This is a genomic window from Pseudooceanicola nanhaiensis (assembly GCF_020171315.1).
Classification (GTDB): Bacteria; Pseudomonadota; Alphaproteobacteria; order Rhodobacterales; family Rhodobacteraceae; genus Pseudooceanicola; species Pseudooceanicola nanhaiensis_A.
Map to the genome: position 1 here is coordinate 282,062 of NZ_JAIUZP010000001.1, position 227,309 is coordinate 509,370.

Here is a 227,309-nt window from a genome sequence, read left to right on the forward strand (position 1 = left end):
ATCGCCTCGTAGAGGTCCAGCACGCGGCCCCGGTCGGCGAGGCCCAGCATCGCGCGCACCTGGTCCGCGGTGGTTTCGCCCGCGCCATGGCTGATCGCCTGGTCCAGCAGCGAGGTGGCGTCCCGGGCCGAGCCTTCGGCGGCCCGCGTGATGAGCGAAAGCGCGTCATCGGTGATCTGGGCGCCTTCGGAGGTGGCGATTTTGCGCAGCAGCGCGATCATCACCTCGGGCTCGATCCGGCGCAGGTCGAAGCGCTGGCAGCGCGACAGGATCGTCACCGGCACCTTGCGGATCTCGGTGGTGGCAAAGATGAACTTCACATGCGCGGGCGGCTCTTCCAGCGTCTTGAGCAGCGCGTTGAACGCGCTGGTCGAGAGCATATGCACCTCGTCGATGATGTAGATCTTGTAGCGCGCCGAGGCCGCCCGGTAGTTCACGCTGTCGATGATCTCGCGGATGTCGTTGACGCCGGTATGGGACGCGCCGTCCATCTCCATCACGTCGACGTGGCGGCCTTCCATGATCGCGCGGCAGTGTTCGCACTGGCCGCAGGGCTCGGTCGTGGGGCCGCCCTGGCCATCGGGGCCGATGCAGTTCATGCCCTTGGCGATGATCCGGGCGGTGGTCGTCTTGCCCGTCCCGCGGATGCCGGTCATGATGAAGGCCTGCGCGATCCGGTCGGCGGCAAAGGCGTTCTTGAGCGTGCGTACCATCGCCTCCTGGCCGACGAGGTCGGCGAAGGTCTCGGGGCGGTATTTCCGCGCGAGTACCTGGTAGGCGGGTTTGGTTTCGGTGGCGTCGCTCATGTTCGTTCCGGGCCCTGCTTCACCGCGCCAAGGTAAGGGGAGGGCGCGCCAAGATCCACCCGATAGCGGCTTCCCCCGGGCTTGCGGTGTGATAGTCTCCGCCCATGCAGGCCAATACCCCGTCCGACATCGCGAACGCCGCCCCCGCAGGCAGGCTTTACTGGAGCCTTCTGGCCCTCTGGGCGCTGGCCTTTGCCGGGTCCTTCGCCATGCCTGCGCTGATCACCGTCTCGACGACCGGCTTCGCGCCGGGGATCGGGCGGGTGCTCTGGCTCTCGGGGCTGCAGTGCCTCGCCTCGCTTCTGGCGCTCGTGATTCTCGTCCGTGGCCGCGGGCTGGCCCCGGGAAGCACCGCGCGTCGGCTGCGCTGGCTGCCGGCCGGGCTGGCGATGCTCGTGCTGGCCGTGATGATCGCCATGACGATCTCGGCAGACATGCGCTAAAGGGGATAAGGTGAGAGGCTGGACAACGACCCAAGCGGGGCTCGTTACGGCTGCTTCCTTCCGGACCTGACCGGGTTGGCGAGGTGCCTGCCCGCGCCAACCTCTCGAGCGGCGATATAGGAAAGACGGGCGCCTATTGCAACCCGTCCCATCCACTGTTCGAAAATATCCTCGGGGGGTGCGGGGGGCAGACAGCCCCCCGTCCTCGATCCCGATCCCGCGGTCAGAGCGTGATGCGGAACCGCGCAAAGCCGTCGGGGCCTTCGCCCGCCGGTTCGATCTGTACGCCCTTCACCTCAGCGGCATAGTCCGCCGCCTTCGGGCCGGTGTCGAAGAGCACGGTGGTGCCGTCCATCGGCGCGAAGGTCCAGTTGGCATCGGCGGAGGGCTCGATCGTGCCCTGTTCCACGATGTAGCGCACGATCACGTCGCGGTTGGTGTCCGGGCCTTCGAAGATGATCGTGTCGCCCATGGCGCCGGGGAAGCTGCCGCCGCCGGAGGCGCGGTAGTTGTTGGTGGCCACGACGAACGTCATGTCGTCGGTCACCGGCGCACCATTGTAGGTCAGGTTCACGATCCGGCTGGCGTCGGGGTTCGCCATCTCGCCCTTGGCCGTGAAGCGCGACGGCTGGCTCAGGTCGATCTGGTAGCTGACCCCGTCGATCACGTCGAAGTTGTAGCTGGGGAAATCGCTGTTCAGCAGGACCTGATCGGCCTCGCCGGGGGTGATCTGGTTGAACATCCCGGCAGACCGCTCCAGCCAGCCCTTGAGCTGAGCGCCGGTGATCTTCACCGCGCGGATCGTGTTCGGATAGAGGTAGAGATCCGCCACGTTCTTGATCGCCACGTCGCCCACGGGCACGTCGGTGTAATACTCAGGGCCGCCCCGGCCACCGGCCTTGAAGGGCGCCGCGGCGGAGAGCAGCGGCAGGTCGGCATATTCCGTCCCCGCCAGCATCTGCTTGATGTACCAGGTCTGCGCGATCGAGACGATCTGCACCGAGGGATCATCGGCTACGAGGGCGAAGTAGGAGTAAAGCGGGGCCGAGGTCTTGCCGACGGCGCGGCGGACATAGGCCAGCGTTTCCTCGTGCTGCTGCCGGACGGAGCTTTCGACCGTGTCGACGCTTTCCACCAGCGGGGTGATCGAGCGGTCTTCGTTGCGCTTGTAGATCGGCCGCGTGGCGACCTCATGCATCAGCACGCGCCAGCCGCCGCCGTCACGTTCCAGCATCAGGTCGATCACGCCAAGGTGCGAGCCCCAGAAGCCGCCCATGGTGGCGGGCTTGCCGTGGATCTCGCCCTTGGCCGCATCCACGGCGGCATAGCCGTCGTAGGTGGGGGAGGGGAAGACGAGGTGCGAGTGCCCGGTGAGCAGCGCATCGATCCCCTCGACCTCGGCCAGCGGCACGGAGGCATTCTCCATCCCCTCGCTGTGGTCGGCAGAGCCGATGCCGGAGTGGCTGAGCGCGATGATGATGTCGGCGCCTTCCTCCTTCATCTGCGGCACATAGGCCCGGGCGGTCGCGACGATGTCGCGGGCCTGCACGTTGCCTTCGAGGTGCTTGCGGTCCCAATTCATGATCTGCGGCGGCACGAAGCCGATCAGGCCGACGCGGATCGGATGTTCCACGCCCGAGCCGTCGGTGACCATCCGATCGAGGATCACGTAGGGCTTCAGCAGGGTCTTGTCGCCGGTCGGGCTGGCGGCCATCTCCTTGACCACGTTGGCCGAGATGACGGGGAAATTGGCGCCCGCGACCGACTTCATCAGGAAGTCGAGGCCATAGTTGAACTCGTGGTTGCCCAGCGTCGAGGCGTCGAAGCCAAGGGTGTTCATGGCGGCGATCACCGGGTGGATGTCGCCCTCCTTCATCCCGCGCTCATAGGCGATGTAGTCGCCCAGCGGGTTGCCCTGCAGGAAGTCGCCGTTGTCCAGCAGCATCGAGTTGGTCGCCTCGGCGCGGATGTCGGCCACATGGGCCGCGGTCCGCGCCAGACCCACGGTATCGTCGGGCCGGTCGGCGTAATAATTGTAGGGGAAGACATGCACATGCAGGTCGGTCGTCTCCATGATGCGGAGATGCGCCTGATTCACGGCCGCGCGGGCCGAGAAGGGATGCAGGCTCAGCAAGGATGCGCCTGCCATGGACTGTGCCAGAAAACTCCGGCGCGAAAGGACTTTGCTTCTAAACGTGGTCATCGCCTGCTCCTTGATTCCTCTGCTGGAATACTAGACACCAGCATGACGCAGGTTTGACGGACAGGTCAAAAAACAACGTTGGGATCAAGGCGACGTGACGATACCCGGCTGTGTACGGCCCGGGACGCGCGGGCCGAGGGCGGACCCCCCTGTTTCATGGGGCGCGCGGCCGGAAAGGGCGATATGGGCGGACTTCAGGACGAGGTGACCTTCGGCGGGTCGGGGCTGGACCGGGCGGCGGAGCTGCGCGGGCGCGACGATCTGGCGGCACTGGCCGGGGCGGGTGGCGCCTGCCTGCTGTTCTGGCGCGGCATGGTGCTGATGGCGGGGCCGCGGGTGGCGCGGCTGCCGCTGGACCACCCGGTGTTGCAGGATCGCGAAACCCAGCCCACCCTTCTGGGCCGGGAGGAGGGCGCGCTGACCTTCGCCCTCGACATCTCGGAATGGGCGCCCGACCTGCCGCCGGACTGGCGCCCGGGCATGCCGCCGCCGCCCCACCCCGAGATCGAGCCGGGGTTTGCCTTTGGCGACCTGCGCGCCGTGATGGCCGACCTGACCCCGCGCGAGGCGGAACTGGCGGCCACGGCGCGGGCGCTCTTCTCGTGGCATTCCACCCATCGCTTCTGCTCGCAGTGCGGCCAGCCCTCGGTGGTGATCCAGTCGGGCTGGCAGCGGTCCTGCCCGGCCTGCGGTGGCCAGCACTTCCCGCGCACGGACCCGGTGGTCATCATGCTGATCACGCGGGGAAACTCGGTTCTCCTTGGCCGGTCGCCCGGCTGGGTCGAGGGGATGTATTCCCTGCTCGCGGGCTTTGTCGAACCGGGCGAGACGCTCGAGGCCGCCGTGCGCCGCGAGGTCATGGAAGAGGCCGGCATCAAGGTGGGCGCGGTGCGCTACCAGCTGTGCCAGCCCTGGGCCTTCCCGAATTCGCTGATGTTCGGCTGCACCGGCGATGCGCTGACGGAAAAGGTCACGCTGGACCCGGCGGAACTGGAGGATGCCCGCTGGTTCCACCGCGACGAAGTGGCCCGGATCTTCTCGGGTCTGCATCCTGACGTGCGCCGTCCGCGCCGGGGCGCGATTGCTGAATTCATCCTGCGCAACTGGCTTGCGGACCGGCTGGATTGACGCCAGATTGCCCCCGGGGCAGAGCTAAGGAACAGGACCGCCATGAAACTGACGGTGAAGGAAGATATCGAGGCGCCGATCGAGTACGTCTTTGACCGATGCGCCGATTTCGAGACCTTCGAACGGGGCGTTCTGCGCCGGGGTGCCAAGATCGAACGCAAGGACGGCGCGACCGAGATCGCACCGGGGCTGACGTGGGCCGTGTCCGCCGAGTTCCGGGGCCGCGCGCGCAATTTCGATGTGACCCTCAAGGAATACGATCGGCCGAACCTGCTGGAATTCCTCGCGGAATCGGACAGCTTCGGGGCCGAGACGGTGCTGGAGTTCGTGGCGCTCGCCCCCGGGCGGACGCGGATTTCCTGCAGCTTCGAGGTGAAGCCCAAGACGCTGTCGGCGCGGCTGATGGTGCAATCGGTGAAGATGGCCAAGTCCAACCTGACCAAGCGCCTGTCGCTGCGACTGGCGGATTTCGGCGAGGAGATCGCGGCCAGCTACCGGGCCACCACGCCCTCGGCCTGACGCTCATATCGCCGGGATACGAGATGGAAAAAGCCGCGCGGGGGGACCTGCGCGGCTTTCGTCTGTCTGGCGATGTCGGGGCTCAGGCCCGGCGGGCGTCCGCCGGGTAGACGCCGAGGATCTCCATCTCCTTGGTGAAGAAGCTGAGTTCCTCCAGCGCGCGCTGGACGGGCGGATCCTCGGGGTGGCCCTCGATGTCGGCGTAGAACTGCGTCGCCGTGAAGGAGCCGCCCTTCATGTAGCTTTCCAGCTTGGTCATGTTGATGCCGTTGGTCGCGAAACCGCCAAGCGCCTTGTAGAGCGCGGCCGGAATGTTGCGGACCTGGAAAACGAAGGTGGTGACCATGCCGTGGTCTCCGCGCCGGGTGGTGTCCATCTCGGGCGACATGACGAGGAAGCGGGTGGTGTTGTTCTGGAAGTCCTCGATGTGCCGGGCCAGCACGTCGAGGCCATAGATTTCGCCCGCCAGTTCCGAGGCGAGCGCGCCAAGCGACGGGTCGCCTGCCTCGGCCACGTGACGGGCCGAGCCCGCGGTGTCCGCGCCGGTTTCACGGTGGATCTTGTGTTCGCGCAGGAAGTCCTGGCACTGGCCCAGAAGGACGGTGTGGCTCATCGCGGTGCGGATGTCCGACACCTTGGTGCCTGGCAGGCCCAGCAGGTTGATATGCACCCGGACAAAGGCCTCCTCGATGATGTGGAGGCCGGATTGCGGCAGCAGCGTGTGGATGTCCGCGACGCGGCCGTAGGTGGAGTTCTCGACCGGCAGCATGGCCAGATCCGCCTCGCCGTTGCGCACGGCGTCGATCGCATCCTCAAAGGTCCGGCAGGGCATTGCTTCGTAATCGGGCCGGGCCTGGTGACAGGCCTGGTGAGAGTAAGCGCCGGGTTCCCCCTGGAATGCGATGCGTCTGGTCATGGAACTGTCTTTCGGTTAAACCTTTTCCCGGGAGGAGGCCCGGGCGTTTGGTCGCGGTTCGTACACCTTGCCAGACGCGAGGGGAAGCGGGTAGATACGCGCTGGAGGGCTACCGACATTCATTGAGAAGGCTAGGGCGCGCATGTTCGACACGATGACGATGACCAAGGTACTGGGGGGATTCTGCGGGGCGCTTCTGGTGTTCCTGCTGGGCAAGTGGGCTGCTGAGGAGATGTATACCATCAGCGGCGGCCATGGCGCTGAACACGCTCAGGCCTATGTGATCGATACCGGTTCCGCCGAAGGTGGCGCTGCCGCCGCAGAAGGGCCGGCCTTCGAGGAAGTCTTCGCCTCCGCAGATGCCGGCGCCGGCGCACGCGTCTTCAACAAGTGCAAGGCCTGCCACAAGATCGACGGCTCCAACGCAACCGGCCCGCACCTCGACGGTGTCGTCGGCCGCGCGATCGACAGCGTGGACGGCTTCGGCTACTCCGGCGCGCTGGAGCAGGTCGGCGAGACCTGGACGCCTGAAAACCTGAACCATTTCCTCGAAAACCCCAAGGGCGCGGCGCCCGGCACCAAGATGTCCTTCGCCGGTCTGCCCAAGGTCGAGGACCGCGCGAACCTGATCGCCTACCTGCAGGGTCTCTGATCGCTGCAGCCTGAGGGCACCGATTTCAGGGCCGCTCCCACCCGGGGGCGGCCTTTTCGATTCCGCCGCCGCGATGTCCGGAAAATGCGCATTTTCCGGTCCGTTTTCTTCGAAGAAAACGGGCAGGGCGGCCGGGCAGGGGCCCCGACGCGGCCGATGCGCACCCGTTCACGGGAGTGTCACGCATTCTCGCCTTGAAGTCCTGCGGGGCTCCTTTAGCTTGTGACCCCAGATGTTTCTGTCGTCTCACCGGAGGATCTTGATGCGGACTTTGCCCCTTACCCGGACCCGTCCGGCTGCTGCGACGGCCGCGAGAGCGCTGGACGCGAGGGAGGGCCGCCTGCGGCGTCAGGTCGCAGGGCTTCTGACCCTTGGCGCCCTCGTCACGGGGCTGGCGCTGGCCAATGCCGCCCGTGCGCAGGACGCAAGCGATGACCCGGTCATCAAGAGTCACGGCTATTCCTACTTCGGTGAGCTGAAGTATCCGGCCGACTACGCCCATTTCGACTACGTGAACCCGGACGCGCCCAAGGGCGGCGAACTGGCGATCTCGGCGGCGGGCACCTTCGACAGCCTCAACCCCTATTCGGTTCGCGGCCGGGCGGGGGCACTCTCCTCGACGATGTACGAAAGCCTGCTGGACGGCACCGCGCCCGCCGACGAATACGGCGCGCAATACGGGCTGCTGGCCGAGAGCCTCGAATACGACGCGGACAAGACCTGGGTCATCTTCCACCTGCGCCCCGAGGCGACCTTCTCGGACGGCACGCCGGTGACGGCCGATGACGTGGTCTTTTCGCACAACCTCTTCCTCGAACAGGGGCTGCCCTCTTACGCCGCTGCGGTGAAGAAGCGCGTGCTGACCGCCGAGGCGCTGGACGAACATACGGTGAAGTTCACCTTTGCCCCCGACATCTCGCGCCGCTCGCTGATTGATCAGGTCGGCTCGACGCCGGTCTTCTCCAAGGCGTGGTTCGAGGAAACCGGCGCCCGGCTCGACGAGCCGCGCATGGAAACCTCGCCCGGATCCGGCCCCTACATGCTGGACAGCTACGACGTGAACCGCCGCATCGTCTACAAGCGCAACCCGGACTATTGGGGCGCGGACCTGCCGGTGAACATCGGCCGGCACAACTTCGACACTATCCGGGTCGAGTATTTCGCGGATGAGGCGGCGGAGTTCGAAGCCTTCAAGGCCGGGGAATACAGCTTCCGCACCGAGGGCAACTCGCGCCAGTGGGCGACCGGGTATGACTTCCCCGCTGTGCAGAAGGGCTGGGTCAAGACAGAGGACCTGCCCGACGGGACGCCGCCGGACAACTCGGGCTTCGTCTTCAACCTTGGCCGCGACATCTTCAAGGACAAGCGCGTGCGCGAGGCGATCGCGCTGGCCTACAACTTCGAATGGTCGAACGAGAGCCTGCAATACGGTCTCTTCAGCCAGCGGTCCTCCTACACGCAGGACACGCCGCTGATGGCCGAGGGCGTGCCGGACGGCGAAGAGAAGACCTTCCTCGAAGAGCTGGGCGATCTCGTCCCGGCCGAGATGCTGACGGAAGAGCCGGTGACGGCCCATACCTCCGATCCCGCGCGGCTGAACGACCGGCGCAACCTGCGCCGCGCTGCGGGCCTGCTGGAAGAGGCGGGCTGGACCATGGGCCCGGACAACATTCGCCAGAAGGATGGCAAGCCGCTCCGCATCCAGTTCCCGATCAACTCCTCCGGTTCGGCCACGCTGAACTCGGTGGTGGAGACCTATGCCCAGAACCTCGCCCAGATCGGCGTGGACCTGCAGGTGCAGAAGGTCGACCCCTCGCAGTTCACCCTGCGCCGTCGCGAACGCGATTATGACATGATCTATGCGGCCTACCGGTCCTTCCTCGGTACCGGCACCGGGCTGATGCAGATGTATGGCTCTGCCGAGGCAGCCTTCTCGGTCTTTAACCCTGCCGGGCTTGCCAGCCCGCTGGTGGACGAGATCATCGAGAAGTCGCTGCGCACCGACAGCCTCGAGGCGCAGGATGTCTCTCTCCGGGCGCTGGACAGGGCGCTGCGCTACGAGTTCATCATGGTGCCGACGTGGTACAACCCCAGCTACTGGGTGGCCTACTACGACATGTACGAATACCCCGAGGAGCTGCCGCCCTACGATCTGGGCTACATGGACTTCTGGTGGGTGAACCCCGACAAGGAAGCGGCGTTGAAGTCCGCCGGCGCGCTGAGGTAAGCCGACCCTATGGGAGCCTACATTCTTCGACGCCTGCTTCTGGTGATCCCCACGTTGCTGGGGATCATGGTGATCAACTTTGCCCTGACGCAATTCGTGCCCGGCGGGCCGATCGAACAGATCATCGCCCAGCAGGAAGGGCAGGGGGACGTGTTCTCGGGCTTCTCCGGGGCTGGGCAGGACGGGATGAACTCCGCCGCCGCCGCGGGGAGCGAGACCTACGCCGGGGCGCGGGGCCTGCCGCCCGAGTTCATCGAGAAGCTGGAGAAGGAATTCGGCTTCGACAAGCCGCCGCTGGAACGCTTCCTGACGATGATGTGGGGCTATATGCGCCTCGACTTCGGTGAGAGCTACTTCCGCTCGATCTCGGTCGTGGACCTCGTGCTGGAAAAGATGCCCGTGTCGATCACGCTGGGGCTCTGGTCCACGCTGATCGCCTACCTGATCTCGATCCCCTTGGGGATCCGCAAGGCGGTGCAGGACGGCTCCCGCTTCGACACATGGACCTCGGCGGCCGTGATCGTGGCCTATGCGATCCCGGGCTTCCTCTTCGGCATCCTGCTGCTCGTGCTCTTTGCCGGGGGCTCCTACTGGCGCATCTTCCCGCTGCGCGGCCTGACCTCGGACAATTTCGCGGACCTCTCGCTGATCGGGAAGATCCTCGACTACCTCTGGCACATCACCCTGCCGGTGATCGCCTCGACCATCTCGGCCTTTGCGACGCTGACACTGCTGACCAAGAACTCCTTCCTCGACGAGATCAAGAAACACTATGTCATGACGGCCCGCGCCAAGGGCCTGAGCGAACGCCGCGTGCTCTATGGCCATGTCTTCCGCAACGCGATGCTGATCGTTATCGCGGGCTTCCCCTCGCTCTTCATCGGCGTCTTCTTCGGCGGTTCGGTGATCATCGAGACGCTGTTCTCGCTCGACGGTCTCGGCCGGCTGGGCTTCGAGGCGGCGGTGGCGCGGGACTACCCGGTGATCTTCGGCACGCTCTTCGTCTTCGGCCTGATCGGCCTCGTGGTGGGCATCATCTCTGACCTCATGTACGTCGTCGTCGATCCGCGGATCGACTTCGAGAAGCGGGAGGGCTGAACCGATGGCACTTTCGCCCCTGAACCAGCGCCGCTGGCGCAACTTCCGCCGCAACAGGCGGGCCTACTGGTCGCTGGTGATCTTCACCGTCCTCTTCGTGCTCTCGCTCTTTGCCGAGTTCATCGCGAACGACAAACCCATCGTGGTGCGCTACCGCGGCGAGCTGATGGCGCCGATCTTCAACTTCTACCCCGAGACGGCCTTCGGCGGCGATTTCCAGACAGAGGCGGTCTATTCCGACCCGGAGGTGAAATGCCTCATCGTGTCCGGCGGGTTGGATGCCTGTTTCGATGACCCCGAGGGGATCATGGAAGAGGCCCGCACCGGCATCGTGGACGGGCAGGCGATCGAGAAGGGCTGGATGATCTGGCCGCCGATCCCCTATTCCTACTCGCGCCCCGTGGACCGTCCCGGCGCGGCCCCGCTGCCGCCCAACAGCCAGAACTGGCTGGGCACCGACGACACCAAGCGCGACGTTCTGGCCCGTGTGATCTACGGCTTCCGGTTGTCGATCCTCTTCACGCTGATCGTCACCACGCTGTCCTCGATCATCGGGGTGACGGCGGGGGCCTTGCAGGGCTTCTTCGGCGGGCGGCTGGACCTCTTCTTCCAGCGCTTCATCGAGATCTGGTCGGGCGTGCCGCAGCTCTACATCATCATCATCCTGTTCGCGATCCTCGGACGCAGCTTCTGGCTGCTGGTGTTCCTCATGGTGCTCTTCGGTTGGACCTCCCTCGTGGGGGTGGTGCGGGCGGAATTCCTGCGCGCGCGGAACCTCGAATACGTCCGCGCCGCGCGGGCGCTGGGCGTGTCGAACGCGGTGATCATGTTCCGCCACATGCTGCCCAACGCCATGGTGGCGACGCTGACCATGCTGCCCTTCATCGTGACCGGGACGATCGGGGCGCTGGCCTCCCTCGACTTCCTCGGCTACGGCCTGCCGTCCTCGGCGCCTTCTCTGGGGGAACTCACGCTGCAGGCGAAACAGAACCTTCAGGCGCCCTGGCTGGCCTTCACGGCCTTCTTCGTGTTCGCCGCGATGCTCTCGCTCCTCGTCTTCATCTTCGAAGGCGTGCGCGATGCCTTTGACCCGAGAAAGACCTTCCAATGAGCCTGCTTGAGGTGAACAACCTGACCGTCGCCTTCCGGCAGGACGGCAAGCGGATCGAGGCGGTGCATGGCGTCTCCTTTGCCGTGGACCGGGGCGAGACGGTGGCGCTCGTGGGCGAAAGCGGCTCGGGCAAGTCTGTCTCGGCGCTCTCCACCGTGCAGCTTCTGGGCGACAGTGCCGAGGTCAGCGGCTCCGTCACCTTCGGCGGCACCGAGATGGTCGGCGCGGACATGCAGACCCTGCGCTCGGTCCGGGGCAACGAGATCAGCTTCATCTTCCAGGAGCCGATGACCTCGCTCAACCCGCTCCACACGCTGGAGAAGCAACTGGGCGAGACGCTGGCACAGCACCAGGGCATCGTGGGCGACAAGGCCCGCGCGCGCATCATCGAGCTGCTGAACCAGGTCGGCATCCGCGACCCGGAGGAGAGGCTGGGCGCCTATCCGCACCAGCTCTCCGGCGGGCAGCGGCAGCGGGTCATGATCGCCATGGCGCTGGCCAATGATCCCAAGATGCTGGTGGCGGACGAACCGACCACCGCGCTCGACGTGACGATCCAGGCGCAGATCCTCGACCTGCTGGCCAAGCTGAAGGACGAGACCGGCATGGGGATGCTCTTCATCACCCATGACCTGAACATCGTGCGCCGCATCGCCGACCGGGTCTGCGTCATGAAGGACGGCCATATCGTCGAAACCGGCCCCACGGCCGAGATCTTCGACAACCCGCAGCACCCCTATACCCAGATGCTGCTGGCGGCCCATGCCACCGGTGCGCCCCTGCCTGCGGCCGAAACCGCGCCCGTGGTGGTGGAGACCGAGCATCTGAAAATCTGGTTCCCGATCCAGCGCGGCTTCCTCAAGCGGACGGTGGGCCACGTGAAGGCGGTCAACGACACGTCGATCCGCGTCCGCAAGGGCGAGACACTGGGTATCGTGGGCGAGTCCGGTTCCGGCAAGACGACGCTGGCGCTGGCGATCATGCGGCTGATCGCCTCCGAGGGGGGCATCACCTTCGAGGGGCGCGACATCCGCAACGTCTCGACCCGGGCGCTGCGCGGCCTGCGCAAGGACATGCAGATCGTCTTCCAGGACCCCTTCGGCTCGCTCTCGCCCCGGATGACCTGCGAGCAGATCATCGCGGAGGGTCTGGGCGTTCACAAGGTCGGCGCGGGCCGCTCCAAGCGGGAGCTGGTGGCCGAGGTGATGACCGAGGTGGGTCTCGACCCGGAGGCGATGACGCGCTACCCGCACGAATTCTCGGGCGGGCAGCGGCAGCGGATCGCGATTGCCCGCGCGATGATCCTGCAACCGAAACTGGTGGTCCTGGACGAGCCGACCTCCGCCCTCGACATGACGGTGCAGGTGCAGATCGTCGACCTGCTGCGCCGGCTGCAGGAAAAGCACGGGCTGACCTATCTCTTCATCAGCCACGACCTGAACGTGGTGCGCGCCATGTCGCACCGGGTGCTGGTGATGAAGCAGGGCGACGTGATCGAAGAGGGGACGGCCCAGCAGATCTTCGAGGCCCCGCAGGACCCCTATACCCGCGCCCTGCTGGCCGCGGCGACGATGAACTGACCCGGACGCCCGGACCTGAAATGAAACAACCGGCCCATGGGCCGGTTGTGTGTCTCTGACGGTCGGTTTGCCCGGCGCCCCGCCTCAGATGGCCGAGGAGTGCTTGGCCTTCGTCATGTCGTAGGCGTCAAACCCGCGTGCGATGATCCGGGTCAGCGGGCGTGCTTCCTCGGGGATGCGCAGCCCCGCGTCGGAGACCTCCAGCAAGCCTTCGAAATTCGCCGCCGCGCGGTCATAGAGCTGCCGTGCCGTTTCGACCGAGATGCCGAAGCGGTCGCGCAGATCCTGCGTCGAGACGGCGAAATCGCACATCAGCGCCTCGATGATCCGGCCGCGCAGGTGATCGTCCGCCGTGAAGGCATGGCCCTTGGCGGTCGAGAAGCGGCCTTCGCGGATCGCCCCGGTATGGGCCGAGGTGGCGGGCGCGTTCTGCGCGTAGCCCTGCGGGAAGCGCGAGATGGAGGAGGCGCCGACACCGATCAGCACCTCGGACTGGTCGTCCGTGTAGCCCTGGAAGTTGCGGCGCAGCTTGCCCGCCTGCTGGGCGACGGCGAGGCCGTCCTCGGGCGTGGCGAAATGGTCGATCCCGATCTCGGCATAGCCGTCCCACTTGAAGAGCTGGCGTGCCGTCTCGAAGAGGTCGAGCCGTTCGGCGGGCGTGGGCAGCGCGTCCGAGGGAATCATCGACTGCCGCCGCGCCATCCACGGCACATGGGCATAGCCATAGAGCGCCACCCGGTCCGGGCCGAGGGCGAGCAGCTTCTGCACGCTTTCGGTGATGCGGGCGCGGCTCTGGTGCGGCAGGCCAAAGAGGATGTCCGCGTTCAGGCTGTAGACGCCCGCCTCGCGCAGTGCCTCTACCGCGTCGCGGGTGATTTCGAAGCTTTGCAGGCGGCCGATGGTGTTCTGGATCTCGGGGTCGAAGTCCTGCACCCCGATCGAGGCGCGGTTCATCCCCGCAGCTTTCAGCGCCTGCACCCGGTCGGCGTCGATCTCGTTCGGGTCGATCTCGACCGAGAATTCGGCGTCCTTGCCAAGCGGCACGGTGTCGAAGATCGCCCCGGCCAGCTCGGACATCATCCCGGCGGACAGCAGCGTCGGCGTGCCGCCGCCCCAGTGCAGCCGCGACAGGGTGACGCCCTCGGGCAGGCGCGCCTTCAGCAACTGAAGCTCGGCCTTGAGAACCTGCAGGTAGGCCGCAACCGGGCTGTCGCTCTGGGTGCCCTGCGTGCGGCAGGCGCAGAACCAGCACAGACGCCGACAAAACGGCACGTGGACATAGAGAGAGATCGACGACCCGGCGGGGATGGCCCCGATCCAGTTGCCAAAGCTCTCAGGCCCGACCGCATCTGAAAAATGCGGCGCTGTGGGGTAGCTGGTGTACCGCGGCACTTTCGCGTCAAACAGTCCCAGCCGTTCAAGTTGCGTTTTCGGTATCATGCACATACCTTTGTCCCAAGCGGCCGGCAGAAGCCTTGACCCAGATCAATCTCATGAAGTGTTGTTATGTTGCAGGAAGCATTTTCGATCGGCTCGCATGACTGTGGTGATTGCCCCATCCGCCACCGCGCCGTCTGCGCCCGATGCGAGGCGGACGAGCTCGAGCTGCTCGAAGAAATCAAGTACTACCGAAGCTTTGAAGCTGGCCAGACCGTCATCTGGTCCGGCGACAAGATGGATTTCGTGGGCTCTGTCGTGTCGGGAATCGCCACGCTGACCCAGACCATGGAAGACGGCCGCACCCAGATGGTGGGCCTTCTGCTGCCCTCCGATTTCGTCGGTCGCCCCGGGCGTCAGGGCTCTGCCTATGACGTGGTGGCGACGACCGATCTCGTCATGTGCTGCTTCCGCAAGAAGCCCTTTGAGCAGATGATGGAGACGACGCCGCATATCGCGCAGCGCCTGCTTCAGATGACGCTCGATGAGCTCGACGCGGCGCGGGAATGGATGCTGGTGCTGGGCCGCAAGACCGCGCGCGAGAAGATCGCCTCGCTGCTGGCGATCATCGCCCGGCGCGACGCGACGCTGCACCTGCGCGGGACCGATGGGCCGCTGGTCTTTGACCTGCCCCTGACCCGTGAGGCGATGGCCGATTACCTCGGCCTGACGCTGGAGACGGTGAGCAGGCAGGTCTCGGCGCTGAAGCGGGACGGGGTGATCGAGCTGCAGGGCAAGCGCCATGTGACGATCCCCGATTTCGGCCGTCTGCTGGAAGAGGCGGGCGACGACAGCGACGGCGGCATGCTGGCCTGACCTTGGCCGTGTCCAGAACGTGAAAAGCCGCGGGAGACCGCGGCTTTTGCATGTCCGGACGGGCTGCGCGCGGCGCTCAGCCGAGCGCCTTTTCCATGTAAACCCGGTTGCGCCCCTTCTCGGTGATCCGCGCGGTTTCGACATAGCCGCGGGCGGCGTAGATCGCGATATTCGCGGCCATCTTCTCGTGGGTGTAGAGCCGGATGCGGTCCCGCCCCATGGCGCGGGCGATCTGCTCCACCGCGTCGAGCAGGATGCGCCCGTGGCCCTTGCCCTTGGCCTCCGCCGCGAGCGCCACGTTGTCGAGCATCAGGGCATCCGCCTGCGGGATCAGCACCAGTAGTCCCAGCACCTCCCGCCCATCGGGGCGATAGATCAGCGCATGGCCGTCGGCGATGAAGGCGGCGTAGTCGTCATCCATCGGCCCCGCCCGCTGGCCGAGGAGCGGGGTCCAGGGCGCATAGGCGGCCTCGACGATCTCCTGCACGCGGGGCAGGTCGGCGGGCCGGGCGAGGGACAATCCGGCAGGAAGGGACGCGGGCAGGGGGGACATGGGGGCCTCCGGTCTTGGACTGCTGGCAGCCTAGCGGGGGAGGGGCGCGCCCCAAAGGTCCAGCGCCGAAAAAGGGGAGGGTCCACAGGGGGCCTCTAGACGCAAGCAGGGCGGACCAGATGGCCCGCCCCGCGCGTGTTCAAACCTGATGCCGCTGGCTCAATGGGACATGAAGACCGGCACATTGGCCTCTTCCAGCATGTTACGCGTGGCCCCGCCGAGGATCGCCTCGCGGAAGCGGGAGTGGCCGTAGGCCCCCATGACGATCATGTCGGCGCCGATCTCGCTGGCGTGGCGGCGCAGCACGTCGGAGATGCGCGGCACCGTCTTGGAGAGCACGTCGATTTCGGCGTGGATGCCGTGACGGGACAGGTACTGGGCCAGCATCCCGCCCGGATCGGAGCGGTTCGGGCCATGCACCGGCGGGTCGATGACCGTGATGTGCACGTTCTCGGCGGTGATGAGAATCGGAAGGGCGGCGCGAATCGCATCCAGCGCCTCGCGGCTCTCGTTCCAGGCGATGACGACGCGCTTGGGCTTGGCCGAGGGCGTGGCGGCATCGGGCACCACGATCACCGGCACCTGGCCGTCGAACATGGCAGCCTCGACCACCGGTTCCAGTTCCAGCCCTCGGCCTTCTCCATAGGGCGTGGGCAGCACGGCGATGTCGGTGAAGCGCGAGCGGGCGGCGACATGGCGGCCGAGATCGCCCAACTGGGCAACGGCAGAATCAGTGGACCAGCGACCGCCCAGCTTGGTCAGTTCGGCCTTGGCGAGCTCTTCCAGCTCCTCGGCCTCGGCCTTGGTGCGTTCCATGGTCTCCTGAATCACCGCCGCAGAGGCCCCGGCGTAGTAATATCCGACCTGCGTCCGATCGACGCCGAGGCAGAGCACATCGAGATGCGCACCATAGTCGGCGGCCAGTGCGCTGGCCTTTTCGAGAAGGGGTTTAACAAGCGCCTTATCCGTGAGCGCGGTAAAGATAGATTTGTACACCATGGGAATCCTTCCTTTCCGAAGGTTGCTCACACAACCTATGCGCATTTAATCTGCCCGACATTGACCCCGGTCAAGGATGCGGTGTGCGAGTGTTGATGCAGATCAAGGCGGTTAGGCGGCGGTCCCAGCATTAAGCTCTCAGTCTGAAAAGAACCTCACGTGCTCGTGACTCGTCGCGAGGGAGGGTGCGTGCGGCTGGACAAAGGGACGCGTTATGACGAATTACATCAAGCTCATCGTGCTGGGCCTGATCACGCTTCTGGCGATGATCGCGGCGAACTTCGCACGAGACCTGGCGTACATGGTGAACGCGCTGACGATCATGCTGGTCGCTGGCGGACTGTTCCTGTGGACGGTGAGAAAGATCGGTGAGCCGGTCGAAAAGGTCGATCTTTCAGGGGAATACATGGACGGGGTGGTGCGCTACGGCGTTGTCGCTACCGCGCTTTGGGGTGTCGTCGGCTTTGCCGCCGGGACCTTCATCGCCTTCCAGCTGGCCTTCCCCGGCCTCAACTTTGAATGGGCGCATGGGTACATGAACTTCGCGCGCCTGCGGCCTCTGCACACGTCGGCGGTGATTTTCGCCTTCGGGGGCAACGCCCTGATCGCCACCTCGTTCTACGTGGTGCAGCGGACCTCGGCGACGCGTCTCTGGGGCGGTAACCTCGCCTGGTTCGTGTTCTGGGGCTACAACCTCTTCATCGTCCTTGCGGCCTCCGGCTACATCCTCGGCGCGACCCAGTCCAAGGAATACGCAGAGCCCGAATGGTACGTGGACTGGTGGCTGACCATCGTCTGGGTGTGCTACCTCGCGGTCTTCCTCGGCACGATCATCAAGCGGAAAGAACCCCACATCTACGTGGCGAACTGGTTCTACCTCTCGTTCATCGTGACCGTCGCCATGCTGCACGTGGTCAACAATCTTGCCATCCCGGTGTCGATCTTCGGCTCCAAGTCGGTGCAGGTCTTTGCCGGTGTGCAGGACGCCATGACCCAGTGGTGGTACGGCCACAACGCCGTGGGCTTCTTCCTGACCGCAGGCTTCCTGGGCATGATGTATTACTTCATCCCCAAGCAGGCCGAGAAGCCGGTCTATTCCTACAAGCTGTCGATCATCCACTTCTGGGCCCTGATCTTCATCTACATCTGGGCCGGTCCGCACCACCTGCACTACACCGCGCTGCCTGACTGGGCCTCGACGCTCGGCATGGTGTTCTCGGTCGTGCTCTGGATGCCCAGCTGGGGCGGCATGATCAATGGCCTGATGACGCTCTCGGGCGCATGGGACAAGCTGCGCACCGACCCGGTCATCCGGATGATGGTGATCGCAGTGGGCTTCTACGGCATGTCCACCTTCGAAGGCCCGATGATGTCGATCCGCGCAGTGAACTCGCTGTCGCACTACACCGACTGGACCATCGGTCACGTCCACTCCGGCGCACTTGGCTGGAACGGCATGATCACCTTCGGCGCGCTCTACTTCCTCGTGCCCAAGCTCTGGAACCGCGAACGGCTCTACAGCCTCTCCATGGTCTCCTGGCACTTCTGGCTCGCCACGATCGGCATCGTTCTCTACGCCGCCGCCATGTGGGTCACCGGCATCATGGAAGGCCTGATGTGGCGTGAAGTGGATGCGAACGGCTTCCTCGTGAACTCCTTCGCCGACACCGTCGCCGCCAAGTTCCCGATGTACGTGGTCCGTGGTCTGGGCGGGGTGCTCTACATCTCCGGTGCGATCATCATGTGCATCAACCTCTACCTGACGGTCCGCAAGGCCCCGGCGGTCGAGGCCACCAACCAGCTTGTCCCCGCGGAATAAGGAGCGAGAGAGATGGCAATTCTCGACAAGCATAAAATCCTCGAAAAGAACGCCACGCTTCTGCTGGCCTGTTCCTTCGCGGTGGTCACGATCGGCGGCATCGTTGAAATCGCCCCGCTGTTCTACCTTGAGAACACGATCGAGGAAGTGGAGGGCGTGCGCCCCTACTCCCCGCTCGAACTCACCGGCCGGGACATCTACATCCGGGAGGGCTGCTATGTCTGCCACTCCCAGATGATCCGGCCGATGCGGGACGAGGTGGAACGCTACGGTCACTACTCGCTGGCGGCGGAGTCGATGTACGACCACCCGTTCCAGTGGGGCTCCAAGCGGACCGGGCCTGACCTGGCCCGCGTGGGCGGCCGCTACTCGGACGAGTGGCACGTCGACCACCTGACCGACCCGCAGTCGGTGGTGCCGGAATCGGTGATGCCCAAGTACGGCTTCCTCAGCCACACGCTGATCGAAGGCGAATACGTGGCCGATCTGATGAGCACCCACCGCATTGTCGGCGTGCCCTACACGGACGAGATGATCGAGAACGCTTCGGCGGACTTCAAGGTTCAGACCGATCCCTGGGGCGACTTCGACGGGCTGATGGAACGCTATCCCGGCGCGCAGGTCCGCAACTTCGACGGCGAACCCGGCATCACGGAAATGGATGCGCTGATCGCCTACCTGCAGATGCTGGGCACGTTGGTCGATTTCTCGACCTTCACGCCCGACGCGAGCCGGTAAGGAGGAGACGTCATGGACCTCTATTCCCTTCTCCGTGAATTCGCGGACAGCTGGATGCTGCTGGCGCTCTTCCTGTTCTTCGTGGGCGTGATCCTCTGGGTCCTGCGTCCGGGAAGCACGAAGACCTATCGCGACACGGCAAACATCCCGTTCCGTCACGAGAAAGCCCCTGCCCAGGCAGAGGCCAACGCCCGCAAGGAGGCGTGAGATGAGCAAAGACCTGAAAGAGAAATACGGTACGACAGGCCATAGCTGGGACGGGATCGAAGAACTCAACACCCCGATGCCGCGCTGGTGGCTCTGGACCTTCTACGCCTGCATCTTCTGGGCGGTGCTCTACACGATCGCCTTCCCCGCATGGCCGCTGATCACCGGGGCCACCCCCGGGGTGCTCGGCTTCTCGACCCGCGGGCAGGTGGCCGAGGACATCGCTGCGGTCGATCAGGCCAACATGCAGATCAACCAGCAACTCGCCTCGGTCGAGCTGACCTCGATCGCGGGCGATCCCGAGCTGAACCAATATGCCGTCTCTGCCGGGGCGGCGGTCTTCAAGACTTGGTGCGCGCAGTGCCACGGGTCTGGCGCGGCCGGTGCGGTGGGTTATCCCAACCTGCTGGACGACGACTGGCTCTGGGGTGGCGACATTGAGGCGATCCACACGACGGTGACCCACGGTATCCGCAACGACACCGATCCGGATGCGCGCTACTCGCAGATGCCCGCCTTCGGCACCGATGACCTGCTGGAAGACGCCCAGATCGACGCCGTGGTGAACTACGTCATGTCGCTGAGCGGCGAACCGCAGGATGCCTCGCTGGTTTCCGAAGGGGCCGTGGTCTTCGAGGAGAACTGTGTCTCCTGCCACATGGAAGGCGGCACCGGCGACCGTGAGCAGGGCGCCCCGAACCTGACCGACGCGATCTGGCTCTATGGCGGCGACTACGCCACCATCAAGGAGACCGTCGAGAAGGCCCGCTTCGGCGTCATGCCGAACTGGAACGCCCGCCTGACCGAGGCGCAGATCCGCGCCGTGGCAGCCTACGTCCACCAGCTGGGCGGCGGCGAGTGATCTGACAAGAATACCCCGCGCGGGCAGTTCGCGCGGGGTGGCACCGGCCTGTTCGTCCTGTTCGCGCGTTTCCTGAACGGCCGGTGCCCATTATTCGCCTGCCCCTTGATCCCCCCGGGTTTCGGAAGAGATTTGAGGCCTCCGGCGGGGATATTTCCGAACAGTGGATGAGACGACTGGCCCCCGCGTGGGGTCATTTGCGTTTCTGGAGGCGTGTGTGGGGCCGGGCCTCGTGGGGCAGTGGTTGGTCCCTCTGCCAACGGCAGCGGCGGCGGGCCTCTTCCGCCACCACGTCGAGCGGGCGCCAGAGGACCGGGCTCATCGCTCCCCCTCCCGGCGCGGTGCGGGGGCCTTCTGCGGAGCGGCGGGGCGGGCGGCCCGCGTGGCGGTCATGAAAGATTTCGCGTAGATGCCGAGCATGGTCTGTCTCCTGTTGGGGTGCTGAATGCCTTGAATATCGCGGTCGGGGCGTCACAATGCCAATCAGGAATGGTTCCGCACTGTAAGCTGAGATTACAATGGACTGGCTCTCCCTCCCACCCCTGACGGCACTGCGCGCCTTTGCGGCCTTTGCCGAGGCGGGCACCATGTCCGGCGCGGGGGCGGCGCTGAACGTCAGCCATGCCGCGATCAGCCAGCAGATACGGGCGCTGGAGGAGCACATGGGCCTGCCGCTGCTGGACCGGGAGGCGGGGCGCGGGGCCCTGACGCCGGCTGGCAGCACGCTGGCACTGGCGCTTGCAGAGGGGTTCGACACGATCGGGCGCACCGTGTCGGCGCTGACTGGGGCGGATGCGGAACGCCCGCTTCAGATCACCACCACGCCGGCCTTTGCCTCGGGCTGGCTGATGCCGCGGCTTGCGGATTTCCGGGCGCGCCATCCCGGGGTCTCGCTGATGCTCGACCCCTCTCCGGAGCTGAAGCGGATCGAGCCGGGCGGGATCGACCTGGGCGTGCGCTATGGCTCGGGCACGTGGCCTGGGCTGGAGGCGGAGCTGCTGGTGGAAAGCTCCATCGCCATCGTCGCCGCGCCGGAACTGGTGGGGCAGGGGGCCTATGACGCCCCGGCGCAGCTGACGGCCTTTCACTGGCTGCAGGAACTGGGCACCAGCGAGGCCTCGGATTTCCTGGAGGAGCATGGTGCGGCGCTTGATCGCAGCAAGGGTGTCACCTCGGCCCCGGGCAACCTGATGATCGAGGCCGCGCGCAACGGTCAGGGCATCGCGGTGGTGGGCCGGGCCTTCGTTGAGGCGGATATCGCCGCCGGCCGTTTGCGGCTTCTTTTCGAGGATCGGCGCAAGAAGGGCTATTATCTGGTGACCCGGCCCGGCGTGGCCCGCCCCCCGGTGCGGGATTTCACCCGCTGGCTGAAGGCACAGGCACGGGCGCAGACACGACGGGCCGAAAAACCGGCAGCGGGCGGTGGCGACCTGCCCAATTAAGGTATCGGGAAAATGTCGCATTTGACCCAAGTCAATGCCGTGATCCCCTGTCCGGGCCAGAAGACGATCAGCCAATGTGCAGCCGGAGTGTGTTTCCTTGTCCTCGACCGAGCCCCAAGCCCCCGACAGTCTTTATACCGCCCGTGAGCCGATCTTCCCCCGGCGCGTGAAGGGCACGTTCCGGAACCTGAAGTGGGTGATCATGGCGATCACTCTCGGCATCTATTACCTGACGCCGTGGATCCGCTGGGACCGGGGGCCGCAGTTGCCCGATCAGGCGGTTCTGGTGGACCTTGCCAACCGCCGGTTCTTCTTCTTCTTCATCGAGATCTGGCCGCATGAATTCTACTTCATCGCGGGCCTTCTGGTGATGGCGGGGCTGGGTCTCTTCCTCTTCACCTCGGCACTTGGCCGGGTCTGGTGCGGCTATACCTGCCCGCAGACCGTCTGGACCGATCTCTTCATCCTCGTGGAGCGCTGGATCGAGGGCGACCGCAACGCCCGCCTGCGCCTGCACCGTCAGAAGAAATGGGACGCACGCAAGCTGCGCCTGCGGGTGACGAAATGGGTGACGTGGTTCCTCATTGCCATGGCGACGGGCGGGGCCTGGGTGTTCTACTTCACCGATGCGCCCACGCTGCTGGTGGACCTCGTCACCTTCAACGCGCATCCGGTCGCCTACACCACGATCCTCGTGCTGACCGCGACGACCTTTATCTTCGGCGGCTTCATGCGCGAGCAGATCTGCATCTATGCCTGCCCCTGGCCGCGCATCCAGGCCGCCATGATGGACGAGGACACGATCACCGTCGCCTATCGCGAATGGCGCGGCGAGCCGCGCGGCAAGCATCGCAAGACCGAAGGCGCGGAACTGCTGGGCGATTGCATCGACTGCAATGCCTGCGTGAACGTCTGCCCGATGGGCATCGACATCCGCGACGGGCAGCAGCTGGCCTGCATCACCTGCGCGCTCTGCATCGACGCCTGCGACGACGTGATGGAAAAGATCGGCAAGCCGCGCGGGCTGATCGACTACATGGCGCTGACCGACGAACAGGCCGAGCGCGAAGGCGCCAAGCCGCGCCCGATCATCAAGCATATCCTGCGCCCGCGCACGATGCTCTATACCGTGCTCTGGTCCGGCATCGGCGTCGCGCTGGTGGTGGCGCTCTTCCTGCGGCCCGACATCGACATGACCGTGGCCCCGATCCGCAACCCGATCTTCGTGACCCTCTCGGATGGCACGATCCGCAACACCTACGATGTGCGGCTGCGCAACAAGCATGGCGAGGACCGGGATTTCCGGGTCTGGCTGGAGGGCGGGCAGGGCATGACCCTGTCGCTGGAAGGCGCCGAAAACGATGTCGTCACGGTACCGGCCGACAGTATCCGGCTGCAACGGGTCTATGTCATGGCCGCGCCCGATGCGCCCGCCGCCAAAGCCGAGCGGACCGAGGTGACGATCCTTGTGGAAGACGTCTCGACCGGCGAACATGCCGAGAAGGACACCGTGTTCAACGGAAAGGCGAACTGAGATGAGCGACGCGAACCAGATCGACAGCGGCTTCCGCCTGAAGGGCTGGCATGTGCTGGCGGGCTTCGTTGGGGCCTTCGGGATCATCATCACCGTGAACGTGGTGATGGCGACCCAGGCGATCCGGACCTTCCCGGGGCTGGAGGTGAAGAACTCCTACGTCGCAAGCCAGGAGTTCGACACCCGCCGCGCGGCGCAGGAGGCGCTTGGCTGGCAGATCTACGGCGACTGGCAGGATGGCATGGTGCACCTGTCGATCACCGATGCCGATGGTCAGCCGGTGCGGGTGAAGGACCTGCACGCCGTGGTCGGCCGCGCCACCCATGTGAAGGACGACGTGGAGCCGGTGCTTGCCTTCAACGGCAAGACCTACGAGGCCCCGCTGGATCTGGCCGCGGGCAACTGGAACATCCGCATGACCGCACTGGCCGAAGACGGAACGCTCTTCGAGCAGCGGGTCATCCTGCACGTGAAACGCTGAGATCATGACCGAGGCCGCCTCCTTCTCTGCTTGTCCTGCCTGCTCTGCCGCGCCTGCGGCGGATGCGCTGGCCAAGGGGCAGGCCCGCGCGCTGAGGGAGACCCACATCACGCTCTCCGTGCCCGCGGTGCATTGCGCGGCCTGTATCTCGACGGTGGAACACGCGTTGGCCGCGGCGCCGGGCGTGGCGGCGGCGCGGGTCAACCTGACGCTCAAACGGGCCAGCGTGGAGACCGACGGCGCGGTCAGCGCCGAGGACCTCGTGCAGGTGCTGGCGCGGGCGGGCTACGAGGCCCATGAACTGGACGCGGGCACGCTGGCCGCAACCCAGACCGACAGGGCGGGGCGCGACCTGCTGATGCGGCTGGCGGTGGCGGGCTTCGCCTCGATGAACGTGATGCTGCTGTCCGTCTCGGTCTGGTCCGGGGCGGAGGATGCGACCCGCGACATGTTCCACTGGATCAGCGCGGCGATCACCCTGCCGACCATCGCCTTTTCGGGGCAGCCCTTCTTCCGCAATGCGTGGACCGCGCTGAAGGCCGGGCGGCTCAACATGGATGTGCCGATCTCTCTGGCCATCGCGCTCGCCCTCGTGACCTCGCTGTGGGAGACGATGCTGTCCGGCGAACACGCCTATTTCGACGCGGCGCTGACGCTGACCTTCTTCCTGCTGGCGGGGCGCTACCTCGATCACCGCACTCGCGCCGTGGCGCGCTCCGCCGCCGAGGAACTGGCCGCGCTGGAGGTGCCGCGCGCGCAGCGCATGCTGGCCGACGGCACCAGCGAGACGGTGGAGGTCGCGGCCCTGCGGCCCGGTGACCTGATCCGCGTGCGGCCCGGCGGGCGGATGCCCGTGGACGGCGAGATCACCGAGGGCCGTTCGGAGCTGGACCGCTCGCTGCTGACCGGCGAGACGGTGCCCGTCTTCGCCGCCCCGGGGCAGGGCGTCAGCGCGGGCGAAGTGAACCTGACCGGCCCGCTGACCGTGCGCGCCACCGCCGTGGGCCGCGATACCTCGCTGCACCGCATGGCCGAACTGGTGGCCATCGCCGAATCCGGACGGTCACGCTACACCTCGCTGGCGGACCGCGCGGCCAAGCTCTATGCGCCCGGTGTGCACATCCTCTCGGCCCTCGCCTTCGTGGGCTGGTGGCTCTACTCCGGCGACCTGCGCACCGCGCTCAACATCGCCGCCGCCGTGCTGATCATTACCTGCCCCTGTGCGCTCGGTCTTGCGGTGCCTGCCGTCACCACGGCGGCCAGCGGGCGGCTCTTCAAGCGGGGCATGCTGATCAAGCACGAAACCGCGCTGGAGCGTCTGGCCGAGGTCGATACCGTGGTCTTCGACAAGACCGGCACGCTGACCGCAGGCACGCCTGCGCCGCTCGACCTCGACCGCTACGACCGGCCCACGCTGGAACTGGTTCTGGCGCTGGCGGAAGGCTCCTCGCATCCGCTGTCGCTGGCGCTCTCCAAGGCGATCCGCGCCATGGGGCTGGCGCCTGCGCGGATCACCGATCTGACCGAGCGTCCGGGCTATGGCACCGAGGCCCGCATGGGCGACCGGATCGTGCGGCTTGGCCGGGCCAGCTGGCTGGGCGCCGCCGAAAGCGACACCACCGCGACCTACCTCGACGCGGGGCAGGGGGCCCCGGTGGCCTTCCGCTTCACCGATGCCCTGCGCCCCGGCGCGGCAGAGGCCGTGGCGGCGCTGCAGGCGGCGGGCAAGGAGGTCATCCTGATCTCGGGCGACAGCACCGCGGCGGTCGAGGCGCTGGCCACCCGGCTGGGCATCGGCAAGTGGATGGCGGGCGCGCTGCCGGGCGACAAGGCCGCCCGTGTGAGCGCGCTGCAGGAGAAGGGGGCCCATGTGCTGATGGTGGGCGACGGGCTGAACGACACGGCGGCGCTGACGACGGCCCATGTGTCGATCTCGCCCGCCTCGGCGCTGGATGCGGCGCGCGTCGCCTCCGACATCGTCCTGCTGGGCGGCGATCTTTCGCCCATTCCCGAGGCACTGGTGACCGCGCAGAAGGCCACGGCCCGCATCCGCGAGAACTTCCGCATCGCGACGCTCTACAACGTCATCGCGGTGCCGCTGGCGGTCGTCGGGCTGGCCACGCCGCTGGTGGCGGCCATCGCCATGTCGACCTCCTCGATCACTGTGTCCCTGAACGCCCTGCGGCTGAGGTAGCCCCATGAATATCCTTGTCTGGCTGATCCCGATCTCCCTGCTTCTGGGCGGCGTTGGGCTGCTCGGCTTCCTCTACACGCTGCGGTCGAACCAGTACGAGGACCCCGAGGGCGACGCCCGGCGCATCCTTTCGGACGAATGGGACGACCACCCGAAACCGTGATCGCCCGCGCCTGTCACAGGCGATGTTGCGCAAGAGACCCGCAGCCCCTGGGGTGCGGCACTTGACGTTGACCGCGGGGGACGAAACAACGATAGGGCTTCCCATGCCGACCAAGAGGAGAGGCTCATGAAGTTCCGTTTTCCCATCGTGATCATCGACGAGGATTTCCGGTCCGAGAATACCTCGGGCCTTGGTATCCGCGCGCTTGCCGAAGCCATCGAGAAAGAAGGCTTCGAGGTGCTCGGCGTTACGGGTTACAGTGATCTCAGCCAGTTCGCACAGCAGCAAAGCCGGGCGAGCGCCTTCGTTCTCTCCATCGACGACGAGGAATTCAGCCCCGGCCCCGACCTTGATCCGGCCGTGCTCTCGCTGCGCCAGTTCATCGAGGAAGTGCGCTGGAAGAACGCCGACGTGCCGATCTACGTCTATGGTGAGACCAAGACTTCGCGGCACCTGCCCAACGACATCCTGCGCGAGCTGCACGGCTTCATCCACATGTTCGAGGATACGCCGGAATTCGTCGCCAAGCACATCATCCGCGAGGCCAAGAGCTACCTCGAAGGCATCCAGCCGCCGTTCTTCAAGGCGCTGCTGGATTATGCCGAGGACGGCTCCTACTCGTGGCACTGCCCGGGGCATTCGGGCGGCGTGGCCTTCCTGAAATCGCCCATCGGCCAGATGTACCACCAGTTCTACGGTGAGAACATGCTGCGGGCCGACGTCTGCAACGCGGTCGAGGAACTGGGCCAGCTGCTGGACCACAACGGCGCCATCGGGGCGTCCGAGCGTAACGCCGCGCGGATCTTCAACGCCGATCACTGCTTCTTCGTGACCAACGGCACCTCGACCTCGAACAAGATGGTCTGGCACCACACCGTGGCGCCGGGCGACGTGGTCGTGGTGGACCGGAACTGCCACAAGTCGATCCTGCACTCGATCATCATGACCGGCGCGATCCCCGTCTTCCTGCGTCCGACGCGGAACCACTGGGGCATCATCGGGCCGATCCCGCGCTCCGAGTTCGAGCCGGAGGCGATCAAGGCCAAGATCCGCGAGAACCCCCTGCTGGAGGGCTATGACGCCGAGACGGTGCAGCCCCGGATCATGACCCTGACCCAGTCGACCTATGACGGGGTTCTCTACAACACCGAAGAGATCAAGAACATGCTCGACGGCTGGGTCGAGAACCTGCACTTCGACGAGGCCTGGCTGCCGCATGCGGCCTTCCACCCGTTCTACGGCACCTATCACGCCATGGGGTTGAAGCGCGGGCGCACGCGCAAGTCGATGACCTATGCGACGCAGTCGGTGCACAAGCTGCTGGCGGGCATCTCGCAGGCGAGCCACGTCCTCGTGCAGGACGCGGAAGAGACCAAGCTCGACCGGGCGCTCTTCAACGAGAGCTACCTGATGCACACCTCCACCAGCCCGCAGTATTCGATCATCGCCTCCTGCGATGTGGCAGCGGCGATGATGGAGCCCCCGGGCGGCACCGCGCTGGTCGAGGAAAGCATCGTCGAGGCGCTCGACTTCCGCCGCGCCATGCGCAAGGTCGACGAGGAATACGGCAACGACTGGTGGTTCAAGGTCTGGGGCCCCGAGGATTTCGACCACAATCAGGACGGCATGGGCCGCACCCGCGACTGGGAACTGAAGAAGACCGACAGCGAAGGCGTCGAAAGCTCGGGCGAGGATGCGTGGCACGGCTTCGGCGACATGGCCCGCGGCTTCAACATGCTGGACCCGATCAAGGCCACGATCATCACCCCCGGCCTGAACATCGACGGCCGCTTCGAGGAGAACGGCATCCCCGCCTCGATCGTGTCGAAGTACCTGACCGAACACGGCGTGGTGGTCGAGAAGACGGGGCTCTATTCCTTCTTCATCATGTTCACCATCGGCATCACCAAGGGCCGCTGGAACACGCTGCTGGCCGCGTTGCAGCAGTTCAAGGACGACTACGACAAGAACCAGCCGCTCTGGCGGGTGATGCCGGAGTTCTGCGCCAAGCAGCCGCGCTATGAGAAGATGGGGCTTCAGGACCTTTGCCAGCACGTCCACACGCTCTATGCGCAATATGACGTGGCGCGGCTTTCGACCGAGATCTACCTCAGCGAACATCACCCGGCGATGACGCCCTCGGACGCTTTCGCCTGCATCGCCCGGCGCAAGACCGAGCGGGTGCCGGTGGACGAGCTGGAAGGCCGGATCACCACCAGCCTCGTCACCCCCTATCCGCCGGGCATTCCCCTGCTGATCCCGGGCGAGGTCTTCAATGCGCAGATCGTGGACTACCTTCGGTTCAACCGCGAGTTCGCGCTGAAATGCCCGGGCTTCGAGACCGATATCCACGGTCTCGTGGTGGAGCACGACGCGGACGGTCGTCCGGTCTACTTCGCCGACTGCGTGGCAGAGTAAGCTGCTGAAAAGGTCGAAGGCCCCCGGTGACGGGGGCCTTTTGCGTTTGGGGGGCAGCGGGCTGCCCGTTCCGGCGGGGCAGGGGGCTCAGATCGTCTCGCCCGCGCTCATCCTGTCGAGGAAGGCCGCTGCCTCCGACAGGATCGTCTCGCGCTTCTCCGCCTCCATCCGGTCCCACGTGGCATAGATCGTGCCCATGCGGTGGTTCTCGGCGAAGCGGTCGCGCTGCCGGTCGAGGAAGGCCCAGTAGAGCAGGTTGAAGGGGCAGGCGCCCTTGCCCTGCTTGGTCTTCACGTCATAGGCGCAGCCGTCGCAGTAATCCGACATCTTCGAGATGTAGTTGCCGGACGAGACATAGGGTTTCGAGGCGATCACCCCGCCGTCGGCGAACTGGCTCATCCCCACGGTGTTGGGTGCCTCGACCCATTCGAAGGCGTCGATGTAGACGCTGAGGTACCATTCATGCACCTCCGCCGGGTTGAGCCCTGCCAAGAGGGCAAAGTTGCCGGTCACCATCAGGCGCTGGATGTGGTGGGCATAGGCCTCGGTCTTGGTCTGGCCCACGGCCTCGGCCATGCAGGTCATCTGCGTCTCGGCGCCCCAGTAGACCGGGGGCAGGGCGCGCCGATGGTTCAGCGCGTTGCGGCGCGGATAGTCGGGCCCTTCGAGGAAGTAGATCCCGCGCACGTACTCCCGCCAGCCGAGGATCTGGCGGATATACCCCTCGGCCGAGTTGAGCGGCACATCGCCCGCCTCCCACGCCGCCTGCACCGCGTCGCAGACCTCGCGCGGCGACAGGAGCCCGATGTTCATGTAGGCCGAGAGCAGGGAGTGGTTCAGGTAGGGATCGCCGCGCAGCATCGCGTCCTGAATATCGCCGAAGCCTGCCAGCTGGTGGGTCACGAAATGCGCAAGCGCCCGGCGCGCCTGCCCCCGCGTGACGGCAAAGCGGAAGCCGTCGAGATCGCCGAAGTTCCGGCCGAAGCGATCGCCCACGAGGGTGAGCACCTCCTGCGTGGTCTCGTCCGGGGTGAACTGCATGGGGGCAGAGCGGAAGAGGTCCGGCTCCGCCCGCTTGCGGTTCTGCTGGTCGTAGTTCCACTTGCCGCCCACGGGCTTGTCGCCCTGCATCAGGTAGCCGGTCTTGCGTCGCATCTGGCGGTAGAAATACTCCATCCGCAGCTCCTTGCGGCCCTCGGCCCAGTGCTCGAATGCGGCATGAGGGGCGAAGAAGCGGTCATCCTCGAGCAGCGAGACCTCCAGCGGGCAGTCGCGCAGCGCCTCGATCAGCCGCCATTCGCCGGGTTCGGTGGCCAGCACCTTTCCGGCGCCCGTCTCCTCCGCGCGGCGCAGCAGCTCGCCGGGGATCGAGCCTGCGGTGTCGGGATCGTCGAGGCGGGTGTAGCGGACAGTCCAACCCTCACTCTCCAGTTCCTGCGCGAAGTGGCGCATGGCGGCGAAGATCAGGGCAATCTTCTTGGGGTGGTGCGGGACATAGCCGGTTTCCGAGGCGACCTCGGCCATGACCACCACGTCGCGGGCCTTGTCCGCCTGCCGCAGGGCGGCGATGTCGGGGCTCAGCTGGTCGCCCAGCACCAGCACGAGGCGCGGATCGCTCACCATGGCACTGCCTCGCCGCGCCAGTCGTAGAAGCCGCCCGTGGCCTCCGGCCCGAGGCTGTCGATCACGCCCAGCAGGTTGGCGGCGGCCTCCTCCGGCGGGACTGCCGGGTGGCGGCCGCGGTAATCGCGCGTGAAGGACGTGGCCACCGTGCCGGGGTGCAGCGCAAGGCAAAGCGCGTGGCGGTGGCTGCGGGCCAGTTCGATCGCGCCGGTGTGGATCAGCTGGTTCAGCGCCGCCTTGGACGCGCGGTAGGAATACCAGCCCCCCAGACCGTTGTCCCCGATCGAGCCGACCCGCGCGGAGAGCGCGGCAAAGACTGCCCTGCGGTCGCGGGGCAAGAGGCGCGGGGCATGTTTCAGCACAAGCGCCGGGCCGATGGCATTGACGGCGAACTGCTGCGCCATGGCCGTGGCGTCGAGATCGCGCAGGGATTTCTCGGGCCGGTCACCGGGGGCGGCAAGGGCCCCGGTGGCGCAGAGGATCAGCCCGAAGGGGCCGTCGAGCGCGCCGAGGTGGCGGTCCACGCTGGCGGGATCGGTGATGTCGAAGCCATCCGCGCTGCGCGACAGGCGGGTGACGGGGAGGCCGCGGGCGGTGAGCGTCTCGGCGAGCGCATGGCCGATGCCGCCGCTGGCGCCGAGGATGAGGGCGGGAAGTGTGCTGTCCATGGAGGGACTACGCATGGGTGCGCGATCAGGTTCACTCGGGGCCGCCTGCGGGGGGAATGGAAAGATGAATCTGGGCGCTGCGGGAGGTTTCCACGAGAGGGGAGGAGGGCGCGGGGTAGGGGACAAAGAAAAAGCCCGGCCAGAGGCCGGGCAAGATATCCTGTTCCGAAGGATCGGGCCTCAGCTCGGCCCGATCATGAAGCAGCTCTGGTTGCGCGCCTGAAGGCGGCGGCAGGCCAGGTCCGCGGCCTCTCGCGAGAGGCCCATGAAGTTGGCATCAAAGCCCGTGGGCTTGCGCACCACGGTCCGCAGCGAGCCTTCCAGCGTCGACATCTCGGAGATCGCGGTCTGCAGCAGCACGCGCTCGGCCCGGCCTTCGCTGGCATAGCGCCCGATGTTGATGCCCCAGTGACGGCCGCTGGAGGTGGAGATCCGCGTCACCACTTCCTGATCCGCGAGGCCATCGTCCTCGATCAGGTCCTCGGGGCGCATCTCGGGCACCAGCGAGGCGACCACGGCGGTGGGCGCCGCGGCGGCAGTCTCCACCGGGGCAGGGGCCTCGGCTTCGGGTTCGATCGCGTCTTCCAGAACGGCTTGCTGGGTGACCTGCGCCACGGCTTCGTCGATCACGTCCTTCATGGCGACCATGACCGGCGCGGTCGCGGTGACCGGGCGGGCCTGCGGGCGCAGCGAGGTGCGCACGACGCCGCTGACGCGCAGCGTCTTGCCGGCCATGTCGCCGGCGGAAACGGAGGCGTAGTTCGGCGCGCTCGGCTTGTTGGTCGGCGCGTTGGAGGGCGCCCGGCGGAAGCCGAGGTCCAGCAGCTCCGCCACCTTGGCATTGCGCGAGGCGGTGGAGCGACCGCCGAACACGGTGGCGATGATCCGTTCGTTGCCACGCTCGGCCGAGGCCACGAGGTTGAAGCCAGCGGCGCGGGTGTAGCCGGTCTTGATCCCGTCGGCGCCGCGATAGGCGTTCAGCAGCCGGGTGTTGGTGTTGTTCACCTGCTTGACCCCGGCATCGGCCGTCTTGCGGCTGAAGAGGTTGTAGTAGTCGGGGAAGTCGTACAGCAGATGGCGCCCCAGCGTGGTCATGTCGCGGGCGGTCGAGAGGTGCCCGGCCTCGGTCAGGCCGTTGGCATTCTTGAACGTCGTCCGCGTCATGCCGAGGGCCTGCGCCGTGCGGTTCATCCGCCGGGCAAAGGCCGCCTCGGAGCCCTCGATCGCCTCGCCGATGGCGGTGGCGGCGTCATTCGCCGATTTCACCGCTGCGGCGCGCACGAGGTAGCGCAGCTTGATCCGCTGGCCTTCGACGAGGCCCAGCTTGGACGGGGGCTCGGCGGCGGCGTTGCGCGAGACGCGCACCACGGTGTCCATCGAGATCTCGCCATGCTCCACCGCCTGGAAGGCGATGTAGAGCGTCATCATCTTGGTGAGCGAGGCCGGGTGCAGCCGCGCATCCGCGTTTGTGGAGTGGAGAATTTCGCCTGTTCTGGCGTCCATGACCAGATCTGCATAGGGCGCCGCGGCGGCCTGCCGGGGCGTCAGCGCGATCAGCGCGAGGAACAGGATCGGGAGGAGCAGTCCCAGGCGGACTGCGCTATATGGCCGTGCCGTCACGGTTCTTGCCTTTGTTTTGCTGCCTCTCGGTGCCGTGCGTTCTGCACGGTCATTTTATTAACTTCAGCGTAACACATGCGTCCAACATGCACAAAGCAGTGATTTCATGTCGGCAGGATCACGTTTGTATGACAATCGCCGAGATGTGGTGGGTCAGGAAAAAGATGCACACTACATGGGCAATTGTGGCGAGAATATGTCGCTTTGCAGCGCTGCAATCCCGCGTCTGCACCCGAGAATCAACTGTATACAGCTCTTCTTCTGCGTGCATCTTGTGCATCTCACCGGGCCGAGAGGCCGGTGACGCAGCGAGAGGTCAGCCGATCCCGGCAATGAGGGCGGGCAGGCCGCCCAGATCGTCGAGCTTGCCATAGCGCGCGCGGCCCATCGGTTCCTCGGCATGTTCCAGCGCCCAAGTGACGCCGTGGGGCACATAGGTGCCCCAGCCGCCCGCATCGAGCACAGGCAGCACGTCGGACTTCAGCGAGTTCCCGATCATCATCGCGCACTCCGGCGCGACCCCATGGCGCCGGAAGATTTCGCGATAGACCGGCTCGGTCTTGTCCGAGACGATCTCGACCCCGTCGAAGAGCTCGCCCAGGCCGGATTGCGCCAGCTTGCGTTCCTGATCCAGCAGGTCGCCCTTGGTGATCAGCAGGATGGTGTAGTCCTCGGCCAGTGCCTCCACCGCGTCCCGTGCGTGGGGCAGCAGTTCGATGGGGTGCTGCAGCATCTCCTGCCCGGCGGCGATGAGCTCAGAGATGACCGAGGCGGGCACCTTTTCATCGGTCACCTCGATGGCGGTCTCGATCATCGACAGGACGAAGCCCTTGATGCCGAATCCATAGTGTCCGAGGTTACGCCGTTCCGCCGCAAGCAGCCGGTCCGCGAGGTGGTCGCGCTCGGCGTACTCTGCCAGCAGATCCGCGAATCGCTCCTGCGTGAGCTGGAAGAACCGCTCGTTGTGCCAGAGCGTGTCATCCGCATCGAAGGCGATCGTGGTCAATTTCTGCGACATTGTCCCCGGCTCCCGCTGCGGCCCTCTTTTCTCGCAGGGCGGCAAGGTTATATACACTCGTCATGGCGGATACCTCTTTCACAGCATCGAACGCAATGGCGACGGGACGGCGCTTCAGCATGTCGACGAACAAGGACCAGGATGACAACGGCACCTCGGTCGTGGTCGAGACGCGGCCGAAGACCAAGCGGCCGCCGCTCTACAAGGTGCTTCTGCTCAACGACGATTACACGCCGATGGAATTCGTCGTGGCCGTGCTGGAACGTTTCTTCGGCATGACCCACGCGCAGGCTTTCGAGGTCATGCTGACCGTGCACAAGAAGGGCGTGGCCGTGGTCGGCGTGTTCAGTCACGAGATCGCCGAGACCAAGGTCGCGCAGGTGATGGACTTTGCACGCCGTCACCAGCATCCGCTGCAATGCACCATGGAAAAGGAATAGGCCACCGGCCATGACGGGGCTGCGTTTGTCTCTCGCGCTCGACGAGGGTGGGCTTGTCCTGCCGGACGTCGGGCGTATCGCCGTGTTCGCGCCGCGCGCGGATCACGACCTCTCGGCGTTGCCCAAGGCGCGCCTGCATCTCATCACCGGGTTCTACCCCGACCATGCCGCGCTGCGCGCGCAGGGCTATGACTGCGCGACCGCGCCCGAGGGGCCCTATGCCGCCGCGCTGGTCTGCCTGCCGCGGGCCAAGGCGCTGGCGCAGGGCCTGATCGCACAGGCCGCCGCCCTGACCGAGGGGCCGGTGATCGTGGACGGGCTGAAGTCCGATGGCGTGGACAGCCTGCTGAAGGCCTGCCGCAAGCGGGCCGATGTCTACGGGCCGGTGAACAAGGCCCACGGCAAGCTCTTCTGGTTCGAAGGCGGCGATTTCGCCGACTGGGCCGGCGCGGGCGAGACCGAGCTTGAGGGCGGTTTCGTCACCCGGGCGGGGGTCTTCTCGGCTGACGGGATCGACCCGGCCTCGCAATTGCTGGCCGACAGCCTGCCCGCCGAGATCGGGGCGCAGGTCGCGGACCTCGGCGCGGGTTGGGGCTACCTCTCGGCACGCATCCTTCAGCTCAAAGGCGTCCGGGACCTGCATCTGGTCGAGGCGGATCACGCCGCGCTGGAGTGTGCCCGGCGCAATATCGACGACCCGCGGGCCCATTTCCACTGGGCGGACGCCACCGCGTGGCAGGCGCCCGCCCGGCTGGATGCCGTGGTGATGAACCCGCCGTTCCACACCTCGCGCGCGGCCGATCCCGATCTGGGGCGCCGCTTCATCCAGTCCGCCGCGCGGCTGCTGGCCCCGCGGGGGCGTCTGTGGCTGGTGGCCAACCGACATTTGCCCTATGAGGCCACCCTCACTGCGCATTTCGGCGAAACGGCCGAGATCGCGGGCAATTCGCGCTTCAAGATACTGATGGCGTCGAACCCATCTCGTCAGTGGCGCGTTGATCGCCTAGCCTGACCGGACGCGCTGCGAAAGGAATACGCATGTCATTTTCGATTGCCGGCAAGACTGCCATCGTGACCGGGGCCGCCAACGGGATCGGCTTCGCCATCGGCAAGCACTTCGCCGACCGGGGCGCCAATGTCGTCTTTGCGGATGTGGACGAGGACCGTCTGCGCGAGGAACTGGGCGAGAATGGCAGCATCGAGAACGTGCGCTACTTCGCGGGCGACCTGCGCGAGAAGCTGACCATCGCGAACCTGCTGTCGGCCACGATCGACGCCTTCGAGAAGGTGGACATCCTCGTGAACGGCGCCCGCCAGTGCCTGCCCGCCGATCCGCTGAACCCGGATGACGACGCGGTGCAGACCCTGCTGCAGCAGAACCTGATCACCTCGCTGCGCCTGACGCAGTTGATCGCCAAGCGGATGATCAAGCAGTCCGAGGGCGAGGAAGAGGGCAGCGCGGGGGCGATCGTGAACATCTCGTCCATCGCCGCGCGGCGGACCCATCCGGACCTGATGGCCTATTCGGTCTCGACCGCGGCGCTGGACCAGATGACCCGCTCGATGGCGGTGGCGCTTGCGCCGCACCGCATCCGCGTGAACGCGGTGGCCTTCGGCTCGGTCATGTCGGCCAGCCTGAAGACGACGCTGAAGGACAACAGCGAATATCGCGAGACGATCGAAGAGGCGACGCCGCTTGCACGGATCGCCTCGCCGGGGGAACTGGCCGAAGCGGTGCAGTATCTCGCCTCCGAGGCCTCGGGCTTCATGACCGGCCAGATCATGACGGTCGACGGCGGCCGCACGCTGCTCGACCCGGTGGACGTGCCCGCGCACTGAGCCGGGGCGGGTAGGGACAGACGGATTGAGCGCGGTGGATGTCGTGTATCCGGAAGTAATCTACGTCTGCTGATTTCCCGGCCATATCCACTGACGACCCGCCCGGCCTTAGGCCGGGCAGCGCCGGCCCGCCCCCCTGGGGCGGCGCTATTGCGCCACCCCGCGGGACGGCGCTGCCCTACGTGGTAGATCGCCGGCGTTCGCATCAGGCAACGCCCCGCACGCAGCGGACCCAACACCCCCCGCGGCGTTTCGCATCTGGCCTGACCTTCCGCCACCTGATACCTCCCGTGCCAACCGGAGGCCCAGATGACCGAGATGCAAGACCAGAAGACCCGCGCCAGCCAGTGGTTCCGCACCCTGCGCGACGAGATCGTCGCCGCCTTCGAAGGGCTGGAGGACAGCCAGACCGAGGGCCCGTTCAGCGACCGTCCGGCGGGGCGCTTCGAGGTGACGCCCACCAAGCGTGCCGCTGCGGATGGCGGCGATGCGGGCGGCGGGCTGATGAGCGTCATGCGCGGCGGCCGCGTCTTCGAGAAGGTCGGCGTCAACGTCTCCACCGTCTACGGCACGCTGGGCGACCGGGCGCAGGCGGCGATGGCCGCGCGCAAGGGCCTGCCCGGGATGACCGACGATCCGCGGTTCTGGGCCTCGGGCATCAGCCTCGTCGCCCATATGCAGAACCCGCATTGCCCGGCGGTCCACATGAACACCCGCATGTTCTGGACCCCCCACGGCTGGTGGTTCGGCGGCGGATCGGACCTGAACCCCTGCCTTGAGAAGGCCGAGGACACCGCACACTTCCATGCCGTGCAGAAGGCCCATTGCGATCCCCATGGCGCCGATCTCTACCCGCGCTTCAAGGACTGGGCGGACGAGTATTTCTACATCCCGCACCGCCACCGGGCGCGCGGGGTGGGGGGCATCTTCCTCGACGATTACTGCACCGGCGACTGGGAGGCGGATTTTAGCTTCATCCAGGACGTGGGCCGGGCCTTCCTGCCCGCCTTTGTTCCCCTGACCGAGCGCAACCGGACCCTGCCCTGGACCGAGGCCGACAAGGAGGCGCAACTGGTCCATCGCGGTCTCTATGCCGAGTACAACCTCGTCTACGACCGCGGCACCAAGTTCGGGCTGGAGACCGGGCACGACGCGAATGCCGTGCTGATGTCCCTGCCGCCGCTGGCAAAGTGGATCTGATCCGGCCACAGCGCTGATCGCACGAAAAAGGGCCCCGTGAGGGGCCCTTTGCTGTTCTGTCCGACGGTCAGTCGTCGCTCTCGTCGCCGCTGCCCTCGTCGGGGCAATCCTCTTCGCTCTCGGTGAAGCCGCGGAGCGAGATTTCCAGCGAGAGACGATAGGCTGTGTCGGTCGCCTCGATCTCGGGCTGGGCCCCCAACTGCATCGAGAAGGCCTGGATCAGCTGGTTGCCGAGCCCGGTGCTGTCGGCGGCCTCGCTTTCGGGGTCGAGCCGCTCGCCGCGGGAGTTCACGATCTCGAACAGGAACTGCCCGGCCGACAGCTGCTTCAGCGAGACCTTGATCCAGGGCTTGGCCCCGTCCAGCGGCCGTCCCAGATACTTGATCGCGTTGGTCGCGGCCTCGGTGGCCAGCAGCGACAGCGGCACCGCCTGGTCCGGGTAGAGGACCATCGGGTCGAAATCGAGCTGTACGTCGATCGGTTCGCTGTTGGGCAGTGCGCTGCGCAGGGTCTGCTTGAGCACGTCGTCCAGCAGGCTGTCGGCGCGCAGGCTGGACAGCCGCGAGGTGTGATAGAGGTTCGAATGCACGGTTGCGAGGCCGAGGACCCGGTCCTGCACGCGGCGCAGCGTGCGGCGGGTTTCGGGGCTCTTGGCCTTGCGGATCTCCATGTTCATGATCGAGGCGATGAGCTGGAGGTTGTTCTTCACCCGGTGGTGAACCTCCTTCAACAGTACGTTCTTCTCGTGCAGGCCGTTCTCCAGTTCCGCCGTGTCGCGGGTGATCCGCTCCACCATGCGGTCGAAGGTCTCCTCCATCTGCCGCAGTTCCGCCGGCGGCCGGGTGGTGTCCGCGTCCTTCAGCAGCAGGTGCTCGGGCTCGCCGTTGCCGAAACGGCGCATCTTCTGGCGCAGCTTGCGGACGTGCCGGATGACAAGACGGTGCACCGCGACATAGGCCACGACGAGGCTGACAAGCCACATCAGCACCGGGAAGGCGAGGGTCGCGCGGCTGGCAAAGGCCCAGCTGGTTTCGCCGCGGACCGGATCCCAGACCGCCAGCACCACGACGACGCCGGGCACGATGGGCATCAGGGAGTAGCTGCGGCGCTCGTCCTTGGTGTCCTCGGCGACGAAGGCCGTGGCGCGACGATAGAGGAAGGACGAGGGGTCGCGGTGCGAGGGCAGCAGCTTTGCGGCCTCTTCGGGCGGCGCGCTCGACATGACGACATCGCCATCCTGGTTCAGGGTGATGACGTCAATCGGATGCTGGACACCTTCGAAATTCGCGTCGAGGCGCAGGTTCTCGTGCAGCATCGAGAGCGAGACGAAGCCGAGGTACTGGTTCCCCTCGAAGACGGGCTGCGCGATGATCAGCACCTGATCCCCGGTGACGCGGCCACGTTGCAGCGACTCGATCCGGGGGCGGGGCGACTCCGCCATGGTCTTCGCGGTGGGGGCGTTCCGGAAATCGGCCGGCTCCCCGCGCGAGTTGCAGGTCGACACGCCCTCCACCGGGATGAAGGCCGCGTAGGTGTAGAACGGATGGGCCCGGGTGAAGCCGCGCATCAGATCGCTGCAGGCCAGACTGTCGTCCCGCTGCGGAACGACAGCGCCGCCCAGAACCCGGGCGGCGGCAAAGCCTTCGTAGATCACGTCGCTCTGGCCTTCGACGGCGGCCAGCGTTGCGCCCAGAAGGGCTGAGCGGGCAAGTTCGTCGGCCTGTGATACCACGTTGCGCGTCTGGTACAGCGCGATGAGACCCAGAGGAAGCAGAGCGACCGAGAGCATCGCGACGACGCGGACCCCCAGTCGCTCGGTCATGCGGACTTTCATTGACTGTGAATCACCCTGCGCTTTGGGAGTTCGCGGCAAGCACCGCCATCGTGGACTGATCGGTCAGGTCCAGGCTTTCATCGTCTTCGAGGTGCATCAGTTCGGCAAGGCGAGCGCGGCCCCGGTTGGCGCGGCTCTTGATCGTGCCGACAGCGCATTTGCACATCTCGGCGGCTTCTTCGTAGGAGAAGCCGGAGGCACCGACGAGGATCAGGGCTTCGCGCTGCTCGGGCGGCAGCTTGGCGAAGGCGATCTCGAAGTCCTTCATGGCGAGACGGCCGTCATGCTCCGGCTTGGAGGCGAGATTGGCAGAGAAGGTGCCGTCCACGTCGGCGACTTCGCGGCTCATCTTGCGGCGGCTGGAATAGAAGGTGTTGCGCAGGATGGTGAAGAGCCACGCCCGCAGGTTGGTGCCCTGCTGGAACTTGTCGAACTTGGACCAGGCCTTGACGATCGTGTCCTGGACCAGGTCATCCGCCTGGGCGTTGTTCCTACACAAAGACATGGCAAAGGCCCTGAGGGCCGGCAGGTGCTCGACGATCTCGTCGCGAGGATCCATTGCACTCATTTGCCGGTGTCCTCGCCGACCGACTGCTGCTTGAGCTGTGCCAGCAGCAGTTTGAAACGGTCCGGCAGCTCTTCATCGACCTTCGCCTGATAGACTCGCTTCAGGTTCTCGTCGATTTGCCTCTGGACGTTGTCGTATTCGTTGTCGTGCGCCATCGTATTCCACTGACTTTACCGGTTGCCCGAAAATATTCGGGAACTTAACGCCCATGTCGGTGTTGGGTTCCCAGAAAGTTCGAAAAAAGGTGACCTGGCCAATGAACCACCCGATAGCCTCCGAAGACTTCGTGATGAATGTCGCTCAGGAGCTGCCCTTCCTGCGGCGTTACGCGCGGGCCCTGACGGGGAGTCAGACCTCAGGCGACAATTACGCCGCCGCAACACTCGAAGCCATGCTGGAAGACCCCGATCTGATTGATCGCGAGAAGTCGACCAAGGTGGCCCTCTTCGAAGCCTTCCATGCCATCTGGACCTCGTCCGGTGCGCCGGTCGCCGAAGGCGAGACCGGCATTGCCGCGCGGGCCCAGGCCCATCTGTCGAAGCTGACGCACAACACGCGCGAGGCTCTGCTGCTGCGGACCATCGAGGAATTCAGCTTTGCCCAGATCGGGGAGATCATGAAGGTCTCTGAAGCCGAGGCGCAGGAACTGATCCGCATCGCCCAGACCGAGCTGGCCAACAGCATCACCGGCAAGGTCATGATCATCGAGGACGAGGCGATCATCGCCATGGACCTCCAGTCGATCGTGGCCGAGATGGGTCATGGCGTGACCGGCGTTGCCCGGACCCGCGACGAGGCGGTGAAGCTGGGCAAGGCGGAACGCCCCGACCTGATCTTCGCCGACATCCAGCTGGCGGACAATTCCTCGGGCATCGACGCGGTGAACGACCTGCTGCGCGCCCTTGGCGATATCCCGGTGATCTTCATCACCGCCTTCCCCGAGCGTCTGCTGACGGGCGAGAAGCCGGAACCGGCCTTCCTCATCACCAAGCCCTACACCGAGGAGCAGGTGCGTCTGGCGGCAAGCCAGGCCATGTTCTTCTCTTCGACGGAAACGCTGCACGGCTGATCCCGCGCCTGCGTCGTCCTGCAAGCCGCGCGGCCCTCGGGCCGGGCGGCTTTTTCGTGTCCGGCTGTTATTCACGGAGGACTGCGGGTGCTGTCGCTGGCCGGAAAGCCAAACGGGCAAAACAAAAGGGGCGGCCTCCTCTTGCCGCCCCTTCATTCACTCTGTCGTCCGTCCATTAGGGCGTGCGGCCACGCACAGCGCGGGCGATCATCGCCACGACGAAGAGGACGAGGAAGATCACGAAGAGAATTTGCGCGATCCCGGCGGAAGCCGAGGCGATGCCACCAAAGCCGAACACGGCTGCGATGATCGCCACGACAAGGAAGGTAAGTGCCCAATACAGCATAGTGTTTCCTTTCGTTTCAACATGATGCGCGCTTGGCATCGACTGTGGAAGAAACCTCGGATCGGGGCTGGAAGTTCCCAAAAATTTTTTCGCAACTGTCGGGAACCAGGCAGGTTTGCGCGCGTTGAGGAGCAAGGTCGCTGCGAAGACAAGACCTGTCCCCCCTCGTATTGGCGGGGCGCGCTTACTGACTTACCCTCGGCGCCCCGCCAATCATTTTCTTCGCAATTCCTCCATGTCTCGAGACTGAGAGCCGGACGCCCGGAGCCGCGTGCCTGCGGTACGGGTTACGCCGCCCTTGCGTGCGGGTGGGAACGGCGCGCGCCCAGCGAGGCTGTTTCAAAGCGATGGAACTTCACCGCTCACGGCGCGTTTACCGGACATACGCGGCACGTGGTCTGCTTGGGCGTCGCAGCCCTGCATCACTGCCGCTCCGAAATGGCCGGTCCGCTTGCCAACCCCCGCCCCCGCGGGCAGGTTGGCGACAGGACCCGGCTTCACCCGCGCCTTGCCGCGCTGAGAGAGGAAGACGTGTCATGCTAGAGATTTCCGGCCTTGGTGGCCTCATCATCCTGGCCCTCGATATCTGGGCCATCGTGTCGATCATCGGGTCGGCAACCTCGACGGGGAAGAAAGTCCTTTGGGTACTCCTGGTTCTGATCCTGCCGATTGTCGGCTTCCTGATCTGGCTGCTGGCTGGCCCCCGGTCGCGCGCAAGCCACGTCTGACCTCCGCCCGGCAGGGCGACCCCAGGACCATCGAAACCATCACGGGAGCGCACGCATGAGCGTGCGCTCCTCTCGTGAGACGGTGGCGCGTTTCCCGCGCAGTCCGCGTCTCATCCTCACCGCGCTACGCGGTGTCTTTGCCCAGCTTGATTCCGCGAACATGGGTCTCGTCGCCGCCGGCGTGGCCTTTTTCTCGATGCTGGCGATTTTCCCGGGACTTGCCGCGCTGATCGCGCTTTACGGCCTGATCTCCGACCCGCATGTCCTGCTGGAACAGATGGCCCTGTTGCAGGACATCGTGCCGCCCGACGTCTACAACCTGATCGCGAAACAGGTGGAAACCCTGATCACCACCAGCGGCGACACGCTGGGCTGGACCGGCGCGGTTTCCACCGCGCTGGCGATCTGGTCTGCGCGGGCAGGCGTCGCAGCCATGATGCGCGGGCTGAACGCGATCCACGGCAGCCCGAACCGGGGCTCGCTGCGCCATTATTTCACCGCGCTGATGCTGACCGTCGCCCTCATGGGCGTCTCGATGAGCGCGATGCTCCTCGTGGTGATCGCGCCGCTGGTGCTGCAATTCCTCTACATCGGCCCCTTCGTCAGCCTGCTGGTGGACGCGGTCCGCTGGATGGCCGCCATCGGCGTGCTGCTGGTGGGGCTGGCGCTGCTCTATCGCTATGGGCCGAACACGCGGGCGAACCGGATGCACTGGGCCACGCCGGGCGGCGTGCTGGCGGTGCTGCTTTGGGCACTGGTGTCCTGGGGGTTCAGCAAGTACCTGCAGAACTTCGGCAATTACAACGAGGTCTACGGCTCCATCGGGGCCGTGGTGGCGCTTCTGATGTGGCTCTACCTCAGCACCTTCCTCGTGCTGCTGGGGGCCTCGCTGAACGTGCACCTGAAATCGGTGCAGACCACCGAGGCGGTCCGCAAGGCCGAACAGGAAGCAGAGGCCGCCGCCGAGGCGGCAGAAGCGGCAGCGACGGCAGAGGCATCGGGCCCCGCCGCCTGACGCGGCGAACTCAGCGAGCGGCGCGCACCGTTTCGATCATCAGGGCGACGTTCTCGGGGTCCGCATCCGGCGTGATCCCGTGGCCGAGGTTGAAGATATGCGGGCCCTTCGAGAAGGCCTCGACGATCTCCCGCGTCTCGCGCACCAGCGCCTCGCCCCCGGTGACCATGTGGCTGGAGGCAAGGTTGCCCTGCACGCAGCCGTCGACCTGCACGTTCTCCGCCGCCCATTGCGCACTGACCGAATTGTCGAGTGCGACGCAATCGGCCCCCGTCGCCTTGGCAAAGCCGATGTAGCGCTCGCCGGCCTCGCGCGGGAAGGCGATGATCGGCAGGCCGGGATGGCGGGCCTTCAGCTCCGCGATGATCCGCTTGGCGGGGGCGAGACAGAAATCATCGAAATCCTGCCCCTTGAGCGACCCGGCCCAGCTGTCGAAGAGCTTGACCACTTCGGCCCCGGCCTCCACCTGCGCGGAGAGATATTCGATCGTGCCCTCGGTCAGCCGGTCGATGATCGCCTCGAAGACGGGGCGGTTCTCGGCCTTCAGCGCGTGCGCCGGGCCCTGATCCTTGGTGCCGCGGCCCGCGACCATGTAGGTCGCCACGGTCCAGGGCGCACCGGCAAAGCCGATCAGCGTGGTTTCTGCGGGCAGTTCGCGCTTCAGGATTCGCAGGGTCTCGTAGACCGGCGAGAGCGTCTCATGCACGGCCTCGACGGGCCTCAGCGCGTCGAATTCCGCCTGCGTCGTGATGGTCGAGAGCCGCGGCCCCTCGCCGGTGACGAACCACAGGTCCGCGCCAAGCGCCTGCGGCAGCAGCAGGATGTCGGCAAAGAGGATCGCCGCGTCGAAGCCGTAGCGCCGGATCGGCTGCAGGGTGACCTCGGCCGCCAGTTCGGGGTTGTAGCACAGTGACAGGAAATCCCCCGCCTGCGCCCGGGTGGCGCGGTATTCGGGCAGGTAGCGCCCGGCCTGCCGCATCATCCAGATCGGCGGCACCGGGAGGGTCTCGCCCTTCAGCGCCCGCAGGATCAGCTTATCGCTCATGTCAGCCCCCTTCAGCAAAGTCCCAGACACCTCGCTGCCCCCCGGCGTGATGTCAAGGACCGCCCCCCTTCATCTTTCCCCAAATACCTCCGGGGGGTGAATTGGCCGCAGGCCAAGCGGGGGGCAGGGCCCCCCGAGATCGCTCCCCGGTCCGCAGCGAAAGCCCACGGCAGAGTTACGCGATAAAGGGGGCCGCTGCGCACTGCAGAACCCGCCCATCCAGCCGGAGGCGACCGCGACGGGGCGCCGCGCGCGGCCCCGCTTGCCACGGCGCGGCTGCGGCTCTATCCCTCGGCCCATGACACGCAATCTTCCCAGTCCCGCCCAACCGCTGCGCATCGGCACCCGTGGTTCTCCGCTGGCGCTGGCGCAGGCCCACGAAACCCGTGACCGCCTTGCGACGGCCTTCGACCTGCCGGCCGAGGCCTTCGAGATCGTCGTGATCCAGACCACCGGCGACCGGGTCCAGAACCGCGCCCTGCGCGAGATCGGCGGCAAGGGGCTCTTCACCCGCGAGATCGAGGATGCGCTGCTCTCCGGGGGCATCGACATCGCGGTGCATTCCATGAAGGACATGCCCGTGCTGCAGCCCGAGGGGCTGGTGCTTGATTGCTACCTGCCGCGCGAGGACCCGCGCGATGCCTTCGTGTCGCGCAAGTATGCGCGCCTCGCCGATGTGCCGGAAGGGGCCCGGATGGGCACCTCTTCGCTGCGGCGCCGGGCGCAGCTGCTGGTGACGCGGCCCGACCTTGAAGTGGTGGAGTTCCGCGGCAACGTTCAGACCCGTCTGCGCAAGCTGGACGAGAACGTGGCCGAGGCGACCTTCCTCGCCATGGCCGGGCTCAACCGCCTGAACCAGCCCGAGATCGCGCAATCCGCGCTGGAGCCCGAAGAGATGCTGCCCGCCGTGGCGCAGGGCGCCATCGGGATCGAACGCCGGATGGACGACAGCCGGGTCGCCGGCCTGCTGGAAGCGATCCACCACGTGGAGACCGGCCAGCGGCTGGCGGCGGAACGGGCCTTCCTCGCCGCGCTCGACGGCTCCTGCGAGACGCCGATCGCGGGCCTTGCGCTGCTGGAAGGGGGCGATCTCTGGCTGCGGGGCGAGATCCTGCGCCCTGATGGCTCCGAGGCGCTGTCCGATTCTGCCCGCGCCCCGATCGAGGATGGCGCCAAGCTGGGCACCGAGATGGCGCAGGGGCTTCTGGGCCGCGCCGGTGCGAACTTCTTCGACTGGCGCGGCTGATTTTAGCCGAGGTTTATTTGCAGGCCTGACCGCGGATGCATTTGCGCACCGTGGCCAGCTGCGCCTGCGTCGGCTCGAAGAAGTGCCAGCCGCCGCAGGGCGTCAGCTCCAGCCGATAGCCGTCGTCGGTCTGTTCGAGGAACATGAGCGCCTCGCCGCGCGAGATGTTGTCGGTGCACCACGTGCCGTGGCAGACGAAATCCATGTCGATATCGGCGGAGAAGGGGATGTCGAACCCATTCTTCGACAGGGCGTTGCCCTCGACATGGCCGGTGGTGTGGCGTTCCAGCGGCGGGTCGGTGGGGTAGGGCGCCGGGGGCATGGAGCGCGGATTGTAGCGCAGCCGGCCCTCGACGATCACGTAGCGCTCCGCCGCGTTGGCCGCGCGGGTAAAGCTGCTGGCCGGATCGGGCCGCATGCAGCTGAGCGCCGAGGCAGGCCCGGCCAGCACGGCCAGCAGGGCGGGCGCGGCGAGCAGGGCGCGCATCAGAAATGCTCCGCGAATTCGGCCAGCACGGCGGCATAGACCTCGCGCTTGAAGGGCACGATGTTGTCCACCACCTCGTCAGGGGCCAGCCAGCGCCATTCGCTGAACTCGGGGTGGGCGGTTTCTATGTTCACGTCCGCGTCGGCGCCGAGGAAGCGCAGCAGGAACCACTTCTGCTTCTGGCCGCGGAACTTGCCGCCCCAGATCCGGCCCGCGATCTCGACCGGCAGGTCATAGGTCAGCCAGTCGGCGGTTTCCGTGGCGACCTCGACCAGTGCGGGCGGCACGCCGATTTCTTCCTCCAACTCGCGCAGCGCGGCCTCGCGCGGGGATTCGCCCGCGTCGACACCGCCCTGCGGCATCTGCCACGCGGGCACCTCGCTGTCCTTGCGCTGACCGACCCAGACCAGTCCGTCGGCATTCATCAGCATGACGCCCACGTTGGGGCGATAGGGCAGGGCGGCGATCTCTTCCGCCGTGGGGATGGTCTTACGTGACATTGCGAGCCTCCGGATTGCGTGGCGATCCTATGCCCCCGGCGGGCGGTGTCCAGCAACCGCCCGCGCTGTGATCATTTTCGCGCCAATTCGGGGGAGGCTACGCGTGAATGGGCCACCCTCCTACGCAGGGCGATTGCCGCCGCGCGCAAACTGCGTCATTTCCACCTCATGCAAGACGGATTGAAAATCGTTCTGGTCGAAGAAGACGCCGACCGCGCGCGGACCCTGATCGAGGGGCTGGCGGATGATGGCTGGGGCGATGTGACGGTGCTGGGCGACGCGCGGATGCTCGCCCGCCAGATGGACAAGCTGAACCCCGACGTGGTGCTGGTGAACCTCGCCGACCCGGGGCGAGACACGCTGGAACAGCTCTGCATGGTCTCCGGCGCGAACGAGCGCCCGGTGGCCGTCTTCGTGGACCGCACCGATCCCGCCACCACCAAGGCCGCCATCGAGGCGGGCCTGTCTGCCTATGTGGTGGGCGGGCTGGAAGCCAAGCGCGTGCGCCCGATCGTGGATGCCGCCATCGCGCGCTTCCACATGTTCAGCCAGATCCGGACCGAGCTGGAAGCGGCCAAGACCGCGCTGTCCGAACGCAAGATGGTTGACCGCGCCAAGGGCCTTCTGATGAAGGCCAAGGGCATCTCCGAGGACGAGGCCTATGCGCTGCTGCGCAAGGCCGCGATGGATCAGGGCAAGCGGCTCGCCGCCGTGGCCGAGGCCATCGTGACCGCGGCGAACCTGCTGAAATGAGCCGTTATGCCGTCACCTGCGGTTTCGTGCCGCTGACCGACGCCGCACCGCTGGTGGTGGCGAAGGAGATGGGATTCGCGGCGGAAGAGAATATCGACCTGACGCTTCAGGCCTTCCCCTCGTGGTCGTCGATCCGCGACATGCTGGCCTTCGGGCATCTGGACGCGGCGCATCTGCTGGCACCGATGCCGATTGCCATGTCGCTGGGCCTTGGTGGCCTTCCGGAACGGATCGACACGCTTCAGGTGCTGTCGATGAACGGCAATGTCATCGGCGTCTCTGGCGAACTGGCCGATGCGATGCGGGCCGAGGGCTGGATCGGCGGTTGTGCATCGCCCTCCGACGTCGCGGCCGCCCTCAGGGCCGCGCGCGACGGGCGGCTGGTGATCGGCGTGCCTTTCCCCTTCTCCATGCATGCAGAGCTGCTGCACTACTGGATGGAGGCCGAGGGCGCGACAGAGGGCCGCGATTACGAGATCCGCTCCGTCCCGCCGTCCCAGATGGGCGCGGCGCTGGCGGCCAAGCGGATCGACGCCTTCTGCGTGGGCGAGCCCTGGGGCAGCCAGGCCGTGGACGCGGGTGTGGGCGAGATCATCCTGACCGGCACCGCGATCTGGCGCATGGCGCCGGAAAAGGTGCTGGCCGCGCGCCATGACTGGGCCGAGGAAGATCAGGGCCGCGCCTGCGCGCTGATCCGCGCCGTGGCCCGGGCCGGCCGCTGGCTGGACCAGCCCGACAACCGGATGATCGCGGCGGAGTTGCTGAACCGGGCCGAGTACCTGAACCTTCCCGTGCGTCTGCTGGACCGCGCCCTGACCGGGCGGCTGGTCTGCGACGGCAGCGGGGAGGAGGCCGAGATCGCGGGCTTCATGCGCTTCTTCGATGGGGCGGCCACCTTCCCGTGGCGGAGCCAGGCGAAATGGATCGCGCGCCGCATCGCGGCCCGGTCGGGCGTCGCCCTTGCCGAGGCCGAGACCGTCGCGCATGGCTGTTTCCGCACCGACCTCTATCGCATGGCGATGGCCGGGACCGGCATCGACCTGCCCGGCGCGTCGGAGAAGCTGGAAGGGGCGCTCACGGCGCCGACGGCTGTCGCCTCGCTGCGGGGCGAGATGATTCTGGGGCCGGACCGGTTCTACGACGGTAAGGTTTTTGACCCTTCCGCGGGGTAATGCCCAAAAACCGGTCAAACCTTCGCCTCGCACGCATGTATCAAGGCTGATCGCGCCCCAATTTGTCATTTTTGCGAAAAATGTCTCGCGTCAGGGGGCGGCCTCAGGCATCTAGAGTACAACAGCGGTCAGGCAACGGTGCCGGCCACGCTGTCCACCCCCAAAGCCGAGGGTAGATGAGCATTGTCGCTCATTGCCGGTTCCGCGAGATGCGGAACACGTCCGAGCGACAACAGAACGTCACGCCCCGAGCCCGAGATCAGATAAAACGCTGCCGGGGCAATTGCTTAAGGGAATACCTACCATGCGTAAGGCACTTCTTCTTGCACTGAGCACCACTGCCCTCTCCTCCGGCGCCTTCGCCGAGATGCTGGATGTGGAAAAAGACGAACTGAAGTTCGGCTTCATCAAGCTGACCGACATGGCGCCGCTGGCCGTCGCCTATGAGAACGGCTACTTCGAGGACGAAGGTCTCTTCGTCACGCTGGAAGCGCAGGCGAACTGGAAAGTCCTGCTGGACGGCGTCATCGGCGGCCAACTCGACGGCGCACACATGCTGGCCGGTCAGCCGCTCGCAGCCACCATCGGCTACGGCACCGAAGCCCACATCGTCACCCCCTTCTCCATGGACCTGAACGGCAACGGCATCACCGTGTCGAACGAGATCTGGGAGCAGATGAAGGAATACGTGCCGGAAGAGAACGGCAAGCCCGTGCACCCGATCTCGGCCGAGGCGCTCGCGCCGGTCGTGAAGAAGTACCAGTCCCAAGGCAAGCCCTTCAACATGGGCATGGTCTTCCCGGTGTCGACCCACAACTACGAACTGCGCTACTGGCTGGCCGCCGGTGGTCTGCAGCCGGGCTACTACAGCCCGCAGGACGTGACCGGCCAGATCGGCGCCGACGTGCTGCTCTCCGTCACCCCGCCGCCGCAGATGCCCGCCACCATGGAAGCCGGCACGATCTACGGCTACTGCGTGGGTGAGCCGTGGAACCAGCAGGCCGTGTTCAAGGGCATCGGCGTTCCGGTCATCACCGACTACGAACTGTGGAAGAACAACCCCGAGAAGGTCTTCGGCATGTCGGCTTCCTTCGTGGAAGAGAACCCGAACACCGCCATCGCCGTGACCAAGGCGCTGATCCGTGCCGCCATCTGGCTGGACGAGAACGACAACGCCAACCGCATGGAAGCGGTCGAGCTGCTGTCCCGCCCGGAATACGTGGGTGCGGATGCAGACGTGATCGCCAACTCCATGACCGGCACCTTCGAGTACGAGAAGGGCGACAAGCGTGAGGTCCCCGACTTCAACGTGTTCTTCCGCTACAACGCGACCTATCCCTTCTACTCCGACGCCGTCTGGTACCTGACCCAGATGCGCCGCTGGGGCCAGATCGCCGAAGCCAAGCCCGACAGCTGGTACGACGAAATCGCCAAGTCCGTCTACAAGCCGGAAATCTACCTCGAAGCCGCCCGTCACCTCGTCGAAGAGGGTCTGGCAAACGAGGCCGACTTCCCCTGGGACAGCGACGGCTACAAGGAACCGACCCCCGCTGCTGACGTGATCGACGGCATTCCCTACGATGGGCGTCAACCGAACGCCTACCTGGAAAGCCTGCCGATCGGTCTGAAAGGTGACCAGACCGTCGTCGGCAACGAGGTCAAGGGCTGAGCCGCAAGGCAAAGCTCCTCCCCGTCAGGCGGTGGCACGTTCGTTCACTCGCCGCCTGACGGATCCTTTTGCCGGAGCCCCGGCATCAGCCCCAGAGGATTGTTCCAATGACCGCCATCGACCCCGAAAGCTTCAACGCCGGCGCCGACGAGGCCAAGGAAGCCCGCCGCGCCCGCCTGTTCACCCGCATCAACAAGGCCGACACCTGGTTCAAGGTTCTTGGCCTTGCCTGGATGACGCCGATCCTGAAGGCCGCCGCCGGGGACAATCCCCGCGCCCAGGTCAAGGAAATCTGGCAACTGCTGGGCGTGCCTCTGGCCGCTATCGCAGCCTTCCTGATCCTCTGGGGCGCGCTTGCCCCCAAGGTTCAGACCTCGCTCGGCGCCATTCCCGGCCCGGCACAGGTGTGGGAGCAGGTCGAGAACCTGCACGGCGACTACCTGCGCGACAAGGCCAAGGAAGCAGAGTTCTACGAGCGTCAGGACGCCCGTAACGCCAAGCTCATCGCCGCCGGCAAGGAAGACAAGGTGAAGGTCCGCGCCTACACCGGCTCGCCGACCTACTACAGCCAGATCTTCACCTCGATCAAAACCGTGTTCTTCGGCTTCCTGCTGGCCACCGTCGTGGCCGTGCCCATGGGCATTGCCGCCGGCCTGTCGAAAACCGCGAACGCGGCGCTGAACCCGATCATCCAGATCTTCAAGCCGGTCTCGCCGCTGGCCTGGCTGCCGATCGTGACCATGATCGTCTCTGCCACCGTCGCCAACAACGACGGCCTGTTCTCCAAGTCCTTCCTGATCTCGGCCATCACCGTGACGCTCTGCTCGCTCTGGCCGACGCTGATCAACACCTCGCTCGGCGTGGCCTCGATCGACAAGGACCTCGTGAACGTGTCGAAGGTTCTGAAGATGAACACCTGGACCAAGATCACCAAGCTGGTCCTGCCCTCCGCCCTGCCGCTGATCTTCACCGGTCTGCGTCTGTCGCTGGGTGTGGGCTGGATGGTGCTGATCGCGGCCGAGATGCTGGCGCAGAACCCCGGCCTGGGCAAGTTCGTCTGGGATGAATTCCAGAACGGCTCCTCCCAGTCGCTGGCCAAGATCATGGTCGCCGTCTTCACCATCGGCATCATCGGCTTCCTTCTGGACCGCGTGATGTTCACCCTGCAGTCCCTCTTCACCTTCTCGAACAATCGGTGATCGCCATGTCCGCTGTTCTTGAACTTCGCAACGTCTCCAAAAGCTTCGGCGAGGGCGACCACCGCGTCGACGTGCTGAAGAACATCGACCTGCGCATCCGCAAGGGGGAGTTCGTGGTGATCCTGGGCTTTTCCGGCACGGGCAAAACCACGCTGGTCAACCTGATGGCCGGTCTCGACGTCCCCACGGACGGCAAGATCTGGTGCAAGGGCCAGCCGCTCGAGGGCCCCGGCCCCGAGCGGGGGGTGATCTTCCAGAACTACTCGCTGATGCCCTGGCTGACCGTGGGCGGCAACGTGCGCCTCGCGGTGGACACGGTCTTCCCGACCATGTCCTCCAAGGAAAAGGCCGAAAAGGTCGCGCATTACGTCAAGATGGTGGGCCTGTCCCATGCCATCGACCGCCGCCCGGCGGAACTGTCGGGGGGCATGCGCCAGCGGGTTTCTGTTGCCCGTGCCCTGGCCCTCGACCCCGAGGTGCTGCTGATGGACGAGCCGCTCTCTGCGCTCGACGCCCTGACGCGCGCCAACCTCGCGGACGAGATCGAGGCGATCTGGGACGCCGACAAGAAGACCGTCGTCCTGATCACCAACGATGTGGACGAAGCAATCCAGCTGGCCGACCGGATCATTCCGCTGAACCCGGACGGCACCCTGGGCGAGGCCTTCACCGTGGACATCCCGCGGCCCCGTGACCGGACCGAGATGAACCACCACGAGGGCTTCAAGAAGCTGCGTGGCGAGGTGACCCAGTACCTGATGGATGTCGGCATCGCGGCCCGCGTTGACGGCACCCGCATCCTGCCCAACGTCACGCCGATCCACTACAGCCAGCCCCGCACGGTGCCGGCCGCAGTGGCAGAAGCCTCGAAGAGCGGGATCGAAGAGAAGTACCTGGAGTTCTCGCAGCTTCACAAGATCTACCCCACGCCCAAGGGTCCGCTGACCGTGGTCGAGGACTTCAACCTTAAGCTCAACAAGGGCGAATTCGTCTCGCTGATCGGCCACTCCGGCTGCGGCAAGTCGACCGTCCTGACCATGACCGCCGGGCTGAACTCGATCTCGAAAGGGGTCATCAAGCTCGACGGGTACGAAGTGAAAGGCGCCGATCCCGAGCGCGCCGTTGTTTTCCAGTCGCCCAGCCTGTTTCCGTGGCTTACCGCAAAGGAGAACGTCAGTGTCGGGGTTGATCGAGTCTATCCGAAAGCGTCACAGGCGGAACGTCAGGATGTCGTTGAGTATTATCTTGAACGGGTCGGTCTCGCTGATTCTATGGACAAGCAGGCGTCCGAACTCTCCAACGGAATGAAGCAGCGCGTGGGCATCGCGCGGGCCTTCGCCCTCAGCCCCAAGCTGCTGCTTCTGGACGAGCCCTTCGGCATGCTCGACAGCCTCACCCGCTGGGAGCTGCAGGAAGTGCTGATGGAGGTCTGGAGCCGGACCAAGGTCACCGCTGTCTGCGTCACCCATGACGTGGACGAGGCGATCCTGCTGGCTGACCGCGTGGTGATGATGACCAACGGCCCGCGCGCCACGATCGGCAAGATCGTGGACGTGAACCTGCCGCGTCCGCGCACCCGTTCGGCTCTGCTGGCGCACCCGGACTACTACCACTACCGCGAAGAAGTCCTGAACTTCCTCGAGGAGTACGAGCACGGGCGCGATCCGCGCAAAGAGGCCGAGAAAAAGGCCGCCGCGAAAGCGGTGCGCGCCGCCTGAGACAGGGGCGGGGGCAGGGCGGAAACAAAGGGTCGCTGACACCCTTCCGCCCCTCCCTCCGCCCCGCGCGACCGGGGCGCTTCGGTCGCGCGACAAGGTAACCCCGTGGGGGCAGCGCTGCTCTACACACTCATGGCCCGCGGACGGGACCCCGACGAAGGGGAGGCAGTCCAGAGGCTCTTTTGCCAGGCGGCACGCGGCCAGAGCGCCTCGTGATCCGCACGCGGAGTGAACCCATGGCAGAGAAACTGATCGTTATCGGGGCTGGTATGGCCTCTGGACGGGCGCTGGAGCACCTGTTCGAAACGGCGCCGGGCGCCTACGAGGTGACGCTCTTCAACGCGGAGCCGCGCGGCAACTACAACCGGCTGATGCTCTCCCCCGTGCTGTCGGGCGAGAAGACCTATGAAGAGATCGTGACCCATGACGCGGCCTGGTACGAGCGCCACGGCGTGACCTGCCGCTTCGGCGAGAAGGTCGCCCGGATCGACCGTGCCGCCAAGGTGGTGATCTCGGAAACCGGCGAGGAGCTGGCCTATGACCGGCTTCTGATCGCCACCGGATCGACCCCCTTCATGATCCCGCTTCCGGGGCATGACCTGAAGGGCGTGGTCGCCTACCGCGATCTGGAAGACACCCACAGAATGATCGACCTTGGCGCCGGGGTGGGGCCCGAGCGTACGCCGAGGGCGGTCGTCATCGGCGGCGGCCTCCTGGGGCTGGAGGCCGCTGCCGGTATGGCTGCACGCGGGATCGAGGTCACGGTGGTGCACATCATGGGCCACCTGATGGAGCGGCAGCTGGACGAAAGTGCGGGCGCGCTGCTGAAGGCGGCACTGGAACAGCGCGGCATCCGCGTGCTCTGCGGGGCCAACTCCAAGGAAATCGTGGGCGACAACGGCCATGTCGCCGGCCTGCGGCTGGACGACGGGCGTATCCTGCCCTGCGACCTGCTGGTGATGGCGGTGGGCATCCGGCCCAACGCGGCGCTTGGGCAGGCCGCCGGGCTGGAGGTGAACCGCGCCATCGTCGTGGACGATCACATGGTGACCTCGGATCCGGCGATCCTCGCGCTTGGCGAATGCGTGGAACATGACGGCCAGCTCTTCGGCCTCGTGGCGCCGCTCTATGACCAGGCCAAGGTGGTGGCGGCGACGCTGACCGGCGCAGTGGCGCGGTTCGTGCCGCAGGAACTCTCCACCAAGCTGAAGGTCACCGGCTGCGATCTCTTCTCGGCAGGCGACTTTGCAGAGGGCGAGGGGCGCGAGGACATCGTCTTCCGGGACCCGGCGCGCGGCATCTACCGCCGCCTCGTGCTGGAAGGCGAGCGGCTGGTGGGCGCGGTCTTCTACGGCGATACCTCGGATGCGACCTGGTACATGGGCCTGATCCGCGAGAAGGAGCCCATAGGCGACAGGCGCGACATGCTCATATTCGGGCCAGATTTCTGCGGGGGGCACCCCCTGGACCCTATGGGGGCCGTTGCAGCCTCTCCGGCTAAGGACCGGACGCAGGGCCGCAACGGCATGACCCAGAAGATCGACATGGCCGGCAACAGCGACCGCTGGCTTGCAGACACGCTCGCAGGGAGGGCCTGATATGGCCAAGACCATCTGCACCACCTGTCCCTATTGCGGCACCGGCTGCGGTGTCCTCGCCACGCCGGACGGGCGCGGCGGGCTCTCCATCAAGGGGGATGCCGCGCATCCGGCGAACCAGGGGCGGCTCTGCTCCAAGGGCTCGGCCCTGGGGGAGACCGTCTCGCTCGAAGGCCGCGCGCTCGACCCCGTCTTCCGCGGCAGCCGCATCAAGTGGGATGACGCGCTCGACCTCGTGGCGGCGAAGTTCCTCGAAGCGGTGGACGAGCATGGCCCGGACAGCGTGGCCTTCTACGTCTCGGGCCAGATCCTGACCGAGGATTACTACGTCGCCAACAAGCTGATGAAGGGCTACCTCGGCTCGGCCAATATCGACACCAACTCGCGGCTCTGCATGGCCTCGTCGGTGGCGGGCCACAAGCGCGCCTTCGGCACCGACACCGTGCCCGGCACCTACGAGGACCTCGAAGAGGCCGACCTCGTGGTGCTGGTGGGCTCGAACCTCGCTTGGTGCCACCCGGTGCTCTACCAGCGGCTGGTGATGGCCAAGAAGATGAACCCGGTGCTGAAGGTCGTGAACATTGACCCGCGCCGCACGGCGACCTCCGACCTTGCCGACCTGCACCTCTCGGTGCGGCCCGACGGGGACGTGGCGCTCTTCAACGGGCTGCTGGCGCAGATCGTGGCCCGCGGGGCCGAGGATCGCGACTGGATCGACGCCCATACCTCGGGCGCGGCGCAGGCGATTGCCGTGGCGCAGGCGGGAGATCCTGCCGAAAGCGGGCTGAGCGCCGAGGAGCTGGCGCAGTTCTACGACCTCTGGATCGGGACCGAGAAGGTCGTGACCATGTATTCGCAGGGCGTGAACCAGTCCTCCTGCGGGGCGGATAAGGTGAATGCCATCCTGAATTGTCATCTGGCCACCGGCCGGATCGGACGGCCCGGCATGGGCCCGTTCAGCGTGACAGGCCAGCCGAACGCAATGGGAGGCCGCGAGGTGGGTGGCCTTGCGAACATGCTGGCCTGTCACCTCGATATCGAGAATGCCGCGCATCGCGCCGCCGTGCAGGAGGCCTGGGGCAGCCCGCGCATCTGCGATCACGCGGGGCTCAAGGCGGTGGACCTGTTCCGCGCCTGCGGCGAGGGCAAGATCAAGGCGCTCTGGATCATGGGGACAAACCCCGCCGTCTCGCTGCCCGATGCCGAGGCGGTGAGCCAGGCCATCGCGCGTGTGCCTTTCGTGGTGGTCTCGGACGTGCTGGCCGAAACCGACACGACGCGGCTGGCGGACCTCGTGCTGCCCGCGCTCGCCTGGGGCGAGAAGTCGGGCACGGTGACCAACTCCGAGCGTATGATCTCGCGTCAGCGGGCCCTGCTGCCCGCGCCGGGACAGGCCCGCGCCGACTGGCAGATCATCGCGCAGGTGGCCGACCGCATGGGCTGGGGGGATCACTTCGCCTATGACAGCGCCGCCGATATCTTCCGCGAGTATGCGGCCCTGTCCGGGCTGGCAAAGCGCTTTGACCGCGACTTCGACATCTCGGGTCTGAAGGACATCACCGACGCCGCCTACGAGGCCTTCCAGCCGGTCCGCTGGCCGGTGGCGGAGCCGGGCGCCGAGGGCGGCCGTTTCTTCGCGGACGGGCAGTTCTACCACGCCGACAAGCGGGCCAAGATGCTGCCCGTGGCGGCCCCCGCGGTGACGCCGCTGCCGCGCGGTTTCCACCTGAACAGTGGCCGCATCCGCGACCAGTGGCACACGATGACGCGCACCGGGCGCTCCGCCCGGCTGTCGCAGCACCTCGGCGAACCCTTCGTGGAAATCCACCCCGAGGATGCCAAGGCGCAGGGCCTCGGCCCGGCGGACCTCGCGCGGCTGACCTCGGACACCGGCGAGGCGATCCTGCGGGTGCTGATCACCGAACGCGCCGCACGCGGTGCGGTCTTCGTGCCGATCCACTGGACGCTGGCCACCGGCGCGGCTGGCCGCGTCGGCCCGCTGGTGCACGAGGTGACGGACCCGGTTTCGGGGCAGCCCGCCTCGAAGCAGGGGCGCGTCGACGTCGAGAAGTTCACCGCCGTCTGGTACGGGTTCGCCGCCTCTTCGGCCACCTGCCGGTCTGCCCGGCCGTATTGGAGCATCGCCCGCACCGCGACCGGCTGGTCCGCGGAACTGGCGGGCCTGCGCGCACCCCGCGACTGGGAGGCAGAGGCGCGCTATACGCTGGGCCTCGAGGCCGGCACCGCCAGCGTGCTGGAAGATCCGCGCAAGGGCACCGTCCGGGTGGCGATACACGACGATGCGGGCGTGCTGCAGGGCCTCTTCTTTGCCGCGCGCCAGCCGGTCGAGGTGGCCCGCCGCCACGCGGTCGAACTGATCGGCACCAAGGTCCCCGCGGGCGAGGCCCTTGCCGGGCGGCCCGGCGCGGATCGTCCCGATCCGGGCGCGACGGTCTGTTCGTGCTACAATATCGGCGTGAACACCCTGCGTGCTGCCGTTGCAGGCGGGGCGGACACCGTCGAGAAGCTGGGCCGGGCCACCTGTGCGGGAACCAATTGCGGCTCCTGCAAGCCTGAGCTACAGGCGCTTATCGACGCCATCTCCACCACGTCAAAGGTCGCCGCTGAATGACATTGCTCGCCCCGTATGTCCGGATCCTCGCCCGCGGCCCCGGCCGCTCGCGCAACCTGACCCGGGGCGAGGCCGAAACCGCGATGACCCTGATCCTGCAGGGCGATGTCTCGCGCGAGGCGGTGGGCGCGATGCTGATGCTGATGCGCTACCGCGGCGAGAACGCCGAGGAACTGGCAGGTTTCGTCGCGGCCATGCGGCGCGAATGCAGGGCCTATGCCGATCTGCCCGTGGCGGTGGACTGGCCGTCCTACGCGGCGGGGCGCACGCGCGGCCTGCCGTGGTTCCTGCTGGCGGCCAAGCTGGTGGCCAAGGCGACCGGCCCGGTGCTGCTGCATGGCTGGAACTCGCATCAGGGCAGCAACGCCTCCGTCCGCGAGGCGCTGCCCGGGTTGAACATCCCCGTTGCCAGCGACCCTGAGGCGCTGAAGGCCGCGCTGGAGACCTCCGGCATCGCCTATCTGCCGGCAGAGACCGCCGCCCCGCGCAGCTTTGACCTGCTGCGCCTGCGCGAGGTGCTGGGCCTGCGTTCGCCGGTGAACACCGCGCTGCGGCTGCTGAACCCGGCCAATGCGCCGGTCTCGCTGCAGGGGGTGTTCCACCCGCCGTTCCTGACCCTTCAGGCCGAGGCGGCGCATCTGCTGGGGCAGCCGAACCAGACCGTCCTCAAGGGCGGCGGCGGCGAGTTCGAGCGCAACCCGGCCAAGCCGGTGCCGCTGCACGGCCTGCGCAACGGCACCCCGTGGGAGGGCACGGCGCCTGCGCTCCTCGACGAGACCCGCCGCCTGAGCGAGACGACCGAGGACCCGGCCATGCTGGCCGCCGCGTGGAACGGCGGCTACGTCGATCCCTTCGTCACCAGCATCATCACCGGCACTGCCGCCCTTGCCCTGCTGACCGCGGGCAAGACCGATTGCCTCGATCAGGCGCAGGTCATGGCCGAGGTTCTCTGGGCCGACCGGGACGTGCTGGCACCGGTCTGACCGCCCGTCGCGGCAGGATCGTCTCGGCCAGTCTGTCACGGTAGGCCCGTCTCGGCTGGATCGTCACAGCAGGCCCGTCACAGCAGGATCGACTCCAGCCCGGCAAGGGGGATCAGCGGCCGGTCGGGCGCTTCCTCCGTCTTCTCCAGCGCATCCGCCGCCACCAGTGGGCCGAAGTCGAGCCCGGTGATCTGCGCCAGATCGCGCAGCCGCAACTGGAACGTCCGGTAGCCCGCGAAGGCAAAGCCCTCCACCGCCTCGCTGCGGCCCCGGTCCTGGAGGTAGCCGCGCAGCAGTTTCTCCTGACTCAGCAGGTAGGCGGTGCAATGCAGGCGGATCACCTCGTCCCGGTCCTCCGCCAACATGGCGACCACCTTCCAGAAGGCCATCGGCAGGGCGGCGCCGAGCTCGGGGATCTCCTCGTCGATCTCGGAGAGCACGGGCCCGGACAGCACACAGGCGCGGAAGCCGAAGGTGCGGGTGCTTTCGAGGATATAATCCTCCAGCCCCAGCCACATCTCGGGCTCCCGGTTCATGCCGGGCAGCTGCGGCGCCGCGTTGGTGTAGTGGAAGCTGTCGAGGTTGGCGCGCATCGCCTCCTCGTCCGTGGCGCCCCAGTTGGTCGCCGCGCGCCGCACCATGTGGCCCCGGTCAAAGCCGCTTCCGGTGTAATCGGTGTTGCCCAGCTGGAGCGCATAGGGAATGCGGGCGTCCTTCCACCAGTAGGAATTGGCGCGTTTGATCGCGCGGGTCTTCTCTCCGTCGATGTTCAGCGCGGCCACCACCGGCAGCCGCCGTGCGCGGGACTGGAGAACCGAGAAATGCTGATACCGCAACTCGTGCGGGCGGTCGTCGGTGGCATCCTCCGGCCGGGCGAGGTCCAGCAGGGCGGGCACGCCGGGCAGGGGCACCGGCGCCACGGCGAGGAAGTCGGGATCGTAGCCTCTGCGCCCGGCAAAGAAGGCGGCGTCGTGCCGCTGGCCCGCTTCGTCTTCCGCCGGGGGGGCATCGGGCAGGGCGGTGCCCGGCACCTGCCCACCGGCGATCTCGTCCAGCAGGGCGCGCAGCGTGGCGGCGGAAACGGCGCTGTTGCCCTCGCCGTACTTGCCCGCGAAATGCAGCCCCACCGCGGCCTTCTGCTCCAGCGAGATCAGCGGCGAGCCGGAGTTGCCCCCCAGCGTGGTACAATCGTGGCTGAGCACGGAGAGCCCCGGCGCGATCATCAGCTTGCCGGGGGAGAAGCGTTTCACGTCGTAGAGCCCCTGGAAGTAGCGTTCCATATAGGTGACGTTGTTGCGGTAGGGATCGGCCGCCGGGTAGCCCACGGTGGCGACCCATTCATCGGCGGCACCGGGCGCGGGGGCCAGCGGGATCGGCTCCAGCTGCGGTGCGCCGTTGCCCGCGGGCAGGGCGATCCGGGCAAGCGCCACGTCGGCGGCCATGTCCTCGGCCAGGTAGGTGAACCTCTCCACGGGGCAGAGCAGCGCCGGGTTCGCCGCCACGCCCTCCTCCTCGCCGAAGTCGATGAAGGCGCCATAGCGGGCATGGTTGAAGGGGTTGTAGAGAAACACGCCCGCCCCGGTCCAGCTGCGCCGGGCGACCAGCTTGGCCACGTGGCGGTTGGTCACGATCAGCAGGCCGTCAGGCCCATCGGTGCCGATCACCCACCCGGTGCCGCCCCAGCTCTGATCGTGGTTGGCGAACTCGATCCGCCCGACGGAGGCGATGCGCGGCTCCACCGCTGCGATCTTCAGGTCGATGTCGGCGGGGAAGTCGCTGCCGGGCCCGGCCAGCGTCGTGGCACCCACGACCTTGCCGTTCTGCACCATCAGCGGCGGGCGCCCGGCGATCTTCACGATCGCCTCCAGCGCCGTGGGGACCATGAGGCCCGCGCTTTCCAGCTGATCCGGGGCGGTGTTCAGGGCGGTGCGGATCTGACCGGCGTCGAGGTTCAGTTCCCGCAGCACGGGCAGGTCCCGGTCGAGCGCCGCGGCGGTCCGGTCAAAGGCCCCCTTGGCAGAGAGGCGGGCGAGGTTGGAAATGCTTTCCTGAAAGGCTTGATCGGGCATCTGGGGTCCTCCGATGGGGCCGGGCAAACGGGATGGGGTCTATGCGTCGGGGCTGATAATCCTGCGCAGGTCGGTGTCGTGGGCGGTCAGAACGGCGAGGGCGGCGGCCTGATCCCCGGGCACGCCCGCGCCAAGGAAGCCGCGCAGCGCCCGAAGGCCCGCCGCCGCGGGCTCCACCGCGCTGCCGCGTGCCTTCAGCGCGCGGTCCGAGCGCGGGCCGTGGCGGCGCAGCAGTTCGGCAGGCGGTGTCGCCTCGTCAGGGGAGCGGTCCCAGAAGAGCAGGGCGTTGCGGGCGCTTGCGATCGGGTCCGTCTCGCCCAGCAGGCGGTCGAAGAGCGCGTGGCTGACGTGATCCACCGGCGGCCCGGTCCAGCCCTTGGGCTTGCGGCCATGGGACCAGCGGCCTGCCACCGTGCGCCGCCAGCGCTCGGCGGCGGCCGCGATCAGCGGCAGGTCGGGCACCGCGTGATGCAGGGCAAAGCCGTTGGACCATTCCGCCGTCAGGCCAAGTGCGCCCAGCAGGTCGATGTGATCGCCGTAGGCCTCTGACCAGCCGGTCGATGTCGGGGGGGCGTCCACGCGGTAGCGGGTCTGGAGCGCCTCCGCGATGGCCGGGGCCTCCATGGGGATGCGCTCCAGCCAGCTTTTGACCGCCTCTCCCCCGGTGGACAGCACCCGTTCGACGAGCGGGCTGCGATAGGGGTTGAGCGGCATCAGGTCCAGCGCCCGTTCCGCGGCACTCGCGGCAGGGCTGGCGGGCAGCGCGGTGCGGCCGCTGACGAGCGAGGTCACCTCGCGCTCGGCCATGGCGCGGGCCTCTGCGGCGTCGATCCCGAAGGGCAGCACCGCGAGGTGATCGGTGATCAGTCCCGCGCTGCGCAGCAGTTCCGACGGCGGGCTGATATCCTCGGGCAGGGCGGTCAGCAGGAGCAGGTCCAATGCGCCGCCGGCCAGCCCCTGCCTCTGGGTCTGGACGAAGAGATCCAGCAGCGGGAACAGCCGGTCCGGCACCGCGAGGTGATCCTGAAGGGCAGTGGGGCGGAACTCGGCCAGCATCTCCAGCAGGACGCGCCCGGTCAGCAGCCGCTCCGGGTCTTTCGGCGGCAGCAGGGCGAGAATCTCCTCCTGTGTCAGCGCCTCGAAGAGCCGCCGCGCGGTGCCCCAGTGACCGGACAGCCAGAGATAGGTCAACGCCGTCAGGCCGGCCTCGGAGCCGGCGGTGAAACTGCCCTCGAACCCCTTGTCGAGAATATAGCCCGCCTCGCGCTGCGCTCCCTCCAGCAACATCATGGAGAGGTCGCGCACGGCGCGCGCGTCCGGGGTGCCCGGCGGGGCGGGGCGGCGGGCGGTGACGGAGAGGATGCGCCGGGTCCCGGGGTCGTAGAAGAACCGCGGGCCCGGCGCCTCGACCGGCATCAGGTCCTGCGCCTGTGCCCCCGGCGGCAGGATCACCGGCGTGCCGAAGGTGTCCTCGATCGGCATGAGGAACGGCTCGTCGATGCTGTCCGGCGGGGCGGATTTAAACAGCGAGACGTCTTCGCCCGGCACGTCGCCCGCTGTCGGCTCCGCTGTCTCTTCCGATCCCGCGCGCCCGAAGTCCGAGCGCAGGCCCATGGCCTGTCGCACCGCATCGCGGACCGCGAGGGGCAGTTCTGCCAGCGTATCCTCCGTGACGCCGTCTAGTGCCTCGGGCGGCAACGCGGGCAGGGGATCGCCGTAGCGGGTCAGTTGCAGCCGGTGATAGAGCGCTGCAGCCGGATCGCGCTCCGCGAACCAGAGCGCGGCCGCGCGGTTGATCGCCTCCGTCTCGGGGCCGCGATCGGCGTAGATCAGCGGCAGGAAGGCCCGGCGCACGTCGGCCCGGTGGCAGAGCCAGCCGCCGACCTCCTGCACCAGCCAGTGGTGGGTCGCGAGCTCTTCCAGAAGGCTGCGGGCCTCGAACTCGGTCAGTGTCAGGTCCAGCGCGGGGGCCACGACCTCGCGCAGGCTGTCCACGTTGATCCGCGCCAGCACGAGGCCCTCGTTCGCGATCCGGCGCAGGGTGTCCGGCACGCGCGACAGGATCGCGCGGTAGAGGTAGCCCGCGATGGCGATGCCGCCCGGGGCCGGGGTGTCTGCGGGCAGGTCGAGGCTGCCGCCGTCGCGCGCCTTGGCCGCCAGACGCAGCAGCAGGGGATTGCCGCCCGCGACGGCCAGCACCTCGGGCCAATGGGCCTTGGGCACGTTGTTCTCGGCCAGCAGTTCCTCGGCGGCGGCATCCTCCAGCCCGGCGAGGTGCAGCCGCCCGGCGCGGCGCTCCGGCGCGGGGTCGAGCGCATCGCCGCGCCCGGCCGAGATGACGGCCATCGGGGCCAGCCCGTAGCGCAGCATCAGGTCGAGGTGATCGAAGAGCGTCAGCACATGGGTCTCGCCGCGCGAGCGCAGCACCTCCAGCGTGTCGAGCACGACCAGAAGCAGCCGCCCGCTGTCGCCCACCGCCGCGCCCATGCCGCTCAGCAGGGCCTCCGGCCGGGCGCGCGCCGCGCCGCGTCCCCGGGTCGAGGCGGCCTCCTCGGCGCTCTGGAGGCGCAGCGCCTGCAACTCCGCCGCCCGATCGGGCAGCGCATCTGCAAGTTGACGCGAGATCTCGGCGAAGAAGCCGTGCAGGTCGAGGATGTCGAGCCCGCCGCGATCGAAGTCGAGCCGCACGAGAAGCGGGGCGAGCTCCAGCCGGGCGGTCTGGATGACCTTCTCCAGCAGGTAGCTCTTGCCGATCCCCGGCAGGCCCGAGACATGCAGCGCGCGGGCCGGGGCCGCGAGCAGCGGGCTTTGCAGCCAGTTGGCCATCTGTGCCAGCTCCGCCTCGCGCCCGAAGAAGCCGGAAGCCAATTGAGCGTCGTTGCGGGCGGCAGCCTGCAGGCCGTTCATCCGGGCGCGCAGGGCGGGGAGGAGCGGCGCCCCCGGGGCCGGGTCCCCGGCGCGGGCCAGCGGGATGACGAGCATTTCCAGCGCCGCCGCATCCGCGCTCTCCTCCAGCGCCGCCTGCAACCTGTCGGGGGCGAAGGGCCCCTGTCCCAGCAGGGCGGCCTCGATCGGGGTTTCGCCGGTCAGCCGGGCGCTGTCGATCCCCGCGATCTGCTGGCGGCGCGGACGCGGGCGCATGAGCCAGAGTTCGTATCCATCCTCCTGCTGGACCGTGCAGGCGGCCCGCAGGAGCGAGAGCAGCGAGGCAACGTGCAGCGGATCGCGCAGCGCCGTGCCGGTGGCGGTCAGCGCCTCACGCGGCGAGAAGCTGCCCTGCAGCGCCGCCCAGTCGAGAAGCGGGGCGGCCTCGTCGTGCAGTTGGTCGTCGGGGGCCATCATGTCCACTCCCCCCGGGCCTGCCGCGCCAGTGTCCGGATGCGGGCTGCGACCTCGCCGATCTGGCTGCCGTCATAGGTGCCCGCCTGTGCGGCGATCCCGGCCAGAACGGCCTCGGCGTGATCCTCCACGGTGGTCCGGTCCCAGCCGAGCGCCAGATCGCGGGCCATCTCGGTCAGGGTGAAGACGACCTCGGCGCGGGTGAAGGGGCCCAGCACCTCGCGCATCAGGCAGGGGCGGCGGGCGCTCTGTGCCTCCCCCAGCGAGGTCACGAGCTGCGAGGTCAGTGCCACGCTCTCGAACCCGGCGAGGACGATGCGGATCAGGGGGCGTGGGGCGCAGGCGGCGATCAGGTGTTCCAGTTGCAGTTGCTGGTCGCGGGGCAGGTCGCCCTCTGCCGTCTCGACGTAGAGCCAGATCGGACGTGAGGAGCTCTCGGCCCGGGCCTGAAGGCTGGCAGCCAGCTGGCGGGCGGCGTCCTGCAAGACGGCAATGTCGGTGGTCTCGCCCGGGGCGACACCGGCGCGGGCCTTGGGCAGCGCCCCGGCCCCCAGCACCGTTTCGGCCACCAGCGCCACGAGGTCCCCGCTGCCCTCTTCCGGGGCGATGCGGTGGGTTTCATCCGGAGCCGCCATCTGGCGCAGGTAGAATTGCAGCACCGGGTAGGAGAAGCTGATGCCCGCCGACTGCGCCGTGTCGAGCCGCCGGATCCAGAGCCCGCGCAGCATTTCGGCCTCGCCTGCCACGAGGGCGGCGATCCCGTCGAAATAGGCGGCGCGCCCGATCAGGATATGTCCGTCGATGGAGCCGTCATGCGACCACGGATAGCGCGGCTGGCTGTCGTTGCGCAGCCGGGCGGCAAAGTCGTCGTTGGCGACGAACTGGTCATGGGGCACGAGGCGGCGGCTGTTGTCCCAGCGGCCCTGATGCAGACCGACGAAGCGCAGTTCCCGGTCGAAGCCCGCCCCGCCGGAGGAGCCCTCGGCCGAGAGCGCGTCATGCTTGAGGCGGATGTCCTGCGCAGTGGCCCGCAGCAGGCGCCCGAACTCGATCCCGGCCTCCTGCCCGGCAGGGAAATGCACCAGCACGAAGCGGTGGGTGCCCGGCGGGATCTGCGCGAGGTTGGAAAGGTCGACCCGCCCGAAGAGATGCCCCAGCGGCCGGTCAAGCCGCAGCAGGGCCACGTCCGGATGGGTCAGCGCCGCGCCAGCGGGTGGCAGCAGGCCGCGCTCTTCGTCGGGATGGGGCGGCAGGGAGAAGGCGCGCCGCGCCGCATAGCTCTGGCCGTCGGCGGCCTGCACGCGGATCGGCTGCCCCTGCGCCCCGGTCAGGACATGGGCCGCCGTCAGCACCAGCCGGGGCGAGATCAATACCCCGCTGCCCGCGACCACGTTGTTCACCTTGATCCGGCAGCGAAAGGCCCGGCTGCGGCGCACGAAGAGGGCAAGCGCCTCCTCGTCGAAGCCGGGCCCCGTGACGGCGCCGAATTCCCCCATCGCAAGGGCCCAGTCGGGCTGCGCCGGCAGGGCCCCGTCCGGCAGGTCGATCCCGTGCTGCAGCAGGAAGGCCGCGAACTTGCCGGTCAGCGCGTCCTTTTCGAGGTAGCGGATCAGAAGCTCCGCCAGCGGCGTGCCGAAGATCTCGGCCGTGGCACGCAGGGTGGCAAGGTCCTGGATCACCTGCGGGTCGTCGTAGGTGACACGCAGGGCCTGTTCCACCAGCTCGGGGCGGGTGTCGATGACCGGCTGAAGCGCCGCCTCTGTCAGCCCCGCCGCCACGGCTCAGAACACGCCGAGATGGCCGGAGAGCGCGGGCCGTGCCGCCAGCTTCGCGGCCAGATCCGGGCTGGCGGGGTCGGGCTTCAGGATCGCCTCGGTGACGGCGCCCGCCTCTGCGGCGCGGCCCCGGGCGCCATGGCGATAGGACAGCCAGAGCATCTCGGGCGCGTAATCGGCCAGATCGGGCCCGTAGTCGTCGAGCGCCTGTGGCGCATTGGCGGCAAGATGTTCCTGCAACACCATGTCGGTGCTCTGGACGCCCGCCGCGACGGGCGGCGTGGCGGCCTCGTGCCCGGTGGCGGCCGTGGGTAGGGCGGCGTTCAGCAGGCGCTCTGCATCCAGCACGCCCGCACCCAGCGAGGTGCTGCCGTTCCAGACCGGGGGCTTCACCATGCCATGGGTCGCGCAGTGGACGAACATCGCCTGCACCGTGGTGCCTGCCGCATCGGCCTTGGCCTTCAGCGCGGCGCGCCCGCCGTGGCGCGCGACCCAGAGCGCGGCACAGCCCGCCGTCAGCGAGGTGGCCAGCGTGGTGCCCTGCGCCGCGCGGATGCCGTTGTCCGGGTCGGAGGCCGCGTTCTTGGCCGCGCCCCAGACATTCTCTCCGGGGGCAGAGAGGGTGACGGCGGGCCCGCTGCCGGTCTTGCCCCAGGGCGTGAGCGACTGGGTCAGCGCGGCCACCGCGGTGCAGATGCCCTGCGGCGCATAGGCGGCCGGGAAGACCACCCAGGGCCAGCAGTTGCCCGCGGCGCAGCAGATCACCACGCCCTCCGCCACCGCGTCCCGCAGGGCCTTTTCCGTCGCGGCTACCCGCGTCGGGCCGCCAAGGGCCATGGCGATGACATCGGCCCCCTGGGCCACCGCATGGGCGATGGCGGGGCCGATCGTCGTCTGGTTGAAGTTGATCACCGACTTGATCGCCCGGATCGGCAGCACCTTGGCCTCCGGCGCGGCCCCGGTGATGGCGCCATGGCCCCCGGTCTCGCCGCCCGCATCGGCGGTGCCCCGGCTGGCGATGACGGAACAGACCAGCGTGCCATGGCCGGGATGCTTCATGAGGCCGGTCACGAAGCGGTCCGAGGCATCGGTGCCGCCCTCGACATAGTTCTTCTGCCCCGCGCTGCGGATCACGTCCCAGAGTTCCTGATGGGTGGAGTGGCCGGTGTCGATCACGGCGACGGTCGCCCCCCGTCCGCGGCTCAGCGCCCAGGCCTGCGGGGTGCGGATCACCGGATGGACCCAGCCAAAGGGCCGGATGTCGGTGCGCGGCGTCTCGCAGAGAGAGAAGCTCTCGGTCGTGCCGTCCCCGACCGCTGCCGCGCCATAGAGCGAATCCCGCAGAACGGGGTTGGCATCGCTGGCCCCGAGGGCCTCCTTTAGGGCGCGGGCGAAGGCAAAGACCTGCGGCTCCTGCCCCTCGGCGGGAATGCCGGGGAAGGTGACGAAGAAGAACCGGTCGGCCTCTTCCTCGAAGGCGGGCGTGACGAGGGGGGCTGCGCCCGGCAGCAGCGCCGTCAGCGCGGCGGCAAGGTCCTGTGGGGTGCGGGGGGCGTCGAAGACAAGTTCGACGATCAGGCTCTCTTCTGCGTCAAGGTCGGGCAGGCGCTGGAGCGCGGCAAAGGCTTCGGCTGGCATCGGACTCTCCTCCGGGACCGGGAAACGACTGTGATAACGACTTCATGCAATATGAGTCGCATCAGAGCACAATTCTGGGTTGCGAGTCAGTCCGGAATTCCCCACCCGCGATGGTCCCGGGCCCATGGTCGGTCCCATGGTTGCGCACGGGGCGGTCCCATGGTCGGGCCGAGGTCAGGCCCAGATCTCGGCGATCTCGGCGCTCAGCCAGTCCCGGAACCGGGCGAAGGCGGGCAGGGAGAGGCTGCGCTCCGGGTAGATGAGGGTATAGGCCTCGCCGCTCTCCATCTCCCGGTCCGAGGCGCGGCGCAGGCGGCCGCTGCGTAGCGGCTCACGGGCGAGGATCTCGGGCACCAGCGCCACGCCCAGACCGGCGATGGCGGCATCCAGCACCATGTCGAAGTGATCGAAGCGGGCGCCCCGCAACGTGCGCCGCGGATCGAGCCGCGCATGGCGGAACCAGTCGGGCCAGAGCGTGGGCCGGGTGGACTGCTGGAGCAGGGGCAATGAGAGAAGGTCATCGTCGCTCAGCCGTTGCCGGGGGCCGATCAGCGAGGGCGCGGCCACGACGATCAGCGTCTCGTCCAGCAGGTGCAGGTGATGCGCCCCCCGCGCCCGGTGGGTGGAGCGCTGAATGGCGAGGTCGAAGGGCTCTGCCTCGAAGTCCACGCGCCCCAGCCGGGCGGCCATGTCGAAGGTCGCGCCGGGCAGGGTGGACTGGAAGGCGCTCATCCGCGGAATCAGCCAGCTGCGCCCGAAGGTGGGCAGCACCGCAATGCGCAGAACCGCGCTTTGCCCGCCAAAGGCCATCACGCTCACGGCCGCCTCGTTGAGCCGCGCGAGCAGGTTTTCCGCGTCCCTCTGGAAGGCCCGGCCCGCGTCCGACAGCGCCAGCCGCTGCCGCACCCGGTGGAAGAGCGCCACGCCCAGCCGGTCCTCCAGCGTGCCGATGGAACGGCTGACCGCGCTCTGCGTCAGGCCCAGATCCCGCGCGGCGCCCGTGGTAGTGCCGATCCGCGCGCAGGAGCAAAACGCCTCAAGCTCGGAGACCGAGGGAATATAGGACTTGCGCATCTCAGGGTGCCTTATGCGAAAAACTCATCATCCATCACGAATATCTCGTTAGCCAAACTGCGGCGATTTGGCTAGGGTCCCGGCAAATCCTGCCAGTGGAGAGATACGATGAACGTCCAGAAGCCCGTCCTGAAGGACAAGGATCGCCCGAACATGAGCTCGTTTGCCTGGGAAGACCCCTTCCTGATGGCTGACCAGCTGACCGAAGAAGAGCGGATGATCTCGGACTCGGCCCGCGCCTTCGCCCAGGCCGAACTCGCCCCCAAGGTCGAGAAGATGTACGAGGAAGAGGGCGTCGATCCCTCCATCTTCCAGGCCATGGGCGAAGCCGGCCTCCTCGGCGTCACCGTGCCGGAACAATACGGCGGGCTGGGTGCCGGCTACGTGGCCTATGGCCTGGTGGCACGTGAGATCGAACGCGTCGACTCGGGCTACCGCTCGATGGCCTCGGTGCAGAGCTCGCTGGTGATGTACCCGATCTACGCCTACGGCTCCGAAGAGCAGCGCATGAAGTACCTGCCGAAACTCGCCTCGGGTGAGTTCATCGGCTGCTTCGGCCTGACCGAGCCCGATGCGGGCTCCGACCCGGCCGGCATGAAGACCCGCGCCTACAAGACCGAGGGCGGCTATCGCCTCGTCGGCTCCAAGATGTGGATCTCGAACGCCCCCATCGCCGACGTCTTCGTGGTCTGGGCCAAGTCCGAAGCCCATGATGGCGCCATCCGTGGCTTCGTCCTCGAAAAGGGCATGAAGGGCCTGAGCGCGCCCAAGATCGGCGGCAAGCTCTCGCTGCGCGCCTCGATCACCGGCGAGATCGTGATGGACAACGTGGAAGTGGGCGAAGACGCGCTGCTGCCCCACGTCTCGGGCCTGAAAGGTCCCTTCGGCTGTCTGAACCGCGCCCGCTACGGCATCGCCTGGGGCGTCATGGGCGCGGCCGAGGATTGCTGGCTGCAATCGCGCCAGTACGGCCTCGACCGCACGCAGTTCGGCAAGCCGCTGGCCGGCATGCAGCTCTACCAGAAGAAACTGGCGGACATGCAGACCGAGATCACCCTGGGCCTGCAGGCCGCGCTGCGCGTCGGCCGCCTGTTCGACGAGGCCCGCGCCGCACCGGAAATGGTGTCGCTGATCAAGCGCAACAACTGCGGCAAGGCGCTGGACATCGCCCGGATGTCCCGTGACATGCACGGCGGCAACGGCATCCAGATCGAATACAAGGTCATGCGCCACGCCCAGAACCTCGAGACGGTGAACACCTACGAGGGCACCCACGACGTGCACGCCCTGATCCTGGGCCGCGCTCAGACCGGCCTGCAGGCCTTCTTCTGAGGCCACGGTGCCTGCCTCCCCGTCGGATGCCTCCGGCGGGGATATTTGAGGCAAGAAAATGAAAAGGGCGGCGCCGATCTCCGGGCCGCCCTTCGTCATTTCCGTTTCCCAAGTATCCTCGGGTGGAGCCGCGTCAGCGGCGGGGGGGCAGACAGCCCCCCGGACACCTTACTGGGCGTCCTTCGGCCCGAGGGCCGAGAGACCCTTGAGGATGTCGATCGCATAGGCGAGCTGGTAGTCCTCGTCGCGCAGCTTGGCCGCGGCTTCCGCCTTCTCGCGGTCGGCCTCGATCTGCTTGATCTCGTCCTCGGTCAGCGAGTCGTTGTTCAGCGCGCCGCGCAGGTCGGCTTCCGACCGGGTGCGCTTGACGGCGGAGGCGGGTTCGTCCTCTTCCGCCTCGGGGCGCCGCGAGGGCTGGTTCACCACGATGTCGGGCGAGATGCCGAGGTTCTGGATCGACCGGCCCGAGGGCGTGTAGTAGCGCGCGGTGGTCAGGCGCATTGCGCCGTCGCCGCGCAGCGGCATCACCGTCTGGACCGAGCCCTTGCCGAAGGACTTGGTGCCCACGACGATGGCGCGGCGGTGGTCCTGCAGTGCCCCCGAGACGATCTCGGACGCGGAGGCGGAGCCGCCGTTGATCAGCACGACGATCGGCTTGCCGTCGATCAGGTCGCCCTCGGTGGCGTTGTAGCGCTCGCCGTCTTCCGGGTTGCGGCCGCGGGTCGAGACGATCTCGCCCTTGTCGAGGAAGGCGTCGGACACCCGGATCGCCTGGGTCAGCAGGCCGCCGGGGTTGTTGCGTAGGTCGATGACCACGCCGTTGATCGCGTCGAGACCGCCGTGCGCCTCGATCTGCTCTTTCAGGCCGGCCTCGAGGTTCGGGTAGGTCTGATCGTTGAAGGTGGTGATCCGCAGCACGACGGTGTCGCCCTCGGTGCGGGCACGCACGGCGGTCAGCTTGATGGTGTCGCGGATGATCGAGACGTCGAAGGGCTCGGTCTCGCCTTCGCGGACCACGGTCACGACGATCTCGGAGCCGACGGGGCCGCGCATCATCTCGACCGCGTCGTCCAGCGTCAGGCCCAGCAGGCTTTCGCCGTCCACGTGGGTGATGAAGTCCCCGGCCTCGATGCCGGCGAGGGCGGCAGGCGTGCCATCCATGGGCGAGACGACCTTGACGAAGCCGTCTTCCTGCGTGACCTCGATGCCGAGGCCGCCGAATTCGCCGCGGGTCTGCACGCGCATGGCGGCGGCATCATCGGGCGAGAGATAGCTGGAATGCGGGTCGAGCGAGGTGAGCATGCCGTTGATGGCGGCCTCGATCAGTTCGCCCGGGGCGACTTCCTCGACGTATTGCGCGCGGATGCGCTCGAAGATGTCCCCGAAGAGATCAAGCTGTTCATAGACGGAGGCCTTGCTGTCCGCTTCCTGTGCCAGGAGGGGCGCTGCGATCTGCGTCGTGACCAGAAGGCCGGTCGCGATGCCGCCCGCGGCGGCCAGTAGGGTCTTTCTCATTGCTCTCCATCCTTCATTCCGGCGTTGAGGCCGGCGAACCACTCTGCGGGGTCCTCGGGCGTATTGCCCTGCCTCACTTCCAGGTACAGCGTTTCCGTCCGGTCCGATCCGGCGCCACCGGCGCTCTGGGTCAGGATTGCGCCAATGTCCGGATCCTGTCCGCCCATCAGCCCGACGGGTGCGCCAGCCTGTAGCACCTCGCCCGCCGAACCATAGACGACATCCAGTCCGGCCAAAACGAACAATACGCCCGCCTGCGGCTCAAGGAGCATCACGTTGCCGTAATCCAACAGCGGGCCGCGATATCGGACCGTTGCGGCGGTCGGCGAGGTGACGATGGCGCCGGGCCGGGTGGCCAGCACGACGCCCGGGCGGACGATCCCCGCGGCGTCCGCCTCGCCCGCACGGCGCAGCAGCGCGCCCTGCACGGGCAGCGGGATGCGCCCCTTGCGGTGGATCACGTCCGGGAGCGAGCCGGGGGCTTCGTTTTCGGCGATGTCGCTGAGGCCCGAGGCGAAGGCGCTCAGCGTCTCGGTCGAGGCGATGAGCAGCGCCGTCTTGATCGGGTCCTCGGTGAAGCGTTTCGGCAGGGCGGTCCGGTCGGCGATGGCCTTGCTGAGCTCTGCGCGAGCCTGCTGGACGCCGTCCATGCCCCGGGCAAGCTGGTCGGCAGCGCTCTGCTGCAACTCGCGCAGGTCGCTGGCCTCCTGCAGCTTGGCGCGTAGGGCCTGCGCCTTCTTGTTCAGCGCGGGCGCCACGTCGGCGAGGATCATGCCAGAGCGCGCGGTGCCGAGCGGCCCGTCCGGGTGCACCATCTGCGCAGGCGGCGGCGAGGTGGCGACGGTCAGCAGAACGCCCATCAGCTGCGCGGTCTCGGCATCGCTGGCCTCCAGCTCGCGCCGGATCTCGCGTTCGCGCATCGAGGCACGGCGCAGCCCGTCGCGCATGGCCGAAAGCCCCGCCTCGTAGGCGCGCAGCGTTTCCGTCAGGGCGCGGACCCGGTCGCGGGCTTCCTCGGCGCCATCCAGCGTGCGGGCGGCGGCCTCCAGCTGGTCGGCGGCGGCGCGCGCGGCCTCGGCGGGTGTGGGCGCGGCGCTTTGCGCCTGCGCCGCGCCGCTGGCAAGGGACAGCGCCAGACCTGCGAGGAGAGCGCGCAGCGAGATCATGCGAGCAGGCTTTCCCCCGTCATCTCGTCGGGCTTGGGCAGGCCCATGAGCTCCAGCAGGGTGGGGGCCAGATCGGCCAGCCGGCCGGCGCGCAGATGGGCGCCCTCGGGGCCGCCGATCAGCGCCACGGGGACGAGGTTGGTGGTATGCGCGGTGTGCGGCCCACCGGTTTCCGGGTCCACCATCATCTCGCAGTTGCCGTGGTCCGCCGTCACGATCATCGCACCGCCCGCCTTTTCCAGCGCGGCCACGACCCGGGCAAGGCCCCGGTCCACGGCGGCGCAGGCGGCCATGGCGGCCTTCAGGTCGCCGGTGTGGCCGACCATGTCGGGGTTGGCGTAGTTGGTGACGATCAGGTCATAGCCGTGTTCGATCGCCTCGACGAACTTGTCGGTGACCTCCTCCGAGGACATCTCGGGCTGGAGGTCATAGGTGGCGACCTTGGGCGATTTCGGCATGAAGCGGTCTTCGCCGGTCTTCTCCTTCTCGACGCCGCCGTCGAGGAAGAAGGTCACATGGGGGTATTTCTCGGTCTCGGCGAGGCGGAACTGGGTCTTGCCCTGTTTCGCGACCCATTCGCCGAGCGTGTTCACGATCTCCTGCTTGGGGTAGCAGGTGGTCATGTAGGCGTTGTGGCTTTCGGAGTATTCCACCATCCCCAGCAGGGCGGCGAGGCTGGGCCGGGGGCCGGTGTCGAAGCCGTCGAAATCCGGTTGGCCGATGGCGGCGAGGATTTCGCGCGCGCGGTCGGCGCGGAAGTTGAGGCAGAAGAGCCCGTCGCCGTCCTTCACGCCCTGATAGCCCGCGATGACGGTGGGCGAGATGAACTCGTCCGTCTCGCCGTTCTCGTAGGCGCGGGTCACGGCGGCATGGGGCGTGGCGGCTTTCACGCCCTCGCCCTTGATCATGGCGGCATAGGCCTCGCCCACGCGTTCCCAGCGGTTGTCGCGGTCCATGGCGTAATAGCGCCCGATCACGGTGCCCACGGTGGCGCCTTCGGGCAGGCCCTCGTCGAGGTCGTTGAAATAGCCGTAGGCCGACTTGGGCGCCACGTCGCGGCCATCGGTGATCGCATGCAGCACCACAGGCACCCCGGCGGCGGCGATCGTGTTGATCGCGGCGAGGATGTGGGTCAGGTGGCCGTGGACGCCGCCGTCAGAGACGAGGCCCATCAGATGCGCCGTGCCGCCGGTTTTCTTCAGCGTCGCGATGAAATCGTTCAGCGGGCCGTTCTTGGCGAAGGAGCCATCCTCGATCGCGAGGTCGATCTGGCCGAGGTCCATGGCGACCACGCGGCCTGCGCCGATATTGGTGTGACCAACCTCGGAGTTGCCCATCTGGCCCGAGGGCAGGCCCACGTCGGGGCCGTGGGTGATCAGCGTGGCATGGGGGCAGGTGGCCATGATCCGGTCAAAGGTCGGTGTCTCGGCCAGTGCGGGGGCATTGGCCTCGGTGGTCTCGCTGAGGCCCCAGCCGTCGAGAATGCACAGAACTACCGGTTTCGGGGTGGTCATCGGCCGTGGCTCCTGTCTGCCTGCTTCAGGGCCGGTTTCTAGCTGGTGACGTCCGCCGGGGGAAGAGAGGGCGGGGGGATTGTCCAAGATGCGACAGATGGTTGCGCAATCAGCGCGTCACGCTGCACCGCGGGGCTGAAATCCCCGGCGTGCCGCGGCCCGGAGGGCGGGCCTCAGACCCGGTGATAGGGCGAGCCCGCGAGAATCGTCGCGGCGCGGTAGAGCTGTTCGCTCAGCATGGTGCGGGCCAGCATATGCGGCCAGACCATCTTGCCGAAGCTCAGCGCCCAGTCGGCCCGGGAGCGCAGCTCGGGCGCGATGCCGTCGGCGCCGCCGATGACGAAGGCGAGGTCCTGCGCGCCCTGATCGCGGTGAAGGGCCAGCCGGTCGGCGAAATCCGGCGAGGTCATGACGCGGCCGCGCTCGTCGAGCGCCACGAAGACGGCGCCCTTGGGCAGGGCACGCTCCAGCAGGGCGGCCTCGGCCTCCATGCCGCCGCCCTTCTTGTCCTCGACCTCAACGACATTGGCCGGCCCGAGCCCGAGGGCCCGGCCGGTTCTGTCGAAGCGGGTCAGGTAGTCGTCGATCAAGTCGCGCTCCGGGCCCGCCCGGAGGCGGCCCACGGCGCAGATGTGCAGCCGCATGAGAGCTCAGACGCGCGTTGCCGCCGCGGGCGAGGGGCCCCACATCTTTTCGAGCTGGTAGAACTCGCGCACTTCGGGGCGGAAGACATGGATGATCACATCGCCCGTGTCGATCAGCACCCAGTCGCCGGTTTCCTTGCCCTCGATCTTGCTCAGGCGGCCGTACTCCTGCTTGAGACGGTCAACCAGCTTCTCGGCGATGGCCGAGACCTGGCGGGACGACCGGCCCGAACAGATCAGCATGTAGTCGCCCATGGCCGACTTGCCGCGCAGGTCGATCTGCACGATCTCCTCCGCCTTGTCGTCGTCCAGCGATTTCAGAATAAAGGCCAGCAGCTCTTCGCTTGTCGGCTGTGCGGTGGCGGCCGTCATAGGCGCCCCCGTATTGGCGGTAATGGCCGCGTCAACGTCAAGTGACAGGACATTGTCCTCCTAGTGGCGTGCCGACAGAGCCCCGGCACTGGGTCATGAGTAAAGGTAGCAACAGGGGGGCGAATTTTCAACGATTTCGGCCCGGCCCGGTTTCCCCGGCAAGGCGCCGCCCTTACGCGAGGTCCGCGTGGCTTGCAAGCGCTTGCCGCAGGACGTTGCGGCAGAACAGGGAAAATCTGCGTCAATCCAGTGCTTTTGACGGCGAGTCCGGGCCGGGGGTCTCGTTCAGCACCCGCACTTCGCGCTGCGGGAAGGGGATGGAGATTCCATGTTCCTTGAACGCATCCCAGAGCGCCAGATAGACGTTTCCGCGGATATTGGTGAGCCCGCCGGTCGGGTCCGTGATCCAGAATCGGAGGATGTAATCCACCGAGGAATCGCCGAAGCCGACGATGTGGCAGACCGGCGGTTTGAAGGTCAGCACCCGGCTGACGGACTGCGCGGCCTCGATGGCGATGCGGCGCACCGCGTGGGGGTCATCGCCGTAGGACGTGCCGAAATAGATGTCGAGCCGGACGAAATCATTGGAGTGGGACCAGTTCACCACCTGGCCGGTGATCAGGTCTTCGTTCGGGATCAGGTATTCCTTGCCGTCCCGCGTCACGACCGAGACGTAGCGCGCGCCGAGCGCGTTGATCCAGCCGAAGGTCTCGCCAAGGCTGATCACGTCGCCGGGCTTCACCGACTTGTCCATCAGGATGATGATGCCTGAGACGAGGTTCGAGACGACCTTTTGCAGCCCGAAGCCGAGGCCGACACCGATCGCCCCCGAGAGGACGGCAAGCCCGGTCAGGTCCACCCCGACGGCGCGCAGCGCGATGAAGAAGGCGGCGCCATAGAGCGCGACCTGAAGCCCCTTGATCACCAGTTCCTGCATCGAGGGCGAGATGTCCTCGACCCGCCGGATGTTGGCGGCCCCCGCATGAGAAAGGAACCGGGCCAGCGTGATCAGCGCCGCCAGCAGCACGAAGCCCTGCAGGATCATCCACAGAGACAGCCGCATGGACCCGAGGGTGAGCGCCATGCTGTCGAGCAGCCCCTGGGTTTCGTCCTGCAGGCCGACGATGATCAGCGTGGCCCAGACCCAGCCGCCATAGCGCACCAGCGTGCGCAAAAGCGGGTTGCCGATGGCCCGTGTCAGCAGGGCGATCACCAGCCAGGCAAGCGCGAGGCTGCCGAGGATCGTCAGCAGGTAGGACCGGCTGGGCCATGTCGAGGCCCGCATGATCCAGACCGCGGGCCAGATCAGCGCGACGAAGAAGATGTGCCGCAGGCGGCGGTGCAGGATCAGCAGCAGGCGGATGCGCCATTTCGGCCAGCCCTCCCGCGCGCGCAGCCAATCGTGCATCCGGGGCGCGAACCAGCGCGCCAGCCCCCAGGCCACCAGAAAGAGGCCGAGCGCTATGAGCACCTGGTAGACATTCCAGGGCCGGACGAGCCCGTGGAGGAAGTTGTCCACGCGCACCCAGACGCCAAGGGCGATCTGGATGATGGCGTCGATGGGGTCGCTTGCTGGCTCCATTCGCTTCCCTGCGCGGCTTTCCGTCAGGGTGGCACGGCGGCCAAGCCCCTGTCCAGACGCGGGAATGCTGCGGTGCCGCATGCGTGAACCGCACGTGAGACCGCCCGGAACGCTTGCGAGACTCGGGAAGGCGGTATATCTCGCAGCCCATGAAACGTGTTTTCGACATGGATGATCGCGCGCGCCTGCCTTGGCGCTTCTTCGGCGCGTCGCTGACGGTCCTCGCACGCCTATGAGGCGCGTGACCAATTCGTGCAGCCAAAATTCAGCCAATTGAAATCGGAGAGGACCCATGTCCCCCAAGACGCTCTATGACAAGATCTGGGATGCCCACCTCGTGGACACCACCCCGGATGGCACCAGCCTGCTCTACATCGACCGCCACCTCGTGCACGAGGTGACCAGCCCGCAGGCCTTCGAAGGTCTGCGCATGGCCGGCCGCAAAGTGCATGCCCCGGACAAGACCATCGCTGTTCCGGACCACAACGTGCCCACCACCCCGGGCCGCGAAGACCCGGCGAACATGACCGAGGATTCCGCGATCCAGGTGGCGGCGCTCGACAAGAACGCCCGTGACTTCGGCGTGCACTACTATCCCGTCAGCGACATCCGTCAGGGCATCGTGCACATCGTCGGCCCCGAACAGGGCTGGACCCTGCCGGGCATGACCGTGGTCTGCGGCGACAGCCACACCGCGACCCACGGCGCCTTCGGCGCGCTCGCCCACGGCATCGGCACCTCGGAGGTGGAGCATGTGCTCGCTACCCAGACGCTGATCCAGTCGAAGTCGAAGAACATGAAGGTCGAGATCACCGGCCAGCTGCGCCCCGGTGTGACCGCCAAGGACATCACCCTGTCCGTCATCGGCAAGACCGGCACCGCCGGCGGCACCGGCTATGTCATCGAGTATTGCGGTGAAGCGATCCGTTCGCTCTCGATGGAAGGCCGGATGACCGTCTGCAACATGGCGATCGAGGGCGGCGCCCGTGCTGGCCTGATCGCCCCGGATGAGACCACCTTTGAATACGTCAAGGGCCGCCCCCACGCGCCGAAGGGCGCCCAGTGGGAAGCCGCGCTGACCTGGTGGAAGACGCTCTTCTCCGACGAAGACGCCCATTGGGACAAGGTCGTGACCATCAAGGGCGAAGACATCGCGCCGGTCGTCACCTGGGGCACCTCGCCCGAGGACGTGCTGCCGATCACCGCGGAAGTGCCCGATCCCGCCAGCTTTGCCGGCGGCAAGGTCGAGGCGGCCAAGCGCTCGATCGAGTACATGGGCCTGACCCCCGGTCAGAAGCTCTCGGACATCGAGATCGACACCGTCTTCATCGGTTCCTGCACCAACGGCCGGATCGAGGACCTGCGCGCCGCGGCCGAGATCCTGAAGGGCAAGAAGATCAAGGACGGCATGCGTGCCATGGTCGTTCCCGGCTCGGGCCTCGTGCGGGCACAGGCCGAGGAAGAGGGCCTTGCGGAGATCTTCAAGGAGGCCGGTTTCGAATGGCGCCTTGCGGGCTGCTCCATGTGCCTGGCCATGAACCCCGACCAGCTTCAGCCCGGCGAACGCTGTGCCGCGACCTCGAACCGCAACTTCGAGGGCCGGCAGGGCAAGGGCGGTCGCACGCACCTGATGTCGCCCGCGATGGCGGCTGCGGCTGCGGTGACCGGTCGTCTTACGGACGTCAGGGAACTGATGTAACGCTGGAGACCGGGAGTTAACCGGTTTCGAAAGGTGATGTCATGAAGACCTGGCTTGTGATGCTTGGAATGGGGATCGTGCTGCTGATCGGCGGCATCTTCGCCCTGGCCAACCCCTTTGCCGCCACGCTGGCGGTCACGACGATCGTTGGCGCGGTCTTCCTCGTGACGGGGGTGTTGCAGGCCTATTCGGTCTTTCGCGACAGCGCGGCGCACGGACGTCTGTGGCACGGGATCAGCGCGTTGCTGAGCATCCTTGTCGGCGTCTGGCTCCTCGCCAACCCGCTGGCGGGCACGGTATCGCTGACGCTGATCGTCGGCGTGCTGTTCCTCTTCATCGGGGGCTTCCGCCTGGCTGCGGCCTGGGGGATGCGGTCCACACCTTTCTTCTGGCTTCTGCTGCTCTCCGGGGCGGCCTCGGTCTTCATCGGCATCATGGTGTTCTCCAACCTCCAGATGGCGGCTGTTTCCTTGCTGGGCATCCTGCTCGCGGTGGAACTGATCGCCGATGGTGTTGGCCTGATCGCCATCGGGCTCTTCTTGCGCTCCCGCTGAGCGCGCCCGACGCAACAGGGCGACCCCCCGATGGGCGGGGGGCGCTGCTTGAACCCAGTTTTCGGGATGCCCCGCATCCCGCACAGGAGACAGCCCATGGAAAAGTTCGAAAAACTTTCGGGGATCGCGGCGCCGATGCCGCTGGTGAACATCGACACCGACATGATCATCCCCAAGCAATTCCTGAAGACCATCAAGCGCACCGGCCTCGGCGTGCATGCCTTCGACGAGATGCGCTATCTCGACGACGGCTCCGAGAACCCGGACTTCGTGCTGAACAAGCCCGCCTACCGCGAGGCGCAGGTCATCGTCGCCGGCGACAACTTCGGCTGCGGCTCCTCGCGTGAGCACGCCCCCTGGGCGCTTGCGGACTTCGGCGTAAAGGTCATCGTCTCGACCTCCTTCGCGGACATCTTCTTCAACAACTGCTTCAAGAACGGCATGCTGCCGATCGTCCTGCCGCAGGAGCAGGTGGACCTGCTGATGAAGGATGCCGAGAAGGGCTCCAACGCGCGGATGGACGTGGACCTCGAGAAGCAGGAGATCACCACCTCCGACGGCGAAGTGATCAAGTTCGACATCGACCCGTTCCGGAAGCGCTGCCTGCTGGAAGGCCTCGACGACATCGGCCTGACGCTGGAGAAGGCGCCCGCGATCGAGAGTTTCGAGTCGCAGGCCGCGCAGTCGCGCCCCTGGGTTTGAGACGGGTCTGAGACTGGTCTGAGACGGGTCACCGTCCCGTTTGACTGAATTGTGGCGGCCCTGCCGGGGCCGCCGCAAACGGCGGAAATCCCGCGAAACCTGCTAAAACGCTGAATCAATTTCCGGAAAAACGCTGGCTTTTGCCGCTGTTGCGATCCGAAATTGATGCAAGAACGCACCAGTTCTACCGTTTTTTCGCCTCAGAATTGTTGTCTTCTTCGCGGGCGGCTTGAGGCCGACCGTCAAACGGGGCAACATTAAGGCAAGATTGAGGCACCCGTCTGACGGCGGAATCAAGTTGGGACACAGACGCGGCAAAGTACCGTGTCGGGCCAAGTTGAAGGAAAACGAGCTGTGATTGTCAGAATCACCGGTGCGCTGCTGCGCGCCCTTCTTGTCGCTTTGATGGTGGTCACGCCATCCCTGCTGCTGCCGGCGGTCTCTGCCGACACGACCCAGATCGTTGTCCTTGTTGCCCTGATCGCGGGGGGCTTCGTCTTCACGGAATACAACAGCCGTATCCCGGTGCTGCTGGAGTTCCGCTATGCGCCGCCCTACAACCGGCTGCGGTTCTACACGCTCTTCGGGATCGTGTTGCTGCTGACGACCACGCAGGCCGGCCCCGCGCTGGATACGCCGATCGCCGACCTGTTCAATTCGATCAGCCGTATCCTCGCCACCACGATCGATTTCCCCTATTCGCCCGTGCGCCTTGCCACGCTGACCCTGCCGGCGGGATCGCCGGTGGAGCTTGTCAACGCGGTGCGCGATGCCGCGGGCGTGGCCTATATCGGGGGCATGATCGGTGTCGTGGTGCTGGCGCTGCTGATCCGTCTGCACCGCTGGCCCACCCGCAGCGGCGCCTTCAACGTGTGGGTGAACCTGCCGATGTTCGAGCCCACCGGCGGGGGCGACGTGCTGCAGCGGCTGAAGCGCGATGCGGGTCTTAACGTCCTGTTAGGCTTCCTGCTGCCATTCTTGACGCCGCCGCTGTTCAAGCTTCTGACCGCGGCGCTGGCGCCCCTGTCGCTGGCCAACCCGCAATCGATGATCTGGATCATGACGGCATGGGCCTTCATCCCGGCGAACCTGATCATGCGCGGCATCGCGCTCAGCCGCATCGCCGACCTCATCGGCGAGAAGCGCCGCCGCACCTATGCCGAGGAAGAGCCCGCGCTGCATCAGCATACGGCCTGATCTTCCTTTGCCTTCTGCTTCTCCCGGTGCCCCTGCGGGCGGGGGAGGGGCTGAGGATCGCCTTCTACCACACCGAACTGGCCCGCGATGGCCCCGGCCTGCTGCTGCGCGACATCCGCGCGGGCGATGCCCAGGTCGAGGCGGTGGCCACCGTGATCGCGGCCTGCGCGCCCGATGTCCTCGTGCTGTCGGGGATCGACTATGACACCGACCTGGCCGCGCTCTCGGCCCTGAACGGGCGGCTGGAGTTGCGCGGGGCCGGGTATCCCCATCTCTTCACGGCGGAACCCAACACGGGCATGGCCACCGGGCAGGACCTTGATGGCGACGGACGCCTCGGCGGGCCGCGGGATGCGCAGGGCTATGGTCGCTTCGCGGGGCAGGGCGGTATGGCGGTGCTCTCCCGCTGGCCGCTCACGATGGAACGCGATCTCTCGACCCTGCCCTGGCGCGATCTGCCGGGCAACCTGATGATCGACGCCAAGGGCCGGGAGGGTACGGCCGCCGCGGGTCACGCGGGGCAGCGCCTGTCCTCGGTGGCCCATTGGGTGCTGCGCGTCGGGACCGATCCGGCGCTCACGCTGCTGGCCTTCCACGCGACGCCTCCGGTCTTCGACGGGCCGGAGGACCGCAATGGCCGCCGCAACCATGATGAAGTCCTCCTTTGGCAGCACCTGCTCGACGGGGCACTTGGCCCGCGCCCGGAACCACCGCTGGTCCTGCTGGGCGATGCGAACCTCGACCCCGCGCGCGGCGAGGGGCGGCGCGCGGCGATCAGGGCGCTGCTGACCCATCCCGCGTTGCAGGATCCCGCACCGGGGCGGGGTGCGGCGGGCTGCGCGCCGGGGCAGGGGGCGGCCCAGGCCACCGTGGACTGGGATGAGCCGATCCCGGGCGACATGCGCGTCAGCTATGTGCTGCCGGGACGCGGGCTTGAGGTGCTGGCTTCCGGTGTCGTCTGGCCCGAACCGGGGGCCGCGCTGGCCGACACAGTGGCACAGGCCAGCCGGCACCGGCTGGTCTGGGCCCGGCTTCGCTGGCCACCCTGAGCGCTCGCCCGGCCGGGTTCTCCTCACGAGCACTTGAATTTCCTCCCCTTTCCGTCACAGCTGCGCTAGGGGAGGCCGCATGTTCGTCGCACGTCATCATCTTCCGTTCGCCCGGCCGGGCGAGGTGATCGGTCTGCTGGGGGGATCTTTCGATCCGCCGCACGCGGGCCATGCCCATATCACCCGCGAGGCCCTGCGCCGGTTCGGGTTGGATCGGGTCTGGTGGCTGGTGAGCCCCGGCAACCCGCTGAAGTCCCGGGGGCCGGCCCCGCTGGAGAAGCGGCTGGAGGTTGCGCGGCAGGTGATGCAGCACCCGAGGGTGGAGGTCACCGAGATCGAGGCGCTGCTCGGCACCCGCTACACGGCCCGCACCCTGCGTCAGCTCAAGCGGCGCTATCCGGGGGTGCGGTTCGTCTGGCTCATGGGGGCGGACAACCTCGCGCAGATCGACCAGTGGCAGGAATGGCGCTGGATCATGGACAACGTCAGTGTCGGCGTGCTGGCGCGGCCCGGGGAACGGATCTCGGCGCGCATGTCGAAAGCGGCGCGACTCTACCGTGCGCAGCGGCTTCCGGCCTGCGCGAGTCAGCGCCTCGGCAAGAGCGAGCCGCCCGCGTGGTGCTTCGTAAACGTGCCGATGGTTGATCTGTCGTCGACAATGCTGCGCCAGCAGGGAAACTGGACGCAAACGTGATCTGAGGGCCTTCGCAGGGTGCTTGCGTTCGCGTAGGACGCAGCTATAGCCTGCGCGCATGAGCAAGGGGTTCACAAGACGCGCATTCCTAGGCGGACTGGCCGTTGGCAGCATGGGCCTGTCCACGGTCCCCGCATGGGCCGACGGTCCACTTCAATCGCTGCGGCCGCGGGTGCGGCCCGCGGGGCTGCTGGAGCCGCCCAAGGGCGCAGACATCGTTTCACGGGCCGGGATCAAGGGCGAGGTCGCCTTTGTCGTGGCCGATGCCATGACCGGCGAGTTGCTGGACACGCTGGACCCGGGCGCCTCGCTGCCCCCGGCCTCTGTCGGCAAGACGCTGACCGCGCTTTACGCGCTACGGTCGCTGGGTGCCGATCACCGATTCACGACACAGCTGATCGCCACCGGCCCGCTGCGCGACGGCAAGCTGGAGGGCGATCTGGTGCTGGTGGGGGGCGGCGATCCGACGCTCGACACCGACGGGCTGGCCGATCTGGCCGCCGCCGCGAAGGAGGCAGGCCTGCGCGAGGTGACCGGGCGGTTCCTCGTCTGGGGCGGAGAGCTTCCGCGGACCGAGCAGATCGACCCCGAGCAGCCGCCGCATGTCGGCTACAACCCGGCGGTGTCCGGGATCGCGCTGAACTTCAACCGGGTGCACTTCGAATGGGCGCGCGAGAACGGCAGTTACAAGGTGACGATGGATGCCCGCGCCGGGCGCTATCGGCCCGAGGTTGCCATGGCGCGGATGCGGGTCGAGGACCGTTCGCTGCCAGTCTACACCTACGAGGACCGCGACGGCCGCGATGACTGGACCGTGGCGAAGAACGCACTTGGCAACAACGGCGCCCGCTGGCTGCCCGTGCGCAAGCCCGAGCAATACGCCGGTGAAGTGATGCAGGTGCTGCTGCGGGCCCATGGCATCGTGGCCGGGGCCCCCGTCATCGCCGACAGCCGCCCGGAAGGTGTGGTCTTTGCCCAGAAGCAGAGCGACCCCTTGCGCGACATCATCGTGGACATGCTGAAGTATTCCACCAACCTCACCGCCGAGATGATCGGGCTGGCGGCCTCCAAGGCGCGCTACGGCGAGGTGAGTTCTATGCGCGACTCGGCCGAGAAGATGTCGGACTGGGCAAAGCAGACACTGGGGCTGCGCCACGTGGCGATGGAAGATCACTCGGGCCTCGGGGCCGAGTCCCGCGTGACGGCAGCGGACATGGTGCTGGTGATGGTGCAGGCCCGCCAGCAGGATGCGCTGCGGCCGCTGCTCAAGCATATCCCGATCAAGGACAGCCGCGGGCGGCCCGATGCCAAGGCGGGCATGACCGTCGTGGCCAAGACCGGCACGCTGAACTTCGTCAGTGGCCTGTCTGGGTTTGCCGAGGTGGAGGGCGGGCGCCTGCTGGCCTTTGCCATCTTCTGCGCCGATACCGAGCACCGCGATACGCTCACCATGGCAGAGAGGGAGCGGCCCCCGGGCGGACGGGCCTGGCTGGGCCGGGCGCGACAGTTGCAGCAGGACCTGCTGCAATTCTGGGGCCGGACCTATCACGGCCAGGGCTGAAACGCGTCAGCCCGATGTATCACGATCAGACGGCGCCTGCGGGCGCCGTTTCCATGTCTGCCTCAGCGCAGCAGGATGCGCCGCTGGATGGGCGCCCCGGGATGCGGCACGGGGTCCGTCTGGGCCTGGCTCAGGCGGAGCGGCGTGGCGCGGTCGGGGCTCTGGAAGGCGCCGATGATCGGCATGGCGCAGAGCAGCGCGAGCGAGAGGATCAAGATAAGCCTGCGTGTCATGGCAACGTCTCTGGGTCTCTGGGGATTGCGACGATGCCCTGAGCGTCCCACCGGGGGCGATTCCGGTCAACGCGGGTATTCCATACCTTTTGAAACGCGCGGGGAACCGCCCGTGACGGCCCCGCGCGTCGGCGTCATTCCGTCATGTGACGGGCGCGGGCGCCCCGTTCGATCGCCGCGGCATGCAGCCGATCGATGTTGAGTTCGTAGCGGATCTCTTCCAGCAGGCGCAGTTCGGTCTCGCGCAGGGTGCCGTCGGCGACGGCCACGTCGCAGGCGAGCGCATAGGCGGTCTCGTAGAACTTCTCGGGCAGGTTGCCGCGGATCAGGCCGAAGAGCGCGTCGAGCCCGTCCTCCTCCTCGAAGAGGTCAAAGATCATCTGCGCGGTCTCGCGCATGCGGTCCAGATCGTAGGTGCCGAAGACGGGCAGGTTGTTCACCGTGGTCTCGATCTTCACCAGCTCTGAGGTGCGCAGGTTGCTGTCGGAGGCAGAGACCGCGATCATCAGCGCGACGAGGCAGTCTTGAAACGTAAGAATATGGTCTTCTGAAGGGGCCATTGGGCGATCCTCGGTAGTGTCGTTGCGGCGCAGAATATTGACGCGGACCGTCCCGGGCAATAGGAAGCGGCCAGCCTCGCCCGGCGTCCGGGCGCGGAACAATGGAGTTATGACATGTCGGACCTGAGAGAAGCTGCAATGACCTCGAAAGCGTGGCCTTTCGAAGAGGCACGCCGGCTGCTCAAACGGTACGAGAAGGCGCCGCCCGAGAAGGGATACGTGCTGTTCGAGACGGGCTATGGCCCCTCCGGCCTGCCCCATATCGGGACCTTCGGCGAAGTGCTGCGCACCACGATGATCCGCCGCGCCTTCGAGGCGATCTCGGACATCCCGACGCGGCTGATCTGCTTCTCGGACGACATGGACGGGATGCGCAAGATCCCCGGCAACGTGCCGAACCAGGACCGCCTGAAGGAAGACATCCAGAAGCCGCTGACCTCGGTCTACGATCCCTTCGAGGAATTCGAGAGCTTCGGCCACCACAACAACGCGATGCTGCGCCGGTTCCTCGACACCTTCGGGTTCGAGTACGAGTTCTATTCGGCCACCGAGTTCTACAAGTCGGGGCAGTTCGACGAGGTGCTGAAACGCGCCGTCGACAAGTACGATGACGTGATGAAGGTCATGCTGAAGTCGCTGCGCGACGAGCGGGCCGCGACCTATTCGATCTTCCTGCCGATCCACCCGGAGACCGGCCGTGTTCTCTATGTTCCCATGAAGTCGGTGAACAAGGACGATTACACGATCACCTTCGACGACGAGGACGGCAAGGAATGGACCCTGCCGGTCACCGGCGGCAACGTGAAGCTGCAGTGGAAGCCGGACTTCGGCGCCCGCTGGGCCGCCCTGGCCGTCGATTTCGAGATGTACGGCAAGGACCACTCGACCAACACGCCGATCTACGACCGGATCTGCGAGATCCTCGGCGGCAAGAAGCCCGAGCATTTCACCTACGAGTTGTTCCTCGACGACAAGGGGCAGAAGATCTCTAAGTCGAGCGGCAACGGCATCTCGATCGACGAGTGGCTGAGCTATGCCTCGACCGAGAGCCTGTCCTACTTCATGTTCCAGAAGCCGAAGACGGCCAAGCGGCTTTACTTCGACGTGATCCCGCGGGCGATGGATGAGTACCACCAGCAGCTGCGCGCCTATCCCGATCAGACGATCGAGCAGCAGGTGGCGAACCCGGTGTTCCACATCCACAACGGCGACGTGCCGGCCTCGGACATGGTGGTGCCCTTCTCGATGCTGCTGAACCTCGCCTCGGTTTCCGGGGCGGAGGACAAGGAGGCGCTCTGGGGCTTCATCCGCCGCTATGCGCCCGAGGCCAGCCCCGAGGCGAACCCCCAGATGGATCAGGCCGCGGGCTATGCGGTGCGCTACTACAACGACTTCGTGAAGCCCGAGAAGGTCTTCCGCGCGCCCACCGAGCTGGAGCGCGAGGCCCTGATCGAGCTGCGCGATGCGCTGAAGACCTGGGACGGCCCGGTGGACGACGAGGCGCTGCAATCGGCGGTCTATGCCGCGGGCCGCGACCGGTTCGACCCGCTGCGCGACTGGTTCAAGGCGCTCTACGAGGTGCTGCTCGGCGCAAGTCAGGGCCCGCGCTTCGGTGGCTTCATCGCTCTCTACGGGATCGAGGAAACCGTCGCCCTGATCGACAAGGGCCTCGCGGGCGAGCTGCTGAGCGACGCGGCCTGAGCTTCACGCAGCCACGCGAAATGAAGGGGGGCGGTGCGCAGGTGCGCGCCGCCTCTTTCGTATGGTGCGGCGCGCGCGGCCTGAGGTGGGCGTGGCGCGTTGGGTCTTTCAGCTCCTTCTTGTCTCTTTGCGACCGGGCATCGCGGAGCCTGGCAGCTGTCGCCTCCCATCCACACAATTTTTTTCCGCCTCACATCGAGTTGAAGATGCAGCGCCGTCCCTTGAGGATTTTGGCGTTTCGGCCAGCACTGCTTGGCTTGGTCCCAGTGCGCAATCGTGATGGAACCGGCTTCTGTACGAAGAACGGCGGCCATCGGGGCAGAGATCTCCGACCTTCGATGCAACCGATCCTCTGCCCGACCGTTGTCTGAGCACAACGCCAACGACATGGCTAAATGCTTACTAATACTGGAGGATATCATGAAAACCCTCGCACTTGCCGCCGCCCTGACCACCGCTGTTGCCGGCGCCGCTTCGGCCGCTGAAACCGCAGGCATCGACGTGACCGGCGCGACCTTCACCCCCGGTGAGATCACCTTCCCCGAAGTGACGATCGACCAGCCCGGCTACCTCGTCGTGCATGAGATCGTCGATGGCAAACCCGTCGTGCCCGAGTCCGTCGGCCACATGCTGATCGAGGAAGGCACCACCGACAACGTGACCGTGCCGATCGAAGGCGGCGTGAAGAACGGTGCCGACTACATCGCGATGCTGCACTACGAGACCAACGGCAACACCACCTACGACTTCAAGGGCGGTGACACGCTGGAAGACGGTCCGGTGACCGCGGCCAGCGGTGAGCCCGTCGCCCAGCCGTTCAAGACCCAGATGTAAGACCATCTGTCAGACCTGACGCCTCCTGATGGAGCGTGGATGGCCCCCTGCTTCGGCAGGGGGCCTTTCTCGTGGGCGGCCCGGGTATCTTTACCTTGCGGCAGTTCGGCCTATCGTTTCCTCAGGAGGAGAGACCATGGACCGCTTCAGCCCCTTTGCCGCCGCCCTGATCGTCTGCCTGCCCGTGGCCGCCGCCGCGCAGGAGCAGGCCGAGATCGAGGGCGTCATCGCCGACCAGTTCGGCGCCTTTGCCGCGGGCGACGTGCCCCGCGCCTGGACCCACGCCAGCCCGATGATCCAAGGCCTCTTCGGCTCGCCCGAGAATTTCGCCCGCATGGTGCGCGAGGGCTATCCGATGGTCTGGGCGCCCAAGCGCTATGACTTCCTCGACCTGAGGGAGGAGAGCGGGCGGCTGAAGCAGCGGGTCATCGTCCGCGATGGGGCAGGGGCGGAATTCGCCCTCGATTACGACATGATCCGCACCCAGAGCGGCTGGAAAATCAACGGCGTGACCTTCGCCCCCGCGCCCGATCCGGCCGTCTGAGCGTTCCCCTGACCGCCCTCCTGAGCGACCCCGGCCCGCAACGCCCACCGTCACGGCGGTGGCAGGGCCCGTTCAGACATCCCTGTTAGCCCCTTCCCGCCCGCGCCATCCGGTGCGGGGTCCGGGGAATTGGTCAGCATCGCCCGCAGCGGGGAGATGCGGAAAGGGATGCGAATGAACAAGGCGATCACCGAGGGTATCGTTTTCATGCCCACCACCTTCGAGGAGGGGCTCGACGTCTGGTCCAGCGGCGACGGGACGCCGGGATCGGATACCTATGACGGCAGCGCCAGTGCCGCCTTCGTCCCGGCGGACGCGGATTTCGGCGGTTGCCTCGAACTGCTCAAGGGCTCGTCGACGCAGAAGCTGCGCTACATGGGGCAGACCCCGATGATCCCGGGCTGCTACCTGCGGATCACGGCACGGGTGAAGGCCATCAGCGGCAACCTTCCGGCGGTGCGGATCGCGGGATGGGCCGGCAAGGGCAGCAATGTCCACGTCAGCGGCGTGACCGAGGTGGGCCCCTCCACGACGTTGACGAGCTATGGCGAGGTGGTCGAGGTGATGGCCATCGTCGGCAGCGGCAACCGCCCCGGCGTCGACATGGTCTGGGGGACGGAGCCCGGCTTTGGCTACTTCGGCCTCGACCTGACGGGTGCGAACGGGGGCGTGGTGCGGATCGACGACATCGTCATCGAGGACATCACCAACGTCTTCCTGCGCGACATGCTGGCCTGGGTGGACGTGCGCGACTATGGCGCCATCGGCGATGGCGTCACCGATGACCTTGCCGCCTTCGAGGCGGCGGATGCCGCGGCCAACGGGCGGATGGTCATGGTCTCGGAGGGGACCTATCACCTCGCCGACAGCATGACCTTCGAGAACCGCGTGCGCTTCGAGGGGACGGTGACGATGCCCGCATCGGCCGTGCTGTCGCTGCAGAAGGATTTCCACCTCCCGGCCTATATCGACGCCTTCGGAGACGAGGAACTGGCCTTCAAGAAGGCGTTCCAGTCGCTGCTGAACAATTCGGGCCACGAAAGCCTCGACCTCTGCGGGCGGCGCATCTCGGTGACCGGGCCGATCGACATGCAGGCGGCGGTGAACAACAAGACGACCTATGCCACCCGGCGCCACATCCGCAACGGCCAGTTCGACAGCCAGAGCGGTACGGCCTGGGACACGACCACCGTCACCTCCCAGGCGACCTACAACCCCGCCAACGCCAATACGCTGACCGGGGTGACCAACGTGGCGAACATCCCGGTGGGGTCGCTGGTGGTGGGCAACGGCGTGGGCCGCGAGGTCTATGTCACGGCGAAGAACGTGGGCGCCCAGACCCTGACCCTCGCCATGCCGCTCTATGATGCGGCGGGCACCCAGACCTTCACCTTCAAGCGGTTCAAGTACCTGCTGGATTTCAGCAGCTTCGAGCATCTCGACAAATTCTCGATGTCGGACATCGAGTTTCAGTGCAACGGCGAATGCTCTGCCATCCTGCTGCCGCCCTCGGGGCTGATCTTCCACCTGCGGGATTGCTTCATCACCCGGCCCAAGGATCGCGGGATCACCAGCCATGGCACGGGCTGTCAGGGGATGCTGATCGACCGCTGCCAGTTCCTCTCGGACGAAAGCTCCAGCCTGAGCCAGAACCGGGTGTCCATCGCGCTCAATACCAACGCCAACGACGTGAAGCTGCGCGACAACCGCGTGGTACATTTCCGCCATTTCGCCGTCCTCGGCGGCACCGGGTCGATCATCACCGGCAACCACTGGTTCCAGGGCGACAGCGCCAGCGAAGGCGTGCGCACCGGCGGGATCGTCCTGACCCGCACCAATGCGCGGGCCACGATCAACGGCAATTATATCGACAACAACTTCATCGAATGGGCGAACGAGCATGACGAGGCGCCGGAGTTCTCCTCCGAATTCTCGTTCAGCGGGCTGAGCATCACGGACAATATCTTCCTGTCGTCGGACGTGGCGCCGTGGTTCACCTTCATCGTGGTGAAGCCGCACGGGACGGGCCACTACCTGAACGGCATGGCCGTGACGGGGAATATCTTCCGCAACATCCACGGCAATATCGACCGGGTGGAATCGGTGGACACGACCTTTGCCGATCTCGACTGGGACAAGGTGAAGAACGTCACCTTCTCGGACAACATGTTCAACTCGGTCAGCACGACGGTGTCGAACCCTCTGACCCTGAAACATGCACAGGCCACGCCGTCCTCCGTCTGGACGCTGGAGTGCGCGCCCTACCTGCCGTTCGGAGGCTGGGCACAGACGGTGGAATCCCTCGTGGCGAACGGCAAGATCGCGACCGTGTCCAACGTGGCGCACTGGGGCATGCCCTACGTGAAGACCAAGGAGGGCACGAACAAGGACAAGGTGACCCTGACCTGGGAAAAGGACGTCTCGGGCGATGTGACCGTGCTGGTGCGGATCGACGATCCGCTCTGAGCTACGCGGTGGCGAGGTCCGCGGGCGTCAGCCTGTAGGCCTTGCCGAAGCCGCCGTTGAGGAAGGCCGCCTCCACCGCGAAGCGGCAGAAGAAGAAATCCGCAAAGCCGATGTAGAGCTTCGACTTGGGGCGTTGGGCGAGGTAGTGATCGGCCAGCGCCTCGTATCCCGCCTCTCCCTGCCGCACGAAGTCTGCCCGCGCCTGGATCGTCAGCCGCGGGTGGGTCAGCGGATCGCCCTTGTCGCCCGGCTCCCCCAGCAGGAGCGAACAGCGCGGATCGGCCGCAAGCGCCTGGCTGTGCTGCGACAGGGGCGAGATCAGCGAAAGCGGCTGGCCCTCCGGCGTGGTGGCAAGGGCGATGCGGGTCACCACCGGGTGCCCGTCGAGCAGCACGCCGATGGCGCCGAAGCTGGCCTCGGCGATCAGGTTGCGGGCGAGGGCACGGGCCTCGTCGTCGGTCGGGCGGATCGGGTCTTTCATGGCGCGGAGACTAGCAGCGCCCGGCCCCGGCGCAAGCGCGCAGAGGTGTTAGAATTCCTTCCAGACCCCCAGCTTGAGGCGGTATTCGTCGCCGCTGACGACCTCGTGGAACAGCCCGAGGTCAAGCCGCAGCCCGGGGCGCAGCGGGATCGCCGCGGAGGCGCCGAGCCATGCCAGCCCGCTGTCCCCGTGCGGTTTGCCCGACAGGATCTGGGCATAGACCTTGGGGCCGTCACCGAAGGAGAGCCCGAAGGTCACATCCATCTGAAGGTGCGCGCCGGTGAAGCCGGGGGTGGAATAGCCCGCGACGTCGAGGTTGAACCAGCCGCGGCCCCGCGCCCAGGCGAACCCCTTGCCATAGGCGGCGCCGACGCGGACCGTTGCCGCCTCGCCAATCCGGCCGAGGCCCACGTCCCAGGCGAGGTGGCGGTCATTCCTCTCGGGCAGCAGCACGTAGCGCAGGGCGGCAATCGCCTTGGGATCGCCATTGACCGACTGGCCGATGTCGAGGACGAGCGTCCCGGTCTCGGAAAACCCCAGCTCGTGGTAATAGGCCATCGTGTGCAGGCGGTGTTCCGGCGTGACGTGCAGCCGGTAGGACACCGAAATGAACTGGCTCCCCTCGCCCCGGGGCCATGCCCCGGCCTGTGCCGACCCTGCCAGACAGAGCAGGGCAGGCAAAAGTGCCGTCAGTCCCTTGCGCCCCATGGTGGCCCCCCGCGTTCCGGGCAGCGTCGCGCGGAATGGTTAACAACGCCCTAATGGCGACGGGGGAGGGGCTGCGCGGGGCGGAGGGCCGCGTGGGGCGGGGATCGCGTGGGGCGGGGGCCGCGCGGATCGGTCTGCCAGGCGGCGACGATCCGGGCCGGGGTGGCGGAGGGCAGGCCAAGGCGGTAGCCCTGCCCGAAGCTGGTCTGGATCAGGTCGTCCGGGGCGCCGAGGGTCTCCAGCTTGGCGCGGATGCGGCAGATGTAGACGTCGATGATCTTGGGATCGGGCTCGTCTTCCCAGGCGTAGAGCTGCGACATGATCTGTTCGCGGGTCACCAGCGTGCCGCCGCGCAGGGCCAGCATCTCGATCAGTTCGTATTCCAACCGGGTCAGGTGCAGGCGGTCCCCGCCCACGTCGACGTTCTGCCAGCTGAGGTTCACGCGGACGCCATCGCAGTCGACCAGCGGGTTCGGCAGGCCGTGCGACCGGCGGATGTAGGCGCGCAGCTGGGCCACGGTTTCGCGCGGCACATCGGGCCAGTCGGAGACGTCATCGGCCCCCAACCGCATCAGCCGGGCGCGCTGCTCGGGATCGATATGGCGCGAGAAGACGCAGATCGGCAGGCTGGGCTGGCTGTGGCGCAGCGCGATGACCAGTTCGCTGATCTTCATGTCGGGCAGGTCGGTGTCCAGCAGGATCGCGTTCTGCTGACCGCTGCGGGCGTATTCCAGCACCTCCGCCGCATCCCGCGCGCCGGTCACGAAGAAGCCGGCGTCGCGCATCGTCTTGGCGAGGATCGCCATGTTCCAGTTGGTTTCCGACATCAGAAGGCGCATCGTCCGGTCCTTTCGCTGAAGGGCAGGCGCTGCGCGGCGATGGGGGCCGGTCAGCGGCCCACACCGTGTTGAATTGTCCGCGCCCGGGTCTGTGGGGCGCAAGGAATGGATAACCGAAACGGGGCAGGCGCGTCGCCTATCCGAAAGGATAAAATGCCGCGTTTCTGGTGGGTTGGTTAACGGCGGCCGCCTGCGGTGCGCGGCGGCCTTTGGCCCTGTCCCGCGTGGCGGGCCGCCGCACCCCCTACCGCTTCTTGCGCTTCACGTTCCCGCCGCGCTGGCCCGGGCGCCCGGCGGTGGAGCGGCCGCGCTTGCCGGTCTCGGCCTCGACGGCGGCCTCGATCGCGGATTGCCGGGCCATGGGATCGTCCGACACCGCGAGGTCCACCGCCTCCAGCCGCTTGACCTCGTCCCGCAGCCGCGCGGCCTCCTCGAATTCGAGGTTCTCGGCGGCCTTGCGCATCTGGTCGCGCAGCGCGTCGAGATGGGCCTGAAGGTTCGCACCCGCCAGCGGCTTGTCGACCTTGGCCGTCACGCGGTTCATGTCCACGTCGCCCTGATAGAGCCCGGCGAGGATGTCCTCGACGTTCTTCTTCACCGTGGCGGGGGTGATGCCGTGTTCCTCGTTGTAGGCGATCTGCTTCTCGCGCCGGCGGTCGGTCTCGGCCATTGCGCGTTCCATGGAGCCGGTGATCCGGTCGGCGTACATGATCACCCGGCCGTCGGCGTTCCGCGCCGCCCGGCCGATGGTCTGCACCAGCGAGGTCTCGGAGCGCAGGAAGCCCTCCTTGTCGGCGTCCAGAATGGCCACCAGCCCGCATTCGGGAATGTCGAGCCCCTCGCGCAGCAGGTTGATCCCGATCAGCACGTCGAAGGCGCCGAGCCGCAGGTCGCGCAGGATCTCGATCCGCTCCAGCGTGTCGATGTCCGAATGCATGTAGCGGACCTTGATGCCCTGCTCGTGCATGTACTCGGTCAGGTCCTCGGCCATGCGCTTGGTCAGCGTGGTGCAGAGCGTGCGATAGCCCTGCGCGGTGACCTTGCGGACCTCGTCCAGCAGGTCGTCCACCTGCGTGTTGACGGGGCGGATTTCCACCATCGGGTCCAGCAGGCCGGTGGGGCGGATGACCTGTTCGGTGAAGACGCCGCCGGTCTGCTCCATCTCCCAGTTGCCGGGGGTGGCGGAGACAAAGACCGACTGCGGGCGCATGGCGTCCCATTCCTCGAACTTGAGGGGGCGGTTGTCCATGCAGGAGGGCAGGCGGAAGCCATGCTCCGCCAACGTGAACTTGCGCCGGTAGTCCCCCCGGTACATGCCGCCGATCTGCGGCACGGTGACGTGGCTTTCATCGGCAAAGACGATGGCCGTGTCGGGGATGAACTCGAAGAGGGTGGGGGGCGGCTCACCGGGGGCGCGGCCCGTCAGGTAGCGCGAGTAGTTCTCGATCCCGTTGCAGACGCCGGTGGCCTCCAGCATCTCGATGTCGAAGTTGGTGCGCTGCTCCAGCCGCTGCGCCTCCAGCAGCTTGCCTTCGCCCACCAGCTGGTCGAGCCGCTGGCGCAGCTCTTTCTTGATGTTGATGACCGCCTGATTCATCGTGGGCTTGGGCGTCACGTAGTGGCTGTTCGCATAGACGCGGATCTGGTCGAAGGTATCGGTCTTCTCGCCGGTCAGCGGGTCGAATTCCGTGATGCTTTCCAGATCCTCGCCGAAGAAGGACAGCCGCCACGCCCGGTCCTCGAGGTGCGCCGGGAAAATCTCGAGGCTGTCGCCGCGCACCCGGAACGAGCCGCGCTGGAAGGCGTGATCGTTGCGCTTGTACTGCTGTGCCACGAGGTCCGCGATCACCTGCCGCTGGTCGTAGACGGAGCCGACCTTCAGGTCCTGCGTCATCGCCCCGTAGGTCTCGACCGAGCCGATACCGTAGATGCAGGAGACCGAGGCCACGATGATCACGTCATCCCGTTCCAGCAGCGCCCGGGTGGCCGAGTGGCGCATCCGGTCGATCTGCTCGTTGATCTGGGATTCCTTCTCGATATAGGTGTCCGAGCGCGGCACATAGGCCTCGGGCTGGTAGTAATCGTAGTAGGACACGAAGTACTCGACCGCGTTGTCCGGGAAGAAGCCCTTGAACTCGCCATAAAGCTGCGCCGCCAGCGTCTTGTTGGGCGCAAGGATGATGGCGGGGCGCTGCGTTTCCTCGATGACCTTGGCCATGGTGAAGGTCTTGCCGGTGCCGGTGGCCCCCAGCAGCACCTGCTCGCGTTCGCCGCTCAGCACACCTGCCGTCAGCTCCTTGATCGCGGTGGGCTGGTCGCCGGCGGGGGCGAAGCTGGTGTTCATCACCAGCTGCCGTCCGCCCTCCAGCTTGGGGCGGGCGCGGACATCGACTTCGGGACCTAGGAGATTGCTGTCGGGCATGGGTGATTCCTCTCGAAACCCGAATCTGATCTGTTTTTGTTCTACTTCAACCCCCGATCTCCCCGAAGATGGCAAGTGAAAAAGTTCAGCGGTCATGCAGGTTTAGCAGGCTAAGCAATTGTCTTGCTTCAAAACTTCGTTTTTGGACCATGCAGAAAAATAATATTTGTTGCAGCGCAGCATCCCGTAGCGTTACGTTTTATGGGCAAGCAGCAGACTTGGCTGTCTTTGGTGCTGCGACACCCACCCCTCGCTCCCAGCAGCGCCGGAGACAGCCAAGGCTTGCACCTCCCTTTCCCCTTGCTCCACGGTGGATTTTTGACGATACATCCCACGTCAAGAGGAGTAGCCTGATGCCCGCCAGAATCTACAAACCCGCCAAGACTGCCACGCAATCGGGAACCGCCCGCACGCGGCAATGGGTTCTGGAGCACACGGCCGGCTCTGCCCGCGAAGTGGACCCGCTGATGGGCTGGACCTCCTCCACCGACACCCAGGCTCAGGTCAAGCTGCGCTTCGACAGCAAGGAGGCCGCGCTGGCCTATGCGCAGGCCCATGGCATCGATGCCGTGGTGGTCGAGCCCAAGACCCGCGCCGTCAATGTGCGCGCAAACGGCTACGGCGACAACTTCGCCACCAACCGCCGTCAGGTCTGGACCCACTGACCACGCGCAAGGCGTGACAGTATGAGGAGGCGCCCGCGGGGCGCCTTTTTCGTATCGCCCGCAGGAGGAGAGCCATGTCGGACATTCAGTTTCTCAGAAACGGTGAGGCGCCCGGCGCTGCCACCGTCCTGCTGGCCCACGGGGCCGGGGCGGCGATGGACACGGTCTTCATGACCGCGATCGCCGAGGGGCTGGCTGCGCGCGGGCTCAACGTCGCCCGGTTCGAATTCGCCTACATGGCCGCGCGTCGCGTGGGCGGGTCCAAGCGCCCCCCGCCCAAGATGGACCTGCTGGCGGGCGAGTTCCGCGCCGCCATCGCGGCCCTCGACGGCGCCGGGCCGCTGATCATCGGCGGCAAGTCGATGGGCGGGCGGGTGGCGAGCCTGATCGCCGGGGACCTGCATGCCGAGGGCCGCGTGGCCGGGCTGCTCTGCCTCGGTTATCCGTTCCACCCCACCGGCAAGCCCGAGAAGCTGCGGGTCGACCACCTGCGCGACCTCGCCGTGCCGACACTGATCTGTCAGGGCACCCGCGATCCCTTCGGCACGAGGGACGAGGTGGCGGGCTATGCGCTGTCTGCGCAGATCTCCGTCGCGTGGTTCGAGGACGGCGAGCACGATCTGAAACCCCGCAAGAGCGTCACCGGGCTGACCCAGCAGGATCACCTCGCGGCGGCCTGCGGCCGGATTGCGGACTGGGCGTCAGCGCTGCCCGGGCTCTGAGCGCCACAGCCCCCCTGATCGGGTGCTTTCACTGCCGCGCCGGGGATGCTAGGGCCGGGCGACTCATCGCATTCGGGGAAGCCGCCATGTCCATCACCCATCTCGTCACGCATTCCGGCGGTTTCCATGCCGACGAACTTCTGTCCTCGGTCATCCTGACCCGGCTCCATCCCGAGGCCCGCATCCTGCGCACCCGCGATGCCGATTGGATCACCCCGGCCGAGGGGCGGATCATCTACGACGTGGGTCTGGCCTATGACGCGGAGGCGGGCATCTTCGATCACCACCAGCGCGAGGCGCCGCTGCGCGAGGACGGTCAGCCATACAGCTCCTTCGGGCTGGTCTGGCTGCACTTCGGCCGCGACTACCTGCGGGCGCTCGCCGTGCCGGAGGCGGACATCGACGGCGTGCACGCCTCCTTCGACCGCGGCTTCGTCCTGCCGGTGGACCTGATGGACAATGGCGCACTGAACGCGGGCGTGGCGGGGCCGCTCTCGGCGCTGACGCTGCCGGTGCTTCTGGAAAGCCTGAAGCCGGTCTTCGACGATACGACCCCGGGCGCGGATGACGCGGCCTTCCACGGGGCGCTTGCGGTGGCGCGGTCCTTCGTCGAGGCCTCCATCGCTCGCAAGGCCGCCAAGCGGCGGGCCGAGTCGATGGTCATGGCCTCCATCGAGGCGGCGGGCGAGGGGCGTATCCTCGAACTGCCCATGGGCATGCCCTTCCGCGCAGGCGTCGAGAAGGCGGGGGCGGATCATCTGCTCTTCGTGGTGAACCCGCGCGGCGACGACTGGTCGCTGGGCGGTATCCGGCTGGGCGACGAGGGTTTCGAGCTGCGCGCCGATCTGCCTGCTGCATGGGCCGGTCTGACCGATGCCGCGCTGGAAGAGGCCTCGGGCGTGAAGGGCGCGAAGTTCTGCCACAAGGGCCGGTTCCTCGCCATGGCCTCGAGCCGCGAGGCGGTGATGGAAATGGCGCGGCTGGCGGTCGCAGAGGCGGAAGCCGAGGCGGCGAAGGCGGAGTGACATCGTGTGTGCGATGAGGAGAGCCGGGCGCGTGAGGCGGCCCGGCTTTTTTCGTTTTGCGGAGTTGTTGGGGCGGGGGACTGCCGCAGCGTTGTCAGCATATGCTCTGATCGGAACGGAGCGCGCCCACATCTGACTTAGGACCGCGCACCACCTCTCGATCCACCACGCAGGGCGGCGCGGTCCCGCGGGGGGGCGGGCCCCCGTGGGCCCCGCACAACATGGGGCAGGACCTTTCGATCCACCACGCAGGGCAGCGCCGTCCCGCGGGGTGGCGCAGTAGCGCCGCCCCAGGGGGGCGGGACGGCGCTGTCCGGCCTCACGGCCGGGCGGAACTTAAGTGGAGAGCGCGGGGAAAGTGGAGACGCCGCGCGGTCGCTTGAAACACAGGACCTGCACCGCGCCAGCGTTGTTCGCCTATCGGCCCCGTACCCCCGTGTGCATCAAACTGGGCAGGCAGGCCCCAGCCCTCACACCTCCTCTTCGCGGATCGCATCGCCCCAGGGCGTCATGATCTCGGTCGCGCCGCAGTTCCGCCCCGCCTGACGCATCACGCCTGCGGGCACCGCGAAAGCATAGGGATGCACCGTCCGCTTGGCCTTCTTCACCGGGCCGAGCGCGGCCAGGGCTTCACCGACCGCGCCGGGCAGGTCCTCGTCCACCACCGTGCCGCTGGCGCCCGAGGCGTCGATCCGGGGCGTGTGGATGGCCTGCTCAAGGTCCATGCCGAAATCCGCGATGAAGCTGGTGAGGTTCGTCACTGCCGGCAGGATCTTCCGCCCGCCCGAGGCACCGATGGCGAACATCCGGTCGCCCGCCTGACCCACCGTGGGGCAGACGTTCATCAGGCAGCGCTTGCCCGGCGCCAGCGAATTCGGCTTGCCCGGCTCGGGGTCGAACCACATGATCCCGTTGTTCAGCAGCATCCCGGTCTGGGGCGAGACCACGTGGCTGCCGAACATCGACAGCAGCGTCTGGGTCACGTTCACCATGTTGCCGTGCCGGTCCACCACGCTGAAGGTGGTGGTGCAGGCGGGGGCCTGCGGGCTCTCGCCGGTGTCGCCGCCATGCTCCAGCCGGTCACGATAGGCCGCGCCCAGCGAGGCCGCCATCACGGCATAGCTTTCGGGCGAGGGGGCGTCACCGGGGGTGAAGCCCGCCTCCATCGCCTCCAGCGCCTTGACCAGTTCGGCCCCGGCGGAGAGGCCCGAGGGCGCGTGGATCACCGCGTCGCGATAGCGGATCGTGCGCGGCTCGGAGGCCACGGCGCGGTAGGCGGCAAGGTCCTCCAACGCGAGCGAGCCGCCCTTGGCCTGCACGTCCTCAACCAGCATCCGGGCGACCTCGCCCTCGTAGAAGTCCCGCGCGCCATGCTCGGCCAGCCGTTGCAGCGTGGCGGCATGGGCTTTCTGGTTCAGCCGCGCATCCGACAGGGCGGTCCAGCCCGCGATATTGGGCCACTGCCCGTCGACGAGGAAGAGATCGGCCGCGTCCCTGTCCTGCGCCAGCTGCCGGGTGGCAGAGGCGATCATCAGCGAGGCGTACCAGTCGATCAACATCCCCTCACCGGCCAGGGCCACGGCGGGGGCCAGCAGCTCGGACCAGGCCTTGCGCCCGTACTTGCCATGCGCCAGTTCCATGCCCGCGACGGTGCCCGGCACGGCGACGGCGGTGGCGCCATATACGTTGCGGTCGCCCTTCACGCGGGTCCAGGGGAAGAGATCGCCCGCCTTGGCGCCGGGCTCCAGCGGGTAATCCTCCAGCTTGAGACCCACGGGCGAGCGCATGCCGAACTCGATCGTCTCGGCCCGTTCCTCGTCGGCGCGCCAGAGGGTCATCATGCCGCCGCCCATGGGCCCGGACATCCACGGCTCCACCACGCCCACGGCGAAGGAGGTGGCGACCGCCGCGTCGATGGCATCGCCGCCCGCCGCCAGTACGGCTGCGCCGACCTCGGCCGCCTTGCGGTGCTGCGAGGCGACCACGCCGCCGTCGGTCCAGATGACGTCCTTGTGGATTTTCTGGGTCTTGGAGAAGTTGCTCATGGTCAGCCTTTCGTCATGTCATCGCGCCGCCTGCGGGCGCCGATCATCAGGGCGGTGCCGGCGAGAACGGGGGCGAGCCCCGAAATCACCAGCCCGGTGGCATAGCCTTCGGTGGCGGCGAACACGGTCTGGATCAGCACCGGGCAGAGGACATAGCCGCTGAAGAGGACGAAGGTCCCGGCGGCGGTGATCTCTCCCACGCGGCCCTCGGGGGCGGTTTCGGCCAGCCCGGTCAGGAAGACCCCGTTCCAGGAGATCACGGTGATCCCGGCCAGCACCGACAGCAGGAGAATCCATGCCACCGGGCTGTTGGGGCCGATGGTCGCCAGCAGCGCCATGGTGATGCCCGAGACGAAGCACAGCCCCGAAAGGGCGCGCACCGGATTGCCGATCCGGTCCGAGAGCCAGCCCATGGTGATCCGCCCGGCGACGCCCGCGCCCTGCAACAGGGCGAAGCCCGCCCCGGCAGCGGCCAGCGACCAGCCTGCGTGGTCCGAGAGGAAGACGGCATAGAAAGCCATCAGGATGCCCTGCGCCACGCCAAGGCAGAAGCCCGCCGCGGTCAGCAGCCGCAGCTGGCGGTCGCGCATCAGCAGGGCGATCAGCCGCACCGGCGCAAGGGCGAGGTCGCGGAAGGGCAGGGCGCGGGTCGGCGGCGGGCTGTCGTCCATCGCGCCCTTCCAGAGCGCGAGCGCCGCGGCAGAGCCGAGCGCGAGGGCGCAGGCCGTGATCATCGCCGCCGGCACGCCGCCAAAATGCAGCGCCACGAAGGGCAGCAGCAGGCCCGCCGCCAGCCCGCCAAGCGGCACGCCCGCCTGTTTCACCGAGAAGATCGTCGCGCGTCTGGCCTTGGGCACCACCTTCATCAGCAGGTCCGCACCTGCGGGTGTGGCGGTGCCATAGCCCAGACCGATGACGAAACTGGCCAGCAGCATCGCCTCCCACCGGTTGAAGAGGCAGAAGAGCAGCGCCGCCGCCGAGGTGACGCACCCCAGTTGCAGCTGTTGCAGCGAGGAGAAGCGCACCAGCGCCGTCGGCCCCCAGAGGAAGAAGCACATGGAGCCGAAGGCCGCCGCCGAGGACAGCTGCCCCACCGCTTCCGGAGGGACGCCGCTGGCCTGCGTCAGGGGCATCCCCAGCAGGGGCAGCACCCGGATCATCAGCGCCAGCACCGCCTGCACGAGGGTCACGGTCACCACGATGGGCACCCATGAGGGTGCGGCGGCGGTGCGAACGTCAGTCATTGCGGCTCCTTCAGGTGCGCTCACCGGCGGCGGGTCAGATCACCCATTGGAAACCGTCGATCTTGATGTCTTCGCCGGTCACGAAACAGGGCTCGGAGAGGCAGAGAAAGGCCACGACCTGCGCGACGTCGGCGGGGGTGCCGGTGCGGCCCAGCGAGATGCCGGCCTCCAGCTCCGCCTTGCGGGCGCGGATCAGGTCGTTGGACCGTTCCGTCTCGATGATACCGGGACAGACGGCATTGACCAGAACATAGGGCGACATTTCCTTGGCGAGGGCCTTGGTCATGCCCAAAAGCCCGGCCTTTGCCGTGGTATAGGCGAATTTCGAGACGGCCGAGGTGACGCCGCCGGTATAGGCGTTGAGCGAGGACATCATGACGATCCGCCCGGCCTGTGCCTGCATCATCCCCGGGGCCACGGCGCGGGTCCAGTTGAAGGCGCCCTTGAGGTTGATCGCGATGGTGCGGTCATAGCTCTCCTCGGTGATCTCGCAGATACCGTCGGTGTTCGACTTGCCCGCGTTGTTCACCAGCACGGCGACGGGGCCGGTCTGGGCCTCGACCTCGGCCACGATCTCCTGCGCGCGGGCGAAATCGGCCACGTCGGCCACATAGGTGCGGCATGTCCGGCCCATGGCCTCGATCTCGGCCTTAGTATTGGCGAGGTCCTCGGGGATCAGGTCCGCCAGAACGATGTCGCAGCCCTGCCGGGCCAGTTCGTGGGCGCAGCCGCGGCCAATGCCGCGTCCGCCGCCGGTGACGATGGCTGTCTTTGTCATGCGGGGGTGCTTTCCTTCGGAGTGGGGACGGGCGGGAAGACCTCGCCCGCGAAATGGCAGGCGACGGTCTGGGCGCCCACGGTGCGGTCGGCGGGGTCCTCCTGCCGGCAGATCGGTTTCACATGGGGGCAGCGGCCCTGGAACCGGCAGCCGGGCGGCAGGTTCGAGGCATCCGCCGGTTCGCCCTCCAGCCAGAAGTTCTCGGTCACGCGGGGGCCGTTGACCTTGGGGATCGCGGCGAGGAGGGACTGGGTATAGGGGTGCTTGGGATTGTCCATCAGCTCCTCCACCGGGCCCACCTCGACGATCCGGCCAAGGTACATCACCGCCACCCGGTGACACATCAGCCGCACCACCGAGAGGTCGTGCGAGATGAAGATATAGGTCAGGTCGAAGGTCTCGCGCAGGTCGCGGAAGAGCCGCAGCACCGTGGCCTGCACCGAGACGTCGAGGCCCGCCGTCGGCTCGTCGAGGATCACCACCTCGGGGTTCAGCATCAGGATGCGGGCAAGGCCCACCCGGCGCTGCTGCCCGCCCGAGATCTCATGCGGGAAGAGGTCCGCGTGACCGGCGGGCAGGCCGACCGAAGTCAGGATCTCGCGCACCTTGGCCAGCCGCTCCTTGCGGGGCAGGTCGGTGTGGATGATCAGCGGCTCCTCCAGCGACTTGCCGATCTTCCAGCGCGGATCGAGCGAGGCGCCCGGGTCCTGATAGGCATATTGCAGGCGGCGGCGCAGGGCGCGGGCCTCGCGCGGGGTGCGGCCCGCGATCTCCTTGCCCTCGAAGGTGATGGAGCCGGAGGTGGGCGCCTGAATGCCCATCAGCGTCTTGCCGAGCGTGGACTTGCCGCAGCCGGATTCTCCCACGAGGCCAAGGATTTCCCCCTGCGCGAGGTCGAAGCCGACCCCGTCGAGGGCCTTGATCTCGCCCAGCTTGCGGGCAAAGGGGCCGCGGATCGGGAAGCGGACCGTCAGGTCCGACACGGTCAGGATCGGGGCGTCTGTCATGCCTGCACCTCCTTGAGCGGGGTGGCGGGGGTGGTCTGGAACAGCGGGTGGGCGCAGCGCACCACGTGGGCCGGCCCGGCAAGGTCGGGCGCGGGACGGATGCGGCAGGCCTCGGTCGCGCGGTCGCAGCGGGTCTGGAACCGGCAGCCCGGCGGCGGCGCGTAGAAGCTGGGCAATTCGCCGGGGATGCCGGTCATGCCGCCGCCGCCCTCGGGCAGCGAGGCCAGCAGCTTGGCGGTGTAGGGATGCGTCGGGCGGTTGAAGAATTCCGCCACCGGGGCGGCCTCCACGTCTTGACCGGCGTACATCACGGTGATCCGGTCGCAGATCTCGTAAGCCGAGCCCAGGTCGTGGGTCGTCAGCATCACCGCCACGCCCCGGTCGTTGGCGAGGTTGCGCAGCAGGCCGAGGATCTGCGCCTGAATGGTCACGTCCAGCGCGGTCGTCGGCTCGTCCGCGATGATCAGGTCAGGGTCGGGCAGCAGGGCCATGGCGATCATCAGCCGCTGACGCTGGCCGCCCGACACCTCGTGCGGGTATTTCTTCAGCAGCTGTTCGGGCCGGGGCAGCTGGACGAGGTTCAGCATTTCCATGATCTTCTCGCGGTCCGCCCTGCGCCGGGCGCGGGGGTAGGGCGTCAGCAGGGTCGGCGCGCGCGACGGGCCCACGGGGCGGCGCGGCGATTTCCACTTCATCAGCTCCTCGATCTGCTGGCCGATGGTGAAGACCGGGTTCAGCGAGGTGAAGGGATCCTGCGGGATGAAGGTCACCCGGCGGCCCCGGACGGCCTGTTGCTGCGCGGCTTGCCCCGCGTCCAGCATGTCGATGCCGTCGAAGCGGATGCGCCCGCCGCGGACCTCCAGCGCGTGGCGCGGCAGCACGCCGAGGATGGCACTGGCCAGCGTGGTCTTGCCACAGCCGCTTTCGCCCACGAGGCCCATGATCTCGCCCCGCTTCATGGTCATGTTGGCGCCGTCGAGGATATGGGCAAAGCCCCCATCCCCGCGGAACCCGAGGGACAGGCCCTCGACGGTCAGGAGCGCGTCGGTCATCGGCTTCCCTTTCTCAGTTTCGGGTCGAGGATGTCGCGCAGGCCATCGCCCAGCAGGTTGAAGCCCATGACGACAAGGAAGATCGCAAGACCGGGGGCGGCGGCGTACCACCAGGCTTCCGGCAGGAACTCCCGCGCCTCGGAAATGGTGCGGCCCCATTCCGGGGTTGGCGGCGGCGCGCCAAGGCCGAGGAAGCCGAGGGCTGCGGCGGTGAGGATCGTGGCCCCCATGCCGATCGAGGTCCGCACGATGATCGCGGAGGCGGTGTTGGGCAGGATGTGCAGCACCATGACCCGCAGGTCCGAGGCGCCAAGCGCGAGCGCCGCCTCGACGAAGGTCTGCGCCTTCAGCGACCGCGTCTCGGCATAGACGAGGCGGGCCCAGAACGGCCAGTAGGTCAGCGACAGCGCGAGGATGACGTTCTCGACCGAGGGGCCGAGGGTCTGGGCGATGGCGATGGCCAGCACGATCTGCGGCACGGCGAGGAAGATGTCCGAGGTCCGCATCAGGAAGCCGCCGGGGAAGCCGCCATAATAGCCTGCGATCAGCCCGATGGGCACGCCGATCCCGACCGAGACGCCCACGGCGATGACCGCGATGGTGATCGTGATCCGCGCCCCGAAGAGGATGCGCGAGAAGACGTCCGAGCCCATCCTGTCGGTGCCGAAGAGGTGGTCGGCCGAGGGCGGTTGCAGCCGTTCCGTCAGGTGGAAGGCGGTGACATCCCCGGGGTAGGGGGCCAGCACGGGCGCGAAGATCGCGACGAGGATCAGGCCGAGGATGAGGGCGGCCCCGATGCTCGCGGCCCGGTCCGCCAGAAGCCGTTTCAGAGCGGTCATTTCAGGGTCCTCGGGTCGATGAAGGTGTGGATGATGTCGACGAGGAGGTTCACGCCGATGAAGACGACGCCGACGATGATCGAGAAGCCGAGGATCGCCTTGGTGTCCGATTGCAGGATCGACTGCACCGCGTAGGTGCCAAGGCCCGGCCAGTCAAAGACCGCCTCGACCACCACGGCGCCGGCAAAGAGCGAGCCGAAGATCAGGCCGATCTGGGTCACGGTGGAGATCAGCGCATTGCGCAGCACGTATTTCCACGTGATCAGCGTGGTGGGAAAGCCCATGGCCCGTTCGTAGAGCACGAAGTTGGAGTTGATCACCTCCAGCACGCCCGCGCGGGTGAAACGCACCAGCGTGGCGGCCGCCGGAAGGGCCAGCGTGATCGCGGGCAGCAGCATGTGGTGCAGCGTGTCCCAGAACGAGGCCCAGTCCCCGGTGAGCAGCGAGTCGAGCAGGTAGAAGCCGGTGATTTCCTCCGGTCCCCAGCCGGCGATCCGGCCGTTGAGCGGCGTCCAGCCCAGCTTGGTCGAGAAATACATCTGAAGCTCCATCGCCAGCCAGAAGCTGGCCACGGCGAGGCCCGAGACCGAGAGCACCCGCAGGGTCTGGTCGATCATCGAGTTCCGCTTCACCGCCGAGATGACGCCGAGCGGCACGCCAAGCCCGATGGCGACGACCATGGCGGCCATGGTCAGCTCCAGCGTGGCGGGCAGCCGGTGCAGCAGGTCCTCGGAAATCGCCCGCTGGGTATAGAGGCTCTTGCCAAGATCCCCGGTGGCGAGGTCGGCGACATAGCGGCCGAACTGGACATAGAGCGGCTGGTCGAGGCCCATCTCGGCGCGCAGCGCCTGCACCTGTGCCTCGGTCGCGTTCTCGCCAGCGATGATCCGCGCCGGGTCGGTCGGGATCACGTTGGAGATGAAGAAGACCACGAAGACGAGGCCGAAGAGGGTAGGAATGAACCAGACGAGGCGGGACAGGATGATTTCCAGTCTGCGCATGGAGGAAGCTCCGATCGGGCTGGGAAGGTCTTGCTGGGTGAAGAGGCGGGGCGCCGTGACGGGGAGAGAGGCCGCGGCGCCCCGGTCAGGCCCCCCGGAGAGGGCCGTGAGAGGGGATCACTCCTCGAGGTAGGCCCACCGCATGTCCTGGCCGTTGCCGACCGGGCAGAACCGGACGTTCTTCACGCTGGAGGCATAGGGGCCGAACCACTTGGTGTTGTAGATCCAGATACCGGCGGCATCCTCGTAGATCTGCGTGGTGGCATCCGAGTAGAGCTCGGCGCGGGCGTCCTGATCGGTGATCACCAGCGCCTTCTCCAGCTTCTCGTCCACGGCGTCGTTGTGGTAGGACGACACGTTCCGCGTGGGGGCGTAGCGCGAGGCATAGAGCTCACCCACCCAGTTGTTCGGATCGACGTAGTAGGTCGACTTCCAGTAGGGCACCATGTCGGGCATCGTGTCGGGGTTCTGCATCGCCGAGGAGATCACCGGCCAGGGCGAGCTTTCGATCTCGACGGTGATGCCAAGCTGCGAAAGGCCGTTCTGCATCAGGGCCGCGGCCTGTTCGGTTTCCGAGAAGCCCGCCAGCGTGCCGATCTTGATGGTGCGGACCTCGTCGCCATGCTCGGCCTTGTAGGCGTCGAGGTATTCCTTGGCCTTCGCGAGGTCATAGTCGTAGCCCGGCACGTCCGGAGCGCCCCAGAGGTTGCCCGGCATGATCGTGGGGTTGCGGGCGACGGTGCCCTGCATGATCTCGTTGATGTAGCCGTCGTAGTCGAAGGCATGCACCATCGCCATGCGGAAGTTCTTGTCGTCCAGCGGCGCACGGCCGTTGTGCATCGCGATGTGGAAGACGCGCATCGATTCTTCCTCGATGATCTGCACGTCCTCGTCGGCGCGCAGGCGTTCCACCTGGTCGGGCGCGAGGTAGCCGTCGAGGCCCTGGTAATCGCCGCGCATCAGGCCCTGGATCCGGGTGTTCGTCTCCAGCACGGTGCGGAACTCGATCTCGTCGAAGTACTTCTCGCCCCAGCCGGCGAAGTGATCGGCAAAGCGTTCGCCGATGAAGCCGCGCGCCGGGTCATAGCGTTGCAGCATGTAGGAGCCCGAGCCCGCGACGTGATCGATCATGTAGGCCTGGCCCATGTCGCCATCGACCTCGTTCTCCTTCACCAGCGTGGAGTTCACCACGAGGATGTCCGGCACCAGCGCCGCGAAGATCGCGGAGGGTTCCTTGAGGGTGAAGGCGACGGTGGTGTCGTCCACGGCCACGGTCTGGCCCGGGTCGATCATCGGCAGGAAGAGCGAGCCCGCGCCGCGCTTCAGCTCGAGCATCCGCTCGAAGGAATAGACGACATCCTCGGCGGTCATCTTGGTGCCGTCGTGGAAGGTCACGTCGTCGCGCAGGGTGAAGGTCCAGGTCAGGCCGTCCTCGGAGACCGAGTGTTCAGTGGCCAGCCACGGGATCAGCTGCGGGGGATTGTCCACCCAGCGGTAGAGCCCGTCGTAGAAGTTCAGCCGCGAGGCCACGCGGGCCACGTCGCGCACCGTATGCGGGTCGAGCGTGTCATAGGCGGAGTTGTTGGCGTGGACGTAGCGGTCCTTTGCCGCGCCAAGGGTCGGCGTCATCAGCGCAAGTGCCGAGCACAGCGCCAGAACGGTATGTTTCATGACGTATCTCTCTGTTGGTTGACGTTGATTTGGTGTCTTCGTCTTGGCCGCACCGGAGAGGGACCGGAACTGCAAGGGCCCGGGCAGGGCCGCGTGGGGATGACGGGACAGGCGTCAGCCGTTGGCCTTCACCCAGTCCACGATCTCGGCATGGGTGGCGAACCAGACGTCGCCCTTTGCCTTTGCCAGCTTGATCAGCTCCTCGAAGATCCAGACCCGCGACCGGTAGCCGGTGATGTGCGGATGCATGGTCAGCTGGAACAGCCCGCCCTCGGCGTAGGCGGCTTCGAACTCTTTCGAGAAGATGTCGAAGACGGCCTCGGGCGGGGTGTAGGGGCGCAGCGCCGAGAAGCGGTTCATGTTGAAATAGACGGCGTCGTCGCGGATCCATTCGACGGGCAGTTCCACCACGCCGGTGTCTTCGCCGTCGAGCAGGAGGCGGTAGCAATCCACGTCCGCCATGAGCGAGCTGTCATAAGCCAGTCCCATGTCGCGGGTGATCTCCAGCGTGGCCTGCGAGAAGTCCCACGAGGGCGTGCGGATGCCCACGGGCCGTGCGCCGCTGATCTTTTCCAGCATGTCGGCGGAGCGCATCTGAAGATCGCGCTCCACCGGCTCGGGCAGGACCGAATTGCGTTCGTGGATCCAGCCGTGGATGCCGACCTCGTGGCCCTCGGCCACGAACATGCGGGTCTCCTCGGGGTAGAGCTGCGCCACCACGGCGGGGACATAGAAGCTGGCCTTGATGTCGTGGCGGCGGATGATCTCCATGATCCGGGGGATGCCCTGCCGGTTGCCATACTGGCCCCGGCTCATCGCGCCGATGGACTGGCCGCCGTCGCGCAGCTCGTTCGTCTCGTGGTCCACGTCGAAGGACATGGCGACGGCGCATTTGGCACCGTTCGGCCAGCTGGCAGGCTTCAGGCTCTCGCCCGCGCGCACGCGATCCACCTTGCCGCGCCAGACCTCTTCGGGCCATTCCCAGGGGTTTTCGGATATGCTCATGCTGTCAGGTCCTCAGGGGAAGGGGTGGCCGGAAACGGGCAGCACCTGCCCGGTGATGAACCCCGCCCGGTCGGAGGCGAGGAAGGCGCAGGCGGCGGCGATGTCGGCGGGTTCGCCCAGACGGCGCATGGCGATGTTCTCGACCATGCGTTTCTGGCCCTCTTCGCCGTAGCCCGCCCATTGCTTTTCATAGTCGGGAGAGGTGCGCAGGAAGCCCGGCGCGACCGAGTTCACGGTGATCCCGAAGGGCCCCAGCTCCAGCGCCATCTGGCGGGTCAGGCCGATGAGCCCGTGCTTGGCCGAGCAGTAGGACTGGATGCCGGTCAGGCTGGGTTTCAGCCCCGCGCCGGAGGAGATCGTCACGATCCGGCCCGAGCCGCGCGCCTTCATGGCCGGAATCACGGCGCGGATCAGGTTGAAGGCCGACATGACGTTGCCGTCATAGATCGACATCCATTCTGCGTCCGTGACCTCCTCCAGCGGCTTTTTCGTTTTGCCGCGTACGCCGCCAGCGGAGTTCACCACCACGTCGGGGGCCAGATCGCCAAAGCGCGCCTTGACCGCTTCGAAATCGCCAAGGTCGATCACCTCCGTCTCGACGCCCGGATGGGCGGCGGCAAAGGCGGCCAGTTCGTCGGCCAGGATGTCGGCGGCCACGACGCGGGCGCCGGCGGCGGCGAATTCGGCCGCGATGCCCGCGCCGATGCCGCGCGCGGCCCCGGTCACCAGGACGGTCTGGCCGGAGAAGTCGAAGGTGATCATTCCGCCGCCTCCTGCACCTGCATCGACCGGGCGAGGCCGGGCACGCGGGTCTTCACGGCTTCGACGGCCTCCCAGACCTCGCTGCCGTCGCCCTTGCGGGCGGCTTCGGGCAGGGCCTCGATCCGGTCAAAGACCTCGCGTTTGACGAAGTGGCGCCAGTGCACCGGCATCAGGGTCAGCGCCTGCGTCAGCGCGGCGTAGTTGGCATCGGTCCAGATCGCCTCGTAGGCGCGGCGGCTTTCGTTGTAGCTGAAGGTCGCGGGGGCCGGGGCCACATGGGCGTCGCGCAGGGCCTTGGTGGCGGCCTCGTCCAGCACGCCCTCGCGGTCCACGACGACACCATAGCTGGCCTTGGCCTTCTCGGGCGTGACCGAGCCGCGCAGCACGTCGCGCACCACCAGCGCCACCGGGCGGGCAAAGGGATCGCCATAGCCCGCGCCGCCGCCCGAGGTCAGGTTGAAGACGTCGCCCGGGCCCATGGTCACCACGTCGGTATTGCCGAGGTTGATTTCCTCGCCCTTGGGCGTCACGCGGGTGAAGAGCGAGGGCGCGCCGGGCTGCCCGCCGGACCCGCCCCAGGCGGCAAAGATCGTGCGGTCGCGGTTGCGCGCGGTGATGACGGTGTCGGGGGTGAAGACCTCCACCTCCAGCTCCGTCGCCATGCCGCCGCGCGCGGTGCCCGCGCCGCCGCTGTCGGGCACGAGGCCGTAGCGGCGGAACTTGATCGGCACCTCGACCTCGTTGATTTCGACCGGGGTGTTCTTGAGGAAGGCCGAGTTGGCCCCCGACCCGTCGGTGCCATCGCCAAGCGCCGAGCCGCCCGCGCCGCCGGTCACCGGATCGATCGAGGCCATGGAGAGCTTGCCGCTGGCGGCGTCGAAGGTCTTGACGTTCACGATCCCGCCGCCGCCCGCTGCACCCACGGGCAGGCGGTCGGGGGCGGCGGCGTGGAACGCCCCCATGATGACCCCCTGCAGCCGCCCGCAGGTGAGCGAGCGCATGCCCACCGCCGCCGGGTACTGCGGGTTCAGCACCGTACCCTCGGGCACGATGCAGGTCGCCGCGCGCAGGATGCCGCCGTTCAGCGGGATCGACGGGTCAAGCGTGTAGAGACAGTAGTTGTAGCCCACCATCAGCAGGATGTGCCGGGGGTTGCCGCCGGTGGGCATGTTCAGCGCGGATTTCAACTGCGGATCGGAGCCGGTGAAGTCCATGATGACCTCGTCCCCGCGCACCTTCAGCGTCAGTTCCAGCCGCACGGGCACGCCGCCCGGCCCGTCCTCGTCGAGGTAGTCGACAAAGCGGTGATCGCCATCGGGCAGGCCCGCGATAACGGCACGCGCGCGCGCCTCACCCACGTCCAGCAGGTCCTCGATGCCGTTCTTCACGGTCTCGACGCCGAACTTGCGGATCATCTCGTGCATCTTGGCCTCGCCGGTGTTCACGGCGGCGATCTGGGCGTTCAGGTCGCCCCGGTTCTGCTCGGGCATCCTGACGTTCAGCATCATCGTCTCGAGCAGCTGGTCGTTCATCACGCCCCGGCTGATCAGCTTGGTGGGGCGGAAGCGGATGCCCTCCTGGTGCACCTCGGTATTGGCGCGCGACAGCGAGGCAGGCACGGCACCGCCCATGTCGGTGTTGTGGATATGGCCGACGGCAAAGGCGATGATCTCGCCCTCCCAGAAGATCGGCTTCCAGATGTGCATGTCCGGCGTATGGGTGCAGACGAAGCCCGAGTAGGGATCGTTCGTGATGCAGATGTCGCCCTCGTCGTAGTCGGGGATCATCTCCAGCGCGCCCTTGTAATCAAGGCCGATGAACCACGTCGCGCCAAGGTCGCGCGGGCTGGCGAAGGTCATGCCCGAGGGCGTGACGAGGCCGGTGGTGAAATCCTCCGTCTCCTTCACGAAGGTCGAATGCGCCGTGCGGAAGAGGGTGAAGGCCATGCTTTCAGCCACGGCCTGCGCGTGGTTCTCCAGCACTTTGAGGGTGACGGGATCAGTGCGCATCGGCGGTCTCCGCGAGGGTCAAGATCAGGTTGCCATGGGCGTCGACCGCGCCGGTGAAGCCGGCGGGCACGATGGTGGTGGTGTCGTCCTGCGCGATGACGCAGGGGCTGACGAAGCTGGCGCCGGGCGTCAGGTCGGTGCGCTTGAAGAGCGGCACCTCGCGGCGGGCGCCGTCGATCCATGCGGACATGGATTGCGTCGCCTCGACGCTGCGCGGCGCGGGGGTGTAGCGCGGCAGGGTGGGCTTGGCCGAATGGCCGGTGACCACGAGGTTGATCGCGATGATCTGGATCGGCGCCTCGGCATCGGCATGGCCGTAGAGGCGGCGGTGCTCGGCGTGGAAGGCCTCGGTCACCGGGGCGATGTCGCCCTTGGCCAAAGCGGCGGGGTCGATGGGCACCTCGATCTCGAAGCTCTGCCCGCGATAGCGCATCTCGCCGGAGGCGTGGAAGACGGGCGTGCCCTCGTAATGCTGTTCCTCGACCATCCAGCGGCGGGCCTTCTCGGTCAGCCGGGCGATGGTCTCGCCCATGCGGGGCGCATTGGCGGGGGCGAGGTCGTAGTAGGCGGTTTCGGTGAAGTCGTTGCGCACGTCCGCCGTCAGCCCGCCAAGCGCCGAGAGGACACCGGGCGAGGGCGGCACGATCACCCGCTTCATGCCGAGGTCGCGGGCAAGGAAGCAGGCCATCATCGGGCCGCCGCCGCCGAAGGCCAGCAGGGAGAACTCGCCCACGTCGATGCCACGGCGCGAACACAGCTTGGAGACCTCGCGGAACATGCCCGAGACGGCGATGCCCACGATGCCCTCGGCGGTTTCTTCCAGCGTGGTGCCGAGGCTGTCGGCCAGCGGCTGGATCACCGCGACGGCCTTGTCACGGTCGACCGAGACCATGCCATAGCCGAGCGCGGAGAGGTCCAGCAGGCCCAGCGTCACGAAGGCATCGGTGATCGTCGCCTGCGTGCCGCCCCGGCCATAGGCCGCAGGGCCGGGGGTGGAGCCCGCGCTGTCCGGCCCCACGGTCAGCATTCCCGCCGCGTCGATCCGCGCGATTGAGCCGCCGCCCTCGCCGATGGAGGTGACCGAGACGGTGGGCACGAAGATCGGGAAATCGCCCACGACTTCGTTCATGCCATAGCCGGGCTGGCCGCCGGTGATGATCGCCACATCCGCCGAGGTGCCGCCGATGTCGAGGCTCAGCACCTTGTCCTCGCCGGCCTCGCGGGCCACGAAGGCCGCGCCCATGACGCCCGCCGCCGTGCCCGAGAGCAGCATCTCGACGCAGGCGGTCTTGCCGACCTCGACCGACATGATGCCGCCGTTCGACTTGGTGATCATCGGCTCGGGCGTGACGCCGATGCCAGACAGCGCCTCTTGCAGCGCGCCGAGGTACTGCGCGACGCGGGGCTGCACGTAGCCGTGGATCACGGCGGTGGAGGAGCGTTCGTATTCCCGGATGATCGGGCGCACCTCGTGCGAGGTGAAGACATGCAGTTCGGGCGCGATCTCGGCGATCAGGCGCTTGGCCTGCTGCTCGTGCGCGGGGTTGCGGTAGCTGTGCAGGAAGGAGATCACCACGCCCTCGGCACCTCGCGCCTTGGCGGCGGCGACGGCGGCGCGCAGGCTGTCCTCGTCCAGCGGGCTGTCGACGGTGCCGTCGGCCAGCATCCGTTCCGCCACGCCGAAGACCAGGTCACGGGTCACCAGCGGCTCTGGCCGGGAGGAGAGCAGGTGGTACGGATCGGGCATCTTGAGACGCGCCAGTTCCAGCACGTCGCAGAAGTTCTCGGTGGTGAACATGGCAAGGCGGATGCCCTTGCGCATGATGATCGAGTTGATGCCCACGGTGGTGCCATGGGTGAAATAGGAGATATCGCCGGGCGCGATGCCGAAGCGGTCTTCAAGGGCCTTCAGCCCGTCGATGACCTCCTGCCCCGGCTTGTCGGGGGTGGTCAGGACCTTGACGGTGCCGATGCTGCCCGCCGTTTCGTCGAATGCGCAGAAGTCGGCAAAGGTGCCGCCGATGTCCACGCCCACGCGATAACCCATCACGCGTCTCCTTGTGGTGTCTGTGTCTGATTGGTGTCGGGGTCGGGCCGGTAGCCGAGCCGCGCGCTGATCCGGGCGGCGCCCTCCAGCACGGCGGCCAGCATCTCGTCCCGGCGCTGTTCGTAGCGTGCGGTCACGGTGGCCACGTCGATGACGGCCACGACGGCGCCGTCCGCGTTGCGGATCGGGGCGGCGATGCCGGCCCCGCCGGTGGCGTATTCGTCGACGATGGTGCCGAAACCGTCGGCGCGGATCCGGGCGAGGGCTGCGCGGATCGCGGCCTCGTCCGTGGGCGTGCGCTCGTTGAAGGCGCGCAGCTCGGTCCGGGCGAAGTAGTCGTCGATCACCTCGTCCGGCTGGAAGGCCAGCAGGACCCGGCCCATGACGGTGCCGTAGCCGGGCAGCGAGGATTGGTCCGAGGCGTCGTAACGGATCGGCTGGCGGCTGACGGCCTTGGTCACCAGCCGGGCGTTCTGTTCCGGGGTGCGGACGCAGACGAAGACCGTCTCGTCCAGCAGGTCGCGCATCTCTTCCACCACCGGGGCGGCGACGGAGGTCAGGAAGCCCTCCAGCCCGCCGACCCAGCCGAAGCCCTGCCGGAAGGTCTCGACGATGGCATAGCGGTCGGCGCTGTCCTTCTTGACGTAGCCGCGCGCCACGAGGGTCGAGAGCAACCCGTAGGCCGAGGACTTGGGAAAGCCCAGCCGGGCCACCAGCTCGTTCAGGCGCATCGGCTCCGGCTGGCGGGAGAGCAGCTCCAGCACGTCGAGGACCCTTGCGGCGGACTTGACTTGGTTGTTCATATATGTGAACCTTGTTCGCGTCTGTAACCAGTTGACGGAACGGCAAGCCCGTCTGTCAACACCCGTGTGGGTTGCGGCAGCGCGGCATCGGCCGCGCACGGCCAGAGGCCCGCAACGCTGCGAGCCACCGCGCTGGGCAGACCGTCACGGGCCCGTTACATCCATTTGATCGTTGTAGAATTGACCCGCGGGGCATCGCGCGAGGGTGGATTTCTGGTCGCAAAATACGCCTGAATGAACGCAAAACGGCCCCTCACGGGGCCGCTAAACTTTTTCTCAAATATGCACGGAAGATGGGCATCTGGCCGGGCAGGGGGCGCGAATCACGCCCCCGCGCGGGGTCAGAAGGCCAGCGGCACGAAGGCGATCAGCAGGTAGACCAGCACCAGCACCGCCAGGTAGGGCAGCACGGCGCGGGTGATCCGCTCGATCGGCAGGCCCGAGGTGGTGGAGGCGACGAAGAGGTTGATCGCCACCGGGGGCGTGACCATGCCGATGGCGAGGCCCACCACGATGATGATGCCGAAGTGCACGGTGCCCAGACCCATCTGCGCCGCCAGCGGCAGCAGCATCGGCGTCAGGATGATCAGCGCCGAGGCGGTCTCGAGGAAGACACCGGCCAGCAGGATCACCACCATGATGATCAGAAGCAGCATGTAGGTGTTGGACGAAAGCGACAGTGCGTATTGCGCGATCTGGTTCGGCACCTGCCAGCTCGACAGGGTCCAGCTGAGGACCGAAGAGGCGGCGATGACGAACATGATCACGGCGGTGGTGACACCGGCGCGGATCATGATCTGGTACAGCTGCTTCAGCGTCATGTCGCGGTAGATGAAGAGCGACACGAGGATCGCGTAGTTCACCGCGACGACGGCGGCCTCGGAGGGCGTGAACTGCCCCGAGAAGATGCCGCCGAGGATGATCACCGGCGCCATCAGGCCCCAGCTGGCAGAGAGGAACGTCCGCCCGATGGTGCGCAGGTTCAGCGCGGTGCCGCGCGGATAGGCGCGCTTGTGCCCCTGCCACAGCGCCACGACGATCAGGCCGATGCCCATGGCGACCCCGGGAATGAAGCCGTTGAGGAAGAGGGCGCGCACGCTTTCCTGCGCGATCACCGCGTAGATGATCATCGGGACCGAGGGCGGGATCACGACGCCGATGGTGCCCGAGGCCGCGATGAGCGAGGCGGCGGAGGCGGGATCGTAGCCCTTGCGCTTGAGTTCCGGCACGAGGCTGGCACCCACGGCCGCCGTGGTGGCCGCGCCCGAGCCGGAGATCGCGGCAAAGAACATCCCCGCCAGCACCGAGACGATGGAGAGGCCGCCCTTGATGAAGCCGAAGAGGCTGTCGGCGAAGGCCACGAGGCGTTTCGAGATCTCCCCCTGTGCCATGATATCGCCCGCGAGGACGAACATCGGCACAGCGACGAGCGCGAAGGAGTTGATGCCCGAAAACATCTGCTGCGGCACCACCATCAGCGGCATGCCGGAGAGGTTCAGCGCCGTCATGGTGGCCGCGCCGATCACGATGGCGACGGGCAGGCCCAGCAGGAGGAAAAGAACGAAGAGACCGGCGAGAACGAGGCTCATGTGCGGTCCTCCGGGGCGAGGTCATGTTCCAGCGTCTCGTCCATCTCCACGTGGGTTTCGCGCAGCGGCTGGCCGGCGAGCAGGCGGATCAGGTCAATCGCGGACAGCCCGGCCATCACGAGGGCGGCGGCGGGCATGACGGCATAGACGTAGGTCATCTTGAGCCGCAGCGAGGGCGACTTCTGGAAGCTCTGCATGTTCATGTACTGCCAGCCGATCTTGGCCAGCGTCAGAAGGAACACGATCGCCACGAGGATCGCCACGCCGGAGGTGATCCGGCGCAGCGTGGGGGGCAGGTTGTCCCGGAGCAGGGTGACGGCGATATGCCGCCCCTGCTGCCAGGCCAGCGTGGCACCGATGAAGGTGATCCAGATGAGCAGGAAGCGCGCCACTTCCTCCGTCCAGCTGACGGAGGTGAAGAAGAGACGCGACACGATCTGGAGCGTGATCACCGCCGTCAGCCCGGCCATGCCGGCAAAGACGACGGGTTTCAGCACTTCGCCCAGCATCCGGTCGATCCACGCCAGCCCCTTGAGCATCTTACTTCAGCGCCTCCTGGATGCGCGGCAGGTAGTCGCCGAACTTGGCGCCGTACTTCTCGTAGACCGGTGCGATGGCGGCGGAGAAGGCGGAGAGGTCGGGGGTTTCCTCGATCTGCATCCCGGCATCCTTCAGCGCGGTCAGCTGCTCGGTGGCGGCTTCGGCGTTCAGGTCACGCTCGTACTGGGCCGCTTCGCGGGCCGCGTCGGTCACGATCTGCTGCACCTCTTCCGAGAGCTGGCCCCACTTCGGCATGCCCATGACGAAGACCGCGGGCGCATAGGTGTGGCGCGTCATGGTCATGTTGGTCTGGGTCTCGTTCAGCTTGAAGGAGTAGACCACGTTCACCGGGTTTTCCTGCCCGTCGATGGTGCCCTGCTGCATCGCGGTCAGCGCCTCGGTCCAGGCCATCGGGATGGCGTCGGCGCCAAGCTCGCGGAAGGTGTCGATGTAGACCGGGTTCTCCATGACACGGATACGCAGGCCCTTCAGGTCCTCCGGCGTGGTGACCGCCTTCTTGGAGTTGGTCAGGTTGCGGAAACCGCGCTCGGCATAGGCGAGACCCTTGAGGTTCACCTCCGACAGGCGGTCCAGCAGTTCCTGGCCGATCTCGCCGTCGAGGACTTCATAGGCCTTCTCGGGGGAGGGGAAGAGGAAGGGCAGTTCGAAAACGGCCATCTCTTCGAGGAAGTTGGAGACCGGCCCGTTGGTGATCAGGCCCATGTCGACGGTGCCGATCTGCATGCCTTCCAGCAGGGTGCGCTCGTCGCCCAGCGTGGCGTTGGGGAAGATCTCGACGGTGATCGCGCCATCGGAGGCTTCGCCGACCAGTTCCTGGAACTTCACGGCGGCGGCGTGGTAGGCGTCCTGCTCGTTCACGACGTGGGCGAGGCGCAGGGTGACGGGCTTGATCTCGGCGGCCAGCGGCAGCGCCGAACCGGCAAGCGTCAGGGCAGCCAGAGCGGCCGCTTTCACGTAGTAGGTCATGTATCCTCCCAAACGGGTCTGAGGGGGCGCCATGGGGCGGCACCCGGGGTAAGAAACAATCGCTCGCCCGCTCCCTCCCGTTGTTTTTGGTTCTCAGACGCCGGGCGGATTAACGATTTGTTGCGCTTCTGGGCAAGATTTCAGGGGAATGCAAGGTGAGCACCGGGAATTCCCCGCTGGTTTCACTGGAAAAACCGGCGTTGCGCCATCGGGGTGATGGATACGCGGCTGTCGCCGGCGATGCCGGCGTCTGCCACTTGGCCTGACTGTGTGCCTGTAGGTGTGCCCGTCGGCGCGCGGTTCCCGGGCCCTGGCTCAGGCGGCGTTGGTTTCGCCGATCGCCATTACGCGGTTGCTGTAGGCCCGCTGTCCGGTCACTTCGCGTCCGAACCATGCGGGCGGTCGGAAGGCGCGGGCCTCGCTGACGCTGGTAAACTCCACCTCGACGGTCACGAGCGGCGCCTGCGGGCCCTGATAGATGTCGAGTTCGTACATCAGCCCGCCGGGGAGGGGGCCGGTGTGACGGACCTTGGAGATATGCCCCATGATGCCCGCCCAGAGGATCTCGAAGGCCTCGCGCCCGATCTCGGCCTCATATTCCCCGCGCACGAGGCCCGAGCCCGACTTGATCGTGGCGAGATACCGGTCGCCTCGCTGTCGCAGGCGCACCTCGCAGCTGTCGTCGGGGTGGGTGACATAACCCTGCCGGATCTGGGTGGCCGTGGCCTCCGAGAGGTCAGGCAGGCGGTCGACAAGGAATTTGCGTTCGATTTCAGTGGCCATGGGGCGGAGCCTCCCAAGGATGTCACGGGCGCAGGTGAGGACGGCGGGCGTGCTCTGGCCATCTTCCCCAGATTCCCGAAAAAGGAAACCGCAACCTTGCGCCGAAGCCGCCGCAGGCGGGTGCCTGCGACGAGATGCCCGCAAGCGCTCGCGGGTTGGACGTCGCGGTATCCGCGGGGCAGGGCGGGCGGTGGTGAAGAGTGTCGGGGGGCAGGTTTCCTGCGGGCGCGGCCTGCCGGCAGGCACGCAACGCGGGATACGACAAAGCCGCACAGGCCGAGGGCCGGTGGCGCTTTACGTTGTATTCTCAAGGAGAAGTGGCTGGGGTGGTAGGATTCGAACCTACGGTACACGGTACCAAAAACCGCTGCCTTACCGCTTGGCTACACCCCAACGTGGGGCGCTGATTACTCTGAGCCCGCGGGCGGTTCAAGCCCCATTTCGGAAAAAAGTCACACGCCCGGGCGGATTTTTTCGATGCGGTCCGGGTGCCCTCGGGTCATTCCGTAGGGGCCGCCGGATTCAACAGATCCTTGCCGCGCGACTCGCGCCGTTCGCCCTCCACGATCAGCTCGAGGTCGTGCTCGCTCTGGCCTTCGAGGTCGGACACCCCCGTGGACGCAACCCCTTCGGTGATCGGGGAGGGGGGCTGCGGCAGGCCGGGCCGCTCTGCCGGTGGGGCCGCCTCTGCCGGGGTGCCAGAGAGGAGGCGGAAGCCGGGCTCCGGCATGGCGATTCCCGCACCGGCATAGGCCAGCATCACCTGCCGGATCGCCTCGCCTTTGGCGGCAAGGAGGCCGGTCTGGGTCTGGTCGATCCAACCCTGAAACCGCAGGGTGATCGTGCTGTCGCCCGCTTCGTGCACATAGGCCGCCGGGGCCGGGGCCCACAGGGTGAAGGGCAGGGCGAGCAGCGTCTCCTCTCCCAGTTGGCGGGCCTGCGCGAGGTCGGTTTCCGGGGCCACGCCCAGATCGAAGCTGAACCGCCGTTCCATGTTGGTCGAGAAGTTCACGATGCGGCTTTTGAAGACGGTCGCGTTGGGAATGCGAATCTGGTTACCGTCGTAGGACAACAGAATCGTGGCGCGGCTGGTGAGGCGGATCACCTTGCCCTCGTCGCCGTTGATCTCCACCGCGTCATTGGGACGGAATGGCTGGCGCATGGAAAGCATGATCGAGGCGATGAAATTCTCGACCGTGTCCTTCACGGCAAAGGAGATGGCGAGGCCGATGATCCCCGCCGCCCCCAGAATCGTCGAAAGCAGGGCCGTCGCGCCCAGAATGTCGAGCGCCACGACGACACCCGCGACAGTGAAGGCCAGCCGGACGATCTGCCGGTAGATGTCGGCGATGAAGGCATTGGGGGCGATCCTGTCCCAGGGCTGCTTCATCCGCGCCAGCACGAACCCCGCGCCGAGGACGAGCAGGAAGGCCAGCGCCGCCACGGCCAGCAGCGGCAGGTAGGCGACCAGCTGCCAGAACCTCGCCGACATGCGCTGCACCGCCGGATCGAGCCTGCGCATCACGTCCGTTGTCTCGACCACCTCGTTGCGGATCGCCACCACGCCCTCGACCCGTGCGGCCAGCACGTTGAGGCGCGACAGGTCCTCGGACGTCAGGACAGAGCCGCGCAGCGTGACAATGCCGGAATTCACCGCGACGGTGACATCCTCGTAGCCCTCAAGCTCGTGCAGGATGTCCCGGATGCGCACCGCGATGGCGGCGTCCTGATCGGCGCTGTCGGTGACGGTGATGGTGCCCGAGGGCTGGCCGCTGTCCTGCGCGGCAAGCGGGGGCGCGACGCACAGCAGCAGGGCCAGAAGCGGCACCCACCGCAGACGCGGAAATCGCATCGGCATGAAAACGGGTCGTCCTTGTGCTCAAATGACTTTCCGTCAGGAGAGCATGGCCCGCCGCGCCAGACAATAGGGGCAACTGCGTATGGGGGAGGGCAGGCGCTGCCTGCCCGTCAGGCTGCCCTTCCGGCGGGCGCGACCTGCCTCAGTCGCGCACTTCGCCGGGGTCGACGCCCCAGAGGCCGGTCTTGTGGGTCCAGCCCTTGTAGCCGGAGACCGAGAGGCGGCACCACTCCGGGGTGCAATCGCCCAGCTTGGCGATCACGCCGTGTTCGAGCTTGGCCACCAGCGGGGCACTGTCGTTCGCCCGGCTGTGCAGCGCGATCTCGTCGGCCTCCACCAACACGGTGCGCACGCCGGACAGCAGCGAGTAATGCACCCAGCCGCCAAGGCCCTCGTGATCGCGGACCCGGCGCCAGTGGCCGAATTCCGCGGTGATCTCGAGCGGCTGGTCCTTGCGAAGATAGACCCAGTCGATCTTGTGGGTGCGCGACGGGCCGCGCCGGGCATTGCCCTTGCTGGCCTTCATGGAGACGTAGCGCGGGATCGGCAGGTTGGTGACCGGGCCGCGTTCGGGCTGGTCATGGCGCGGGCCGGCCTCGGGGATGAGCTGCCCGTCGGGAACGCGCAGGGCGAGGTCCTCGCTCTTCTCCCCTGCATCGGGGCCGGAGAGCACCGCAGGCCGCATCGGCGGACGGATGGAATCAATGGGGGCCGCATCCTGCGCGGGGCTGCCTGCGGCCGCGTCGGGGGCATCGGTATTCGCCTCGCCCATGCCGCCGGAGAGCGACAGGACGATGCCAAGCGCGATAGCGCCGGATCGTGAGAAGCGCATGGGAAGGCCTGTCCTTCTTCCTGCCCGAAATAATCTTGCTTTGCCTCTGCCGGGGTTCTTGTGCCCCGTGCTGTTCTGCGCCACTTTGCCCGTAACACGCCGCGATTGGAAGCTTGTGGGAGGGGCGGAATGCCATCTGAACGTCTGAGTGTTGTCGTTACGCGACGCTTGCCCGAGCGTGTCGAAGCCCGGATGAAGGAGCTTTTCGACGTACAGCTGGGTCCGGAGGATCGTCCGATGACCCGCGAAGAGCTTGTGCAGGCTGTCAAAACCGCTGACGTGCTGGTGCCGAACCTGCGCGACACGATCGACAGCGGGCTGCTGGCACAGGCCGGGCCCAACCTGCGGCTGATCGCCAACTATGGCGCCGGGGTCGATCACATTGACGTGGCCACCTGCCGTCAGCGCGGCATCCTCGTGTCCTACACGCCCGGCGTGGTGACCGAGGACACCGCCGACATGACCATGGCGCTGGTTCTGGCCGTCACCCGCCGCATCCCCGAGGGGCTGTCCCTGATGCAGAGCGGCGAGTGGGAGGGCTGGTCGCCCAACTCGATGCTGGGCGGGCGCATCGCGGGCCGCCGGATCGGCATCCTCGGGATGGGCCGCATCGGTCAGGCCGTGGCGCGCCGCGCCAATGCCTTCGGGATGCAGGTGCATTACCACAACCGCCGCCGCCTGCGCGAAGAGACCGAGCGCGCGCTCTCTGCGACCTACTGGGAGAGCCTCGACCAAATGGTCGCGCGGATGGATGTGCTGTCGATCAACTGCCCGCACACGCCCTCGACCTTCCACCTGATGAACGCCCGCCGTCTCAAGCTGATGAAGCCCGAGGCGGTGATCGTGAACACCTCCCGCGGGGAGGTGATCGACCAGAACGCCCTGACCCGGATGCTTCTGGCCGGTGAGATCGCGGGCGCGGGCCTCGACGTCTTCGAGAACGGCCGGGTCACCAACCCCGAGCTGAAGACCCTGCCCAACGTCGTCCTTCTGCCCCATATGGGTTCGGCCACCGTCGAGGGGCGGCTGGAGATGGGCGAGAAGGTGATCATCAACATCAAGACCTTCGCCGACGGCCACCGCCCGCCGGATCAGGTCGTTCCCGGTATCCTGTGAAGACGCCATGAACCGATTTTTCTCGGGCTTCGGGTCGCTGCTTGCAGCGGCCCTTTGTCTTTTCCTCGCCCTCACGCCCAAGGTGAACCCGCTGACCACGCAGGCGCAGGCCTTCCAGCGCGACATCGCGGTGGCCAGCGGCGCGACCTATATCTCGCTGCGCGCGATCAATGCTGCGCTCTCCTTCGCGCAGGAGGTCGAGGTCGGCGCGACGCTGGGGGTCTCGGCCAACGTGCAGCCGCTGAAGTGGCTGGAGCCGGTGGACGACACGGTCGAGCGGGTCTCGGGCCTCGTCTTTGCCGTGGCGGTGCTGACGGGCGTGCTGTCGATGTCCATGGGGCCGGTGGCGGCGGTGGGTTTCCTGCTGCTGGCGCTTGGCCTGCTGGGGCGATCGACCTGCGAGGCGACGGGCGGCTGGCACCGGGCGCCGGGGCCGTTCCGGCGCGCCTGTGGCGGCTGCGGGGGGCTGGGCTTTGCCATGGCGATCGGCGTGCCGCTGGCCTTCGTGCTGGGCATCTGGGGCGGCGAGGTCCTGACCGCCGATGCCTGGGCGCAGGCCCACGCGGTGCTGGAGCGGATCGGCGGCGAGGCAGAGCAGCTGATCGGCACCGCCGATCTGGCCGAGGAACGCAGCTGGCGCGAGGCGATCACCGCCTATACCAACGCGGCGCAGAGCTTCTGGGACAATGCCGATGACCTGCTCGATGCCTCGCTGACGATCACCGGCATCTTCCTGCTGCGGATGATCGTGCTGCCCTCGCTGGCGCTGCTGGCGGTGCTGCGGTTGGTGAAGCACCTCTTCGGCGGGGCGACGTGAGGCTTTTCCTCGCGCTTCAGCTGCCGGAGGCGGCGCAGGGCGAGCTGGATCGCGTGATGGGCGACCTCGGTGCCGGGCGGCTGATGCTGCCCGAGACCTATCACATCACGCTCTCCTTCCTCGGCGATCAGACCGAGGCGGCGGCCGAGGCCGTGCACGAGGAGATGGAGGGCCTTGCCTTCGATCCCTTCCCGCTGGCGCTGGAGAGTTTCGGCACCTTCGGCGACAGCCCCTTCGTCCTCTGGGCCGGGGTGGGGGAGAGCGCCGCGCTGACGGCGCTGCAACGGCAGGTGGCGGGCGCCGTGCGCCGTGCGGGCGTCGAGACCGAGCGGCGGCGCTTCCGGCCCCATGTAACCGCCGCGCGGTTCCGCAAACGGATGGGCCCGGACGAGGCCATGGCGCTGGACCTGTTCCTTGCCCGTAACGCGGCCTTCCGGGGCACGCCCTTCATGGTGGATCACGTGGCCTTCGTGCAATCGACCCGGCTGTCGGACCGGGCTGTGCACGAGGTGCTGGCCCGCTACCCGGACGGGGACGAGGCGGACGGGGACTGAGCGGAGGGGCTCAGCGCACCCGGGGCAGCGCAGGCGACATTGCGCGCCATCTTGCGGGACGGGTTCAGGCATTGGGGACACGAAGGGCGCGCCGAACGCGCCGCTTCGCGAGGCAACCACCGCCGCGGCAGGGGCGGTCGCCGAAATGGCGGAGGCGGTGATCACCGCCTCCATGATCCTCAGCGGTTCGCGCCGGGCACCCAGAGCACGTCCTGCGCCCCGTTGTCATTCGCTACGCGGCTGGCGACGAAGAACCAGTCCGACAGGCGGTTGAGGTATTTCACCGCCACCGGGTTGCAGCCCTCGTCCGCCATCAGCGCCACGGTCAGCCGTTCGGCCCGGCGGCAGACGGTGCGGCACAGGTGCAGATGCGCGGCCAGCGCCGAGCCGCCCGGCAGGACGAAGCTGCGCAGCGGCGAGAGGTTGGCGTTCATCGCGTCGATCTCGGCTTCCAGCCGGTCGACCTGGCTCTGGACGGCGCGCAGGGGCGTGTACTCCGCCTCGCCGTCCTTCTCCATGTTCGGGCGGCAGAGGTCCGCGCCAAGGTCGAAGAGGTCGTTCGAGATCCGCTCCAGAGCCTTGTCCATCTCGCCCTCGGAATGGAGGCGGGCCATGCCGACGGTGGCATTCGTCTCGTCCACGGTGCCATAGGCCTCGACCCGGACCGAGGGTTTCGGCACCCGGCTGCCATCGCCAAGCGCGGTGTCCCCGGCGTCGCCGCCGCGGGTGTAGATCCTGTTCAGTACGACCAAAGTATTACCCCTTGCTGCGCAGCCAGACGATCAGAACGATCACCGCCACGGCCACGAATTGCGCGATCACCCGCGCCTGCATCAGTTTGTTGGATTTCTTCCCGTCATTCTTGCCGGTGACGAAGCCGCCGATGCCGGTGAAGAGAATGCCCACCACCACCGCAACCGCGATGACGATGAGGAAAAAGAGCGGGTCCCGGGCCATGCGCCTCTCCCTGTTGAACGCCTGCGTCCCTTCGCATGAAGACGCACTGGGGCACAGCCGCCAGATCGGCGCAGGCCCTCCCATGGGCGCACCCTAGCCCTTTGCGAGCAGCCAGTCCAACGCCCGCGTCGGCAGCAGCCGGCGCAGCGTCCCCATCGCGTGGGTCGGGAAGGTAACGTAGTAGCGTGCTTTCGGCCGGGGCGCGTCCAGCGCGCGGGCCAGCACCTCGGTCACGGCAGAAGCGGGCAGTTCGAACCGGTCGGGCCCGCGCTCTTCGTAGAGCCGTTTCAACAGCTTGGCGCGGTATTGCTCAGCCCGGGGGGAGGCTTCCCAGTCGATCCACTTTTCGAAATGCGGGATCGAGTTGGCCCGGATGCGCGAGGTGATCGGCCCCGGCTCCAGCAGGATGACCTCGATCGGCGTGTCGCGCATCTCGACCCGCAGGGTATCGGTCAGCCCCTCCATCGCGAATTTCGACGACACATAGGCCGAGCGCCACGGCGCCGTCACCAGCCCCAGCACGGAGGAGCAGTTCACGATCCGACCGTGGCCCTGCCGCCGCATCACCGGGATCACCCGCGTGGTCAGCTCGTGCGGGCCGAAGAGGTTGGCCTCGAAGACACTGCGCAGCCCGTCACGGGGCAGGTCCTCGTTGGCGCCGGGCAGGGCGAAGGCCCCGTTGTTATAGAGCGCATCCAGCGTGCCGCCGGTCGCGGCGAGCACCTGATCGAGCGCCGCCGCGATCGAGGCGCTGTCGGCATAGTCGAGCTGCGGGCTCTCCAGTCCTTCGGCGCGCAGGCGGACGCAATCCTCTTCCTTGCGGCAGGAGGCGAAGACGCGCCAGCCCCGGGCCTTGAGCCCATGGGCCGCGTCATATCCGATGCCCGAGGAGCATCCGGTGATCAGGATCGAACGTGTCATGCAGCGGTGATGCCCGCTGTGCAGCCTCGGGGCAATGGGCAGGGGCACCGCGCGACGGGAAAAGCGCGCCCTGCCCGCCAAGCGGGCAGGGTGGGCCCGCAGGGGCGGCAGCGCCGGGGCTAAACGGACGGGGACCTAGCAAGCAGGGATCAAGAAAAAGGCCCTGCACATGGCAGGGCCCTAACCGGAAACGCGATGGAGTCGGGTGTCAGTCAGCGGCGCTGACCAGATACTCGGCCATCCAGCCGATGCTGTTGCCGTTCATCGACTTCAGCTTCACCCAGCCGTTGCCCGGCTGTTGCAGCACCTCGACCTCGTCACCACGGCTCAGCGAGGTCAGCACGTTGTAGTTGGTGCCCGGACCCATGCGGAGGTTCACGCGGTTGCCGCTGACGGTGCGGATGTCGCGGCCGGCTGCTGCGGGTTCGGCTGCGGCCTCGCCACCTTCGGGGCGCAGGGCGGAGCCCATGCCGGTCTCGTCGAAGACGACGGCGGAAATGGTCGCGCGGGGCAGGTCCGCGACCGAGGGGTCGAGCTTGGCAAGGATGTCGCGCTTGGGCGCCTCGATCGGCTCTGCCATCACCTTGGTCGGTGCGATTCTGGTGGTGGTCGCGACGGCAGGGGTGGGGGTCAGGACGGCCTCGTTCGCGGCAGCGACGGCAGGCATCACCTGGGCCGAGGAATCGGCGGCCTGGGCGGCGGCAATGAACCCGCCCGAGGGCTTCGGCTCGGCCTGCGGCAGGCTCGTGGTAGAGACCGGGGCCTCGGCCAGCTGGGCGCCGGGAACGAAATCTTCCCCCCCGCTCAGCTCATAAAAAGCCCAGGACAGGATAAAGAGCGTCGAAAGTATGAACTTGTGCATAACGTGTCTCCGTGGCGGCAGCTGTGGGGAGAACGACTTGAAATTGAATAGGTTCCATCCTAACGCGATTCTTGCTTTCGGGGCAGTTGGCAATATTGCCCACGTGATCTGTCGTCTTTACGACTCTCACAGGCATAGGTATCACATCATCTATGAGCGATACCGTCGATGACCCCAACATGAGCCCCCGAGATCTGGCCGAGCCGCTGCGCCGCGCCATTGGGGAACGCTACCTGACCTATGCCCTGTCCACGATCATGAACCGGGCGCTGCCCGATGCGCGCGACGGGCTCAAGCCGGTGCATCGGCGGATTCTCTACGCGATGCGCGAACTTCGGCTCAGCCCGACAAGCCGGTTCCGGAAGTCCTCCAAGATCTCCGGCGACGTGATGGGGAACTACCACCCGCACGGCGATGCGGCGATCTACGACGCCATGGCGCGCCTCGCGCAGGACTTCAACGTCCGCTACCCGCTGGTGGACGGGCAGGGCAACTTCGGCAACATCGACGGCGACAACCCGGCCGCCAGCCGATACACCGAGGCCCGGCTGACTGCCGTGGCCGAGATGATGATGGAAGGCCTGACCGAGAACGCGGTCGACTTCCGCGCCAACTACGACGGCACGCTGGAAGAGCCGGTGGTTCTGCCCGCCGCCTTCCCCAACCTGCTGGCCAACGGCTCCTCCGGGATCGCCGTGGGCATGGCCACGAACATCCCGCCGCACAATATCGCCGAGCTCTGCGATGCCTGCCTGCATCTGATCAAGACGCCGGATGCACGCGACGACACGCTGCTGAACTTCATTCCCGGGCCCGACTTCCCCACCGGCGGCACGCTGGTGGAGCCGCCCGAGTCCATCGCCCAGTCCTATCGCACCGGGCGCGGCTCGTTCCGCCTACGCTCCAAGTGGGAGGTCGAGGACCTCGGCCGCGGCCAGTGGCAGATCGTCGTCACCGAGATCCCCTACCAGGTCCAGAAGTCGAAGCTGATCGAGAAGATCGCCGAGCTGATCCAGACCAAGAAGATCCCGATCCTCGCCGACATCCGGGACGAGAGCGCCGACGACATCCGCATGGTGCTGGAGCCGCGCACGCGGACCGTGGACCCCGAGGTCCTGATGTCCATGCTGTTCCGGAACTCCGACCTCGAGGTGAAGTTCTCGCTCAACATGAACGTGCTGATCGACGGGCTGACGCCCAAGGTCTGCTCGCTCAAGGAGGTGCTGCGCGCCTTCCTCGACCATCGCCGCGACGTGCTGCTGCGCCGCTCGCAGCACCGGCTGGAGAAGATCGACCACCGGCTCGAAGTGCTGGAAGGCTTCATCATCGCCTTCCTGAACCTCGACCGGGTGATCGACATCATCCGCTACGACGAGGATCCCAAGCGCGCCCTGATGGCCGAGGACTGGGACCGCAAGGTGGCCCGCGCCACCTCCGAGACGGATTACGTCTCGCCCCTCGCCGGTGGCCCGGTGGCGGAGGAAGACCAGGGCCTCACCGAGGTGCAGGCCGAGGCGATCCTCAACATGCGCCTGCGCTCGCTGCGCCGTCTCGAGGAGATGGAGCTGATCCGCGAGCGTGACGAACTGATGGCCGAACGCGCCACCCTCGAGGACCTGCTGGAAAACGAGGACGTGCAATGGGCCCGGATCTCGGACCAGATGCGCGAGGTGAAGAAGACCTTCGGCCGCAACACGCCGCTCGGCGCGCGCCGCACCGTCCTCTCCGAGGCGGTGGAGGTCGAGGAGGTCCCGCTCGAGGCGATGATCGACCGCGAGCCGATCACCGTGGTCTGCTCGCAGATGGGCTGGATCCGCGCCATGAAGGGCCATATCGCCCTCGACCAGGAGATGAAGTTCAAGGACGGCGACGGCCCGCGCTTCGCCTTCCACGCGGAGACGACCGACCGGCTGCTGGTCTTCGGCTCCAACGGGCGGTTCTACACGGTCTCCGCGGCGAACCTGCCCGGCGGCCGCGGTATGGGCGAGCCCCTGCGCCTGATGGTCGACCTGCCCAACGAGGCCGAGATCGTCGACATGTTCGCCCATGTCCCGGGCCGCCGCCTGCTGGTGGCTTCCACCGCCGGGGACGGTTTCGTGGTGCCGGAAGAGGACGTGCTGGCCCAGACCCGCTCGGGCAAGCAGGTGCTCAACGTGAAGGACAAGGTCCGGGCGCTGCTCTGCAAGCCGGTCTCGGGCGACACGGTCGCCTGCGTCGGCGAGAACCGCAAGGTGCTGGTCTTCCCGGTCGCCGAACTGCCCGAGATGGGCCGCGGCAAGGGCGTGCGCCTTCAGGCCTACCGCGACGGCGGCCTGTCGGATGCCACGACCTTCACGCTGGCCGACGGGCTCAGCTGGCACGACCCCGCGGGCCGCACCCGCACGGAAACCGACCTCGCGGAATGGGCAGGCAAACGCGCCTCCTCGGGCCGGATGGCGCCGCGCGGCTTCCCCCGCGACAACAAGTTCAACTGAACCGTCACATGATCCGACAGGGGCCCCACGGGGCCCCTTCTTCTGTCCGGCACATCTCATCCACTGTTCCCAAATATCCTCGGGGGAGGGCGCGCAGCGCCCGGGGGCAGACAGCCCCCTCGGCGCTTTCCTCCGCGCCCCCCCCTCCGAGGTCTGGCACAACCGCTCCCCCCGAGCCGGAATTTTCGAAAACCCCGCCCCGTTTTCTTCGAAGAAAACGGACAGTCCCGCCACCGGGGCACCCGCCCTCCACCCGCGCCCAAGAATTTTAAGAAAAATTCTTGGGAAAAGTCTTTCAAAGACTTTTCCGTGCGACCGGTGGGGCCGGGCGCTCCACAGCGGCGTAGACGGCCCGGCGAGGCTGCGCTATCACCGGCGCGAACGACAGAAAGGCGCCTTCCATGTCCGGCCACGGTCCCAAGATCCCGATGACCTCGCACGCCTCCGGCCCGCTTTCGGGCGAGGCCCATGTGCCGGGCGACAAATCCATCAGCCACCGCTCGCTGATCCTCGGCGCGCTTTCCGTGGGCGAGACCCGGGTGACCGGCCTGCTGGAAGGGCAGGACGTTCTGGATACCGCCAAGGCGATGCAGGCCTTCGGCGCGCAGGTCGAACGCACCGAGGCAGGCGAATGGATCATCCAGGGCGTGGGCGTCGGCGGCTTTGCCGAGCCCGACCAGGTGATCGATTGCGGCAACTCGGGCACCGGGGTGCGGCTGATCATGGGCGCCATGGCGACCTCGCCGGTCACCGCCACCTTCACCGGGGACGCCAGCCTCAACAAGCGCCCCATGGCGCGGGTGACCGATCCGCTCGCGCTTTTCGGGGCGCAGGCCATGGGCCGCTCGGGCGGGCGGCTGCCCATGACGATCCAGGGCGCGGCCGATCCGATGCCGGTGCGCTACGTGGTGCCCGTGCCCTCGGCGCAGGTGAAATCCGCGGTGTTGCTGGCGGCGCTGAACGCCCCCGGCCAGACCGTCGTGATCGAGAAGGAAGCCACCCGCGACCATACCGAGCGGATGCTGGCAGGCTTCGGCGCCGAGATCACCACCGAGGTGACCGAGGAAGGCCGCGTCATCACCCTCACCGGCCAGCCGGAGCTGACCGGCCAGACCATCGTCGTGCCGCGCGATCCCTCCTCGGCCGCCTTCCCGGTCTGTGCCGCGCTGATCGTGCCCGGCTCGGACGTGCTGGTGCCCAACATCGGGCTCAACCCCACCCGCGCTGGCCTCTTCGAGACGCTGCGCGACATGGGTGCGGACCTGACCTACGAAAACCCGCGCGAAGAGGGCGGCGAACCCGTCGCCGATCTGCGCGCGCGCTATTCGCCGAACATGAAGGGCATCTCGGTGCCGCCCGAACGCGCCGCCTCGATGATCGACGAATACCCGATCCTCTCCGTCGTGGCCGCCTGCGCCACCGGCGTGACCGAGATGACCGGCGTCAAGGAACTGCGGGTCAAGGAAAGCGACCGGATCGACGCCATGGCCCGCGGCCTGCGGGCCTGCGGCGTGCAGGTCAAGGACGGCCCCGACTGGTGGAGCGTCGAGGGCATGGGGGCGGGCAACGTCCCCGGCGGCGCCACCTGCGAGACCTTCCTCGACCACCGCATCGCCATGTCCTTCCTCTGCCTCGGCATGGCCTCCAAGGCGCCGGTCACGGTGGATGACGGCACGGCCATCGCCACCTCCTTCCCGATCTTCGGCCCGCTGATGACCCAGCTCGGCGCCAAGATCGACACCGCGGGCTGAGCCTTGCTGCGCTGGAACCGCATCCGCTTCCTCGGCGAGGCGCTGGTGGTGCTGGCGCTGCTCGCGGCGGCCAATGTCTTCTGGACCGTGCCGCATCTGTCGCCGGTGGTGGAGGGGATCACCCTGCGCCCCTTCGACATGCGCCTCGGGCGCTATGATGCCGACGACGCGCGGATGTACCTGCGCGCGCTTGGCCCCGAGGGGATTTCCTTCTACCGCAACGTGCAGCTGACGCTGGACCTCTTCCTGCCGGCCGCCATCTTTACCGCGGCGGCGCTCGCGGCGCGGGCCTTCTATGCCCGCCCTATCCGCCGCGCCGTGATCTGCCTTGCCATCGCGGCGGCGGGGGCGGACTACCTCGAAAATGCCGCGCTGGCGCACCTGCTGGAAATGGGCCCGGCAGAGCTGACCTCCGGCATCGTGGACCCGGCCTCGGTGCTGACGCGGATCAAGCTGGTGCTCTACCTGCTGACGGCGCTGGCGCTGCTGCCCGGCGCGCTGCTGTCGGCGGGCGAGGCCTTCGACAAGTGGAGACAATCGTGACCGACCTGACCCCTTTCACCATCGCCATCGACGGGCCTGCCGCCGCGGGCAAGGGCACGATCTCCAAGGCCGTGGCGGAACGTCTCGGCGTCGCGCATCTGGACACCGGGCTGCTCTACCGCGCCACCGGCAAGCGCGTGACACTGGGGGAGGCGCCGCTGGAGGCCGCCGAGAAGCTGACCGCCGAGGACCTCAAGGCGACTGACCTGCGCACCCCCGCCGTGGCACAGGCCGCCTCCCGCGTGGCCTCGATCCCCGAGGTGCGTGCGGCGCTGGTGGATTTCCAGCGCGCCTTTGCCCGCCGTGCGGGCGGGGCCGTTCTGGACGGGCGCGACATCGGCACGGTGATCTGCCCCGAGGCCGAGGTGAAGCTCTTCGTCACCGCCTCCGACGCCGTCCGCGCCGGGCGCCGCTACCGCGAACTGATCGCGGGCGGCCACGCGGTGACCGAGGAGGAGGTGCTGGCCGACCTGCGCGAACGCGATGCCCGTGACAGCGAACGCGACACGGCCCCGCTGCGGCCCGCCGAGGATGCCGTCGTGCTGGACACCTCCGAGATGGAGATCGAGGCCGCCGTGGCCGAGGCCCTGCGCCTGATCGCCGCCCGCCGCGGCTGATCCCGGCGAAAGTGCCGAAAAAGGAAAGCAAAACGGGCCTCTCGGGGCCCGTTTTCGTTGTTTGAACCGGCAGGCTCGTCTATCCTGACAAGGCAGGGCCACAATCGGCAGATAGACCGGGCCCGCATGGCGAGAGCAGGAGCCAGACATGAACGCGACGACACCCGCGACGTCTCCGCTGGAGGCGACCCGCGCGGCGGAAGCCATTCCGCCGGTGGTGCTGGTCTGTGATCTGGACGGCACGCTGATCCGCTCCGACATGCTGGACGAGACCTTCTGGGCCGCGCTTTCGGTCGACTGGCGCAGTTTCTTCGGGGCGGTGGGCGCACTGGCCCGGGGGCGTGCCGCGCTCAAGGCCTATCTCGCGGGCCGTGTCGACGTCGACCCCGCCACCTTGCCCTACGTCGCGCCTGTGCTGGAACGCCTGCGCGCACATCGCGCGGCGGGCGGGCGCACGGCGCTGGTGACGGCGGCGGATGCACAGGTGGCGCAGGCCATCGCCGATCACCTCGGCCTCTTCGACGAGGTCCATGGCTCGGACGGCACGAACAACCTCAAGGGCCCGGCCAAGGCGGCCTTCCTCGCCGATCATTTCGGGGCAGGGGCCTATGACTACATCGGCGATGCCCCGGCCGACCTGCCGGTCTGGGCGGGCGCGCGCGCAGCGGTGACCGTCGGCGCCGATCCCGCGCTCAGGGCCCGCGTCGTGACGCAGGGCGGGCCGGTGACCCATATCGACCAGCCCCAGCCCGGCGCGCGTCTGGCGCTGAAGGCGATGCGCCCGCACCAGTGGCTGAAGAACGTGCTGATCTTCCTGCCGCTGCTGGCGGCCCATGCGCTGTCCCTCACGACGCTGGTGCAGACGCTGCTGGCCTTCGCCTGCTTCAGCCTGACCGCCTCGGGCGTCTACGTGCTGAACGACCTGCTCGACCTCTCCGCCGACCGCGCGCATCCGCGCAAGCGCCGCAGGCCCTTCGCCTCGGGTGACCTGCCGCTGCGCCGGGGCATGGCGCTGATGCCCGCGCTCTTCGGCGCGGCCTTGCTGATCGCGCTGCTGCTGGGGCCGCTCTTCCTTGCGGTGATGCTGGTCTATTTCGTCACCACCATGGCCTATTCCATGTGGCTCAAGCGGCGCGCGGTGATCGATATCTGCGTGCTGGCCGGTCTCTATACCCTGCGCATCGTCGCGGGCGGGGCGGCGGCGGACATTCCGCTCTCGGTCTGGCTGCTGGCCTTCTCGACCTTCTTCTTCTTCTCCCTCGCTGCGGTGAAGCGGCAGGCAGAGCTGCGCGACACGCTGATGGCGGGCGGCGAGAAGGCGGCGGGACGCGGCTACGAGGTGGGCGACCTCGAGATCGTGACCATGATGGCGCTCGCCTCGGGCTACGTCGCGGTGCTGGTGATGACGCTCTACGTCAACGCGCCCAATGTCACCGCGCTCTATACCGCGCCGCAGGCGCTCTGGGGCATCTGCGCGGTGCTGCTCTACTGGATCAGCCGCATGGTGATGCTGACGCATAGGGGCCGGATGCATGACGATCCGGTCGTCTTCGCCGCCACCGACCGGGTAAGCCAGATCTCCTTCCTTGCCTGCCTTGCCTTCTTCATCGCCGGGGCGCAGCTGTGAGCGGGCTGCGGCTGGTCGCGGTCTATGCCGCCTTCGCGGTGCTGGCGACGCTGGCCAACCTTGCCGCGCAGCGCGCGGTGCTGGGGCTGACCGGGCCATGGGGCTACTGGGCGGCCCTGATCACCGGCACCGGTATCGGGCTGGTGGTGAAATACCTCCTCGACAAGCGCTACATCTTCGTCGACCGCGCCACGGGGCTGGCGGCGCATTCGAAACGGTTCTCGCTCTACACCCTCATGGGGGTCGCCACGACGGCGATCTTCTGGGGGTTGGAGAGCCTCTTCTGGTACCTCTTCGCCACCGATACCGCGCGGGAGGCGGGGGCGATCCTCGGCCTCGCCATCGGCTACGTGGTGAAATACCGGCTCGACCGGGCCTATGTCTTCACCTCCGACCGGAGGCTGGCATGAGGCGCGAACTCTCTGGCTGGGGCCGCGTCCCCCGCACCGACTGCGCGGTGATTGCCCCCCGGGACGAGGCCGCCCTGCGTGCTGCCATCGCCACCGGCCCGGTGATCGCGCGCGGCAACGGGCGCGCCTATGGCGATGCCGCCACCCAGAGCCGCGGCACGATCGAGATGCGCCATTTCAACCGCCTCCTCGCCTTCGATCCCGAGACCGGGCAGGTGGAGGCGGAGGCCGGTGTCCTGCTGGCCGACCTGATCGAGGCCTTCCTGCCGCGCGGCTGGTTTCCATGGGTCACGCCGGGCACCAAGTTCGTCACCCTCGGCGGGGCCATTGCGGCCGATGTGCATGGCAAGAACCACCGCCGCGACGGGGCATTCCGCAGCTGCCTCGACTGGGTCGAGGTGATGCAGCAGGACGGCAGCGTGGTGCGGGCCGAACCGGGCGATGACCTCTTCGAATGGACCGTTGGCGGCATGGGGCTGACCGGGGTGATCCTGCGGGCGGGCCTTCGGCTGCGCCCGGTGTCCACCGGCTGGATCCGCCAGCAGATGGTGCCCGCCCCCGATCTCGCCACGGCGATGGAGGTCTTCGAGCGCGACACCGGCACCTATGCGGTGGCGTGGTTCGATTGCCTCGGGCAGGGGGCCAGCCTGGGGCGGTCGCTGGTCATGCTGGGCGATCACGCCACGCCCGAGGACCTGGGCGAGGCACAGCGCGCAGCCCCCTTCAACATCCCGCGCCGGCGGCGGCTGAAGGTGCCGATGGATGCGCCTGCCTTTGCGCTCAACCGCTTCACGCTCAAGGCCTTCAACGCGCTCTACTGGCGGGCGGGCCTGCGCAAGGCGGGCGAGAGCCTCGTGGACTGGGACAGTTACTTCTACCCGCTCGACACGATTGACGAGTGGAACCGCATTTATGGCCGCCCCGGTTTCGCGCAGTTCCAATGCGTGCTGCCGCTGGCGACCGCCCGGCCCGGGCTGGAGGCGCTGCTCAAGGCGATCTCCGCCTCGGGGCAGGGCTCCTTCCTCGCCGTGCTGAAACGGCTGGGCGCACAGGAAAGCCGCTTCTCCTTCCCGATGGAGGGCTACACGCTGGCGCTCGACTTCCCCGTCTCGCCCAAGGCGCTGCAGCTGCTGGAGCGGCTGGACGCGATCACCGTGGATCACGGCGGGCGGTTCTACCTCGCCAAGGACAGCCGGCTGCGGTCGGATACATTGCGCGCCAGCGACCCGCGGGTCGGCGCCTTCGTCGAGATGCGCGAAACCGGGCCGCGCTATCGCTTCGCCTCCGGGCAGTCGGAAAGGATCGGCATATGAGCAACGGAACCCTCCTCGTCCTCGGCGGGCGGTCTGACATCGGGCTGGCCACAGCGCGGGCCTTCGCAGCTGCGGGCTGGGACGTGCAACTGGCCGCCCGCGACGCCGCGACGCTGGAGCCGGAGGCCCGCGACATCGCCCTGCGCCACGGGGTCACCGCGACCTGTCACGAGATGGACGCCACCGACCTCGACAGTCACGCCGCCTTCTATGACGCGCTCAGCCCCTTCCCGCAGGTGGTCGTCTGCGCCGTGGGCGCGCTTGGCGATCAGGCGCGGGACGAGGCCGATGTCGCCTCTGCCACCGCCGTGATGCGCGCGAATTTCGAGGGCCCTGCCAGTCTGCTGGCCCATGCCGCCAACCGGATGGAGGGATCGGGCACCAGCACGATCGTCGGCATCTCCTCCGTCGCGGGCGACCGGGGCCGGGCGTCGAACTACATCTACGGCAGCGCCAAGGCGGGGTTCACCGCCTACCTCTCGGGGTTGCGCAACCGGATGACCGGCAAGGGCGTCCACGTGGTGACGGTGAAACCCGGCTTCGTGGCAACCCGCATGACCGAGGGCATGGACCTGCCGCCCGCGCTGACCGCCACGCCCGAGGCGCTCGGACAGGCGATCTTCACCGCCGTCGCCAAGCAGCGTGACGTGGTCTACGTCAAGCCGATCTGGCGCCTCGTCATGGCGGTGATCCGGGCGATCCCCGAGGCGCTCTTCAAGAAGATGTCGATCTGAACCCGCGAGACGACAAAGGGGGCCGCGGCCCCCTTCTTCATCTTTCCCGAAATACTCAGATCCGACCCCGCGGTCAGCGCCGCGCGGGGATGATCTGCTGCGCGATCCCGGCAAAGAGCAGGTAGATCGAGGTCAGCAGCAGCCCGTAGTGGGCCCAGCTGTCGGGGTGGAAATCCACCCATGCGGCCCAGCCGGCGAAGAAGGTCCAGATCAGGGCGATGGGCAGCGAGAGCGTGCGCCAGCGGGCGGTGCGGACGGGGTGGATGAACTTCAGCGGCACGAACATTGCCACCGCCAGAACCGTCACGATGCTCAGGATCACCCAGAAGTTCGGCGCCCAGGCAAAGAGCACCAGCACCAGCATGTTCCAGCAGCCCGGGAAGCCCGAGAAGGAATTGTCCTTGGTCTTCATCCGCGTGTCCGCGAAATACATGGCCGAGGCGAAGGTGATGACGATGATCGCGATCCAGCCCGTCCAGCCCGGCAGCAGGTCGCTCTTGAAGAGCGCGAAGGCCGGGATGAAGACATAGGTCAGGTAGTCGATGATCAGATCCAGCAGCACCCCGTCGAAGGTGGCCGCGTTCTTCTTCACGTCGTACTTGCGCGCCAGCGGCCCGTCGATCCCGTCGACGAAGAAGGCGACGACCAGCCACAGGAACATGAGCGACCATTTCCCGTCCACGGCGGCCAGCATGGCCAGCATGGCAAAGACGGCGCCGGTTGCAGTGAGAAGATGGACGGAGAGGGCTTTGGCATGCAATGTCATCCGCTCGTCATGAAGCATCATGCGGCACGTTGCAACGCCCGTGATCAGCTGTCCTGCGATTGCGCGCGCGGGTGGGCGGCGCGGTAGACCTCCATCAGCCGTGCGGCGTCCACGGCCGTATAGGCCTGCGTGGTCGAGAGGCTGGCATGGCCCAGCAATTCTTGGATCGCGCGCAGATCCCCGCCCGCGTTCAGCAGGTGGGTGGCAAAGCTGTGGCGCATGGCGTGCGGTGTGGCCGAGGCAGGCAGGCCCAGTTGCGCCCGCGACCGTTCCATTGCCTTCTGGATCGCCCGCGGGTTCAGCGCCCCGCCGCGGGTGCCGCGAAAGAGCGGCTGGCCGGGCTCCGCCGGGAAGGGGCAGAGCGTCACGTAATGGTCCACCGCCTCGCGGGCGGCCGCCAGCAGGGGCACGATCCGCTCCTTGCCGCCCTTGCCGGTGATCCGCAGGCTACGCCCCAGCGGCAGCACGTCCCCGGTCAGCGACAGCGCCTCGGAGATCCGCAGCCCGCAGCCGTAGAGCAGCGTCACCACCGCCATGTCGCGGGCCGAGATCCAGCGGTCCTCGCTCTGCATGCCGACCGTCTCGATCATGTCGCGGGCGGCGTCCTCGGGCAGGGGGCGGGGCAGCTTGCGCTGGTACTTCGGGGCGCGGGCAGAGAGGACGGCGGTCGGGTCGAAGCCCTCCCGCTCGGCAAGGTAGCGGTAGAAGGTCTTCACCGAGGAGAGCTTGCGCGCCATGGAACGCGCGCCGATGCCATGGCCCCGGGTGAAGGCCATCCAGCTGCGCATGTCCGAGACGGTGACCTGCATCAGCGGGCCGATCCCCTGTGCCGAGCCCTTGTGATCCCCCATGAAGGCGAGGAACTCGGCCACGTCACGCTGGTAGGCCTCGATGGTGTTCTCGGCCGCGCCCTTCAGCGCGCGCTCTGCGTCGATCCAGCCTTGCAGCGCGTCGCGGGCGGCGGGCGAGATCAGCGCCATCAGTTCAGCCAGCGGCGCATGGTCCGTTCGAAGACACCGGCGAAGAAGGAGAGCAGGTCTGTCCCCTGCTGGGGCGTGAACTGGTGCGGATCCTCGGAGCCCATGACCAGCATGCCTGGCAGGCGGCCGCGCCCGAAGTCGAGCCTGAGGCAGGCCTCGGAGCGCACGAAATCGGCCAGCTCGCCATAGATTTCCGGGTTGCCGGCCTGGATCTGGCGCAGGGTGACCTGCCGGGCGGGGACGTTGCGCCCGCCCTCGATGTAATCGCCCACGAAGCCGACCTGCACCACGCGCAGCACGTTGCCCAGCCGGTTCACGACCGGGTCGTCGTCGGTCTGCACGCTTTCCAGCACTAGGTGGATGTTGTCGACGCCGAGGATCTCGGCCACTTCGCCGCCAAGGCCGCGCAGGAAGGTCTCGAATTCCATCGGGTCCAGCATGCGCAGCAGGGCGCGGTGGACCTGGTTGGTGCCGGCGAGGTTCTCGTAAGCCGCCGCGATGACCGAGCGGTGGGTGTCTTCCAGCCGGTCGAGCCGGGCCTCCAGCCGCTCCATCGCGATGCCGCGCAGGTCGATGATATTGCCGCCCATGGCCTTTTCATTGGCCGCGACGAGGGCGCGCATCACGTCCTGATCATCGAGAATGACATCGGGTTCCGCGATGATCTTCGCGCGCAATTCGTCTTCGATCTTGGGTTGGCTGCTGCTCATGGACCGCTCGTTTCGTCTTTTTCTGAAGAATAGCAGAGCGATTCCGTCAATGCTTCCCTTTTCTGGACCGAAAGGGCGGAAATGCGCCCATGGGTGGTGCGGAGGAGTCACGGGTTGGCGGAGGAGTTGTGAAGGACAAGCGCGAGGGGATGCCCGACGGCGCCTTGAGACCTCGAGGCCGGTCTCGCAATCCGTCCGTCCTCTCGCTGTTCTATCGACACGACCAAGCCTCTCAAAAAAGCACCTGTATCCTGTCCCCTCGGAATGTCCCGCCCGGCCGAGAGGCCGGGCAGCGCCGACCCGCCCCCCTGGGGCGGCGCTATTGCGCCCCCCCGCGGGTCGGCGCTGCCCTCCGTTCAAGCCGGAGAGGTGTCATTCCGCGGCAGGATTGAGCGTGGCGCAATACATCTGGGCAAGCCGGAGCCAGACCAGACTTGTCTGAAGCACACCCTTGGTCCTCAGCCCCGTGAGCGACCCAACGAAAAAGGGCCACGCCAAAGGCGCGGCCCTTCAAACCTCAATGCGACCCGTCTTACAGGATCGACTGACCGGTCTTTGCCCAGTCCTTCATGAAGGCATCCAGCCCCTTGTCGGTCAGCGGGTGGCTGGCCAGCGACTTGATCACGGAGGGCGGTGCGGTGATCACGTCCGCGCCGATCAGCGCGCTCTGGGTCACGTGGTTCACGGTCCGGATCGAGGCCGCGAGGATCTGCGTCTCGAAGCCGAAGTTGTCGTAGATCGTGCGGATGTCCTGGATCAGGTCCATGCCGTCGAGGTTGATGTCATCGAGCCGCCCGATGAAGGGCGAGATGAAGGTCGCACCCGCCTTGGCGGCCAGCAGTGCCTGGTTGGCCGAGAAGCAGAGCGTCACGTTGACCATCCGGCCCTCGTCCGACAGCACCTTGCAGGTCTTCAGACCGGCCCAGGTCAGCGGCACTTTCACCGCGATGTTGTCGGCGATCTCGGCCAGCTTGCGGCCTTCGGCGATCATCGCGTCCGCGTCCAGTGCCACCACCTCTGCGCTGACCGGGCCGTCCACGATGCCGCAGATCTCCTTGGTCACCTCGAGGATGTCGCGGCCCGATTTCAGGATCAGCGAGGGGTTGGTGGTGACACCGTCCACCATGCCCAGATCGTTCAGTTCACGGATCGCATCCACATCCGCGGTATCGACAAAGAATTTCATAGCAGCCCCTCCGCCGGGTTTGACTTTCTCGCCCCGCCTTTAGCGCATAGTGTGGCCTCCCGAAACCCCCTCACCGCCCGGGAGCGACAGGTGGACCAGCCCGAATTCTTCGCCGAAGGCGCGCTCGTCAACGTGCTGACGACGCAACCGCTTGACCGCACGCTGGATTACCGCGCGCCCGAAGGGGGCTGCGCTCAGGGCGCCTACGTGCAGGTGCCGTTGGGGCCGCGGCAGGTGCTGGGCGTGGTCTGGGGGCCGGGACGGGGCGATTTCGACTACGCCAAGATCCGCCCCGTGACCCGGGTCCTGAACGTCGCCCCGATGCGGGACGAGCTGCGCGAGTTCCTGATCCGCGCCGGGGAATACACGCTGACGCCGATCGACTCGATGCTGCGGTTGGCGACCCGCGCGCCGGGGCTCTCCGATCCGCCCTCGATGCAGAAGGTCTATCGCCTGGGCGACCAGACGCCCGACCGGATGACCGATGCCCGTACCCGCGTGCTGGCGGTGCTGGAGGAATACGGCGGGCTTGCCTTCACGCTGAAGGAGCTGGCCGACATGGCCGGCACCTCCTCCTCGGTGGTCAAGGGCCTCGTCACACAGGGCGCCGTGCTGGAAGAGGCCACGCCCCGTGACACGCCCTATCCGGCGCTTGACCTCGACCGCTCCGGCAAGCCGCTGACCGGGGATCAGGAGAACGCGGCCACCCGCCTGCGGGCGGGCCTCCAGTCCGAAAGCTATGGCACCACGCTGCTGCGCGGCGTCACCGGCTCGGGCAAGACCGAGGTCTACCTCGAAGCGGTGGCCGAATGCCTCAAGCTCGGCCGGCAGGCTCTCGTGCTGCTGCCCGAGATTGCGCTGACCGCAGAGTTCCTGACCCGGGTCGAGGCCCGCTTCGGCGCCCGGCCCGCGGAATGGCACTCCGGCGTCACGATGACCGAACGGCGCCGGGCGTGGAAGATGGTGGGGCAGGGCGGCGCGCAGCTGGTGGTGGGCGCCCGCTCCGCGCTCTTCCTGCCGTTCCGCGACCTCGGCCTTATCGTCGTCGACGAGGAACACGACAATTCCTACAAGCAGGAGGACGGCTCGCTCTACAATGCCCGCGACATGGCGGTGCTGCGGGCCGCGATCTGCGGGGCGCGGGTCGTGCTGGCCTCCGCCACGCCCAGCCTCGAAAGCTGGGCCAATGCCGAGGCGGGCAAGTACGAGCGCATCGACATGACCGACCGCTTCGGTCCCGCGATCCTGCCCGACATGTCCGCGATCGACATGCGCTCCGAGGCGATGAGCTCGGGCAAGTGGATCTCGCCCTCGCTGCAAGGCGAGGTCCGCCAGCGGATGGAGAAGGGGGAGCAGGCGCTTCTCTTCCTCAACCGCCGCGGCTATGCGCCCGTGACCCTCTGCCGGGCCTGCGGCGAGCAGATCGAATGCGAGCATTGCTCCGCCTCCATGGTGGAGCACCGCTTCCTCAAGCGCCTCGTCTGCCACCAGTGCGGCGAAAGCCGCCCGATGCCGGAGAAATGCCCCTCCTGCGAGGCGGAAGGTACGCTGGCGCCCATCGGCCCCGGCGTCGAACGCCTCGCCGAAGAGGCGGCGGAGCTCTTCCCCGACGCCCGCATCGCCACGCTCTCGTCGGACCTCTTCGGCTCGGCCCGCGCGCTGAAGGCAGGGATCGAGGCCATCGCCCAGGGCGGCGCCGACATCATCATCGGCACCCAGCTGGTGGCCAAGGGGCACAACTTCCCGCTGCTTACGCTGGTGGGCGTCATCGACGCCGACCTCGGCCTGCAGGGCTCCGACCTGCGCGCGGCGGAACGCACCTTCCAGCTGATGCGCCAGGTCGCAGGCCGCGCCGGGCGGTCCGAACGCAAGGGCGCGGCCCTCCTGCAAACCTACCAGCCCGAGCATCCGGTGATCCGCGCCATCCTCGACGGAGACGAGGAAAGCTTCTGGCAGGCCGAGGCCGACCAGCGCCGCGCCGCCGGCATGCCGCCCTACGGCCGCCTCGCGGGTATCATCCTGTCCTCGCCCGATCCGCAGGCGCCGTTCCAGTTCGGCACCACGCTGGCCCGCCATGATGGCCCCCTGCGCGAGATCGGTGCCCAGCTCTTCGGCCCCGCTGCCGCCCCCATCGCCCGCATCCGCGGTCGTCACCGCGTCCGCCTGCTGGTGAAGGCCCCCAAGGGCGCGCCCCTGCAACAGGCGATCACGAAATGGCTCGCTCCCGCGCGCCTGCCCAAGGACATGCGCCTCGCGGTCGATATCGATCCGCAGAGCTTCTACTGACCATCTTTCGCTCGGAAATATCCCCGGGGGGACTGGCCCCGCCGGGGGCCAGGGGGGCAGGCAGCCCCCGGGAAAAGTCTTTCAGAAAGACTTTTCCCAAGAATTCTCCTTAAAATTCTTGTTCGCCCACACAGCCAACCCGCAGATGCGCTGCCATGGGCGCGACCTCACCGCGTGATCCGGCCTCAGCTCCGCACCAGCGCAGGAGTGGTCCGACACACCGCCCCGCGCGAATGCTCAGCCGCCCCGATCACTCACCCGCGATCAGCGCCGAGACGATCGCTCGCGCACTTTCCGAATGCCAGTCGGCAGGCCCCGTCAGTCGGGCAATCTCGCGCCCCTCGGGATCGAGGATCATGGTTACCGGCAGCCCGATGACGCCCACGCCCCGCGCGGTCTTGGACCGGGGATCGCGCAGCACCGGAAGGCCCTCCACGCCGATCTCGTCAAAGAACTTCCGGATCGCGGGCGGCGCATTGGGCCCCGTGGCCAGTGTCACCACCGCGAAATCCTCGCCCCCGAATTCGGCGTTCAGGGCCGCCAGCGTCGGCATCTCCTCGCGGCAGGGCGCACACCAGATGGCCCAGAAGTTCAGCAGCACGTACTTGCCCCGGTAGTCCTCCAGCGAGGCGCCGTCCTCCAGCACCTCCACCGGTACGGGCTTCGGTTCCGCGTGGAAGGACAGCCCCTTCAACGCCCCGTCGCGCAGCGCCTCCAGCGCGCCCCGATCGGGCGCGGCCATGGCGGGCAGGGGGGCCAGCAGGGCAGCATTTGCGCCGAGCGCCAGAGCCGTATAAAGAACCGCCCTGAACGAGACGTTATTGACTTTCTCCTGCCATCTCCGATGCAGCGTGACCATCTTTCCTCCGAAGGCGGACCTCATGACCCAGAAAACCTCGAACCAGATGTGGGGCGGCCGTTTCGCCGCCGGACCCGATGCGATCATGGAGGCGATCAACGCCTCGATCGGGTTCGACAAGCGCATGGCCGCGCAGGACATCGCCGGTTCGCGGGCCCATGCCGCGATGCTCGCGGCGCAGGGCATCATCAGCGATAAAGATGCCGAGGCGATCCGGGAAGGCCTTCTCACGATCTTGTCAGAGATCGAGGCCGGGCAGTTCACCTTCTCGACCGCGCTGGAAGACATCCACATGAACGTCGAGGCTCGCCTGAAGGAGGTCATCGGCGAACCCGCCGGGCGGCTCCACACCGGGCGCTCGCGCAACGACCAGGTGGCGACCGACTTCCGCCTCTGGACCCGCGACCAGGTCGACGCGGCCATCGAGGGGCTCAAGGCCCTGATGCAGGCGCTTCTCGCACAGGCCGAGGCGGGCGCCGACTGGGTCATGCCCGGCTTCACCCACCTGCAGACCGCGCAGCCCGTGACCTGGGGCCACCACATGATGGCCTATGTCGAGATGTTCGCCCGCGACCTCTCGCGCTTCACCGACGCCCGCGCCCGGATGAACGAATCGCCCCTCGGCGCGGCGGCGCTGGCCGGCACCTCCTTCCCGATCGATCGCCACATGACGGCCGAGGCGCTCGGCTTCGACCGCCCGGCGGCGAACTCGCTCGACGCGGTCTCGGACCGCGACTTCGCGCTCGAATTCCTGTCCTGCGCCTCGATCTGCGCCATGCACCTCAGCCGCATGGCCGAGGAGCTGGTGATCTGGTCCTCCGCGCAGTTCCGCTTCGTCGTGCTCTCGGACCGGTTCTCGACCGGCTCCTCGATCATGCCGCAGAAGAAGAACCCCGACGCGGCCGAACTGATCCGCGCCAAGATCGGGCGCATCTTCGGGGCCAACGTCGCGCTGACCATGGTGATGAAGGGGCTTCCGCTGGCCTATTCCAAGGACATGCAGGAAGACAAGGAACAGGTCTTCGACGCCGCCGACAACCTGATGCTGGCGCTCGCCGCCATGACCGGCATGGTCGGCGACATGACCGCCAACCGCCCGGCCCTGGAAGCCGCCGCCGGCGCGGGCTTCTCCACCGCGACCGATCTGGCCGACTGGCTGGTCCGGGCGCTCGGCATGCCGTTCCGCGACGCGCACCATGTCACCGGCTCCCTCGTCGCCAAGGCGGAAGCCAAGGGCTGTGACCTGCCCGACCTCTCGCTGACCGAGATGCAGGAGGTCCACGAGGCGATCACCGACGAAGTCTTTACCGTCCTGGGCGTGCACAATTCGGTCGCATCGCGTATGTCTTATGGCGGCACGGCGCCCGCGCGCGTGCGCGAACAGATCGCCCGCTGGAAGGACACACTGTCATGACACGTCTCCCCCTCCGCCTGATCACCGCGGTCTCGGCGCTTGCCGTGCTGGCCGCCTGCGGGGTGAACGGCCCGCCGAAAGAGCGCGAGAAGGAGATCCGCCGGACCTCTGCCAACGGCATGGACATCGAGCTTGCCGCCGACACCCGGAGCGGCGTGACGGTCTCGGGCAACGCCCGCTTCGGCGTCGTCACCCGGCAATGAGCCCGCTGCGGCTGGCCTATCTCGGCCTCGCCCTCTGGGGCGCGGTCCATCCGATGATCCACGTCGCCGGCTGGATCGCCGACAACGGTCTCAGCCTCGCGGGTCTCACCGCGGGCTGGACGGCCAATGCCGCCAGCACCGGGCTGATGTGGGACCTGATCATCTCGGCCGTGGCGCTGACCCTGTGGATTCTCGCCGAGGTCGCGGTGCGGCGGAATTTCATGGCGCTCCTCGCGATCCCCGCGACCTTCCTGATCGGCGTCAGCTGCGGCCTGCCGCTCTACCTCTTCCTGCGCAGCCGGCCCGTCTGACCTCCCGTCTGAGCTCCGCTCTGACCGCCGGTCCGACGCCCCCATCCACTGTTCGGAAATATCCCGGGGGGCCGGGGGCTGGCCCCCGGGGGCCGATCCCCGCACCGGGGCCAATTGCACCGCGCCGCCGCCCCGTGTAGACGGCTGCAAGCCCATTTCTTGAAGGCCATATCGACAGGGACCTGCCATGGATCATTTTCTCTACCGCGACGGACAGCTTTACGCAGAGGACGTGCCCGTGGCCGAGATCGCGGCCAAGGTTAGCACCCCGGTCTACATCTATTCCACCGCCACGCTGACCCGGCACTTCCGCCTCTTCGACGAGGCGCTCGACGGCCTGCCGCACGTGGTCTGCTACGCCATGAAGGCCGCCAGCAATCAGGCGATCCTCAAGACGCTGGCACAGCTTGGCGCGGGCATGGACGTGGTCTCGGGCGGGGAATACGCGCGGGCGAAGGCCGCGGGCGTGCCCGGCGACCGGATCGTCTTCTCGGGCGTCGGCAAGACACGGGCCGAGATGCGCGCGGCACTCGAAGGCGGCATCCGCCAGTTCAACGTCGAATCCGAGCCTGAAATGCAGGCACTCTCCGAGGTCGCCTCGGAGATGGGCGTAATCGCGCCCATTGCCGTGCGCGTGAACCCCGACGTGGATGCCAAGACCCACGCCAAGATCGCCACCGGCAAGTCCGAGAACAAGTTCGGCATCCCGATCTCCCGCGCCTCCGAGGTCTACGCCATGGCCGCGGCCCTGCCGGGGCTGGAGGTCGTGGGTATCGACGTGCACATCGGCTCGCAGCTGACCGATCTGGAGCCCTACCGTCTCGCCTTCACCAAGGTAGGCGAGCTGGTGGACCGGCTCCGCGCCGAGGGCCATGACATCCGCCGCCTCGACCTCGGCGGCGGGCTTGGCATTCCCTACACCCGGGGCAACGAGGCCCCGCCGCTGCCCAAGGAATATGGCAATCTCGTCAAGGAGGTACTGGGTGACAAGGGCTGCGAGATCGAGATCGAGCCGGGCCGTCTGGTGGCGGGCAACGCCGGTATCCTCGTCTCCGAGGTGATCTACCTCAAGCAGGGCGAGGGCCGCGATTTCCTCATCCTCGACGCCGCGATGAACGACCTGATCCGCCCGGCCATGTACGAGGCGCACCACGATATCGTCCCCGTGGTCGAGCCTGCGCCCGGCGCGGAGCAGGCGCCCTATGACGTGGTGGGCCCGGTCTGCGAAAGCGGCGACACCTTCGCCAAGCAGCGCAACCTGACCGCGCTGCGGCCGGGCGATCTGGTCGCCTTCCGCTCTGCCGGGGCCTATGGCGCGGTGATGTCGAGCGAGTACAACACCCGGCCTCTGGTCCCGGAAGTTCTTGTTAAGGATGATCACTTCGCTGTCATTCGTGAGCGACCGAGCTTTGAGGAAATCATAAATCGCGATACGCTTCCGGAATGGCTCTGACGCGATGCCCGTGTCAGGCCGCTGGACCGGAAGATGCCTGAACAGACACCGCTGACCCAGACCCTGCGCCATCTGGCGCCCGCCCTTCTGCTCACCCGCGCCGGTATGCTGGCGGAACGCCTGACCCGCGCCTTCTGGCCGCTGTGGTCGGTCGTGATCGCCGCCGCCGGGGCGCTGATGCTGGGCCTGCAGGACATCGCCCCGCTGGAGCTTGTCTGGGCCGTGGCGGTGGTGGTCCTCGTGGCGGTGGTCTGGTTCCTCTGGCGCGGTGTCCGGCGCTTCCATTTCCCCACCGCGGCCGAGGCCGAGGCACGGCTCGATGCCTCGCTGAAGGGCCGTCCGCTGCAGGCGCTGCGCGACGCACAGGCGATCGGCGGCGAGGATGCGGCCTCTGCCGCGATCTGGGCCGCGCACCAGTCCCGCATGGCCCGCGCCGCCGAAGGCGCCCACGCGGTGAAGCCCGACCTGCGGATGTCCTCGCGCGATCCCTTCGGGCTGCGCTACGTCGCGCTGATGGGGTTCGTCACCGCGCTGATCTTCGGCTCGGTCTGGCGGGTCACCTCCGTCACGCAGATGACCCCGGGCGGCAGCGGGGCCGCCCTCGCCGCTGGCCCCTCGTGGGAGGGCTGGCTGGAGCCGCCCGCCTATACCGGCCTGCCGGTGCTCTACCTCAACGACATCCAGCCCGGACAGCTCACCGCCGTCACGGGCAGCCGCGTCACCCTGCGGCTCTACGGCGCGCCGGGCGATCTCGTCGTGAACGAGGCGGTCTCGGGCCGCCCGGTCGATGGTACGGGCGAGGAGGGCACCGCCCTCAGCCAGGATTTCACCATCACGCAGGATGGCGCCATCGCGATCGAGGGGCAGGGCGGCCGCGCGTGGCGGATCGCCGTGATCCCCGACCTGCCGCCGCAGATCGGCGTGACCTCCCTTGCCGAAGCCTCGGCCGAGGGCGAGATGACGCTGCCGTTCAAGGCGATGGACGATTACGGCATCACCGGCGGGCGGGCGCTGATCTCCCTCGACATGGCCAACCTCGATCGCCGCTACGGGCTTGCCGCCGATCCGGAGGACGAGGCGGTCATCGAACTGCCGCTGCCGCTGCCGATCGCGGGCAACCGGGCCGAATTCGAAGAGACCCTGATCGAGAATTTCTCCAAGCATCCCTGGGCCAACCTGCCGGTACTGGTACAGCTGGAGGCAGAGGATGCCGCGGGCCAGACCGGCGTCTCGGAACGGCAGGAGATGCGCCTCGCCGCGCGCACCTTCTTTGATCCGCTCGCCGCCGCCGTGATCGAGCAGCGCCGCGACCTGCTGTGGAACCGCGACAACGCGCGCAGCATCGTGCAGGTGATGCGGGCGATCTCTTGGCAGCCGGATGGGCTTTTCGACGACGAAACCACCTACCTGCGCTATCGCCACGTGCTGCGCCGCCTCGACACGATCACGCAATACGCCCGCCTGACCGATCCGCAACGCGACGAGATCGCCGAGGCGATGTGGGACCTCGCCCTGCTGCTGGAGGAGGGCGACATCGACGATGCGCGCGACCGGATGCAGCGCGCGCAGGAACAGCTGACCGAAGCCATGAAGCGCGGCGCCTCGGAGGAGGAGATCGCCCGCCTGATGCAGGAGCTGCGCGATGCGACGCAGGATTACCTGCGCCAGCTGTCGCGGCAGGCCCAGCAGGAAAATCAGGACGGCCAGCAGAACCAGCAGATGTCCGAGAATGCCATGCGCATGACGCAGGACGACCTGCAGCGCATGATGGACCGGATTCAGGAGCTGATGGAGCAGGGCCGCATGGCCGAGGCGCAGCAGGCGCTGCAGGAGCTCCAGCAGATGATGGAGAACATGCGTGTCACGCAGGGCGAGGGCGGCGGTCAGCAGAGCCCCGGCCAGCAGGCGATGGAGGGCCTCGCCGAGACGCTGCGCGATCAGCAGGGCCTGTCGGATCAGGCGTTCCAGGACCTTCAGCGGCAGTTCCAGCAGGGCCAGCAAGGGCAGCAGGGCCAACAGGGTCAGCAAGGCCAGCAGGGTCAGGGCCAGATGGGCCAGAACGACGACGGGCTGCCGCAGGCCCCGGGCCAGCAGGGCGGGCAGCAGGGCAACCAGCCCGGTCAGCAGCAGGGGCAGGGCCAGCAAATGCCGGGGCAGGGCGACGGCCAGAGCGGCGACCCGCGCGAGGGCCTTGCCGAGCGGCAGCGCGCCCTGCGGGACGAGCTGAACCGCCAGCGTGGCAACCTGCCCGGCGCGGGCTCCGAGGCGGGCGACGCCGCCCGCGAGGCGCTTGAGCAGGCCGAGCGGGCCATGGAAGGCGCCGAGGAGGCCCTGCGGCAGGACGATCTGGCCGAGGCGATCGACCGCCAGTCCGAGGCGATGGAGGCGCTCCGCGAGGGGATGCGCAACCTCGGCGAGGCCGTGGCCGAAGAGGAACGCCAGATGCGGGGCCAGCAGGGGCAGGCGCAGGGCAACGCGGGCGGCGAACAGAACGACCCGCTGGGCCGCAACGCGGGCTCCAACGGGTCGCTGGGCAATCAGGAAGAGATGCTGCAGGGCGAGGATGTCTATCGCCGCGCCCGCGACCTGCTCGACGAGATCCGCCGCCGCTCCGGCGAGGGCGATCGCCCGCAGGAGGAACTGGATTACCTCCGCCGCCTGCTGGATCGCTTCTGAGCCCTGCGGGGACAGGCAGAACCCGCGAGACCGATCCCGATAGAGGCCCCGCCCCGGCGGGGCCTTTTGCTGTCCGGGCGCGTGTCTTCGACAGCCCGCTGCGCGTCGCCCGGCCCCGGAGGGGCGGCGGAGAGGCGCATTGGCCGGGGCAAAGCAAAACGGCCAGCGGTGCAGCTGGCCGTTTGTTCTCAAGTGCGGGGGCCCGCGAGGCGCGACGGGGTCAGGAGCCCTCGGAGTCGAGCCATGCCAGCAGGGTCGCGACCTTGGCGTCGAGCCAGAGCCGCCCCTCGTTCACGCCCTGCTGGTAGCTCTGAAGCGTCGGCGCGGCGGGCGGATAGCGCAGGGCAAGCTTCTCGGCATTCACGTAGACGATGATCGCAAGCGCGGTGACCATCAGCGTCAGGCCAAAGCCGATCCGGAACCCGCGGCGCTGTTCCTTGAGCGTGTCCACGTCGGTGACGGGGGCACTGGCCGCGCGGCGTTCGCCCTTGCTGCGCAGGGTGGAGTTGATCTCCTCGATGTCCGGCAGCAGGTCGCGGCGCGAGGTCGCTTCCGCGGCGGCCACGTCCTCTGTGGCTGCAGCTGCGGGGGCGGGGGCGCGTTTGGGGCTTTCGCCCTTCACCTGCGCCATGCGCCGGCGTGCGGTCTCGGCCCGGTCCTTGGGATCGTCGGAGGGTTGCGTCAGCCCCAGATCGGGCTGGCTTTCCAGCCCGGTCTGCTGTTCGGCGGCCCGGCGGCGGGCCTCGTGTTCGGCTTCCTCGCGCAGGACGTTCTGAACGCCCGGGTCGAGACGGCGCGACCGTGCCGGGACGGCGGGCGGGATGATCGCATCCTCGGGCTCGTCGTCCTCGATGATGTCGCGGTCGGGATCATGGGCCGGTGCGGGGAAATCGGCGAATCCCCCGTCGTCCTCGTCTTCCTCCTCGTCTTCGAGGTCTTCGACGCTTGGGGCCGCGGCGGCTGCGGGGGCCGGGGGCACCTCAGGCGCCGACACCGGTGCGGCAGCGGGGGCCGTCACAAGGTCGTCCTCGTCGTCGGACAGGGCAGGGGCATGGGCCGGGTGATGCTGGAACCACGTGTCGCCGCAGGCGGAACATTGGACATCGCGCCCGGCCTCCGGGATCACCTCGTCCGGCACCTCGTATTGCGCGCCGCAGTTCGGGCAGACCAGCCGCATGTTATCCCTTTCGTTCCACTCGGATGCCTCGCTCCGTTCTGCCTAGCATATGGTCTCCGGGCGGCGGAAAAAAGTCCCAAAGACAGGCAGGGTTGCAGGGTGCGCCCCTGCCGGGACCGAGGGCCCCCCACGGGCCCCGCGCGGCCCTCCCAACGGGCCCCCGGAGATTGAAACCGGCGGCGCTCTCGTGCAAAAGGAAGCATCATCGCGGCGCCATGCAGCCGCGGCATCACGCGGGCCCGCCGGGCCCGAAGAGGGGCAAGCCGTGATCGAACTGGAAAACGTGGCCTACAGCTATGGCGGGGGCGAACTGCTGAGCGAGGTCTCGCTGAAGCTGTCGCCCGGATCGTTCCACTTCCTCACCGGGCCCTCGGGCAGCGGCAAGACCACCTTCCTGCGCCTGTGCTACGGCGCGCTGACGCCGACCGCGGGCCATGCGCAGCTCTTTGGCCGCGACGTGCGCGACATGACGCGCGACGATGTCGCCATGACCCGGCGCCGGATCGGCGTGGTGCACCAGGACTGCCAGTTCCTCGACCACCTGCCGCTGGCCGAGAACGTGGCCCTGCCGCTGATCGTCTCGGGCCGGGACACGCTGCAGGAGCAGACCAACCTCAAGGACCTCTTGGGCTGGTGCGGGCTGAGCCACCGCGCCAAGGCCCTGCCGCCGGAGCTGTCGGGCGGCGAGCGGCAGCGTGCGGCCCTGGCCCGGGCGGTGATCATGTCGCCGGACGTGATCCTCGCGGATGAACCCACGGGCAACGTCGATTACGAAATGTCGCAGCGCCTGATGACCCTGCTGATCGAGCTGAACCGGATGGGCAAGACCATCATGATCGCCACCCACGACCTTGGCATCATCCGCTCTACCAAGAGCCAGGTGCAGGCCCGCGTGCTGCGGATCGTGAACCGGCGGCTGCAACTGGCGGGGGCGGACCTGTGAAGGCGCTGCGGGATCGTTTCAACCTGCTGATGTCGGGCGAGGGCCCGGCCGACCGCGTGGTGCCGCCCACGGGCTTCACCGCCTCGCTGACGCTCTTCGCCTCGGCGGTCATGGCCTTCCTCGCGGTCTTTGCCCTTGCGCTGTCGCTGGCGACGGGGCGGCTGGCCCATGACTGGGGCGCGGAACTGGCGCGCTCCGCCACGCTGCGGATCTCGGCCCCCGAGGACCAGATCGAGGCCCAGACCCAGGCCGCCCTGCGGGTGCTGGAGACGACCGAAGGCGTGGCCTCGGCCCGCGCGCTCGGCTCGGACGAACAGCGTGCCCTGCTGGCACCGTGGTTCGGGCCCGATCTGCCGGTGGACGACCTGCCGATCCCGCAGCTGATCGAGATCGTGGAAGATGCGCAGGGCTTTGACGCGGCGGGCTTGCGCCTGCGCCTTCAGGCCGAGGTGCCGGGTGCCGTGCTCGACGATCACAGCCGCTGGCGGCGGCCCCTCGTGCGGGCGGCAGAGCGGCTGCGCGCGCTCGGCTGGCTGTCGATCCTGCTGATCGGCGGGGCCATGGGGGCGGTGATCACGCTGGCCGCCAATGCCGCCCTCGCCGCCAATGCGCAGGTCATCACCGTGCTGCGCCTCGTGGGCGCGCGTGACGTCTTCATCGCCCGTGCCTTCGTGCGCCGCTTCACCATCCGCGCCTTCGTGGGGGCAGGGATCGGGATGATCGCGGGCTGTCTCGCCATCTTCGCGCTGCCCGCCGCGCAGGACGAGGGTGGCTTCCTCACCGGGCTCGGCTTCCAGGGGCTGCAATGGCTCTGGCCGCTGGTGGTGCCCCCGATGGCCGCCGTCGTCGCCTTCTGGGCCACACGCAGCGCCGCCAACCGCACGCTGAAGGACCTCGCCTGATGCAATACATCCGCTCTGTGATTTTCGTGGTGCAGATGTACCTCGCCATGGCCGTGGCGGCGCTGATCTTCGGGCCCTGGGCGCTCTTCAGCCGGACCGGCGCCTACCGGGGCGTGAACGCCTATTGCCGCTATGTCCGCTGGTCGGCGCGGGTGATCTGCGGGCTGCACTCGGAGCTGCGCGGGCCGGTGCCCCATGCGGAGGTGCTGATCGCCTCCAAGCACCAGAGCTTCTTCGACATCATCATCCTGTGCAGCGAACTGCGCCGCCCCAAGTTCATCATGAAGGACGAGCTGCGCTTTGCCCCGATCCTCGGCTGGTACGCGCAGCGCATGGGCTGCGTGCCGGTGAAGCGCGGCAAGCGGGCGGCGGCGATGCGCAAGATGGTGCAGGACGTAACCTCCGGCACCGCGCCGGCCGGCCAGCTGGTGATCTACCCGCAGGGCACCCGCGTCGCGCCCCGGGTCACGATGCCCTACAAGACCGGCACCGCCGTTCTCTACCACGAGACGGGCCAGCCCTGCGTGCCTGCTGCCACCAACGTGGGCCTCTTCTGGCCGCGCAGGGGCATGCTGCGCAAGCCGGGCCTCGCGGTCGTGGAATTCCTCGAGACGGTGCCGCCGGGCCTGCCACGGGCCGAGTTCATGGCGACGCTGGAGGAGCGGATCGAGACGGCCTCGGACCGGCTCATGGATGCAGCGGAAGGACAGACCGATGGAGTTCATTGAGAGCATCGAGGCGCTGGAGGCGCATTACGGCACGCCGGGGGCCGCCGCCATGCGCAAGGTCGCCGACCGGATGACGCCGCTCTACCGCCAGTGGATCATGGCGAGCCGCTTCTGCGTCGTCTCCACCGTCGGGCCCGAGGGCACCGACGGCAGCCCGCGCGGCGACGATGGCCCCGTGGTGACCGAGCTGGACGAGAAGACGCTGGCCCTGCCGGACTGGAAGGGCAACGACCGGATCGACACGCTGCGCAACATCGTGCGCGACCCGCGGCTGTCGCTGATGTTCCTTGTGCCCGGCTCCAACAACGCGGTGCGGGTCAACGGGACTGCGAAGATCACCGCCGATCCCGCGCTGCTGGCGCGGTTCGAGTTCAAGGGCAAGCAGCCCCGCACGGTGATCGTGATCTCGATCGAGGAGATCTACAGCCAATGCGCCCGCGCCCTGATGCGCGCCCGGCTCTGGACTGCAGGCGACGAAAGCGCGGAGCTGCCCACGATTGGCCAGATCCTCGCCGAGATGACCAGCGGCGAGGTCGGCGGCGCCGACTACGACCGCAGCTGGCCCGAGCGCGCGGCCAAGAGCCTCTGGTAACATCAGCTTTCCCGAAATACTCCGGGGGAGCCGCCCATCGGGCGGCGGGGGCAGAGCCCCCCAAAAGTCTTGAAACAAGACTTCTGCGAAGAATTTTCCTTAAAATTCTTCGGCGTCCCCGTCAGAGGGGCGTGCCCGGTCTGACAAGCGTGCCCGGCAGCGGGCCTTGCCCGTTTTCTTCGAAGAAAACGGACCGGGATCTTCGAAAATTCCGGCTGGTGCCTCACCCGGAGCGCGCCAGCCGATCTGCCACGAAATCGTAGAAGGCGCGCCCCTGTCCCTCGGCCGTATAGGCCGCATTCAGGGCGGCCTTGTCCCGGAACACCTGCGCCGCGCGGTACGCCATCTGCGGTGGCAGGTCTGCGGCCTCGAAGGCGCGCTCATAGGCGGCATAGGCCGCGGCCACCCGGGCGGAGAAATCCTCCTGCGCGGTCGTGCTATCGCCGCGCAGGTGCAGCTCATAGCTCGCCTCACCCAGCGGGGCGCTGCCGCCGAGGCGGGCCAGCAGGTCCACCGCATGGGCCACGTCCTGCGCGGGCAGGTCCGGGAAGGGCCGGGAGAGGGCGGCGGCCATCACCGGGTGGAAGCTGGCCCCCGTGGTGCCGAAGGTCTCCAGCGTGATCTCCGTGCGGTCTGTCCCCGGCAGGTCGAGTGCGGGCGCCGTGCCGCGCAGGATACGCGTCCGCCCGAAGGCCACGCCATGGGCCTGTGCCAGCGGCAAAAGCGCGGCGAGGTAGCCGGGCGCCCATGTGTCATCCGCATCGAGGAAGGCGTGCCACGCGCCCCGTGCGGCGGCGCGCGCGCGGTTACGCGTGGCGCCGGGGCCGCTGGCCACCGGGCCGGGGGGCAGGCAACGCAAGCCCGGCGTCTGGGGCAACAGCCTGCCATACTCCTGCCCGTCGTCGGGGGCGACGACGATCTCCACCGCCCCGTCCGGCAGGCCGGAGGCCGCGACGGAGCGCAGCGCGGCAGGCAGTGTCGCCTCGGCGCGGTAGGCGGGGATCAGGACAGAGACGAGGGGATCGGGCATCGGGCTCTCGGCTGGGGCGCTGCAGGCAGGGGCCGGCGCGGCGCGGGGACGGCGTTCCCGGGAAGCTAGGGCATTTGCCGGGGGAGGCGAAGACTTTCGCGCAGCGTGGCGGTGGGCTTCGGGCGGTCCCGGCGGGGGCCGGTGCAGGGGCTGCCAGCACGTGAGCCGGTGCAGGGGGGCGGCACGTAACACGGGCGGCACGGGTGGAATACGACGCAGGGGGGCCGCGCGGTCTGCCACGAAAAAGGGCCGCCCTGTGCGGGCGGCCCTTCTGAACTTCGGTGCCGGGGATGTCCCCGGGCCGGGCGATCAGACGTGGATCGCGCCGTCGCCGCAGGCCAGTGCTGCCTCGCGCACCGCTTCCGAATAGGTCGGGTGGGCGTGGCAGGTCAGGGCGACGTCCTGCGCCGAGGCGCCGAATTCCATCGCCACGCAGATCTCGTGGATCATGTCGCCGGCCGCCGGGCCGATGATGTGGGCGCCGAGCACGCGGTCGGTGTCCTTGTCCGCGATGATCTTCACGAAGCCCTCGGAGGCGAAGACGGCCTTGGCGCGGGCGTTGCCCATGAAGGGGAACTTGCCGACCTTGTAGGCGCGGCCCTCGGCCTTCAGGCTCTCCTCGGTGGCGCCGACAGAGGCGACCTCGGGGTGGGTGTAGATCACGCCGGGGATGACCGAGTAGTTCACGTGGCCATGCTTGCCGGCCAGAACTTCGGCGCAGGCCATGCCTTCGTCCTCGGCCTTGTGGGCGAGCATCGGGCCGGTGATCGCGTCACCGATGGCATAGATGCCCTTCACGCTGGTGGCCCAGTGGGCGTCGGTCTTGACCTGACCGCGGTCGGTCATCTCGACACCGAGGTCGGCAAGGCCGAGGCCGTCGGTATAGGCCTTGCGGCCGGTCGCCACGAGCACGCAATCGGCGTCGAGCGTGTGCTCGCTCTCGTCCTTGCGCAGCTTGTAGGTCAGCTTGGCCTTGGTCTTGGTGGTCTCGACCGATTGCACGGCGGCGCCCAGAATGAACTCCATACCCTGCTTCTTGAGGATCTTCTGGAGGTTCTTCTGCACTTCACCGTCCATGCCGGGGGTGATGTTGTCGAGGAATTCGACCACGGTCACCTCGGCGCCGAGACGCTTGTAGACCGAGCCCAGTTCGAGGCCGATCACACCGGCGCCGACGACGATCATTTTCTTGGGGATCTTCGGCAGCGAGAGCGCGCCGGTGCTGTCCACCACGAGGCCGGCCTCGTTGTCCACGGTGATGCCGGGCAGCGCCGAGGGGATCGAGCCGGTGGCCACGATGATGTTCTTGGTCTCGTAGGTCTCGTCCCCGACCTTGACCTTGCCGGCGGCGGGGATCGAGCCCCAACCCTTCAGCCAGTCGATCTTGTTCTTCTTGAACAGGAACTCGATGCCCTTGGTGTTCCCGTCCACGACCGACTGCTTGTACTCCTGCATGGTCGGCCAGTCGACGGAGGGCGCCTTGCCCTTGAGGCCCATGGTGGCGAAGTTGTGCTCTGCCTCGTGCAGCTGGTGCGTGGCGTGCAGCAGCGCCTTGGAGGGGATGCAGCCCACGTTCAGGCAGGTGCCGCCGAGGGTCTCGCGGCCTTCGACAACGGCGGTCTTGAGGCCGAGCTGTGCGCAGCGGATGGCAGCGACATAGCCGCCGGGGCCTGCGCCGATGACGATGACGTCGTATTGGGCCATGAGAGGTCTCCTTTGTCTTTGCGGCGCCTCTGCGCCGGATCGGTCTGGTCTGGACCGGGGAGGGGGCGCTGCCCCCGCCGCGCATGGCGCGGCACCCCGGAGTATTTCGGGAAAGATGAGGGCCCTAGAAGAGGGCCGCCATCAGCATGATCACGGTGGCCAGAAGGCCGAGCGCCCAGAGGTAGGACCTCCAGGGGGCCCAGCCAAAGGCATAGGCCGGAATATAGAGCACACGGGCAGCGAGGTAGAGCCAGCCCATGGTGACGGTGAGGGCGTTGGCCGCCTCGCCCAGCACCACGACGAGCGTGGCGATGGTGAAGAGGAGCAGCGCCTCGAAGTGGTTGTTCATCGCCCGGTGCAGCCGCCCGGTGCGGCGCGACAGCAGCAGGTAGGGGTTGCCCTGCGGCACATCCTGCGGATCGCGCGGGCCCGTGGTGGCCTTGGTGCCCAGTTCGAGGTTCGCGGGCACCGCCATCAGGGCGATCTGTCCGACCTGCAGCAGGGCCGCGAGGGCGAGGATGGTGAGATGCGGCTCCATCGCGGCCTCAGAGCACCGCGGCGACATACATCGCCGCCGTCGCGAGGAAGCCCGCGGTGAAGATCATCGAGCGCCAGGGTGCCCAGCCGTACTTGTAGGCCGGGATGTAGAGCCCGCGAGCGATGACATAGATCGCGGCGCAGAGCGCGGTGAACCAGCTGGCGCTGTCGGAGAGCAGGACGCAGACCACCGCGCCGATGAAGAGCGGGAAGTTCTCGGTATGGTTGGCGAGCGCGCGGCGCAGGCGCATAGTGTCCTCGGCCAGCGGCGGCAGGGCATCGCGCGGACCGGCGTTGCCCTCCATGCCCACGTCACGGGTGAGGAGCGTCTGGGACCAGAAGACGAGGACGGCATGTTCGACGGCCACGAGGGCAAGGGCGAGGAGTTCGGGTGGCATTAATTCATCTCTGCCTTCGGGTAATGTTTGTCGAGCGCAAGGTCGATAGCCACGACTGCACTGTTCACTGACCATTTTAGAAGCTGAGCTGCACCGAACACAATCACACCAAGAATAAGGTTCTTGCCCCATGCGACAGGCGGGCGTTCTGGCAATGGAGGAATCTCGGGTGAGAAGTCAAACAGGTACGCGACTAAGAGAATAGCGGTAACAATTACTATAGCTCCGATTAGCCCAGAGGCGGCCTCGAATCTGATTGTCGCATCTCGCATCATCGCAGTTAGTTCAACGTTCTTGGCAGCACCAATTCGTGTGAGACGATCCACGCGGGTGGCTTCGTTGCCGAAGTTTGAGCTACCGAGAGACCCAAGAAAAACAGCTAGTCCGCCCATCAGTACTGATCCGAAAGCGAACAGAATACCTCTTATGACAACCCAAAGGGTGATTTCTTCCGCGAAGAGCTTTGAATTAGGGTCGACACCATAAAGCAGCACGAGAACGATCGAGACGACCAGCACACCGCAACCCAAGCGAGTGAGTGTGCTGGTCAAGTTCCTCGACGCTACTGACATCGAGGAAAGCATGATCTTACAGGTCCATCAGCAGGCGACGGGGATCTTCCAGCGCTTCCTTGACGCGCACGAGGAAGGTCACGGCGCCTTTGCCGTCGACGATGCGGTGATCGTAGGACAGGGCGAGGTACATCATCGGGCGGATTTCCACCTTGCCGTTGATGGCCATCGGACGGTCCTGGATCTTGTGCATGCCGAGGATGCCGGACTGCGGGGGGTTCAGGATCGGCGAGGACATCAGCGAGCCGTAGACGCCGCCGTTCGAGATCGTGAAGGTGCCGCCCTGCATTTCCGCCATGGAGAGCTTGCCGTCACGGGCGCGGGCGCCCTTCTCGGCGATGGCCTTCTCGATGTCGGCAAACGACATGGCATCGGCGTCACGGATGACGGGCACGACGAGACCGGTGGGCGTGCCTGCGGCGATGCCCATGTGCACGAAGTTCTTGTACACGATGTCGGTGCCGTCGATCTCCGCGTTGACCTCGGGGACCTCTTTCAGCGCGTGGCAGCAGGCCTTGGTGAAGAAGGACATGAAGCCGAGCTTCACGCCGTGTTTCTTCAGGAACAGGTCCTTGTACTCGTTGCGCAGCGCCATGACCTCGGTCATGTCCACCTCGTTGTAGGTGGTCAGCATGGCCGCGGTGTTCTGGCTGTCCTTCAGACGGCGGGCGATGGTCTGACGCAGGCGGGTCATCTTGACGCGCTCTTCGCGGGCCGCATCGTCGGCTGCAACAGGCGCGCGCGGCGCGGAGGCCGGGGCGGGCGCTGCGGCGGCGGAGGTGCCGGCGGCGATGGCCTTGGCCACGTCTTCCTTCATGATGCGACCGTCACGGCCGGTGCCCGAGACCTGACCTGCCGAGAGGCCGGCCTCTGCCATGGCCTTCTTGGCCGAAGGTGCGTCCTCGACATCCTTGCCCGAAGCTGCGGGCGCGGAGGTGGTGGCGGCCGGAGCGGCAGCAGCGGCGGGGGCCGCGGCAGCAGCACCTGCGCCCGAGGAGATCACGGCCAGCTTGGCGGCGGCGTCGACGGTGGTGCCTTCGGGCGCCACGATCTCGGTCAGGGTGCCGGCTGCGGGCGAGGGCACTTCGACGGAGACCTTGTCGGTTTCCAGTTCGCAGAGCATCTCGTCCTGGGCGACGGTGTCGCCGACCTTCTTGAACCAGGTCGCCACGGTGGCTTCGGTCACGGATTCACCCAGCGTGGGCACCATGACGTCGACCGAGGCACCACCGGCGGCGGCGGGGGCCGCTGCGGCTTTCTCTTCTGCCTTGGGCTTCACTTCCTCGGGGCCGGCGTTGCCAGCTTCCGAGATGTTGCCCAGCAGGGCGTCAACGCCCACGGTCTCGCCTTCGGCGGCGACGATGTCGGCCAGCACGCCCGCGGCGGGGGAGGGGACCTCGACGGTCACCTTGTCGGTTTCCAGCTCGCAGAGCATTTCGTCCACGGCCACGGTGTCACCGGGTTTCTTGAACCAGGTTGCCACCGTTGCTTCGGTGACGCTTTCACCCAGGGTGGGGACACGGATTTCGGTCGTCATGCGTCTTAGTTCCCTTTGACTGTCAGCGCGTCGTCAACGAGCGCTGCTTGCTGTGCTTTGTGCTGTGCGGCCAGGCCCGTTGCGGGCGAAGCCGAGGCGGCGCGGCCGGCGTAGACGGGCCGCTTGTGCTTGGCATCAATGCGGCCCAGCACCCATTCGATGTTGGGCTCGATGAAGGTCCAGGCGCCCTGGTTTTTGGGCTCTTCCTGGCACCAGACCATCTCTGCGCCCTTGAAGCGTTCCAGCTCCTTGACCAGCGAGATCGCCGGGAAGGGATAGAACTGCTCGATCCGCAGCAGGTAGACATCGTCGATCCCGCGGGCGTCACGCTCTTCCAGCAGGTCGTAGTAGACCTTGCCCGAGCACATGACGACGCGCTTGATCTTGTCGTCCGCGGCCAGCTTGGTGTCCGAGTTGCCGTACTGGGCGTCATCCCAGAGCACGCGGTGGAAGCTGGAGCCGGTGGTGAAGTCCTCGGCCTTGCTGACCGCCAGCTTGTGGCGCAGCAGCGACTTCGGCGTCATCAGCACCAGCGGCTTGCGGAAGTCGCGGTGCAGCTGGCGGCGCAGGATGTGGAAGTAGTTCGCGGGCGTCGAGCAGTTGGCAACGATCCAGTTGTCCTGGCCGCACATCTGCAGGAAGCGCTCGAGACGGGCGGAGGAGTGTTCCGGGCCCTGGCCTTCGTAGCCGTGGGGCAGGAGCATCACGAGGCCCGACATCCGCAGCCACTTCGATTCACCCGAGGAGATGAACTGGTCGAACATGATCTGCGCGCCGTTGGCGAAGTCGCCGAACTGGGCTTCCCACATCACCAGCGCGTTGGGCTCGGCCAGCGAGTAGCCGTATTCGAAGCCCAGCACCGCGTATTCCGAGAGCATCGAGTCGATGACCTCGTAACGGGCCTGACCTTCGCGGATGTTGTTGAGCGGGTAGTAACGCTCTTCCGTCTCCTGGTTGATCAGGGCCGAGTGGCGCTGCGAGAAGGTGCCGCGGGTCGAGTCCTGGCCGGCCAGGCGAACCGGGTAGCCCTCGGTCAGCAGCGAGCCGAAGGCCAGTGCCTCACCGGTCGCCCAGTCGAAGCCTTCGCCGGTTTCGAACATCTTGGCCTTGGCATCCAGCAGACGCTCCACCGTGCGGTGCAGCGGGTAGCCGGCGGGCGCTGTGGTCAGCGACTTGCCGATGTCCTGCATGGTTTCCGGCGCGATGGCGGTTTCGCCACGCTGGTACTCTTCCTTCTCGCGGTCGAGACCCGACCACTTGCCGTCCAGCCAGTCAGCCTTGTTGGGCTTGTATTCCTTGCCGGCCTCGAACTCTTCGTTGAGGTGGGCCTGGAACGCGGCCTTCATGTCCTCGATCTCACCCTCGGGGATGAGGCCGTCTTTCACGAGGCGATCCGTATAGAGCGACAGGGTCGTCTTATGACCCTTGATGTTCTTGTACATGATCGGGTTGGTGAACATCGGTTCATCGCCTTCGTTGTGACCGAAGCGGCGATAGCAGAAGATGTCGATGACTACGTCCTTGTGGAACTTCTGGCGGAACTCGGTGGCCACCTTGGCGGCATGCACCACGGCTTCCGGATCGTCCCCGTTCACGTGGAAGATCGGCGCCTCGACCACCAGAGCGTTGTCGGTGGGGTAGGGCGACGAGCGCGAGAAGTGCGGCGCGGTGGTGAAACCGATCTGGTTGTTCACGACGATGTGGATCGTGCCGCCGGTGCGGTGCCCGACGAGGCCGGAGAGGCCGAAGCATTCCGCCACGACGCCCTGACCGGCGAAGGCCGCGTCGCCGTGCAGCAGGACCGGGATCACGCCGGTGCGATCAGCGTCGTTCAGCTGGGCCTGCTTGGCGCGGGCCTTGCCGAGAACCACCGGGTTCACCGCCTCGAGGTGCGAGGGGTTCGCCGTCAGAGAGAGGTGGACGGAGTTGCCGTCGAACTCACGGTCGCTGGACGCGCCGAGGTGGTATTTCACGTCGCCGGAGCCGTCCACGTCCTCGGGCTTGAAGGAGCCGCCCTGGAATTCGTTGAAGATCGCGCGGTAGGGCTTGGACATCACGTTGGCCAGCACCGAGAGGCGGCCGCGGTGGGGCATGCCGACCACGACCTCCTTGGCGCCGAGGTTGCCGCCCCGCTTGATGATCTGCTCCATCGCCGGGATCAGGGCTTCGCCGCCGTCGAGGCCGAAGCGCTTGGTGCCCATGTACTTGACGTGCAGGAACTTCTCGAAGCCTTCGGCCTCGACCAGCTTGTTCAGGATGGCGCGGCGGCCTTCACGGGTGAAGGTGATTTCCTTGCCGTAGCCCTCGATGCGCTCCTTCAGCCATGCCGATTGCTCGGGGTCCGAGATGTGCATGTACTGCAGGGCGAAGGTGCCGCAGTAGGTGCGCTTCACGATGTCCATGATCTGGCGCATCGTGGCGATCTGCAGGCCCAGCACGTTGTCGATGAAGATCGGGCGATCCATGTCGGCATCGGTGAAGCCGTAGGACTTCGGGTCGAGCTCGGGGTGGGGGGTCTTGTCACGCATCCCCAGCGGGTCGATGTCGGCGATGAGGTGGCCGCGAATCCGGTAGGCCCGGATGATCATCAGGGCGCGGATCGAATCCAGCACGGCGCGTTTCACCGCGTCGTCGGAGACCTCGACACCCTTGGCGGCGGCCTGTTCCTTGATCTTCTTGCCGGCGCCCTTGGCTTCCGCGGGCGCGGGCCACATGCCGTCAAGCGCGGCGGTCAGGTCGTCGTTTGGGGTCGGCGGCCAGTCGGCGCGCTGCCAGGAGGCACCGGCAGCCTCTTTCTTCACATCGGTCCCGTCGTCACCGAGCGAGCTGAAGAAGGCCTGCCAGGCTTCGTCCACCGACGCGGGGTCGGTGGCGTAGCGGGCATAGAGCTGTTCGAGGTATTCGGCGTTCTGCCCCTGCATGAAGCTGGAAGCATGGAAAATGTCGTTTGGAGACTGCTCGGTCATGAGGAGACCTCTTTGGGATTGGCACCATATTGGTTGGCGCCGGGTTGCGACGGGCGGGTAAGCCACCACAGGACGATCAGCGGTGACAGGATGAGAACGATCACGGCAAAGATCATCACGATGCCGAGGAGGCCGGTGAACAGGCCTTCGAAATTGCCGGTCGAGAGCGCATCGGCGGCGCCCATCATGGCGGCAAAGCTGATCACGCCCACGAGGGCGATCAGCGGGTAGAATAGGTAGAGACCGGAGCGACCGGTGTCATGCATCCGCCGGAAGCCCGCGGCGAGCATCGGCAGGAAGATGAAAAGCGACGTCAGAAGGCTGGCGGGGCCGTCGCTGTCGGACGAGACGCCGAAGACGGCGCTGTCGATGATGCTGGCAGCGAGTCCCAGCAGCAGCGTGAAGAGAAAGAAATACCAATACTCCGGCCGCGAGGCGCGTCCGGAGAACGTCACATACTTGCGCAGGCAGGTTCTGATGGCGTCAGAAAAGCTCATGCTGCCCCCCGGTTCGCAACTGCGTCACGCGGAAGGTCAAGATCGTAGCCGCCGAGATCGAACATCCAGGCGAACCCGTTCCGTACGATGTCTGCCGTGGCTGCGTCGTAATAGTCGGCCACCGCCAAGTCGTTCGAGGGCCTGATGCCCGCCTTTGCTTGTGGCAGTGGGAGCGCGGTGCCGTCGAAGCCCAAACGCTGGCCAAGGGCAATGAGATCTTCGTTCAGTGTTTCCTGATGAAGAACGCCGTCCAGCACGAGCGTGCCGTCGATGTGGGACACGTGCCAGTCTATGTTCCGCTCGGAGCGGAAATAGTTCTTCTCGGCCCGCAGCGCGATGAACTTCCGAAAGCGCTTGATTAGCTGATCACCTTCCAGGACCTGCAGCGTATGGGCAGGATTTCCCTTTACCGCCGTATGACTGCGGAAGCGGTGATAGTGGAACCAAGATACGGCCTTGTCGAAGGGGTTCCTGACGGTTGCGACCTTCATGTAGCGGTCGAAGACGTCTGGGCCCAGCATTTCACGTACCGCGACGGCTGGCATATGCGAGGTCCAGCCAGTGCTATCGGTCTGACGGTTGGTCCCTCGGGAGGCGACAATGCCTTCCGCAGAAACCTTTGCGTCACAGTGCTCGACGGCCACATGCCCGGTAGGGGCGCAAAGCTGCTCCAGCGCCATTTCCGCAGAGGTTCCGCCCGTCTTGTGGGTCTTGAGGAAGATGAAGTTGTGGAGATGGCTCACCAGCATCACAGCACCCCGTTGCAGGGCAACACGCAGCACGGGCCCGTGCAGCCGAGGGGTGCCCCCCGGCTGACGGACCGCGCGATGCGCTTTATGTGGCTGGATTTCTCCACAACTTCACCTTGTTCAGCCGATGGCTTTCAGCACGGCTTCGCCCAGCGTGGCGGGGCTGTCGGCAACGACGATCCCGGCCGACTTCATGGCCTCGATCTTCGATTCCGCGTCACCCTTGCCGCCGGCGACGATCGCACCGGCGTGGCCCATGCGACGGCCCGGAGGGGCGGTGCGGCCCGCGATGAAACCGGCGGTCGGCTTCCAGCGGCCCTTCTTCTTCTCGTCCGCGAGGAACTGTGCGGCTTCCTCTTCGGCCGAGCCACCGATCTCGCCGATCATGATGATCGACTCGGTTTCCGGGTCCTTGAGGAACATTTCCAGCACTTCGAGGTGCTCGGTGCCCTTGATCGGGTCACCGCCGATGCCGACGGCCGAGGACTGGCCCAGACCGATGTCGGAGGTCTGCTTGACCGCCTCGTAGGTCAGGGTGCCCGAGCGCGACACGACGCCGACCGAACCACGCTTGTGGATGTGGCCGGGCATGATGCCGATCTTGCAGGCGCCGGGGGTGATGACACCGGGGCAGTTCGGGCCGATCAGGCGCGAGTTCGAGGTGCGCAGCGCGGCTTTCACCTTCATCATGTCCAGCACCGGGATACCTTCGGTGATGCAGACGATGAGCGGGATTTCCGCGTCGATGGCCTCGAGGATCGAGTCGGCCGCGAAGGGCGGCGGAACGTAGATCACGGTGGCATTCGCGCCGGTCTTCTCGACCGCCTCGGCCACGCCGTCGAAGACGGGCAGGCCCAGGTGTTCCATGCCGCCTTTGCCGGGGGTCACGCCGCCGACCATCTTGGTGCCGTAAGCGATCGCCTGTTCGGAGTGGAAGGTGCCTTGCGAGCCGGTGAAGCCCTGGCAGATCACCTTGGTGTTTTCATCAACGAGAACTGCCATGGGTTCAGCCTTTCACTGCTTTGACGATTTTTTCGGCGCCGTCGGACAGGTTGTCTGCCGCGATCACGTTGAGGCCGGAGTTGGAGATGATCTCCTTGCCGAGCTCGACGTTGGTGCCTTCGAGGCGTACGACCAGCGGAACCTGCAGGCCGACCTCTTTCACCGCGGCGATCACGCCTTCGGCGATGACGTCGCAGCGCATGATGCCGCCGAAGATGTTCACCAGGATGCCCTTCACGTTCGGGTCCGAGGTGATGATCTTGAACGCTTCGGTCACTTTCTCCTTGGTGGCGCCGCCACCAACGTCGAGGAAGTTCGCGGGCTCTGCACCGTAGAGCTTGATGATGTCCATCGTTGCCATGGCCAGGCCTGCGCCGTTCACCATGCAGCCGATCTCACCGTCGAGCGCGATGTAGTTCAGGTCGTACTTGGAGGCCGCCAGTTCCTTGGCGTCTTCCTCGGTCTCGTCGCGCAGGGCGGCGATGTCGGCGTGGCGGTAGATCGCGTTGCCGTCGAAACCGACCTTGGCGTCCAGCACCTTGAGGTTGCCATCGGGCATGACGATCAGCGGGTTGATTTCCAGCTGCTCCATGTCCTTCTCCATGAAGGCCTTGTAGAGCTGGCCGATCAGCTTCACGCACTGCTTCATCGCCTGGCCTTCGAGGCCCAGCGAGAAGGCGACCTTGCGGCCGTGGAACGGCTGGTAGCCGGTGGCGGTGTTGATCGAGAAGGAGAGGATTTTCTCCGGGGTCGACGCGGCGACTTCCTCGATGTCCATGCCGCCCTCGGTGGAGCAGACAACAGACACGGACGAGGTCTGACGGTCCACCAGCAGCGCGAGGTACAGCTCGCGCTCGATGTCCGAACCCGCTTCGATGTAGATGCGGTTGACCTGCTTGCCGGCCGGACCGGTCTGGTGCGTCACCAGCGTGCGGCCGAGCATTTTCTTGGCTTCTTCGGCAGCTTCTTCCACCGATTTGGCAAGGCGGACACCGCCTTTTTCGCCCGCGTCGGCTTCCTTGAAGTGGCCCTTGCCGCGACCGCCGGCGTGGATTTGCGCCTTGACCACCCAGAGCGGGCCGTCGAGCTCGCCTGCGGCCGTCTTGGCCTCCTCCGCCTTCAGTACTGCACGCCCGTCGGACACCGGCGCGCCGTATTCGCGAAGCAGCGCCTTCGCCTGATATTCATGGATGTTCATGAACTCCGTCCCTCGTTGCTACGATTGCACCCGGTATAGCCACATCCTTGACGGGGGATGAACGGTTTTTTCCGCTCTACCGGGGAATTTCGCCGATTTTTCCGGGTTTGTGATCACACGCGAAAATGGTGTGATCACAAATGTCGTGGCGTCTCACCGTGGCGTGAGCGCCTGTGTCGAAATGGTGGGCAAATCACCCTAGCGCCGCGAGTCGGCGCCCGAGTCGGGCACCGGCGCCCGCGACGGGCCCGTGGCCGCATCGGAACCGGCCCAGTGATAGACCCGCCCCCTGTCGCCCTTCCGGCCGGTGTCGGACACACCGGGCAGCTGGCCTGCGCGTACCGCGTCAAGGAAGGCATGGCCCGACTGGACCTTCTCCCCGAGCGGCAGCCCGGTCCAGTCCGGGCGCAGGTCGGCGTAGTGGAACGGGCCGGGCGCGCGGCTGTCGAGGCGCCTGAGGACCTGTGCGAACCTTTCCTCCATTCCGTCTCCTCTCTCCGTGACCAGACCCCAGGCCTGCACGCGTGCGGGCTGGGGTGAAGCGGCTTCGAAAGTCGCCAAGACCCTCGCAAATCAAGGGTGCGATGTCACCACCGGATTTGGAGAGGCAGCCATGAGGGGAGGGCATGGACCGGGACAGGGCGGCCGGATGAGGCCGGACAGGCGTTTGGCACACGAAAAAAAGGCGCCGGAAAACCGGCGCCTTTCCCTGTCGGACTGTGGCCCCTGGCTTATGCCAGCGACTCGTCGATGCCCTTGCAAGCTTCGACCAGGCCTTTGACCGCGTCGACGGACTTGTCGAACATGGCCTGCTCTTCCTTGGTCAGCTTGATCTCGATGATCTTCTCGATGCCGCCGGCGCCGATCACGGTGGGCACGCCCACGTACATGTCCTTCACACCCAGCTCGCCGTCGCAGTAGGCGGCGCAGGGCAGAACGCGCTTTTGGTCTTTCAGGTAGGATTCAGCCATTTCGATGGCCGAGGTCGCGGGCGCGTAGAAGGCCGAACCGGTCTTCAGCAGGCCAACGATCTCTGCGCCGCCGTCACGGGTGCGCTGCACGATGGCGTCCAGCTTGTCCTGGGTGGTCCAGCCCATTTCGACGAGGTCGGGCAGGGGGATGCCGCCGACGGTCGAGTAACGGACCGAGGGAACCATGGTGTCGCCGTGGCCGCCGAGCACGAAGGCGGTGACGTCTTTCATCGACACGCCGAACTCGACCGACAGGAAGTGACGGAAGCGGGCGGAGTCGAGGACACCGGCCATGCCGCAGACCTTCGAGGCCGGCAGGCCCGAGAACTTCTGCAGGGCCCAGACCATCGCGTCGAGCGGGTTGGTGATGCAGATCACGAATGCGTCGGGGGCGTATTTGCCGATGCCTTCGCCGACCGACTTCATGACCTTCAGGTTGATGCCCAGCAGGTCGTCGCGGCTCATGCCGGGCTTGCGCGGCACGCCGGCGGTCACGATGCAGACGTCTGCGCCTGCGATGTCCTCGTAGGACTGCGTGCCCATCAGCGACGCGTCGAAGCCCTCGGAGGGGCCGGACTCGGCGATGTCGAGTGCTTTGCCTTCGGGGGTCCCTTCAGCGATGTCGAACAGAACGACGTCGCCCAGTTCCTTCAGTGCAGCGAGGTGAGCGAGCGTGCCACCGATCTGACCTGCGCCGATCAGAGCAATCTTGGGTCTGGCCATTGGATTTCATCTCCGGTCCGGTTGAAAATCGCGGCAAGGCGTAGTCCCTTCCCCCTTGGTGCGCAAGGGTTTCACGCGGACGTTACGGCAGGAACCACCCTCGACCACCCCCACCGTTAGCGCTAGATCCGCGCTATTGCCCTGAAACGCGCCGTCCGGAGGCCCGCTTTTTTCATGCTCGACCTGACCCCGGCCTTCTTCGCCTTCGCGATTCCCGCTGTCATCTTTTCGGGCATGTCGAAGGGGGGATTCGGCGGCGGCGCTGCTTTTGCCGCCTCTGCGATTCTGGCGCTGTACCTGCCGCCGCCGGTGGCGCTGGGGCTGATGCTGCCGCTCTTGATGCTGATGGATGTGACCGCGCTGCCGGGCTACTGGCGGCGCTGGAGCTGGGGGGACGCGGCCCCAATGCTCATGGGGGCGCTGCCCGGTGTCCTGTTGGGCGCGGTGCTGATGAAACACGCCGATCCCGATCTCTTCCGCCTGCTGATCGGGGTGATCTGCATCGCCTTCGTGGCGTGGCGGCTGGCGCAGGGCGCGGGGCTGATCCGGCTGGCGCGGATCGACCGTCCGCACAGGGGTTTCGCCGGGGCCTCGGGGATGGCGGTGGGCTTCACCTCTTTCATCAGCCACGCGGGCGGGCCGCCGGCGGCGGTCTACCTGCTGTCCCGCGGTCTCGACAAGATGACCTACCAGGCCACGACGGTGCTGCTTTTCTGGGCGGTGAACCTGATGAAGGTCGGCTTCTACGCCGGGGCCGGGGTCTTCAGCCTGTCGACCCTGACGGCCGACCTGATCCTCGCCCCGGTGGCGATGCTGGGCGTGGTGATCGGCATCAAGGCCCACAAGGTGGTGTCCGAAAAGCTCTTCTTCGGCATCACCTACACGCTGCTGACCTTCACCGGCATCCGGTTGATCTGGGTCGCGTTGGCCTAGGGCCGTCTGCTTAGGTGTCCTCGTCCTGCATGGGCAGTGCCTCTGCCAGCGTCTCATAGGATTCGCCGCTCGCCACGAGGCAGGTGAGGCCGGAGGTCATCGTCACCGTGATCGTCCATGTCCCGCTGTCGTCGGAGGCAAAGACCTCCATCACGCCGTTGTTGGAGCCGAGGCCGATCGCGCGCCGCGTCTCTCCATACGTCGTGGCCAGACGGTCGAGCACCATGTCGCGGGGGCCGCAGTTGCGGGCCTGGGCCACGGCAGGCGCTGCCATGAGAAGAAGGAGACAGGCGCCGAGCCCGCCGGGAATGCAGAGTTTCATCGTCAGTCCTTTCCGGTCCTGAAGTGCGGGCCTTTGCAGGAGCAGGCGGGACGTCCGGCCTGCCGCAAAGCGCGGCGACGACCTGCCTCCTCGACGGGGAGGGCCGGGCCGCGATTGTTCCGGGGGCCGGGCGGGCGGCGGGGCCCTCCAATCCTTGCAAGCCTGCCTGACAAGAGACGAAGACAGGGTTAATGTCCGGGGCGTTGCTGCGCGTGCCGTCGAATTTCTCTGCGCTGCGGCAGAATTTCTCTTGAACAATTGAGTTAAAAAGTGCCAAACCCGCGCAAGATTATTGCCGAGCCATGGCAATCCAGGAGGAACCGATGACATCTGACGCCACGACCCGTCCCTACCGCTCCGTGCTCTACATCCCCGGCTCGAAGGAGCGGGCGCTCGACAAGGCGCGCTCCCTGCCGGTGGATGCGATCATCTTCGATCTGGAGGATGCGGTGACCCCCGATGCCAAGGCCGAGGCGCGCGAAACGCTGAAGACGGCGCTGGCTGAAGGGGGCTATGGCGCCAAGGCACAGATCATCCGCATCAACGGGCTGGACACCGACTGGGGCGCGGCCGACGTGGCCGCGCTGAAGGACAGCGGGGCGGATGCCTTCCTGCTGCCCAAGGTGAATTCCGCCGCCGACATTCAGGCGCTCTCGGACATCCTCGGGGCCGACACGCCGATCTGGGCGATGATCGAGACGCCGCTTGGCGTGCTGAACGCGCTGGAAATCGCGGCCCATCCGCAGCTGACCGGCTTCGTCGCGGGGACCAATGACCTCGCCAAGGAGCTCAACTGCCGTGGCCGCGCCGACCGCCTGCCGATGATGTTCGCGCTGCAGCAGATGCTGCTGGCCGCCCGCGCCCATGGGGTGATCGCGGTGGATGGCGTCTACAACCAGTTCAAGGACGAGGAAGGCCTGCGCATCGAATGCGATCAGGGCCGCGACCTCGGCTTCGACGGCAAGACCCTGATCCACCCGGCGCAGGTCGAAGTGGCGAATGCCGCCTTCGCCCCCTCCGACGCCGAGGTGGATCTGGCGAAACGCCAGATCGCCGCCTTCGAGGAGACCGAGAAGGCCGGGCAGGGCGTGGCCGTTGTGGATGGCAAGATCGTCGAGAACCTGCACGTGGAAACCGCCCGCAAGACGCTGGCCAAGGCCGAGGCGATTGCACAGTTGGGCTGAGACCGTCAGGGTGGGCGCGAGCGCGGGCTGAGCCCCGCCGCAACCCCTCTGGCAGCAGGTGCTCCTCATGATCCTCCTCATCCTCGGTATCCTTCTCTGGGTCTTCGCCCACCTCTTCAAACGCATCGCCCCCGCGAAACGGGCCGCGATGGGCGCGAAGGGGCGCGGGCCCGTGGCCATCGGCATCGGGGTGGGGCTGATCTGCATCATCCTGGGCTACCGCTGGGCGCCCTTCATCAATGTCTGGTATCCGCCCGCCTTCTTCACCCACATCAACAACCTGCTGATGCTGCTGGCGGTTTTCGCCTTCGCCATCAGCGAATCGAAGGGCGCGCTGAAGGCAAAGTTCCGCCATCCCCAGCTGGGCGCCGTGATCCTCTGGGGGATCGCGCACCTGATGGTGAACGGCGATCTGGCCTCGATCCTGCTCTTCGGCTCGATGCTTCTCTGGGCCGTGGTGGAGATCGTGCTGATCAACCGCGCGGGCCCGTGGGAGCGCCCCGTCGCAGGGTCGCCCAAGCGCGACCTGATCACCCTGGCCGCGACGATCGTGGCCTTCGTCATCATCACGCTGATCCACGGCTGGATCGGCCCGTCACCTTTCCCTGGATAACGCCATGAAAGCCTATCGACTGCTCACCGAGGACGATACGTCCGCCTTCTGCCACAAGGTGTCCGAGGCCCTCTCGAAGGGCTGGGAGCTTCACGGCTCGCCCGCCTATGCCTTCGACGCCGCGACCGGTAAGATGCGCTGCGCGCAGGCGGTGACCAAGGACGTGGAGGCGGAGTATTCGCCCGACATCAAGCTGGGACAACTGTGATGAGCAAGACGAACCCGGGACGTTTCTTCGAGGATTACGCCGTCGGTCAGGTCATCGACCACGCGGTGCCGCGGACCGTGGGGCAGGGGGAGCGGGCGCTCTATCACGCGCTCTACCCGGCACGCCATGCGCTCTATTCCTCCGATGCCTTCGCGCAATCCTGCGGCCTGCCGGCCTCGCCGCTGGATGACCTCGCCGCCTTCCACGTGGTCTTCGGCAAGACCGTGCCGGATGTCTCGCTCAACGCGGTGGCGAACCTCGGTTACGCCGAGGGCCGCTGGCTGAAGCCGGTCTGGCCCGGCGACACGCTGCGCTCCCGATCCGAGGTGATCGGGCTCAAGCAGAACTCGAACGGCAAGTCGGGCGTGGTCTACGTCCGCACCTCCGGCCTGAACCAGCACGGCGAGACCGTGATGGACTATGTCCGCTGGGTCATGGTGCGCAAAGGCGACCTCGACGCGCCCGCGCCCGAGGCGGTGCTGCCGGAGCTGAAGCCGGTTCTGGCGGCGGAGGACCTCGTGATCCCCGAGGGGCTCGACTTCACGGGCTACGATTTCACGCTGGCCGGTGAGCCGCACCGCTGGGGCGATTACGAGGTGGGCGAGGTGATCGACCACGTCGATGGCGTCACCATTGAGGAGGCCGAGCACATGATCGCCACGCGCCTCTGGCAGAACACCGCCAAGGTGCATTTCGACGCGACCTTCCGGCCCGACGGGCAGCGGCTGATCTATGGCGGGCACATCATCTCGATGGCGCGCGCCCTGTCCTTCAACGGGCTGGCGAATGCGCAGATGATCGTCGGCCTGAACGGCGGCGCCCATGCAAACCCTTGTTTTTCCGGCTTGACCGTCAAGGCCTGGTCCGAGGTGCTGGACAAGGCAGAGACCCCGGCCCCCGGCGTGGGCGCCCTGCGCCTGCGGCTGGTGGCGACCACCGGGGCCCCCGCCGGTGCCCTGAAGGGCGCGGACGGGAAGTACCTGCCCGAGGTGCTGCTGGACCTCGATTACTGGGCGCTGATCCCCCTGTGATCCCGCTGCGATCCCGCTGTAATCCGGCTGTGATCGCGCCCAGTCCCGGCGCGTCGATAGTGACTGTGGAGGGGCGGCCCGGGGCCGCCCGCCATCGGCGCCGGACCGCCCCGGATGCGCGTGGCGCTTGCGGCAAGGGCCGCCAGCCGGTCAAATGAGCGCAAGAATCAATACGCAAAACCTAGCAAATCACTCGGAATACATCGTCTCCGATTTGTTGCACATTTTGTGATCACACACGTAAAATCTGTGATCACAACTCGAAATTTATTTATGTGCCACTGTCAAATTCTTGGGACTGCGACCCCCGGAGAGGATGACAAGCGGGGCCGCTTCTGCGTAAACCAGCGCCGAGGGAAATACGGAAAGGACATCTCATGGCTGATGTGAACCGTGGCAATCGCCCACTCTCCCCTTTCATGATCGGGCAGTACTACCGCCCCCAGATGACGTCGATCTCGTCCATCACGGTCCGCATTACCGGCATCGCGACGCTTGGCTTCGCGTTCCTGCTGGTCTGCTGGTTCCTTGCTGCGGCTAGCTCGCCGGAAGCTTTTGCGGTCGTGGACGGCCTGCTGACCAGCTGGTTCGGTGACCTGCTGATGCTGCTGGCGACCTGGGCCATCTGGTACCACATGCTTGGCCGTCTGCGTCACGTGATCTGGGACCTCGGATACTGCATCGAGATCCCCGTGGCCGAAAAGATGGGCTGGGGCATGTTCATCGGCGCCACCGTTCTGACGCTCTTCACGATCATCGTGGTGTAAGGAGACAGTTCATGCGATTTCTGACTGACCGCAAGCGCGCCCAGGGGCTGGGCTCCGGCCGCACCGGGACCGAACACCACTGGAAAGCGATGATCAGCTCGGCCGTTCTGGTCGTGCTCGTGCCGCTCTTCGTCTTCACCTTCGGCGCGGGCCTCGGCGGCAGCTACGAAGAGGTCCTCGCCTACTTCGGGCGCCCCTGTCCGGCGATCATCACCGCGCTGACCGCGATCGTGGTGATCCTGCACTGCAAGGGCGAAGCAGACGAGGCCATCATCGACTACGTCCACGGCACCCCGGGCAAACTGCTGCTCGTCGCCGTGCAGGCGTTTTCCTACGCCATGATCGTCGCGGTGCTCTTCGCGCTGGTCAAACTGGCACTCTAATTCGCGGGTTGAAGGAAAAGATAACATGACGGCAGCTTACCAATACGAGACGCATGAATATGACGTCGTGGTCGTCGGGGCTGGCGGTGCAGGGCTGCGCGCGACCCTCGGCATGGCCGAACAGGGCCTGCGCACGGCCTGCGTGACCAAGGTCTTCCCGACTCGATCCCACACCGTCGCCGCACAGGGCGGCATCGCCGCGTCGCTGTCCAACATGGGCCCCGACAACTGGCAGTGGCACATGTACGACACCGTGAAGGGCTCCGACTGGCTCGGCGACACCGACGCGATGGAATACCTCGCCCGCGAGGCGCCCAAGGCGGTCTACGAGCTGGAGCACTACGGTGTGCCCTTCAGCCGGACCGAAGAAGGCAAGATCTACCAGCGTCCCTTCGGTGGCCACACCACCGAGTTCGGTGAAGGCCCGCCCGTGCAGCGCACCTGCGCCGCGGCAGACCGCACCGGCCACGCCATCCTGCACACGCTCTACGGCCAGTCGCTGAAGAACAACGCAGAGTTCTACATCGAGTATTTCGCGATCGACCTGATCATGTCGGACGACGGCGTCTGCCAGGGTGTGGTCTGCTGGAAGCTCGACGACGGCACGATGCACGTCTTCTCGGCCAAGATGGTCGTCCTCGCCACCGGCGGTTACGGCCGGGCCTACTTCTCGGCCACCTCGGCGCACACCTGCACCGGTGACGGCGGCGGCATGGTGGCCCGTGCGGGCCTCGCGCTGCAGGACATGGAATTCGTCCAGTTCCACCCGACCGGCATTTACGGTTCGGGCTGCCTCATCACCGAGGGTGCCCGCGGTGAAGGCGGTTACCTGACCAACTCGGAAGGCGAACGGTTCATGGAGCGCTATGCGCCCCAGTACAAGGACCTCGCGCCCCGCGACTACGTCTCGCGCTCCATGACCATGGAGATCCGCGAAGGCCGTGGCGTGGGCGAGCATGGCGACCACATCCACCTGAACCTCTCGCACCTGCCTGCCGAGGCACTCGCCGAGCGTCTGCCGGGCATTTCCGAGAGCGCGAAGATCTTCGCCGGTGTGGACGTGACCAAGGAGCCGATCCCGGTTCTGCCGACCGTGCACTACAACATGGGCGGCATCCCGACCAACTACTGGGGTGAGGTTCTGAATCCCACCGCCGAGAACCCGACCGCGATCGTGCCCGGCCTGATGGCCGCGGGCGAGGCGGGCTGTGCCTCGGTCCACGGTGCGAACCGTCTCGGCTCCAACTCGCTGATCGACCTCGTGGTCTTCGGTCGGGCCGCCTCGATCCGCGCCGGCCAGATCGTCGATCCGTCCAAGCCGAACCCGACGCTCAACAAGGCGTCGATCGACAAGGCCTTCGACCGGTTCGACTACTTCCGCAACGCCAAGGGGGGCGTCACCACCGCAGAACTGCGGCTGGAGATGCAGCGCACCATGCAGGCGGACGCGGCGGTGTTCCGCACCGACAAGACGCTGAAGGAAGGCGTCGCGAAGATGACCGAGATCGCCAAGAAGCTGCCGGACCTCGCCGTGACGGACCGGTCGCTGATCTGGAACTCGGACCTGATGGAAACGCTGGAACTCACCAACCTGATGCCCAACGCGATGGCCACCATCGTGGGCGCAGAGGCGCGCAAGGAAAGCCGCGGGGCACATGCCCACGAGGATTACCCGACCCGCGACGACGAGAACTGGCGCATCCACTCGGTTGCCCATGTGGATGGGGCCGACGTCACGCTGAGCTTCCGCCCGGTGATCGTCGATCCGCTGACCACCGAAGCCGAAGGCGGCATCTCGCTCAAGAAAATCGCGCCCAAGGCGCGGACGTTCTAAGGAGGACGATATGGTACAATTCTCGCTCCCCAAGAACTCGAAGCTGAAGACCGGCAAGACCTGGCCCAAGCCCGAGGGTGCCACCAATGTCCGCAAGTTCCAGGTCTATCGCTGGAGCCCGGACGACGGTGAAAACCCCCGTGTCGACACCTATTTCCTCGACATGGACAAGTGCGGCCCGATGGTTCTGGACGCGCTGATCAAGATCAAGAACGAGATCGACCCGACGCTCACCTTCCGGCGCTCCTGCCGGGAGGGGATCTGCGGCTCCTGCGCGATGAACATCGACGGGATCAACACGCTGGCCTGCATCTACGGTCTCGACGAGATCAAGGGCGACGTGCGGATCTACCCGCTGCCGCACATGGCGGTGGTCAAGGACCTGATCCCCGACTTGACGCATTTCTACGCGCAGCACGCGTCGATCATGCCCTGGCTGGAGACCAAGACCAACCGCCCCGCCAAGGAGTGGCGCCAGTCGATCGAGGATCGCAAGAAACTCGACGGTCTCTACGAGTGCGTCATGTGCGCCTCCTGCTCGACCTCGTGCCCTTCGTACTGGTGGAACTCCGACCGCTACCTCGGCCCGGCCGCGCTGCTCCATGCCTACCGCTGGATCATCGACAGCCGCGACGAGGCCACCGGCGAGCGTCTGGATGAGCTGGAAGACCCCTTCAAGCTCTACCGCTGCCACACGATCATGAACTGCGCGAAGACCTGCCCGAAGGGTCTGAACCCGGCAAAAGCGATCGCGTCGATCAAGCAAATGATGGTGGAACGCGCGGTCTGATCCGCGTTGATCCCCTTGTAAAACACGGTAAAGCCCCGCAATCGCGGGGCTTTTCTGCATCTGCGAGATACCTTTGCACCTGCAGCATAACGGCTTTGAAAGATTGGCCGATGTCAGGAGCGGTTTTCCGGCGCATATACCCCGGCAGGGAGGGGGCCGATGATAGACCTGAGGCACCCGATATGGACGCACAGAAATACACCCCCGCCGAGGCTCTGGCCATCCTGGAAGATGCCTTCGCCTACTACACCCCGGAAGCGCCGGTCCTGACTGCACAGGACGAAGCGCCTGCCGAGGACGCCTACGTGGATTACGCGAACGCCGCCTGAGCGCGCCCCGTTTCCCGGTTTCGAAAAGCCCTGCCGTTCGGCAGGGTTTTTTCGTTTGTGCGGGGCGATCCGGGGCGTGGGCCTGAGGCGGGGGGGAGCGTCGGCGGCGGTCGTGAGTGCGCCTGCGACGGCAGGGGACTGCGCCTGCGGCGGGCGGGGAGGGGGGCTGTCTGCCCCCCGTCGCTGACGCTCCTCCCCCCGAGGATATTTGGGAACAGTGGATGATGGGGCTGCCCGGTTATTGGGCGGGACGTGGGGGTGTGGCGGAATTTTGGGCGATCCGGATCGGGGGGAGGTCTCCGGCCCCGGGAGAGGCTTGGCGGTGTTTGTCGGGCGGGCTTTAGTGACGGGGACGCTTTGAGAACCGTAAGATCGGGTCAAGCACCGCACCTCCGGGGAAACCCGGCGCGATCCTTCAGAACCCCGTTTCCGGAGCCCGTCCATGTCCTCTGCCCAGCTGGATGCCCTGTCTGCACGGGCGCGCGAAGACCTCGCGCGGCTGAGCTATCCTGCGCGGCCGTGGGTGCCCGCGCGGAGGGTGGACGGTCGGGCCGTGCGCGACGTGGTGATCGTGGGCGGCGGGCAGAGCGGGATGACGATCGCCTTCGGGCTGGCCCGGGAGGCGGTGCACAATGTGGAGGTGCTGGACCGCAACCCGGCGGGCGCTGAGGGCGTCTGGCGGCGCTTCGCCCGGATGGAGACGCTGCGCACCCCGAAGCATGTGATCGGCCCGGACCTGGGCGTGCCCTCTCTGCTGCCGCAGGCCTGGTACGAGGCGCGCTTCGGTGCCGGAAGCTGGGAGGGGGTCGAGAAGATCCCGCGGCCGCTCTGGCATGATTACCTGCTCTGGCTGCGCTCCGTGCTGGACCTGCCGATCCGCAACGGGGTCAGCGTGGAGGATATCGCGCCCTTCGGGGAGGACCTGCTGGAAGTGACCACGCGCGACGCCGGGGGGGTGACGAAAGTCCTGACGCGGTCGGTCGTGCTGGCCAGCGGGATCGAGGGGGCGGGCGTCTGGACCGTGCCGGACATGATCGCGGCCGAACTGCCGCGGGGGCTTTATGCCCATACCTCCGAACCGATTGATTTTGCCGCCCTGAAGGGCCGCCGGGTGGCGGTGCTGGGGGCCGGGGCCTCGGCCTTCGACAATGCGGCGGAGGCGCTGGCGGCCGGGGCGGCCTCGGTCGATCTCTTCGCGCGGCGCAGCCGGTTGCCCGCCGTGAACCCCTACCGCTGGATGGAGTTCTCGGGCTTCCTGCGCCATTTCGGCGAACTGCCCGATGCGCTGAAGTGGCGCTTCATGCGGCGCATCTTCACCATGAACCAGCCGCCGCCGCAGCCGACCTATGACCGCTGCGCCGCCCACGGCGGCTTTCGGGTGCACCTGGGGTGCCCCTTCCTGTCGGTCCGCGAAGGGCCGGGGGGGATCGCCATCGAGACGCCGAAGGGCGTGGTGGAGGCGGATTTCCTCATCGTCGGCACCGGCCTGCGGGTCGATTTCGCCGCCCGGCCCGAACTGGCGCGGATGGCGCCGCATGTGGCGCTCTGGGGCGACCGTTTCGATGCGCCCGCGGGCGAGGCGGACCCGGTGCTGGAGAGCTTCCCCTATCTCGGCCGCGCCTTCGCCCTGCAGGAGAAGGTGCCGGGCCGCGCGCCCTGGGTCAGCCGGGTGCATTGCTACACTTTCGCCGCCATGCCGAGCCTCGCAGGCTCTGCCGGGATCTCGGCGCTGAAATTCGGGGCCGAGCGTCTGGTGCGCGGCCTGACAGAGAGATTGTTCCTCGAGGATGCGGAGGCCCACCTCGCCAGCCTTGAGGCCTATGATGAACCCGAACTGAACGAGGCCGCGGCCCGGGGCGAGACCCGCGCGCTGGCCGGGGAGGACCGCAGATGCTGAACACTGTCACCACCGATGACCGCGAGACCCGGATCACCGAGAGCCGCGAGAAGATCCAGGCGCCCTTCGAGCTGGATCCGACGCTCTGCCTCTACTCGCCGCAGGACAATGTCGACAGCCTCGAACATCCGCGCATCGCCCATTGGATCGACTACATCCTGCACCGCTACGAGCCCGCGCTGCCGCAGGCCGAGAAGCGCGTGCTGCTGATGATGCCCTGCACCAAGACCAAGCCCTATCCCTTCTCCTCCGAGCATCAGGCGATCAACAGCCGCCTGCTGGCGGAAGGCTTTGCGCCGGTGGGGCAGACCTATCTGCCCGAGGAACTGCAGGACCGGCTGGAGCCGCCGTTTCCGCGCGACGTGCTGAACCTTTCGGTTCTGTCGAACGGCAAGGGGACCGTGATCCACCGCGCCGTGATCTCGGAGCCGATGGCGCTGGTGCCCTACGAGGATATCGCGGAGTACGAGGATCGCCCGTCGCCTGCCACCGCCTATGACGATCCCGGCCTCTTCGAGAAGCGCGGTAACGCCGTGGCGCCCTGGCGGGCCGATTCGACCGCGACGCGGGTCTCGGCCACGCGCTGGAAGTGGGGCGAGGAGGAGAAGCGCGCCTATGTGCTGATGCACAACGAGATGGCGCGGATCCTTGCCGACAGCCTGAAGCGGATCGGCGGCTATTACACCGACCGGATCGCCTGGGTCGCGCCGGGGCTGACGCACCGCTCCTTCGTGCTGGGCCGCGAGGAACGCAGCGCCCACAACGTGCCCGCCTACCGCAAGGTGGGCGACGCGCGGCTCGATCTGGTTGGGGCAAACGACCATCTGCCCGAGGGGCTGAAGATCGAGGCCCTGCCCACCACCGATCATTGCAAGGACGCGATCCGCCGGCTGGCGGCGCGGCTGGGCACCGACGAGTCGAAGGTCGGCGGTGTCTATTCCCGCGGCGGAGCCAATGCCACGCCGCTTGCCCTGCCGGAATTGCTGGACGTTCTGGTCCGGCGCGTGTCTGGTTGATTCACGCAAGGTGGGGATACCCTCGCCTGCATCCGAACCGGGGGGCACAATCCCGGACGGCAAACGACTGATGTCAAAGACAACATGGAGACAAACAAGATGATGATTTCGCGCCTTTCCCGCGCTGTTCGCACCGCTGCCGGTGCGGCGCTTGGCCTTGGGCTTGCCCTGAGTGCCGGGATGGCCTCGGCCCAGACGCCGATCAAGTTCTCGCTGGACTGGAACTTCGAAGGACCTGCCGCGCCCTTCCTCGTCGCACTGGACAAGGGCTACTTCAAGGAAGAGGGCCTCGACGTCACCATCGACACCGGCGCGGGCTCGGTCGAGCCGCTGAACCGTCTGGCCTCGGGCACCTATGACATGGCTTTCGGCGACATCAACTCGCTGATCAAGTTCCTCGATGCCAACCCCGGGACCCCGATCAAGGCGGTCTACATGCTCTACAACAACCCGCCCTTCTCGGTGGTGGGTCGCAAGAGCCTTGGCGTGACCACGCCGAAGGACCTCGAAGGCAAGACGCTGGGCGCGCCCGCGCCTGACGGGGCCTATGCCCAGTGGCCGATCTTCGTGGCCGAGAACGACATCGACGCCTCCAAGGTCACCATCGAGAACGTCGGCTTCCCGGTGCGTGAACCGATGCTGGTCTCGGGCCAGGTGGACGCGATCACCGGCTTCGCCTTCTCGACCTACCTCTCGGTGCGCCGCAACGTGGAAGACCCCGAGGACGTGACCGTCTTCCTGATGTCGGACTACGGCGTCGATCTCTACGGCAACACCATCATGGTGACCCCGGCCTTCGCCGAGGAGAACCCTGAAGCGGTCAAAGGCTTCCTGCGCGCCTTCACCAAGGGCCTGAAGGACGTGGTTGCCGATCCCGAGGGCTCGCTCGAATCCGTGCTCTCGCGGAACCCGGTTGCCAAGAAGGACATGGAGCTGGAGCGCCTGACCTACGCGCTGGAAAACAACATCGTCACCGATGAAGTGAAGGCCAACGGCTTCGGCAAGGTCGACATGGACCGCCTGACGCATTCGATCGAACAGCTGGGCCTGACCTACGATTTCAAGGCCACCCCGGAAGCGTCTGCGATCTTCGACAGCTCCTTCCTGCCCTCGGACGAGGTTCTGGCCGTCGAATAATCCCCGATCGGGACGCAAGACCTCTCGGGGGGCCGCCAGTCGGCCCCCCGATGCAAGACCGGCACCGACTACAGGGGGACAGGGTGCAACCTTTTATCGAATTCGATGGTGTTGATCACGGCTATGGCGCCGAGGGGCCGCTGGCTGTTCAGGACCTGCATGTGTCCATCGGCGAAGGGGAGTTCGCCGCCGTCGTGGGGCCTTCGGGCTGTGGCAAATCCACCTTCATGAAACTGACCACCGGGCTTCAGTTCCCCCGTGCCGGCACGATCACCGTGGCGGGCGAGCGCGTGACGAAGCCCGTGCGCATGGCGGGCATGGCGTTTCAGGCGCCGAACCTGCTGCCGTGGCGCACGACGATGGAAAACATCCTGCTGCCGCTGGAAATCGTGCCGCCGCACCGGCAGCAGTTCCGCGCCAAGAAACAGGAATACCGCGAACGGGCCGAGGCGCTGCTGGCCCGCGTCGGGCTGGAGGGGGCGGGCGAGAAGCACCCGTGGGAGCTGTCGGGCGGGATGCAGATGCGCGCCGCGCTCTGCCGTGCGCTGATCCACCAGCCCAAGCTCCTGATGCTGGACGAACCCTTTGGCGCGCTGGATGCCTTCACGCGCGAGGAACTGTGGTGCGTGATCCGCGACCTGCATGCCGAGACCGGCGTGACCGTGATCCTCGTCACCCATGACCTGCGCGAGGCGGTCTTCCTTGCGGATCGTGTCTTTGCCATGTCGGCCCGTCCCGGCCGCATCCTTGCCGAGCGGCGGATCGAGCTGGAGCGCCCGCGCGACCTCGAACTGACCTATACGGCGGAGTTCCAGTCCCTCGTGCACGAGCTGCGCGAACATATCGTGACGGCGCGCAAATGAACCGACAGAGCCTCTTCCTCCGCATCTCGCCCATTGCCTCGCTGATCATCGTGCTGGCGCTCTGGGAACTCATCGTCATCGTCTTCAACATTCCCGGCTACCTGCTGCCGAAGCCCTCGACCATCTTCGCGGCCATCGTGGAATACTGGCCCGCGATCATGCGCGAGAGCACCTATACGCTGGTCACCACCATGATCGGCTTCGGCCTCGCGGTGGTCTTCGGCCTCGCGCTGGGGCTGCTGGTGGGCTACTCGGCCACGATCTATGCCGGGCTCTATCCGCTGATGGTCGCCTTCAACGCCATCCCCAAGGTCGCGGTGGTGCCGATCCTCGTGCTGTGGTTCGGCATCGGCGCGGTGCCGGCGGCGCTGACGGCCTTCCTGATCTCCTTCTTCCCGATCGTGGTGAACGTGGCCACCGGCCTCGCCACCATCGAGAGCGAGCTGGAAGACGTGCTCAAGGCGCTGGGCGCCTCCAAGCTGGATATCATGCGCAAGGTCGGCATTCCGCGTGCGCTGCCCTATTTCTTCGGCTCGCTGAAGATCGCCATCACGCTGGCCTTCGTGGGCTCGGTCCTGTCGGAAAGCGTCGCCTCGAACCACGGCATCGGCAAGTTCATGATGATGGCGCAGGCGCAGTTCCAGGTGCCGCTGATTTTCGCCGGTCTCTTCGTCCTCGGGTTCATGGGCATCGCGATGTACCTCGTGATGGCCTGGATCGAGAAGCGGATGACCGGCTGGGCCCACCGCTCGGGCTTCTCGAACTAAGGGAATGACATGACGATCAAACTCACCTTCGGCGTCAGTGAAAGCGACCGCATGGGCCCGCTCGTGGATGGCACCGTGCCCATCGAGGGGGTCGAGGCCACGTGGAACGTCCACGGGGTGCAGGCGCTCTTCAACAAGCAGCTGTCGGACCATGAATACGACGCCTGCGAATTCCCGCTGGGCACCTACCTGCGCGACATGGAAGGGGCGCGGCGTTACCTCGCCGTGCCGGTTTTCCCCTCGCGCCATTTCCGCCTGTCCTGCGTCTTTACCCACCGCGAGGCCGGGATCACCAAGCCTGCCGACCTTGCGGGCAAGCGCATCGGCATCCCCGTCTGGGACATGGCCGCCGCCGTCTGGCTGCGCGGGATGTTCCAGGATTACTATGACCTGCCGCGCGCGGCCCCGATCTATGTCACCAACGGGCTGGAAGAGGCCCGCACCGGGGACGAACACCCGCAGTTCTATCCCGACGGCTTCCAGATCGAGCATTCCCATGCCGAGGGCGGCCTGGCCGGAATGCTGGCGCGGGGCGAGATCGACGCGCTCTACACCGCCCGCGCGCCCTCGACCTATGTCGAGGGGGGCAGCGTGACCCGGCTCTTCGATGATCCCATGTCTGCCGACATGGCCTATTACGAGATGACGGGCATCTATCCCCCGATGCATGTGCTCTGCGTGAAGCGTGAGATCGCCGAGGCCAATCCCGGCCTGACCCGCGCGCTCTTCGATGCCTTCACCAAGGCGCAGGAGGAGGCACGCGCCCGGCTCTATGACAGTGCCGCGCTCAGCGTCATGCTGCCCTGGGCGCTGGAGCATCTGACCATGACCGAGCGCAAGCTGGGCAAGGATTACTGGTCGACCGGGCTGGAGCGGAACCGCGACACGCTCGACACGATCATCCGCTACACGCGCGAGGACGGGCTGATCGAAGGCGCCTTCAGCGCGGCGGACCTCTTCGACACGGATATGGCTGACACCTGAGGAAGGAGAACGACCCATGGCGAAGGAGATACTGGTAGGGTTCGGCGTTGACGTCGACGCGGTGGCGGGCTGGCTTGGCTCCTACGGCGGCGAGGACAGCCCGGACGACATCTCGCGCGGGCTCTTCGCGGGCGAAGTGGGCGTACCCCGCCTGCTGAAGCTGTTTGAGCGCGAGGGGATCAAGACCACATGGTTCATCCCCGGCCATTCGGTCGAGACCTTCCCGGAACAGACCGCCGCCGTGGTCGCCGCGGGCCACGAGATCGGGATGCATGGCTATAGCCACGAGAACCCGATCGCCATGACACCCGAGCAGGAAGAGGCCGTCCTCGACAAGTGTATCGCCCTGATCACCGAGGTCTCGGGCAAGTCGCCGCGCGGCTACGTTGCGCCGTGGTGGGAGTTTTCGAACGTCACCAACGAGCTGCTGCTGAAGAAGGGCATCAAGTACGACCACTCGCTGATGCATGACGACCACACGCCCTACTACGTGCGCGTCGGCGACAAGTGGACCAAGATCGACTACACCGCGCAGCCCGAGACGTGGATGAAACCGCTGGAGCGCGGCGAGGAGACCGACCTGATCGAGATCCCGGCCTCGTGGTATCTCGACGATCTGCCGCCGATGATGTTCATCAAGGGTTCGCCCAACAGCCACGGTTTCGTCAATCCGCGCGATATCGAGCAGCTCTGGACCGACCAGTTCGACTGGGTCTACCGCGAGATGGATTATGCCGTCTTCCCGATCACCATCCATCCGGATGTCGCGGGGCGGCCGCAGGTGCTGATGATGCTGGAACGGCTGATCAAGCACATCAAGAGCCACGAGGGCGTGCGCTTCGTCACCATGGAAGAGATGGCCGACGACTTCGCCAAGCGCTGTCCGCGGAAGGGCTGATGTGCGCGCTCTGCGGCATCCTCGGCTGTGACGATCACTGGACGGCCGCGGTGGCGCGGGAGGGCGTCTATTCGCGCCTGACCTCGCCACAGGCCCACCGGGCCGAGGCCGCCGCCCGCGCGCGGGTCGTGAACCGGGCGCTGGCGCCTTTGCGGATCACCTTCGGGGATTGGCAGAAGCGCTCCTACGTGCTGCGCGGGCCCACCGGCAAGACGGCGATCTTCGAGGGGCTCAACCACCTCTGGGCCGAGGCAGAGGCGCTGGCCGGGCGCGAGATCGACCCGCTCGATCCCGCGTACCTCGACCGCCTCGAAGGCTGATCTTCCGATGATCCCGGTGACCCTGCTGACCGGCTTCCTCGGCTCCGGCAAGACGACGCTGTTGCAGCGCATGCTGGGCGATCCCGCCATGGCGGGCACCGCCGTGCTGATCAACGAATACGGCGAGGTGGCGCTGGATCATCACCTGCTGGAGCGGATCGACGAGACCGTGATGCTGATGAAGTCCGGCTGCATCTGCTGTACGGTGCGGGGCGAGGTGGCCCAATCCATTCTCGACCTGATCGCGCTGCGGGGGCAGGGGCGGGCCGCCTTCGACCGGATCGTGATCGAGACGACGGGGCTGGCGGACCCATGGCCCGTGCTCTCGACCCTGCGCGCCCATCCGGTGCTGCAAAGCCAGGTCAGGGCCGGGGGCGTCATTACCACCGTGGACGCGGTGAACGCGCCTGCCATGCTCTCGGGCAGCACCCGGCGCGAGGCGCTGCGCCAGATCGCGGCGGCGGATGTGCTGGCGCTGACCAAGACGGATCTTGCCTCCGCGCCCGGCCTGCCGCTGCAACTGGCCGCGCTGAACCCCACCGCCCGGATGCTGGATGCCCGCACCGACTCGGTGGCCGAGATCGCGCTGGCCGCCCGCGAGGGCCGGCAGGTGCCGCCGCTGGAGGCGCACCACGACCACGGGGCTGGCATGACCTCGACCACCATGGTCTTCGAGGAGGAGATCGACTGGACCGCCTTCGGCGTCTGGCTGACCCTCTTGCTCAATCGTCACGGGGACCGCATCCTGAGGGTGAAGGGTATCCTGAACCTGAAGGGCGAAGAGCGCCCGGTCGCCATCCACGGGGTGCAGCGTCTGGTCCACCCGCCGCACCACATGACAGCCTGGCCCGATCAGGACCGCCGTTCGCGCCTTGTTTTCATCATGGAGGGGATCGACCCTTCCCTCTTGCGCCGATCCTTCGATCTGTTCCAGAAGATCGGCCAAAGACAGGAGACGACATCATGAAACGCGTGGTCTGGATTTCGACCGGCGGCACCATCGCCAGCAAGGCCCAATCCCCCGGCGGCCCCGTGTCCGCCGCAATGGACGGCGCCGCCCTGATGGAGATGCTGCACGAACGCCCCGAGGGCATCGAGGTGGAGCTGGTGAACTTCCCCTCCGTGGGCTCCGGCGCGCTGACCATCCCCGACGTGACGGCGATCTGCCGCGCGATCTCGCAGGCGGTCGGGCGCTCGGACGTGCACGGGGTGATCGTCACCCATGGCACCGACACGATGGAGGAAAGCGTCTTCCTCGCCGAGACGCTGGTGGGCGGTGAGAAGCCGGTGGTCTTCACCGGGGCGCAGCGCCACGCGGGCGATCCCGACACCGACGGGCCGCGCAACATCGCCGACGCCCTGCGGGTGGCCGCCAGCGATCGTGCCATGGGGCTGGGGGCGGTGATCCTCTTCGAGGGCGACATCCACGCCGCCGCCACGGTGACCAAGGTCCATGCCTCGCGCACTGATACCTTCCGCTCGCCGGGCCTCGGCAAGCTGGGCGAGGTGGATCAGGGCCGCGTGCACATCTATCGCAAGCCCGCCCATCGGCACCGGGTGGCGCTGGCCGCCGACCAGCAGCCGGAAGAGCGCGTGGATTACGTGCGCCTCGCCCTCGGCATGACGCCCGATATCCTCGACTGGTTCGCGCAACGCGGCACCCGCGGCGTGGTGATCGATGCCTTCGGTCGCGGCAATGGCCCGCGGGGCTGGGGCGCGGCGGTCAAGCGTCTGACCGAGAAGGGCGTGCCCGTGCTGATCTGCTCGCGCTGCGCCGAAGGCCAGACCGGCGCGATCTATGGCGAGGACGGCGGCGCCGTCACCTTCGTCAAGAACGGGGCGATCCTTGCCGGTGCCCTGCCGGGCGTGAAGGCGCGGCTGCTGCTCTCGGCCCTGCTGGGCCGCGGCGCCACCAAGATCGAGATCGAACAGGCCATCGGCGCCTACCAGTAAGGCCGCGCCCCCCGGTCCACGTCACAGCAGGCGCTGCCCATTCCTTGGGCGGCGCCTTTTTCCGTTCCGGGGCGGGTGGGGCGCTGCCTTGACCTCCGCCGCGCCCCGCCGATAGCGTGAGCGCAAGAGACGGGACCGGCACAGGTCTGACCCTAAGATGGGCAGCCGCCGGCCACCGGGTTTCAGACAGATACGTGACGGCAGGCTGCAAGGGGTCATCAGATCCGGCGCCGGTCTCAGACCCAGCTCTCGGAGTATCCGACATGACGAAGGACGGCGCGTCCCACCTTGCCTCGCTGCGCGACGGGCGGAGCATCTTCATCGACGGGAAGAAGGTGGAGGACGTCACCACCTCGCCCGCCTTCCGCAATGCCTGTGCCTCGGCCGCGCAGCTCTACGACTACCAGGCCGCGCCGGAGAACATCGAGGCGATGACCTTTGCCTCGCCCAGGACCGGGGAGCGTGTGAACAAGTCGTGGATGCTGCCGCGCAGCCATGCGGAGCTGGTCGAACGGCGCAAGTCCATCGAGCTCTGGTCCGCCCAGACCTGCGGTATGCTGGGCCGCTCGCCCGATCACGTCGCCTCGACCTTCGTGGGCTTCCGCATGGGGCTGAACGTCTACAAGGAGAACGATCCGAAGCGGGCAGGCGCGCTGGAGAGCTACTTCGACTACATCCGCGACAACGATCATTTCCTGTCCTACGTGATCATCAACCCGCAGGCGGACAAGAACAAGACCGCCGGCGGGCAGGCCGATCCGCATCTCGTGGCCTCCATCGTGGACGAGGACAGCGAGGGCATCACCATCCGCGGCGCCAAGATGCTGGCCACCTCGGGCGTGCTGGCGAACGAGATCATGGTCTCGGGCTTTCAGGCGATCCAGGCCGGGGACGAGGCCTATGCCTTCACCTGCGCCATGCCGATCGGCACCAAGGGGCTGCGGATGCTGTCCCGCCGCTCCTACGAGGCCGAGGCGACATCGACCTTCGACTACCCGCTGTCCTCGCGCTTCGACGAGAACGATGCGGTGGTGCATTTCGATGATGTGAAGGTGCCATGGGACCGTGTCTTCGTGCACAAGGACCTGAAGATGGCGCAGGCGCAGTGGCATGACACCCGCGCCCACGTCATGCAGAACTACCAGTGCATGATCCGCCTCAAGGTGAAGCTGAAGTTCCTCCTCGGCCTTGCCCGCAAGATCGCTGAGCTGAACAACATCATCAACTTCCCGCAGGTGCGCGAGACGATGGGGCACCTGGCGGCCAAGGTCTCCAACATCGACGCGCTGATCATCGCCATGGAGGCGCAGGGCGAGCACTACAACGGCTACTACGTGCCCGACCGGTCGATCCTGTGCACCGCGCAGGTGATCGCCCAGACGACCTATCCTGAGGTGGTGGAGCAGATCCGCGTGCTCTCGGGCGGGGGCATGATCATGGTGCCGTCCTCCTACGCCGACTTCGAGAACCCCGAGACGGCAGCGATCATCGGCAAGACCCAGCGGTCCCCTATCGCCAACAGCGAGGAGCGGGTGAAGCTGATGAAACTGGCATGGGACGCCGTGGGCTCCGAATTCGGCTCGCGCCACCTGCAGTACGAGATGTTCTATTCCGGCGCGACCTTCGTGACCCGGGGCAATTCCTACCGCTTCTTCGACTGGGGCGAGGTGAAGGACTTCGTCGACGGCTTCATGGGCACCTATGGTCTTCCGGGCGAGAATGCCCTGAGTTCCGCGGCGGAGTGAGGCAATGAAGGACATCGACCACATCCGCCAGCAGGCCTTCGTCGACCATGGGCCCGCGCCCTTCCGCATGACGCAGACCGGGGCGCTCTCGGACCTCAGCTTCGCGGTGAAGGACCTCTTCGACATCGCGGGCACCGTCACCGCCTGCGGCAACCCTGACCGGCTGGAGGGCACGCCTGCGGTGGCCACTGCGCCCTCGGTCCTCGCGGTGCTGGCGCAGGGGGCGGAGTGCATCGGCAAGACCCACACCGACGAGGTCGCCTGCGGCATGTTCGGCACCAACGAGTTCTTCGGCACGCCGGTGAACCCTGCCGCGCCCGACCGGGTGCCGGGGGGCTCCTCCTCGGGCTCCGTCTCGGCGGTTGCGGCGGGTTTGTGCGATTTCGCGCTGGGCTCGGACACCGGCGGGTCGGTCCGGGTGCCGGCCAGCTTCTGCGGGGTCATGGGCCTGCGCACGACCTATGGCCGGATCACCACGGCTGGCGTCATGGCCATGGCGCCCAGCTTCGACACCGTGGGCTGGTTCGCCCGCGACGCGGAGGTCCTCAAACGCGTGGGCACCGCCTATTTCGGAGAGATCGCCGAGGCGACGGGCACCCGTCTGCTGCTGGCGCGCGATGCCTTCGACATTCCCCGGGCCGATATCGGCGCGGCCCTGCTGCCCAAGGCCCGCGCACTGGGGCCCGAGGCGGAGGTGACGCTCTACCAACAGGGCATCCAGCACTGGCTGGCCACCTTCCGTCCGCTGCAACTGGGCGACCTCTGGGCGACCCTTGGCGACTGGTCCGAGGTGCCGGGCCGCCGGGTGAGCGAAAGCATCGCCGAGCGCATGGCACTGGCGAAATCCATCCCCGCCGAGGCGATTGCCGCCGCGATCCCGCAGCGCGAGGCGCTGACCGCCTACCTGACGGACCTGCTGGGCGAGGATGGTGTGATCATGATCCCCACCGCCCATGACCTGCCCCCGGTGCGGCAGGCCCCGCTGGAGGCGCTGATCGAGTTCCGCGAGAAGACGCTGGCCCTGACCTGCGTCGCCAGCCTCTGCCGCCTGCCGCAGCTGAACCTGCCCGCCACCACGGTGGAGGGCGTGCCCGTGGGCCTCAGCTTCATCGCCGGGCCGCGTGGGGACGAACGGCTGCTCTCCATGGCGGCGCATTGGGCCAAGGGCCTTGCCGCATGAGCGGGCCGACGCGCGACTTCGCCGGCTACGGGCAGCACCCGCCGGTGACCCATTGGCCGGGCGGCAAGCGGCTGGCGCTGGTGGTGGTGGTGAACTTCGAGGAGGGGGCAGAGCCCTCGATCCCCGACGGCGACCCGGCCACCGAACTGGCCCTGACCGACGGCATCCCCGGCGAGGTGCCCGCAGGCACCCGCGACCTCGTGGCGGAGAGCCTCTTCGAATACGGCTCCCGCGTGGGGTTCTGGCGGCTCTACGAGATGTTCCGCGAGACCGGCGTGCCGCCGACCATGGGCCTGTGCGCGCAGGCCATGCGCCGCAACCCGGAGGCGGCGGAGGCCATCGCGGCGGCGGGCTATGACATCTGCTGTCACGGCGACCGCTTCGCCCGGCACTTCCTGATGGAAGAGGCCGAGGAGGCCGCCACCATCGCCCGCGCCATCGACGGGCTGACGCAGATCATGGGCCGCGCGCCTTCCGGCTGGCAGAGCCGCTATGCCCCCTCGATCCACACCCGCCGCCTGCTGATGGCGCATCCCTCGATCCTCTACGATGCGGACAGCTATGCCGACGATCTGCCCTATTGGGTGGACTGCGAGGGCACCGACCGGCTGGTGGTGCCCCATACCTTCACGCTCAACGACAACCGCCTGCCGTCCGGCAAGCTGGGCACGGCGGAGGATTTCCTTGATCACCTCTCGGCGGCCTTCCGGGTGCTGCACGCGGAAAGCGCGCGTATCCCGCGCCTGATGACGATCAGCCTGCACAACCGGATCAGCGGCCAGCCCGCGCGTTTCGACGCGATCCGGCGGTTCCTCGACCACGCGCTCTCGCACGAGGATGTCTGGTTCGCCTCGCGCGGGGAGGTCGCCCGCCACTGGGCCGCGCATCACCCGCCGGAGGGCGCGGCATGAGCGCGCTGCTTGTCCGGGGCGGGCTGGTCTGCACCGCGGGCGAGGCCCCGCGCCGCGCCGATATCCTGATCGCCCATGGCCGCATCCTGCGGGTGGCCCCCGACATCGACGCGCCCGAGGCGCAGGTGATCGACGCCAGCGACCGGATCGTCATGCCCGGCCTCGTGAACAGCCACACCCACGGCCATGCCAACCTCGCCAAGGGCGCGGCGGACCGCTGGACGCTGGAGGCCTCACTGACTAACGGCCCGTGGATGGGCGGTGCGCGGGACGAGGAGACGGTCTATCTCTCCACGCTGCTCGGCGCGGCGGACATGCTGTCGAAGGGCTGCACCGCCTGTTTCGATCTCGTTTACCTGCTGCCGGGGCTGGAACCCTCGCATCTGGCCGCCGTGGCCCGCGCCTATGCCGACGCGGGCATGCGCGCCGTGCTGGCGCCGATGGTGGCCGACCGCAGCTTCGTCGAGTCCATTCCCGGCCTGATGCAGGCGCTGCCCGCCGACCTTCAGGCAGAGCTGACCGGCGCGCCGCCGCAGGCTGAGGGCATGCTGGCCCGGCTGAAGGCGCTCCTCTCCGAGCCGCTGCCAGAGGGGATTTCCTATGCCGTGGCCCCCACGATCCCGCACCAGTGTTCCGACCGGCTGATCACCGGCTGCGCCGAACTGGCGGCGGGCCATGACATCCCGCTGCACATGCATATCGCGGAATCGCGCCTTCAGGCCGAGGTCGCGCGGCAGGTCTACGGCGTCTCACCGATCGCGCATCTCGACGATCTCGGCGTGCTGGGGCCCTCCTTCGTGGCGGCCCATGCGATCTGGCTCGACGGCGATGACCTCGACCGACTGGCCCGGGCTGAGGCGGCGGTGGCCCATATCCCGGCCTCGAACTTCCGGCTGGGCACCGGCATCGCGCCGCTGGGGCAGATGCTGGACCGCGAGATGCGGGTGGGTCTGGCGACGGACGGGGCCAATTCCTCCGACGCGCTCAACATGTTCGAGGCGATGCGCCTTGCCTCCGACGCCTCGCGCGTCTGGGGCACGCCGCGCGCCGACTGGCTCTCCTGCGCCGAGGCCTTCCGGCTGGGGACCGAGGGCGGGGCCGATGTGCTGGGCCTGACCAACGCGGGCCGGATCGCCGCCGGGGAGGATGCGGACCTCGTGCTGCTGAACCTCGGCTCTGTCAACTTCCTGCCGCTGACGGACCCGGTGGCGCAGCTTGTGACGGCCGAGAACGGCGCCTCTGTCACCGACGTGATCGCGGCGGGCCGGGTGGTGATGCGCGAGGGCCGGCTGACGACCATCGACATGGCCGACCTGCGCGCCCGGATCGAGGACAAGCTGCCCGCGTGGCATGCGGCCACCGCCGGGGCCCGGGCGCTCTCTGCCCGGATGGAGCCGCTGATCGTGGCCCATTTGGAGGGGCGGGCACAACCCGACCTCGGCTTCACCCGCATGGTGGGGGAGGGGCCGCGATGAGCGCGATCACCCCGCAGGATTTCCGCACCGCCTGTTCGCGCTTTGCCACCGGGGTGACGATCATCACCACCACCGACGGGGCGACTCGCGCGGGGCTGACGGCGAACAGCTTCTCCTCCGTCTCGGTCGAGCCGCCGCTGGTGCTCTGGTCGCTGCGGCTGCAGTCCCGCGCCCGCGACGTCTTCGAACGGGCCGGGCGGTTCGCCGTCAACGTGCTGGCGGCAGAGCAGGCGGAGCTTGCCCGCCATTTCGCGCGCGGCCATGACGATCCGTTCCATGGTCTCGCCCTCGAAGGCCCGGCCAAGGCCATCGCGGGGGATGCGGCGCAGCTGCCGCTGATCCCCGGGGCGCTCGCGCAGCTCATCTGCCGCACGGACCAGATCGTGACGGCGGGTGATCACCTGATCTTCATCGGCGAGGTCGAGGCGCTCACCCAGCGGGTCGGCGCGCCGCTTCTCTTCTACGCGGGCGGCATGGCCGACGGTGCCCCCGCCCTCTGTCAGCCGGACCCCGGCGCCTGACCAGCCATAGAGACCCCCATGACGCTTCCCTATCCTTACCCCGATCCCGCCACGCTGCTGCGCGTGGGCCATATCATGCCCTCCTCGAACACCTGGGCCGAGCCGCTGACCTACGCGATGAACATGCCTGTGGCGGATCGCGTCTCGCAGCATTTCAGCCGGACCGAGGTGCAGACGCTGGCCCTGAATGACGCCTCCAATGCGCATTTCCAGAACGCCCCGATGGTGGCGGCGGCCAAGCTGCTGGCGGATGCGCCCTTGAATTCGTTGGTCTGGAACGGCACCTCGGCCAGCTGGCGCGGGCTGGAGACGGACCAGGTGCTCTGCGAGGCGCTGACCGAGGCGACCGGCGTGCCCGCCACCACCGCCACGCTGGGCTTCTACGAGACCTATCGCCGCTTCGGCTTCAAGGACATTGCCCTGGCGCTGCCCTATACCGCCGACGTGTCGGAGCAGATCGTGGCGGAATACCAGCGGCAGGGCTACAGCGTGCCCAAGGCGGCCTACCTCGGCATCGCCCGCAACGTCGAGATCGGCAACACGCCCGCCGACCGGATGCGGGCGCTGCTGCGCGAGGCGGCCGAGAAGGGCGGCGACTGCATCGCGGTGGTCTGCACCAACTTCCCGGCCACCGCACTGGTGGAAGAGATGGAGGACGAGCTGGGCCTGCCCATCGTCGACTCGATCGCCGTGACCTTCCTCGAGGCGTGCCGCGTTGCGGGCTTCACGCCGAGTTGTCCGGGCTGGGGCAAAATCCTCGCCTGAGCGCCTTGCTCGCCGCAATGCAGCATGACAGATCCGGGGCATGACGACACTGCCCTCACATGACCCCGCAGACCGGGCTGACCGCAGGACCGGACGCGATGGCGGACAGGGGGTGCGATGCTCTTCGTGATCCTCATCCCCATCGTCTTTGTGCTGCTGGCGATCTACGCCAAGCGCGAGACCCGCGATTGCCGCTGGCGTGCCGACCGCACCCGGGACACCGACGAAGGGGCGCTCTACCACTGCATCTACTGCGGGGCGGAGACGCGGACCGCTGATGGAAAACCGCCACAGGTCTGCAACCAGCCCGAGGCCTGAGGTGGGCCGGAATGTGAGCGATAACAACCCTTTGTTCACAGGGGTGTCCCGGCTGCAGGGCGGGTGCGAAAAAAATCGTATCGCGGGTGAAAATACCCTCTTGAAGTGAATCGGCAAAAGCCCGATATGCGCGCTCAAGACGCCAACGCACGCGCCTCTGGCGAGAGGGCATCAGCCCTGCGGTTTACGTAGCGACGGTAACGTCTCCCTTGGAACTGAGCGGTCATATATGGCCGGGTCTATTGGAGATGACCATGAACGCTTACGTCGCCGAATTCTCGGCCCGCGCACCCGTGTACGCATCGCGCGTCGAATCCTTCATCCGTTCGACCACCTTCGACCGCCCGACGCTGGTGCTCGACGTGGATCGCGTGGCCGATCAGTACCACGCGCTCAAGGCAGGCCTCGGCCGTGCCCGCATCCACTACGCCGTGAAGGCCAACCCGACCCGCGAGATCGTGGAGCGTCTGGTCGAGGTCGGCTCGGGCTTCGATGCTGCCTCGCGTGCCGAGATCGAGCTCTGCCTCTCGCTCGGCGCCCGTCCGGATCACATCTCCTTCGGCAACACCGTGAAGAAGCCGCGCGATATCGAATTCGCCTTCCACGCCGGTGTGACCCTCTTTGCCGCTGACGCCGAAGAGGAGCTGGAGAAGATCGCGGCCCACGCGCCCGGCACCTCGGTCTACATCCGCCTGATCGTCGATGCGTCGGAGGCTGACTGGCCGCTGTCGCGCAAGTTCGGCTGCGCCCGCGAAAAGGCCATCGCCCTGATGGACATGGCGCGTGACCTCGGCCTCAAGCCGGTGGGCCTGTCGTTCCACGTCGGCTCGCAGACCAAGCGCGCCACCATGTGGACCACCACGCTCGATCAGGTGGCGGCCGTCTGGCACGCCGCCCGCGACGCCGGCCATGACCTCACGCTGCTGAACATCGGCGGCGGCTTCCCCGCCTACTACGGCGAGGAGATCGAAGGCCCGACGCCCTATGCCGCCAAGGTGATGTCGCTCATCACCGAGCGCTTCGGCGACGTGCCCGACGTGATGGCAGAGCCGGGCCGGGGCCTCGTGGCCGAGGCCGGCATGATCGCCGCCGAGGTGCTGCTGGTCTCGCGCAAGTCGGACAACGACCTGCACCGCTGGGTTTACCTCGACATCGGCAAGTTCTCGGGCCTTGCCGAGACGATGGAAGAGGCGATCCGCTACCAGTTCGCCACGGACCGCGACGGCGATCCGATGGGGGCCTGCATCCTTGCCGGTCCCTCCTGCGACAGCGCCGACGTGCTTTATGAAAAGCGCCCGGTCGAACTGCCGCTGACGCTGAAGGCCGGGGATCGCTTCCTTATCCGCAACTGCGGGGCCTACACGTCCTCCTATGCCTCGGTCGGTTTCAACGGCTTCCCGCCGTTGGACGTGGTCGTCATCTGACATCAACAGGCCAGGGGCCTCGGCGGACATGCGCGCCGGGGCACCGGACCGCGCTGACCGGTCCGACCCTGGGATGCGACCCGACCTTGTAGGCCGGGCGCGGAGGTCGTGGGGCCTCCGCGCCCAATTTGCATCACGGGCCCCTCTGAGGGTGGCCCCGTGTTCCATGTCAATGACAGCAGGGCTTTACGGGGGCGAAGATAGCCGCCAGATTACCCTGCACTCAGACATGATGACTGCCCGCGAGGCAGCAGGACGGCACGATGTTTCGGCTCTATTCCCTGATCTGGCGGCTGACCGGGCCGCGTCAGATGATCCTGATTGTCCTGTCCTTCCTGATCGCCGCACTGGCCGCCGCGCCGCTGAAGTTCCAGCAGGAAATCATCAACATGCTGACCGACGGCACCGGCGATCTGGACCGGCTGCTGCTGAACGGCGCGGGCATGATGTCGGTGATCCTGCTCAGCCTCGGCCTCAAGTGGGTGCTGGGCTACAGCTCGGGCGTGCTGGGGGAGGACGTGATCCGCACGATCCGCAAGCGGCTGCTGCAATCCGCCAGCGAGCACGAGGCAGAGCCGCACCACGTCTCGGCCGGGACGCTGTCCACCGCCATCTCCGCCGAGGCGGAGGAACTGGGCAGCTTCATCGGCGGGGCCTTTTCCGAACCGGTGATGCAGATCGGCACGCTGATCAGCGTGATCGGCTTCGTGACGGCAACCCAGCCACGGCTGGGTCTGGTGGCGCTGGCCATGGTGATCCCGCAGGTGGTGATCGTCCTCATCACCCAGAAACAGGTGAACCGCCTCGTGGGGGAGCGTGTCTGCACCCTGCGCGGCGCGACCGACAAGCTGACCGCGGAACTGCTGGAGGAGGTGGAGGAGGCGGTCATGGCCGACTTCGACCGGATCTACGGCTTCCGGCAGCGCATCTTCGTCTGGAAGCTCTCGACCAAGTTCCTGCTGAGCACGATCAGCGGCGTGGCCACGGTGGCCGTCATCGTGCTGGGCGGCTGGCTGGTGCTGGAGGGGCGCAGTGACGTGGGGACGCTGGTGGCGGCGGTGGCGGCGCTTGGCCGGCTTCAGGGCCCGACCAGCGTGCTGATCACCTTCTTCCGGCAACTCAGCGTGAACCGCGTGAAATTCGACCTGCTGCATTCGCTCATGGGGCCTGCGCGGCAGGCACCGCCTGTGGCCTGACGACACGGAACGAAATCTCCGTGAAGTCAGGAGATTGACCGCTTCGCCCCGCTCGCTAGGCTGACGGAACGGAAAGCCCGAAACGCCGCCGACCGGCGGCAGGTGATGTGGGATCACGCGCCGTGATCCGCTGTGGAGGACACCCGAGTGTTGATGCGTTGTGTAGCGGTTCTGCTGGCCCTGTGCCTGGCAATCGGGGTCGGGTCCGGGGCGGTGCAGGCCCAGGCCCAGTTGATCGTCGATACCTCCGGTAGCGACGCTGCGGATGCCGAGGGCACGACCGGTGGCGTGAAGGTCATCCTGATCGACGAAAACGGCGACGTGTCGGTCATGCAGAAGGGTGAGACGATCACCCCGACGACCCGGACGCCGGGGCAGGGCGGGGGCCGCGGACGCAACTCGGACGAGATGGGCTCCATGCTGATGGATGCCCAGACCGGGGCGAATGTCTTCTGGAAGACGGTGAAGCAGCGGCTCGGCGATCTGCCGGTGGCCTATAACGAGGTGATCTACATCCTGCGGGCGTCCTCGCCCGATGGCACGCTCTGGGCCTTTGCCCGCATCTTCCTGCTGGCCACCGTCGTGCTGATCCTCGGCATCCTCTTCGAGCATCAGATCTTCGGCAAGCTCTTTGCCCGGCGACTTGTGGTGTCACGGGTGCGGCAGGCGCCGGAGGGCTATCTCCAGAAGATGCCCTTCCTCGTCTACCGCTTCGCCATGGGGGCGCTCGGCACGGCGGTGTCGATGATCGTGGGCTTCGTCGCGGGTGTCCTGCTGTTCGGGCGGGCGGAAGACAGCGCCGCGCAGTTCACCGTGACCGTGATCTTCGTGGCCTATTTCATCTTCCGCATGGTCACGCTGCTGTGGCGCATGGTGCTGTCGCCCTTCCTCAGCCAGTACCGCATCCCGCAGTTCTCGGACCGGGACGCCAAGCGGCTGTTCTACTGGCTGACCTTCGGCGCCTTCCTGACGATCTTCACCCAGATGCTGGCGACATGGGTGCTTGAACTGGGGCTGAACGAGGACATCCACCTCGTCATGGTGATGATCTCGACGGTGAGCGTCAGCCTCTACAGCATCGTGCTGATCTTCGTGAACCTGCACCCGATCACCGAGGCGATCCGCGGCGGACGCCCGGTGACCGAAGTCAGCAAGAACATCAAGTGGGCCTCCTACCTCTGGGCACCGCTGGCGCTTGGCTACATCCTGCTGTCGCTGGTGAAGGGCGCGATCTACTCTGTCCGGGGCGAGGCGATCTCGGTCCCGCTGGTCTTTGGCGCCTATGCCACGATCCTGACCGCGCTGATCGTCTTCGGGATCTTCGCCTATTTCATCGAACGCTATTCGGCACGGGCCCGCGAACTGCGCCAGTTGCGCGACGCGGCCGAGGCGGCGGCTGCCGCCAACGCCCCCACCACCACGATGATCGACGGCATGGAGGTCGAGGTCACGGGCCCCGATCAGGCCGCCGCCGCGGCCGCGGCCCTGCGCCGCCAGTACGGGGTGCGCACCTTCGAGGGGCTGGCCTACCGGATGGCGGGGGTGATCGCGCTGATCGGCGGGCTCTGGGCCTGCCTCGTGATCTGGGGCGTGAACACCGATTTCACCCGCACGCCGCGGTTCGAGCGGCTGATGGACATCTCGGTCATCCTCTTCATCGGCTATATCGTCTACCAGACCTTCCGGGTCTGGATCGACAGCAAGATCGCGGCCGAACAGCCCGATCCGAGTGATGCCGAACTGGGGGACGAGGGCGGCCATGGCAGCGCCAGCCGTCTGGGCACGCTGCTGCCGCTGTTCCGCAACTTCATCCTGATCGTGATTGCCGTCTCGATCCTGCTCATCATCCTGATGGAACTGGGGATCAACGTCAGCCCGCTCTTCGCCGGTGCTGGGATCGTCGGTCTGGCGGTGGGCTTCGGTGCGCAGGCTCTTGTCCGCGATATCTTCTCGGGCGCGTTCTTCCTGATCGACGATGCCTTCCGCAAGGGCGAGTACATCGACGTGGGCGACGTGAAGGGGACGGTCGAGACGGTCTCGGTCCGGTCGTTCCAGCTGCGTCACCACCTCGGCGCGCTGCACACGATCCCCTATGGCGAGATCAAGTCGCTGACCAACTACTCCCGTGACTGGGTGATCATGAAGCTGAAGCTGCGCCTGACCTACGACACCGATGTCGAGAAGGTGCGCAAGCTGGTCAAGAAGCTGGGCCTCGACCTGCTGGAGGATCCGGAACTGGGGCCCTGCTTCCTGCAACCGCTGAAATCGCAGGGCGTGATCGAGATGCAGGATTCCGCGATGATCCTGCGGGTCAAGTTCATGACCAAGCCGGGCGACCAGTGGATCGTGCGCAAGCGCGTCTATCAGGAAATCCGCGAACTCTTCGCCCGCGAGGACATCCGCTTTGCCAACCGCGAGGTCACGGTGCACATCGCGGACTCGCGCTCCGACAAGAGCGTTCCGCTCACCGAAGAGCAGAAACGCCAGATCGCAGGCGCGGCGCTGGACATGGATGACGAAGGGGGCGAGGGCGGGATGCCGTCGGACGATGACCGCTGAGGTGCAGACCCGCCCGGATCAGAGCCCGTAGTACGCGCGATACCACTCCACGAAGGCGGCCACGCCTTCGGGCACGTCGGTGTCGGGGCGGTAGCCCGTGACCTGATGCAGGAGCGTTGAATCCGCCCATGTGACCGGCACGTCGCCGGGCTGCATCGGCAGCAGGTTGCGCTGCGCCGTGCGTCCCGTGGCGGTCTCGATGGCCGCGATGAACTCGGTCAGGGGCACCGGCGCGGAATGCCCGATGTTGAGAACCCGGTAGGGGGCCACCGGCGACAGGCCGAGGCGCTCTGCCTCTGCCGCGTCGTCCAGACGGGCCGGGGGCAGGTCGATCAGCCGGCGCAGCGCCTCGCAGAGGTCCGCGATATAGGTGAAGTCGCGCCGCATCTCGCCGTTGTTGAACACGTCGATCGGCTCGCCGCGCAGGATCGCGCGGGTGAAGATCGACATGGCCATGTTGGGCCGGCCCCAGGGGCCATAGACGGTGAAGAAGCGGAACATGGTCACCGGCAGGCCGAAGAGATGGGCATAGGAATGCGCCATGTTCTCGGTCGCCTTCTTGGTCGCGGCGTAGAAGGACATCTGCGTGTCCGTGCGCTCGCTCTCGCTATAGGGGATCTCGCTGTTCGCGCCGTAGACCGAGGAGGAGGAGGCCAGCAGCATATGCGCCGGCGGATGGGCGCGGGCGGCCTCCAGCAACTCGTAGGTGCCGATGATGTTCGCATCGAGATAGGACCGCGGGTCGCTGATCGACTGGCGCACCCCGGCCTGAGCGGCGAGGTGGATCACGATCTCGGGCTGTTCGCTGGCGAAGAGGTCCAGCAGCAGGCCCGGCGTCTCGATCTTGGCGCGCAGGCCCCGGTAGGCGGGATGCGCGCGCAGCTGCGCCTCGCGGTCGCGCTTCAGATCGGCATCGCCCATGTCGGTATGGGCATCCACGCCCACGACGCGGAACCCCTCGTCGAGCAGGCGGCGGCTGATGTGGAAACCGATGAATCCGGCGGACCCGGTAACGAGGACAGTGCGCATGAGGCCTCCGGACGTGTAACGGCGTTCGGGCTATACGCTGCGCCCCGGGGATGCAAGACGAAGCGCCCGCTGGCGGGGGGCGCCCGTCGCCGGGCGGCGGCGGGCAGGTTTTGCAGGCTCAGGTCTCGCTGGGGTCGAGCGCATCGCGCAGCCCGTCACCCATGAAGGAGAAGGCGAGGACGACAATGATGATCGGCAGCATCGGCAGCGCGGTCCAGGGGTAGATCTCGATCGACGACAGGTGCTGTGCGTCGTTCAGCATCACGCCCCAGCTGACCGCCGGTGCGCGCAGCCCGAGGCCGAGGAAGGAGAGCGCCGTTTCCCCAAGGATCATCGAGGGGATCGAGAGCGCCGCCGAGGCGATCAGGTGGCTGCGGAAGTTCGGCAGCAGGTGACGCCGGATGATGCGCGAGGGCTTGGCCCCCATCATCTCGGCGGCCTGCACGAAGTCCTCTTCGCGCAGCGAGAAGAACTTGGCCCGCACGGCCCGCGCCAGCCCCGGCCAGTCCAGCAGGCCAAGGATGATCGAGATCGCGAAGAAGACGGAGACCGGCCCCCAGTGCGAAGGCACCGCCGCGGAGAGCGCAAGCCAGAGCGGCAGTTCGGGGATCGAGCGCAGGATCTCGATCAGGCGCTGGATCGCATAGTCGAGCCCGCCGCCGAAATAACCCGCGATGGCCCCGAAGAAGATGCCGAGGCCCATGGAAATCGCGATCCCCACGAGGCCCACGGTGAGCGAGAGCTGCGCCCCGTAGAGGATGCGCGAGAAGACGTCGCGGCCCAGCCGGTCGGAGCCCCAGAGGAAGACGGTCGTGTCGTCCGGGGCGCAGAAGAGGTGGGTCTGCGAGGGGATGAGGCCCGCCAGCTTGTAGGGATCGCCGGGGCAGAACCAGCGCAGGCTCTGCGGGGCGTCGGTGTCGGCGGTATAGTCCCAGCGGTATTCCGCGAGGTTCGCCTCGCCGCTGATCGGGTAGACGAAGGGCGCGTTCAGCCCGCCGTCGTGGAAGATGTGGATCAGCTGCGGCGGGGCAAAGATATGTTCGGCGTTGCGGGTGTTGGGCCCGTAGGGGGCGATGAAGCCCACGAGCGGCAGCAGCAGGTAGCAGGTCAGCAGGAAGATCGCCGAGATCATCGCCAGACGGTGACGGGCAAAGCGGCGCAGGGTCAGCCGGTGCAGCGACAGCCGGGCCTCGGGCGTATCGGCAAGGGTCGCGAATTCCTCCGGGCGGTCGTCTTCGGGCGCGACGTAGCGGCCATCGTCGAGGCGGATCACTTGCGTTTCTCCCCGATGCGGATGCGCGGATCGAGCATCGCCAGCAGCACGTCCGAGACCAGCGTGCCGATCAGCGTCAGGAAGGCGACGAAGACGAGGATGAAGGCGGCGAGGAACTGGTCCTGCGTCTTCAGCGCGGTCAGCAGGGCCGGGCCGATGGTCTGGAGCCCCAGCACCACCGACACGAGGACCGAGCCGGAGATCATCGCCGGCAGCAGCGTGCCGATGTCCGCCACGAAGGGGTTGAGCGCGGCGCGCAGCGGGTATTTCACCAGCATCCGCGCGGGCGGCATCCCCTTGGCAATCGCCGTTTCCACGTAGGGGCGCGAGAGTTCGTCGAGCAGCGAGGCCCGGAGCCGCTGCATCATCGCCGCCGCCCCGGCGGTGCCCACCACGAAGGTCGGGATGATCAGGTGCGCGAGGATCGAACGCGCCTTCTCGAAGCTCATCGGTTCGTTCTCGAACTCGGGCGCCATCAGCCCGCCGATCGGCAGGTCGAGGTACTTGTGCCCGTAGTAGAAGAGGATGAGCGCCAGCAGGAAGTTCGGCGTGGCCAGTCCGAGGTAGCCGATGAAGGCGGTGGTATAGTCGATCCACGACCGGGCCTTGACCGCGGCGATGACGCCGAGGGTCAGCGCCATGACGTAGACGAAGACGATGGTCGAGAGGTTCAGCAGGATCGTCAGCCAGAGCGCCTCGCCCACGATCTCGCTCACGGGGGCGGAGAATTCGAAGGACCAGCCGAATTGCCCTTGCAGCAGCCCGTTGAACCCGTGCGGCCCCGGCGCGGCGCCGAGCCAGATCAGGTACTGCCGCCACAGCGGCTGGTCGAGCGCGTATTCATGGCGCAGGAATTCGGCCTTGGCGACGCCTGCCTCCTGTCCGGTGGCGCGCAGCTCTGCCAGCTGGTTGGTCAGGTAGTCGCCCGGCGGCAGGTTGATGATCAGGAAGATCAGCGCCGAGACCACCAAGAGGGTCAGCAGCATCGAGACCGTGCGCGAGCCGATGTAGAGCAGCAGTTTCAATTCATCGCTCCTGCCGGGCCGGGCGCGAAGAAGAAGCTGTCAGGATGGTAGACACCGAAATGCGCCCCCGGGTCCCAGGCCCAGAGGCCCTCTTTCGGGACGTTGTGCAGGTCATGGTTCACCACGATCGGCTGCGGCGCGCGGGTGATCAGCCCGATGGCAAAGACCTGATCGGCATGGATGTCGACGATCTCCTGCCAGGCGGCGGCGCGCTCTTCGCGGGTGGCGGCGGTTTCCCAGATCGAGGCCAGGTCCATCAGGCGCTGCGCGGCGGGCATGTCGGGCGCTTCCCCGGCGGCGCCATGGGTCTGGAAGTACTGGCCCCACATCGGCCAGCTGAAGAATTCCTGTTGCTGCGGCACCGCGAAATCCGGCGGCGTGTCGGGCTGGGGCAGGCCGTTGTCCCAGCCGTACCAGACCGCCGCCATGGTCAGCCCGGCAAAGACCCGGTTGCGCAGGATGTCGCGATCCAGAGGGCGCTGGACCAGTTCGACACCGATGTCGCGCCAGGTGTCCGAAAGGATCTGCAGCGCGTCCTCCACCTCCGACCGCTCGCCCGCGGTTTCGATCACGATGCGCAGGGGCCGGCCATCGGGCAGCAGGCGGATGCCGTAGGGCGTGCGCCCGGTCAGCCCCATCTCGTCCAGCAGGGCATTGGCCTCGTCCGGGTCGAAGGTCGCCCACTTGGTCAGGTTCTCGGGGCGGTAGAAAGGGCTCTGCGGCAGGACGGTCATCCCGCCCTCGGCCGCGAGGCCGAAGTAGAGCGCTCGGTTCACCATGTGCCGGTCGATCCCGAGGGACAGCGCCCGGCGGAAGCGCACGTCGCGCAGCAGGGTGCGGAAGGCCGGGTCGGCATAGTTCAGGTTCGGGTAGATCGCGATCTGCGAGGCGGTGCCGTTCTCCCACAGGAGGGTGTCGTAGTTGCCGCCGTCCATCTCGCCCTTCTTGAGGACGGAGATATCCTTGAACGACAGGCCGCGCGCCTGCAGCTGGGTTTCGCCCGCGTTGGCCTTGGTCGCCACGAGGCCGCCGCTGGCCACCAGCATCTCGACCGTGTCGATATAGGGCAGCTGGTGGCCTTCGCTATCGACGCGGTGGAAGTAGGGGTTCCGCTCGAAGAGGAAGCGCGACTTGCCGCCCTCGGTCACCAGTTTCCACGGCTGGAGCGTGGGAATGGCCGGGTTGTCGCATTCGTACATGTTGTCGAACTTGTTGTGCAGCGCGGCCCAGCTGGCGACTTTGACCTCGGCCATCTCGGCCTGAAGGGTCGCGGGATCGGTGTAGCGGGCGTGGTACTGCTTCAGGTAATGCGCCGGGCGATAGATGAAGGGCGGGCGGGCCTGCGCAAGCGCTTCGAGGAAGCGCGGGTTGCGCACCGGCCAGTCGTAGACCACGGTTTCGGCATCGGGGAAGGTGACGGTGGGCAGTTCGCCCTGCGGCCTCAGGAAGGGCTCGGGCCCGGCCGGGGTCAGGTCGGGGTTGTTGACCACGTCCTCCCAGTAGTAGCGGAAATCCTCGGAGGTGAAGGGCACCCCGTCGGACCATTTGTGGCCCGGGCGCAGGTGCAGCGTGAAGCGGCGGCCGTCCTCCACGTCGACACCCTGAAGGATGTCTGGCTGAAGATTGTAGTCCGTGTCGTAGCCCATGAGCCTTGCATAGCCATAGACCGTCATCTGCCGGGTGTCCTTGCGGCGCCCGATCAGCGTGGTGGCGGTGCCGCCGTAGACCCCGGTCTCCTTGCCCGCCGCGGCCATGTCCACCACCAGTGGCACCGTTGGCAGGCGCTCCGCCATGGGGGGCAGCGTGCCGTCGGCGACCTTCTCGGCGAGGGCGGGGACGGGCTGGTAGGCGGCCTGTGCCGCGGCCTGGCCCGGCATGAGGGCGGGCAGGCCCGGCAGCAGGGCCAGGGCGAGGGTCCGCAGCGTACCGCGGACGCGGTGGGTGACGACCTGGGGGAGACGGGGGCTAGGCATGGGCGCGCACCCTGTGAGGGCCCTCGACCGCGCGCAGCGGCGGCAGGGCGTTGTCGGTCAGCCGGTAGGCCGCGGGCCATTCGGCGGGATCACCGGCCCCGCGCGCCACGGCGGCAAGGTCGATGGGGCGCTGCACGTCGGGCTCTGGCTGGGCCGCGATCAGCGCACGGGTATAGGGGTGCTGGGGGTTGTTGAAGAGCATGGCCGGCGGGCCCTGTTCCACGATCACCCCCTGCCGCATCACCGCCACCTCGTCCGCGATCTGCGCGATCACGGCCAGGTCGTGCGAGATGAAGAGGTAGGACAGGCCCAGCTTCTCCTGCAGCTCGGCCAGCAGGTCGAGGACCTGCGCCTGCACCGAGACATCGAGCGCCGAGGTCGGTTCGTCGCAGACGAGGAACTCGGGCCCGATCATCAGGGCGCGGGCGATGGACAGGCGCTGTCGCTGCCCGCCCGAGAAGGCATGGGGATAGCGGCCCAGCATGTCGCCCGACAGGCCGACCCAGCCCAGCACTTCCTCGGCGCGGGCCAGCCGCTCTGCCGGGGTGCCGATGCCGTGGATTTCCATCGGCTCGCACAGGGCCTCGCGGATGCGCATCCGGGGGTTCAGCGTGGAGTAGGGATCCTGGAACACCATCTGCGCCTGCCGCTGGAAGGCCGTCCGGGTCTGGGGTGTCAGCTCATGCACCGCGATCGGCTCGGCGTTGCGGGGCCGGTAGATGACCGAGCCGCCGGGATCGGGGGGCAGGGCGCCAAGCGCGATCCGCGCGCAGGTGGTTTTCCCCGAGCCGCTTTCGCCGGCGATGGCCACGGTGGCCCCGCGCGGGACGGTCAGGTTGAAATCACTCACCGCGGCAAAGGTCTGCGGCCGGGACCAGGGCAGCTTGCTGCGCAGGACAAAGCTGCGGGACACGTTGGTCATTTCCAGAAGCGGCCCGGGCTGCGTCTCCGGCGCGGCGACAGGCGGATCGGTGGGGATCTCGGGCGCGGCGGCGATCAGGCGCTTGGTATAGGAATGCCACGGGCTTCCGAGGATCAGATCGGCACGGCCGCTCTCGACCACGCGGCCCTTCTTCATGACGGCGACCTGATCGGCCATGTTGGCCACCACGCCAAGGTCATGGGTCACGAGGATCAGGGCCGCGCCGGTTTCCGACTGGAGTTTCTTCAGCAGGCCAAGGACCATCGCCTGCGTGGTCACATCCAGCGCGGTGGTCGGTTCGTCCGCGATGATCAGGCGTGGCTTGCCGATGGTCGCCATGGCGATCATCGCCCGCTGGCGCATCCCGCCCGACAGCTCGAACGGGTAGGCGCCATAGACCCGCTCGGGATCGGTGAAGCCCACGGTCTCGAAGGTCCTGAGGACCGTGTCCTTGATCTCGCGGGCGGAGAGGTCGCTGTGCAGGCGCAGCACCTCGCCCACCTGATCCCCGGCGGTATGCATCATCGAGAAGGCGTGCATCGGCTGCTGGAAGATCATCGAGACCTTGTCGCCGCGGAAGGCCCTCAGCGCGCGGGGCGACAGGGTCAGCGGTTCGATCTCGCCCGTGGCGTCGCGGTAGAGGATGGAGCCGGACCGGATCTGCGCCGCCTTCGGCAGCAGCTTGAGAACGGCACGGCAGGAGAGCGTCTTGCCCGAGCCGCTTTCGCCGACGAGGGCCAGTGTTTCGCCGGGGCGCACATCGAAGCTGACGTCATGCAGCACGTTTTTGCCCGGCGCGAAGCCGACCGAAAGCCCCCTGACCTCTAGGATCGGGGCGGGCTGGGGCGCGTCCGTGATATTGGTCATGATGCTGGAAGCGGAACAGGTTTTTCGGAAAGTGGCAAGATGTTTCAGCGCCGCGTTGCCGCACGCCGCAGCAGCTATGCGGTGCCTCCATCGTGCCCCGGCCGCGGGGGGCGGAGCGGGCGCAGGGGCCTTGTCCCCCTGCCGCGGCGCAGGGAGGCGGGGTTTGCGCAGGCGCGGGCCCCGCGGGCCGGTCCGGGCCGCCACGTGGGCGTGGGCGGATGACGCTGGGGAACCGTGGGCTGTCTGTCGCAGGTCACAAATTGCTGGGGGGCAGGGGTTTTCTGCATCTGCAGAAAGTGCATAGGATGCGCGGCAATAGCCAGGGAACGGGGAGCCAGCCATGAGCCGTCTGGACAGATTCATCGAGCGGATGGTGTCGCAACGGGCCAGCATCGATTTCGCGCTGAAGGAAACCGCCGATCTGACCGGTCCCATTCTGGAACTGGGGCTTGGCAACGGGCGCACCTACGATCACCTGCGCGAAAAGGCCGGGGCCGAGAAGATCTATGTCTTCGAACGGGCCGTGGCGGCCAATCCGCTGTCGACGCCGGACGAGGCGATGCTGATCCTCGGCGAGGTGACCGAGACGCTGCCGCAGGCCTTTGCCCGCTTCGGCGCGACGGCGCGGCTGATCCATTCCGATCTGGGCGCGGGCGACGCAAAGGAGAATCTGAAGTTTTCGCGCGCGATTTCCCCGCTGATCGAGCCGCTGGTGGCACCGGGGGGGATCGTCATTGCGAACGACCCGATGTATTTCGACACGCTCGAAGAGCTGCCGCTGCCCGAAGGGGCGATCCAGGATCGCAGTTTCCTCTATCGGCGTCCGACCCGCGCGTGACTGACACCCGTCCCTGCGCCATCCCCCGTCCGGGGTGCGGCAGGGACACAGACGAACGAAGCAACGAATGATGGTCAGTGTGAGTGATACAATCGCAGTGATCGGCATGGGGTATGTCGGTCTGCCGCTTGCGGCGGCTCTCGCGCGGTCAGGCGCGGATGTGGTCGGCTTCGACGTGAAGCGCAGCCATATCGAAAGCCTGCAGCGCGGCATCGACCCGAACGGCGAGGTCAGCACCGCCACGCTGGACGCGGCCGCGATGCGGTTCACCGACGATCCGGCGGATCTGGCGCAGGCCAGCATCTACATCATCGCGGTGCCGACCCCGGTGACCGAGGCCAAGGTGCCCGATCTGGGCCCGATCCGCGCCGCCTGTGCCGCCATCGCACCGAACCTGTCGCGGGGCGATCTGGTGGTGGTGGAAAGCACCGTCTACCCGGGCGTGACCGAGGATGTCTGCGGCGCCGAGCTGGAGGCCGGCTCGGGCCTGCGCAGCGGCACCGATTTCGTGCTGGGCTATTCGCCCGAGCGCATCAACCCGGGCGACGCGGAACATTCGCTGGAGAAGGTCGTCAAGATCATCGCCGCGCAGGATGCCCCGACGCTGGACCGGATGGAGGCGCTCTATACACCCGTCGCGCGCGGCGGGCTCTACCGGGCCTCCACCATCCGCACCGCCGAGGCGGCCAAGATCATCGAGAACACGCAGCGCGACCTCAACATCGCGCTGGTCAACGAATTCTCGCTGATCTTCTCGCGCATGGGGCTCGACACGCTGGAGGTGCTGGAGGCGGCGGGGACGAAGTGGAACTTCCTGCCGTTCCGGCCCGGCCTCGTGGGCGGGCATTGCATCGGCGTCGATCCCTATTACCTGACCTATGCCGCTGAAAGCCTCGGTTACCACCCAGAGGTGATCCTCTCGGGGCGGCGCATCAACGACCGGATGGGCCGTCACGTGGCGCGCAGCCTCGTGAAGGAGATGCTGGCGCGCGGGATGCGCCCGGGCGAGGCGCGGGTGCTGGTGCTGGGGTTCACCTTCAAGGAAGACTGCGCCGACATCCGCAACACCCGCGTGGCCGACATCGTCGACGAGTTGCAGGAATTCTCCGTCACGGCAGAGGTCTACGACCCCCGCGCCAGCGTCGAGGCGATCCGCGAATACTATGGCATCGAGGCGCTCGACGCCCTGCCGGAGGGCCCCTTCGATGCGGTCGTCCTTGCGGTTGCCCATGCCGAGTTCCGCGCGCTCGGGGCGCAGGGCGTTCGGGCGCTCCTCGGTGACAAGGGGCTTGTGTACGATGTGAAGGGCCTCTTTGATAGGTCCGAGGCAGAACTCCGGCTTTGAGGACAGCGGCGTTGGTATTGAGGGACTTGAAGATCGCGGACCGTCTGACTGCCTTCGCCGAAGGCGCGGGCGACGCGCCGCGCGTGTTGTTTTACAGCCATGACACCTTCGGACTGGGTCACCTGCGGCGCTCGCGGGCGTTGGCCACGGCGATCACGGCGGCCTATCCGTCGATCTCTTCGATCATCCTGACGGGGTCCCCGGTAGCGGGGCGGTTCACCTTCCCCGCAGGCGTGGACCACGTGCGCCTGCCCGGCGTGACCAAGAACAGCGAAGGCCAGTACATTTCGCAGACCGCGGGCCTCGACATTGATCAGGCGACGGAACTGCGCTCGGGCATCATCCGGTCCGTGACCGAGAATTACCGCCCCGACATGCTGATCGTGGACAAGGAGCCGACGGGGTTCCGCGGCGAACTGGTGCCCGCGCTGGAATGGCTGCAGGAGAACACCCAGTGCAAGCGGGTCCTCGGGTTGCGCGACGTGCTCGACAGCCCCGAGACGCTACAGGCCGAATGGGCGCGCAAGGGCGCCACGGAGGCAACCGAGCGGTTCTACGACGAGATCTGGGTCTATGGCCTGCAGGACATCTACGACCCGACCGAGGCGCTGCCGCTCTCGCCCGCCTGCCGGGCGCGGATGCACTGGACGGGCTACCTGCGCCGCGACACCGTGCCGGTGAGCGAGCCGGAGGGCGATCCCTACATCCTTGTCACCACCGGCGGGGGCGGGGACGGCGCCAACCTCGTGGACATGGTGATCTCGGCCTATGAACAGGACCCGACGCTGGAGCCGCGCGCGGCGCTCGTCTATGGGCCCTTCCTCTCCGGTCCCGTGCGCGAAGGCTTCGAACAGCGCATCGCCCGGCTGAACGGGCGGGTGCGTACGGTCGGCTTCGAGAGCCAGATCGAAAGCCTCTATGCCGGGGCGCAGGGCGTCATCGCCATGGGCGGGTACAACACCTTCTGCGAGATCCTCTCCTTCGACAAACCGGCGGTCGTCGTGCCGCGCACCTTCCCCCGGATGGAGCAGTACATCCGCGCCAGCCGGGCCGAGGCGCTCTCGCTGATCCGGATGCTGGACGAGCGCCGCGATGGCTTCACCCCCGCGGCGATGATCTCGGCGATCCGGGGGCTGGCCACGCAGCCGCCGCCCTCGGCCGGGCATTACGAGGGGCTCCTCGGCGGGCTCGACTACGTGACGCGGCGCACGGGCGTCCTGCTGCCGCAACTTGCAAAGGCCGCCCCATGAAGGACACTTCTCATGCTGCGGGCCACGCAGCAGGCCCCGGCGACAGGCCCGAGGGGCCGCGCCTTGCCGTCGTCGTGAAGGGCTGGCCGCGCCTGTCCGAGACCTTCATCGCGCAGGAACTGGTGGCATTGCAGGAGGCCGGGCTGGCCTTCGACATCTGGTCGCTGCGCCACCCGACGGACACCAAGACCCACCCGCTGCACGACCGGATCACCGGCGCGCTGCGCTACCTACCGGAATACCTGCATCAGGAACCCGGGCGGGTGCTGCGCAGTGTCGGTGCCGCGCTGCGGATGCCGGGCTTTGGCCGGGCGCTGCGGCTGTGGCTGGCGGACCTGCGCCGCGATCCTACCCGCAACCGGGTGCGCCGCTTCGGGCAGGCCTGCGTCATGGCGCGCGAACTGCCGCCGGGGACCCGGGCGCTCTATGCCCATTTCCTGCACACGCCTGCCTCCGTCACCCGCTACGCGGCGGTGATGCGCGGGCTGCCCTGGGCCGTCTCGGCCCATGCCAAGGACATCTGGACCTCGCCCGAGTGGGAGAAGCGCGAGAAGCTGACCGCCGCCACTGCGGGGGCCGAGTTCCTCGCCACCTGCACCGGCGTTGGGGCCGAGCATCTTGCCGGGCTGGCCGACGATCCGGCCCGCGTGCGGCTGATCTACCACGGGCTCGACTTCGCGCGCTTCCCCGCGCCGCCGAAGCGGGACTGGGCCGCGCCCGGCCCCTGCCGCATCCTCTCCGTCGGGCGACTGGTGGAGAAGAAGGGCTTCGACCGGCTGATCGCCGCGCTTGCGCTGCTAGAGGACGCTCAGTGGGAGTGGCATCACATCGGCGGCGGCGCCCTGAAGGCGACGTTGCAGGCGCAGGCCGAGGCCGCCGGGATCGGCGACCGGATCGTCTGGCACGGGGCGCAGAACCAGCCCTTCGTGATCGAGGCGATGCGGCAGGCCGACATCTTTGCCCTGCCGAGCCGGATTGCCGAGGACGGCGACCGCGACGGCCTGCCCAACGTGCTGATGGAGGCGGCCTCGCAGATGCTGCCGATCCTCTCGACGCCCGTCTCCGCCATCCCCGAGTTCATCGACACCGGCGTCCATGGCGTGCTCAGCGATGACGCGCCCGAGGCGCTCGCCGCCGCGCTGCAGGAGATGATCGCCCACCCCGAACAGCGCCGGGCCTATGCCGAGGCCGCCTATGCGCGGCTCAAGGCAGAGTTCTCCATGGCGCCGGGGATCGCGGTTCTCTACACCCGCCTCGCCGCCATGACGGGGCAGGTGCAGGCGCAGGGCCATGCAGCAGCGGTGCGGGAGGCCGCGCCGGGCAGCCGCCCATGACTGCGATCGCCTTCTATGCGCCGATGAAATCGCCGCGCCACCCGGTGCCCTCGGGCGACCGGGAAATGGCGCGGGGTCTGCTGGCGGCGCTTGCGGGGCTGGGGCAGGGCGGCACGGCTCTGGTGTCGGAATTCCGCAGCTACGAGGGGCAGGGCGATCCCGCCGCGCAGGATCGGCTGCGCGCCGAGGCGCAGGCAGAGGCCGCCCGGCTGATCCAGCGGGGCCGGGCCGAGGGCTGGCGTCTCTGGGCCACCTATCACAATTACTACAAGGCGCCCGACCTGCTGGGCCCCGTCGTCTCCGAGGCGCTCGGCATTCCCTATGTCCTCTTCGAGGCGAGCCGCGCCGACAAGCGGTTGACCGGCCCCTGGGCGGGCTTCGAACGGGCGGCGGGCGCGGCCTGCGACCGGGCGCAGGTGATCTACTGCCTGACGGCGCGGGACCGCGAGGCGCTCGCCGCGGCGCAGCCCCCGGGGCAGGCGCTGGTCCTGCTGCCGCCCTTCCTGAACCGCGAGGCGCTGCCACCGGCGGCCCGCCCGGTGTTGGGGCGGCTGATCACCGTGGCGATGATGCGCGCGGGCGACAAGCTGGCCTCCTATCGCCAGCTGGCCGCGGCGCTTGCCCTTGTACAAGGGGAGTGGAGCCTCGACGTGATCGGCAGTGGCGCGGCAGAGGCCGAGGTGCGGGCGCTGCTCGCCCCCTTCGGCGCGCGGGTGCGTTTCCTCGGCGCCCTGCCGCCCGAGGGTGTTGCCGCGGCGCTCTCTGAAGCTGCGGTCTACGTCTGGCCGGGGGTGAACGAAGCCTTCGGCATGGCCTATCTCGAAGCGATGGCGGCGGGTGTCCCGGTGATCGCCGAGGACCGTCCCGGCCTGCGGGAGATCGTGCCCGCGGCGGGTCTCGTGCCGCAGGGCGACGCCGCCGCCTTTGCCGCGCAGATCGCCGCATGGCTGGGCTGCGCACCCGACCGCGCCGCATTGGCCCAGGCCGCCCGCGTCGAGGTCGCCGCCCGCCACCTGCTGCCCGCCGCCCGCGCGGCGATCCGCGCGGCCCTGCCTGTCATGCAAGGGGAGGCGGGCGCATGATCCGGCTGGGCCTGCTGCGTCACGGGCATACGGAGTGGAACCGCGCCGGGCGGATACAGGGTGCCTCGGACATCCCGCTCGACCCGGAAGCGCGGGCGCAACTGGCCGCGCAGCGCCTGCCCGCCGGGTGGGATGCTGCGACGCTCTATGCCAGCCCGCTGCAGCGCGCGGTCGAAACCGCTCAGCTGGTCGCGGACCGCACCCCGCAGATCGCCCCCGCGCTGCGCGAGATGAGTTGGGGCGACTGGGAGGGGCAGCGCGGGGCCGAGCTGCTGGAGGCCGCGACCACCCCGCGCTATCGCCATATCGAGGACTGGGGCTGGGACTACCGCCCGCCCGCCGGGGAAAGCCCCGCGGACCTGCGCGCGCGCCTTCTGCCATGGCTGGAAACGCTCACCGAAGACGCGGTCCTCGTGACCCATATCGGCGTGATGCGGGTGCTGCTGGCCCTCGCGCATGGCTGGGATTTCTCCGGCGCAGCACCCTTCGCGGTGAAGCGCAACCGGCTCTTCGTGCTGGACTACGAAGCGGGCGTGCTGCGCCCCGGAACGCCGCCCGTGGTGCGGCTGGAGGCCCGCGGATGAAGATCCTGATCGCCGTCACTCACCTGCTTGGTGCCGGGCACCTGACCCGGGCTGCCGCCCTCGCGCGGGGCTTCGCCGGGGCCGGGCACCGCGTCGTCCTCGTCAGCGGCGGGATGCCGGCGGCTCATATCGCCCTCGACGGGCTGGAGGTGGTGCAACTGCCGCCGCTCCGCTCCGACGGGACGGATTTCACCCGTCTGCTGACGCCCGAGGGGCCCGCCGATGCCGCCTACCTCGCCCGCCGCGGGGCGGCGATGGAAGAGGCGGCCCGTACCCTTGCCCCGGACGTGGTGATCACCGAGCTCTTCCCCTTCGGCCGCCGCAGCCTTGCCGCGGAATTCCGCGCCCTGATCGCAGCCGCCCGGCAGGCCAATCCGGCCATCCGGGTGCTCTGCTCGATCCGCGACATCCTCGCCCCGCCGTCGAGCCAGAAGAAGGCCGATCGCACCGCGGCCCTGCTGGCCGATCTCTACGACGCGGTGCTGGTGCATTCCGATCCCGCCATCGTGCCGCTCTCGCTCAGCTGGCCCGTCACGCCCGAGGTGGAGGCCAAGCTGCGTTACACCGGCTTCGTCGTGGCCGGGGCCGAGGCCCCCGCGCCGCAGGCGCGCGGCCGCGAGGTGCTGGTCAGCGCCGGGGGCGGCAGCGTCGGCCGTCCGGTCTTCGAGGCCGCCGTCGCCGCGGCGGGCCTTGCCCCCGATCTCGACTGGCACCTGCTGGTCGGCGGCGCGGATGCGGCGCAGGTCTGCGCGGGCCTTGCGCAGGACGCCCCCGCCAACCTGCGGGTGGAGCCCGCCCGGCCCGACTTCCGCACCCTGCTGGCCCGGGCCGGGGCCTCTGTCAGCCTCGCGGGCTACAACACCGCCATGGACCTGATCCTGACCGGCGTGCCCGCCGTGCTGGTGCCCTTCGACGCGGGCAGCGAGACCGAGCAGGGCCTGCGGGCCGAGGGCCTCGCACGGTTGCCCGGCTTTACGGTGCTGCGCGCGGCAGAGGTCACGCCCGAGGCGCTCGTCGCCTCCGTCCGTCAGGTGATGGCCGACACGCCCCGCCCGCGCGGCGGCTTCGCCCTCGACGGGGTGGGGGAGAGCCTGCGGATCGTCGCGCAGATGGGAGAAGCATCATGAGCCTCTGGTCCGCTGTCCGCGAGGAACTGGCGCTCTGGCGCGCCGACGGCCGTGTCCTGCCGGTCTGGTGGCGCGATGACGACGCGGTGGCCGCCACGCCCGAGCTGGACCGTCTGGCGCAGGAGGCGCGCGCTTACGGCCTGCGCGTCGATCTCGCCGTGATCCCCGGGCGGCTGGAGCCCTCGCTGGCGCCCGCACTCGCCGAGGGGCCGTTCAGCGCCCTCGTGCATGGGCTGCGTCATGAGAACCACGCGCCTGCCGACCACAAGAAGGCGGAGTTCGGCGACACCCGCCCGCTCTCCGACCGGCTGATCGAGGCGCATCAGGGCCTCGCCACCCTGCGCGCCCGGATCGGCGCGCCGCTGCTGCCGGTCTTCGTGCCGCCGTGGAACCGGATCGGCGCGGATATGGCCCCGGGGCTGGCGCAGATCGGCTATCGCGGCCTCTCGACCTTCCGCCCGCGCGCGGCGGTCGAGGCGGCGCCTGGCCTCGTGCAGCTGAACACCCATCTCGATCCGATCGACTGGCGCGGCACCCGCAGCGCCGTCGCGCCCGAGGCCTTCGCCGCCGAGACGCTACGCCTGCTGGAGGACCGCCGCAGGGGCCGCACCGATGCCGGGGAACCTCTGGGCCTGCTGACCCATCACCTCGTCCACGACGCAGCGATCTGGTCGCTGGTCCGCGCGTTCTGGGAGGTGCTGCTGGAGGGGCCGGTGGAGCCGGTGGCGCTGGAGGATTATCTGCCGCAGGGGCGTGCGCCGGTGGCCTGAGATCGGTGGCGGGGGCGTCGCCCCCCGATCCGTGCCCTCACCCCGTGCCCAGCGGCTTGGTGATCAGGATCCACTCTGCCACCTCGCTCTCCCAGCCGTCCTTCTCGCAGGGCCGCCGTGCCACTTCGCCATAGCCGTGCCGGTCATAGAGCCGCCGCGCCCCGGTGTTGCTGTCCGCCACGATCAGGCTCATCAGCGCCAGCCCCTCGTTCCGGGCCAGTTCTTCCGCGATCCCCAGCAGGCCGCTTCCCAGCCCCCGGCCGCGGTGGCCCGGGTAGGTCGCCAGCACGTTCACGTACCAGCTGTCCGGGGCGAGGTTCTCCAGCTCCTGCAAGGGGCGGAAGAGCGCAGGCATGTCGTCGGGGATCGGCTCGGGATCGGGGCCGATGACATAGCCGGTGAGGCCCGCCACCGCATGTCCGTCGTGATCCGCCACGATGATCTCGCCTGCCATGGCCTTGGCGGCCTGCCGTCGGCGGCCGACCTCCCAGGGGTCCTCGCCGGGGCCTGCCAGCCCCTGCCAGACGACGAGAGGCAGCCCCTCGCCGGCAAAGAACACGAGGTCGGCCAGCTGGGCCGCATCCTCGGCGGTGGCGAGCCTGTAGGGCTCATGCAGGGTCAGGGTCATCTCCGGCTCTCCTCCCGGTCGCGACAGATACGCCGCCGGACCAGCATAGCAGGTTTCCCCCTCCGCCGCGCCTGCCGTGACGGGGCGGGCGGTCAACCGCCGTCGCGCACGTCCGCCCATTCGGGGTGCCGCCGGAACTGCGTCGCCGCGAAGGGGCAGAGCGGCAGGATCTTCCAGCCGCCCGCCCCGGCGTCCGCCACGGCCCGCAGCACGAGGGCCAGCCCGACGCCCTGCCCACGGAAGGCATCGGGCACTCCGGTGTGGTCGATGATGATCAGCCGCGCGCTGGCGCGGGAATAGGTCATCTCTGCCTCATCGCCGCCGTCGCGGTAGAGGTAGCGCCCCTTGCTGCCGGTCTCTTCCAGTTCGATGCGTTCGCTGTCCATGCTCGTCCTCCTGATCGCGCGGCCCCAGCCTGCGCGCCCGGCGCCGATGTCGCAATCTGCTTGATCGCACAGGCGCTGCGCGACATCTTTCCGCCATGACCCAGACCCATGCCCCCCTCGATGCCGAGCTGCGCCGCGCCATCGCGCCGGTGATCTGCTATCCCACCAACAGCCTGCCGCAGCCGGACCTGCCGCTCTATGCCCGGGCCCGCGCCACCGCGACGAAGGCGGGCGAGACCCTCGTGCCCGCCCGCGACGGCGGCAACTTCGAGGTGCCCGCCGGCAGCTTCTTCCGGATCACCTGCACCGGTGGCCCGCAGGTGGGCGATCTCAACCTCTGGAATGCCCATGACCTCTCCGAGGGGTTCTACTCCGGCAAGACCCGCGCCCTGCACGGCACCCATCTGACGGTCGGAGACCGGCTCTGGTCGCGTTTCCCGCACCTGCGCCCGATGGCGACGATCACGGCGGACACGCTCGACTGGTACGGCACCGATCCCCACGGCGGCCGGGTGCACGACGTGATCGGCACCCGCTGCGATCCCCATACCAACCATCTGCTGACCGGCCAGCACTACCACCACTGCTGCCAGTCCAACCTCACCCGCGCCCTGGCCGCGGCCCGCGGGCTGCCGCTGGCGGAGGCCGAGGTGACCACCCACGACGTGCTCAATGTCTTCATGTGCACGGGCTTCACCCCTGAGGGGCGCTACTTCATGAAGGCCAGCCCCGTGCGCCCCGGCGACTACCTCGAGTTCTTCGCCGAGATCGACCTGCTGGGCGCGCTCTCCGCCTGCCCGGGCGGGGATTGCAGCGCGGAACATTCCTCCGACGCCGCCCCCTGCCACCCGCTTCTGGTCGAGGTCTTCACCCCCGATCCCGCCAGCCTCGCCGGCTGGTCCATCCCCGCGCGCAACGGCTACGACGGCACCCACGGCACCTGAGGCCCCTGCACCGCGCGCAAGACAGGCCTCCACTGCGATTTCCGTTTCCCAAATATCCTCGGGGGGAATTGGCCCCGGAGGGGCCAAGGGGGGGCAGACAGCCCCCTAACCCGGCCGCCGCCCAAGCGGCACCACCGGGGTCAGGCGAAGGCCGCCTCCAGCGCGATCTCCACCATCTCGCCAAAGCTCGACTGCCGGTCCGCCGAGGGCAGCGCCTCGTGGCGCAGCAGGTGGTCCGAGACGGTCAACACGGCAAGCGCCCGGCAGCCGTAGCGCGCGGCGACCGTGTAGAGTTCCGCCGCTTCCATCTCCACGGCGAGGATGCCGTGGCGGGTCATCTGCTCGTTCAGGTCGGGGCGTTCGTCATAGAAGACATCGGCCGAGTAGATCCCGCCCGCGTGGACCCGCGTGCCCTTGGCCTGCGCCGAGGCCCAGGCTGCCTGCAGCAGACCGTAATCCGCGCAGGGGGCGAAGTTCAGCTCCTTGAAGAAGCCCTTCGACGGGGTCGAGATCGTGCTCGCCGTCATGGCGAGGATCACGTCGCGCAGCTGCACCGCCTCCTGCATCGCCCCGCAGGAGCCGATGCGGATCAGGGTCTTGGCGCCGAGATCGCGGATCAGCTCGTTGGCATAGATCGAGAGCGACGGCATCCCCATGCCGGAGCCCTGGATCGTGACCCGGTTGCCCTTCCACGTGCCGGTGTAGCCCAGCATGCCGCGGACCTCGTTCACCAGTTTCACGTCCTCGAGGAAGGTCTCCGCGGCCCAGCGGGCGCGGTAGGGGTCGCCGGGCATCAGGACGGTTTCGGCGATGTCCTGCGGTTCTGCGCCGATGTGGATGGTCATGAGGGGCTCTTCTCCGTGATCGTCGTGCGTGCGCCGGGATCATCGGCGGGCGCGGCGGCTTTGTCCATCCTCGCCCCGTCGTCAGGCTGGCCGTCCGCAGGGGCGTCCTGTCCCCCGTCGCGCGCGCCGCTGGCGCCATCCGCGACGGCGCCATGCAGGGTGACGCTGTCGGCCAGCACGGGGTGGGCGGCAAGCGCGGGGGCCAGCACTTCGCTTTCGAGCAGGGCGCGGGTTTCGGCGGCCAGCTCGGCGGGCAGATCGCCCAGAACCCCCTTGCGGGCCGACAGCACGATGCGGCGTGAGAGCGGCGCGAAGGGCAGGGGGTGAATCTCGAGATCCGGCATCAGCCGCCGGGCCCGCATCAGGGCCAGCGGCGGCAGGATCGTCCAGCCCGCGCCGCGGGACACGATGGCGAGGATAGCGTGGTAGCTGTCCAGTTCGAAGCGATGCGACAGCGTCAGGTTCTGCTGCGCCAGATGGGTCTGGATCAGCCGGCCCATGTAGTGCCGCGTGGTATAGAGCACGAGCGGGCGGTCCTGCAGCTGCGGCAGCAGCGGGGCCTCCGCGTCGAGCGCCCCGCGCGCAGCGGCCACGACGAAGCCCTCGGTCAACAGCGGATGCCGTTCGGCCCAATCCTCGGTCCCGCCCATCTCGGCGGCGACCACGAGGTCGAGCGCCTCCGATTCCATCTGGTCATGCAGGTAGTGGCTGGCCCCGGTTTCCAGCAGGAACTGGCAGCCGGTCAGCCTGTCGGCCATACGGGTCAGTAGGGCAGGGGTGACGTCGGCCTCGAGGTCCTCGATCATCCCCAGCCGCAGCCGGGTCAGGCGAAAGCGCCCGGCCTGCGCCAGTTCCGCGCGCGCCTGTGCGGCCTCATTCAGGATGGATTGCGCCCGGCGGCGAAAGACCTCGCCCTCGGGCGTCAGCTCCAGCGGGCGCGCGGAGCGGATCATCAGCGTGACCCCGAGCGCCGCCTCGAGGTTGGTCAGCTGCTGGCTGACGGCCGAGGGACTGGCCCCCAGCCGCCGTGCGGCGACCGAGATGGATCGTTCCTCGACCGTGGCCACGAAGACCTCGATCCCCCATAGGGTGATCCGTCCGGCGGGCGCGGTCATGGGCAATCCCTCTCGGGGTTACTCGTCCATGTCGGACAGTTTCTTCTGCAGTTCGGCGAGCTGCTTCTTGATCGCGGAGAGGTCGTCCTTCTCCTCGGTCTTTTCTTCCTCGCGGCCGGGGCCGGACCAGTTGTTGGCAAAGCCCGTGGTCATCGCCTTCAGGAAGGCTTCCTGCTGGGCCTGCATGGCCTCGAACCCGGGCATCTTGGCGGCCATCGGGTTCATCTCCAGCATCTTGGACTGGCCGTCCCGCAGCATCTCGAAAGAGGCGGCAAGGAACTGCGGCACCACCGACTGGGCCTGGGTCGTGTAGCTGCGCACGAGGTCCGTCAGGACGGCGAGCGGCAGGACATTTTCGCCGCGGCTCTCATGCTCTGCCACGATTTGCAGAAGGTATTGACGGGTCAGGTCGTCGCCGGATTTCAGATCGACGATCTGGACTTCGCGACCCTCGCGGATGAACCCCGCGATGTCGTCGAGCGTAACGTAATCAGACGTCTCCGTATTATAGAGACGGCGCGAGGCATAACGCTTGATCAAAAGAGGCTTGCTGGTATCTGCCACGGAAAACCCTCCCAAATGCAGCACTGCAGCGAAGCTTAAGTCAGCTTAGATAAAAAAGAAAGGGCGGGCACGTGGCCCGCCCAATCATCTGGCGCCCCTGATCAAGGGGGAGGAGCTACCGGGGCGCCGAGAGCGTTCCGGCCCTTCGCATCCGTATGGATCGGAAGGCCGGGGTGCTGTCGCGACTTACTTCGCGGCCGCTTTCTTGGCGGCAGTCGTCACGTCCTTGGTTGCCTTCTGAACGGCAGCCGAGGCTTCCTCGGTCATGTCCTTGCCGGCAGCCATCATCAGTTCGACGGTTTCCGACTGCAGCTTCTTTGCGATTTCTGCAAAGGCCGACATGTATTCCGAGGTTGCTTCGGCTTGGGCCGAGGCGAAATCGGTGATGGCTTTGGCGTAGTCTGCGGGCTCGGCCTTGGCTTTGGACAGGTCTGCCAGCTTGGTCAGGGTGTCCTTGGTCCATTTGGTCGAGACTTCGGTCGACTTGTCGGCGGCTTCCAGAGCGACGGCCGACATCTTCTCACCCAGCGATGCTTGGGTTTTGAAGGCGTCATCCATGACCGACATGTCCACGGGGAAGGCCCCCATCATGTCTTTCATCATGGTGGTGAAATCTTGAGTCTTTGCCATTGGTCTTTCCTCTCTTCGCTGTCCGGGCGGGCGGTCCCGGGGGTCATTTGCTGTTGAGAGGAATATGAATGCTGCGCCGCAGAAAATCAAGTCTTTCTTGCTGCGACGCAGAATATTTACACGGCCCGTCGGCGTCAGCTGGCCGCCATCATGGTCACGTATTTGCCCGGCGCGGGTCCGGTCGGGGGGTGGTTTTCATCGCCAGGTTCCCTTGCGGCAACCATTTTTCCCGATTTCTTGCCCAGCCATTCGGCCCAGCGGGGCCACCACGAACCCTCGTTGTAGGTCGCCCCGGCCAGCCAGCCATCGGCATCCTGCGACAGGTCCTCGTTGGTGTAGTGGCCGTATTTCTTCTTCGTGGGCGGGTTCACGATCCCCGCAACGTGCCCCGATTCGGAGACGATGAAGGTCCGGTCGCGCGACTTCGTCATCTGGTAGCCGCGGTAGCTGTCCTTCCACGCCGCGATGTGATCGCGCTCGCAGGTGACCGAGAAGGTGGGCACGGCGATGTCGCTGACATGCAGCGTCTCGCCGAAAAGCTCGATCCCCGTGGTGGTGAACTCGTTCCCCTGGCAGAGCTGGCGCAGATACTGGATCGCCATCTTGGCCGGAAGGTTGGTGCCGTCCCCGTTCCAGTGCAGCAGGTCGAAGGCGGGCGGGGCCTCGCCCATCATGTAGCTGCGGATCGCCGGGCCATAGATCAGGTCGTTGGATCGCAGGAAGGAGAAGGTGCGCGACATGATGTGGCTGCGCAGCACACCCTTCTCCCGGACCTCCGCCTCGATGGCGTCAACGAAGTCGTTCTGCAGGAAGGGCGTGAACTCCCCCTGTTCCGAGAAGTCGGTCAGCGTGGTGAAGAAGGTCGCCGACTTCACCGACTTGTCGCCGCGCTTCTTCATGAGCGAGAGCATCAGGCTCGTCGTCGTGCCCGCGATGCAATAGCCCACCACGTTCACCTGCTTTTGCCCGGTGATCGCCTTGGCCTCGTTGATCGCGGTGAGGAAGCCCTCTTCTATATACTCCTCCATCCCCACGTCCCGGTAGGTCTCGTCCGGGTTGATCCAGGACACCACGAAGAGCGTGAAGCCCTGATCGGTGATGTACTTGATCAGGCTGTTCTGCGCCTTGAGGTCGAGGATGTAGAACTTGTTGATCCACGGCGGGAAGATCACCAGCGGGATCGCGTGCACCTGTTCGGTGGTCGGCGTGTACTGGATCAGCTCCATCATACGGTTGCGATAGACGACCTCGCCCTTGGTGGAGGCGATGTTCTCGCCCATCTTGAAGGCCTTGTCGTCGGCCAGCTTGACGAGGAACTGGCCCTTGTTCGCCTCGATGTCGCTGACGAGGTTCTCATAGCCCTTCACCAGCGACTCACCCTCCGTCTCGATCGCGCGTTCCAGCGCGTCGGGGTTGGTGGCGAGGAAATTGGTCGGCGCCATCATGTCGACGATCTGGCGCGCGAAATATTTCAGGCGGCGCTTCTCGATCGGGTCGAGGTCCTCGGCGTCCTCCACCGCCTTGGAGATCGCCTGCGCGTTCAGCATGTACTGCTGCTTGATGAAGTTGAAGTAGGGATGGGTCTTCCACAGCGGGTTGGAAAACCGCCGGTCTTCCGGGGTCGAGTCGGGCGGTGCCTCGAATTTTCCCTTGGCCAGTGTCTGCTGTGCCTCAAGAAAATGTTTGACCGATTGGCCCCAGAACTCCAGCTGGTGCTCGAAGATGCGCGCCGGGTTCTCCATCGACTGGGCCCAGTAGGCATTCGCAGCATCTGCGAAAAGCGCGGTGTCGGGGGCGTTTAGCCCCGGGTTGGGCGTATCGCGCTTGGCCACCGCGGTGAAGAGGCGCTGCGTCAGCTCCTCCACCTTTGCGAGGTTCTCGTCGATCCGTTCCTTGGTGTCCGACGGGGCGTTGCTTTTACCCTCGGACGAGTGATCGGTTGCCATAGTGCCAAATCCCCCCTATTTTTCTGCCATGCAGCAAACGCAGTCGCGGCGCCAGCTCGGGGGGGCACCGCAGGCCGCGCGGGGCTTGCCCGAACAAGGAGACGCAATATGCGCTTTATGGCAACCTACGACCTTATGGAGACCATTCGCAACACGAACCAGTGGATGGCCTCCTCCGCCTCTTCGATTACCTCCTATCCTGCCTTCGCCGCGATCCCGAACCCGGCCCTGAAACTCTTCGGTGCCTGGGGCGAGGTGATGGAGCGTTCCTACAAGCGGATGGTGACCAAGCCGAGCTGGGGAATCTACACGGTCACCTGCGCTGACGGGCGCGATCACGTCGTCTCGGTCGAGACGGTGCTCAAGCGTCCCTTCGGCGACCTGATCCATTTCCGGGTGCAGGGCCGTGAAGAGAAGAAGCGGAAAATCCTGCTCGTCGCCCCGATGTCCGGCCACTACGCGACGCTTTGCCGCTCCACCGTGCTGAGCCTTCTGCCCGATTGCGAGCTTTACGTGACCGACTGGCACAACGCGCGCGACATCCCTGTCTCCGAGGGCAAGTTCGACGTTGAGGATTACACCCTCTACCTCGTCGACTTCATGAAGGAGCTCGGCCCCGACACCAACGTCATCGCCATCTGCCAGCCGGCGCCGCTGACGCTGGCCGCCGTGGCCTACCTCGCCGAGGAAGCGCCCGAGGCGCAGCCCGCGACCATGACGCTGATCGGCGGCCCGATCGACCCGGATGCCACCCCGACCGAGGTGACCGACTTCGGCAACCGCGTGACCATGGGCCAGCTCGAAGAGACGATGATCCAGCAGGTCGGCTTCAAGTATGACGGCGTGGGCCGCAAGGTCTATCCGGGCCTGCTGCAGCTGACCTCCTTCATCGCCATGAACGCCGATCGCCACGCCTCGGCCTTCGTGGACCAGATCTTCCGCGTCGCCCGCGGCGAGGCCTCGGACCACGATCACCATAACCGCTTCTACGACGAGTATCTGGCGGTGATGGACATGACGGCGGAATTCTACCTCTCGACGGTGGAGCGGATCTTCAAGAACTGCGAGATCGCCAAGAACGAGTTCACCGTGAACGGCAAGAAGGTCGACATCGGCGCGATCACCACCGTCGCCGTGAAGACCGTCGAGGGCGAGAAGGACGATATCTCGGCCCCCGGCCAGTGTGTTGCCGCGCTGCGGCTGATGACCGGCGTGCCGGACAGCAAGAAGAGCGAACACCTCGAACCGGGCGCGGGCCACTACGGCATCTTCGCCGGCTCGTCCTGGCGCAACAACATCCGTCCGCTGGTGCTGGAGTTCATCGACGCCAACGCGCGCAAGCCGCTGGCCAAGCCGCAGCTCGTCATCAACGAGTGACGCGGCAGACCCTGTCGGAGCTTTTGGACGGCCGCCCCCCGGGGCGGCCGTTTCGCGTTCCGGCCCGGGGCAGGGGGCGCTCAGATCAGCAGCCCGGCGGCCCCTTCATGGCGCAGCAGCGCGACCTTGGTCTCGACCCCGCCTGCTCCGGAGAACCCGCCAAGGCCAGTCGCCCCCAGCACCCTGTGGCAGGGGATGATCACCGGGATCGGATTGCCGCCGCAGGCCTGCCCGATGGCCTGCGCGGGCCGTCCCAGCCGTTTCGCCAGATCGCCATAGGTCCGGGTCTCGCCAAAGGGGATCGCCGCCATCTCGGCGCAGACCGCCTGCTGCAGGGCCGATCCTGCCACCCGCAAGGGCAGGTCGAAGACCTGCCTACTGCCCTCGAAATAGGCAGAGAGCTGGCCCGCGGCCTCCTCCAGCAGGGCGGCATCGGCGGCATCGCCCTCGCTCTCGGGCAGGCTGTCCCAGCCCAGCCGGGTGATCGCGCCCTCCCGTGCCTCCAGCACCAGACGGCCGACGGGGGTATCGATCGCGCGCAACATCGGCGCATCCTGCCCCTTGCACCGGGGCCCGGCAAGGGCCAAGGGAAGGGCGTGGGTCGCAACGTCTTCCGGGAATGTCGTTTCCGGCGCTGACGCTGGCCCGCAATCCGGCACATTGCCTGCAACACCGCCAGCTCACGAGGACCCTCCATGACCAGCATCGCCCTGACCGTCCAATGCGAAAGCCGCCGCGGCATCGTCGCCGGTATCTCGGGCTTCCTCGCCGAGCACGGCTGCAACATTTCCGACAGCCACCAGTTCGACGATCAGGAGACCGGCCAGTTCTTCATGCGCGTCACCTTCGCCAGCGAGACCGGCGCCAGCCAGCCCGACCTCGAGGCCGCCTTCGCCCCGCTGGCGCAGGAGTTCGGCATGACCTTCGCCTTCCACGACCAGTCGGAGAAGATGAAGGTCATCATCATGGTCTCGCGCTTCGGCCACTGCCTGAACGACCTGCTCTACCGCTGGCGCATCGGCGCGCTGCCGATCGACATCGTGGCGGTGATCTCGAACCACATGGATTACCAGAAGGTCGTGGTGAACCATGACATCCCCTTCCACTGCATCAAGGTGACGAAGGAGAACAAGCCGCAGGCCGAATCCGCGATCATGGACGTGGTGCGGGAAACCGGCGCCGAGCTGATCGTGCTGGCCCGCTACATGCAGATCCTCTCGGACGAGATGTGCCAGAAGATGTCGGGCCGGATCATCAACATCCACCACTCCTTCCTGCCCTCCTTCAAGGGCGCGAACCCCTACAAGCAGGCCTACGAGCGCGGCGTGAAGCTGATCGGTGCGACGTCCCACTACGTGACCGCCGACCTCGACGAGGGTCCGATCATCGAACAGGACACCGTCCGTGTCACCCATGCGCAATCGCCCTCGGACTATGTCAGCCTCGGCCGCGACGTAGAGGCGCAGGTGCTGGCCCGCGCGATCCACGCGCACATCCACCACCGCGTCTTCCTGAACGGCAACAAGACCATCGTCTTCCCGGCCTCGCCGGGGGGCTATGCCTCCGAACGCATGGGCTGAGGCCCGGGGACGGCGTTGATTGCATGGGGGCCGGGGCAGACCCGCGGCCCCCATTTTCGTTTCCCAAATATCCCCGCCGGAGGCTAGAATCTCTCAGCCTCCGGTGCCGATCTCGGGCAGCCCGCTCAGGCGCGCCACGCATTCGGCGGTGTTCTTCGTTCCCAGCTTCTCGTTCAGCTTCGCCCGGTGCGCCTCGACCGTGCGCGGCGAGATCGTAAGCAGCCGGGCGATGTCCTTCGAGGTCCGCCCCTCGGTCAGCAGCATCGCCACCTGCCGCTCCCGGCGCGTCAGCTGCACGAGGGGGCGGCTCTCCGAGATATCCGTCATGCACCAGACCGCGCGGGCGAAGGGATCGCCGGGCGTGAGCGAGCGGCCCTCGACCCGGCACCAGAAATGGCTCCCGTCGCGGCGGCGCATGATGCGGGTGTCGCCATAGCGCCCGGTCTCGCGCATCTCGGCCTGTCCGATCTCGCCGATGCGGCGGTATTCCTCGGCAGAGGGGTAGAGCCGTGACAGCGACTTCCCCGCGAGGTCGGCGGGCGCATAGCCGAAGATCGCGGCGAATTCGCCGTTGCAGGTCTCGATCTCCCGGTACCGGGTGACGGCTAGGCCCACGGGGGCGAGGTCGAAGGCGAGGCGCATCGCCTCCAGCCGGTCGGTCACGCAGCACCTCCTCCGAAACCGCGTAGTTTTCCCAATGGGCCTTTGCGGCCCCTCGGGTCTACTATGACCGTCAGCTAGTGGAGGAGACAAGATGGACACCAAGGACGCCTGCATCGTCGGCTGGGGGCACACCCCCTTCGGCCGCCGCGAGGAAGACCTAGAGGGGCTGATCGGCCTCGCCGTGAAGGAAGCGATCGAGAGCGCCGGGATCGAGGCCTCCCAGATCGACGGGATCTGGCTGGGGCATTTCAACGCCGGGATGGTGCGCGACGGCTTCGCCTCCTCGCTGGCCCTGCAGGTGGATGACGCGCTGCGCTTCACCCCCGCGACCCGCTGCGAGAATGCCTGCGCGAGCGGCTCGGCCGCGCTCCATGCGGCGCGCAATGCGATCCGGGCGGGCGAGGCAAAGGTGGCGCTGGTGATCGGGGCGGAGAAGATGACCGCGCTGGACACCGCCGGTGTGACCGATGCGCTGATGCAGGCGGGCTATGCCAAGGAGGACGACGGGCAGAGCTTCCCGATGATCTTCGCCCGCTTCGCGGAGAGCTATTTCCAGCGCTACGGCGATCATTCCACCACGCTGGCCAAGATCGCCGCCAAGAACCACCGCAACGCGCTTGCGAACCCGCTGGCCCATCTGCGCAAGGATCTGGGCGAAGAGTTCTGCAACACGGTGAGCGACAGGAACCCGATGATCGCGCCGCCCTTGCGGATGAGCGATTGCTCCCTGATCTCGGACGGGGCGGCGGCGCTGATCCTCGTGGCCGACGACATGGCAGCGGAGTTCGACCACGCCATCGGCTTCCGGGCGGCGGTGCAGGTGAACGACTACCTGCCCATGTCCCGGCGCGAGCTGCTGGATTTCCCCGGCCCGGCAGAGGCCTTCCGCCGCGCCTATGCGGCCGCGGGCGTGGGGGTGAAGGACCTCTCCTTCGCAGAGGTGCATGATTGCTTCACCATCGCCGAGCTGCTCAGCTACGAGGCCATGGGGCTGGCGCCCAAGGGGCAGGGCGCGCGCGCCATCGAGGAGGGCACCGTGCTGAAGGGCGGCGCCCTGCCGGTGAACGTCTCGGGCGGGCTCAAGGCCAAGGGGCATCCGGTGGGGGCCACCGGGGTCTCGATGCATGTGCTGGCCGCGCGGCAGCTGGCCGGGCAGGCGGGCGAGATGCAGCTGCCCGGGGCCGAGCTGGGCTGCGTCTTCAACATGGGCGGCTCGGGCGTGGCGAACTATGTCTCGATCCTCGAAAGGGTCGGGGGCAAGGCATGAACCCGGCCGAATGGCTGGCCCGCAGCGCCGCGCGCGATCCCGCGCGCCCGGCGCTGCTGGCGGGGCGGGAGGTCGTCGCGGATTATGGCGCTTTCGCCGCCCGGGCGGCTGCCGTGGCAGGGGGGCTGGCGGCGCGCGGGATCGGGCCCGGCGACCGGGTGGCGGTCTTTGCCAAGAACAGCCCGGAGTACCTAATCGCGCTCTATGGCATCTGGTGGCGCGGCGCCGTGGCGGTGCCGGTGAATGCCAAGCTGCACCCGCGCGAGGCGGCTTTCATCGTGGAGGATGCAGGCGCTGCGCTGCTGCTCTGCGATGAGGGCTATGCGGCGGCGCTGGAGGCGCTCTGCCCGGGCTGCGCGGTGGTTCCCCTCGGCGGGGCGTCGTGGCAGGCGCTGGAGGCCGCGCCGCCGCAGGTGCTGCCCCATGCCACGGCGGCGGAGGAGCTGATCTGGCTCTTCTACACCTCCGGCACCACCGGCAAGCCAAAGGGCGTCATGCTGGAGGCGCGGCATCTGGAGGCGATGACGCTGGGCTATTTCGCCGATGTGGACGCGGTGACGGCGCAGGACGCGGCGCTCTATGCCGCGCCCATGTCCCACGGCGCGGGGCTCTACAACTTCATGCATGTGATCATGGGCGCGCGCCATGTCATCCCGCTCTCGGGCGGGTTCGACGCCGGCGAGGTGCTGGAGCTTGCGGCGGATCTGGGCAATGTCTCGATGTTCGCGGCGCCCACGATGGTGCGGCGGCTGGTGGACGTGGCGCGGGCGCGGGGCAGCCGGGGCGAAGGGCTCAAGACCATCGTCTATGGCGGCGGGCCGATGTACGTGGCCGATATCACCGAGGCGGTGGAACTGATGGGGCCGCGCTTCGTGCAGATCTACGGGCAGGGCGAATGCCCCATGGCGATCACCGTGCTGGGCCGGGAGGAGGTGGCCAACCGGTCCCGCCCGGACTGGCGTGCAAGGCTGGGCTCCGTCGGGCGGGCGCAGAGCACCGTGCGGGTGCGCGTGGCCGATGCCGAGGGGCGCGACCTGCCACCGGGCGAGGTGGGCGAGATCCTCGTGCAGGGCGCGCCGGTGATGCGCGGCTACTGGCGCCGGGCCGAGGCCTCGGCTGAGACGCTGAAGGGCGGATGGCTCTGGACCGGGGACATGGGCGCGCTGGACGACGCGGGCTACCTGACGCTGCACGACCGCTCGAAGGATGTGATCATCTCGGGCGGCACGAACATCTACCCGCGCGAGATCGAGGAGGCGCTGCTGGAGCATTCGGCGGTCACCGAGGTTTCGGTCATCGGGCGGCCCGATCCGGAGTGGGGCGAAGTCGTGGTGGCCTACGTCGTGGGCGCGGCGGAGCCCGGGGCGCTGGATGCGCTTTGCCTTGAGCGGATCGCGCGGTTCAAGCGGCCGAAGGCCTATGTGTTCCTGCCGGCGCTGCCGAAGAACAACTACGGTAAGGTGCTGAAGACCGAACTGAGAGCGATGGACGCGGAGAGCGTCTGAGCTGCGTTCGGCGGGACGTGGCTGCGCCTGCGGCGGGAAACGATTGCGCCTGCGGCGGGCGGGGAGAGGGGGTTGTCTGCCCCCTCTTGCGGGTCTGCGACCCGCAATTCACCCCCGAGGATATTTGGGAACAGTGGATGAGAAAGGCCGGGCCACGCAGGTGGGTTGGTCTTTTTTTGTTTTGTATCAGGGGGATGTGGGGAGGGTGTAAGTGGCACAAGCGGATCGTTGACAGAATCTGATTCGCGGTGTTTCATTATTGTATAGCGTGTTTTGAGGAGTGAAACAACACGCTTTGACATAAAGGGGAGGAGGCCCTTCATGAAACTGTTCAGTCTGACGGCTGTGCTTGCCTGTGCCTTGCCGGTTGCGGGGATGGCGCAGGAAGTGACGATCAAGATGGGGCATGCCGCCTCGTCGAAACATATCTTCCAGCAGGGGCTGGAGATCTTTGCCGAGAAGGTGGCGGAGAAAACCGATGGCGCGGTCAAGGTGGAGGTCTATGGCGACCGCCAGCTGGGCGACGACAAGCAGCTGCTGGAGGGGCTCCAGATCGGGCTCATCGACGGGGCGCTGGTGTCTTCGGCGACCCTGCCGCTGGTGCTGGGCACCGCGGGCTTCGACGCGCTGCAGCTGCCCTTCGTGGTGGGCAGCTACGAGCAGCTCTCGGAGGTGCTGACCTCGGATCTGGGCGATACGCTTCTGGCGACGCTGGATGACAGCTCGATCAAGGGGGTGGGCTTCGTCGAGGCGGGGCAACGGCACTTCCTGACCCGGGGAGCGGCGGTCACCTCGACCGACGGCTTTGGCGGGCTGAAGACCCGGATCGTGCCGATCCCGCTGCACAAGGCGATCTGGGAGGCCATCGGCGTCAACCCGATCGGCATGGCTTATGGCGAGGTCTATTCGGCGCTGGAGACCGGCACCATCGACGCAGTGGAGATCAACCTCTCCTCGATCCAGTCGGAAAGCCTCTATGACGCGGCCAAGAACGTGACCATGACCGGCCATTACTTCTGGCCCGGGGTGATCATGCTGTCCGGCATGACCTGGGACAAGCTGAGCGCCGACCAGAAGACCGCCGTGGAGGCTGCCGGCAAGGAAGCCACCACCGAGGCCTATGCCCTCGCCGCCAGCCAGGAGGCCGATACCCGCGCCTACCTGGAGGAAAACGGCGTGACGGTGTCGGAGCTCTCGGACCTCGACAAGATGCAGGCGGAAACCGCGGCCGTCGTGGACAGCTGGATGGAGAAGGACCCGCTGATCGGCGAGTTCGTCGCGGCCTTCCGGTCCGAGAAGTGAGGGCGCAGGGATGAGCACGAGCGTCTACCGCTGGACCGAACTGCCCCGCGAGGATGTGCGCCCGGGGGTCTCCCGGACCGCGTTCCGGGGCGACGGGGCCATCATGGTCATGAACTGGCTGGAGCCGGGAATGGAAAAGAAACCCCATTCCCACCCCTTCGAGCAGCTCGCCTATATCCTGCAGGGGCGCGTGCGCTTCGAGATCGGCGAGGACGTGGTCGAGGTGGGCGCGGGCGAGGTCGTGCGCATCCCCCCCGACGTGGTCCATGCCGGCGAGGCGCTTGGCGAGGAGGTTGCGATCAACCTCGACGTCTTCGCGCCTCCACGGGCCGACTACCTGCACCTGACGGAGTACCAGGAGAAGGACTTCTCCTGACCTGATCCGTCGCGCGGGCGGCCCCGCTGCCCGCGCCATTCCGAATTTCAAAAGACCGTCCCGCGAGCGCTGCGCGGGGACGGGCCCGCGTGGCCTGTCCCCCGGCGCCCTGCACCCCGGCGCCAGGGCGCCCGCAAGACCCGGCGCCCGAGCGCCTGAAGGAGGAAGAATGACCCATATGTCCATCCAGAGGCCGTTCCGCATGGCCCTGCGTTGGCTTCTGGTCACGCTGGTCGGCGCGCTGCTGACGCTGATGATCGTGCAGGTCGTGCTGCGCTACGGGTTCAACGCCTCGCTCCTCTGGGCCGAGGAGATGTGCCGCTACATGCTGATCTGGCTCTCGTTCCTGGCGGCCGTGCTGGCCTTCGAGCGGGGCGAGGTCGCCTCGCTCACCTTCCTGGCCAATGCCCTGCCGCGGGTGCCCGCGCTGCTGCTGGCCGCACTCTGCGCGGCGCTTTCCATGGCGCTGTGCCTGCTGCTGGTCTGGTACGGCTGGCTTTATGCCGAACGCGCGGGCCGCGCGGTGATCCCCGCCATGCGCTTCATCCTTGAGGATATCTTCGGCGAGAACGCCCCGCAGGCGCCCGGCACCTTCTGGGTCTATGTCGCGCTGCCGGTGGGCATGGGCCTGCTGGCGCTGCGGCTGCTGGGGGACCTCGTCCTGTGCCTTGCGGCGATCCCGCGGGGCGAGACGCTGGGCCAGGTGCTGGACCGCGGGCAGGAGGGGCTTGTCGAATGACCCTCTACCTCGTGATCTTCGTCGGCGCGATGGTGCTGGGCATTCCCATCGCCTTCTCGCTGGGGCTGTCCTCGGTGGTCTACCTCTTTGCCTTCGACCGCTGGCAGCTGATGATCGGCTTCCCGCAGAAGATGATCGCCGGCATCGATAATTTCGTCCTGCTGACGATCCCCTTCTTCATCCTCGCAGGCAACCTGATGAATTCGGCCGAGCTGACGCGCCAGATCGTGCGCTTTGCCCAGATGCTGGTGGGCCGCGTGAAGGGCGGGCTGGCCGTGGTGAACGTCGTCGCCTCGATGATGTTCTCGGGCGTGTCGGGGGCGGCCACGGCCGAGGCCTCGGCCATCGGGTCGATCATGATCCCGGCCATGGTGCGCGACGGCTACAAGGCGGCCTATGCGGCGGCGCTGACCGCGACGGGGTCGATCCTCGGGCCGCTGGTGCCGCCCTCGCTGTCGCTGATCCTTTACGGCGTGCTGACGGGCACCTCGATTTCCGACCTGTTCCTTGCAGGCATCGTGCCGGCCTTCGCGCTCTGCGCCCTGCTGATCTGCTATGCGCTGTGGCGCGCCAAGGTGGAGGACCACCCGCTGCCCGAGGCGATCCCGGCGGAGGAACGCAAGGGGCTGGCGATCAAGGCGCTGCCCGCGCTGCTGCTGCCCGTGATTATCGTCGGCGGCATCCGCACCGGGGTCTTCACCCCGACCGAAGCCGCCGCCGTGGCCGCGCTCTATGCGCTGATCATCGGCGGGCTGCTCTATCGCACTCTGACCGGGGCCAAGATCGCGCAGGCCTTCTATGACACCGCGACCATGACGGCGGGGGTGATGCTGATCGTGGCGATGGCCTCGATGACGGCCTTCATCCTCGGGATCGAGAACATCCCGCGCGCCATCGCCGCCGCCCTGCGCGGCGTCAGCGAGGAGCCCTGGGTGCTGATCCTGCTCCTGAACCTCGTGCTGCTGGTGCTGGGGCTCTTCCTCGAACCGCTGGCGGCTCTGGTGCTGGCGATGCCGATCCTGAACGAGATCTTTCCGCTGCTTGGCATCGACGCGGTGCAGTTCGGGATCATGGTCGTGCTGAACCTGAT

208 protein-coding genes, 1 tRNA gene, 1 other RNA gene and 1 pseudogene (2 of these 211 running past the window's edge) are annotated in these 227,309 nt (G+C 67.3%); 118 read left to right on the top strand and 93 right to left on the bottom strand.

Annotation, left to right across the window (positions count from 1 at the left end; all coding sequences use genetic code 11):
• Window positions 1-806, bottom strand: partial view of a DNA polymerase III subunit gamma/tau gene (locus LCM32_RS01280; protein WP_224819247.1) — the beginning only. Its footprint begins 1,024 nt before the window's first position; the window shows 806 of its 1,830 coding nt (coding positions 1-806); the start codon lies at window positions 804-806; the stop codon falls past the left edge of the window.
• A gap of 104 nt (window positions 807-910) precedes the next feature.
• Between LCM32_RS01280 and LCM32_RS01285 the strand changes: the two genes are divergently transcribed.
• Window positions 911-1,249, top strand: coding sequence for a hypothetical protein (locus LCM32_RS01285; protein WP_224819248.1), 339 nt, complete (start codon window positions 911-913; stop codon window positions 1,247-1,249).
• 8 nt (window positions 1,250-1,257) lie between these two features.
• On the opposite strand, the gene ffs is transcribed toward LCM32_RS01285, so the two are convergent.
• An RNA gene (ffs, locus tag LCM32_RS01290) (signal recognition particle sRNA small type) lies at window positions 1,258-1,356 on the bottom strand.
• A gap of 116 nt (window positions 1,357-1,472) precedes the next feature.
• Entirely contained in the window at window positions 1,473-3,398 is a 1,926-nt protein-coding gene (locus LCM32_RS01295) for a bifunctional 2',3'-cyclic-nucleotide 2'-phosphodiesterase/3'-nucleotidase (protein ID WP_412070652.1), read from the bottom strand.
• A 237-nt stretch (window positions 3,399-3,635) separates the two neighbouring features.
• On the opposite strand from LCM32_RS01295, the gene nudC reads away from it, so the two are divergent.
• Together nudC and LCM32_RS01305 are read left to right on the top strand one after the other, a co-directional pair.
• The gene (gene nudC / locus LCM32_RS01300; RefSeq protein WP_224819250.1) at window positions 3,636-4,580 is read left to right on the top strand and encodes an NAD(+) diphosphatase; all 945 of its coding nucleotides are present in this window, start codon (window positions 3,636-3,638) and stop codon (window positions 4,578-4,580) included.
• Window positions 4,581-4,622: 42 nt separating this feature from the next.
• Complete coding sequence (locus LCM32_RS01305; protein WP_224819251.1) at window positions 4,623-5,099, top strand: SRPBCC family protein; 477 nt, start codon at window positions 4,623-4,625, stop codon at window positions 5,097-5,099.
• An 82-nt stretch (window positions 5,100-5,181) separates the two neighbouring features.
• Here LCM32_RS01305 and LCM32_RS01310 read toward each other — a convergent pair whose 3' ends face one another.
• A complete protein-coding gene (locus tag LCM32_RS01310; RefSeq protein WP_224819252.1) occupies window positions 5,182-6,015 on the bottom strand; it encodes a prephenate dehydratase in 834 nt (277 codons plus the stop codon).
• Window positions 6,016-6,157: 142 nt separating this feature from the next.
• On the opposite strand from LCM32_RS01310, the gene LCM32_RS01315 reads away from it, so the two are divergent.
• The 5 genes from LCM32_RS01315 (at window position 6,158) to LCM32_RS01335 (ending at window position 12,683) form a co-directional block, all read left to right on the top strand.
• The gene (locus LCM32_RS01315) at window positions 6,158-6,667 is read left to right on the top strand and encodes a c-type cytochrome (protein ID WP_224819253.1); all 510 of its coding nucleotides are present in this window, start codon (window positions 6,158-6,160) and stop codon (window positions 6,665-6,667) included.
• Window positions 6,668-6,929: 262 nt separating this feature from the next.
• Window positions 6,930-8,894, top strand: a complete 1,965-nt coding sequence (locus tag LCM32_RS01320) for an extracellular solute-binding protein (RefSeq protein ID WP_224819254.1) — start codon at window positions 6,930-6,932, stop codon at window positions 8,892-8,894.
• Between the two features lie 9 nt (window positions 8,895-8,903).
• Complete coding sequence (locus LCM32_RS01325) at window positions 8,904-9,992, top strand: microcin C ABC transporter permease YejB (protein ID WP_224819255.1); 1,089 nt, start codon at window positions 8,904-8,906, stop codon at window positions 9,990-9,992.
• Between the two features lie 4 nt (window positions 9,993-9,996).
• Complete coding sequence (locus tag LCM32_RS01330) at window positions 9,997-11,103, top strand: ABC transporter permease (RefSeq protein WP_224819256.1); 1,107 nt, start codon at window positions 9,997-9,999, stop codon at window positions 11,101-11,103.
• Complete coding sequence (locus tag LCM32_RS01335; protein ID WP_224819257.1) at window positions 11,100-12,683, top strand: ABC transporter ATP-binding protein; 1,584 nt, start codon at window positions 11,100-11,102, stop codon at window positions 12,681-12,683. Before LCM32_RS01330 ends, LCM32_RS01335 begins: the two co-directional genes overlap by 4 nt.
• 84 nt (window positions 12,684-12,767) lie before the next feature.
• Here the strand turns inward: LCM32_RS01335 and hemN are convergent, their stop codons facing one another.
• Complete coding sequence (hemN, locus tag LCM32_RS01340) at window positions 12,768-14,123, bottom strand: oxygen-independent coproporphyrinogen III oxidase (RefSeq protein ID WP_224819258.1); 1,356 nt, start codon at window positions 14,121-14,123, stop codon at window positions 12,768-12,770.
• A 66-nt stretch (window positions 14,124-14,189) separates the two neighbouring features.
• On the opposite strand from hemN, the gene fnrL reads away from it, so the two are divergent.
• Window positions 14,190-14,936, top strand: a complete 747-nt coding sequence (fnrL, locus tag LCM32_RS01345; RefSeq protein WP_224819259.1) for a transcriptional regulator FnrL — start codon at window positions 14,190-14,192, stop codon at window positions 14,934-14,936.
• Window positions 14,937-15,012: 76 nt separating this feature from the next.
• Here the strand turns inward: fnrL and LCM32_RS01350 are convergent, their stop codons facing one another.
• Together LCM32_RS01350 and LCM32_RS01355 are read right to left on the bottom strand one after the other, a co-directional pair.
• The gene (locus tag LCM32_RS01350; protein WP_224819260.1) at window positions 15,013-15,489 is read right to left on the bottom strand and encodes a GNAT family N-acetyltransferase; all 477 of its coding nucleotides are present in this window, start codon (window positions 15,487-15,489) and stop codon (window positions 15,013-15,015) included.
• A 159-nt stretch (window positions 15,490-15,648) separates the two neighbouring features.
• The gene (locus LCM32_RS01355) at window positions 15,649-16,488 is read right to left on the bottom strand and encodes a universal stress protein (RefSeq protein WP_224819261.1); all 840 of its coding nucleotides are present in this window, start codon (window positions 16,486-16,488) and stop codon (window positions 15,649-15,651) included.
• 214 nt (window positions 16,489-16,702) lie between these two features.
• Between LCM32_RS01355 and ccoN the strand changes: the two genes are divergently transcribed.
• The 10 genes from ccoN (at window position 16,703) to LCM32_RS01405 (ending at window position 28,346) form a co-directional block, all read left to right on the top strand.
• Window positions 16,703-18,307 (top strand): cytochrome-c oxidase, cbb3-type subunit I, encoded by a 1,605-nt coding sequence (ccoN, locus tag LCM32_RS01360; RefSeq protein ID WP_224819262.1) that lies wholly within the window; start codon window positions 16,703-16,705, stop codon window positions 18,305-18,307.
• Between the two features lie 12 nt (window positions 18,308-18,319).
• Entirely contained in the window at window positions 18,320-19,045 is a 726-nt protein-coding gene (gene ccoO / locus LCM32_RS01365; protein ID WP_224819263.1) for a cytochrome-c oxidase, cbb3-type subunit II, read from the top strand.
• A 12-nt stretch (window positions 19,046-19,057) separates the two neighbouring features.
• Window positions 19,058-19,252, top strand: coding sequence for a cbb3-type cytochrome c oxidase subunit 3 (locus tag LCM32_RS01370; RefSeq protein ID WP_224819264.1), 195 nt, complete (start codon window positions 19,058-19,060; stop codon window positions 19,250-19,252).
• A 1-nt stretch (window position 19,253) separates the two neighbouring features.
• Complete coding sequence (gene ccoP, locus LCM32_RS01375) at window positions 19,254-20,114, top strand: cytochrome-c oxidase, cbb3-type subunit III (RefSeq protein ID WP_224819265.1); 861 nt, start codon at window positions 19,254-19,256, stop codon at window positions 20,112-20,114.
• 518 nt (window positions 20,115-20,632) lie between these two features.
• Window positions 20,633-21,556: a LysR family transcriptional regulator gene (locus LCM32_RS01380; RefSeq protein WP_224819266.1), complete on the top strand. Its 924-nt coding sequence runs from the start codon at window positions 20,633-20,635 to the stop codon at window positions 21,554-21,556.
• A gap of 97 nt (window positions 21,557-21,653) precedes the next feature.
• Window positions 21,654-23,090 carry a cytochrome c oxidase accessory protein CcoG gene (gene ccoG, locus LCM32_RS01385; protein ID WP_224819267.1) on the top strand — a complete coding sequence of 479 codons (1,437 nt, stop codon included), beginning with the start codon at window positions 21,654-21,656 and terminating at the stop codon, window positions 23,088-23,090.
• Window position 23,091: 1 nt separating this feature from the next.
• Window positions 23,092-23,571 carry a FixH family protein gene (locus tag LCM32_RS01390; RefSeq protein ID WP_224819268.1) on the top strand — a complete coding sequence of 160 codons (480 nt, stop codon included), beginning with the start codon at window positions 23,092-23,094 and terminating at the stop codon, window positions 23,569-23,571.
• A 4-nt stretch (window positions 23,572-23,575) separates the two neighbouring features.
• Complete coding sequence (locus LCM32_RS01395) at window positions 23,576-25,765, top strand: heavy metal translocating P-type ATPase (protein ID WP_224819269.1); 2,190 nt, start codon at window positions 23,576-23,578, stop codon at window positions 25,763-25,765.
• 4 nt (window positions 25,766-25,769) lie between these two features.
• Window positions 25,770-25,928, top strand: coding sequence for a cbb3-type cytochrome oxidase assembly protein CcoS (ccoS, locus tag LCM32_RS01400; RefSeq protein WP_222491905.1), 159 nt, complete (start codon window positions 25,770-25,772; stop codon window positions 25,926-25,928).
• 126 nt (window positions 25,929-26,054) lie between these two features.
• Window positions 26,055-28,346 (top strand): arginine/lysine/ornithine decarboxylase, encoded by a 2,292-nt coding sequence (locus LCM32_RS01405; RefSeq protein WP_224819270.1) that lies wholly within the window; start codon window positions 26,055-26,057, stop codon window positions 28,344-28,346.
• Window positions 28,347-28,433: 87 nt separating this feature from the next.
• Here the strand turns inward: LCM32_RS01405 and LCM32_RS01410 are convergent, their stop codons facing one another.
• From LCM32_RS01410 to LCM32_RS01425, 4 genes are all read right to left on the bottom strand, one after another.
• The gene (locus LCM32_RS01410) at window positions 28,434-29,969 is read right to left on the bottom strand and encodes a cryptochrome/photolyase family protein (protein ID WP_224819271.1); all 1,536 of its coding nucleotides are present in this window, start codon (window positions 29,967-29,969) and stop codon (window positions 28,434-28,436) included.
• Window positions 29,963-30,637: an SDR family NAD(P)-dependent oxidoreductase gene (locus LCM32_RS01415; protein ID WP_224819272.1), complete on the bottom strand. Its 675-nt coding sequence runs from the start codon at window positions 30,635-30,637 to the stop codon at window positions 29,963-29,965. Before LCM32_RS01415 ends, LCM32_RS01410 begins: the two co-directional genes overlap by 7 nt.
• 180 nt (window positions 30,638-30,817) lie before the next feature.
• Window positions 30,818-32,140: a D-alanyl-D-alanine carboxypeptidase family protein gene (locus LCM32_RS01420; protein WP_412070656.1), complete on the bottom strand. Its 1,323-nt coding sequence runs from the start codon at window positions 32,138-32,140 to the stop codon at window positions 30,818-30,820.
• 433 nt (window positions 32,141-32,573) lie between these two features.
• Window positions 32,574-33,275, bottom strand: coding sequence for an HAD family hydrolase (locus tag LCM32_RS01425; RefSeq protein WP_224819274.1), 702 nt, complete (start codon window positions 33,273-33,275; stop codon window positions 32,574-32,576).
• A gap of 119 nt (window positions 33,276-33,394) precedes the next feature.
• Between LCM32_RS01425 and clpS the strand changes: the two genes are divergently transcribed.
• The 4 genes from clpS (at window position 33,395) to hemF (ending at window position 36,754) form a co-directional block, all read left to right on the top strand.
• Entirely contained in the window at window positions 33,395-33,715 is a 321-nt protein-coding gene (clpS, locus tag LCM32_RS01430) for an ATP-dependent Clp protease adapter ClpS (RefSeq protein WP_224819275.1), read from the top strand.
• Window positions 33,716-33,725: 10 nt separating this feature from the next.
• Window positions 33,726-34,727, top strand: coding sequence for a class I SAM-dependent methyltransferase (locus LCM32_RS01435; RefSeq protein ID WP_224819276.1), 1,002 nt, complete (start codon window positions 33,726-33,728; stop codon window positions 34,725-34,727).
• A gap of 26 nt (window positions 34,728-34,753) precedes the next feature.
• Entirely contained in the window at window positions 34,754-35,554 is an 801-nt protein-coding gene (locus tag LCM32_RS01440; protein ID WP_224819277.1) for an SDR family NAD(P)-dependent oxidoreductase, read from the top strand.
• Window positions 35,555-35,863: 309 nt separating this feature from the next.
• The gene (hemF, locus tag LCM32_RS01445; RefSeq protein ID WP_224819278.1) at window positions 35,864-36,754 is read left to right on the top strand and encodes an oxygen-dependent coproporphyrinogen oxidase; all 891 of its coding nucleotides are present in this window, start codon (window positions 35,864-35,866) and stop codon (window positions 36,752-36,754) included.
• Window positions 36,755-36,821: 67 nt separating this feature from the next.
• Here hemF and LCM32_RS01450 read toward each other — a convergent pair whose 3' ends face one another.
• The 3 genes from LCM32_RS01450 to LCM32_RS01460 are packed head-to-tail and all read right to left on the bottom strand — an operon-like array spanning window position 36,822 to window position 39,311.
• Window positions 36,822-38,576, bottom strand: coding sequence for a sensor histidine kinase (locus LCM32_RS01450; protein WP_224819279.1), 1,755 nt, complete (start codon window positions 38,574-38,576; stop codon window positions 36,822-36,824).
• Between the two features lie 22 nt (window positions 38,577-38,598).
• Entirely contained in the window at window positions 38,599-39,156 is a 558-nt protein-coding gene (locus LCM32_RS01455; protein WP_224819280.1) for an RNA polymerase sigma factor, read from the bottom strand.
• Window positions 39,153-39,311: a NepR family anti-sigma factor gene (locus tag LCM32_RS01460; protein ID WP_224819281.1), complete on the bottom strand. Its 159-nt coding sequence runs from the start codon at window positions 39,309-39,311 to the stop codon at window positions 39,153-39,155. Before LCM32_RS01460 ends, LCM32_RS01455 begins: the two co-directional genes overlap by 4 nt.
• A 101-nt stretch (window positions 39,312-39,412) precedes the next feature.
• Here LCM32_RS01460 and LCM32_RS01465 point away from each other — a divergent pair, with 101 nt between their 5' ends.
• Window positions 39,413-40,225, top strand: a complete 813-nt coding sequence (locus LCM32_RS01465; RefSeq protein ID WP_224819282.1) for a response regulator — start codon at window positions 39,413-39,415, stop codon at window positions 40,223-40,225.
• A gap of 175 nt (window positions 40,226-40,400) precedes the next feature.
• Here the strand turns inward: LCM32_RS01465 and LCM32_RS01470 are convergent, their stop codons facing one another.
• Window positions 40,401-40,571: a DUF1328 domain-containing protein gene (locus LCM32_RS01470; RefSeq protein WP_222491933.1), complete on the bottom strand. Its 171-nt coding sequence runs from the start codon at window positions 40,569-40,571 to the stop codon at window positions 40,401-40,403.
• Between the two features lie 536 nt (window positions 40,572-41,107).
• On the opposite strand from LCM32_RS01470, the gene LCM32_RS01475 reads away from it, so the two are divergent.
• Together LCM32_RS01475 and LCM32_RS01480 are read left to right on the top strand one after the other, a co-directional pair.
• Window positions 41,108-41,299, top strand: coding sequence for a PLDc N-terminal domain-containing protein (locus tag LCM32_RS01475; RefSeq protein WP_224819283.1), 192 nt, complete (start codon window positions 41,108-41,110; stop codon window positions 41,297-41,299).
• 55 nt (window positions 41,300-41,354) lie between these two features.
• Entirely contained in the window at window positions 41,355-42,314 is a 960-nt protein-coding gene (locus LCM32_RS01480) for a YihY/virulence factor BrkB family protein (RefSeq protein ID WP_224819284.1), read from the top strand.
• Window positions 42,315-42,324: 10 nt separating this feature from the next.
• On the opposite strand, the gene hemE is transcribed toward LCM32_RS01480, so the two are convergent.
• Window positions 42,325-43,359 (bottom strand): uroporphyrinogen decarboxylase, encoded by a 1,035-nt coding sequence (hemE, locus tag LCM32_RS01485; protein WP_224819285.1) that lies wholly within the window; start codon window positions 43,357-43,359, stop codon window positions 42,325-42,327.
• 298 nt (window positions 43,360-43,657) lie between these two features.
• Between hemE and hemC the strand changes: the two genes are divergently transcribed.
• Complete coding sequence (hemC, locus tag LCM32_RS01490; RefSeq protein ID WP_224819286.1) at window positions 43,658-44,605, top strand: hydroxymethylbilane synthase; 948 nt, start codon at window positions 43,658-43,660, stop codon at window positions 44,603-44,605.
• Window positions 44,606-44,618: 13 nt separating this feature from the next.
• On the opposite strand, the gene LCM32_RS01495 is transcribed toward hemC, so the two are convergent.
• The gene (locus LCM32_RS01495; RefSeq protein WP_224819287.1) at window positions 44,619-45,092 is read right to left on the bottom strand and encodes a hypothetical protein; all 474 of its coding nucleotides are present in this window, start codon (window positions 45,090-45,092) and stop codon (window positions 44,619-44,621) included.
• On the bottom strand, window positions 45,092-45,592 hold the full coding sequence (locus LCM32_RS01500) for an RNA pyrophosphohydrolase (RefSeq protein WP_224819288.1): 501 nt from the start codon (window positions 45,590-45,592) through the stop codon (window positions 45,092-45,094). Before LCM32_RS01500 ends, LCM32_RS01495 begins: the two co-directional genes overlap by 1 nt.
• A 168-nt stretch (window positions 45,593-45,760) precedes the next feature.
• Between LCM32_RS01500 and LCM32_RS01505 the strand changes: the two genes are divergently transcribed.
• From LCM32_RS01505 to LCM32_RS01540, 8 genes and pseudogenes are all read left to right on the top strand, one after another.
• Window positions 45,761-46,345 (top strand): ANTAR domain-containing response regulator, encoded by a 585-nt coding sequence (locus LCM32_RS01505; RefSeq protein WP_224819289.1) that lies wholly within the window; start codon window positions 45,761-45,763, stop codon window positions 46,343-46,345.
• A complete protein-coding gene (locus LCM32_RS01510) occupies window positions 46,342-47,517 on the top strand; it encodes a CmpA/NrtA family ABC transporter substrate-binding protein (protein WP_224819290.1) in 1,176 nt (391 codons plus the stop codon). The genes LCM32_RS01505 and LCM32_RS01510 overlap by 4 nt, the downstream gene beginning before the upstream one ends.
• Window positions 47,518-47,821: 304 nt before the next feature.
• Window positions 47,822-49,186, top strand: coding sequence for a CmpA/NrtA family ABC transporter substrate-binding protein (locus LCM32_RS01515; protein WP_224819291.1), 1,365 nt, complete (start codon window positions 47,822-47,824; stop codon window positions 49,184-49,186).
• 107 nt (window positions 49,187-49,293) lie between these two features.
• The gene (locus tag LCM32_RS01520) at window positions 49,294-50,385 is read left to right on the top strand and encodes an ABC transporter permease (RefSeq protein ID WP_224819292.1); all 1,092 of its coding nucleotides are present in this window, start codon (window positions 49,294-49,296) and stop codon (window positions 50,383-50,385) included.
• A gap of 5 nt (window positions 50,386-50,390) precedes the next feature.
• Entirely contained in the window at window positions 50,391-52,103 is a 1,713-nt protein-coding gene (locus tag LCM32_RS01525; RefSeq protein ID WP_224819293.1) for an ABC transporter ATP-binding protein, read from the top strand.
• Window positions 52,104-52,339: 236 nt separating this feature from the next.
• Window positions 52,340-53,632 (top strand): annotated as a pseudogene (locus LCM32_RS01530) (NAD(P)/FAD-dependent oxidoreductase); the annotation flags it as partial.
• Window positions 53,633-53,702: 70 nt separating this feature from the next.
• Entirely contained in the window at window positions 53,703-56,333 is a 2,631-nt protein-coding gene (locus LCM32_RS01535; protein WP_224819294.1) for a nitrate reductase, read from the top strand.
• Complete coding sequence (locus LCM32_RS01540; protein ID WP_224819295.1) at window positions 56,330-57,316, top strand: glycosyl transferase family protein; 987 nt, start codon at window positions 56,330-56,332, stop codon at window positions 57,314-57,316. Before LCM32_RS01535 ends, LCM32_RS01540 begins: the two co-directional genes overlap by 4 nt.
• Window positions 57,317-57,393: 77 nt before the next feature.
• Here the strand turns inward: LCM32_RS01540 and LCM32_RS01545 are convergent, their stop codons facing one another.
• The 5 genes from LCM32_RS01545 to LCM32_RS01565 form a co-directional block, all read right to left on the bottom strand.
• Window positions 57,394-59,385: a DNA/RNA non-specific endonuclease gene (locus LCM32_RS01545; RefSeq protein ID WP_224819296.1), complete on the bottom strand. Its 1,992-nt coding sequence runs from the start codon at window positions 59,383-59,385 to the stop codon at window positions 57,394-57,396.
• A 39-nt stretch (window positions 59,386-59,424) separates the two neighbouring features.
• Window positions 59,425-62,727, bottom strand: a complete 3,303-nt coding sequence (locus LCM32_RS01550) for an ATP-binding protein (protein ID WP_224819297.1) — start codon at window positions 62,725-62,727, stop codon at window positions 59,425-59,427.
• On the bottom strand, window positions 62,724-64,502 hold the full coding sequence (locus LCM32_RS01555; protein WP_224819298.1) for a trypsin-like peptidase domain-containing protein: 1,779 nt from the start codon (window positions 64,500-64,502) through the stop codon (window positions 62,724-62,726). Before LCM32_RS01555 ends, LCM32_RS01550 begins: the two co-directional genes overlap by 4 nt.
• Window positions 64,503-64,505: 3 nt before the next feature.
• Window positions 64,506-66,137, bottom strand: a complete 1,632-nt coding sequence (locus LCM32_RS01560; protein WP_224819299.1) for a S8 family serine peptidase — start codon at window positions 66,135-66,137, stop codon at window positions 64,506-64,508.
• 174 nt (window positions 66,138-66,311) lie between these two features.
• A complete protein-coding gene (locus tag LCM32_RS01565) occupies window positions 66,312-67,211 on the bottom strand; it encodes a LysR substrate-binding domain-containing protein (RefSeq protein WP_224819300.1) in 900 nt (299 codons plus the stop codon).
• Window positions 67,212-67,319: 108 nt separating this feature from the next.
• On the opposite strand from LCM32_RS01565, the gene LCM32_RS01570 reads away from it, so the two are divergent.
• Window positions 67,320-68,543 (top strand): acyl-CoA dehydrogenase, encoded by a 1,224-nt coding sequence (locus tag LCM32_RS01570; RefSeq protein ID WP_224819301.1) that lies wholly within the window; start codon window positions 67,320-67,322, stop codon window positions 68,541-68,543.
• Between the two features lie 168 nt (window positions 68,544-68,711).
• Here the strand turns inward: LCM32_RS01570 and LCM32_RS01575 are convergent, their stop codons facing one another.
• From LCM32_RS01575 to LCM32_RS01600, 6 genes are all read right to left on the bottom strand, one after another.
• Window positions 68,712-70,058 (bottom strand): S41 family peptidase, encoded by a 1,347-nt coding sequence (locus tag LCM32_RS01575; protein WP_224819302.1) that lies wholly within the window; start codon window positions 70,056-70,058, stop codon window positions 68,712-68,714.
• The gene (locus tag LCM32_RS01580; protein ID WP_224819303.1) at window positions 70,055-71,224 is read right to left on the bottom strand and encodes a murein hydrolase activator EnvC family protein; all 1,170 of its coding nucleotides are present in this window, start codon (window positions 71,222-71,224) and stop codon (window positions 70,055-70,057) included. Before LCM32_RS01580 ends, LCM32_RS01575 begins: the two co-directional genes overlap by 4 nt.
• Window positions 71,221-72,738, bottom strand: coding sequence for a 2,3-bisphosphoglycerate-independent phosphoglycerate mutase (gene gpmI, locus LCM32_RS01585; protein ID WP_224819304.1), 1,518 nt, complete (start codon window positions 72,736-72,738; stop codon window positions 71,221-71,223). Before gpmI ends, LCM32_RS01580 begins: the two co-directional genes overlap by 4 nt.
• 173 nt (window positions 72,739-72,911) lie before the next feature.
• Window positions 72,912-73,382 carry a 23S rRNA (pseudouridine(1915)-N(3))-methyltransferase RlmH gene (gene rlmH, locus LCM32_RS01590; RefSeq protein WP_224819305.1) on the bottom strand — a complete coding sequence of 157 codons (471 nt, stop codon included), beginning with the start codon at window positions 73,380-73,382 and terminating at the stop codon, window positions 72,912-72,914.
• Between the two features lie 6 nt (window positions 73,383-73,388).
• A complete protein-coding gene (gene rsfS / locus LCM32_RS01595; RefSeq protein WP_318246174.1) occupies window positions 73,389-73,778 on the bottom strand; it encodes a ribosome silencing factor in 390 nt (129 codons plus the stop codon).
• Window positions 73,779-73,995: 217 nt separating this feature from the next.
• Window positions 73,996-75,336, bottom strand: a complete 1,341-nt coding sequence (locus LCM32_RS01600; protein WP_224819307.1) for a mechanosensitive ion channel family protein — start codon at window positions 75,334-75,336, stop codon at window positions 73,996-73,998.
• A 292-nt stretch (window positions 75,337-75,628) separates the two neighbouring features.
• Here LCM32_RS01600 and leuC point away from each other — a divergent pair, with 292 nt between their 5' ends.
• The 7 genes from leuC to dacB all read left to right on the top strand — a co-directional run bounded on the left by leuC (window position 75,629) and on the right by dacB (window position 82,792).
• Window positions 75,629-77,035: a 3-isopropylmalate dehydratase large subunit gene (gene leuC / locus LCM32_RS01605; protein ID WP_224819308.1), complete on the top strand. Its 1,407-nt coding sequence runs from the start codon at window positions 75,629-75,631 to the stop codon at window positions 77,033-77,035.
• A 41-nt stretch (window positions 77,036-77,076) separates the two neighbouring features.
• Complete coding sequence (locus tag LCM32_RS01610; protein ID WP_224819309.1) at window positions 77,077-77,589, top strand: HdeD family acid-resistance protein; 513 nt, start codon at window positions 77,077-77,079, stop codon at window positions 77,587-77,589.
• A gap of 96 nt (window positions 77,590-77,685) precedes the next feature.
• Window positions 77,686-78,291, top strand: coding sequence for a 3-isopropylmalate dehydratase small subunit (leuD, locus tag LCM32_RS01615; RefSeq protein WP_224819310.1), 606 nt, complete (start codon window positions 77,686-77,688; stop codon window positions 78,289-78,291).
• A gap of 354 nt (window positions 78,292-78,645) precedes the next feature.
• Entirely contained in the window at window positions 78,646-79,488 is an 843-nt protein-coding gene (locus LCM32_RS01620) for a hypothetical protein (protein WP_224819311.1), read from the top strand.
• A 26-nt stretch (window positions 79,489-79,514) separates the two neighbouring features.
• Window positions 79,515-80,537 carry an endonuclease/exonuclease/phosphatase family protein gene (locus LCM32_RS01625; protein WP_224819312.1) on the top strand — a complete coding sequence of 341 codons (1,023 nt, stop codon included), beginning with the start codon at window positions 79,515-79,517 and terminating at the stop codon, window positions 80,535-80,537.
• 79 nt (window positions 80,538-80,616) lie between these two features.
• Complete coding sequence (locus LCM32_RS01630; RefSeq protein WP_224819313.1) at window positions 80,617-81,231, top strand: nicotinate-nucleotide adenylyltransferase; 615 nt, start codon at window positions 80,617-80,619, stop codon at window positions 81,229-81,231.
• 112 nt (window positions 81,232-81,343) lie between these two features.
• Window positions 81,344-82,792, top strand: a complete 1,449-nt coding sequence (dacB, locus tag LCM32_RS01635; protein WP_224819314.1) for a D-alanyl-D-alanine carboxypeptidase/D-alanyl-D-alanine-endopeptidase — start codon at window positions 81,344-81,346, stop codon at window positions 82,790-82,792.
• Window positions 82,793-82,854: 62 nt separating this feature from the next.
• Here dacB and LCM32_RS01640 read toward each other — a convergent pair whose 3' ends face one another.
• Both LCM32_RS01640 and LCM32_RS01645 read right to left on the bottom strand, forming a co-directional pair.
• Window positions 82,855-83,025, bottom strand: a complete 171-nt coding sequence (locus tag LCM32_RS01640; protein WP_224819315.1) for a hypothetical protein — start codon at window positions 83,023-83,025, stop codon at window positions 82,855-82,857.
• Window positions 83,026-83,159: 134 nt separating this feature from the next.
• Window positions 83,160-83,585, bottom strand: coding sequence for a tellurite resistance TerB family protein (locus LCM32_RS01645; RefSeq protein ID WP_224819316.1), 426 nt, complete (start codon window positions 83,583-83,585; stop codon window positions 83,160-83,162).
• Window positions 83,586-83,699: 114 nt separating this feature from the next.
• Here LCM32_RS01645 and LCM32_RS01650 point away from each other — a divergent pair, with 114 nt between their 5' ends.
• The 4 genes from LCM32_RS01650 (at window position 83,700) to LCM32_RS01665 (ending at window position 89,130) form a co-directional block, all read left to right on the top strand.
• A complete protein-coding gene (locus tag LCM32_RS01650; protein WP_224819317.1) occupies window positions 83,700-85,286 on the top strand; it encodes a lysine--tRNA ligase in 1,587 nt (528 codons plus the stop codon).
• Between the two features lie 420 nt (window positions 85,287-85,706).
• Window positions 85,707-86,120 (top strand): hypothetical protein, encoded by a 414-nt coding sequence (locus LCM32_RS01655; protein WP_224819318.1) that lies wholly within the window; start codon window positions 85,707-85,709, stop codon window positions 86,118-86,120.
• 136 nt (window positions 86,121-86,256) lie between these two features.
• Window positions 86,257-86,664, top strand: coding sequence for a DUF4864 domain-containing protein (locus LCM32_RS01660; protein WP_224819319.1), 408 nt, complete (start codon window positions 86,257-86,259; stop codon window positions 86,662-86,664).
• 174 nt (window positions 86,665-86,838) lie between these two features.
• Window positions 86,839-89,130, top strand: coding sequence for a glycosyl hydrolase family 28-related protein (locus LCM32_RS01665; RefSeq protein WP_224819320.1), 2,292 nt, complete (start codon window positions 86,839-86,841; stop codon window positions 89,128-89,130).
• Window position 89,131: 1 nt separating this feature from the next.
• Here LCM32_RS01665 and LCM32_RS01670 read toward each other — a convergent pair whose 3' ends face one another.
• The 4 genes from LCM32_RS01670 to uvrB form a co-directional block, all read right to left on the bottom strand.
• Window positions 89,132-89,611, bottom strand: a complete 480-nt coding sequence (locus LCM32_RS01670) for a HugZ family protein (RefSeq protein WP_224819321.1) — start codon at window positions 89,609-89,611, stop codon at window positions 89,132-89,134.
• Window positions 89,612-89,659: 48 nt separating this feature from the next.
• Window positions 89,660-90,319, bottom strand: a complete 660-nt coding sequence (locus LCM32_RS01675) for a hypothetical protein (RefSeq protein WP_224819322.1) — start codon at window positions 90,317-90,319, stop codon at window positions 89,660-89,662.
• A 50-nt stretch (window positions 90,320-90,369) separates the two neighbouring features.
• Entirely contained in the window at window positions 90,370-91,158 is a 789-nt protein-coding gene (locus tag LCM32_RS01680) for a response regulator transcription factor (protein ID WP_224819323.1), read from the bottom strand.
• Between the two features lie 244 nt (window positions 91,159-91,402).
• A complete protein-coding gene (gene uvrB, locus LCM32_RS01685; protein ID WP_318246164.1) occupies window positions 91,403-93,580 on the bottom strand; it encodes an excinuclease ABC subunit UvrB in 2,178 nt (725 codons plus the stop codon).
• 353 nt (window positions 93,581-93,933) lie between these two features.
• On the opposite strand from uvrB, the gene LCM32_RS01690 reads away from it, so the two are divergent.
• The 3 genes from LCM32_RS01690 (at window position 93,934) to LCM32_RS01700 (ending at window position 95,992) form a co-directional block, all read left to right on the top strand.
• Window positions 93,934-94,245 carry an ETC complex I subunit gene (locus tag LCM32_RS01690; protein ID WP_224819324.1) on the top strand — a complete coding sequence of 104 codons (312 nt, stop codon included), beginning with the start codon at window positions 93,934-93,936 and terminating at the stop codon, window positions 94,243-94,245.
• A gap of 74 nt (window positions 94,246-94,319) precedes the next feature.
• Window positions 94,320-94,967, top strand: coding sequence for an alpha/beta family hydrolase (locus LCM32_RS01695; RefSeq protein ID WP_224819325.1), 648 nt, complete (start codon window positions 94,320-94,322; stop codon window positions 94,965-94,967).
• An 86-nt stretch (window positions 94,968-95,053) separates the two neighbouring features.
• Window positions 95,054-95,992 (top strand): MYG1 family protein, encoded by a 939-nt coding sequence (locus tag LCM32_RS01700; RefSeq protein WP_224819326.1) that lies wholly within the window; start codon window positions 95,054-95,056, stop codon window positions 95,990-95,992.
• A gap of 470 nt (window positions 95,993-96,462) precedes the next feature.
• Here the strand turns inward: LCM32_RS01700 and LCM32_RS01705 are convergent, their stop codons facing one another.
• The 20 genes from LCM32_RS01705 to LCM32_RS01800 all read right to left on the bottom strand — a co-directional run bounded on the left by LCM32_RS01705 (window position 96,463) and on the right by LCM32_RS01800 (window position 118,697).
• On the bottom strand, window positions 96,463-98,037 hold the full coding sequence (locus tag LCM32_RS01705; RefSeq protein ID WP_224819327.1) for a gamma-glutamyltransferase: 1,575 nt from the start codon (window positions 98,035-98,037) through the stop codon (window positions 96,463-96,465).
• Between the two features lie 2 nt (window positions 98,038-98,039).
• Complete coding sequence (locus LCM32_RS01710) at window positions 98,040-99,281, bottom strand: MFS transporter (protein ID WP_224819328.1); 1,242 nt, start codon at window positions 99,279-99,281, stop codon at window positions 98,040-98,042.
• A gap of 34 nt (window positions 99,282-99,315) precedes the next feature.
• Window positions 99,316-100,059 (bottom strand): SDR family NAD(P)-dependent oxidoreductase, encoded by a 744-nt coding sequence (locus tag LCM32_RS01715; RefSeq protein ID WP_224819329.1) that lies wholly within the window; start codon window positions 100,057-100,059, stop codon window positions 99,316-99,318.
• A complete protein-coding gene (locus LCM32_RS01720) occupies window positions 100,056-101,066 on the bottom strand; it encodes an ABC transporter ATP-binding protein (RefSeq protein WP_224819330.1) in 1,011 nt (336 codons plus the stop codon). Before LCM32_RS01720 ends, LCM32_RS01715 begins: the two co-directional genes overlap by 4 nt.
• The gene (locus LCM32_RS01725) at window positions 101,063-102,118 is read right to left on the bottom strand and encodes an ABC transporter ATP-binding protein (RefSeq protein WP_224819331.1); all 1,056 of its coding nucleotides are present in this window, start codon (window positions 102,116-102,118) and stop codon (window positions 101,063-101,065) included. Before LCM32_RS01725 ends, LCM32_RS01720 begins: the two co-directional genes overlap by 4 nt.
• A complete protein-coding gene (locus tag LCM32_RS01730) occupies window positions 102,115-102,957 on the bottom strand; it encodes an ABC transporter permease (RefSeq protein WP_224819332.1) in 843 nt (280 codons plus the stop codon). The genes LCM32_RS01725 and LCM32_RS01730 overlap by 4 nt, the downstream gene beginning before the upstream one ends.
• Window positions 102,954-103,958, bottom strand: a complete 1,005-nt coding sequence (locus tag LCM32_RS01735) for an ABC transporter permease (protein ID WP_224819333.1) — start codon at window positions 103,956-103,958, stop codon at window positions 102,954-102,956. Before LCM32_RS01735 ends, LCM32_RS01730 begins: the two co-directional genes overlap by 4 nt.
• 117 nt (window positions 103,959-104,075) lie before the next feature.
• Window positions 104,076-105,629 carry an ABC transporter substrate-binding protein gene (locus tag LCM32_RS01740; protein ID WP_224819334.1) on the bottom strand — a complete coding sequence of 518 codons (1,554 nt, stop codon included), beginning with the start codon at window positions 105,627-105,629 and terminating at the stop codon, window positions 104,076-104,078.
• A 114-nt stretch (window positions 105,630-105,743) separates the two neighbouring features.
• Entirely contained in the window at window positions 105,744-106,634 is an 891-nt protein-coding gene (locus LCM32_RS01745; protein WP_224819335.1) for a polysaccharide deacetylase family protein, read from the bottom strand.
• 12 nt (window positions 106,635-106,646) lie between these two features.
• The gene (locus tag LCM32_RS01750; protein ID WP_224819336.1) at window positions 106,647-107,396 is read right to left on the bottom strand and encodes an SDR family NAD(P)-dependent oxidoreductase; all 750 of its coding nucleotides are present in this window, start codon (window positions 107,394-107,396) and stop codon (window positions 106,647-106,649) included.
• The gene (locus tag LCM32_RS01755) at window positions 107,393-109,405 is read right to left on the bottom strand and encodes a hydantoinase B/oxoprolinase family protein (RefSeq protein WP_224819337.1); all 2,013 of its coding nucleotides are present in this window, start codon (window positions 109,403-109,405) and stop codon (window positions 107,393-107,395) included. Before LCM32_RS01755 ends, LCM32_RS01750 begins: the two co-directional genes overlap by 4 nt.
• A complete protein-coding gene (locus LCM32_RS01760; RefSeq protein WP_224819338.1) occupies window positions 109,395-111,452 on the bottom strand; it encodes a hydantoinase/oxoprolinase family protein in 2,058 nt (685 codons plus the stop codon). Before LCM32_RS01760 ends, LCM32_RS01755 begins: the two co-directional genes overlap by 11 nt.
• Window positions 111,452-112,255, bottom strand: coding sequence for an IclR family transcriptional regulator (locus LCM32_RS01765; RefSeq protein ID WP_224819339.1), 804 nt, complete (start codon window positions 112,253-112,255; stop codon window positions 111,452-111,454). The genes LCM32_RS01760 and LCM32_RS01765 overlap by 1 nt, the downstream gene beginning before the upstream one ends.
• A gap of 341 nt (window positions 112,256-112,596) precedes the next feature.
• The gene (locus tag LCM32_RS01770) at window positions 112,597-113,844 is read right to left on the bottom strand and encodes a TRAP transporter large permease (protein WP_224819340.1); all 1,248 of its coding nucleotides are present in this window, start codon (window positions 113,842-113,844) and stop codon (window positions 112,597-112,599) included.
• Window positions 113,841-114,383, bottom strand: coding sequence for a TRAP transporter small permease (locus LCM32_RS01775; RefSeq protein WP_224819341.1), 543 nt, complete (start codon window positions 114,381-114,383; stop codon window positions 113,841-113,843). Before LCM32_RS01775 ends, LCM32_RS01770 begins: the two co-directional genes overlap by 4 nt.
• A 1-nt stretch (window position 114,384) precedes the next feature.
• Window positions 114,385-115,371 (bottom strand): TRAP transporter substrate-binding protein, encoded by a 987-nt coding sequence (locus LCM32_RS01780; protein ID WP_224819342.1) that lies wholly within the window; start codon window positions 115,369-115,371, stop codon window positions 114,385-114,387.
• A 315-nt stretch (window positions 115,372-115,686) separates the two neighbouring features.
• Window positions 115,687-116,154, bottom strand: coding sequence for a CYTH domain-containing protein (locus LCM32_RS01785; protein ID WP_224819343.1), 468 nt, complete (start codon window positions 116,152-116,154; stop codon window positions 115,687-115,689).
• A 318-nt stretch (window positions 116,155-116,472) separates the two neighbouring features.
• A tRNA-Gln gene (locus LCM32_RS01790) sits at window positions 116,473-116,547 on the bottom strand.
• Between the two features lie 106 nt (window positions 116,548-116,653).
• The gene (locus LCM32_RS01795) at window positions 116,654-118,012 is read right to left on the bottom strand and encodes a mechanosensitive ion channel family protein (protein WP_318246165.1); all 1,359 of its coding nucleotides are present in this window, start codon (window positions 118,010-118,012) and stop codon (window positions 116,654-116,656) included.
• Between the two features lie 142 nt (window positions 118,013-118,154).
• On the bottom strand, window positions 118,155-118,697 hold the full coding sequence (locus LCM32_RS01800; RefSeq protein WP_412070657.1) for an SH3 domain-containing protein: 543 nt from the start codon (window positions 118,695-118,697) through the stop codon (window positions 118,155-118,157).
• A 276-nt stretch (window positions 118,698-118,973) separates the two neighbouring features.
• Here LCM32_RS01800 and LCM32_RS01805 point away from each other — a divergent pair, with 276 nt between their 5' ends.
• The 3 genes from LCM32_RS01805 to thpR are packed head-to-tail and all read left to right on the top strand — an operon-like array spanning window position 118,974 to window position 121,331.
• On the top strand, window positions 118,974-119,960 hold the full coding sequence (locus LCM32_RS01805) for a 2-hydroxyacid dehydrogenase (protein ID WP_224819344.1): 987 nt from the start codon (window positions 118,974-118,976) through the stop codon (window positions 119,958-119,960).
• A gap of 7 nt (window positions 119,961-119,967) precedes the next feature.
• Window positions 119,968-120,777: a hypothetical protein gene (locus LCM32_RS01810; RefSeq protein ID WP_224819345.1), complete on the top strand. Its 810-nt coding sequence runs from the start codon at window positions 119,968-119,970 to the stop codon at window positions 120,775-120,777.
• Window positions 120,774-121,331, top strand: coding sequence for an RNA 2',3'-cyclic phosphodiesterase (thpR, locus tag LCM32_RS01815; protein WP_224819346.1), 558 nt, complete (start codon window positions 120,774-120,776; stop codon window positions 121,329-121,331). Before LCM32_RS01810 ends, thpR begins: the two co-directional genes overlap by 4 nt.
• Before the next feature lie 179 nt (window positions 121,332-121,510).
• On the opposite strand, the gene LCM32_RS01820 is transcribed toward thpR, so the two are convergent.
• The 4 genes from LCM32_RS01820 to LCM32_RS01835 all read right to left on the bottom strand — a co-directional run bounded on the left by LCM32_RS01820 (window position 121,511) and on the right by LCM32_RS01835 (window position 124,071).
• Entirely contained in the window at window positions 121,511-122,083 is a 573-nt protein-coding gene (locus tag LCM32_RS01820; protein WP_224819347.1) for a cob(I)yrinic acid a,c-diamide adenosyltransferase, read from the bottom strand.
• A 4-nt stretch (window positions 122,084-122,087) separates the two neighbouring features.
• Window positions 122,088-122,288 (bottom strand): twin transmembrane helix small protein, encoded by a 201-nt coding sequence (locus tag LCM32_RS01825; protein WP_224819348.1) that lies wholly within the window; start codon window positions 122,286-122,288, stop codon window positions 122,088-122,090.
• A 93-nt stretch (window positions 122,289-122,381) separates the two neighbouring features.
• The gene (locus tag LCM32_RS01830) at window positions 122,382-123,209 is read right to left on the bottom strand and encodes an SDR family NAD(P)-dependent oxidoreductase (RefSeq protein WP_224819349.1); all 828 of its coding nucleotides are present in this window, start codon (window positions 123,207-123,209) and stop codon (window positions 122,382-122,384) included.
• A gap of 208 nt (window positions 123,210-123,417) precedes the next feature.
• Window positions 123,418-124,071, bottom strand: a complete 654-nt coding sequence (locus LCM32_RS01835; RefSeq protein ID WP_224819350.1) for an SH3 domain-containing protein — start codon at window positions 124,069-124,071, stop codon at window positions 123,418-123,420.
• A 152-nt stretch (window positions 124,072-124,223) separates the two neighbouring features.
• Here LCM32_RS01835 and LCM32_RS01840 point away from each other — a divergent pair, with 152 nt between their 5' ends.
• The 8 genes from LCM32_RS01840 (at window position 124,224) to LCM32_RS01875 (ending at window position 133,540) form a co-directional block, all read left to right on the top strand.
• Entirely contained in the window at window positions 124,224-126,545 is a 2,322-nt protein-coding gene (locus tag LCM32_RS01840) for a DNA topoisomerase IV subunit A (RefSeq protein ID WP_224819351.1), read from the top strand.
• A 401-nt stretch (window positions 126,546-126,946) separates the two neighbouring features.
• Window positions 126,947-128,296, top strand: coding sequence for a 3-phosphoshikimate 1-carboxyvinyltransferase (gene aroA / locus LCM32_RS01845; protein ID WP_224819352.1), 1,350 nt, complete (start codon window positions 126,947-126,949; stop codon window positions 128,294-128,296).
• Between the two features lie 3 nt (window positions 128,297-128,299).
• The gene (locus LCM32_RS01850) at window positions 128,300-128,839 is read left to right on the top strand and encodes a hypothetical protein (protein WP_224819353.1); all 540 of its coding nucleotides are present in this window, start codon (window positions 128,300-128,302) and stop codon (window positions 128,837-128,839) included.
• A gap of 5 nt (window positions 128,840-128,844) precedes the next feature.
• A complete protein-coding gene (locus tag LCM32_RS01855; RefSeq protein WP_263618072.1) occupies window positions 128,845-129,456 on the top strand; it encodes a (d)CMP kinase in 612 nt (203 codons plus the stop codon).
• A 148-nt stretch (window positions 129,457-129,604) separates the two neighbouring features.
• Window positions 129,605-131,083 carry a UbiA family prenyltransferase gene (locus LCM32_RS01860; protein WP_224819355.1) on the top strand — a complete coding sequence of 493 codons (1,479 nt, stop codon included), beginning with the start codon at window positions 129,605-129,607 and terminating at the stop codon, window positions 131,081-131,083.
• Window positions 131,080-131,493 (top strand): GtrA family protein, encoded by a 414-nt coding sequence (locus LCM32_RS01865; protein WP_224819356.1) that lies wholly within the window; start codon window positions 131,080-131,082, stop codon window positions 131,491-131,493. The genes LCM32_RS01860 and LCM32_RS01865 overlap by 4 nt, the downstream gene beginning before the upstream one ends.
• The gene (locus tag LCM32_RS01870) at window positions 131,490-132,806 is read left to right on the top strand and encodes an FAD-binding oxidoreductase (protein WP_224819357.1); all 1,317 of its coding nucleotides are present in this window, start codon (window positions 131,490-131,492) and stop codon (window positions 132,804-132,806) included. Before LCM32_RS01865 ends, LCM32_RS01870 begins: the two co-directional genes overlap by 4 nt.
• Window positions 132,803-133,540 (top strand): SDR family oxidoreductase, encoded by a 738-nt coding sequence (locus tag LCM32_RS01875; protein ID WP_224819358.1) that lies wholly within the window; start codon window positions 132,803-132,805, stop codon window positions 133,538-133,540. The genes LCM32_RS01870 and LCM32_RS01875 overlap by 4 nt, the downstream gene beginning before the upstream one ends.
• A 73-nt stretch (window positions 133,541-133,613) precedes the next feature.
• Here LCM32_RS01875 and LCM32_RS01880 read toward each other — a convergent pair whose 3' ends face one another.
• The 4 genes from LCM32_RS01880 to fsa all read right to left on the bottom strand — a co-directional run bounded on the left by LCM32_RS01880 (window position 133,614) and on the right by fsa (window position 137,182).
• On the bottom strand, window positions 133,614-134,306 hold the full coding sequence (locus LCM32_RS01880) for a CDP-alcohol phosphatidyltransferase family protein (protein ID WP_224819359.1): 693 nt from the start codon (window positions 134,304-134,306) through the stop codon (window positions 133,614-133,616).
• Between the two features lie 44 nt (window positions 134,307-134,350).
• Window positions 134,351-135,286 carry a tyrosine recombinase XerC gene (locus LCM32_RS01885; protein ID WP_224819360.1) on the bottom strand — a complete coding sequence of 312 codons (936 nt, stop codon included), beginning with the start codon at window positions 135,284-135,286 and terminating at the stop codon, window positions 134,351-134,353.
• Complete coding sequence (locus tag LCM32_RS01890; RefSeq protein WP_224819361.1) at window positions 135,286-135,996, bottom strand: DUF484 family protein; 711 nt, start codon at window positions 135,994-135,996, stop codon at window positions 135,286-135,288. Before LCM32_RS01890 ends, LCM32_RS01885 begins: the two co-directional genes overlap by 1 nt.
• Before the next feature lie 532 nt (window positions 135,997-136,528).
• The gene (gene fsa, locus LCM32_RS01895; protein ID WP_224819362.1) at window positions 136,529-137,182 is read right to left on the bottom strand and encodes a fructose-6-phosphate aldolase; all 654 of its coding nucleotides are present in this window, start codon (window positions 137,180-137,182) and stop codon (window positions 136,529-136,531) included.
• A 90-nt stretch (window positions 137,183-137,272) separates the two neighbouring features.
• Here fsa and LCM32_RS01900 point away from each other — a divergent pair, with 90 nt between their 5' ends.
• The gene (locus tag LCM32_RS01900) at window positions 137,273-139,468 is read left to right on the top strand and encodes a primosomal protein N' (RefSeq protein WP_224819363.1); all 2,196 of its coding nucleotides are present in this window, start codon (window positions 137,273-137,275) and stop codon (window positions 139,466-139,468) included.
• Window positions 139,469-139,718: 250 nt separating this feature from the next.
• On the opposite strand, the gene LCM32_RS01905 is transcribed toward LCM32_RS01900, so the two are convergent.
• Window positions 139,719-140,327, bottom strand: coding sequence for a TlpA disulfide reductase family protein (locus LCM32_RS01905; RefSeq protein ID WP_224819364.1), 609 nt, complete (start codon window positions 140,325-140,327; stop codon window positions 139,719-139,721).
• 22 nt (window positions 140,328-140,349) lie between these two features.
• Here LCM32_RS01905 and argH point away from each other — a divergent pair, with 22 nt between their 5' ends.
• The 5 genes from argH (at window position 140,350) to LCM32_RS01930 (ending at window position 146,384) form a co-directional block, all read left to right on the top strand.
• A complete protein-coding gene (gene argH, locus LCM32_RS01910) occupies window positions 140,350-141,741 on the top strand; it encodes an argininosuccinate lyase (protein ID WP_224819365.1) in 1,392 nt (463 codons plus the stop codon).
• Window positions 141,738-141,944 (top strand): hypothetical protein, encoded by a 207-nt coding sequence (locus LCM32_RS01915; RefSeq protein ID WP_224819366.1) that lies wholly within the window; start codon window positions 141,738-141,740, stop codon window positions 141,942-141,944. The genes argH and LCM32_RS01915 overlap by 4 nt, the downstream gene beginning before the upstream one ends.
• On the top strand, window positions 141,941-142,255 hold the full coding sequence (locus LCM32_RS01920; RefSeq protein ID WP_224819367.1) for a DUF2834 domain-containing protein: 315 nt from the start codon (window positions 141,941-141,943) through the stop codon (window positions 142,253-142,255). Before LCM32_RS01915 ends, LCM32_RS01920 begins: the two co-directional genes overlap by 4 nt.
• A 187-nt stretch (window positions 142,256-142,442) precedes the next feature.
• On the top strand, window positions 142,443-143,708 hold the full coding sequence (gene lysA / locus LCM32_RS01925; protein WP_224819368.1) for a diaminopimelate decarboxylase: 1,266 nt from the start codon (window positions 142,443-142,445) through the stop codon (window positions 143,706-143,708).
• Between the two features lie 33 nt (window positions 143,709-143,741).
• Complete coding sequence (locus tag LCM32_RS01930) at window positions 143,742-146,384, top strand: TIGR02302 family protein (protein ID WP_224819369.1); 2,643 nt, start codon at window positions 143,742-143,744, stop codon at window positions 146,382-146,384.
• 220 nt (window positions 146,385-146,604) lie between these two features.
• Here LCM32_RS01930 and LCM32_RS01935 read toward each other — a convergent pair whose 3' ends face one another.
• Window positions 146,605-147,561, bottom strand: coding sequence for a zinc-ribbon domain-containing protein (locus LCM32_RS01935; protein ID WP_224819370.1), 957 nt, complete (start codon window positions 147,559-147,561; stop codon window positions 146,605-146,607).
• Between the two features lie 265 nt (window positions 147,562-147,826).
• Here LCM32_RS01935 and LCM32_RS01940 point away from each other — a divergent pair, with 265 nt between their 5' ends.
• The 4 genes from LCM32_RS01940 to LCM32_RS01955 are packed head-to-tail and all read left to right on the top strand — an operon-like array spanning window position 147,827 to window position 150,726.
• Window positions 147,827-148,504, top strand: a complete 678-nt coding sequence (locus LCM32_RS01940) for a cell division ATP-binding protein FtsE (protein WP_222493346.1) — start codon at window positions 147,827-147,829, stop codon at window positions 148,502-148,504.
• A 29-nt stretch (window positions 148,505-148,533) separates the two neighbouring features.
• Window positions 148,534-149,406 carry a cell division protein FtsX gene (locus LCM32_RS01945; protein WP_224819873.1) on the top strand — a complete coding sequence of 291 codons (873 nt, stop codon included), beginning with the start codon at window positions 148,534-148,536 and terminating at the stop codon, window positions 149,404-149,406.
• A complete protein-coding gene (locus LCM32_RS01950; RefSeq protein ID WP_224819371.1) occupies window positions 149,406-150,134 on the top strand; it encodes a lysophospholipid acyltransferase family protein in 729 nt (242 codons plus the stop codon). The genes LCM32_RS01945 and LCM32_RS01950 overlap by 1 nt, the downstream gene beginning before the upstream one ends.
• Window positions 150,121-150,726, top strand: coding sequence for a pyridoxamine 5'-phosphate oxidase family protein (locus LCM32_RS01955; protein ID WP_224819372.1), 606 nt, complete (start codon window positions 150,121-150,123; stop codon window positions 150,724-150,726). Before LCM32_RS01950 ends, LCM32_RS01955 begins: the two co-directional genes overlap by 14 nt.
• A 223-nt stretch (window positions 150,727-150,949) precedes the next feature.
• On the opposite strand, the gene LCM32_RS01960 is transcribed toward LCM32_RS01955, so the two are convergent.
• The 13 genes from LCM32_RS01960 to mdh all read right to left on the bottom strand — a co-directional run bounded on the left by LCM32_RS01960 (window position 150,950) and on the right by mdh (window position 164,610).
• Window positions 150,950-151,756, bottom strand: a complete 807-nt coding sequence (locus LCM32_RS01960) for a glycosyltransferase family 2 protein (protein WP_224819373.1) — start codon at window positions 151,754-151,756, stop codon at window positions 150,950-150,952.
• 309 nt (window positions 151,757-152,065) lie between these two features.
• Entirely contained in the window at window positions 152,066-153,460 is a 1,395-nt protein-coding gene (gene lpdA / locus LCM32_RS01965) for a dihydrolipoyl dehydrogenase (RefSeq protein WP_224819374.1), read from the bottom strand.
• 124 nt (window positions 153,461-153,584) lie between these two features.
• A complete protein-coding gene (locus LCM32_RS01970) occupies window positions 153,585-153,998 on the bottom strand; it encodes an MAPEG family protein (RefSeq protein ID WP_224819375.1) in 414 nt (137 codons plus the stop codon).
• Window positions 153,999-154,005: 7 nt separating this feature from the next.
• Window positions 154,006-154,395, bottom strand: a complete 390-nt coding sequence (locus LCM32_RS01975) for an MAPEG family protein (protein WP_224819376.1) — start codon at window positions 154,393-154,395, stop codon at window positions 154,006-154,008.
• Window positions 154,395-154,946: a hypothetical protein gene (locus tag LCM32_RS01980; protein ID WP_224819377.1), complete on the bottom strand. Its 552-nt coding sequence runs from the start codon at window positions 154,944-154,946 to the stop codon at window positions 154,395-154,397. Before LCM32_RS01980 ends, LCM32_RS01975 begins: the two co-directional genes overlap by 1 nt.
• 37 nt (window positions 154,947-154,983) lie before the next feature.
• Window positions 154,984-156,504 (bottom strand): 2-oxoglutarate dehydrogenase complex dihydrolipoyllysine-residue succinyltransferase, encoded by a 1,521-nt coding sequence (gene odhB / locus LCM32_RS01985; protein ID WP_224819378.1) that lies wholly within the window; start codon window positions 156,502-156,504, stop codon window positions 154,984-154,986.
• Between the two features lie 5 nt (window positions 156,505-156,509).
• On the bottom strand, window positions 156,510-159,470 hold the full coding sequence (locus tag LCM32_RS01990; protein ID WP_224819379.1) for a 2-oxoglutarate dehydrogenase E1 component: 2,961 nt from the start codon (window positions 159,468-159,470) through the stop codon (window positions 156,510-156,512).
• On the bottom strand, window positions 159,467-159,967 hold the full coding sequence (locus LCM32_RS01995) for a DUF805 domain-containing protein (protein ID WP_224819380.1): 501 nt from the start codon (window positions 159,965-159,967) through the stop codon (window positions 159,467-159,469). Before LCM32_RS01995 ends, LCM32_RS01990 begins: the two co-directional genes overlap by 4 nt.
• On the bottom strand, window positions 159,964-160,749 hold the full coding sequence (locus tag LCM32_RS02000; RefSeq protein ID WP_224819381.1) for a sulfotransferase family 2 domain-containing protein: 786 nt from the start codon (window positions 160,747-160,749) through the stop codon (window positions 159,964-159,966). Before LCM32_RS02000 ends, LCM32_RS01995 begins: the two co-directional genes overlap by 4 nt.
• A gap of 87 nt (window positions 160,750-160,836) precedes the next feature.
• On the bottom strand, window positions 160,837-161,718 hold the full coding sequence (gene sucD / locus LCM32_RS02005; protein ID WP_224819382.1) for a succinate--CoA ligase subunit alpha: 882 nt from the start codon (window positions 161,716-161,718) through the stop codon (window positions 160,837-160,839).
• Window positions 161,719-161,722: 4 nt separating this feature from the next.
• Window positions 161,723-162,916, bottom strand: a complete 1,194-nt coding sequence (gene sucC, locus LCM32_RS02010) for an ADP-forming succinate--CoA ligase subunit beta (RefSeq protein WP_224819383.1) — start codon at window positions 162,914-162,916, stop codon at window positions 161,723-161,725.
• 198 nt (window positions 162,917-163,114) lie between these two features.
• On the bottom strand, window positions 163,115-163,399 hold the full coding sequence (locus tag LCM32_RS02015; RefSeq protein ID WP_224819384.1) for a hypothetical protein: 285 nt from the start codon (window positions 163,397-163,399) through the stop codon (window positions 163,115-163,117).
• 248 nt (window positions 163,400-163,647) lie between these two features.
• Window positions 163,648-164,610, bottom strand: a complete 963-nt coding sequence (gene mdh, locus LCM32_RS02020) for a malate dehydrogenase (RefSeq protein WP_224819385.1) — start codon at window positions 164,608-164,610, stop codon at window positions 163,648-163,650.
• Window positions 164,611-164,784: 174 nt separating this feature from the next.
• On the opposite strand from mdh, the gene LCM32_RS02025 reads away from it, so the two are divergent.
• Entirely contained in the window at window positions 164,785-165,543 is a 759-nt protein-coding gene (locus LCM32_RS02025) for a sulfite exporter TauE/SafE family protein (RefSeq protein ID WP_224819386.1), read from the top strand.
• A gap of 10 nt (window positions 165,544-165,553) precedes the next feature.
• Here the strand turns inward: LCM32_RS02025 and LCM32_RS02030 are convergent, their stop codons facing one another.
• Window positions 165,554-165,865, bottom strand: a complete 312-nt coding sequence (locus tag LCM32_RS02030) for a hypothetical protein (RefSeq protein WP_224819387.1) — start codon at window positions 165,863-165,865, stop codon at window positions 165,554-165,556.
• A 323-nt stretch (window positions 165,866-166,188) separates the two neighbouring features.
• Between LCM32_RS02030 and LCM32_RS02035 the strand changes: the two genes are divergently transcribed.
• The 29 genes from LCM32_RS02035 to LCM32_RS02175 all read left to right on the top strand — a co-directional run bounded on the left by LCM32_RS02035 (window position 166,189) and on the right by LCM32_RS02175 (window position 194,933).
• Window positions 166,189-167,049 (top strand): HpcH/HpaI aldolase/citrate lyase family protein, encoded by an 861-nt coding sequence (locus LCM32_RS02035; protein ID WP_224819388.1) that lies wholly within the window; start codon window positions 166,189-166,191, stop codon window positions 167,047-167,049.
• Window positions 167,050-167,116: 67 nt separating this feature from the next.
• On the top strand, window positions 167,117-167,662 hold the full coding sequence (locus LCM32_RS02040) for an NnrU family protein (protein ID WP_224819389.1): 546 nt from the start codon (window positions 167,117-167,119) through the stop codon (window positions 167,660-167,662).
• Between the two features lie 4 nt (window positions 167,663-167,666).
• Window positions 167,667-167,870: a DUF1737 domain-containing protein gene (locus tag LCM32_RS02045; protein ID WP_224819390.1), complete on the top strand. Its 204-nt coding sequence runs from the start codon at window positions 167,667-167,669 to the stop codon at window positions 167,868-167,870.
• Window positions 167,870-168,901, top strand: a complete 1,032-nt coding sequence (locus LCM32_RS02050) for a MaoC family dehydratase (protein WP_224819391.1) — start codon at window positions 167,870-167,872, stop codon at window positions 168,899-168,901. Before LCM32_RS02045 ends, LCM32_RS02050 begins: the two co-directional genes overlap by 1 nt.
• Window positions 168,902-169,278: 377 nt before the next feature.
• Entirely contained in the window at window positions 169,279-169,668 is a 390-nt protein-coding gene (gene sdhC, locus LCM32_RS02055; RefSeq protein ID WP_224819392.1) for a succinate dehydrogenase, cytochrome b556 subunit, read from the top strand.
• Window positions 169,669-169,679: 11 nt separating this feature from the next.
• A complete protein-coding gene (sdhD, locus tag LCM32_RS02060; protein WP_224819393.1) occupies window positions 169,680-170,051 on the top strand; it encodes a succinate dehydrogenase, hydrophobic membrane anchor protein in 372 nt (123 codons plus the stop codon).
• Window positions 170,052-170,076: 25 nt separating this feature from the next.
• Window positions 170,077-171,885: a succinate dehydrogenase flavoprotein subunit gene (gene sdhA, locus LCM32_RS02065; RefSeq protein ID WP_224819394.1), complete on the top strand. Its 1,809-nt coding sequence runs from the start codon at window positions 170,077-170,079 to the stop codon at window positions 171,883-171,885.
• A 10-nt stretch (window positions 171,886-171,895) separates the two neighbouring features.
• Window positions 171,896-172,675: a succinate dehydrogenase iron-sulfur subunit gene (locus tag LCM32_RS02070; protein ID WP_224819395.1), complete on the top strand. Its 780-nt coding sequence runs from the start codon at window positions 171,896-171,898 to the stop codon at window positions 172,673-172,675.
• 182 nt (window positions 172,676-172,857) lie between these two features.
• Window positions 172,858-173,004 (top strand): hypothetical protein, encoded by a 147-nt coding sequence (locus tag LCM32_RS02075; RefSeq protein WP_224819396.1) that lies wholly within the window; start codon window positions 172,858-172,860, stop codon window positions 173,002-173,004.
• Between the two features lie 442 nt (window positions 173,005-173,446).
• Window positions 173,447-174,901, top strand: a complete 1,455-nt coding sequence (locus tag LCM32_RS02080; protein ID WP_224819397.1) for an NAD(P)-binding domain-containing protein — start codon at window positions 173,447-173,449, stop codon at window positions 174,899-174,901.
• A complete protein-coding gene (locus LCM32_RS02085) occupies window positions 174,895-175,917 on the top strand; it encodes a hypothetical protein (protein WP_224819398.1) in 1,023 nt (340 codons plus the stop codon). Before LCM32_RS02080 ends, LCM32_RS02085 begins: the two co-directional genes overlap by 7 nt.
• Before the next feature lie 99 nt (window positions 175,918-176,016).
• Entirely contained in the window at window positions 176,017-177,054 is a 1,038-nt protein-coding gene (locus LCM32_RS02090; protein WP_412070653.1) for an ABC transporter substrate-binding protein, read from the top strand.
• 83 nt (window positions 177,055-177,137) lie between these two features.
• Window positions 177,138-177,917, top strand: a complete 780-nt coding sequence (locus tag LCM32_RS02095) for an ABC transporter ATP-binding protein (RefSeq protein ID WP_224819399.1) — start codon at window positions 177,138-177,140, stop codon at window positions 177,915-177,917.
• A complete protein-coding gene (locus LCM32_RS02100; RefSeq protein ID WP_224819400.1) occupies window positions 177,914-178,684 on the top strand; it encodes an ABC transporter permease in 771 nt (256 codons plus the stop codon). Before LCM32_RS02095 ends, LCM32_RS02100 begins: the two co-directional genes overlap by 4 nt.
• Window positions 178,685-178,693: 9 nt before the next feature.
• Entirely contained in the window at window positions 178,694-179,668 is a 975-nt protein-coding gene (locus LCM32_RS02105; protein ID WP_224819401.1) for a hypothetical protein, read from the top strand.
• A gap of 16 nt (window positions 179,669-179,684) precedes the next feature.
• Window positions 179,685-180,566, top strand: a complete 882-nt coding sequence (locus tag LCM32_RS02110) for a polysaccharide deacetylase family protein (protein ID WP_224819402.1) — start codon at window positions 179,685-179,687, stop codon at window positions 180,564-180,566.
• Window positions 180,566-180,886: a hypothetical protein gene (locus LCM32_RS02115; protein ID WP_222493286.1), complete on the top strand. Its 321-nt coding sequence runs from the start codon at window positions 180,566-180,568 to the stop codon at window positions 180,884-180,886. The genes LCM32_RS02110 and LCM32_RS02115 overlap by 1 nt, the downstream gene beginning before the upstream one ends.
• Before the next feature lie 7 nt (window positions 180,887-180,893).
• Window positions 180,894-181,853 (top strand): CobW family GTP-binding protein, encoded by a 960-nt coding sequence (locus tag LCM32_RS02120; RefSeq protein ID WP_224819403.1) that lies wholly within the window; start codon window positions 180,894-180,896, stop codon window positions 181,851-181,853.
• Window positions 181,850-182,839, top strand: coding sequence for an asparaginase (locus tag LCM32_RS02125; protein WP_224819404.1), 990 nt, complete (start codon window positions 181,850-181,852; stop codon window positions 182,837-182,839). Before LCM32_RS02120 ends, LCM32_RS02125 begins: the two co-directional genes overlap by 4 nt.
• Window positions 182,840-183,102: 263 nt before the next feature.
• Window positions 183,103-184,584 carry a 4-hydroxyphenylacetate 3-hydroxylase family protein gene (locus tag LCM32_RS02130; protein WP_224819405.1) on the top strand — a complete coding sequence of 494 codons (1,482 nt, stop codon included), beginning with the start codon at window positions 183,103-183,105 and terminating at the stop codon, window positions 184,582-184,584.
• 4 nt (window positions 184,585-184,588) lie between these two features.
• The gene (locus LCM32_RS02135) at window positions 184,589-185,764 is read left to right on the top strand and encodes an amidase (protein ID WP_224819406.1); all 1,176 of its coding nucleotides are present in this window, start codon (window positions 184,589-184,591) and stop codon (window positions 185,762-185,764) included.
• On the top strand, window positions 185,761-186,675 hold the full coding sequence (locus LCM32_RS02140) for a polysaccharide deacetylase family protein (protein WP_224819407.1): 915 nt from the start codon (window positions 185,761-185,763) through the stop codon (window positions 186,673-186,675). The genes LCM32_RS02135 and LCM32_RS02140 overlap by 4 nt, the downstream gene beginning before the upstream one ends.
• On the top strand, window positions 186,672-188,150 hold the full coding sequence (locus LCM32_RS02145) for an amidohydrolase family protein (protein ID WP_224819408.1): 1,479 nt from the start codon (window positions 186,672-186,674) through the stop codon (window positions 188,148-188,150). The genes LCM32_RS02140 and LCM32_RS02145 overlap by 4 nt, the downstream gene beginning before the upstream one ends.
• Window positions 188,147-188,671 (top strand): flavin reductase family protein, encoded by a 525-nt coding sequence (locus tag LCM32_RS02150; RefSeq protein ID WP_224819409.1) that lies wholly within the window; start codon window positions 188,147-188,149, stop codon window positions 188,669-188,671. The genes LCM32_RS02145 and LCM32_RS02150 overlap by 4 nt, the downstream gene beginning before the upstream one ends.
• An 18-nt stretch (window positions 188,672-188,689) precedes the next feature.
• Window positions 188,690-189,436 (top strand): Asp/Glu/hydantoin racemase, encoded by a 747-nt coding sequence (locus tag LCM32_RS02155; protein ID WP_224819410.1) that lies wholly within the window; start codon window positions 188,690-188,692, stop codon window positions 189,434-189,436.
• A gap of 117 nt (window positions 189,437-189,553) precedes the next feature.
• Entirely contained in the window at window positions 189,554-189,754 is a 201-nt protein-coding gene (locus LCM32_RS02160; protein ID WP_224819411.1) for a hypothetical protein, read from the top strand.
• A 254-nt stretch (window positions 189,755-190,008) separates the two neighbouring features.
• Entirely contained in the window at window positions 190,009-191,178 is a 1,170-nt protein-coding gene (locus LCM32_RS02165) for a type III PLP-dependent enzyme (RefSeq protein WP_224819412.1), read from the top strand.
• Window positions 191,179-191,441: 263 nt separating this feature from the next.
• On the top strand, window positions 191,442-192,374 hold the full coding sequence (locus LCM32_RS02170) for an ABC transporter transmembrane domain-containing protein (RefSeq protein ID WP_224819413.1): 933 nt from the start codon (window positions 191,442-191,444) through the stop codon (window positions 192,372-192,374).
• Window positions 192,375-192,527: 153 nt separating this feature from the next.
• Window positions 192,528-194,933: a mechanosensitive ion channel family protein gene (locus LCM32_RS02175; protein ID WP_224819875.1), complete on the top strand. Its 2,406-nt coding sequence runs from the start codon at window positions 192,528-192,530 to the stop codon at window positions 194,931-194,933.
• Between the two features lie 18 nt (window positions 194,934-194,951).
• Here the strand turns inward: LCM32_RS02175 and LCM32_RS02180 are convergent, their stop codons facing one another.
• The 5 genes from LCM32_RS02180 to LCM32_RS02200 form a co-directional block, all read right to left on the bottom strand.
• Entirely contained in the window at window positions 194,952-195,962 is a 1,011-nt protein-coding gene (locus LCM32_RS02180) for an NAD-dependent epimerase/dehydratase family protein (protein ID WP_224819414.1), read from the bottom strand.
• 118 nt (window positions 195,963-196,080) lie between these two features.
• Window positions 196,081-197,235, bottom strand: a complete 1,155-nt coding sequence (locus LCM32_RS02185) for an ABC transporter permease (RefSeq protein WP_224819415.1) — start codon at window positions 197,233-197,235, stop codon at window positions 196,081-196,083.
• Window positions 197,232-198,260 (bottom strand): ABC transporter permease, encoded by a 1,029-nt coding sequence (locus tag LCM32_RS02190; RefSeq protein ID WP_224819416.1) that lies wholly within the window; start codon window positions 198,258-198,260, stop codon window positions 197,232-197,234. Before LCM32_RS02190 ends, LCM32_RS02185 begins: the two co-directional genes overlap by 4 nt.
• Window positions 198,257-200,137 carry an ABC transporter substrate-binding protein gene (locus LCM32_RS02195; protein WP_224819876.1) on the bottom strand — a complete coding sequence of 627 codons (1,881 nt, stop codon included), beginning with the start codon at window positions 200,135-200,137 and terminating at the stop codon, window positions 198,257-198,259. The genes LCM32_RS02190 and LCM32_RS02195 overlap by 4 nt, the downstream gene beginning before the upstream one ends.
• Before the next feature lie 88 nt (window positions 200,138-200,225).
• Entirely contained in the window at window positions 200,226-202,022 is a 1,797-nt protein-coding gene (locus tag LCM32_RS02200) for an ABC transporter ATP-binding protein (protein WP_224819417.1), read from the bottom strand.
• 340 nt (window positions 202,023-202,362) lie between these two features.
• Here LCM32_RS02200 and LCM32_RS02205 point away from each other — a divergent pair, with 340 nt between their 5' ends.
• The 8 genes from LCM32_RS02205 to LCM32_RS02240 all read left to right on the top strand — a co-directional run bounded on the left by LCM32_RS02205 (window position 202,363) and on the right by LCM32_RS02240 (window position 210,352).
• The gene (locus tag LCM32_RS02205) at window positions 202,363-202,860 is read left to right on the top strand and encodes a class I SAM-dependent methyltransferase (protein ID WP_224819418.1); all 498 of its coding nucleotides are present in this window, start codon (window positions 202,363-202,365) and stop codon (window positions 202,858-202,860) included.
• A gap of 70 nt (window positions 202,861-202,930) precedes the next feature.
• Window positions 202,931-204,205, top strand: coding sequence for a nucleotide sugar dehydrogenase (locus LCM32_RS02210; RefSeq protein WP_224819877.1), 1,275 nt, complete (start codon window positions 202,931-202,933; stop codon window positions 204,203-204,205).
• Window positions 204,206-204,237: 32 nt separating this feature from the next.
• Window positions 204,238-205,455: a glycosyltransferase family protein gene (locus LCM32_RS02215; RefSeq protein WP_318246175.1), complete on the top strand. Its 1,218-nt coding sequence runs from the start codon at window positions 204,238-204,240 to the stop codon at window positions 205,453-205,455.
• A complete protein-coding gene (locus LCM32_RS02220; RefSeq protein ID WP_224819420.1) occupies window positions 205,452-206,789 on the top strand; it encodes a glycosyltransferase in 1,338 nt (445 codons plus the stop codon). The genes LCM32_RS02215 and LCM32_RS02220 overlap by 4 nt, the downstream gene beginning before the upstream one ends.
• Complete coding sequence (locus LCM32_RS02225; RefSeq protein ID WP_224819421.1) at window positions 206,786-207,871, top strand: glycosyltransferase family 4 protein; 1,086 nt, start codon at window positions 206,786-206,788, stop codon at window positions 207,869-207,871. The genes LCM32_RS02220 and LCM32_RS02225 overlap by 4 nt, the downstream gene beginning before the upstream one ends.
• Window positions 207,868-208,455, top strand: a complete 588-nt coding sequence (locus tag LCM32_RS02230; protein ID WP_224819422.1) for a histidine phosphatase family protein — start codon at window positions 207,868-207,870, stop codon at window positions 208,453-208,455. The genes LCM32_RS02225 and LCM32_RS02230 overlap by 4 nt, the downstream gene beginning before the upstream one ends.
• Window positions 208,452-209,582 (top strand): glycosyltransferase family protein, encoded by a 1,131-nt coding sequence (locus LCM32_RS02235; RefSeq protein ID WP_224819423.1) that lies wholly within the window; start codon window positions 208,452-208,454, stop codon window positions 209,580-209,582. The genes LCM32_RS02230 and LCM32_RS02235 overlap by 4 nt, the downstream gene beginning before the upstream one ends.
• Window positions 209,579-210,352: a polysaccharide deacetylase family protein gene (locus LCM32_RS02240; protein WP_224819424.1), complete on the top strand. Its 774-nt coding sequence runs from the start codon at window positions 209,579-209,581 to the stop codon at window positions 210,350-210,352. The genes LCM32_RS02235 and LCM32_RS02240 overlap by 4 nt, the downstream gene beginning before the upstream one ends.
• A 37-nt stretch (window positions 210,353-210,389) precedes the next feature.
• Here the strand turns inward: LCM32_RS02240 and LCM32_RS02245 are convergent, their stop codons facing one another.
• Window positions 210,390-210,980, bottom strand: a complete 591-nt coding sequence (locus tag LCM32_RS02245; RefSeq protein WP_224819425.1) for a GNAT family N-acetyltransferase — start codon at window positions 210,978-210,980, stop codon at window positions 210,390-210,392.
• Between the two features lie 92 nt (window positions 210,981-211,072).
• Window positions 211,073-211,366 (bottom strand): GNAT family N-acetyltransferase, encoded by a 294-nt coding sequence (locus LCM32_RS02250; protein WP_224819426.1) that lies wholly within the window; start codon window positions 211,364-211,366, stop codon window positions 211,073-211,075.
• Between the two features lie 95 nt (window positions 211,367-211,461).
• On the opposite strand from LCM32_RS02250, the gene LCM32_RS02255 reads away from it, so the two are divergent.
• A complete protein-coding gene (locus LCM32_RS02255) occupies window positions 211,462-212,310 on the top strand; it encodes an urea carboxylase-associated family protein (RefSeq protein ID WP_224819427.1) in 849 nt (282 codons plus the stop codon).
• A 140-nt stretch (window positions 212,311-212,450) separates the two neighbouring features.
• Here the strand turns inward: LCM32_RS02255 and deoD are convergent, their stop codons facing one another.
• The 5 genes from deoD to LCM32_RS02280 form a co-directional block, all read right to left on the bottom strand.
• A complete protein-coding gene (deoD, locus tag LCM32_RS02260) occupies window positions 212,451-213,155 on the bottom strand; it encodes a purine-nucleoside phosphorylase (RefSeq protein WP_224819428.1) in 705 nt (234 codons plus the stop codon).
• Window positions 213,152-214,270, bottom strand: a complete 1,119-nt coding sequence (locus tag LCM32_RS02265) for a LysR family transcriptional regulator (RefSeq protein WP_224819429.1) — start codon at window positions 214,268-214,270, stop codon at window positions 213,152-213,154. Before LCM32_RS02265 ends, deoD begins: the two co-directional genes overlap by 4 nt.
• 18 nt (window positions 214,271-214,288) lie before the next feature.
• Window positions 214,289-214,834: a polyhydroxyalkanoate synthesis repressor PhaR gene (gene phaR, locus LCM32_RS02270; RefSeq protein ID WP_224819430.1), complete on the bottom strand. Its 546-nt coding sequence runs from the start codon at window positions 214,832-214,834 to the stop codon at window positions 214,289-214,291.
• Window positions 214,835-215,020: 186 nt separating this feature from the next.
• The gene (locus tag LCM32_RS02275) at window positions 215,021-215,464 is read right to left on the bottom strand and encodes a phasin family protein (protein ID WP_224819431.1); all 444 of its coding nucleotides are present in this window, start codon (window positions 215,462-215,464) and stop codon (window positions 215,021-215,023) included.
• 134 nt (window positions 215,465-215,598) lie between these two features.
• Complete coding sequence (locus LCM32_RS02280) at window positions 215,599-217,410, bottom strand: PHA/PHB synthase family protein (protein ID WP_224819432.1); 1,812 nt, start codon at window positions 217,408-217,410, stop codon at window positions 215,599-215,601.
• 108 nt (window positions 217,411-217,518) lie between these two features.
• Here LCM32_RS02280 and phaZ point away from each other — a divergent pair, with 108 nt between their 5' ends.
• Window positions 217,519-218,787, top strand: coding sequence for a polyhydroxyalkanoate depolymerase (gene phaZ, locus LCM32_RS02285; RefSeq protein ID WP_224819433.1), 1,269 nt, complete (start codon window positions 217,519-217,521; stop codon window positions 218,785-218,787).
• Between the two features lie 80 nt (window positions 218,788-218,867).
• Here phaZ and LCM32_RS02290 read toward each other — a convergent pair whose 3' ends face one another.
• Window positions 218,868-219,332 (bottom strand): methylated-DNA--[protein]-cysteine S-methyltransferase, encoded by a 465-nt coding sequence (locus LCM32_RS02290; protein WP_224819434.1) that lies wholly within the window; start codon window positions 219,330-219,332, stop codon window positions 218,868-218,870.
• 150 nt (window positions 219,333-219,482) lie between these two features.
• Here LCM32_RS02290 and purU point away from each other — a divergent pair, with 150 nt between their 5' ends.
• Window positions 219,483-220,367, top strand: coding sequence for a formyltetrahydrofolate deformylase (purU, locus tag LCM32_RS02295; protein ID WP_224819435.1), 885 nt, complete (start codon window positions 219,483-219,485; stop codon window positions 220,365-220,367).
• Between the two features lie 93 nt (window positions 220,368-220,460).
• Here purU and LCM32_RS02300 read toward each other — a convergent pair whose 3' ends face one another.
• The gene (locus LCM32_RS02300) at window positions 220,461-221,030 is read right to left on the bottom strand and encodes a LuxR C-terminal-related transcriptional regulator (RefSeq protein WP_224819436.1); all 570 of its coding nucleotides are present in this window, start codon (window positions 221,028-221,030) and stop codon (window positions 220,461-220,463) included.
• A gap of 91 nt (window positions 221,031-221,121) precedes the next feature.
• Between LCM32_RS02300 and LCM32_RS02305 the strand changes: the two genes are divergently transcribed.
• The 6 genes from LCM32_RS02305 to LCM32_RS02330 all read left to right on the top strand — a co-directional run.
• Window positions 221,122-222,297, top strand: coding sequence for an acetyl-CoA acetyltransferase (locus LCM32_RS02305; RefSeq protein ID WP_224819437.1), 1,176 nt, complete (start codon window positions 221,122-221,124; stop codon window positions 222,295-222,297).
• On the top strand, window positions 222,294-223,802 hold the full coding sequence (locus LCM32_RS02310) for an AMP-binding protein (RefSeq protein ID WP_224819438.1): 1,509 nt from the start codon (window positions 222,294-222,296) through the stop codon (window positions 223,800-223,802). The genes LCM32_RS02305 and LCM32_RS02310 overlap by 4 nt, the downstream gene beginning before the upstream one ends.
• Before the next feature lie 321 nt (window positions 223,803-224,123).
• Complete coding sequence (locus LCM32_RS02315; RefSeq protein ID WP_224819439.1) at window positions 224,124-225,104, top strand: TRAP transporter substrate-binding protein; 981 nt, start codon at window positions 224,124-224,126, stop codon at window positions 225,102-225,104.
• A gap of 10 nt (window positions 225,105-225,114) precedes the next feature.
• Window positions 225,115-225,480: a cupin domain-containing protein gene (locus tag LCM32_RS02320; RefSeq protein WP_224819440.1), complete on the top strand. Its 366-nt coding sequence runs from the start codon at window positions 225,115-225,117 to the stop codon at window positions 225,478-225,480.
• Window positions 225,481-225,649: 169 nt separating this feature from the next.
• Window positions 225,650-226,219: a TRAP transporter small permease gene (locus LCM32_RS02325; protein ID WP_224819441.1), complete on the top strand. Its 570-nt coding sequence runs from the start codon at window positions 225,650-225,652 to the stop codon at window positions 226,217-226,219.
• A protein-coding gene (locus LCM32_RS02330) for a TRAP transporter large permease (protein WP_224819442.1) crosses the window boundary here: on the top strand, window positions 226,216-227,309 show its 5' portion. Its footprint extends 184 nt past the window's final position; only the first 1,094 of its 1,278 coding nucleotides appear in the window; it begins with the start codon at window positions 226,216-226,218; the stop codon falls past the right edge of the window. Before LCM32_RS02325 ends, LCM32_RS02330 begins: the two co-directional genes overlap by 4 nt.

Coding starts and splice junctions, on each gene's coding strand:
- hemF (WP_224819278.1), top strand. CDS start 35,864: ATGACCGAGATGCAAGACCAGAAGACCCGCGCCAGCCAGTGGTTCCGC.
- LCM32_RS01730 (WP_224819332.1), bottom strand. CDS start 102,957: ATGACCGCTCTGAAACGGCTTCTGGCGGACCGGGCCGCGAGCATCGGG.
- LCM32_RS01750 (WP_224819336.1), bottom strand. CDS start 107,396: ATGATCACCTTCGACTTCTCCGGCCAGACCGTCCTGGTGACCGGGGCC.
- leuC (WP_224819308.1), top strand. CDS start 75,629: ATGTCCCCCAAGACGCTCTATGACAAGATCTGGGATGCCCACCTCGTG.
- argH (WP_224819365.1), top strand. CDS start 140,350: ATGACCCAGAAAACCTCGAACCAGATGTGGGGCGGCCGTTTCGCCGCC.
- LCM32_RS02115 (WP_222493286.1), top strand. CDS start 180,566: ATGTGCGCGCTCTGCGGCATCCTCGGCTGTGACGATCACTGGACGGCC.
- clpS (WP_224819275.1), top strand. CDS start 33,395: ATGTCGACGAACAAGGACCAGGATGACAACGGCACCTCGGTCGTGGTC.
- hemN (WP_224819258.1), bottom strand. CDS start 14,123: ATGATACCGAAAACGCAACTTGAACGGCTGGGACTGTTTGACGCGAAA.
- LCM32_RS02160 (WP_224819411.1), top strand. CDS start 189,554: ATGCTCTTCGTGATCCTCATCCCCATCGTCTTTGTGCTGCTGGCGATC.
- LCM32_RS02155 (WP_224819410.1), top strand. CDS start 188,690: ATGACGCTTCCCTATCCTTACCCCGATCCCGCCACGCTGCTGCGCGTG.
- LCM32_RS01715 (WP_224819329.1), bottom strand. CDS start 100,059: ATGACAAAGACAGCCATCGTCACCGGCGGCGGACGCGGCATTGGCCGC.
- LCM32_RS01690 (WP_224819324.1), top strand. CDS start 93,934: ATGCCCGCCAGAATCTACAAACCCGCCAAGACTGCCACGCAATCGGGA.
- LCM32_RS02315 (WP_224819439.1), top strand. CDS start 224,124: ATGAAACTGTTCAGTCTGACGGCTGTGCTTGCCTGTGCCTTGCCGGTT.
- sdhA (WP_224819394.1), top strand. CDS start 170,077: ATGACGGCAGCTTACCAATACGAGACGCATGAATATGACGTCGTGGTC.
- LCM32_RS02150 (WP_224819409.1), top strand. CDS start 188,147: ATGAGCGCGATCACCCCGCAGGATTTCCGCACCGCCTGTTCGCGCTTT.
- LCM32_RS01450 (WP_224819279.1), bottom strand. CDS start 38,576: ATGACCGAGCGACTGGGGGTCCGCGTCGTCGCGATGCTCTCGGTCGCT.
- LCM32_RS02240 (WP_224819424.1), top strand. CDS start 209,579: ATGAGCCTCTGGTCCGCTGTCCGCGAGGAACTGGCGCTCTGGCGCGCC.
- LCM32_RS02170 (WP_224819413.1), top strand. CDS start 191,442: ATGTTTCGGCTCTATTCCCTGATCTGGCGGCTGACCGGGCCGCGTCAG.
- LCM32_RS01470 (WP_222491933.1), bottom strand. CDS start 40,571: ATGCTGTATTGGGCACTTACCTTCCTTGTCGTGGCGATCATCGCAGCC.
- LCM32_RS02250 (WP_224819426.1), bottom strand. CDS start 211,366: ATGGACAGCGAACGCATCGAACTGGAAGAGACCGGCAGCAAGGGGCGC.
- LCM32_RS01665 (WP_224819320.1), top strand. CDS start 86,839: ATGAACAAGGCGATCACCGAGGGTATCGTTTTCATGCCCACCACCTTC.
- LCM32_RS01950 (WP_224819371.1), top strand. CDS start 149,406: ATGCAATACATCCGCTCTGTGATTTTCGTGGTGCAGATGTACCTCGCC.
- LCM32_RS01770 (WP_224819340.1), bottom strand. CDS start 113,844: ATGAGCCTCGTTCTCGCCGGTCTCTTCGTTCTTTTCCTCCTGCTGGGC.
- LCM32_RS01725 (WP_224819331.1), bottom strand. CDS start 102,118: ATGACCGACGCGCTCCTGACCGTCGAGGGCCTGTCCCTCGGGTTCCGC.
- LCM32_RS02125 (WP_224819404.1), top strand. CDS start 181,850: ATGAAACGCGTGGTCTGGATTTCGACCGGCGGCACCATCGCCAGCAAG.
- LCM32_RS02050 (WP_224819391.1), top strand. CDS start 167,870: ATGAGCAAGACGAACCCGGGACGTTTCTTCGAGGATTACGCCGTCGGT.
- LCM32_RS02130 (WP_224819405.1), top strand. CDS start 183,103: ATGACGAAGGACGGCGCGTCCCACCTTGCCTCGCTGCGCGACGGGCGG.
- ccoN (WP_224819262.1), top strand. CDS start 16,703: ATGACGAATTACATCAAGCTCATCGTGCTGGGCCTGATCACGCTTCTG.
- mdh (WP_224819385.1), bottom strand. CDS start 164,610: ATGGCCAGACCCAAGATTGCTCTGATCGGCGCAGGTCAGATCGGTGGC.
- LCM32_RS01960 (WP_224819373.1), bottom strand. CDS start 151,756: ATGCCCGATCCCCTCGTCTCTGTCCTGATCCCCGCCTACCGCGCCGAG.
- LCM32_RS01335 (WP_224819257.1), top strand. CDS start 11,100: ATGAGCCTGCTTGAGGTGAACAACCTGACCGTCGCCTTCCGGCAGGAC.
- LCM32_RS01380 (WP_224819266.1), top strand. CDS start 20,633: ATGGACTGGCTCTCCCTCCCACCCCTGACGGCACTGCGCGCCTTTGCG.
- LCM32_RS01830 (WP_224819349.1), bottom strand. CDS start 123,209: ATGACACGTTCGATCCTGATCACCGGATGCTCCTCGGGCATCGGATAT.
- LCM32_RS01520 (WP_224819292.1), top strand. CDS start 49,294: ATGACCGCCATCGACCCCGAAAGCTTCAACGCCGGCGCCGACGAGGCC.
- phaZ (WP_224819433.1), top strand. CDS start 217,519: ATGCGCTTTATGGCAACCTACGACCTTATGGAGACCATTCGCAACACG.
- LCM32_RS01580 (WP_224819303.1), bottom strand. CDS start 71,224: ATGATCTCGCTGCGCGCTCTCCTCGCAGGTCTGGCGCTGTCCCTTGCC.
- LCM32_RS01780 (WP_224819342.1), bottom strand. CDS start 115,371: ATGACCTACTACGTGAAAGCGGCCGCTCTGGCTGCCCTGACGCTTGCC.
- LCM32_RS01655 (WP_224819318.1), top strand. CDS start 85,707: ATGAAAACCCTCGCACTTGCCGCCGCCCTGACCACCGCTGTTGCCGGC.
- LCM32_RS02325 (WP_224819441.1), top strand. CDS start 225,650: ATGACCCATATGTCCATCCAGAGGCCGTTCCGCATGGCCCTGCGTTGG.
- LCM32_RS02175 (WP_224819875.1), top strand. CDS start 192,528: ATGCGTTGTGTAGCGGTTCTGCTGGCCCTGTGCCTGGCAATCGGGGTC.
- LCM32_RS01775 (WP_224819341.1), bottom strand. CDS start 114,383: ATGCTCAAGGGGCTGGCGTGGATCGACCGGATGCTGGGCGAAGTGCTG.
- leuD (WP_224819310.1), top strand. CDS start 77,686: ATGGAAAAGTTCGAAAAACTTTCGGGGATCGCGGCGCCGATGCCGCTG.
- LCM32_RS01660 (WP_224819319.1), top strand. CDS start 86,257: ATGGACCGCTTCAGCCCCTTTGCCGCCGCCCTGATCGTCTGCCTGCCC.
- LCM32_RS01825 (WP_224819348.1), bottom strand. CDS start 122,288: ATGGCCCGGGACCCGCTCTTTTTCCTCATCGTCATCGCGGTTGCGGTG.
- LCM32_RS01440 (WP_224819277.1), top strand. CDS start 34,754: ATGTCATTTTCGATTGCCGGCAAGACTGCCATCGTGACCGGGGCCGCC.
- LCM32_RS01480 (WP_224819284.1), top strand. CDS start 41,355: ATGAGCGTGCGCTCCTCTCGTGAGACGGTGGCGCGTTTCCCGCGCAGT.
- LCM32_RS02265 (WP_224819429.1), bottom strand. CDS start 214,270: ATGACCGCGCCCGCCGGACGGATCACCCTATGGGGGATCGAGGTCTTC.
- LCM32_RS02305 (WP_224819437.1), top strand. CDS start 221,122: ATGGACACCAAGGACGCCTGCATCGTCGGCTGGGGGCACACCCCCTTC.
- LCM32_RS01310 (WP_224819252.1), bottom strand. CDS start 6,015: ATGACCAGACGCATCGCATTCCAGGGGGAACCCGGCGCTTACTCTCAC.
- LCM32_RS01415 (WP_224819272.1), bottom strand. CDS start 30,637: ATGGACAGCACACTTCCCGCCCTCATCCTCGGCGCCAGCGGCGGCATC.
- LCM32_RS01535 (WP_224819294.1), top strand. CDS start 53,703: ATGGCCAAGACCATCTGCACCACCTGTCCCTATTGCGGCACCGGCTGC.
- LCM32_RS01860 (WP_224819355.1), top strand. CDS start 129,605: ATGAACGCGACGACACCCGCGACGTCTCCGCTGGAGGCGACCCGCGCG.
- LCM32_RS01505 (WP_224819289.1), top strand. CDS start 45,761: ATGCAAGACGGATTGAAAATCGTTCTGGTCGAAGAAGACGCCGACCGC.
- LCM32_RS02015 (WP_224819384.1), bottom strand. CDS start 163,399: ATGGAGGAAAGGTTCGCACAGGTCCTCAGGCGCCTCGACAGCCGCGCG.
- LCM32_RS02070 (WP_224819395.1), top strand. CDS start 171,896: ATGGTACAATTCTCGCTCCCCAAGAACTCGAAGCTGAAGACCGGCAAG.
- purU (WP_224819435.1), top strand. CDS start 219,483: ATGACCAGCATCGCCCTGACCGTCCAATGCGAAAGCCGCCGCGGCATC.
- LCM32_RS01930 (WP_224819369.1), top strand. CDS start 143,742: ATGCCTGAACAGACACCGCTGACCCAGACCCTGCGCCATCTGGCGCCC.
- LCM32_RS01325 (WP_224819255.1), top strand. CDS start 8,904: ATGGGAGCCTACATTCTTCGACGCCTGCTTCTGGTGATCCCCACGTTG.
- LCM32_RS02220 (WP_224819420.1), top strand. CDS start 205,452: ATGAAGGACACTTCTCATGCTGCGGGCCACGCAGCAGGCCCCGGCGAC.
- LCM32_RS01420 (WP_412070656.1), bottom strand. CDS start 32,140: ATGGACGCCAGAACAGGCGAAATTCTCCACTCCACAAACGCGGATGCG.
- LCM32_RS01650 (WP_224819317.1), top strand. CDS start 83,700: ATGTCGGACCTGAGAGAAGCTGCAATGACCTCGAAAGCGTGGCCTTTC.
- LCM32_RS02245 (WP_224819425.1), bottom strand. CDS start 210,980: ATGACCCTGACCCTGCATGAGCCCTACAGGCTCGCCACCGCCGAGGAT.
- LCM32_RS02235 (WP_224819423.1), top strand. CDS start 208,452: ATGAAGATCCTGATCGCCGTCACTCACCTGCTTGGTGCCGGGCACCTG.
- LCM32_RS02145 (WP_224819408.1), top strand. CDS start 186,672: ATGAGCGCGCTGCTTGTCCGGGGCGGGCTGGTCTGCACCGCGGGCGAG.
- ccoP (WP_224819265.1), top strand. CDS start 19,254: ATGAGCAAAGACCTGAAAGAGAAATACGGTACGACAGGCCATAGCTGG.
- LCM32_RS01670 (WP_224819321.1), bottom strand. CDS start 89,611: ATGAAAGACCCGATCCGCCCGACCGACGACGAGGCCCGTGCCCTCGCC.
- LCM32_RS02035 (WP_224819388.1), top strand. CDS start 166,189: ATGACATCTGACGCCACGACCCGTCCCTACCGCTCCGTGCTCTACATC.
- LCM32_RS02165 (WP_224819412.1), top strand. CDS start 190,009: ATGAACGCTTACGTCGCCGAATTCTCGGCCCGCGCACCCGTGTACGCA.
- LCM32_RS01295 (WP_412070652.1), bottom strand. CDS start 3,398: ATGGCAGGCGCATCCTTGCTGAGCCTGCATCCCTTCTCGGCCCGCGCG.
- LCM32_RS02030 (WP_224819387.1), bottom strand. CDS start 165,865: ATGAAACTCTGCATTCCCGGCGGGCTCGGCGCCTGTCTCCTTCTTCTC.
- LCM32_RS01285 (WP_224819248.1), top strand. CDS start 911: ATGCAGGCCAATACCCCGTCCGACATCGCGAACGCCGCCCCCGCAGGC.
- LCM32_RS02085 (WP_224819398.1), top strand. CDS start 174,895: ATGCTGAACACTGTCACCACCGATGACCGCGAGACCCGGATCACCGAG.
- LCM32_RS01550 (WP_224819297.1), bottom strand. CDS start 62,727: ATGATGGCCCCCGACGACCAACTGCACGACGAGGCCGCCCCGCTTCTC.
- ccoO (WP_224819263.1), top strand. CDS start 18,320: ATGGCAATTCTCGACAAGCATAAAATCCTCGAAAAGAACGCCACGCTT.
- LCM32_RS02120 (WP_224819403.1), top strand. CDS start 180,894: ATGATCCCGGTGACCCTGCTGACCGGCTTCCTCGGCTCCGGCAAGACG.
- LCM32_RS02310 (WP_224819438.1), top strand. CDS start 222,294: ATGAACCCGGCCGAATGGCTGGCCCGCAGCGCCGCGCGCGATCCCGCG.
- LCM32_RS01305 (WP_224819251.1), top strand. CDS start 4,623: ATGAAACTGACGGTGAAGGAAGATATCGAGGCGCCGATCGAGTACGTC.
- LCM32_RS01515 (WP_224819291.1), top strand. CDS start 47,822: ATGCGTAAGGCACTTCTTCTTGCACTGAGCACCACTGCCCTCTCCTCC.
- LCM32_RS01330 (WP_224819256.1), top strand. CDS start 9,997: ATGGCACTTTCGCCCCTGAACCAGCGCCGCTGGCGCAACTTCCGCCGC.
- LCM32_RS01870 (WP_224819357.1), top strand. CDS start 131,490: ATGAGGCGCGAACTCTCTGGCTGGGGCCGCGTCCCCCGCACCGACTGC.
- LCM32_RS02225 (WP_224819421.1), top strand. CDS start 206,786: ATGACTGCGATCGCCTTCTATGCGCCGATGAAATCGCCGCGCCACCCG.
- uvrB (WP_318246164.1), bottom strand. CDS start 93,580: ATGCCCGACAGCAATCTCCTAGGTCCCGAAGTCGATGTCCGCGCCCGC.
- rlmH (WP_224819305.1), bottom strand. CDS start 73,382: ATGCGGCTGCACATCTGCGCCGTGGGCCGCCTCCGGGCGGGCCCGGAG.
- sdhC (WP_224819392.1), top strand. CDS start 169,279: ATGGCTGATGTGAACCGTGGCAATCGCCCACTCTCCCCTTTCATGATC.
- LCM32_RS01835 (WP_224819350.1), bottom strand. CDS start 124,071: ATGCACAAGTTCATACTTTCGACGCTCTTTATCCTGTCCTGGGCTTTT.
- LCM32_RS01955 (WP_224819372.1), top strand. CDS start 150,121: ATGGAGTTCATTGAGAGCATCGAGGCGCTGGAGGCGCATTACGGCACG.
- LCM32_RS01765 (WP_224819339.1), bottom strand. CDS start 112,255: ATGAACAACCAAGTCAAGTCCGCCGCAAGGGTCCTCGACGTGCTGGAG.
- LCM32_RS02210 (WP_224819877.1), top strand. CDS start 202,931: ATGGTCAGTGTGAGTGATACAATCGCAGTGATCGGCATGGGGTATGTC.
- lpdA (WP_224819374.1), bottom strand. CDS start 153,460: ATGGCCCAATACGACGTCATCGTCATCGGCGCAGGCCCCGGCGGCTAT.
- LCM32_RS01740 (WP_224819334.1), bottom strand. CDS start 105,629: ATGAAACATACCGTTCTGGCGCTGTGCTCGGCACTTGCGCTGATGACG.
- LCM32_RS02040 (WP_224819389.1), top strand. CDS start 167,117: ATGATCCTCCTCATCCTCGGTATCCTTCTCTGGGTCTTCGCCCACCTC.
- LCM32_RS01570 (WP_224819301.1), top strand. CDS start 67,320: ATGAACGTCCAGAAGCCCGTCCTGAAGGACAAGGATCGCCCGAACATG.
- deoD (WP_224819428.1), bottom strand. CDS start 213,155: ATGACCATCCACATCGGCGCAGAACCGCAGGACATCGCCGAAACCGTC.
- LCM32_RS01920 (WP_224819367.1), top strand. CDS start 141,941: ATGAGCCCGCTGCGGCTGGCCTATCTCGGCCTCGCCCTCTGGGGCGCG.
- LCM32_RS01465 (WP_224819282.1), top strand. CDS start 39,413: ATGAACCACCCGATAGCCTCCGAAGACTTCGTGATGAATGTCGCTCAG.
- LCM32_RS02140 (WP_224819407.1), top strand. CDS start 185,761: ATGAGCGGGCCGACGCGCGACTTCGCCGGCTACGGGCAGCACCCGCCG.
- LCM32_RS01435 (WP_224819276.1), top strand. CDS start 33,726: ATGACGGGGCTGCGTTTGTCTCTCGCGCTCGACGAGGGTGGGCTTGTC.
- LCM32_RS01600 (WP_224819307.1), bottom strand. CDS start 75,336: ATGGAGCCAGCAAGCGACCCCATCGACGCCATCATCCAGATCGCCCTT.
- LCM32_RS01720 (WP_224819330.1), bottom strand. CDS start 101,066: ATGACAGACGCCCCGATCCTGACCGTGTCGGACCTGACGGTCCGCTTC.
- LCM32_RS01510 (WP_224819290.1), top strand. CDS start 46,342: ATGAGCCGTTATGCCGTCACCTGCGGTTTCGTGCCGCTGACCGACGCC.
- nudC (WP_224819250.1), top strand. CDS start 3,636: ATGGGCGGACTTCAGGACGAGGTGACCTTCGGCGGGTCGGGGCTGGAC.
- LCM32_RS01630 (WP_224819313.1), top strand. CDS start 80,617: ATGTTCGTCGCACGTCATCATCTTCCGTTCGCCCGGCCGGGCGAGGTG.
- LCM32_RS02290 (WP_224819434.1), bottom strand. CDS start 219,332: ATGTTGCGCGCGATCGATACCCCCGTCGGCCGTCTGGTGCTGGAGGCA.
- LCM32_RS01705 (WP_224819327.1), bottom strand. CDS start 98,037: ATGAGCAACTTCTCCAAGACCCAGAAAATCCACAAGGACGTCATCTGG.
- LCM32_RS02100 (WP_224819400.1), top strand. CDS start 177,914: ATGAACCGACAGAGCCTCTTCCTCCGCATCTCGCCCATTGCCTCGCTG.
- LCM32_RS01760 (WP_224819338.1), bottom strand. CDS start 111,452: ATGGGTTATCGCGTGGGCGTGGACATCGGCGGCACCTTTGCCGACTTC.
- LCM32_RS01545 (WP_224819296.1), bottom strand. CDS start 59,385: ATGCCCGATCAAGCCTTTCAGGAAAGCATTTCCAACCTCGCCCGCCTC.
- LCM32_RS01390 (WP_224819268.1), top strand. CDS start 23,092: ATGAGCGACGCGAACCAGATCGACAGCGGCTTCCGCCTGAAGGGCTGG.
- LCM32_RS01800 (WP_412070657.1), bottom strand. CDS start 118,697: ATGCGGCCTGCGGTGCTCTCCGGCCCCGATGCAGGGGAGAAGAGCGAG.
- LCM32_RS01500 (WP_224819288.1), bottom strand. CDS start 45,592: ATGTCACGTAAGACCATCCCCACGGCGGAAGAGATCGCCGCCCTGCCC.
- LCM32_RS02280 (WP_224819432.1), bottom strand. CDS start 217,410: ATGGCAACCGATCACTCGTCCGAGGGTAAAAGCAACGCCCCGTCGGAC.
- LCM32_RS02320 (WP_224819440.1), top strand. CDS start 225,115: ATGAGCACGAGCGTCTACCGCTGGACCGAACTGCCCCGCGAGGATGTG.
- LCM32_RS02255 (WP_224819427.1), top strand. CDS start 211,462: ATGACCCAGACCCATGCCCCCCTCGATGCCGAGCTGCGCCGCGCCATC.
- LCM32_RS02275 (WP_224819431.1), bottom strand. CDS start 215,464: ATGGCAAAGACTCAAGATTTCACCACCATGATGAAAGACATGATGGGG.
- LCM32_RS02180 (WP_224819414.1), bottom strand. CDS start 195,962: ATGCGCACTGTCCTCGTTACCGGGTCCGCCGGATTCATCGGTTTCCAC.
- gpmI (WP_224819304.1), bottom strand. CDS start 72,738: ATGACCACCCCGAAACCGGTAGTTCTGTGCATTCTCGACGGCTGGGGC.
- LCM32_RS01880 (WP_224819359.1), bottom strand. CDS start 134,306: ATGACATTGCATGCCAAAGCCCTCTCCGTCCATCTTCTCACTGCAACC.
- LCM32_RS02135 (WP_224819406.1), top strand. CDS start 184,589: ATGAAGGACATCGACCACATCCGCCAGCAGGCCTTCGTCGACCATGGG.
- LCM32_RS01990 (WP_224819379.1), bottom strand. CDS start 159,470: ATGACCGAGCAGTCTCCAAACGACATTTTCCATGCTTCCAGCTTCATG.
- fsa (WP_224819362.1), bottom strand. CDS start 137,182: ATGAAATTCTTTGTCGATACCGCGGATGTGGATGCGATCCGTGAACTG.
- LCM32_RS01885 (WP_224819360.1), bottom strand. CDS start 135,286: ATGGCGCTGATCTCGCCCGCCGCCCGCGACGCGCTGCAAGGCTGGATC.
- LCM32_RS01700 (WP_224819326.1), top strand. CDS start 95,054: ATGTCCATCACCCATCTCGTCACGCATTCCGGCGGTTTCCATGCCGAC.
- LCM32_RS01680 (WP_224819323.1), bottom strand. CDS start 91,158: ATGCGCCTTCTGATGTCGGAAACCAACTGGAACATGGCGATCCTCGCC.
- LCM32_RS01395 (WP_224819269.1), top strand. CDS start 23,576: ATGACCGAGGCCGCCTCCTTCTCTGCTTGTCCTGCCTGCTCTGCCGCG.
- LCM32_RS01710 (WP_224819328.1), bottom strand. CDS start 99,281: ATGACTGACGTTCGCACCGCCGCCGCACCCTCATGGGTGCCCATCGTG.
- LCM32_RS01755 (WP_224819337.1), bottom strand. CDS start 109,405: ATGCGCACTGATCCCGTCACCCTCAAAGTGCTGGAGAACCACGCGCAG.
- LCM32_RS01840 (WP_224819351.1), top strand. CDS start 124,224: ATGAGCGATACCGTCGATGACCCCAACATGAGCCCCCGAGATCTGGCC.
- LCM32_RS01425 (WP_224819274.1), bottom strand. CDS start 33,275: ATGTCGCAGAAATTGACCACGATCGCCTTCGATGCGGATGACACGCTC.
- LCM32_RS02080 (WP_224819397.1), top strand. CDS start 173,447: ATGTCCTCTGCCCAGCTGGATGCCCTGTCTGCACGGGCGCGCGAAGAC.
- hemE (WP_224819285.1), bottom strand. CDS start 43,359: ATGAGCGATAAGCTGATCCTGCGGGCGCTGAAGGGCGAGACCCTCCCG.
- LCM32_RS01640 (WP_224819315.1), bottom strand. CDS start 83,025: ATGACACGCAGGCTTATCTTGATCCTCTCGCTCGCGCTGCTCTGCGCC.
- sucC (WP_224819383.1), bottom strand. CDS start 162,916: ATGAACATCCATGAATATCAGGCGAAGGCGCTGCTTCGCGAATACGGC.
- LCM32_RS02230 (WP_224819422.1), top strand. CDS start 207,868: ATGATCCGGCTGGGCCTGCTGCGTCACGGGCATACGGAGTGGAACCGC.
- LCM32_RS01810 (WP_224819345.1), top strand. CDS start 119,968: ATGAACCGATTTTTCTCGGGCTTCGGGTCGCTGCTTGCAGCGGCCCTT.
- aroA (WP_224819352.1), top strand. CDS start 126,947: ATGTCCGGCCACGGTCCCAAGATCCCGATGACCTCGCACGCCTCCGGC.
- LCM32_RS01525 (WP_224819293.1), top strand. CDS start 50,391: ATGTCCGCTGTTCTTGAACTTCGCAACGTCTCCAAAAGCTTCGGCGAG.
- LCM32_RS01350 (WP_224819260.1), bottom strand. CDS start 15,489: ATGTCCCCCCTGCCCGCGTCCCTTCCTGCCGGATTGTCCCTCGCCCGG.
- LCM32_RS02025 (WP_224819386.1), top strand. CDS start 164,785: ATGCTCGACCTGACCCCGGCCTTCTTCGCCTTCGCGATTCCCGCTGTC.
- LCM32_RS01875 (WP_224819358.1), top strand. CDS start 132,803: ATGAGCAACGGAACCCTCCTCGTCCTCGGCGGGCGGTCTGACATCGGG.
- LCM32_RS01560 (WP_224819299.1), bottom strand. CDS start 66,137: ATGCCAGCCGAAGCCTTTGCCGCGCTCCAGCGCCTGCCCGACCTTGAC.
- ccoS (WP_222491905.1), top strand. CDS start 25,770: ATGAATATCCTTGTCTGGCTGATCCCGATCTCCCTGCTTCTGGGCGGC.
- LCM32_RS01575 (WP_224819302.1), bottom strand. CDS start 70,058: ATGAGAAAGACCCTACTGGCCGCCGCGGGCGGCATCGCGACCGGCCTT.
- LCM32_RS01945 (WP_224819873.1), top strand. CDS start 148,534: ATGTCGGGCGAGGGCCCGGCCGACCGCGTGGTGCCGCCCACGGGCTTC.
- LCM32_RS02090 (WP_412070653.1), top strand. CDS start 176,017: ATGATGATTTCGCGCCTTTCCCGCGCTGTTCGCACCGCTGCCGGTGCG.
- LCM32_RS01475 (WP_224819283.1), top strand. CDS start 41,108: ATGCTAGAGATTTCCGGCCTTGGTGGCCTCATCATCCTGGCCCTCGAT.
- LCM32_RS01370 (WP_224819264.1), top strand. CDS start 19,058: ATGGACCTCTATTCCCTTCTCCGTGAATTCGCGGACAGCTGGATGCTG.
- LCM32_RS01405 (WP_224819270.1), top strand. CDS start 26,055: ATGAAGTTCCGTTTTCCCATCGTGATCATCGACGAGGATTTCCGGTCC.
- LCM32_RS01745 (WP_224819335.1), bottom strand. CDS start 106,634: ATGAGCATATCCGAAAACCCCTGGGAATGGCCCGAAGAGGTCTGGCGC.
- odhB (WP_224819378.1), bottom strand. CDS start 156,504: ATGACGACCGAAATCCGTGTCCCCACCCTGGGTGAAAGCGTCACCGAA.
- LCM32_RS02110 (WP_224819402.1), top strand. CDS start 179,685: ATGGCGAAGGAGATACTGGTAGGGTTCGGCGTTGACGTCGACGCGGTG.
- dacB (WP_224819314.1), top strand. CDS start 81,344: ATGGGCCTGTCCACGGTCCCCGCATGGGCCGACGGTCCACTTCAATCG.
- LCM32_RS02200 (WP_224819417.1), bottom strand. CDS start 202,022: ATGACCAATATCACGGACGCGCCCCAGCCCGCCCCGATCCTAGAGGTC.
- sucD (WP_224819382.1), bottom strand. CDS start 161,718: ATGGCAGTTCTCGTTGATGAAAACACCAAGGTGATCTGCCAGGGCTTC.
- hemC (WP_224819286.1), top strand. CDS start 43,658: ATGACACGCAATCTTCCCAGTCCCGCCCAACCGCTGCGCATCGGCACC.
- LCM32_RS02075 (WP_224819396.1), top strand. CDS start 172,858: ATGGACGCACAGAAATACACCCCCGCCGAGGCTCTGGCCATCCTGGAA.
- LCM32_RS01410 (WP_224819271.1), bottom strand. CDS start 29,969: ATGGTGAGCGATCCGCGCCTCGTGCTGGTGCTGGGCGACCAGCTGAGC.
- LCM32_RS01355 (WP_224819261.1), bottom strand. CDS start 16,488: ATGGTGTACAAATCTATCTTTACCGCGCTCACGGATAAGGCGCTTGTT.
- LCM32_RS02105 (WP_224819401.1), top strand. CDS start 178,694: ATGACGATCAAACTCACCTTCGGCGTCAGTGAAAGCGACCGCATGGGC.
- LCM32_RS01935 (WP_224819370.1), bottom strand. CDS start 147,561: ATGCGGCTGGTCTGCCCGAACTGCGGCGCGCAATACGAGGTGCCGGAC.
- LCM32_RS02045 (WP_224819390.1), top strand. CDS start 167,667: ATGAAAGCCTATCGACTGCTCACCGAGGACGATACGTCCGCCTTCTGC.
- LCM32_RS01915 (WP_224819366.1), top strand. CDS start 141,738: ATGACACGTCTCCCCCTCCGCCTGATCACCGCGGTCTCGGCGCTTGCC.
- LCM32_RS01455 (WP_224819280.1), bottom strand. CDS start 39,156: ATGAGTGCAATGGATCCTCGCGACGAGATCGTCGAGCACCTGCCGGCC.
- fnrL (WP_224819259.1), top strand. CDS start 14,190: ATGTTGCAGGAAGCATTTTCGATCGGCTCGCATGACTGTGGTGATTGC.
- LCM32_RS01890 (WP_224819361.1), bottom strand. CDS start 135,996: ATGAGCAGCAGCCAACCCAAGATCGAAGACGAATTGCGCGCGAAGATC.
- LCM32_RS02205 (WP_224819418.1), top strand. CDS start 202,363: ATGAGCCGTCTGGACAGATTCATCGAGCGGATGGTGTCGCAACGGGCC.
- sdhD (WP_224819393.1), top strand. CDS start 169,680: ATGCGATTTCTGACTGACCGCAAGCGCGCCCAGGGGCTGGGCTCCGGC.
- LCM32_RS01905 (WP_224819364.1), bottom strand. CDS start 140,327: ATGGTCACGCTGCATCGGAGATGGCAGGAGAAAGTCAATAACGTCTCG.
- LCM32_RS01735 (WP_224819333.1), bottom strand. CDS start 103,958: ATGCGCAGACTGGAAATCATCCTGTCCCGCCTCGTCTGGTTCATTCCT.
- LCM32_RS01565 (WP_224819300.1), bottom strand. CDS start 67,211: ATGCGCAAGTCCTATATTCCCTCGGTCTCCGAGCTTGAGGCGTTTTGC.
- LCM32_RS01675 (WP_224819322.1), bottom strand. CDS start 90,319: ATGGGGCGCAAGGGACTGACGGCACTTTTGCCTGCCCTGCTCTGTCTG.
- LCM32_RS02195 (WP_224819876.1), bottom strand. CDS start 200,137: ATGCCGGGCCAGGCCGCGGCACAGGCCGCCTACCAGCCCGTCCCCGCC.
- LCM32_RS01320 (WP_224819254.1), top strand. CDS start 6,930: ATGCGGACTTTGCCCCTTACCCGGACCCGTCCGGCTGCTGCGACGGCC.
- LCM32_RS01645 (WP_224819316.1), bottom strand. CDS start 83,585: ATGGCCCCTTCAGAAGACCATATTCTTACGTTTCAAGACTGCCTCGTC.
- lysA (WP_224819368.1), top strand. CDS start 142,443: ATGGATCATTTTCTCTACCGCGACGGACAGCTTTACGCAGAGGACGTG.
- LCM32_RS01610 (WP_224819309.1), top strand. CDS start 77,077: ATGAAGACCTGGCTTGTGATGCTTGGAATGGGGATCGTGCTGCTGATC.
- LCM32_RS01975 (WP_224819376.1), bottom strand. CDS start 154,395: ATGCCACCCGAACTCCTCGCCCTTGCCCTCGTGGCCGTCGAACATGCC.
- LCM32_RS01995 (WP_224819380.1), bottom strand. CDS start 159,967: ATGAGCTTTTCTGACGCCATCAGAACCTGCCTGCGCAAGTATGTGACG.
- LCM32_RS01970 (WP_224819375.1), bottom strand. CDS start 153,998: ATGGAGCCGCATCTCACCATCCTCGCCCTCGCGGCCCTGCTGCAGGTC.
- LCM32_RS01315 (WP_224819253.1), top strand. CDS start 6,158: ATGTTCGACACGATGACGATGACCAAGGTACTGGGGGGATTCTGCGGG.
- LCM32_RS01495 (WP_224819287.1), bottom strand. CDS start 45,092: ATGCGCGCCCTGCTCGCCGCGCCCGCCCTGCTGGCCGTGCTGGCCGGG.
- LCM32_RS01540 (WP_224819295.1), top strand. CDS start 56,330: ATGACATTGCTCGCCCCGTATGTCCGGATCCTCGCCCGCGGCCCCGGC.
- LCM32_RS01805 (WP_224819344.1), top strand. CDS start 118,974: ATGCCATCTGAACGTCTGAGTGTTGTCGTTACGCGACGCTTGCCCGAG.
- LCM32_RS01695 (WP_224819325.1), top strand. CDS start 94,320: ATGTCGGACATTCAGTTTCTCAGAAACGGTGAGGCGCCCGGCGCTGCC.
- LCM32_RS01795 (WP_318246165.1), bottom strand. CDS start 118,012: ATGCCGATGCGATTTCCGCGTCTGCGGTGGGTGCCGCTTCTGGCCCTG.
- LCM32_RS01785 (WP_224819343.1), bottom strand. CDS start 116,154: ATGGCCACTGAAATCGAACGCAAATTCCTTGTCGACCGCCTGCCTGAC.
- LCM32_RS01460 (WP_224819281.1), bottom strand. CDS start 39,311: ATGGCGCACGACAACGAATACGACAACGTCCAGAGGCAAATCGACGAG.